The organism is Mesorhizobium sp. WSM2561, assembly GCF_000513915.1.
Taxonomy (GTDB): domain Bacteria; phylum Pseudomonadota; class Alphaproteobacteria; order Rhizobiales; family Rhizobiaceae; genus Mesorhizobium; species Mesorhizobium muleiense.
Genome location: NZ_AZUX01000001.1, coordinates 57,672 through 283,295, shown reverse-complemented (window position 1 = coordinate 283,295; position 225,624 = coordinate 57,672). Strand labels below are relative to the sequence as shown.

General features: G+C 62.5%; 216 protein-coding genes and 11 pseudogenes (2 of these 227 running past the window's edge). 116 read left to right on the top strand and 111 right to left on the bottom strand.

Going from position 1 to position 225,624, the window contains the following annotated elements; genetic code table 11:
* Positions 1–292 carry the final stretch of an MFS transporter gene (locus M727_RS0101455; protein WP_027151159.1) on the top strand. The gene continues 890 nt to the left of window position 1, outside the view, so 292 of the gene's 1,182 nt are visible here — the last part of the coding sequence; its start codon lies off the left edge, out of view; its stop codon occupies positions 290–292.
* 10 nt (positions 293–302) lie between these two features.
* Here M727_RS0101455 and M727_RS0101450 read toward each other — a convergent pair whose 3' ends face one another.
* Positions 303–860, bottom strand: a complete 558-nt coding sequence (locus tag M727_RS0101450) for a GNAT family N-acetyltransferase (protein WP_027151158.1) — start codon at positions 858–860, stop codon at positions 303–305.
* Positions 861–969: 109 nt separating this feature from the next.
* On the opposite strand from M727_RS0101450, the gene M727_RS0101445 reads away from it, so the two are divergent.
* Positions 970–1,473 carry a DUF1801 domain-containing protein gene (locus tag M727_RS0101445; RefSeq protein WP_027151157.1) on the top strand — a complete coding sequence of 168 codons (504 nt, stop codon included), beginning with the start codon at positions 970–972 and terminating at the stop codon, positions 1,471–1,473.
* 310 nt (positions 1,474–1,783) lie between these two features.
* Complete coding sequence (locus M727_RS0101440; protein ID WP_027151156.1) at positions 1,784–2,248, top strand: DUF1801 domain-containing protein; 465 nt, start codon at positions 1,784–1,786, stop codon at positions 2,246–2,248.
* An 81-nt stretch (positions 2,249–2,329) separates the two neighbouring features.
* Here M727_RS0101440 and M727_RS0101435 read toward each other — a convergent pair whose 3' ends face one another.
* Positions 2,330–2,779 carry a GatB/YqeY domain-containing protein gene (locus M727_RS0101435; protein ID WP_031255180.1) on the bottom strand — a complete coding sequence of 150 codons (450 nt, stop codon included), beginning with the start codon at positions 2,777–2,779 and terminating at the stop codon, positions 2,330–2,332.
* Between the two features lie 277 nt (positions 2,780–3,056).
* Here M727_RS0101435 and carA point away from each other — a divergent pair, with 277 nt between their 5' ends.
* From carA to M727_RS0101420, 3 genes are all read left to right on the top strand, one after another.
* Positions 3,057–4,271 carry a glutamine-hydrolyzing carbamoyl-phosphate synthase small subunit gene (carA, locus tag M727_RS0101430; RefSeq protein ID WP_027151154.1) on the top strand — a complete coding sequence of 405 codons (1,215 nt, stop codon included), beginning with the start codon at positions 3,057–3,059 and terminating at the stop codon, positions 4,269–4,271.
* A 71-nt stretch (positions 4,272–4,342) separates the two neighbouring features.
* The gene (locus M727_RS0101425; RefSeq protein WP_027151153.1) at positions 4,343–4,591 is read left to right on the top strand and encodes a plasmid stabilization protein; all 249 of its coding nucleotides are present in this window, start codon (positions 4,343–4,345) and stop codon (positions 4,589–4,591) included.
* A 17-nt stretch (positions 4,592–4,608) separates the two neighbouring features.
* The gene (locus tag M727_RS0101420) at positions 4,609–4,992 is read left to right on the top strand and encodes a helix-turn-helix transcriptional regulator (RefSeq protein WP_027151152.1); all 384 of its coding nucleotides are present in this window, start codon (positions 4,609–4,611) and stop codon (positions 4,990–4,992) included.
* Positions 4,993–5,129: 137 nt separating this feature from the next.
* Here the strand turns inward: M727_RS0101420 and M727_RS0101415 are convergent, their stop codons facing one another.
* From M727_RS0101415 to M727_RS42845, 4 genes and pseudogenes are all read right to left on the bottom strand, one after another.
* Positions 5,130–6,380, bottom strand: coding sequence for a tetracycline resistance MFS efflux pump (locus M727_RS0101415; protein WP_027151151.1), 1,251 nt, complete (start codon positions 6,378–6,380; stop codon positions 5,130–5,132).
* 180 nt (positions 6,381–6,560) lie between these two features.
* Entirely contained in the window at positions 6,561–7,493 is a 933-nt protein-coding gene (locus M727_RS0101410) for a neutral zinc metallopeptidase (RefSeq protein WP_027151150.1), read from the bottom strand.
* 202 nt (positions 7,494–7,695) lie between these two features.
* Positions 7,696–7,884, bottom strand: coding sequence for a hypothetical protein (locus tag M727_RS0101405; RefSeq protein ID WP_023799765.1), 189 nt, complete (start codon positions 7,882–7,884; stop codon positions 7,696–7,698).
* Between the two features lie 81 nt (positions 7,885–7,965).
* Positions 7,966–8,105 (bottom strand): annotated as a pseudogene (locus M727_RS42845) (transcriptional regulator MntR); the annotation flags it as partial.
* Between the two features lie 94 nt (positions 8,106–8,199).
* On the opposite strand from M727_RS42845, the gene M727_RS0101395 reads away from it, so the two are divergent.
* A complete protein-coding gene (locus tag M727_RS0101395; RefSeq protein ID WP_027151149.1) occupies positions 8,200–9,033 on the top strand; it encodes a protein-L-isoaspartate O-methyltransferase in 834 nt (277 codons plus the stop codon).
* A gap of 146 nt (positions 9,034–9,179) precedes the next feature.
* A complete protein-coding gene (locus M727_RS0101390; protein ID WP_027151148.1) occupies positions 9,180–9,833 on the top strand; it encodes a dihydrofolate reductase family protein in 654 nt (217 codons plus the stop codon).
* Between the two features lie 113 nt (positions 9,834–9,946).
* On the opposite strand, the gene M727_RS0101385 is transcribed toward M727_RS0101390, so the two are convergent.
* Positions 9,947–11,125: an MFS transporter gene (locus M727_RS0101385; protein ID WP_027151147.1), complete on the bottom strand. Its 1,179-nt coding sequence runs from the start codon at positions 11,123–11,125 to the stop codon at positions 9,947–9,949.
* A 194-nt stretch (positions 11,126–11,319) separates the two neighbouring features.
* Between M727_RS0101385 and M727_RS0101380 the strand changes: the two genes are divergently transcribed.
* Both M727_RS0101380 and M727_RS0101375 read left to right on the top strand, forming a co-directional pair.
* The gene (locus tag M727_RS0101380) at positions 11,320–11,676 is read left to right on the top strand and encodes a helix-turn-helix transcriptional regulator (protein ID WP_027151146.1); all 357 of its coding nucleotides are present in this window, start codon (positions 11,320–11,322) and stop codon (positions 11,674–11,676) included.
* A 281-nt stretch (positions 11,677–11,957) separates the two neighbouring features.
* Positions 11,958–12,716, top strand: coding sequence for a metallophosphoesterase family protein (locus M727_RS0101375; protein ID WP_027151145.1), 759 nt, complete (start codon positions 11,958–11,960; stop codon positions 12,714–12,716).
* A gap of 36 nt (positions 12,717–12,752) precedes the next feature.
* Here M727_RS0101375 and M727_RS41285 read toward each other — a convergent pair whose 3' ends face one another.
* Positions 12,753–12,995, bottom strand: coding sequence for a hypothetical protein (locus tag M727_RS41285; protein ID WP_156941454.1), 243 nt, complete (start codon positions 12,993–12,995; stop codon positions 12,753–12,755).
* Here M727_RS41285 and M727_RS0101370 point away from each other — a divergent pair.
* Complete coding sequence (locus M727_RS0101370; protein ID WP_036261169.1) at positions 12,985–13,935, top strand: SH3 domain-containing protein; 951 nt, start codon at positions 12,985–12,987, stop codon at positions 13,933–13,935. The genes M727_RS41285 and M727_RS0101370 overlap by 11 nt on opposite strands.
* 235 nt (positions 13,936–14,170) lie before the next feature.
* On the top strand, positions 14,171–17,668 hold the full coding sequence (carB, locus tag M727_RS0101365; protein ID WP_027151143.1) for a carbamoyl-phosphate synthase large subunit: 3,498 nt from the start codon (positions 14,171–14,173) through the stop codon (positions 17,666–17,668).
* A gap of 125 nt (positions 17,669–17,793) precedes the next feature.
* Here carB and M727_RS0101360 read toward each other — a convergent pair whose 3' ends face one another.
* Positions 17,794–18,255, bottom strand: a complete 462-nt coding sequence (locus M727_RS0101360) for a DUF6644 family protein (RefSeq protein ID WP_027151142.1) — start codon at positions 18,253–18,255, stop codon at positions 17,794–17,796.
* A complete protein-coding gene (locus M727_RS0101355) occupies positions 18,256–18,645 on the bottom strand; it encodes a DUF6152 family protein (protein ID WP_027151141.1) in 390 nt (129 codons plus the stop codon). It abuts the gene before it with no gap.
* A gap of 572 nt (positions 18,646–19,217) precedes the next feature.
* On the opposite strand from M727_RS0101355, the gene M727_RS0101350 reads away from it, so the two are divergent.
* On the top strand, positions 19,218–19,538 hold the full coding sequence (locus M727_RS0101350) for a DUF1476 domain-containing protein (protein ID WP_027151140.1): 321 nt from the start codon (positions 19,218–19,220) through the stop codon (positions 19,536–19,538).
* Between the two features lie 133 nt (positions 19,539–19,671).
* Here M727_RS0101350 and M727_RS0101345 read toward each other — a convergent pair whose 3' ends face one another.
* The 5 genes and pseudogenes from M727_RS0101345 to M727_RS0101325 form a co-directional block, all read right to left on the bottom strand.
* Positions 19,672–20,223 (bottom strand): DUF4142 domain-containing protein, encoded by a 552-nt coding sequence (locus M727_RS0101345; RefSeq protein WP_027151139.1) that lies wholly within the window; start codon positions 20,221–20,223, stop codon positions 19,672–19,674.
* Between the two features lie 267 nt (positions 20,224–20,490).
* Positions 20,491–20,871 (bottom strand): annotated as a pseudogene (locus M727_RS35535) (DUF899 family protein); the annotation flags it as partial.
* Positions 20,872–21,024: 153 nt separating this feature from the next.
* Positions 21,025–21,456: a lysozyme inhibitor LprI family protein gene (locus tag M727_RS0101335; protein ID WP_027151138.1), complete on the bottom strand. Its 432-nt coding sequence runs from the start codon at positions 21,454–21,456 to the stop codon at positions 21,025–21,027.
* Between the two features lie 157 nt (positions 21,457–21,613).
* Entirely contained in the window at positions 21,614–22,102 is a 489-nt protein-coding gene (locus tag M727_RS0101330) for a GNAT family N-acetyltransferase (protein ID WP_027151137.1), read from the bottom strand.
* Between the two features lie 5 nt (positions 22,103–22,107).
* Positions 22,108–22,971 carry a lytic transglycosylase domain-containing protein gene (locus tag M727_RS0101325; protein WP_027151136.1) on the bottom strand — a complete coding sequence of 288 codons (864 nt, stop codon included), beginning with the start codon at positions 22,969–22,971 and terminating at the stop codon, positions 22,108–22,110.
* 179 nt (positions 22,972–23,150) lie between these two features.
* Between M727_RS0101325 and M727_RS0101320 the strand changes: the two genes are divergently transcribed.
* A complete protein-coding gene (locus M727_RS0101320; protein WP_027151135.1) occupies positions 23,151–23,720 on the top strand; it encodes a methylated-DNA--[protein]-cysteine S-methyltransferase in 570 nt (189 codons plus the stop codon).
* 11 nt (positions 23,721–23,731) lie between these two features.
* Here M727_RS0101320 and M727_RS0101315 read toward each other — a convergent pair whose 3' ends face one another.
* Positions 23,732–24,058: a hypothetical protein gene (locus M727_RS0101315; protein WP_027151134.1), complete on the bottom strand. Its 327-nt coding sequence runs from the start codon at positions 24,056–24,058 to the stop codon at positions 23,732–23,734.
* Positions 24,059–24,388: 330 nt separating this feature from the next.
* Between M727_RS0101315 and M727_RS0101310 the strand changes: the two genes are divergently transcribed.
* From M727_RS0101310 to M727_RS0101300, 3 genes are all read left to right on the top strand, one after another.
* Entirely contained in the window at positions 24,389–24,601 is a 213-nt protein-coding gene (locus tag M727_RS0101310) for a cold-shock protein (RefSeq protein WP_023678332.1), read from the top strand.
* 260 nt (positions 24,602–24,861) lie between these two features.
* Positions 24,862–25,062: a hypothetical protein gene (locus M727_RS0101305; protein ID WP_023799785.1), complete on the top strand. Its 201-nt coding sequence runs from the start codon at positions 24,862–24,864 to the stop codon at positions 25,060–25,062.
* The gene (locus M727_RS0101300; protein ID WP_027151133.1) at positions 25,059–25,313 is read left to right on the top strand and encodes a hypothetical protein; all 255 of its coding nucleotides are present in this window, start codon (positions 25,059–25,061) and stop codon (positions 25,311–25,313) included. The genes M727_RS0101305 and M727_RS0101300 overlap by 4 nt, the downstream gene beginning before the upstream one ends.
* Before the next feature lie 14 nt (positions 25,314–25,327).
* On the opposite strand, the gene M727_RS0101295 is transcribed toward M727_RS0101300, so the two are convergent.
* The 3 genes from M727_RS0101295 to M727_RS0101280 all read right to left on the bottom strand — a co-directional run bounded on the left by M727_RS0101295 (position 25,328) and on the right by M727_RS0101280 (position 27,819).
* The gene (locus M727_RS0101295; RefSeq protein ID WP_027151132.1) at positions 25,328–25,939 is read right to left on the bottom strand and encodes a glutathione S-transferase family protein; all 612 of its coding nucleotides are present in this window, start codon (positions 25,937–25,939) and stop codon (positions 25,328–25,330) included.
* A gap of 114 nt (positions 25,940–26,053) precedes the next feature.
* A complete protein-coding gene (locus tag M727_RS0101285; protein WP_027151131.1) occupies positions 26,054–26,908 on the bottom strand; it encodes an EAL domain-containing protein in 855 nt (284 codons plus the stop codon).
* Positions 26,905–27,819, bottom strand: a complete 915-nt coding sequence (locus M727_RS0101280) for an EAL domain-containing protein (protein ID WP_027151130.1) — start codon at positions 27,817–27,819, stop codon at positions 26,905–26,907. Before M727_RS0101280 ends, M727_RS0101285 begins: the two co-directional genes overlap by 4 nt.
* Before the next feature lie 205 nt (positions 27,820–28,024).
* On the opposite strand from M727_RS0101280, the gene M727_RS0101275 reads away from it, so the two are divergent.
* Complete coding sequence (locus M727_RS0101275) at positions 28,025–29,227, top strand: pyridoxal phosphate-dependent aminotransferase (RefSeq protein WP_023799790.1); 1,203 nt, start codon at positions 28,025–28,027, stop codon at positions 29,225–29,227.
* Positions 29,228–29,289: 62 nt separating this feature from the next.
* Here the strand turns inward: M727_RS0101275 and M727_RS0101270 are convergent, their stop codons facing one another.
* The gene (locus M727_RS0101270) at positions 29,290–30,813 is read right to left on the bottom strand and encodes an MFS transporter (RefSeq protein ID WP_027151129.1); all 1,524 of its coding nucleotides are present in this window, start codon (positions 30,811–30,813) and stop codon (positions 29,290–29,292) included.
* Between the two features lie 53 nt (positions 30,814–30,866).
* Entirely contained in the window at positions 30,867–31,274 is a 408-nt protein-coding gene (locus tag M727_RS0101265) for a cupin domain-containing protein (RefSeq protein WP_027151128.1), read from the bottom strand.
* Positions 31,275–31,625: 351 nt separating this feature from the next.
* On the opposite strand from M727_RS0101265, the gene M727_RS0101260 reads away from it, so the two are divergent.
* Both M727_RS0101260 and M727_RS0101255 read left to right on the top strand, forming a co-directional pair.
* Complete coding sequence (locus M727_RS0101260) at positions 31,626–33,677, top strand: elongation factor G (protein ID WP_027151127.1); 2,052 nt, start codon at positions 31,626–31,628, stop codon at positions 33,675–33,677.
* 745 nt (positions 33,678–34,422) lie between these two features.
* The gene (locus M727_RS0101255) at positions 34,423–34,941 is read left to right on the top strand and encodes an isoprenylcysteine carboxylmethyltransferase family protein (protein WP_027151126.1); all 519 of its coding nucleotides are present in this window, start codon (positions 34,423–34,425) and stop codon (positions 34,939–34,941) included.
* Positions 34,942–34,965: 24 nt separating this feature from the next.
* On the opposite strand, the gene M727_RS0101250 is transcribed toward M727_RS0101255, so the two are convergent.
* Entirely contained in the window at positions 34,966–35,862 is an 897-nt protein-coding gene (locus M727_RS0101250; protein ID WP_023799796.1) for a LysR family transcriptional regulator, read from the bottom strand.
* A gap of 72 nt (positions 35,863–35,934) precedes the next feature.
* Positions 35,935–36,909, bottom strand: coding sequence for a thioredoxin-disulfide reductase (gene trxB, locus M727_RS0101245; RefSeq protein WP_027151125.1), 975 nt, complete (start codon positions 36,907–36,909; stop codon positions 35,935–35,937).
* A 262-nt stretch (positions 36,910–37,171) separates the two neighbouring features.
* On the opposite strand from trxB, the gene M727_RS0101240 reads away from it, so the two are divergent.
* Positions 37,172–37,657, top strand: coding sequence for an Lrp/AsnC family transcriptional regulator (locus M727_RS0101240; protein WP_027151124.1), 486 nt, complete (start codon positions 37,172–37,174; stop codon positions 37,655–37,657).
* Here the strand turns inward: M727_RS0101240 and M727_RS39045 are convergent.
* From M727_RS39045 to M727_RS0101220, 4 genes are all read right to left on the bottom strand, one after another.
* A complete protein-coding gene (locus tag M727_RS39045) occupies positions 37,654–38,319 on the bottom strand; it encodes an HAD family hydrolase (protein WP_084646579.1) in 666 nt (221 codons plus the stop codon). The genes M727_RS0101240 and M727_RS39045 overlap by 4 nt on opposite strands.
* Positions 38,312–38,884, bottom strand: coding sequence for an SIS domain-containing protein (locus M727_RS0101230; protein ID WP_027151123.1), 573 nt, complete (start codon positions 38,882–38,884; stop codon positions 38,312–38,314). Before M727_RS0101230 ends, M727_RS39045 begins: the two co-directional genes overlap by 8 nt.
* 7 nt (positions 38,885–38,891) lie before the next feature.
* Positions 38,892–40,382: a D-glycero-beta-D-manno-heptose-7-phosphate kinase gene (gene rfaE1, locus M727_RS0101225; protein ID WP_027151122.1), complete on the bottom strand. Its 1,491-nt coding sequence runs from the start codon at positions 40,380–40,382 to the stop codon at positions 38,892–38,894.
* Between the two features lie 155 nt (positions 40,383–40,537).
* On the bottom strand, positions 40,538–41,170 hold the full coding sequence (locus M727_RS0101220; protein ID WP_027151121.1) for a LysE family translocator: 633 nt from the start codon (positions 41,168–41,170) through the stop codon (positions 40,538–40,540).
* A 166-nt stretch (positions 41,171–41,336) separates the two neighbouring features.
* Here M727_RS0101220 and rfaD point away from each other — a divergent pair, with 166 nt between their 5' ends.
* The 3 genes from rfaD to waaC are packed head-to-tail and all read left to right on the top strand — an operon-like array spanning position 41,337 to position 44,238.
* Entirely contained in the window at positions 41,337–42,287 is a 951-nt protein-coding gene (rfaD, locus tag M727_RS0101215; RefSeq protein ID WP_027151120.1) for an ADP-glyceromanno-heptose 6-epimerase, read from the top strand.
* On the top strand, positions 42,260–43,267 hold the full coding sequence (gene waaF, locus M727_RS0101210) for a lipopolysaccharide heptosyltransferase II (RefSeq protein ID WP_027151119.1): 1,008 nt from the start codon (positions 42,260–42,262) through the stop codon (positions 43,265–43,267). Before rfaD ends, waaF begins: the two co-directional genes overlap by 28 nt.
* Positions 43,264–44,238: a lipopolysaccharide heptosyltransferase I gene (waaC, locus tag M727_RS0101205; protein WP_027151118.1), complete on the top strand. Its 975-nt coding sequence runs from the start codon at positions 43,264–43,266 to the stop codon at positions 44,236–44,238. The genes waaF and waaC overlap by 4 nt, the downstream gene beginning before the upstream one ends.
* Before the next feature lie 139 nt (positions 44,239–44,377).
* Here the strand turns inward: waaC and greA are convergent, their stop codons facing one another.
* Both greA and M727_RS0101195 read right to left on the bottom strand, forming a co-directional pair.
* Positions 44,378–44,851: a transcription elongation factor GreA gene (greA, locus tag M727_RS0101200; RefSeq protein ID WP_023799806.1), complete on the bottom strand. Its 474-nt coding sequence runs from the start codon at positions 44,849–44,851 to the stop codon at positions 44,378–44,380.
* Between the two features lie 283 nt (positions 44,852–45,134).
* Positions 45,135–45,674, bottom strand: coding sequence for a tetratricopeptide repeat protein (locus tag M727_RS0101195; RefSeq protein ID WP_027151117.1), 540 nt, complete (start codon positions 45,672–45,674; stop codon positions 45,135–45,137).
* Between the two features lie 197 nt (positions 45,675–45,871).
* Between M727_RS0101195 and M727_RS0101190 the strand changes: the two genes are divergently transcribed.
* The 5 genes from M727_RS0101190 to M727_RS0101165 all read left to right on the top strand — a co-directional run bounded on the left by M727_RS0101190 (position 45,872) and on the right by M727_RS0101165 (position 50,684).
* Positions 45,872–46,297, top strand: a complete 426-nt coding sequence (locus M727_RS0101190; protein WP_023799808.1) for a DUF3775 domain-containing protein — start codon at positions 45,872–45,874, stop codon at positions 46,295–46,297.
* A 76-nt stretch (positions 46,298–46,373) separates the two neighbouring features.
* Positions 46,374–47,357 carry an extensin family protein gene (locus M727_RS0101185; protein ID WP_027151116.1) on the top strand — a complete coding sequence of 328 codons (984 nt, stop codon included), beginning with the start codon at positions 46,374–46,376 and terminating at the stop codon, positions 47,355–47,357.
* 192 nt (positions 47,358–47,549) lie between these two features.
* A complete protein-coding gene (locus tag M727_RS0101180) occupies positions 47,550–48,350 on the top strand; it encodes an extensin family protein (protein WP_027151115.1) in 801 nt (266 codons plus the stop codon).
* An 89-nt stretch (positions 48,351–48,439) separates the two neighbouring features.
* Positions 48,440–49,147, top strand: a complete 708-nt coding sequence (locus M727_RS0101175; protein ID WP_027151114.1) for an LssY C-terminal domain-containing protein — start codon at positions 48,440–48,442, stop codon at positions 49,145–49,147.
* A 226-nt stretch (positions 49,148–49,373) separates the two neighbouring features.
* On the top strand, positions 49,374–50,684 hold the full coding sequence (locus M727_RS0101165) for a hemolysin family protein (RefSeq protein ID WP_027151113.1): 1,311 nt from the start codon (positions 49,374–49,376) through the stop codon (positions 50,682–50,684).
* A 245-nt stretch (positions 50,685–50,929) separates the two neighbouring features.
* On the opposite strand, the gene M727_RS0101160 is transcribed toward M727_RS0101165, so the two are convergent.
* The 3 genes from M727_RS0101160 to M727_RS0101150 form a co-directional block, all read right to left on the bottom strand.
* Positions 50,930–51,793, bottom strand: a complete 864-nt coding sequence (locus M727_RS0101160; RefSeq protein WP_027151112.1) for an alpha/beta hydrolase — start codon at positions 51,791–51,793, stop codon at positions 50,930–50,932.
* The gene (locus M727_RS35525; protein ID WP_051505467.1) at positions 51,790–52,698 is read right to left on the bottom strand and encodes an alpha/beta hydrolase; all 909 of its coding nucleotides are present in this window, start codon (positions 52,696–52,698) and stop codon (positions 51,790–51,792) included. Before M727_RS35525 ends, M727_RS0101160 begins: the two co-directional genes overlap by 4 nt.
* 175 nt (positions 52,699–52,873) lie before the next feature.
* Positions 52,874–53,746, bottom strand: coding sequence for an NmrA family NAD(P)-binding protein (locus tag M727_RS0101150; protein ID WP_027151111.1), 873 nt, complete (start codon positions 53,744–53,746; stop codon positions 52,874–52,876).
* Between the two features lie 118 nt (positions 53,747–53,864).
* Here M727_RS0101150 and M727_RS0101145 point away from each other — a divergent pair, with 118 nt between their 5' ends.
* The gene (locus M727_RS0101145) at positions 53,865–54,797 is read left to right on the top strand and encodes a LysR family transcriptional regulator (RefSeq protein WP_027151110.1); all 933 of its coding nucleotides are present in this window, start codon (positions 53,865–53,867) and stop codon (positions 54,795–54,797) included.
* Between the two features lie 89 nt (positions 54,798–54,886).
* Here the strand turns inward: M727_RS0101145 and M727_RS0101140 are convergent, their stop codons facing one another.
* The 3 genes from M727_RS0101140 to M727_RS0101130 all read right to left on the bottom strand — a co-directional run bounded on the left by M727_RS0101140 (position 54,887) and on the right by M727_RS0101130 (position 57,581).
* Entirely contained in the window at positions 54,887–55,765 is an 879-nt protein-coding gene (locus tag M727_RS0101140) for an AraC family transcriptional regulator (protein ID WP_027151109.1), read from the bottom strand.
* Positions 55,766–55,892: 127 nt separating this feature from the next.
* Positions 55,893–56,708, bottom strand: a complete 816-nt coding sequence (locus M727_RS0101135; protein ID WP_027151108.1) for an oxidoreductase — start codon at positions 56,706–56,708, stop codon at positions 55,893–55,895.
* Between the two features lie 456 nt (positions 56,709–57,164).
* Positions 57,165–57,581: a RidA family protein gene (locus tag M727_RS0101130; protein WP_027151107.1), complete on the bottom strand. Its 417-nt coding sequence runs from the start codon at positions 57,579–57,581 to the stop codon at positions 57,165–57,167.
* A 135-nt stretch (positions 57,582–57,716) separates the two neighbouring features.
* Between M727_RS0101130 and M727_RS0101125 the strand changes: the two genes are divergently transcribed.
* Complete coding sequence (locus M727_RS0101125; protein WP_027151106.1) at positions 57,717–58,619, top strand: LysR family transcriptional regulator; 903 nt, start codon at positions 57,717–57,719, stop codon at positions 58,617–58,619.
* A gap of 491 nt (positions 58,620–59,110) precedes the next feature.
* On the opposite strand, the gene M727_RS0101120 is transcribed toward M727_RS0101125, so the two are convergent.
* Positions 59,111–59,551 carry a MarR family winged helix-turn-helix transcriptional regulator gene (locus M727_RS0101120; RefSeq protein ID WP_156941452.1) on the bottom strand — a complete coding sequence of 147 codons (441 nt, stop codon included), beginning with the start codon at positions 59,549–59,551 and terminating at the stop codon, positions 59,111–59,113.
* 133 nt (positions 59,552–59,684) lie between these two features.
* Between M727_RS0101120 and M727_RS0101115 the strand changes: the two genes are divergently transcribed.
* The 3 genes and pseudogenes from M727_RS0101115 (at position 59,685) to M727_RS42835 (ending at position 60,907) form a co-directional block, all read left to right on the top strand.
* Positions 59,685–60,053 (top strand): antibiotic biosynthesis monooxygenase family protein, encoded by a 369-nt coding sequence (locus M727_RS0101115; protein ID WP_027151104.1) that lies wholly within the window; start codon positions 59,685–59,687, stop codon positions 60,051–60,053.
* Between the two features lie 29 nt (positions 60,054–60,082).
* Positions 60,083–60,502 (top strand): annotated as a pseudogene (locus tag M727_RS42840) (hypothetical protein); the annotation flags it as partial.
* Entirely contained in the window at positions 60,479–60,907 is a 429-nt protein-coding gene (locus M727_RS42835; protein WP_348627137.1) for an FAD-binding oxidoreductase, read from the top strand. The pseudogene M727_RS42840 and the gene M727_RS42835, both read left to right, overlap by 24 nt.
* A gap of 546 nt (positions 60,908–61,453) precedes the next feature.
* On the opposite strand, the gene M727_RS0101105 is transcribed toward M727_RS42835, so the two are convergent.
* Both M727_RS0101105 and M727_RS0101100 read right to left on the bottom strand, forming a co-directional pair.
* Positions 61,454–63,103 carry an ABC transporter substrate-binding protein gene (locus tag M727_RS0101105; protein WP_036261025.1) on the bottom strand — a complete coding sequence of 550 codons (1,650 nt, stop codon included), beginning with the start codon at positions 63,101–63,103 and terminating at the stop codon, positions 61,454–61,456.
* Positions 63,104–63,197: 94 nt separating this feature from the next.
* Positions 63,198–64,022 (bottom strand): phytanoyl-CoA dioxygenase family protein, encoded by an 825-nt coding sequence (locus tag M727_RS0101100; RefSeq protein WP_027151102.1) that lies wholly within the window; start codon positions 64,020–64,022, stop codon positions 63,198–63,200.
* 90 nt (positions 64,023–64,112) lie between these two features.
* Between M727_RS0101100 and M727_RS0101095 the strand changes: the two genes are divergently transcribed.
* Positions 64,113–65,045, top strand: coding sequence for a LysR family transcriptional regulator (locus M727_RS0101095; RefSeq protein WP_027151101.1), 933 nt, complete (start codon positions 64,113–64,115; stop codon positions 65,043–65,045).
* Between the two features lie 497 nt (positions 65,046–65,542).
* Here M727_RS0101095 and M727_RS0101085 read toward each other — a convergent pair whose 3' ends face one another.
* Positions 65,543–66,778: a cyclopropane-fatty-acyl-phospholipid synthase family protein gene (locus M727_RS0101085; protein ID WP_027151100.1), complete on the bottom strand. Its 1,236-nt coding sequence runs from the start codon at positions 66,776–66,778 to the stop codon at positions 65,543–65,545.
* A 346-nt stretch (positions 66,779–67,124) separates the two neighbouring features.
* Here M727_RS0101085 and M727_RS35515 point away from each other — a divergent pair.
* Positions 67,125–68,182, top strand: a pseudogene (locus tag M727_RS35515) (alpha/beta fold hydrolase).
* A gap of 155 nt (positions 68,183–68,337) precedes the next feature.
* Positions 68,338–69,388: pseudogene (locus tag M727_RS35510) on the top strand (class I SAM-dependent methyltransferase).
* A gap of 282 nt (positions 69,389–69,670) precedes the next feature.
* Here the strand turns inward: M727_RS35510 and M727_RS0101070 are convergent.
* The 7 genes from M727_RS0101070 to M727_RS0101040 form a co-directional block, all read right to left on the bottom strand.
* On the bottom strand, positions 69,671–70,057 hold the full coding sequence (locus tag M727_RS0101070; protein WP_027151099.1) for an SgcJ/EcaC family oxidoreductase: 387 nt from the start codon (positions 70,055–70,057) through the stop codon (positions 69,671–69,673).
* Positions 70,058–70,086: 29 nt separating this feature from the next.
* On the bottom strand, positions 70,087–73,491 hold the full coding sequence (locus tag M727_RS35505; protein WP_198032572.1) for an adenylate/guanylate cyclase domain-containing protein: 3,405 nt from the start codon (positions 73,489–73,491) through the stop codon (positions 70,087–70,089).
* Between the two features lie 636 nt (positions 73,492–74,127).
* Positions 74,128–75,603: an ABC transporter substrate-binding protein gene (locus tag M727_RS0101060; protein ID WP_245268321.1), complete on the bottom strand. Its 1,476-nt coding sequence runs from the start codon at positions 75,601–75,603 to the stop codon at positions 74,128–74,130.
* 72 nt (positions 75,604–75,675) lie between these two features.
* Positions 75,676–77,352 (bottom strand): ABC transporter ATP-binding protein, encoded by a 1,677-nt coding sequence (locus M727_RS0101055; protein ID WP_027151097.1) that lies wholly within the window; start codon positions 77,350–77,352, stop codon positions 75,676–75,678.
* Positions 77,349–78,197, bottom strand: coding sequence for an ABC transporter permease (locus tag M727_RS0101050; protein ID WP_036261019.1), 849 nt, complete (start codon positions 78,195–78,197; stop codon positions 77,349–77,351). The genes M727_RS0101055 and M727_RS0101050 overlap by 4 nt, the downstream gene beginning before the upstream one ends.
* A complete protein-coding gene (locus M727_RS0101045; RefSeq protein WP_027151095.1) occupies positions 78,194–79,132 on the bottom strand; it encodes an ABC transporter permease in 939 nt (312 codons plus the stop codon). The genes M727_RS0101050 and M727_RS0101045 overlap by 4 nt, the downstream gene beginning before the upstream one ends.
* A 51-nt stretch (positions 79,133–79,183) precedes the next feature.
* Positions 79,184–80,074 (bottom strand): proline iminopeptidase-family hydrolase, encoded by an 891-nt coding sequence (locus M727_RS0101040; RefSeq protein WP_027151094.1) that lies wholly within the window; start codon positions 80,072–80,074, stop codon positions 79,184–79,186.
* 112 nt (positions 80,075–80,186) lie between these two features.
* Between M727_RS0101040 and M727_RS0101035 the strand changes: the two genes are divergently transcribed.
* From M727_RS0101035 to M727_RS0101020, 3 genes are all read left to right on the top strand, one after another.
* Positions 80,187–80,948 carry a LuxR family transcriptional regulator gene (locus M727_RS0101035; RefSeq protein WP_027151093.1) on the top strand — a complete coding sequence of 254 codons (762 nt, stop codon included), beginning with the start codon at positions 80,187–80,189 and terminating at the stop codon, positions 80,946–80,948.
* 341 nt (positions 80,949–81,289) lie between these two features.
* Positions 81,290–84,490, top strand: coding sequence for an AAA family ATPase (locus M727_RS0101025; RefSeq protein ID WP_084646576.1), 3,201 nt, complete (start codon positions 81,290–81,292; stop codon positions 84,488–84,490).
* A 280-nt stretch (positions 84,491–84,770) separates the two neighbouring features.
* The gene (locus M727_RS0101020) at positions 84,771–86,615 is read left to right on the top strand and encodes a heme peroxidase family protein (protein WP_027151091.1); all 1,845 of its coding nucleotides are present in this window, start codon (positions 84,771–84,773) and stop codon (positions 86,613–86,615) included.
* A 226-nt stretch (positions 86,616–86,841) separates the two neighbouring features.
* Here M727_RS0101020 and M727_RS0101015 read toward each other — a convergent pair whose 3' ends face one another.
* Both M727_RS0101015 and M727_RS0101005 read right to left on the bottom strand, forming a co-directional pair.
* Positions 86,842–87,024, bottom strand: a complete 183-nt coding sequence (locus M727_RS0101015) for a hypothetical protein (protein ID WP_027151090.1) — start codon at positions 87,022–87,024, stop codon at positions 86,842–86,844.
* 757 nt (positions 87,025–87,781) lie between these two features.
* Positions 87,782–88,762 carry a zinc-binding dehydrogenase gene (locus tag M727_RS0101005; RefSeq protein WP_027151088.1) on the bottom strand — a complete coding sequence of 327 codons (981 nt, stop codon included), beginning with the start codon at positions 88,760–88,762 and terminating at the stop codon, positions 87,782–87,784.
* 103 nt (positions 88,763–88,865) lie between these two features.
* On the opposite strand from M727_RS0101005, the gene M727_RS0101000 reads away from it, so the two are divergent.
* A complete protein-coding gene (locus M727_RS0101000; protein ID WP_084646615.1) occupies positions 88,866–89,309 on the top strand; it encodes a helix-turn-helix domain-containing protein in 444 nt (147 codons plus the stop codon).
* Between the two features lie 81 nt (positions 89,310–89,390).
* On the opposite strand, the gene M727_RS0100995 is transcribed toward M727_RS0101000, so the two are convergent.
* On the bottom strand, positions 89,391–89,996 hold the full coding sequence (locus M727_RS0100995) for an NADPH-dependent FMN reductase (protein ID WP_027151086.1): 606 nt from the start codon (positions 89,994–89,996) through the stop codon (positions 89,391–89,393).
* Positions 89,997–90,088: 92 nt separating this feature from the next.
* On the opposite strand from M727_RS0100995, the gene M727_RS0100990 reads away from it, so the two are divergent.
* Positions 90,089–90,457: a helix-turn-helix domain-containing protein gene (locus M727_RS0100990; RefSeq protein ID WP_027151085.1), complete on the top strand. Its 369-nt coding sequence runs from the start codon at positions 90,089–90,091 to the stop codon at positions 90,455–90,457.
* Between the two features lie 455 nt (positions 90,458–90,912).
* On the opposite strand, the gene M727_RS0100980 is transcribed toward M727_RS0100990, so the two are convergent.
* Positions 90,913–91,308, bottom strand: coding sequence for an acyl-CoA thioesterase (locus M727_RS0100980; protein ID WP_027151084.1), 396 nt, complete (start codon positions 91,306–91,308; stop codon positions 90,913–90,915).
* An 846-nt stretch (positions 91,309–92,154) separates the two neighbouring features.
* Between M727_RS0100980 and M727_RS0100970 the strand changes: the two genes are divergently transcribed.
* Both M727_RS0100970 and M727_RS0100965 read left to right on the top strand, forming a co-directional pair.
* A complete protein-coding gene (locus M727_RS0100970; protein ID WP_027151082.1) occupies positions 92,155–93,771 on the top strand; it encodes a GMC family oxidoreductase N-terminal domain-containing protein in 1,617 nt (538 codons plus the stop codon).
* Positions 93,768–94,979, top strand: coding sequence for a mandelate racemase/muconate lactonizing enzyme family protein (locus tag M727_RS0100965; RefSeq protein WP_027151081.1), 1,212 nt, complete (start codon positions 93,768–93,770; stop codon positions 94,977–94,979). The genes M727_RS0100970 and M727_RS0100965 overlap by 4 nt, the downstream gene beginning before the upstream one ends.
* Positions 94,980–95,129: 150 nt before the next feature.
* On the opposite strand, the gene M727_RS0100960 is transcribed toward M727_RS0100965, so the two are convergent.
* The 3 genes from M727_RS0100960 to M727_RS0100950 all read right to left on the bottom strand — a co-directional run bounded on the left by M727_RS0100960 (position 95,130) and on the right by M727_RS0100950 (position 98,917).
* Positions 95,130–96,068: a diacylglycerol kinase family protein gene (locus M727_RS0100960; RefSeq protein WP_027151080.1), complete on the bottom strand. Its 939-nt coding sequence runs from the start codon at positions 96,066–96,068 to the stop codon at positions 95,130–95,132.
* Between the two features lie 709 nt (positions 96,069–96,777).
* The gene (locus M727_RS0100955) at positions 96,778–97,743 is read right to left on the bottom strand and encodes a DUF3137 domain-containing protein (protein WP_036261153.1); all 966 of its coding nucleotides are present in this window, start codon (positions 97,741–97,743) and stop codon (positions 96,778–96,780) included.
* A 133-nt stretch (positions 97,744–97,876) separates the two neighbouring features.
* Complete coding sequence (locus M727_RS0100950; protein ID WP_027151078.1) at positions 97,877–98,917, bottom strand: CapA family protein; 1,041 nt, start codon at positions 98,915–98,917, stop codon at positions 97,877–97,879.
* Positions 98,918–99,071: 154 nt separating this feature from the next.
* Here M727_RS0100950 and M727_RS0100945 point away from each other — a divergent pair, with 154 nt between their 5' ends.
* From M727_RS0100945 to M727_RS0100920, 6 genes and pseudogenes are all read left to right on the top strand, one after another.
* The gene (locus tag M727_RS0100945) at positions 99,072–100,325 is read left to right on the top strand and encodes a hypothetical protein (RefSeq protein ID WP_027151077.1); all 1,254 of its coding nucleotides are present in this window, start codon (positions 99,072–99,074) and stop codon (positions 100,323–100,325) included.
* Positions 100,326–100,436: 111 nt separating this feature from the next.
* Positions 100,437–103,682: an excinuclease ABC subunit UvrB gene (gene uvrB / locus M727_RS0100940; protein WP_027151076.1), complete on the top strand. Its 3,246-nt coding sequence runs from the start codon at positions 100,437–100,439 to the stop codon at positions 103,680–103,682.
* A 366-nt stretch (positions 103,683–104,048) separates the two neighbouring features.
* Positions 104,049–105,577: pseudogene (locus tag M727_RS35500) on the top strand (ABC-F family ATP-binding cassette domain-containing protein).
* 105 nt (positions 105,578–105,682) lie between these two features.
* Complete coding sequence (locus tag M727_RS0100930; protein ID WP_023799860.1) at positions 105,683–105,868, top strand: hypothetical protein; 186 nt, start codon at positions 105,683–105,685, stop codon at positions 105,866–105,868.
* A gap of 187 nt (positions 105,869–106,055) precedes the next feature.
* Positions 106,056–106,484, top strand: coding sequence for a glyoxalase/bleomycin resistance/extradiol dioxygenase family protein (locus tag M727_RS0100925; RefSeq protein ID WP_027151075.1), 429 nt, complete (start codon positions 106,056–106,058; stop codon positions 106,482–106,484).
* A gap of 183 nt (positions 106,485–106,667) precedes the next feature.
* Entirely contained in the window at positions 106,668–107,021 is a 354-nt protein-coding gene (locus tag M727_RS0100920) for a DUF1428 family protein (RefSeq protein WP_027151074.1), read from the top strand.
* A 7-nt stretch (positions 107,022–107,028) separates the two neighbouring features.
* Here the strand turns inward: M727_RS0100920 and M727_RS0100915 are convergent, their stop codons facing one another.
* Positions 107,029–108,663, bottom strand: a complete 1,635-nt coding sequence (locus M727_RS0100915) for a tetratricopeptide repeat-containing sulfotransferase family protein (protein WP_027151073.1) — start codon at positions 108,661–108,663, stop codon at positions 107,029–107,031.
* A gap of 194 nt (positions 108,664–108,857) precedes the next feature.
* Positions 108,858–109,040: a hypothetical protein gene (locus M727_RS0100910; RefSeq protein WP_027151072.1), complete on the bottom strand. Its 183-nt coding sequence runs from the start codon at positions 109,038–109,040 to the stop codon at positions 108,858–108,860.
* Positions 109,041–109,423: 383 nt separating this feature from the next.
* Here M727_RS0100910 and M727_RS0100905 point away from each other — a divergent pair, with 383 nt between their 5' ends.
* From M727_RS0100905 to M727_RS42200, 3 genes are read left to right on the top strand one after another with little or no spacing between them, the layout of a single operon-like run.
* The gene (locus tag M727_RS0100905; RefSeq protein WP_027151071.1) at positions 109,424–109,690 is read left to right on the top strand and encodes a hypothetical protein; all 267 of its coding nucleotides are present in this window, start codon (positions 109,424–109,426) and stop codon (positions 109,688–109,690) included.
* Positions 109,687–109,935 (top strand): hypothetical protein, encoded by a 249-nt coding sequence (locus tag M727_RS0100900; RefSeq protein ID WP_027151070.1) that lies wholly within the window; start codon positions 109,687–109,689, stop codon positions 109,933–109,935. Before M727_RS0100905 ends, M727_RS0100900 begins: the two co-directional genes overlap by 4 nt.
* Positions 109,936–109,985: 50 nt before the next feature.
* Positions 109,986–110,123 (top strand): hypothetical protein, encoded by a 138-nt coding sequence (locus tag M727_RS42200; RefSeq protein ID WP_167366538.1) that lies wholly within the window; start codon positions 109,986–109,988, stop codon positions 110,121–110,123.
* Between the two features lie 224 nt (positions 110,124–110,347).
* Here M727_RS42200 and M727_RS0100890 read toward each other — a convergent pair whose 3' ends face one another.
* The gene (locus M727_RS0100890; RefSeq protein WP_027151069.1) at positions 110,348–110,749 is read right to left on the bottom strand and encodes a Kazal-type serine protease inhibitor; all 402 of its coding nucleotides are present in this window, start codon (positions 110,747–110,749) and stop codon (positions 110,348–110,350) included.
* A 532-nt stretch (positions 110,750–111,281) separates the two neighbouring features.
* Here M727_RS0100890 and M727_RS0100885 point away from each other — a divergent pair.
* The 3 genes from M727_RS0100885 (at position 111,282) to M727_RS0100875 (ending at position 112,652) form a co-directional block, all read left to right on the top strand.
* Entirely contained in the window at positions 111,282–111,494 is a 213-nt protein-coding gene (locus tag M727_RS0100885; RefSeq protein ID WP_023799871.1) for a cold-shock protein, read from the top strand.
* A 281-nt stretch (positions 111,495–111,775) separates the two neighbouring features.
* Entirely contained in the window at positions 111,776–111,988 is a 213-nt protein-coding gene (locus M727_RS0100880) for a cold-shock protein (RefSeq protein ID WP_006202521.1), read from the top strand.
* A gap of 244 nt (positions 111,989–112,232) precedes the next feature.
* On the top strand, positions 112,233–112,652 hold the full coding sequence (locus M727_RS0100875) for a BA14K family protein (RefSeq protein ID WP_027151068.1): 420 nt from the start codon (positions 112,233–112,235) through the stop codon (positions 112,650–112,652).
* A gap of 113 nt (positions 112,653–112,765) precedes the next feature.
* On the opposite strand, the gene M727_RS0100870 is transcribed toward M727_RS0100875, so the two are convergent.
* The 3 genes from M727_RS0100870 to M727_RS0100860 form a co-directional block, all read right to left on the bottom strand.
* Complete coding sequence (locus M727_RS0100870; protein WP_027151067.1) at positions 112,766–113,407, bottom strand: MBL fold metallo-hydrolase; 642 nt, start codon at positions 113,405–113,407, stop codon at positions 112,766–112,768.
* A 264-nt stretch (positions 113,408–113,671) separates the two neighbouring features.
* Positions 113,672–113,989, bottom strand: a complete 318-nt coding sequence (locus M727_RS0100865; protein ID WP_027151066.1) for a hypothetical protein — start codon at positions 113,987–113,989, stop codon at positions 113,672–113,674.
* Positions 113,990–114,134: 145 nt separating this feature from the next.
* Complete coding sequence (locus M727_RS0100860) at positions 114,135–115,028, bottom strand: branched-chain amino acid aminotransferase (RefSeq protein WP_027151065.1); 894 nt, start codon at positions 115,026–115,028, stop codon at positions 114,135–114,137.
* A 243-nt stretch (positions 115,029–115,271) separates the two neighbouring features.
* Between M727_RS0100860 and M727_RS0100855 the strand changes: the two genes are divergently transcribed.
* The 4 genes from M727_RS0100855 (at position 115,272) to M727_RS35495 (ending at position 119,280) form a co-directional block, all read left to right on the top strand.
* Positions 115,272–115,805: a MarR family transcriptional regulator gene (locus M727_RS0100855; RefSeq protein WP_027151064.1), complete on the top strand. Its 534-nt coding sequence runs from the start codon at positions 115,272–115,274 to the stop codon at positions 115,803–115,805.
* The gene (locus M727_RS0100850; RefSeq protein WP_036261013.1) at positions 115,792–116,511 is read left to right on the top strand and encodes a response regulator transcription factor; all 720 of its coding nucleotides are present in this window, start codon (positions 115,792–115,794) and stop codon (positions 116,509–116,511) included. The genes M727_RS0100855 and M727_RS0100850 overlap by 14 nt, the downstream gene beginning before the upstream one ends.
* 52 nt (positions 116,512–116,563) lie before the next feature.
* Positions 116,564–117,976 carry an ATP-binding protein gene (locus M727_RS0100845; protein ID WP_027151062.1) on the top strand — a complete coding sequence of 471 codons (1,413 nt, stop codon included), beginning with the start codon at positions 116,564–116,566 and terminating at the stop codon, positions 117,974–117,976.
* A gap of 218 nt (positions 117,977–118,194) precedes the next feature.
* Entirely contained in the window at positions 118,195–119,280 is a 1,086-nt protein-coding gene (locus M727_RS35495; protein WP_245268320.1) for a glycosyltransferase family 1 protein, read from the top strand.
* A gap of 233 nt (positions 119,281–119,513) precedes the next feature.
* Here the strand turns inward: M727_RS35495 and M727_RS0100830 are convergent, their stop codons facing one another.
* The 4 genes from M727_RS0100830 to M727_RS0100815 form a co-directional block, all read right to left on the bottom strand.
* A complete protein-coding gene (locus tag M727_RS0100830; RefSeq protein ID WP_023799881.1) occupies positions 119,514–119,957 on the bottom strand; it encodes a nuclear transport factor 2 family protein in 444 nt (147 codons plus the stop codon).
* Between the two features lie 216 nt (positions 119,958–120,173).
* Positions 120,174–120,533: a tRNA-binding protein gene (locus tag M727_RS0100825; RefSeq protein ID WP_027151061.1), complete on the bottom strand. Its 360-nt coding sequence runs from the start codon at positions 120,531–120,533 to the stop codon at positions 120,174–120,176.
* Between the two features lie 12 nt (positions 120,534–120,545).
* Complete coding sequence (locus tag M727_RS0100820; RefSeq protein ID WP_006202532.1) at positions 120,546–121,046, bottom strand: YbjN domain-containing protein; 501 nt, start codon at positions 121,044–121,046, stop codon at positions 120,546–120,548.
* A gap of 312 nt (positions 121,047–121,358) precedes the next feature.
* Positions 121,359–121,661 (bottom strand): accessory factor UbiK family protein, encoded by a 303-nt coding sequence (locus M727_RS0100815; protein ID WP_027151060.1) that lies wholly within the window; start codon positions 121,659–121,661, stop codon positions 121,359–121,361.
* A gap of 167 nt (positions 121,662–121,828) precedes the next feature.
* Between M727_RS0100815 and M727_RS0100810 the strand changes: the two genes are divergently transcribed.
* The 8 genes from M727_RS0100810 (at position 121,829) to M727_RS0100775 (ending at position 128,358) form a co-directional block, all read left to right on the top strand.
* On the top strand, positions 121,829–122,089 hold the full coding sequence (locus tag M727_RS0100810; RefSeq protein ID WP_027151059.1) for a type II toxin-antitoxin system ParD family antitoxin: 261 nt from the start codon (positions 121,829–121,831) through the stop codon (positions 122,087–122,089).
* Between the two features lie 148 nt (positions 122,090–122,237).
* The gene (locus M727_RS42825) at positions 122,238–122,405 is read left to right on the top strand and encodes a type II toxin-antitoxin system RelE/ParE family toxin (protein ID WP_245268319.1); all 168 of its coding nucleotides are present in this window, start codon (positions 122,238–122,240) and stop codon (positions 122,403–122,405) included.
* A gap of 79 nt (positions 122,406–122,484) precedes the next feature.
* Positions 122,485–123,360 carry a prolipoprotein diacylglyceryl transferase gene (gene lgt / locus M727_RS0100800; protein ID WP_027151057.1) on the top strand — a complete coding sequence of 292 codons (876 nt, stop codon included), beginning with the start codon at positions 122,485–122,487 and terminating at the stop codon, positions 123,358–123,360.
* Positions 123,361–123,432: 72 nt separating this feature from the next.
* On the top strand, positions 123,433–124,521 hold the full coding sequence (locus M727_RS0100795; RefSeq protein WP_027151056.1) for a class I SAM-dependent methyltransferase: 1,089 nt from the start codon (positions 123,433–123,435) through the stop codon (positions 124,519–124,521).
* A gap of 111 nt (positions 124,522–124,632) precedes the next feature.
* A complete protein-coding gene (gene pgeF / locus M727_RS0100790) occupies positions 124,633–125,427 on the top strand; it encodes a peptidoglycan editing factor PgeF (RefSeq protein ID WP_027151055.1) in 795 nt (264 codons plus the stop codon).
* A complete protein-coding gene (locus M727_RS0100785; protein ID WP_027151054.1) occupies positions 125,427–126,578 on the top strand; it encodes a Xaa-Pro peptidase family protein in 1,152 nt (383 codons plus the stop codon). The genes pgeF and M727_RS0100785 overlap by 1 nt, the downstream gene beginning before the upstream one ends.
* 54 nt (positions 126,579–126,632) lie before the next feature.
* Complete coding sequence (locus M727_RS0100780; RefSeq protein WP_027151053.1) at positions 126,633–127,256, top strand: hypothetical protein; 624 nt, start codon at positions 126,633–126,635, stop codon at positions 127,254–127,256.
* A 166-nt stretch (positions 127,257–127,422) separates the two neighbouring features.
* A complete protein-coding gene (locus tag M727_RS0100775) occupies positions 127,423–128,358 on the top strand; it encodes a ribose-phosphate pyrophosphokinase (RefSeq protein WP_023799890.1) in 936 nt (311 codons plus the stop codon).
* A 97-nt stretch (positions 128,359–128,455) separates the two neighbouring features.
* Here M727_RS0100775 and M727_RS0100770 read toward each other — a convergent pair whose 3' ends face one another.
* Positions 128,456–129,322: a helix-turn-helix transcriptional regulator gene (locus tag M727_RS0100770; RefSeq protein ID WP_027151052.1), complete on the bottom strand. Its 867-nt coding sequence runs from the start codon at positions 129,320–129,322 to the stop codon at positions 128,456–128,458.
* Positions 129,323–129,453: 131 nt separating this feature from the next.
* Between M727_RS0100770 and M727_RS0100765 the strand changes: the two genes are divergently transcribed.
* A complete protein-coding gene (locus tag M727_RS0100765; RefSeq protein ID WP_036261145.1) occupies positions 129,454–130,701 on the top strand; it encodes an MFS transporter in 1,248 nt (415 codons plus the stop codon).
* A 132-nt stretch (positions 130,702–130,833) separates the two neighbouring features.
* Here the strand turns inward: M727_RS0100765 and M727_RS0100760 are convergent, their stop codons facing one another.
* The gene (locus tag M727_RS0100760) at positions 130,834–131,433 is read right to left on the bottom strand and encodes a TetR/AcrR family transcriptional regulator (RefSeq protein ID WP_027151050.1); all 600 of its coding nucleotides are present in this window, start codon (positions 131,431–131,433) and stop codon (positions 130,834–130,836) included.
* Between the two features lie 136 nt (positions 131,434–131,569).
* Here M727_RS0100760 and M727_RS0100755 point away from each other — a divergent pair, with 136 nt between their 5' ends.
* Positions 131,570–132,058 carry an anthrone oxygenase family protein gene (locus tag M727_RS0100755; RefSeq protein ID WP_027151049.1) on the top strand — a complete coding sequence of 163 codons (489 nt, stop codon included), beginning with the start codon at positions 131,570–131,572 and terminating at the stop codon, positions 132,056–132,058.
* Positions 132,059–132,114: 56 nt separating this feature from the next.
* Here the strand turns inward: M727_RS0100755 and M727_RS0100750 are convergent, their stop codons facing one another.
* Positions 132,115–132,705, bottom strand: a complete 591-nt coding sequence (locus M727_RS0100750; protein WP_245268413.1) for a metalloregulator ArsR/SmtB family transcription factor — start codon at positions 132,703–132,705, stop codon at positions 132,115–132,117.
* Between M727_RS0100750 and M727_RS42820 the strand changes: the two genes are divergently transcribed.
* The 8 genes and pseudogenes from M727_RS42820 to M727_RS0100715 all read left to right on the top strand — a co-directional run bounded on the left by M727_RS42820 (position 132,658) and on the right by M727_RS0100715 (position 138,654).
* A complete protein-coding gene (locus tag M727_RS42820) occupies positions 132,658–132,834 on the top strand; it encodes a hypothetical protein (protein ID WP_245268427.1) in 177 nt (58 codons plus the stop codon). The genes M727_RS0100750 and M727_RS42820 overlap by 48 nt on opposite strands.
* Before the next feature lie 67 nt (positions 132,835–132,901).
* Positions 132,902–133,444 (top strand): annotated as a pseudogene (locus M727_RS35490) (DUF2938 family protein).
* A 270-nt stretch (positions 133,445–133,714) separates the two neighbouring features.
* On the top strand, positions 133,715–134,356 hold the full coding sequence (locus tag M727_RS0100740; RefSeq protein ID WP_027151047.1) for a 50S ribosomal protein L25/general stress protein Ctc: 642 nt from the start codon (positions 133,715–133,717) through the stop codon (positions 134,354–134,356).
* A 22-nt stretch (positions 134,357–134,378) separates the two neighbouring features.
* Positions 134,379–135,104: an aminoacyl-tRNA hydrolase gene (gene pth / locus M727_RS0100735; RefSeq protein ID WP_027151046.1), complete on the top strand. Its 726-nt coding sequence runs from the start codon at positions 134,379–134,381 to the stop codon at positions 135,102–135,104.
* A gap of 97 nt (positions 135,105–135,201) precedes the next feature.
* Positions 135,202–136,305: a redox-regulated ATPase YchF gene (gene ychF / locus M727_RS0100730; RefSeq protein WP_027151045.1), complete on the top strand. Its 1,104-nt coding sequence runs from the start codon at positions 135,202–135,204 to the stop codon at positions 136,303–136,305.
* Positions 136,306–136,570: 265 nt separating this feature from the next.
* Positions 136,571–137,545, top strand: coding sequence for a magnesium/cobalt transporter CorA (corA, locus tag M727_RS0100725; RefSeq protein ID WP_027151044.1), 975 nt, complete (start codon positions 136,571–136,573; stop codon positions 137,543–137,545).
* A 126-nt stretch (positions 137,546–137,671) separates the two neighbouring features.
* Positions 137,672–138,187 (top strand): MaoC family dehydratase, encoded by a 516-nt coding sequence (locus tag M727_RS35485; protein WP_036261008.1) that lies wholly within the window; start codon positions 137,672–137,674, stop codon positions 138,185–138,187.
* Positions 138,184–138,654: a MaoC family dehydratase gene (locus M727_RS0100715; protein WP_027151043.1), complete on the top strand. Its 471-nt coding sequence runs from the start codon at positions 138,184–138,186 to the stop codon at positions 138,652–138,654. Before M727_RS35485 ends, M727_RS0100715 begins: the two co-directional genes overlap by 4 nt.
* Positions 138,655–138,823: 169 nt before the next feature.
* Here M727_RS0100715 and M727_RS0100710 read toward each other — a convergent pair whose 3' ends face one another.
* From M727_RS0100710 to petA, 4 genes are all read right to left on the bottom strand, one after another.
* Positions 138,824–139,369 carry an adenine phosphoribosyltransferase gene (locus tag M727_RS0100710; RefSeq protein ID WP_027151042.1) on the bottom strand — a complete coding sequence of 182 codons (546 nt, stop codon included), beginning with the start codon at positions 139,367–139,369 and terminating at the stop codon, positions 138,824–138,826.
* Between the two features lie 229 nt (positions 139,370–139,598).
* Positions 139,599–140,471 carry a cytochrome c1 gene (locus M727_RS0100705; protein WP_027151041.1) on the bottom strand — a complete coding sequence of 291 codons (873 nt, stop codon included), beginning with the start codon at positions 140,469–140,471 and terminating at the stop codon, positions 139,599–139,601.
* 89 nt (positions 140,472–140,560) lie between these two features.
* Complete coding sequence (locus tag M727_RS0100700; protein ID WP_027151040.1) at positions 140,561–141,865, bottom strand: cytochrome b/b6; 1,305 nt, start codon at positions 141,863–141,865, stop codon at positions 140,561–140,563.
* A gap of 16 nt (positions 141,866–141,881) precedes the next feature.
* A complete protein-coding gene (gene petA / locus M727_RS0100695; RefSeq protein WP_027151039.1) occupies positions 141,882–142,442 on the bottom strand; it encodes a ubiquinol-cytochrome c reductase iron-sulfur subunit in 561 nt (186 codons plus the stop codon).
* A gap of 302 nt (positions 142,443–142,744) precedes the next feature.
* Between petA and M727_RS0100690 the strand changes: the two genes are divergently transcribed.
* Positions 142,745–143,101: a cupin domain-containing protein gene (locus M727_RS0100690; protein ID WP_027151038.1), complete on the top strand. Its 357-nt coding sequence runs from the start codon at positions 142,745–142,747 to the stop codon at positions 143,099–143,101.
* A 293-nt stretch (positions 143,102–143,394) separates the two neighbouring features.
* On the opposite strand, the gene M727_RS0100685 is transcribed toward M727_RS0100690, so the two are convergent.
* Positions 143,395–144,012, bottom strand: coding sequence for a hypothetical protein (locus M727_RS0100685; protein WP_027151037.1), 618 nt, complete (start codon positions 144,010–144,012; stop codon positions 143,395–143,397).
* Positions 144,013–144,334: 322 nt separating this feature from the next.
* Positions 144,335–144,637 carry a hypothetical protein gene (locus tag M727_RS0100680; protein WP_027151036.1) on the bottom strand — a complete coding sequence of 101 codons (303 nt, stop codon included), beginning with the start codon at positions 144,635–144,637 and terminating at the stop codon, positions 144,335–144,337.
* An 88-nt stretch (positions 144,638–144,725) separates the two neighbouring features.
* Here M727_RS0100680 and M727_RS0100675 point away from each other — a divergent pair, with 88 nt between their 5' ends.
* Positions 144,726–146,399 (top strand): winged helix-turn-helix domain-containing protein, encoded by a 1,674-nt coding sequence (locus tag M727_RS0100675; RefSeq protein WP_027151035.1) that lies wholly within the window; start codon positions 144,726–144,728, stop codon positions 146,397–146,399.
* A 236-nt stretch (positions 146,400–146,635) separates the two neighbouring features.
* Here M727_RS0100675 and M727_RS0100670 read toward each other — a convergent pair whose 3' ends face one another.
* The 4 genes from M727_RS0100670 to M727_RS35475 are packed head-to-tail and all read right to left on the bottom strand — an operon-like array spanning position 146,636 to position 151,218.
* Positions 146,636–146,950 (bottom strand): DUF6665 family protein, encoded by a 315-nt coding sequence (locus M727_RS0100670; RefSeq protein WP_027151034.1) that lies wholly within the window; start codon positions 146,948–146,950, stop codon positions 146,636–146,638.
* A gap of 30 nt (positions 146,951–146,980) precedes the next feature.
* Positions 146,981–148,864: an ABC transporter ATP-binding protein gene (locus M727_RS35480; protein WP_036261004.1), complete on the bottom strand. Its 1,884-nt coding sequence runs from the start codon at positions 148,862–148,864 to the stop codon at positions 146,981–146,983.
* Positions 148,865–148,889: 25 nt separating this feature from the next.
* Positions 148,890–150,764, bottom strand: coding sequence for an ABC transporter ATP-binding protein (locus M727_RS0100660; RefSeq protein WP_027151033.1), 1,875 nt, complete (start codon positions 150,762–150,764; stop codon positions 148,890–148,892).
* Positions 150,748–151,218 carry a hypothetical protein gene (locus tag M727_RS35475; protein WP_236387485.1) on the bottom strand — a complete coding sequence of 157 codons (471 nt, stop codon included), beginning with the start codon at positions 151,216–151,218 and terminating at the stop codon, positions 150,748–150,750. Before M727_RS35475 ends, M727_RS0100660 begins: the two co-directional genes overlap by 17 nt.
* Positions 151,219–151,635: 417 nt before the next feature.
* Between M727_RS35475 and M727_RS0100650 the strand changes: the two genes are divergently transcribed.
* The gene (locus M727_RS0100650; RefSeq protein WP_027151032.1) at positions 151,636–152,094 is read left to right on the top strand and encodes a tRNA (cytidine(34)-2'-O)-methyltransferase; all 459 of its coding nucleotides are present in this window, start codon (positions 151,636–151,638) and stop codon (positions 152,092–152,094) included.
* Between the two features lie 160 nt (positions 152,095–152,254).
* A complete protein-coding gene (gene soxR, locus M727_RS0100645) occupies positions 152,255–152,701 on the top strand; it encodes a redox-sensitive transcriptional activator SoxR (RefSeq protein ID WP_023799942.1) in 447 nt (148 codons plus the stop codon).
* On the opposite strand, the gene M727_RS0100640 is transcribed toward soxR, so the two are convergent.
* On the bottom strand, positions 152,698–152,955 hold the full coding sequence (locus M727_RS0100640) for a hypothetical protein (protein WP_006202578.1): 258 nt from the start codon (positions 152,953–152,955) through the stop codon (positions 152,698–152,700). The two genes, soxR and M727_RS0100640, sit on opposite strands and share 4 nt — an antisense overlap.
* A 107-nt stretch (positions 152,956–153,062) precedes the next feature.
* Here M727_RS0100640 and hemF point away from each other — a divergent pair, with 107 nt between their 5' ends.
* From hemF to M727_RS0100625, 3 genes are all read left to right on the top strand, one after another.
* Positions 153,063–153,977 (top strand): oxygen-dependent coproporphyrinogen oxidase, encoded by a 915-nt coding sequence (gene hemF / locus M727_RS0100635; RefSeq protein ID WP_027151031.1) that lies wholly within the window; start codon positions 153,063–153,065, stop codon positions 153,975–153,977.
* Between the two features lie 246 nt (positions 153,978–154,223).
* Positions 154,224–154,484 (top strand): DUF1344 domain-containing protein, encoded by a 261-nt coding sequence (locus M727_RS0100630; protein WP_027151030.1) that lies wholly within the window; start codon positions 154,224–154,226, stop codon positions 154,482–154,484.
* Positions 154,485–154,730: 246 nt separating this feature from the next.
* Positions 154,731–154,916 carry a DUF1059 domain-containing protein gene (locus M727_RS0100625; RefSeq protein WP_023799945.1) on the top strand — a complete coding sequence of 62 codons (186 nt, stop codon included), beginning with the start codon at positions 154,731–154,733 and terminating at the stop codon, positions 154,914–154,916.
* A gap of 5 nt (positions 154,917–154,921) precedes the next feature.
* Here M727_RS0100625 and M727_RS0100620 read toward each other — a convergent pair whose 3' ends face one another.
* The 3 genes from M727_RS0100620 to M727_RS0100610 are packed head-to-tail and all read right to left on the bottom strand — an operon-like array spanning position 154,922 to position 157,494.
* A complete protein-coding gene (locus M727_RS0100620; RefSeq protein ID WP_027151029.1) occupies positions 154,922–156,190 on the bottom strand; it encodes a CCA tRNA nucleotidyltransferase in 1,269 nt (422 codons plus the stop codon).
* On the bottom strand, positions 156,187–156,819 hold the full coding sequence (locus M727_RS0100615; RefSeq protein ID WP_027151028.1) for a CoA pyrophosphatase: 633 nt from the start codon (positions 156,817–156,819) through the stop codon (positions 156,187–156,189). The genes M727_RS0100620 and M727_RS0100615 overlap by 4 nt, the downstream gene beginning before the upstream one ends.
* A 45-nt stretch (positions 156,820–156,864) precedes the next feature.
* Positions 156,865–157,494: a DUF1285 domain-containing protein gene (locus M727_RS0100610; protein ID WP_027151027.1), complete on the bottom strand. Its 630-nt coding sequence runs from the start codon at positions 157,492–157,494 to the stop codon at positions 156,865–156,867.
* 146 nt (positions 157,495–157,640) lie between these two features.
* Here M727_RS0100610 and M727_RS0100605 point away from each other — a divergent pair, with 146 nt between their 5' ends.
* From M727_RS0100605 to M727_RS0100590, 4 genes are read left to right on the top strand one after another with little or no spacing between them, the layout of a single operon-like run.
* Positions 157,641–158,645 (top strand): MoxR family ATPase, encoded by a 1,005-nt coding sequence (locus tag M727_RS0100605; RefSeq protein ID WP_027151026.1) that lies wholly within the window; start codon positions 157,641–157,643, stop codon positions 158,643–158,645.
* The gene (locus tag M727_RS0100600) at positions 158,645–159,559 is read left to right on the top strand and encodes a DUF58 domain-containing protein (RefSeq protein ID WP_027151025.1); all 915 of its coding nucleotides are present in this window, start codon (positions 158,645–158,647) and stop codon (positions 159,557–159,559) included. Before M727_RS0100605 ends, M727_RS0100600 begins: the two co-directional genes overlap by 1 nt.
* Entirely contained in the window at positions 159,556–162,381 is a 2,826-nt protein-coding gene (locus tag M727_RS0100595; RefSeq protein ID WP_027151024.1) for a DUF4159 domain-containing protein, read from the top strand. The genes M727_RS0100600 and M727_RS0100595 overlap by 4 nt, the downstream gene beginning before the upstream one ends.
* Positions 162,382–162,384: 3 nt before the next feature.
* Positions 162,385–164,472, top strand: a complete 2,088-nt coding sequence (locus tag M727_RS0100590; RefSeq protein WP_027151023.1) for a membrane protein — start codon at positions 162,385–162,387, stop codon at positions 164,470–164,472.
* 208 nt (positions 164,473–164,680) lie between these two features.
* On the opposite strand, the pseudogene M727_RS43955 reads toward M727_RS0100590, so the two are convergent.
* The 6 genes and pseudogenes from M727_RS43955 to M727_RS0100565 all read right to left on the bottom strand — a co-directional run bounded on the left by M727_RS43955 (position 164,681) and on the right by M727_RS0100565 (position 169,283).
* Positions 164,681–164,941, bottom strand: a pseudogene (locus tag M727_RS43955) (VOC family protein).
* Between the two features lie 89 nt (positions 164,942–165,030).
* Positions 165,031–165,480, bottom strand: a complete 450-nt coding sequence (locus M727_RS43950) for a hypothetical protein (RefSeq protein ID WP_348627123.1) — start codon at positions 165,478–165,480, stop codon at positions 165,031–165,033.
* A 162-nt stretch (positions 165,481–165,642) separates the two neighbouring features.
* Positions 165,643–165,948, bottom strand: a complete 306-nt coding sequence (gene clpS / locus M727_RS0100580; RefSeq protein WP_027151022.1) for an ATP-dependent Clp protease adapter ClpS — start codon at positions 165,946–165,948, stop codon at positions 165,643–165,645.
* 192 nt (positions 165,949–166,140) lie between these two features.
* On the bottom strand, positions 166,141–167,322 hold the full coding sequence (gene choV, locus M727_RS0100575) for a choline ABC transporter ATP-binding protein (RefSeq protein ID WP_027151021.1): 1,182 nt from the start codon (positions 167,320–167,322) through the stop codon (positions 166,141–166,143).
* Entirely contained in the window at positions 167,319–168,173 is an 855-nt protein-coding gene (choW, locus tag M727_RS0100570; protein ID WP_023799956.1) for a choline ABC transporter permease subunit, read from the bottom strand. The genes choV and choW overlap by 4 nt, the downstream gene beginning before the upstream one ends.
* Positions 168,174–168,335: 162 nt before the next feature.
* Positions 168,336–169,283 (bottom strand): choline ABC transporter substrate-binding protein, encoded by a 948-nt coding sequence (locus tag M727_RS0100565; protein WP_051505465.1) that lies wholly within the window; start codon positions 169,281–169,283, stop codon positions 168,336–168,338.
* 267 nt (positions 169,284–169,550) lie between these two features.
* On the opposite strand from M727_RS0100565, the gene M727_RS0100560 reads away from it, so the two are divergent.
* The 8 genes from M727_RS0100560 (at position 169,551) to M727_RS0100525 (ending at position 179,903) form a co-directional block, all read left to right on the top strand.
* Positions 169,551–170,162: a thymidine kinase gene (locus tag M727_RS0100560; RefSeq protein WP_027151019.1), complete on the top strand. Its 612-nt coding sequence runs from the start codon at positions 169,551–169,553 to the stop codon at positions 170,160–170,162.
* A gap of 221 nt (positions 170,163–170,383) precedes the next feature.
* The gene (locus M727_RS0100555; RefSeq protein ID WP_027151018.1) at positions 170,384–171,472 is read left to right on the top strand and encodes a hypothetical protein; all 1,089 of its coding nucleotides are present in this window, start codon (positions 170,384–170,386) and stop codon (positions 171,470–171,472) included.
* A 29-nt stretch (positions 171,473–171,501) separates the two neighbouring features.
* Complete coding sequence (locus M727_RS0100550; RefSeq protein WP_027151017.1) at positions 171,502–172,647, top strand: hypothetical protein; 1,146 nt, start codon at positions 171,502–171,504, stop codon at positions 172,645–172,647.
* A gap of 24 nt (positions 172,648–172,671) precedes the next feature.
* Complete coding sequence (locus M727_RS0100545) at positions 172,672–174,582, top strand: ATP-binding protein (protein WP_027151016.1); 1,911 nt, start codon at positions 172,672–172,674, stop codon at positions 174,580–174,582.
* Between the two features lie 183 nt (positions 174,583–174,765).
* Entirely contained in the window at positions 174,766–176,070 is a 1,305-nt protein-coding gene (locus M727_RS0100540) for a DUF6638 family protein (RefSeq protein ID WP_027151015.1), read from the top strand.
* 33 nt (positions 176,071–176,103) lie between these two features.
* Positions 176,104–177,246 carry a DUF2333 family protein gene (locus M727_RS0100535; RefSeq protein ID WP_027151014.1) on the top strand — a complete coding sequence of 381 codons (1,143 nt, stop codon included), beginning with the start codon at positions 176,104–176,106 and terminating at the stop codon, positions 177,244–177,246.
* A gap of 131 nt (positions 177,247–177,377) precedes the next feature.
* Positions 177,378–177,800 (top strand): ester cyclase, encoded by a 423-nt coding sequence (locus M727_RS0100530; protein ID WP_156941451.1) that lies wholly within the window; start codon positions 177,378–177,380, stop codon positions 177,798–177,800.
* Between the two features lie 423 nt (positions 177,801–178,223).
* Entirely contained in the window at positions 178,224–179,903 is a 1,680-nt protein-coding gene (locus tag M727_RS0100525) for a formate--tetrahydrofolate ligase (protein WP_027151012.1), read from the top strand.
* Between the two features lie 73 nt (positions 179,904–179,976).
* On the opposite strand, the gene M727_RS0100520 is transcribed toward M727_RS0100525, so the two are convergent.
* Complete coding sequence (locus tag M727_RS0100520; RefSeq protein ID WP_027151011.1) at positions 179,977–180,624, bottom strand: cysteine hydrolase family protein; 648 nt, start codon at positions 180,622–180,624, stop codon at positions 179,977–179,979.
* 124 nt (positions 180,625–180,748) lie between these two features.
* On the opposite strand from M727_RS0100520, the gene M727_RS0100515 reads away from it, so the two are divergent.
* The 6 genes from M727_RS0100515 to M727_RS0100490 all read left to right on the top strand — a co-directional run bounded on the left by M727_RS0100515 (position 180,749) and on the right by M727_RS0100490 (position 188,655).
* Positions 180,749–181,735 carry a helix-turn-helix domain-containing protein gene (locus M727_RS0100515; RefSeq protein ID WP_027151010.1) on the top strand — a complete coding sequence of 329 codons (987 nt, stop codon included), beginning with the start codon at positions 180,749–180,751 and terminating at the stop codon, positions 181,733–181,735.
* 478 nt (positions 181,736–182,213) lie between these two features.
* Positions 182,214–182,675 (top strand): membrane protein, encoded by a 462-nt coding sequence (locus tag M727_RS0100510; protein ID WP_027151009.1) that lies wholly within the window; start codon positions 182,214–182,216, stop codon positions 182,673–182,675.
* Positions 182,672–184,048 carry an FAD-containing oxidoreductase gene (locus M727_RS0100505; protein WP_027151008.1) on the top strand — a complete coding sequence of 459 codons (1,377 nt, stop codon included), beginning with the start codon at positions 182,672–182,674 and terminating at the stop codon, positions 184,046–184,048. Before M727_RS0100510 ends, M727_RS0100505 begins: the two co-directional genes overlap by 4 nt.
* 122 nt (positions 184,049–184,170) lie before the next feature.
* Positions 184,171–185,226, top strand: a complete 1,056-nt coding sequence (locus M727_RS0100500; RefSeq protein ID WP_027151007.1) for a succinylglutamate desuccinylase/aspartoacylase family protein — start codon at positions 184,171–184,173, stop codon at positions 185,224–185,226.
* Between the two features lie 281 nt (positions 185,227–185,507).
* Positions 185,508–187,697: an anthranilate synthase gene (locus M727_RS0100495; RefSeq protein ID WP_027151006.1), complete on the top strand. Its 2,190-nt coding sequence runs from the start codon at positions 185,508–185,510 to the stop codon at positions 187,695–187,697.
* A 28-nt stretch (positions 187,698–187,725) separates the two neighbouring features.
* Complete coding sequence (locus M727_RS0100490) at positions 187,726–188,655, top strand: cation diffusion facilitator family transporter (RefSeq protein WP_051505464.1); 930 nt, start codon at positions 187,726–187,728, stop codon at positions 188,653–188,655.
* Between the two features lie 307 nt (positions 188,656–188,962).
* Here M727_RS0100490 and M727_RS0100485 read toward each other — a convergent pair whose 3' ends face one another.
* Positions 188,963–190,057, bottom strand: a complete 1,095-nt coding sequence (locus tag M727_RS0100485) for a hypothetical protein (protein WP_027151004.1) — start codon at positions 190,055–190,057, stop codon at positions 188,963–188,965.
* Positions 190,058–190,168: 111 nt separating this feature from the next.
* Between M727_RS0100485 and M727_RS0100480 the strand changes: the two genes are divergently transcribed.
* From M727_RS0100480 to M727_RS43720, 5 genes and pseudogenes are all read left to right on the top strand, one after another.
* A complete protein-coding gene (locus tag M727_RS0100480; protein WP_027151003.1) occupies positions 190,169–190,606 on the top strand; it encodes a DsrE family protein in 438 nt (145 codons plus the stop codon).
* Positions 190,607–190,758: 152 nt separating this feature from the next.
* Positions 190,759–191,436, top strand: a pseudogene (locus M727_RS35465) (SDR family oxidoreductase).
* A gap of 46 nt (positions 191,437–191,482) precedes the next feature.
* Entirely contained in the window at positions 191,483–191,791 is a 309-nt protein-coding gene (locus M727_RS0100465; protein ID WP_027151001.1) for a putative quinol monooxygenase, read from the top strand.
* Positions 191,792–191,962: 171 nt separating this feature from the next.
* A pseudogene (locus tag M727_RS0100460) lies at positions 191,963–192,231 on the top strand (AbrB family transcriptional regulator); the annotation flags it as partial.
* Positions 192,232–192,364: 133 nt separating this feature from the next.
* Positions 192,365–192,976: a DapH/DapD/GlmU-related protein gene (locus M727_RS43720; RefSeq protein WP_036260991.1), complete on the top strand. Its 612-nt coding sequence runs from the start codon at positions 192,365–192,367 to the stop codon at positions 192,974–192,976.
* A 190-nt stretch (positions 192,977–193,166) separates the two neighbouring features.
* Here the strand turns inward: M727_RS43720 and M727_RS0100450 are convergent, their stop codons facing one another.
* Together M727_RS0100450 and M727_RS0100445 are read right to left on the bottom strand one after the other, a co-directional pair.
* Positions 193,167–193,913: a hypothetical protein gene (locus tag M727_RS0100450; RefSeq protein WP_027150999.1), complete on the bottom strand. Its 747-nt coding sequence runs from the start codon at positions 193,911–193,913 to the stop codon at positions 193,167–193,169.
* A complete protein-coding gene (locus M727_RS0100445) occupies positions 193,910–194,578 on the bottom strand; it encodes a GDSL-type esterase/lipase family protein (RefSeq protein ID WP_084646573.1) in 669 nt (222 codons plus the stop codon). Before M727_RS0100445 ends, M727_RS0100450 begins: the two co-directional genes overlap by 4 nt.
* Positions 194,579–194,749: 171 nt before the next feature.
* Between M727_RS0100445 and M727_RS0100440 the strand changes: the two genes are divergently transcribed.
* Positions 194,750–195,463 carry a class I SAM-dependent methyltransferase gene (locus M727_RS0100440; RefSeq protein WP_027150997.1) on the top strand — a complete coding sequence of 238 codons (714 nt, stop codon included), beginning with the start codon at positions 194,750–194,752 and terminating at the stop codon, positions 195,461–195,463.
* Between the two features lie 258 nt (positions 195,464–195,721).
* On the opposite strand, the gene M727_RS0100430 is transcribed toward M727_RS0100440, so the two are convergent.
* Positions 195,722–196,351, bottom strand: a complete 630-nt coding sequence (locus M727_RS0100430; RefSeq protein WP_245268402.1) for a GDSL-type esterase/lipase family protein — start codon at positions 196,349–196,351, stop codon at positions 195,722–195,724.
* A 28-nt stretch (positions 196,352–196,379) separates the two neighbouring features.
* Here M727_RS0100430 and M727_RS0100425 point away from each other — a divergent pair, with 28 nt between their 5' ends.
* A complete protein-coding gene (locus M727_RS0100425; protein WP_027150995.1) occupies positions 196,380–196,700 on the top strand; it encodes a hypothetical protein in 321 nt (106 codons plus the stop codon).
* A gap of 148 nt (positions 196,701–196,848) precedes the next feature.
* On the top strand, positions 196,849–198,666 hold the full coding sequence (locus M727_RS0100420) for a right-handed parallel beta-helix repeat-containing protein (RefSeq protein WP_036260988.1): 1,818 nt from the start codon (positions 196,849–196,851) through the stop codon (positions 198,664–198,666).
* A 415-nt stretch (positions 198,667–199,081) separates the two neighbouring features.
* Here M727_RS0100420 and M727_RS0100415 read toward each other — a convergent pair whose 3' ends face one another.
* Positions 199,082–200,422, bottom strand: a complete 1,341-nt coding sequence (locus M727_RS0100415; protein ID WP_027150993.1) for a hypothetical protein — start codon at positions 200,420–200,422, stop codon at positions 199,082–199,084.
* 13 nt (positions 200,423–200,435) lie between these two features.
* On the opposite strand from M727_RS0100415, the gene M727_RS0100410 reads away from it, so the two are divergent.
* Positions 200,436–201,602, top strand: a complete 1,167-nt coding sequence (locus M727_RS0100410; RefSeq protein ID WP_348627136.1) for an acyltransferase — start codon at positions 200,436–200,438, stop codon at positions 201,600–201,602.
* A 240-nt stretch (positions 201,603–201,842) separates the two neighbouring features.
* Here the strand turns inward: M727_RS0100410 and M727_RS0100405 are convergent, their stop codons facing one another.
* The 11 genes and pseudogenes from M727_RS0100405 to M727_RS0100355 form a co-directional block, all read right to left on the bottom strand.
* Positions 201,843–202,919 (bottom strand): glycosyltransferase, encoded by a 1,077-nt coding sequence (locus M727_RS0100405; protein ID WP_027150991.1) that lies wholly within the window; start codon positions 202,917–202,919, stop codon positions 201,843–201,845.
* A gap of 9 nt (positions 202,920–202,928) precedes the next feature.
* Positions 202,929–203,711, bottom strand: coding sequence for a methyltransferase domain-containing protein (locus tag M727_RS0100400; protein ID WP_156941450.1), 783 nt, complete (start codon positions 203,709–203,711; stop codon positions 202,929–202,931).
* Positions 203,712–203,750: 39 nt separating this feature from the next.
* Positions 203,751–204,665: a hypothetical protein gene (locus M727_RS0100395; protein ID WP_027150989.1), complete on the bottom strand. Its 915-nt coding sequence runs from the start codon at positions 204,663–204,665 to the stop codon at positions 203,751–203,753.
* Positions 204,666–204,689: 24 nt separating this feature from the next.
* Complete coding sequence (locus M727_RS0100390) at positions 204,690–205,424, bottom strand: FkbM family methyltransferase (RefSeq protein WP_027150988.1); 735 nt, start codon at positions 205,422–205,424, stop codon at positions 204,690–204,692.
* Positions 205,421–206,695, bottom strand: a complete 1,275-nt coding sequence (locus tag M727_RS0100385; protein WP_027150987.1) for an oligosaccharide flippase family protein — start codon at positions 206,693–206,695, stop codon at positions 205,421–205,423. The genes M727_RS0100390 and M727_RS0100385 overlap by 4 nt, the downstream gene beginning before the upstream one ends.
* A 92-nt stretch (positions 206,696–206,787) precedes the next feature.
* Entirely contained in the window at positions 206,788–207,483 is a 696-nt protein-coding gene (locus M727_RS0100380) for an FkbM family methyltransferase (protein WP_198032570.1), read from the bottom strand.
* A gap of 122 nt (positions 207,484–207,605) precedes the next feature.
* Positions 207,606–208,361: a glycosyltransferase family 2 protein gene (locus M727_RS0100375; RefSeq protein ID WP_027150985.1), complete on the bottom strand. Its 756-nt coding sequence runs from the start codon at positions 208,359–208,361 to the stop codon at positions 207,606–207,608.
* Positions 208,358–209,477: pseudogene (gene gmd, locus M727_RS0100370) on the bottom strand (GDP-mannose 4,6-dehydratase). The gene M727_RS0100375 and the pseudogene gmd overlap by 4 nt, the downstream one beginning before the upstream one ends.
* A 158-nt stretch (positions 209,478–209,635) precedes the next feature.
* Positions 209,636–210,913 carry a sugar transferase gene (locus tag M727_RS0100365; RefSeq protein ID WP_245268318.1) on the bottom strand — a complete coding sequence of 426 codons (1,278 nt, stop codon included), beginning with the start codon at positions 210,911–210,913 and terminating at the stop codon, positions 209,636–209,638.
* A 170-nt stretch (positions 210,914–211,083) separates the two neighbouring features.
* Complete coding sequence (locus M727_RS39500; protein WP_084646570.1) at positions 211,084–211,647, bottom strand: transcription termination/antitermination NusG family protein; 564 nt, start codon at positions 211,645–211,647, stop codon at positions 211,084–211,086.
* Positions 211,648–212,077: 430 nt separating this feature from the next.
* On the bottom strand, positions 212,078–212,662 hold the full coding sequence (locus M727_RS0100355) for a biotin transporter BioY (protein WP_027150982.1): 585 nt from the start codon (positions 212,660–212,662) through the stop codon (positions 212,078–212,080).
* A gap of 116 nt (positions 212,663–212,778) precedes the next feature.
* Here M727_RS0100355 and M727_RS0100350 point away from each other — a divergent pair, with 116 nt between their 5' ends.
* Entirely contained in the window at positions 212,779–213,687 is a 909-nt protein-coding gene (locus tag M727_RS0100350; RefSeq protein WP_027150981.1) for an MBL fold metallo-hydrolase, read from the top strand.
* A gap of 182 nt (positions 213,688–213,869) precedes the next feature.
* Here M727_RS0100350 and M727_RS0100345 read toward each other — a convergent pair whose 3' ends face one another.
* The 5 genes from M727_RS0100345 to M727_RS0100325 all read right to left on the bottom strand — a co-directional run bounded on the left by M727_RS0100345 (position 213,870) and on the right by M727_RS0100325 (position 218,611).
* Complete coding sequence (locus tag M727_RS0100345; RefSeq protein WP_245268317.1) at positions 213,870–214,718, bottom strand: 5'-methylthioadenosine phosphorylase; 849 nt, start codon at positions 214,716–214,718, stop codon at positions 213,870–213,872.
* A gap of 118 nt (positions 214,719–214,836) precedes the next feature.
* Entirely contained in the window at positions 214,837–215,397 is a 561-nt protein-coding gene (locus M727_RS0100340; RefSeq protein WP_245268316.1) for an ABC transporter permease subunit, read from the bottom strand.
* A 223-nt stretch (positions 215,398–215,620) separates the two neighbouring features.
* Entirely contained in the window at positions 215,621–216,508 is an 888-nt protein-coding gene (locus M727_RS0100335) for an ABC transporter permease (RefSeq protein WP_027150978.1), read from the bottom strand.
* Positions 216,505–217,542 (bottom strand): ABC transporter ATP-binding protein, encoded by a 1,038-nt coding sequence (locus tag M727_RS0100330; protein WP_036261139.1) that lies wholly within the window; start codon positions 217,540–217,542, stop codon positions 216,505–216,507. Before M727_RS0100330 ends, M727_RS0100335 begins: the two co-directional genes overlap by 4 nt.
* A gap of 28 nt (positions 217,543–217,570) precedes the next feature.
* Positions 217,571–218,611 (bottom strand): ABC transporter substrate-binding protein, encoded by a 1,041-nt coding sequence (locus tag M727_RS0100325; protein ID WP_027150976.1) that lies wholly within the window; start codon positions 218,609–218,611, stop codon positions 217,571–217,573.
* A 17-nt stretch (positions 218,612–218,628) separates the two neighbouring features.
* Between M727_RS0100325 and M727_RS0100320 the strand changes: the two genes are divergently transcribed.
* Positions 218,629–219,807, top strand: a complete 1,179-nt coding sequence (locus M727_RS0100320; RefSeq protein WP_245268315.1) for a LacI family DNA-binding transcriptional regulator — start codon at positions 218,629–218,631, stop codon at positions 219,805–219,807.
* A gap of 90 nt (positions 219,808–219,897) precedes the next feature.
* Here the strand turns inward: M727_RS0100320 and M727_RS0100315 are convergent, their stop codons facing one another.
* Both M727_RS0100315 and M727_RS0100310 read right to left on the bottom strand, forming a co-directional pair.
* The gene (locus M727_RS0100315) at positions 219,898–220,680 is read right to left on the bottom strand and encodes a DUF1499 domain-containing protein (protein WP_036260983.1); all 783 of its coding nucleotides are present in this window, start codon (positions 220,678–220,680) and stop codon (positions 219,898–219,900) included.
* A 78-nt stretch (positions 220,681–220,758) separates the two neighbouring features.
* Entirely contained in the window at positions 220,759–222,387 is a 1,629-nt protein-coding gene (locus tag M727_RS0100310; protein WP_027150973.1) for a fatty-acid--CoA ligase, read from the bottom strand.
* A gap of 178 nt (positions 222,388–222,565) precedes the next feature.
* On the opposite strand from M727_RS0100310, the gene M727_RS0100305 reads away from it, so the two are divergent.
* Together M727_RS0100305 and M727_RS0100300 are read left to right on the top strand one after the other, a co-directional pair.
* Entirely contained in the window at positions 222,566–222,922 is a 357-nt protein-coding gene (locus tag M727_RS0100305; RefSeq protein ID WP_027150972.1) for a hypothetical protein, read from the top strand.
* A 146-nt stretch (positions 222,923–223,068) separates the two neighbouring features.
* The gene (locus M727_RS0100300) at positions 223,069–223,458 is read left to right on the top strand and encodes a DUF427 domain-containing protein (protein ID WP_027150971.1); all 390 of its coding nucleotides are present in this window, start codon (positions 223,069–223,071) and stop codon (positions 223,456–223,458) included.
* A gap of 97 nt (positions 223,459–223,555) precedes the next feature.
* On the opposite strand, the gene ppdK is transcribed toward M727_RS0100300, so the two are convergent.
* A protein-coding gene (gene ppdK / locus M727_RS0100295; protein ID WP_027150970.1) for a pyruvate, phosphate dikinase crosses the window boundary here: on the bottom strand, positions 223,556–225,624 show its 3' portion. The gene runs 610 nt beyond the window's last position; the window shows 2,069 of its 2,679 coding nt (coding positions 611–2,679); its start codon lies off the right edge, out of view; its stop codon occupies positions 223,556–223,558.

The following is a 225,624-nucleotide window of genomic DNA, read 5'->3' as shown; positions in this document are numbered from 1 at the left end:
TATCTGGGGTGGTCTCGGCTTTGCCATCGGCACCCCGATCCAGACCCGTATCCTGACCTGGACGGCGGACGCCTCCAATCTCGCCTCATCGCTTATCCCGGCCGGCTTCAATGTCGGCATCGCGCTGGCCGCCTCGCTCGGCGCCGCCATGCTCAATGCCGGTTATGGCTATCGCAGCCTGCCGGTGGTTGGCGCCATGGCCATGCTGGTCGCCGTGGCGGTAGCGCTCGCCTCACATATCTGGGAGTGGCGCCGAAACACGATGCCGCCGCTGCCGGCCGCTGCCGAATAGTCGGCAGGCGCTACAGGTCGATGCGATAGCGCAGGCTTTCGGCGCCGCCATAGGCAGCGTCCTCGAAGAATCGCCCGACGAGCCGTCCGCCATTGGCCAGGACCACCTTCTGCGAGGCGAGATTAGTCGGCTTGGCGGTGATCTCGACGAAGGGCAGGCCGAGCGCCCTCGCCTCGCCGAGCATCAGCCTCACTGCCTCTGTCGCATAGCCGCGCCGCCGCTTCCACGGCACTACGGCATAGCCGATGTGGCCGAGCACATGTGGCGGCAGCTCGGCGGTGCCGCGCTGCCAGCGAAGGCCGATCGAGCCGGCGACTTCGCCGTCCCAGATCCAGCGCCGGAATCCCGGCAGGCGCGGCACTTTCGTCCCATCAGGCAAGCTGATCGGACCACCCTTGGCATCGGGGTCGTCGAGATCGGCGAGGAAGGCCGTTGGATTCTTTTCGATGGCCGCAAGCTGCTCGCGCGTCGCCTCCATCAGCCGCACATTGTCCGGCGACCAGCCGCGCTCAAGGGCGGCCTTATACGACGGCAGATGTTCAAGCGCCGGTTTGACGAGTTCAACCATGACGTACGATCGCTCCGCTGCCGCCCTCAGATTCTGAAGTTGATCTTCAGGGGCGGCTTTCTAAAATCAAATGTCATCGATTGGGTCCACCTACTTTGGAGTGAACACAATGGCCGACCACAGGTCCGAGAAGTCGGCGAAGGCCGCCGCCGAGCGGGGCGCGGCAACCAAACCGCGCAAGGCGACGCCGAAGCCGCAGTCCGGCAAGGAAGCGAAGCCGGCACTCCTCGCAGGCGGCAACCCCCAGATCGCGAAGGCCGAAGGCGACGCCCCAGTGCAGGCCTACATCGCGGCCATGCCGGGCTGGAAAAGCGATGTCGGACGGCGCCTCGACGCAATCATTGTGCGCACCGTCCGCGGCGTGCACAAGGCCGTCAAATGGAACTCGCCGTTTTACGGCATCGCGGGCCAGGGCTGGTTCCTGTCGTTCCATGTCTTCACCCGCTACGTCAAAGTGACCTTCTTCCGCGGCACGTCGCTGCGTCCTGTTCCTCCCGGCCAGTCCAAGCACAAGGACGTGCGCTACCTCGACATTCATGAGGACCAGCTCGACGAAGCTCAGTTTGCCGCCTGGGTGAAGCAAGCCAGCCAATTGCCCGGCGAACAAATGTGAGACGCATCGCGAATTAACCAAGGGCGTTTGCCATCGGGACGGTGCAACATCGCCGTGACCCCTCATGGTTCGGCCTCGGCTCGCGAGCATCTCTGCGAGCCCATGTCGCCGAAAGGTCGCTGGCGCTGGTGGCGACGCCGACAATGTTCAATAAGCGCCGCCAAATCGTAGCTCCATTTTCGTGTGATCCCAATTGCAAATCGGGTCCGGAGGGACGAAGGTTCCTCCGCGATGTTGAGAGTTGTCACCCGGCATTGGAGCGAAGCCCAGACGCCGGACGCCGACGTGCACAAAGCCACTGGGACCAATCATGACCAAAGCGACAACAGCCATGAAGAAGAGCGCCTCGATGGAGGGAGCAGGAGGAGACACTCCCTCTCAGTTGATAGATGCGAGAATCAACGAACTGAGCGATTGGCGGGGCGAGATGCTCGCTCGGATCCGAACCCTCATCAAGCAGGCCGATCCCGAAGTGGTCGAGGCGTGGAAGTGGAGAGGGGTTCCGGTGTGGGAACACGCCGGAATCATCTGCACCGGTGAGACCTACAAGAATGTCGTGAAAATGACTTTCGCCAGGGGCGCCACGCTGGAGGACCCATCTGGCCTCTTCAACTCCAGCCTCGAAGGCAACACCAGGCGCGCCATCGACATCCATGAGGACGACAAGATCGATGAAGAGGCGTTGAAGGCGCTCATTCGCGCCGCCGTGGCACTGAACCTGTCGGTGCGAGCCACCGCCCGCCCCACCCGCTCTCAGAAACCAAAGAACGCCTGAGACTCAATCACATGCGGCCAGGGCTGGCTCCTCGCGGTCGCCTCCTCCAATGCCTTACGAGCTCGCTGCAGCGGCAAAATCCTACTGCAGCAGTCCCTTGACGATGCCGCTCGCCTTGGAGAAATCCATCTGGCCCGCGTATTTCTCCTTGAGCACGGCCATAACCTTGCCCATGTCCTTGACGCTGCTGGCGCCGGTCTCGGCGATGGCGGCGCGGATCGCCGTTTCGGTCTCTGCCTGGCCCAGTTGCGTCGGCAGGAAATCGCGGATGATGGCCATCTCGTCGCGCTCCTGCGCGGCAAGCTCCGGCCGCTTGCCGTCGTCGAAAGCCTTGGCCGACTCTTCGCGCTGCTTCACCATCTTGGCCAGTATCTGCAGGATCTCGTCGTCGCTTGCCGGCTCCTTGCCGGCGCCGCGATTGGCGATGTCGCGATCGTGAATGGCCGCCTGGATCAGCCGCAATGTCGGCAGCCGGCGCTTGTCCTGCGCCTTCATCGCGCTCTTCAGGGATTCGGCGATTTTGCCGCGCATGATGCTTTCTCCTTCGAATGCGACGGACAATAGCCGTGCCGAAAGCCCAAGGCAAATTCGACGCCGCCCGGCAAACCGCTGATATTGTTCGACGAAATAAATCGCGCCTGCGGGCGTAGCGTCATTGACCGCTCTGGCGCCTTCCCCTATGTACTGGGCCTTGCATGAACTGAGTTTTTGTTGCGCGCGCTGGCTGCGAAATCGCCGCTGCGCGCGGTTTGCTGCGCAGAATGGTTCGCCGGACCGATTGAAGGGCGCAGCCTTTAGGAGTGCCGCCATGGCAACGATGACCGCCGCGTCGACCCCCACTTGGGCCACCGAGAAGCCGACCGCCTTGCTGGTGCTGGCCGACGGCACCGTCATCGAGGGCCGCGGCCTTGGCGCCACTGGCTCCGCCGTCGCCGAAGTCTGCTTCAACACCGCGCTGACAGGCTATCAGGAAATCCTCACCGACCCGTCCTATGCCGGCCAGATCGTCACCTTCACCTTTCCGCATATCGGCAATATCGGCACCAATGACGAAGACATCGAGGATCTCAACCCTGCTGCCCGCGCCGGCGCAGTCGGCGCCGTGTTCAAGGCCGACGTCACCAATCCGTCCAGCTATCGCGCCGCTTCTGGTCTCGACCAATGGCTGAAGAAACGTGGCATCGTGGCGCTTTCGGGCATCGACACCCGGGCGCTGACCGCGCTGATCCGCGAAAAGGGCATGCCCAACGCCGTCATCGCGCACGCGCCCGACGGCATCTTCGACATCGAGGAGCTGAAGCGCCGCGCCGCTGCGTGGTCCGGCCTGATCGGGCTTGACCTGGCCAAGGACGTCACTTCCGGCCAGTCCTCGGTCTGGCGCGAGACGCCCTGGGTCTGGGACGAGGGCTTTGGCGAACAGACCGATCCGTCCATGCATGTCGTCGCCATCGACTACGGCGTAAAACGCAACATATTGCGCCTGCTTGCCGGCCTGGGTGCCAAGGTCACCGTGGTGCCGGCCAACACCGGCGCCGAGGATATCCTCGCCATGCGGCCCGACGGCATCTTTCTCTCCAACGGTCCCGGCGACCCGGAAGCCACCGGCGACTATGCCGTTCCGGTCATCCAGGACTTGCTGAAGACCGACATCCCGGTCTTCGGCATCTGCCTCGGCCACCAGATGCTGGCGCTGGCGCTTGGCGGCAAGACCGCCAAAATGCATCAAGGCCATCACGGCGCCAATCATCCGGTCAAGGATCACACCACCGGCAAGGTTGAGATCGTCTCGATGAACCACGGCTTTGCCGTCGATGCCGGCTCGTTGCCCACGGGCGTCGAAGAAACCCATGTCTCGCTGTTCGACGGCTCGAACTGCGGCATCACCCTGACCGGCAGGCCGGTGTTTTCGGTCCAGCACCATCCCGAAGCCTCGCCGGGCCCGCAGGACTCGCATTATCTGTTCCGCCGCTTCGTCAATCTCATCCGCGAAAAGCGCGGCGAGCCGGCGCTGGCAGAGCGCTGACTATCTGTACGCGGGAAGTCTCGGCAATAATATCGCTTAACTTTCGGCGATAAATCTGCGATATCATCACCGTGAAGACGATTATCCTCTCGGTATCGGCGGCTCGCGATCTCGACAACCTGCCGACAGATGTCCGCGAGCAGGTCTCCGAAGGCCTGATCTCCTATGCCGTCAGCGGGCGGGGAGATATCAAGCGCCTTGCCGGCAGGGACGGCTACAGACTGCGGATCGGTCGCTACCGGATCATATTCGATGAAGACCGCACGACGATCCTCGCGATCTACATCGGCAAGCGAGAAACGACAACCTACCGTCGGTGATAGCAGGACAGGACACCATGAACGCCCCCCAAATCATAACGACGCCAACTGGCGAAGAACTTGTCGTTATCCCAAAAGCTGACTACGAGGCTCTGTTGCACGCGGCCGAAGAGGCTCTTGAAGACGCTGCCGATGTGGCGATCTACGACGAGCGAAAGGCTGATCTCAAAACGGAAAACCCCCTGCCTGCGGACGTGACCATGGAAATCTTGCGGGGCTCCAGCCGGCTCAAGGCGCTGCGCAACTGGCGGCGGCTGACGCAGGCCGAATTGGCGACCACGATCGGTGTCAGCCAGGGTTTCCTGTCGGATCTTGAGTCCAATCGCCGAAAGCCATCGGCGCAGACCAGGGCGATGCTGGCGAAGGCACTGGATATTCCGGGGCAATGGATTGAACCCTAGGGCATGCCCCAATGCATAGCGCGCCAAAGCATGCCCTCGGGCCTGACCCGAGAGTGCGCAGCGGTTTTGCGATAACGACATGCATCAAAACCAGAACTTAAAGCGCGTCGCATGAATCCGTTCAAACGCGACACGCTTTAGGCCACCGTCGCCGTCGCGACGTCTTTCACCGCGACCGGCCTTTCGACCCTGAGCACGAAAGCCACCAGCGACAGGGCGAGAAAGATGCCGCCGAGCACAAAGGGCGCGCCGCCGAACGTCATCGGCGCGCTTGGCCCGGTGAACCAGGCGAAGATTCCCGTATAAAGCAGCGGCGTGATGATGCTGGTGATCGAAAACACGCTCGTCATCGCACCTTGCAATTCGCCTTGCGCGGAGGGCGGCACCTTGGCCGCCGCCAGGCTCCGCAGCGGCGGGTCGGCCAGCGCCTCGAGGCAGGTCGCCACGATCACCGCATAGATCATCCAGCCCTTCCACGCCGCGGCATAGCCGAAGGCGGCGAGCGCGGTAAAAGCAAGACCGATGGCGGCGGTCCGCCATTCGCCGAGCCGTGGGATGACGCGCGGCAGGACAAAACCCATCACCAATGCCCCGCCAAGGCCGAAGACGCCGAGTGAGAAGCCGATCTGCTGTTCGCTCCAGCCGTAGCGGTAACTGCCGACGAACGACCACACGGCAGGGTACATCATGTGACCGAGCGTCATCAGGAAGAACACCAGCCCGATCCAGCCGATCCCCTTGTAATTGCGCATCTGCTTCAGGGCGCCGAGAGGATTGGCGCGGCGCCATTCGAAGCGGCGCCGGTGATGCTGCTCCAGCGTTTCCGGCAGGAAGAACCAGCCGACGATGAAGTTTATCAGAGCAAGCACCGCCGCGCCCCAGAACGGCACGCGCGGCCCGAATTCGCCAAGCAACCCGCCCAGCACCGGGCCGATGACGAAACCGACGCCGAAGGCGATGCCAAGCAGGCCGAAATTCTTCGCCCTGTTCTCGTCGGTGCTGACATCGGCGATGAAGGCGGAGGCGGTCGAGTAGCTGGCGCCGCTGATGCCGGCCAGCACCCGGCCGATGAACAGGACCCAATACGACCAGGCCACCGCACAGATCAGATTGTCGACGGCGAAGGTCAGCACCGAGGCCAGCAGGATCGGACGACGGCCGAAGCGGTCGCTGAGATTGCCGACCAGCGGCGCGAACAGGAACTGCATGGCCGCATAGACGAAGAATAGCCAGCCGCCTTCGATCGCCGCTTCGCTGACCCCGACGCCGGTCAGTTCCTGCAGATAGGCCGGCAGCACCGGCATGATGATGCCGATGCCGGTGATGTCGAGCAGCAGCGTGGTGAAAACAAGCGCAAGGCCCCGCCTGGCGGTTTTGGCTTCGATCATGACGGTATCGACTCCTGGAGCCGCCTCGCAGCGAAGGCGGAAGGGCCTTTTATAGGCGAGTCAGCCACACAGAACAATAAGGGAACAGGCCAGGAAATTTCATCCTGACATCAACTGTCGACATGAGCGCGGCTGCATCGCCGCCGCTTTCAACGCCATTTCAGCGAGAGCCCAAACACCTCAGATCGGGGTGTTGAACGTATCGCAGTCCGACAGCTTGCCGCTCTTGTAGCCGCGTGCCAGCCAGGTTTGACGCTGCTGCGAGGTGCCATGGTTGAAGCTTTCCGGCACGACATAGCCCTGCATCTTCTTCTGCATCGTGTCGTCGCCGATCTGCTGGGCGGCGATCAGCGCCTCGTCCATGTCGCCCTGTTCCAGAATGCCTTTCTGCCCGGTGAAATGCGCCCAGACGCCGGCGAAGCAATCCGCCTGGAGCTCGACCTGCACCGACATCTGGTTGGCCTCGGCCTCGCCCATCTGCTGCCGCATCTGGTTGAACTTGGGCAGGATGCCGGTGAGGTTCTGGACATGGTGGCCGACCTCATGCGCGATCACATAGGCCTGGGCAAAATCGCCCGAAGCGCCGAATTGCTGGTCGAGCTGCTGGAAGAAGGTGGTGTCGAGATAGACCTTGCGGTCGCCGGGGCAGTAGAACGGGCCGGCCGCGGACGAGGCGAAGCCGCAAGCCGAACGGATTTGGCCGCTGAACAGGACCAGCTTGGGGTCCTCGTAGGTCAGGCCCTCGGCCTGGAAAATGCCGGTCCAGGTGTCCTCGGTCTCGGCCAGGACAGTCGAAACGAACTGCTTCATCTCGTCGGAGGCGGGTGCCCCGGTGCCACCGCCCTGTTCTCCGCTGTTGTCGATGATCTGACCGCCGCCACCCGGCGCCAAGCCGCCACCGGCCAGGATCTGAAGCGGGTCGATGCCGATGGCCTTCAGCCCGAAATAGAGGACCACGAGAATGATGATGGTCGACAGCGACATTCCGCCGCCGGAGCGGCCGCCGATCGGGATGCGGAGACGGCCGGGGCCGCCGCGCGGCAAGTTGAGCCCGCCGCCCTGGCCGCGTTGGTCCTCGACGTTGTCACTTTGACGACGACCTTTCCAGAGCATGACAACTCCCCGCGATACACGTATCGGTATCTTGCCGATCTCATGGCCCGATCCGACCCAACAAACAATTATCCCAATGGTTGCGCCAAGTCACAGTATTTTTCGCATGAAGGGCCGCTGGCTCTGGGGTCAGTCCCTACACGACACCCGCGGCTGAGAGCTCTGCAGGCGCATTTTTTGTCTTGGACTTGATCAGTCAAACTCAGATCTTCTGCTTGGTGCCCGCGCTCTTGCCGTCCGAGCTTTTCGAGCGCTCCTCGAAGCGGGCCCCGCCCTTCTTGAGCGGGCGTCCAGTATCCGCTTCGGTCTTGCGTTCGTCCTTCGCCGCAGCCTGCTTCAATCCCTTGGCCGCTTGCTTGCCCTTCGCAGTCGGTGCCTGTTCAACGCCCATCGTATCCTCCTCGGTCTCGCGCCAATTGCTGGCACGATCTGAAACGCCGCGGCAGCGCGGCGGTTCCGGCAAGACTGTCGGCCGCGTCAGCATCTTGGCCACCGTCGGCTGGGCGGCGCCGAGCCGCGCCGCGATGTCGACCTGCGGGCCTCGTTGCCGTTCTCGATCGGGTCGGAGATAAGCTCGACATAATGTTGGACCAGCGCACGGTGCCGCGCTTCGCCGCTTCGGCTGAGGCTTTTCTCGGCCATGCATTGAGTGGGCTCGTGGGGCACGCGCGACAATTCGGCCAATCGCGCTATCTTCTCACGCGACATGGCCAGAATTGCCGAAGCCAGAAAATTCTACGCGCGCCTGATGGCTGCCAATGCAGGTTCGGCCGATCCGCGTCTCGAGGACGTGTTCGCCGCGGTGCCGCGCGAAGCTTTTCTCGGGCCCGGGCCGTGGACGGTCGTCGCCGGCAACGGCAAGGTAGAAACGCCGAGCGCCGATCCTGTTCACATCTATCAGAACGTGCTGGTGTCACTCGACGCCGAAAAGGGCATCAACAATGGCGAGCCGTTCCTGCATGCCATGTGGATCGGCAAGGTGGCGCCAAAACCCGGCGAGGCCGTCACTCATGTCGGCGCCGGCACCGGCTATTACACAGCTCTGCTGGCAAAACTGGTTTCGCCGGGCGGCGCAGTCACCGCCTTCGAACTGGATTCCAGTCTCGCCGAGCGTGCGATCAAGAATCTCGAAGCCTATGGTAATGTGACCGCCATCCATGGCGATGCGGTCGTCGGCGGCCTGCCACCGTCCGACATCATCTATGTCAATGCCGGCGTTGCAGCACCCCCAGCCGAATGGCTGAAGGCGCTGAAGCCCGGCGGCCGCATGGTCTTTCCGTGGCGTCCGGCCGAGCGCATTGGCCTCGCGGTGATGGTGACACGCACGGATAAGGGGTTTGCCTGCGATCCGTTCATGCGATCATGGTTCATCCCTTGCATCGGCGCCTCGGCGGCCTCGACGAAAATCCACCGTGACAAGGCGGCACGCAGCCGCAAGATCTGGCTGACGGCCGACAAGGCACCGGACCGCACCGCCACCGCCGTCATCGGCGACGTCTGGTTCTCGTCGCAAAGTGTTGGCGGCAGGCGGTCGCAATGACGTCGCCGCGTCGAGGCGTCCCGTGCTTGCCGCTCGACATGCGCCGGAGCCCAGAAATTTTCTGGCCCTGTCGGACAGGCGTCCGCTCGCACGTCCTTTGGCCGAAATCCGGCGGCAACGGCTCGGATGATTAAAGGGAGAATCCAATGAGGAAGATCACCACTGCGACATTCGTCAGCCTCGACGGCGTCATGCAGGCGCCCGGTGGGCCGCAAGAAGACCCGGTCGGCGGCTTCGAATTCGGTGGCTGGACGTTCCATTACTGGGACGACGTCGGGAGCGCCTTTATTGGTGAGACCTTCGCAAAACCCTTCGCGCTGCTCCTCGGCCGCAAGACCTACGACATCTTCGCCGCGCATTGGCCGTACCAGAAAGACGATCCGATCGCCGACCGTTTCAACGCCGTCACCAAATATGTGGCCACCCACCGGCCCGACACGCTGTCGTGGCAAAACAGCCAGTCGCTTGGCGACGACGTCGTGGCTACCCTGCGCCAGCTCAAGCAGGAGGACGGGCCGGACCTGCTCATCCAGGGATCGAGCGAACTCGTCCAGACCTTGCTCGCCAACGACCTGATCGACGAGATCAGCCTGCTGACCTTCCCGCTGGTGCTGGGCAAGGGCAAGCGGCTGTTTGGCAGCGGCGCAATCCCGGCGGCTTTCAAGCTGAACCGCTCACAGGCATCGACCACCGGCGTCATCATAGCGAGCTATGAACGCGCCGGTGAGATCAAGACTGGATCCTTCGCCCAGCAACAGCCATCCGATGCCGAGATCGAGAGGCGCCGGACCTGGAAGTAGTGTGGGGTTACAGGACCTGGGTTCCTTGCTCGGCTAGATGTGAGTGGGGGAGAGGAATCCAAATTCTGCCGGGCAGCGCGATGAGGACAGCGCCACGCTTCTGCGATCTTCCTTTACTCCGCCGGCATGGCCACCGCCCGGGCGGCCCGGTGGCCGGCCAGCATGACGCCAAGACCCAGGATCGGGAACACCGCTGCGACCAGGCCGAGATCAGCCGGCGCGCCATAGCGCAGCACCGCGCCGCCGACGACGGCGCCCAGCGCCACGCCGAGATAGAGCGCCGAAGCGTTGAGCGACAGCACGATGGGCGCTGCGTCTGGCGCCAGCCTGATGATGCGGCTGGCCTGCGCCGGCGGGAAGGCCCAGCCGACGATGCCCCACGGCACCATCATGGCCATCAGCGCCGGCCCGGCGATGCTGTGCGGCAGGAAGGCCGGGATGACCGAAAGCATCACCAGCATGATCGCACTCAGCGCCAGCGACCAGCTGACGGTGCGCGTCGCGCCGAAGCGGTCGGCGGCCTGCCCGCCGGCGATGTTGCCGATGACAGCGCCGACACCGAACGCAAGCAGCATGCCGGGCAGCGCGATCGGGCTCAAGCCGCCGCCTTCGATGGCTAGCGGCGCGACAAAGGCAAAGACCGTGAAGGCGCCGGTGAGCGCCAAAAGTGTAGTTAGCAGGATCGATGGCACGCCAGGGCGAAGCGTTGCGGCCAGCCGCTGCCTGAGCGGCAGCTTGGTGCCGACGATGCCGCGCGGCAGCCGGTACCACAGGATTGCGCCGGCCAGTGCGCCGAGCCCGGCGATGGCAAAGAACGTGCCGCGCCAGCCGGCAACCGTCGCGACAAGCGCGCCGAGCGGTGCGCCGACCGCCACCGCCACCGTAGTGCCGCCGACAACGACGGCAATGGCGCGGGCGCGGTGATGATCATCGACAAGCGCCACGGCCGTCCCCTGCGCCGTCGCCGCAAACAGGCCGGACGACAGCGCCATGACGATGCGCGCGATCAGCAGCAGTTCGAAGGAGGAACTGAGCGCCGCCGCCAGATTGCCCAGAACGAAGAACACCAGCGTCCATAAGATGACGCGCCGCCGGTCCCATTCGCCGGTCAGCGTCGCAAGGATCGGCGCGCCGAGCGCATAGGCGAGCGCGAAGGCGGTGATCAGCGTCCCGGCGAGCGGGACCGAGATGCCGGCATCCCCCGCGATGTCGGGCAGCAGGCTGGAGATGACGAAGCCTTCGGTCGCGATCGTGAACGATCCGAGCGCAAGCCAGATGAGGCGCTTGTCCATGAACTCTTCCTTAGTTCAAAAGTTATTGAACAATTGTACATAATGAGGCATGGTGTCAATGAGGCGACCCGAAAATAGCCGAACCCTGCTGACAGCTCTATGTCAGGACAAGGGAGGCTGGAGATAGAAACTGCGGGCATCCACCAGGAGGAGATGCGTTGAAATCGGCCGTGACTACGCTTAGTTCTCCGGGCATGACGCTGCCCCACCCCACCGCCGACCAGATCAGCCTGCCGAACGTGCTTGCCGTGCTCGGCGATCCCACCCGGCTGGCCATCGTGCGCTATCTCGCCAGCAAGGAGGGCGTGCCGCTGAATTGCAGCCAGTTCCTCGATCTCGGCTCAAAGACCAATCTCAGTTACCACCTGGCCAAATTGCGCGAGGCCGGCGTCACCCGCACCGAGGTCGTCGGCACCAGCCGGCTGATCACGCTGCGCCGCGACGATCTCAATGCCCGCTTTCCGGGGCTGCTCGATAGCGTCATTGCCGCTGCCGTCGATGACCCGGCACTACCCGCGGTCGGCGCCTCCGAGATCGAAGTCCGCGCCTAACACCACTCCGGGACCGCCAGTTAAGGAGCGGATTTCTCAGAACCTGGGTTCCTCGCCCCACAAAGTGGGGAGAGGTGTCTCGGCGAAGCCGAGACGCAGAGGGGCCTTGACGCTCTCCAATCGTTCAAAGAAGCTTCATTTTGTCTCGACGCGGCTCTGCGAAGCCCCTTCTCCGACCGCGGAGCCTGTCCTCGGGCTTGCCAAAGGCAAGACCCGTGGGCCGCCACCTCTCCCTCGCTTCGCGAGCGCGAGGAAACACTGCCCTGCCAACGGAGCTTCCCATGCGCATTGCCGTTCTCGCCGATATCCACGGCAACATCCTCGCCCTGGACGCCGTTCTCGACGATCTGCGGCAGCGCGGTAGTGCCGATCTTATTGTCAATCTCGGTGATTGCGTCTCCGGCCCGCTCTGGCCGCGCGAAACCATGGAGCGGCTTGAAGCGCTCGCCCTGCCGACGGTGCGCGGCAACCACGACCGCCGCGTCGCCCGCGACACCGCCGATGAAGCCATGTGGCCGTCCGACCGCTATGCACAGGAACGGCTGACATCGGCCCAGCGCGAGGCACTGTTGGCCTTGCCGCTCACACTGGAGATCGCCGCAGCCGTGACCGCCTTTCATGCCCGACCCGACCATGACGAAAAATACTTGACCGATACGATGGCCGACGGCCGGCTGGTGCGCGCGCCGCTGGTCGCCATCAAGCGGCGGCTGGCCGCGCTCGATCCCGCTTGCCGCATCGTGCTGTGTGGCCACAGCCACCGCAGCGAACTGATCCGTATCCCCGACGGCCCGGTGGTCTTCAATCCGGGCAGCATCGGCTGCCCCGCTTATGGCGACGACACGCCACCGGCGCATGTCTCCGAGCAAGGCTCTCCGCATGCACGCTACGGCATCGTCGAATTGGGTGGGCCGGGCCGCTCCGACCGCTTCGAGGCCATCGCCGTCGACTATGACCATGAGGCGGCAGCGCGGCAGGCCGAACAGGCGGGACGGCCGGAATGGGCCTACGCGCTGCGCACCGGATTTATGTCCGGCTGAACGCAACGCGTTCATGTCAGGCTGAACGCAACGCGTTCATGCCGCCCGGATTGAACGAGGAACGAGTTCATTACCCCAGGCTGAACGCGCAACGCGTTCATGCCGCACGCTGAGCTTGCGCATGCCGTGGACCGAACACCATTCCCCAGCCGCATTTTCCGGCTTACATAGCGCCATGTCGTCGCTTATAAAATCGTCCTGGAATGCGGTGGCGATTCGGTGCCTGGCCGCGCCTTCGGAAATGCTTCTATCGCCCACGGCCAAAATGATGAGGCGCACAGTTACGCTCCGAACGACGCTGCTGATTGCCGCCCCTCTCCTGCTGACGGCCCTGCTGCCGGCCAGGGCCGAGGAAGCGCCGGTCGTCTCCATCGTGACCGATCTCGCTCCAGGCGATCTCCTGAACGTCCGCGCCACGGCATCGGCGATGGGCAAGATCAAGGCTCGGCTGCCGAATGGTACGAGCGTGAACAATCTCGGCTGCAACGACGTCAATGGCCACCGCTGGTGCAAGGTTGCAGAAATCGACAACCCGCAACTGGCGGGATGGGCTCCCGCGCGCTACCTGAACCCCGAGAATCCGGCGGCCGTTTCGGACATCGAAACGACCGGCGAAAACATGACCGCGGCAGCCGGCGACTCGAACCCGGCAACTGCAGATCAGCCACCGCCGGACCTGACGGCGCGCCTGGATGCGACCGGTCGCGAACCCACGATGACTGCCGTTGAGGCAATCGGCAGGGTGGCCATCGAGGATGCTTACCGCCTGGCGCTTTTTGCCAGCGAAAATCCTTCGGCCGGCGAGACGCAGGCGCCCGCGGCAGCGGACAAGCCCATCCGCAATCGCGCCGCCAATGCGGCGCCTCCGGCCAACGCGCAAACCGTTGCGCGGCTGCAGCCGCCAGGCAGGCCCGCGCCGGCCCTGGGTGCCCGCAACGAGATTCCTTGCGCGCGCCATGTCGGCCAGCCGATGACCAGCTGCAAGGCGGGCGTTGTCCACACGGGCGACGAAGCCGAGGTGACCGTGACCTGGCCCGATGGCGGCACGCGCGTCATCAGCTTCCAGGCCGGTCGGCCCGCCGGCTCGAATGCATCAGGTGAATTCCGCTACACCCGCGAGGGCAGCCTGAACATCATCCGTGTCGGCGTTGCCGAACGTTTCGAGATTACCGACGCCCTGGCGCTGGGGGATGAGTGGCTAAGGGGAATAAGGCAGTAGGGCAGTAGGGCAATATGTTAAAAGGGCGCTCGAACCCTACTGCCCTACTGCCCTACTGCCCTACTGCCCTACTGCCCTACTGCCCTACTGCCCTAGCTCGCATTTTAGGGGGTTACATCAAGCAAAACTCTTCCCTATAAGGCCCTCCTAGCCTGATACCAGAATCGCGAGCACAACCGGCCGGGTCTTCCCGTCCGGTTTTTCGTGCAAGCCGCCTGCCGAACGGACCCTCGATATGCCAAGACGCACCGACATCAAGTCGATCCTGATCATCGGGGCCGGCCCCATTGTCATCGGTCAGGCCTGCGAATTCGACTATTCCGGCACCCAGGCCTGCAAGGCGCTCAAGGAAGAGGGTTTTCGCGTCATCCTGGTCAATTCCAACCCGGCCACCATCATGACCGACCCGGAACTGGCCGACGCCACCTATATCGAGCCGATCACGCCGGAAGTGGTGGCCAAGATCATCGCCAAGGAGCGGCCGGACGCGCTGCTGCCGACCATGGGCGGCCAGACCGCGCTCAACACCGCACTGTCGCTGCGCCGCATGGGCGTGCTCGAGCGCTACAATGTCGAGATGATCGGCGCCGATGCCACGGCAATAGACAAGGCCGAGGACCGGGCGCTGTTTCGCGAGGCGATGAAGAAGATCGGCCTGGAAACGCCGAAATCGATGCTGGCCAACGCCACCGACGTCAAGAATGCCGACCGCAAGACGCATGAGGCCGAGCGCGCCGCGTTGAAGGCCGAGAAGCCCGAAAACCTCGACGCCGCGCTCGACGCACTGGAAACGCGCTGGAACCTCGGCGAGGGCGACCGCAAGCAGCGCTACATCAGCCATGGCATGGCGATCGCCGCACAGGCGCTCGACCATGTCGGCCTGCCCGCCATCATCCGCCCGTCCTTCACCATGGGCGGCACCGGCGGCGGCATCGCCTACAACCGCGCCGAATTCTACGAGATCGTCCAGTCCGGCCTCGACGCCTCGCCGACCACCGAAGTGCTGATCGAGGAAAGCGTGCTCGGCTGGAAGGAGTACGAGATGGAGGTTGTCCGCGACAAGGCCGACAACTGCATCATCGTCTGCTCGATCGAGAACATCGACCCGATGGGCGTGCACACCGGCGACTCGATCACCGTCGCCCCTGCCCTGACCTTGACCGACAAGGAGTACCAGATGATGCGCAACGCCTCGATCGCGGTGCTGCGCGAGATCGGCGTCGAGACCGGCGGTTCCAACGTGCAGTTCGCCGTCAACCCGGCCGACGGCCGCCTGGTGGTGATCGAGATGAACCCGCGCGTCTCGCGCTCGTCGGCTCTCGCCTCCAAGGCGACCGGCTTTCCGATCGCCAAGATCGCGGCAAAGCTCGCCGTCGGCTACACGCTGGACGAGCTGGAGAACGACATCACCGGCGGCGCAACGCCCGCCTCGTTCGAGCCGTCGATCGATTACGTCGTCACAAAAATCCCGCGCTTTGCCTTCGAGAAATTCCCCGGCGCCGAGCCGGTGCTGACCACCGCGATGAAGTCGGTCGGCGAGGTCATGGCCATCGGCCGCACTTTTCAGGAATCGCTGCAGAAGGCGCTGCGTGGGCTTGAAACCGGCCTGACGGGTCTGGACGAGATCGAGATCCCCGGCATCGCGCACGGCGCGGCCAGCCACGCCGACGACCGCAACGCCATTCGCGCTGCCCTCGGCACGCCGACGCCCGACCGGCTGCGCATGGTGGCGCAAGCGATCCGCATGGGCACCTCTCTGGAAGACGTGCACGCCATGTGCAAGATCGACCCGTGGTTCCTCGAACAGATCGCCGGCATCCTCACCATGGAAGCCCGCATTCGCGAGCACGGCATCCCCCAAGACGCCGCCAATCTGCGCATGCTGAAGGCGATGGGTTTCTCCGATGCCCGCCTCGCGTCCCTGGTCAGGAAAGACGTCGAAGAGGTTCAAAAGATACGCGAAAAGCTCGACGTTCATCCGGTTTACAAGCGCATTGATACTTGCGCCGCCGAGTTCGCCTCGCCGACCGCCTACATGTACTCGACCTATGAGGTGCCCTTCGCCGGCGCGCTCGCCAACGAGGCGCAAGTCTCGTCGCGGAAAAAAGTCGTCATCCTCGGCGGCGGCCCGAACCGCATCGGCCAGGGCATCGAGTTCGACTATTGCTGCTGCCACGCCGCCTTTGCGCTGCGCGACGCCGGCTTCGAGGCGATCATGGTCAACTGCAACCCGGAGACCGTGTCGACCGACTACGACACCTCGGACCGGCTCTATTTCGAGCCGCTGACGCCGGAGGACGTTTTGGAGATCCTGCGCGCCGAACAGGCGTCGGGCGAACTGGTCGGCGTCATCGTCCAGTTCGGCGGCCAGACGCCGCTGAAGCTGGCCGATGCGCTGGAGAAGGCCGGCATCCCGATCCTCGGCACCTCGCCCGACATGATCGATCTCGCCGAAGACCGCGACCGCTTCCAGAAGCTGTTGCACAAGCTCGGCCTCAGCCAGCCGAAGAACGGCATCGCCTATTCGGTCGAGCAGGCCCGCCTCGTCGCCGGCGAGCTCGGCTTCCCGCTGGTGGTGCGCCCGTCCTATGTGCTCGGCGGCCGCGCCATGCAGATCATCCACGACGAGAGCATGCTGCAATCCTACCTGCTCGACACCGTGCCCGGCCTGGTGCCGGAGGACATCAAGCAGAAATACCCCAATGACAAGACAGGCCAGATCAACACACTGCTGGGCAAGAACCCGCTGCTGTTCGACACCTATCTCTCGGGCGCCATCGAGGTCGATGTCGACTGCCTGTGCGACGGCAAGTCGACCTTCGTCTCCGGCATATTGGAACACATCGAGGAGGCCGGCATCCATTCGGGCGACAGCGCCTGCTCGCTGCCGGTGCACTCGCTGCCGTCGGAGCTCGTCGACGAGTTGGAGCGCCAGACGGCCGCACTTGCCCGTGCGCTCAATGTCGGCGGCCTGATGAACGTGCAGTACGCGATCAAGGGCGGCACCGTTTACGTGCTCGAGGTCAACCCGCGCGCGTCGCGCACCGTGCCCTTCGTCGCCAAGACCATCGGCCGCCCCATCGCAAAGATCGCCGCCCGCATCATGGCCGGCGAGAGCCTGGAAGACGCCTTCGCCCATTACGGCGCCATGCCCGACCCCAGAAATCCCGGCCACATCGCGGTCAAGGAAGCGGTGTTCCCCTTCGCCCGTTTCCCCGGCGTCGACATCCTGCTCGGGCCGGAAATGCGCTCGACCGGCGAGGTCATGGGGCTCGACCGCGACTTCGCGCTGGCTTTCGCCAAGAGCCAGCTGGGAGCGGGTGTTGATCTCCCCCGCGCCGGCACGCTGTTCGTCTCGGTGCGCGACGAGGACAAGAAAGGCATCCTGCCGGCGGTCAAGCGCCTCGCCGGCCAGGGTTTCAAGGTAATGGCCACCTCGGGCACCGCCCGCTTCCTCGCCGAGAACGGCGTCGCCGCCGAGAAAATAAACAAGGTGCTGGAGGGCCGCCCCCACATCGAGGACGCCATCCGCAATCGCCAGGTGCAGATCGTCTTCAACACCACGGACGGGCAAAAGGCGGTGTCGGACTCGAAATCGCTGCGCCGCGCCACGCTGATGCAGAAGGTGCCGTATTACACGACGCTCTCGGGCGCTGCGGCAGTGGCGGAGGCCATCGCGGCGCTAAGGGCGGGGAGCTTGGAGGTCAGGCCGCTGCAGGAGTATTTTGCCTAAAGCGATTAGCTGATCTCCCCCCAAGTGGAGGAGATGGCCGGCAGGCCAGAGGGGGGCGCTGTCCCGCCGACGCCGCGATTTCTACAGCACCGTGATCCGTCCAGGGCACGCTGTGCCGCCGCCGCTCAGTTGAGAAACCCAATAAACCGTCCGGCGAACAGCACCGACGTCCACAGCACCAACGACAGCACCGCCAGCACAGGAGCGACCCCGCCGGCCGGCTCGTCGCCGCCTTCGCGGCGCATGAAGACCAGGAAGTTGGCGCCGGCGAGGAGTATGAGCGTCATCTTGGTGAGGAAAATCGGCATCGCCGCATACTCCCTCGCCCTCACTGAAAAGAGCAGCGACCCGGTGACAAGCGCGCCGGCGAACGCGGCAAATGCGGTGCGGCGCAGCAGCGCGATGAACGCTGCGTACGGCAGCGAGCGGAAGGCGCCGAGGATCCTTAGGTCCATGAGCCAGACGCTGGTTAGCAGCGCGCCGATCGACATGATGTGCAGCGCATTGACTATGGGATAGGCGACGAAGGAGGCCTTCAGTGCCCTTACAATGGCGAGTTGCTCAATGCCGGCGAGGAACTCGTCCATTCACGCAGGCGGCACGCGGTCGGGATAGACATCATACGCCTTGTCGCCGACTATGACGCGGGATGCTTTCATCCACTTCTCGGTCTCGTCGCGCGAGCGGTGGCCGATCGCTGTCACCTCGTCGCCGACCTTGGCGACCTCCTCTGTGAAGCCGGCGGCAATGGTGCGGGACGGCGGCGCCAAATCCACCCGCCAGACCTCTCCGTCGGCGTCGACATCCAGCGTGGCGTGCGGATTACCGATATAGATGGCCGTGATCTTGCCCCGGAGTTCAAAAAACCCATCCTGGGTCCACGACCAGCCGTGATGGGCGTAAGCTGCGGTGCCAGCGGCAAGGATCACTGCCGCTGCCAGCGTGACGCTCCGAATCCGGTTGAAAGGTGACTGCATCGCTCGCCTCCTCGGCTCATCCCGCCAATCGAGACTAGGTCACGGCGCGACAACGTCAAATCACATCGATGCGAAGGGCATCGGCCACGCGATCGATTGTCGAAGCCGGCGCGCCGCCCCTGAACCCCCTGCCGGGCACCACACGTCAAACATTCCGCAGCAGGCGCCGCCGGCGAAGCTGCCAATCTCCCCCCTTGCGGGGGGAGATGCCCGGCAGGGCAGAGGGGGGTACTGTCCCTCCGACCTGTCAACCGATTATAGCCACGCCCTCAGGCTGTTTCCGGTTGGGGATGGGTTAAAATCGAGAGGTGGCGATCCTTCCCACCCCCCTCTCTCCTGCCGGACATCTCCCCCCGCAAGGGGGGAGATTGGATGCCGCGCTGGCTTTCGCCAACCACCAACGCTGAAAGGCAGGGCGGTGAGCGGCAGCGCCAGCTCCCGAAGCGATTGCCCTGCGGAATGAACGGTCCGGTCTTGCTTATGACATCCATGCACGCCATGTTCGGCCCCTACCGCCGCTCTTCTTCTCCATCGGATGAAGGTCGGAGACTCACATCTGAACGAGGCAAATTATGAGCAGTATGAGAGACCGTCAGGAAGGCTTCGAAAAGAAGTTTGCGATGGACGAGGACACGAAGTTCAGGGCCATGGCGCGCCGCAACAAGCTGCTCGGCCTATGGGCCGCCGAAAAGCTCGGCAAGTCAGGTGAGGACGCCGACGCCTATGCGAAAGAGGTGGTGCGCGCGGACTTCGAAGAGGCCGGGGACGACGACGTGTTGCGCAAAATACGCGCCGATTTCGACGCGGCGGGCGTTGCCCAGTCGGATGTTCAGATTCGCGGCGTCATGAACGACCTGCTGGCGACGGCGGTCGAGCAGATCAAAAACACCTGATAGCAGCTCCAGCTTAAAGCGTCGCACGCGCTTTAAGCTCTCGTTTATGCATGTCGTTATCCCAAAACCGCTGCGCATCTCGGGTCAGGCCCAGGGTCAGGCCCGAGGGCATGCGTTTGGGTGACGACATGCATTAGCTGTGGGCGGCCACCAGATCCTTTAGGCGCTCTTCGTGCATCCGCAGCGTCAGTAGCATCTTCTTGGCGAATTCCTTCAGCGCCGGATCTTCGCCCGACTGCGCATAGGTTGAAAACAGCGCCAGCGCCTGCTTGTGCGCCTCGGTCTGCAGGAGGATGTATTTCGCCTGGAATTCATCGCCATCGAGGTTCTTGAGCTGGTCGAGCATCGCCTGGTCTTTCGGCAGCAAAGCCGGGCCGCTCGCTGTCACCGAGGCCGTGGTCTGGCTCTGTTCGAGAGCTGCCTTGAAATCCTCGCCAGCCTTGGTGTGATCCCTAACCATCAGCGAGGCGAAATCCTTCACATCGGCGGCGACATTCTTTTGTTCGGCCAGCTTGCTGCTTTCAATCTCGAACCGGTTGGCGCTGGGGACGGTTCTGGAGAAGGTCTCGGTGTCGATCTTGGTTTGGCCGACAGCAGGTATATCGGCCGGCGTGGCGGATTGGGCGAAGGCCGCCGGCGCGCCGGCAAGCAAGGCGACCATGGCAAGCGTGAGATGCGTTTTCACAGGAAATCTCCGGGTTTGTGATCCTCAGAGAGTCCAACGCGACACCAGCGGCGAAGTTGCGCCTTTCCTTCTCCCCTTGTGGGAGAAGGTGGCCGAGCGAAGCTCGGTCGGATGAGGGGTGTTCCAGCTTGGTGGTACGCTTGCTGGAGCAGCCCATCAGCGCAGAGACGGTGCACATTTGCCCACGCCTCATTTCTTCCAGCACCCCTCATCCGTCTCGGCGCTATGCGCCGATCCACCTTCTCCCACAAGGGGAGAAGGCAAGACCTCGAGATGGCCGATGGCGCCGTCGAACTGGTCGAGCAGCGCCGTGCAGGACGGGCATGGCTGGTCGGCCCGCGCGAGCTTGGCAGTGCCGCCGCTTGTCGCCACGTCGCGCGTCTCCTGCGGGTGGCGCGGAAACATCATCGAGTAGACGATCAGCGTGTCCTTGCCGGGTGAAAACAGCTCCGACAGTTTTATGCGGACCGGCTTGCCGTCGGCGCCAAGCCCGTCGAACACATAATCTTGAGGCACCAGCCCGCCCGGCGGCAGTGCACGGCGGGCGACGGCCACATCCTCCATGGCGCGGCGCAGCTCGATTTCCTTTTGCAGCAGCGTTTCGCGGGCGGCGCGGTACTCAGCGGATTCGTTGGGAAAGGTGATCATCGTCATCTCCATCTGCCGTGCTTTGGCGGCGCGCGCTATAAACGGCAGCGCACCTTGCCTCTCAAGGACGCATGGCGAGGCAGGGTTCCGACATTTTGCACGCCTGGCCCGGCGATAAGGCCTTAACGGCTCCGCCTTCGCCAGCGACAGAGGCTACTGCGGCGGCACCGGGCAGCTCGTGTCGCCCTCCTGGCAGTTGAGATAGCCCTGAAAATCCTTCAGCCGGTCGTTGGTGAGGCTCTCCTTGCAGCCGACGATAACCATCGGATACATGCTGCCTGCCATATCGGGCGAGCCGCCCTGGAAAGCGCATTCGGCATCGCGAAAGGCGACCCAGGCGCGCTGCGCGCCGACCAGCAGCTTCTTCGTCGCCGCGTCGTCCTTCAGCCGGCCTTCGATCTGCCTGTAGGCGTGGTTGAGCTTCTTGTCGGCTTCGGTGAACGACTTGCCGGCGCATTCGTTCATGGCCGCCTGGTCCTGTGCGTCGGCGCAATCGTCGGCGCGCGCGACGCCCGCAAGAAGCGGAAGGGCGAGGATCACCAGACCGGTTTTGGCCAGACCGGTTTTGAAAAGTAAAAGCCGCATCGTGTTTCTCCGGTTTCGGTCGAGACCCCGCCCGCGGCACGAAAGCCGCAGGATCGCAGCTTAACGCCCGAACGGTTGCCGGCAAGATGCAGCCTGCCGCCTTGGTGGACACTTCGTTTCCGCACCATGCTCGCTGATCGGCTCCGCCAACCGCTCCTCACCCCGCCCAGTCAACTTCGAACATCCCCAGCCGCTCGTAGAGCCTGACGGCGGCTGCATTCTCAACCGTGTTGGTTTTGAGATCGACATGCGCAGCGCCGCGTGCGTGAAAGGCGGTGAAGACGTGCCACATCAGCGCTTCGGCGATGCCTCGGCCGCGCGCCTCGGGGTGGACGGCAAGGTCTTTCACGAACGCTCTCGTCCAGCACAGTGCCGCCCCCGCCAGCCGACCCTTGCTGTCGATAACCAGGAAACACAAGGCAGGGTCGAATTCCGCGTCGCTTGAAATGCGCGGCCACCATTCGTCGAACGGCCCGTCGGCGCCATCGTCGAAGACGGTGGTGAGCAGCGTATGCAAAGCGAGCGCGTCGGCGGCCTCAAAACCGCGCATGACAAAACCTTCCGGCCAGCGCGGCGTGGCGAGCGTGTCGTCGAGGATCTTGCGCAGCCTTATGTCGTTCGGCGCCGGCGGGCGCGGCTCAGGCATGGCGTTCAGGCGTCGGGCTGCAGGCGACGCCGACTGCGGTCGCGGCCCAGGCCGGTTTGTTCCAGCATGCCCTTGCGCTTGGCGTCGTAATAATAGCCGCTCTGGTAGAGCCGATCGGCGCGCTTGGCGTTGCCGCCGGCCACCAGCCAGGCGCCACGCAGATATTTCACCGCATATTTCAGATTGGTCTCGGCGTCGAATAACCCGCTCGCCGGCCCGTCATAGCCCATGCCGCGCGCCGTCGCATGCTTGATCTGCATCAGCCCCCAGTGGCCGCGATTGTAGGCCTTGGGATTGAAGGTGCTCTCGCGCTTGACGACGCGGCGCACCAGATCGACCGGAACCTGATAGAGGACGGCATATTTCTCGATCAGTCGCTCGATCTCGCCGCGCGGTCCCGCGGAATACTCTTTGGCAGGGCTGGTCGAAAGCGGGGCGGACGGATTCTCAGGCAGAACGTAGGCGACCCGCTGAACGCCGGGCATCGTCTTGCCTGTCTCGCCGGTGACCGGCATCGCAACGGCGGCGGTAGCATAGACAGGCGCTGTGCCGGCTGGCGCGGCATCGGCCGTCATGGCTGCAGGCGCAGTTGCGGCCAACGGGGTCGGGCCGGCAAAGGCCGCTGGCTGGACAGGCGTCGCGGCGGGATCGGCGGCCAGCGCCGCGGTCTGGACGGGCGTGACGCCGGACGATTCCGGCAGCACCGAAACCGTGTCGGGCAGCGCCAGCGCATAGCCGGCATCGCTACCAGCTGCGGCGGTTTCAGTCAGGGAAGGCACGGCCTTGGTCTGCGAGGTCGAAGTGCAGCCGCTGAGACCGGCCGCAGCGAGCATCACGCCGATCGCGCGAAAGATGATTTTTGCTGGCAAGCCGCGCTCGGGTCCGGTTCGTCTGTTAAGAAGTCCTTACACCAGCGGCTTTCCCCCGGCAATCCGCAGCCAGTTGGGATTTCGAATGGTTTTCGGGTGGCAGCAGACCCCTTGGAATGCGATATATCGTTCTCGATATGTACTGGATTGCCATTCGTTCCCAGGGAAAGGGGCACATCATGGAAGACACCTCTCAAGCCATCGCCGGCCACGCCGTCTTCGAAACCGTGATCGGCTTCATGGGCATCGCCTGGAGCGAGGCCGGGCTGACGAGGCTTTGCCTGCCCCAGCGCAGCCGCGACGCCGTGGAACGGCGGCTGCTGCGCCATGCCGGCAACGCCGCTTCGAGCGCCCGACCGCATTGGGTTGCCGAGCTGATCGCGTCGATAAAGGCCTATGCCGCCGGCGAGGACGTGGATTTCTCCGGTGTGCCGGTCGATCTCACCGGTGTCGACGATTTCCGCCTCGCCATCTACGACGCGGCGCGCAAGCTCGCCTTGGGCGAGACCACTACCTATGGCGAACTGGCCAAGCGCGCCGGCCATGCCGGGCTGGCGCGAGAGACGGGCGCCGCACTCGGTGCCAACCCGGTGCCGCTGGTCATCCCTTGCCACCGCATTCTTGCCGCCGGCGGCAAGATCGGCGGTTTTTCAGCGCCGGGCGGCTCGACCACCAAGGAGAAGATGCTGGCGATCGAAGGCGTGCGCGTCGGTCCGCCGCCCCCGGCGCAGGTCTCTTTTGGATTTTGAGGCCGGCATTGCTAGTCCGGAAAGATGCGCCGGCGGAAATGCCGGTCTGTTTCCACGCGCTTGCACTTGTAGACGATGCAGGAGTTGGTATCGGCGCTCGGCACCGAAGCGCGTGCCCTGACCTCGCCCCTGTTGCAGAAACTCTGGCTCCGCACATAACGGTCGTAGAGCGGCAGCCCCGGCGTGCGCGTCGACTGATAACGCAGGATGACGGCGCCTTCCCGTGCGATCGTCGCGCGCACCGTGCCGCAGGTCATGCGGCTCGGGTCATAGCGCGAGATCGCCTGCGCCTCGGCGGCGACCAGCGTCAGGCAGGCGGCAAACAGGACAGTTTTCATGGTCCTCTCCCCAAACAGAACCGGACGCTCGGAGGCGGCACGATCCTTCCCCGCAGCGTGCGCGATAGGCCATGCGACCCGGCGCAACGCCCGACGTTCAACGCTTTCACGCGATTGGGGCGGCCATTGGGCAGCGCCGCATCAGCGCCTTTTTTCGTGCAGTCTTGTTTTTTGCGGAGAAGCGGACTATATGAGGTCTATTGATATTTCGGCCGATCGATCCGGGCCTCGCGATATTCGCGTTTGCTGACGTCTATCTCCAAAATCTCGATACAAACCGGCTGGACTTCGGTTCAGTCAAGCTAAAGCAAACGTATAAGGACTATCGAAATGGCAACAGGTACGGTCAAGTGGTTTAATTCCACCAAGGGTTTCGGCTTCATCCAGCCTGACAGCGGCGGCGCGGACGTTTTCGTCCACATCTCCGCAGTCGAGCGCGCTGGGCTGTCGACCCTGGTCGAAGGCCAGAAGATCAACTTCGAGATCGAGCAGGACCGCCGCACTGGCAAGTCGTCCGCTGGATCTCTGAGCAAGGCAGCCTGATTTTGCGAATGGCGCGCGCCGGGCGATAGCTCGGGGCGCGCGGCAAGTCACGGATGTACTGACGGTCGCGCGAGAAGCGCGCCGGAGCGGAAAGAACCCGACAAGCCGAAGCAGCAGATTGCTGCCGGCCCGGCCAAAGCGCTCCCGATCAGGCTACCAAGCATGGGAAGGCGGGATTTTGTCCCGCCTTTTTGCTGTCCGGATTTCCGGATGAAACAGCTACCTTGGCCTTATTGTGCCAATCATGGTATTTTTAGCCGATGAGCAAGCTTGAACAGATTGAGAAATCCGTCGCCGAACTGAGCCCTGAGGAACTGAAGGCATTTGCCGCCTGGTTCGAGGCACTGAAAGCGGAGATGTGGGATCGGCAGATCGAAGCCGACGCCAAGGCTGGCAGGCTGGATAAACTTGCCGAGCAGGCCTTGGCCGACCATCGCGCCGGCCGGACCCGGTCTTTGTGAATCATGTCGCCACTCCCTTATTCTGGGAGGCTTATGCAAAACTGCCCTTGTCGATCAGAGCAAAGGCGGACAAACGTTTCGCCAAGCTGCGTTCTGATCCGTTTCACCCGTCGCTGCATTTCAAACAGGTCGGACGCTATTGGTCGGCGCGGGTTGTTCTCAACTACCGCGCCGTAGCTGTCCGTGACCACGATGACGTTGTCTGGTTTTGGATCGGCACCCACTCCGAATATGACCGCCTCCTGAAGTAGCCGTAAGGACAGAACTACCCCAGCCACTCCATCGGCACATGCCCAGGATCAGTCTCGACCCGTTTCAGCCAGGCCACCACCGCCGGGTAGGCGTCGAGCTGAAAACCGCCCATCTCGGCCGTATGCGTATAGGCGTAGAGCGCGATGTCGGCGACGCTCAAGGCCTCGCCGGCAAAGAACGCACTGCCCGCCAGATGCTTGTTCATCACGCCGAGCGCCTTGTTGCCGCGCTCCAGCGTCAGCGCCAGCCGTTCCGGTGTCGCGTCCTTGGCCCGTTCGGGAAAGGTCAGCAGCGCCTTGCGCACCGCGATATAGGGTTCGTGGCTGTATTGCTCGAAGAACAGCCATTGGTAGGCCAATGCCCGCTCGTATTTGTCGGCCGGCAGCAACCGCGTGCCTTCGGCGAGATAGAGCAGAATGGCGTTGGATTCGGCAAGCCGCCGGCCGTCGTCGAGCTCGAGCAGCGGCACCATGGCGTTCGGGTTCTTGGCGACATAGTCTGGCTTGCGCGTGTCGCCGGTGTGCGAGCTGACCTCGACATTGGTGAAAGCGATGCCGAGCTTGGCCATCAACAGGCGCGGCTTGTAGCAATTGCCGCTGTCGATCATTCCATAGAGTATGGTCATTCTTGCTCCCATCGCCGCTCCCCTCGGCGGAGCCGCCTTTACCGGCAATTATCCTGGCAGCGACGGCTTCATCCAGTGATTTGTTTTGGCGCAACCATCAGCGCCGGTGATAGATCACCCAAACAACGGCACGACGTTGTTGGCCATGCCAAGCAGCCTGTCGATGGGCAGCGGCTTCTCGTCGAAGACCGTGCCGGCCAGCGCCGGCCGGGCAAGGTAAAATCCTTGCATCAGGTCAACGCCGCCGTCCAGCGCGACGCGCAGATGCGTGGCTTGCTCGATGCCTTCGACCAGCACTTTGGCGCCGCGGTCATGCAGCGCGGAGACCAGCGGCCGGAAAAACCGTTCGGCGGCGGCATGGCGGCAGAATTCCGCGAACCAGGTGCCGTCGATCTTGACGATGTCGGGCTGGACAAGAGCGACCCGTTCTTCCGTCGAATGCCCGGTGCCGAAATCGTCGATGGCGATGCGGATGCCGTCACGCCGCATCTCGCGCGCCAGGCTGACGAGCACCTTGTCTTCAGCCGCCTGCTCGGTGATCTCGCAGACCAGCATGCCGGGGTGCAGGTCGAATTCGGCGAGACGCCTGGTCATCAGCCTGATTTCTGCCAGCGCTCGCCCGGGGTCATCGTTGATCAGCGGATTGTAGTTGAAGAACAGGTCGAGCCCGCCGACGCCGATGTTGCGGAAATTCCTGAGATGCAGTACCCGGCACATCGTCTCGACGAACAGGCGATCCGCCACGGGGATGCCCTCGAAGAATACGCGCGGCGCGACCGGCCTGCCGGCGCGGTGCGGCTCGATCAGGCCTTCGACGGCGACGGCCTTCAAAAACCTGCCGCGCGGCGCAAAGATCGGCTGGTAGGCGCTCCTCAGCCGGAACGCGCCATAGACGCCATATTCGATCCCGACTTCGTCGGCAAAGATTGCCTCGCCGACATTGCGCCGCCTGTCGGGCCGCCTGGTCATGGCACCACCTTGCGCCCGAAAGCCCGTTTCGGCCGCGGCGAAGGCGAGACGGTCGCAGGCGCCGCGCCGGCGTCAGGCGCCGTCACCGGCATCTGCCTTTCCTTGCCGAAGACTTGGCTTTCGTTGCCGAAGACGTGAAAGCTGGTCGGTGCAAGCTCCGGGCGCGCCAGCGCAAATCCCTGCACCATCGAGGCTCCCGATTTCTCGGCCAGTTCAAGCTGCCAGCCCTCCTCGATGCCCTCGAACACGGTGCGGATGCCTTGCTGTTCGAAACTTGCCACCATGGCGGTCAGCAGCGCGAAGCCGGCGCCGGACTCCATCAGTTGCATGATCCAGTGGGCATCGAATTTGACGATGTCAGGCCTGAGCTCCTTGATCCGGTTGATGTCGGACTCTTCGGCGCCGTAGTCGTCGACCGCGATGCGAAACCCGTTGGCCCTGAGCGCCTCGACGAAATTGTAGAGCGTTTCCTGCGACGCCGACTTTTGCTCGGTCACCTCGCAGACGACGCGGTTCGCATCGATCCCGGCCTCATGCAGCACCAGCCGCATGTCGCGCAGCGCGCTGTCGGCGATGCTGCGATCGGTGAACACCGACGGATCGAAGTTGATGAAAATGAATGCCTCCTGCGGCAGGCACGCGCCGGCGTTCAAAAGGTGCAGCGTCCTTGTCAGCGCCTCGATATGCAGGCGGTCGACCGTCGGACAGGCGTTGAAAAAACTCACCGGCGTCTGCGGCTCGGCGTCGCGGAACGGCCGGATCAGGCCCTCGAATCCGGTGATGGACAATTTGCCGTTGCTGAAGGCAAAAATCGGCTGGAACGCGCTTTGCAGCGTATAATTGCCCCAGACACCGCTGGCGGTGCCGTCATCGTGGCGGACGATATGGGCAAGCCCGATGCTGCGCGACACGGTTCCTCCCGTTGCGAGACTGGTGGAATGGGTCGTGATCCAGCCGACCGGAGTTTTACCGCGTGTAAGTGAATTTATTGTTGCCGGATTTGCCGGGGATTGAGGTCTGGCTCATCCGACAATGCTTGCGCTTGGCGGGATGATGCGACATGAGAGACGCCGCGGTCGGACGCACCGCCTGGCCCTACAAGGAGACAACGCCGTCATGGCCTTTCTTGCCGACGCCCTTTCCCGCGTAAAGCCTTCCGCGACCATCGCAGTGACGCAGAAAGCGCGCGAGCTGAAAAACGCCGGCCGTGACGTGATCGGGCTGGGTGCCGGCGAACCGGACTTCGACACGCCGGACAATATCAAGAACGCTGCGATCGAGGCCATCCGCCGCGGCGAAACGAAATATCCTCCGGTGTCCGGCATCGTGCCGCTGCGCGAGGCAATCGCCCAAAAATTCAAGCGAGAGAACAATCTCGATTACCGGCCGGAGCAGACCATCGTCGGCACCGGCGGCAAGCAGATCCTGTTCAATGCCTTCATGGCGACGCTGAACCCCGGCGACGAGGTCATCATTCCGAGGCCGTACTGGGTCAGCTATCCCGAGATGGTAGCGATCTGCGGCGGCACCCCGGCATTTGCCGACACCTCCATCGACAACGGCTTCAAGCTGACGGCGGCGGCGTTGCAAAAGGCGATCACGCCGCGCACCAAATGGTTGTTGATGAACTCACCGTCGAACCCGTCGGGCGCCGCCTACAGCGAGGCTGAGTTGCGCGCTCTGGCCGACGTGCTGCTCGAACACCCCAATGTCTGGGTGCTGACCGACGACATGTACGAGCACCTGATCTACGGCGATTTCGTCTTCACGACCATCGCCGAGGTCGAGCCGAAGCTTTATGAGCGCACCCTGACCATGAACGGCGTGTCGAAGGCCTATGCGATGACTGGCTGGCGCATCGGCTATGCGGCCGGGCCGGTGGCGCTGATCAAGGCGATGGACATGATCCAGGGCCAGCAGACCTCCGGCGCCTGCACCATTGCCCAGTGGGCATCGGTCGAGGCGCTGAACGGTCCGCAGGATTTCATTGCGAAAAACAAGGCGATTTTCCAGGCTCGGCGCGATCTCGTCGTGTCGATGCTCAATCAGGCGCGCGGCATCACATGTCCGTCTCCCGAAGGGGCTTTCTACGTCTATCCGTCCTGTTCCCAGTTGATCGGCAAGAAGACCAAAGCCGGCAAGCTGATCGACAGCGACGAAGCCTTCTGCTCGGAACTGCTCGAGGCCGAGGGCGTGGCGGTCGTGTTCGGTTCGGCATTCGGCCTCGGCCCGAACTTCCGCATCTCCTATGCCACGTCGGAGGCGTTGCTCGAAGAGGCCTGCGCCCGCATCCAGCGCTTCACCGCCTCGCTGACCTGATCAAGCGCATCTCGAACACCAAAACCCGGCTCGCAATCGGGTTTTGGCGGTCGGCGCCAGCCTCATCCCTGGCGACTGTGATTGGTTTCGCGCGCCGAACGAGCCTCGGCCGGCGCCAGAATGGCGGCCAGAAGCCCGGCCGTGACGAACGAAACGATGGCGGCCGTCAGCATCGCCGCATGGAAGCCCCCGGCATAGGCGGCTGCGAACAGGTCGCGCAGGCCGTCCTTGCCCATCGCCGCATCGGCTGCGAAATCGTGCCTTGAAACCGCGGCGCGGGCCACCGCTCCGGCATTGGCGACACCGGCATTTTCAAGATGCGCTGTCAGCAGGGCTGTTGCCCGCATGCTCATCAAGGCGCCGAGCAGGGCGATGCCGATGGCGGTGCCGCTCTGGCGGGTTGCGTTGATCACCGCCGACACCATGCCCGAACGCTCGCGCGGCGCAAACGACATCGCGGCAGCGCTGCCGGTCGGGATGGACAGCGCATTGCCGAGGCCGCCGACGGCAAACAGCAGGCCGATCGTCACATAGGGTGTCGAGGGTCCAACCCAGCACATGCCCAGCATGGAAAGACCGCTCGCAAGATAACCCGATGTCATCAGCGCCGAGTGTCCGTAGCGCTGACTGAGCCTGCCGATCGCCGGCGACACGACCATTTGGACAAGGAACAGCGGTGCCATGCGCAGGCCGGTCTGTGTCGGCGACCAGCCCTGTGCCTGCTGCAGGAACATCGAATAGAGGAAGACGCTGGTGTAGGAGGTGAGGCCGAGCGCGAACGAGGCGACATTGGCGACGGCAAAGCGAATGTCGCGGAACAGGCCAAGCGGCAGCATCGGCCGCGGCGTACGCGCCTCGAAGACAAGGAAGGCTGCCAGGCCGGCCAGGCCAACAACAACGGCGGTGACCGTCCGCCGATCGCCCCAACCGTTTTCGCCCGCCGAGATCAGGCCGAAGGTCAGCGCGCCCAGCCACAGAATGCTGAGTGCCAGGCCGACAAGGTCGAGATGGGCATGCTCGGGGTGTGAAGTCTCTACGATCGAAGCCGCACCGAGCGCGATCGTGGCCAGGCCGAGCGGCAGGTTGATCAGGAAAATGCTCTGCCATCCGGCGGTTTCGACCAGGATGCCGCCGACGACCGGGCCGGTGAGCAGCGAGACAGCTGCGAACGACGCCCAGCCTCCGATAACGCCGGCACGCTCGCGACCGTCGGGAAACGCCTGCGTCAGAATCGACAGCGCACCCGGAATGATCAGCGATCCGGCTATCCCTTGCACCACCCGGCCCACCAGCAGCACCGACAGGTTGGGCGCGATTGCACATATGGCAGAGCCAGCCACGAAGATGCCGATGCCTGCCAGCCAGGAGCGCTTGCGCCCGTAGCGGTCGCCGATCAGGCCTGCCGACAGCATGAAGGCCGACAGGCAAAGCGTGTAGGCGTCGATCACCCATTGCAGCCCGGCGAAATCGATGCCGAGCGCAATCTGGATCGTCGGCAGGGCGACGTTGACGATGCTGATGTCGAGCAGTGCGACGAATGTGCCGAGATAGACGGCGGCAACAAGAGGCAAGCGACGGTTCGACATGAAACCCAAACCTGAGCGTGGAAATCACCTACAATGATCAGACGCGACGGCTTTTAGGTCCGATCAACGCCGCCATACTGCTCGTCGGTCACCGTCTCCAGCCAGTCGGCATGGACGCCGTCGAGCGCCTCCTGCATGGCGATATGGGCCATCGCCGATTTTGGACCGGCGCCGTGCCAATGCTTTTCGTCAGGCGCAAACGAGATGACGTCGCCGGCCCTGATTGCCTGTATCGGCTCGCCCCAGCTTTGCGCCAGGCCGGCGCCTGACACGACATAGAGCGTCTGGCCCAGCGGATGCGTATGCCAGTGGGTACGCGCGCCGGGCTCGAAACCGACCATGACGGCGCGTAACCGCGCCGGCGCTTCCTTCTCGATGATCGGCGTCTGCCACACGCGGCCGGTGAAGTACTTTTCCGGCGCAATGACGGTCGGCACGCTGCCGCAAGCAATGATCTTCATCGACGCAAAGTCCTCAAGCTGATGGCGGATCGGTCGGCGACGACCGTTCCTTTTTGTCGCAGGAAGCGGCACTTTCATCCGATAACCATCATGGCGCAACCGCTTTTGCGGCTGTTCGGCGACGGACCCTGTCACGGCATTGACGGAAAGCCCAGGCCCGCATCCGACGGCTCGCCGATTCATGGCTCAACATCCGCGACATCAGGCGATCCTCCGATCTCAAATCACTTGCCCTCCCGCCTAACCCGTGGGACGATGCCTTTGGGTAGGCGGCAAACTGAAAAAGCCCCGCCCGCGACGGTCGACAGGCCGGCCGCCGCTCCCAGGGAAACGCCTGAGTGGAGGTCAGTCATGGGAACTCGCGCCGGAGGACGACGCACGGGACCGAAATGCATTGCCATCGTCGGTCCCTTTGCAAGCGGTAAGACGACACTTCTCGAAGCCATATTGGCCCGCACGGGCGCCATCCCCCGCCAGAATCCGGTCTCCTCGGGAAACACAGTCTCCGATCATTCGCCCGAGGCACGCGCCCACGCCATGAGCGTTGAGGCGACGTTTGCCACCACCGACTTCGTGGGCGAGCAACTCACCTTCGTCGATTGTCCCGGCTCCATCGAATTCTCCTTCGAGGCAGAGCCGGTTCTGGCCGCCTGCGACCTCGCCGTGGTCGTCGCCGAAGCCGATGAGAAGAAGATCCCTGCCCTGCAGCTGATCATGCGCAAGCTCGACGATCTCGGCGTGCCGCGCATCATGTTCCTCAATAAGGTCGACAAGGCGATATCAGGCGTGCGCGACACGCTGAAGATGTTGCAGCCGGCGAGCTCGGTGCCTTTGCTGCTGCGCCAGATCCCGCTGCGCAAGGACGGCGTGGTGATCGGCTCGATCGATCTGGCGCTGGAGCGCGCCTACATCTATCGCGAATATGCCGAAAGCGAAGTCGCCCAGATCCCCAGCGACGACAAGGCGCGCGAGCTCGAAGCGCGCTTTTCCATGCTGGAGACGCTCGCCGACCATGATGATCAACTGATGGAGCAGCTGCTCGACGAAATCGAGCCGCCCAAGGACGCCATCTTCGACGACCTGGCCGCCGACTTGCGCGATGGTGCCGTGACGCCGGTGCTGATCGGCACCGCCGAGAAGGGCAATGGTGTGCTGCGGCTGCTAAAAACGATCCGCCACGACGCGCCCGATGTTGAAGCAACACACAAGCGCCTCGACGCACCTGACGGCAATGCGACCGTGGTCCAGGTGATGAAGACCATCCACACCGCGCATGGCGGCAAGCTGTCGATCTCGCGCATCCTGTCCGGCCAGCTTGCCGACGCCTCCGAGCTCTTCCTTTCGAACGGCGCGACGGCAAAGGTCTCCGGCATCTACAGAATGCTCGGCAAGGACCAGACCAAGCTCACCTCGGCCCCGGCCGGCGACACGGTCGCGCTCGGCAAGATGGACGAGGTCACGACCGGTCAGACCTTGAGCTCGGTCAAGGGCGGCATCAAGCCCTTGGTCACGCTGACGCCGCCGCAACCGGTCTTTGCCTTTGCGTTGCGACCGAAGGAACGCAAGGACGAGGTCAAGATGTCGGCCGCCGTCCAGCGCCTTGCCGAGGAAGATCCCTCGCTCAGCGTGCGCCACAATCAGGATTCGGCTGAAACCGTGCTGTCGGGCCATGGCGAAATGCATCTGCGTGTCGTGCGCGAGCGGCTGGAGGGCAAGAACCAGATTCCGGTCGAAGGCCATCCGCCGGCTGTGCCTTACCGCGAGACGATCCGCAAAGCGGCGCAGCAGCGTGGCCGTCACAAGAAGCAGTCGGGCGGCCATGGCCAGTTCGGCGACGTGGTGATTGAGATCAAGCCGCTGCCGCGCGGCTCCGGTTTCCAGTTCACCGACACCATCACCGGCGGCGCCGTGCCGAAAACCTATATCCAGTCGGTCGAGGCCGGCGTACGCGATTATCTGAAATCGGGCCCGCTCGGCTTTCCTGTGGTCGACGTCGCCGTCAACCTGTCCGACGGCTCCTATCATTCCGTCGATTCGTCGGACATGGCCTTCCAGATGGCGGCAAAGCTGGCGATGAAGGAAGGCATGGCCGCCTGCTCGCCGGTGCTGCTTGAACCGATCATGAAGGTGGAAATCGTCACGCCGTCCGACGCAACATCGAGAATCATCGCCCTGATCCCGCAGCGGCGCGGCCAAATCCTCGGCTATGATGCGCGGCCCGGCTGGCCGGGATGGGATGTCGTCGAGGCGACCATGCCGCAGGCCGAGATCGGCGATCTGATCATCGAGCTGCGTTCGGCCACCGCGGGCGTGGCCAGCTATCGTGCCAGCTTCGACCATATGGCCGAACTCACCGGCCGCCTGGCCGACGAGGCGTTGAACGCCAATGGCAAGGCCGCCTGACACTGGAACTTGGCGACAGTCAGGCTGCAGAACACAAGGAAACGGCGTCCGGACATGATCCGGACGCCGTTCTCTTGCGGACCGTCTTCGTGGGAGGCGAAATGGCAGGTCCGCCGCACATGCCGCCAACGCTTGACAGCCTCAGCGGAAGAATAGTTCGGACGCGGTAGCCGCCTGAGCCTGGATCGTCCGAGTGATGCCCCCATCTCCCGCACGAACCACACCGCGTCCTATGATCTGCTTAGTCGATGCTGCGCGCCCGCGACATGTTACCTGAGGTTACATGTCACTGTTACATGACAATTTCGGTCGGCTTTGCGTCAGCGCCGGCAGGGGTTCGGGATACAAAAAAGCCGGATCAACGAAGATCCGGCTGAGTTTGATTGGAAGTGCCTGTTAAGGCTAACCTCCAGAGGGGAACACTCGAGGGCGCTAATGGGAGGAGAACGCGCCCAGGAGATGATCCATATATGTGCTCATCATGCCCAAGAAACAAGCATCTATTTTGCAACACTCGCATGCAAAATGACACAGGCTGTGGTCTAACCCGTTGCTTGGCCTCGTAGGACCAGAAGAATCGCGAAATGCGGTGCGCAGCCAGTCAAGAATCATTGCGAAATGGCGAAACAGCGCCGATTTTCGGTCCAGAACGCAGAAAACAACGAATGATGGCGAATCAGGCAGCGCGCGTTTATTTTTGCGGCAGCCATGCATCGGCCCGAAAATCGCGCCGAAGGAAGCCCCGATGAAGACCCGTCAGGCGATCGCCGGCAGCGCGCTGTTCTTCATCGCAGCGCCCGGTGTGGTCGCGGGATTGCTGCCCTGGCTGTTGACCGATCGCTATCGTCTGCCATGGTCGACCCTGCCCGGCTTGGTCCCGGTCGGCTGGGTCCTGATTGGCGTCGCAACGGCCTTGCTGCTTCATGCCTTCGCCCGTTTTGCTCTCGAGGGCCTCGGCACGCCCGCTCCGGCCGCGCCAACCGAGCGACTGGTTGTCGGCGGCATCTACCGCCATGTCCGCAACCCCATGTATGTGGCAGTGCTGGCGATCATCCTTGGCCAGGCGCTGCTGTTTTCGAGCGCGGCTCTCGTCGCCTATGCCGCTATCGCCGCCGTCGCCATGGTCTCGTTCGTGAAGTTCCATGAGGAACCGACGCTTGCCCGCCGCTATGGCGCCGAGTACGAGGCCTACCGCCATGCCGTTCCAGGCTGGCTCCCCCGCCTGACGCCATGGCGGCCAATAAGGGATGATCGTCCGCGATGATAGCGCACTCGATTTGCAGAAGGTTTAGAACGACCAGCTTCGGGCCTTGGCGATGATGAAATCGCGGAAGACGTGCAGCTTCGCCTGGTTCTTCATCGCATCGGGATAGGCGAAATAGGTGTCGAAGGACGGCACTTCGGTCTCCGGCAACAACTGCACCAGCCCTGAGTCCTTGCTGACCACATAGTCGGGCAGCATGGCGATGCCGGCGCCACCCTGTACCGCGCGTTTTATCGACAATATGTCGTTGATCTGCAGCGTCGGCACCCGTTGCCCGCCTTCGAAATCGCCGACCGTTTCCAGCCAGTTCAATTCCGACAGATGCGCCGGCACCGGCACGCCGAAGGTGACGATGCGATGGCTTTTCAACTCGGCGATCGACGCCGGCTTGCCATACTTGTTGACGTAGGAAGGGGCGGCGTAGAGATGGAAATGCACCGTGAACAGGCGGCGCTGGATGAGATCGGGCTGCTGCGGCTGGCGCAGCCGGATCGCGCAGTCCGCCCGGCGCATGGTGAGGTCGAGTTCCTCGTTCGCCAGGATCAACTGCAGGCTGATCTCGGGATAGAGCTCGATGAATTCCTGCACGCGCTCGGTCAGCCAGCCGGCACCGAGCCCCACCGTGGTCGTCACCCTGAGCACGCCGGAAGGCCGATCCTTGGCCTCGGTCAGCCGCGACTTGATCGTCTCCAGCTTCATCAGCACGTCATGCGCCGTGCGGAACAGCATCTCACCCTGCTCGGTCAGCACCAGGCCGCGGGCATGGCGATTGAACAGCGGCACGCCGACATCATGTTCGAGCGCGCTGACCTGCCGCGAGATCGCCGATTGCGACAGATGCAGTGTCTCGGCGGCATGGGTGAACGACCCAGCTTCCGCCGCAGCGTGAAACACGCGTAGCTTGTCCCAGTCCAACGCCATGATGCCCCCATTCTGTTTTCTGGCGTCTGAATGAAAAATCAGGCTTTTGCGCGGCTTTTCTCGGCCGCTTGTTTACTCCGCCGCTTCGCGGTGAACTTCGATCCCGGCGAGGTACTTTTCCGCCTCGAGCGCGGCCATGCAGCCGAGCCCCGCCGCCGTCACCGCCTGGCGGTAGATGTCGTCGGTCACGTCGCCGGCGGCGAACACGCCCGGCACGTCGGTGCAGGTCGAATCCGGCGCCGTCCACAGATAGCCGTTCGGCTTCTGCTTCAGCTTGCCGGCGAACAGCTCGACCGCCGGCGCATGGCCGATCGCCACGAACACGCCGTCGACCGTCAGATGCATCTCTTGGCCGGTCACCAGATTGCGCAGCTTCAGTCCTTCCACCGACGGCGGCAGCGGCATCTTGCCGGACTGGCCGGTGATCTCGTCGACGACGGTGTCCCAGATGACGCGGACATTATCCTTCTTGAACAGCCGCTCGCTGAGGATGCGCTCGGCGCGGAAGTCGCTGCGTCGGTGGATGACCGTCACGCTCTTGGCCAGGTTGGAAAGGTAAAGCGCCTCCTCCACCGCCGAATTGCCGCCGCCGATCACCGCGACATCCTTGCCGCGATAAAAGAAGCCGTCGCAGGTGGCGCAGGCCGATACGCCGAAGCCCATGAAGGTCTGTTCGCTCGGGATGCCCAGCCATTTCGCCTGCGCACCGGTGGCGATAATCAGCGCGTCGGCGGTATAGGTGGCGCCGGAATCGCCCTTGGCACGGAACGGCCGCACGTTGAGGTCGACCTCGGTGATGATGTCGTTGATGACGTCGGTACCGACATGCTCGGCCTGTTTCAGCATTTGCTCCATCAGCCACGGACCCTGGATCGGATCGGCGAAGCCCGGATAGTTTTCGACATCGGTGGTGATCATCAACTGGCCGCCCTGTTGCAGACCGGCGACCAGCATCGGCTTCAGCATGGCGCGGGCGGCGTAGATTGCCGCCGTATAGCCGGCGGGACCGGAGCCGATGATGAGAACGGGTGCGTGCTTGGACGTCATATCGGGGCTTTCACAACAACCGGACGCGAATGAAGCGTCCGGCACAGGGATCGATTTCGGCCCTAATCTAGGTGTTGCAGACGACGCCAGCAAGACGACCTGGCCTTCGTCCCCGGAAAGCTTCCGCACAAAACAGACGATCCATGAACATCTTGGCGCGGTGACTGTGCCAAAATCCACCGGTTGAAGGGATGGAATGGACACCGAAGTCGTTTAATTACAAAATCACGAAAGATTCTTGCGTGAAGCGCCGAAGGTATCCATGCCGCTCAAAGCCGATCTCGATGCCATCGACTGGAAGATCCTGCGCGAGCTTCAGCAAGACGGGCGCATGACCAATGTCGAACTGTCCGGCCGCGTCGGCATTTCGGCGCCGCCATGCCTGCGTCGCGTCAGGCGCATGGAAGAGACCGGCATCATCCGCGGCTATCGCGCCTTGCTCAATGCGCCGGCGCTCGGCCTGGACGTCGTTGCCTTTTGCCTCATCGGCCTGCATCACCAGGCCGATGCGGAGCTGAAAACCTTCGCCGAACGCACCCGCGGCTGGCCGATCGTTCGCGACGCCTGGATGGTGTCGGGCGAATCCGACTTTTTGCTGCATTGCGTGGCGAGCGACCTCGGCGCCTTTCAGACCTTCGTCATCGAGGAACTGGCCTCGGCGCCGAATGTCGACACGGTGCGGACGGCACTGACCATCCGTCGCGTCAAGGACGAGGGCCTGGTGGCTTTCAGCGAAGTGAGACCTTAATCCCGGCCGAGCTCGGCGATGGCGTCGCAGAGTTTGCTGTGATCGTTATCGGTCGTCAGGTTACGCGTCCTGAACGCACCTTCGCCGGAAGTCCGATTGGATCTGCCGTTCACCAGCCAACCCTCGCAGAGCCCGGCTCGCCGTCCGGCTTCCATGTCATCGGCCTTATCGCCGACGATGATCGATCGGCTGATATCCACGCGCAGCAGATCGCGGGCGCGCAGAAGCATGCCCGGATTGGGCTTGCGCATCGGATGATCAGCTGCTGCCAGCTCGCCCGTCCCGCTCGAATGGTAGGCGCAGGCGAGCACCAGATCGATCCGGCAATTCTGCGCTTCGAGAAGCGCCAGCAGCCGGGCATTGACCGCGGCGAACTCCGGCCAGCCGAAATAGCCGCGGGCTATGCCTGATTGATTGGAGACCACGATTGCCGGAACGCCGGCGATGTTGGCCGTTCGGATCACCGGCAGCATCTGCGGCCGCAGCACGATGTCAGCCGGATCGCTGGGGTAGCCTCTATCGACATTGATGGTGCCGTCGCGGTCGAGGAACAGCGCCGGCGTGCCAGCTGGAAAAGCCGAGCTGCCGACCCGCTCGATCCACAGGCCCGGCGCTTCGAGCGGGTAACGATCAGACCTCACGACCGGGCCGATGTCAGCCATCACAGAGGCGCGCTTCGACCATTTCGCACAGATGATGATAGAGGCACAGATGCACCTGCTGGATGATCGGCGTCGAGGTCGAGGGCACGTTGAGCAGGATGTCGGAGAGCGGCTTGAGCTTGCCGCCGCTGTCGCCGGTCAGGCTGATCACCGTCATGTCCATCATGCGCGCCTGTTCGGCGGCGGCGAGGATGCTGGCCGAGTTGCCGCTGGTCGAGATGGCGAGCAGCACGGCACCCGCGGCGCCATGCGCCTCGACCTGGCGTGAAAACACCGTGTCGAAGCCGTAATCATTGCCCCAGGCGGTCAGCACCGCCGCATTGGCCGGCAGCGCGATGACGTTGTAGGCCTTGCGCTCCTTCAGGAAGCGGCCGACCAGTTCGCCGGCGATGTGAATGGCGTCGCTGGCCGAGCCGCCATTGCCGCAGATCAGCAGCGCCTTGCCCTGCGAAAGCGCGGCGACGACGGCGGTAACTGCCCGCTCCATCTCGCTGGTGAGGTCGCGCTCGACCATCGCGGTGATCGCGGCCGCCGAGCGGACCAGATAGTCGTTCAGTTCGGACATGAAAACCTCAGTTTGTGCTGCCGGCGCGCAACTTGCCGATGGTGCCGGTGGTGCTCTTGCCGGCGACGAGATCGACGAGCACGACGCGGCCGCCCGCCTTTTGCACGATTTCGGCGCCGACCACCTGATCGATCGTATAGTCGGCGCCCTTGACCAGTATGTCGGGCTTCAGCGCCTCGATCAGCGCGAGCGGCGTGTCTTCCTCGAAGACGACGACGGCATCGACCGAGGCAAGCGCCGCCAGCACGCAGGCGCGGTCATGCTCGTCGTTGACCGGGCGCCCCGGCCCTTTCAGCCGGCGCACCGAGGCATCGCTGTTGAGGCCGAGAACCAGCCGGTCGCACTGGCTGCGCGCCGCATGCAAAAGGCTGACATGGCCGGCATGAAGGATATCGAAGCAGCCATTGGTGAAGCCGACGCTCAGGCCTTCGTCCTTCCACGTCGCCACCAGCCGTGCGGCGGCGGCGGCATCGAGGATTGCATCCTTGTGGGCAATCGGTCCATGCGAGCGAAACAGCGCGCCGGTGAGTTCCTCGACCGTCAGCCGCGCGGTGCCACGCTTTCCCACCACCACGCCACCGGCCGCGTTGGCGATGGCCGCGGCAATGACGCGGTCGGCGCCCGCAGCCAGGGCCAACGCAAACGTAGCAATGACAGTGTCACCGGCGCCGGAAACGTCGAACACTTCTCGCGCCTGCGTGGCGATGTGGTGGGCATCGTCGGCGTCGACGACGCTCATGCCCTTTTCGCTGCGCGTCGCGACGACGAACTCGAAGCCATGTGCCGAGATCAGCTCACGCGCCGCGGCGACGATCTCGTCATCGGCAAACACCGCGCGTCCGACCGCCTCGCCAAGTTCCTTGCGATTGGGGGTGATCGCCGTCGCCCCGGAGTAGCAAGCATAGTCGCGGCCCTTGGGATCGACCAGCACCGGCTTTCCCGCCTCGCGGCAGATCGAGATCAGCTCGCCGGCGACGCCGTCGAGCAACATGCCCTTGCCGTAGTCGGACAAAATGACGATGTCGGCCTGCGCCAGCGCGGTGCGAAAATGCCGGATCAGCGTCGTCCGCTCGGCGTCGCGCAGCGGCTTGATTTCCTCTTCGTCGAAGCGCAGCACCTGCTGGTTGAGCGCGCTGAAGCGGCTTTTCGACGAGGTCATCCGGTTGGCGTCCTGCGCGAGACCGCCAGTGTCGACGCCAAGCTCGGTGAGCATGCGCATGAGATTGTCGCCGGCCGGATCGGCGCCGATCACCGAGACCGGTATCGCGGCAGCGCCGAGCGAGACGATGTTGGCGACCACATTGCCGGCACCACCCATCGCCGAGGTTTCGCCACGCCCGCGCAGCACCGGAATGGGCGCTTCAGGCGAAATCCGCTCGATGACGCCGTTGACGAAACGGTCGAGGATGAAGTCGCCGACCACCAGCACGGTGACGTTGCCGAACCGCGAGATGGCGCGGTGAAGCGGTTCAGGAGAAGGCAGGTATTGCTCGCTCATGTCATCTTCGACGTGCAATGAGAGCCGGTCCCGATGCTGTGAAAACGCTGGACTGGCAGGGCTGGTCGTTCATGGCGAAGCCGATATACCGCAATTCGGCTCAGCGCAACGGCAGGCACCGAACCGACCACAGCCAACGCCGGTCGGTTGGCGGATCAACTTTTCTGCAAAGCGACATGAACACCCAATCCGACGAGCACCGCGCCGCCCGCACGCCGCATCAGGCGTTGCGCGTGGCTCGAGCGTCGCAGCCTGGTGATCAGCGCACCCGCCAGCACCACGCACATGACATCCGCCGAGGAGAACATCAGATTGACGATCATTCCGAGGACGAGGAATTGCAGCCAGACGGGAAACGTCGCCGATGCGTCGATGAATTGCGGCAGGAACGCCATGAAGAAGATTGCAGTTTTTGGATTGAGCACCTCGACGGTGATGCTCTCGAAAAAGGCGCGGCGGGCGGATTTCGGCTCGATGCCTGAGATAACAGCATCGTCTTGCGCCCTGGCGCGGAACAGCGACACACCCAGCCAGATCAGATAGAGCGCGCCGGCCAGCTTGACCGCCATGTAGAGCGTCGGCACGGCATGGAAAAGCACGGACAGTCCTGCAGCGGCAGCGACGACGTGCACATAGCCGCCAAGATGGATACCCAACGCCGCCGTCAGGCCGGACCAGCGGCCGCGCGCCATGGTTTGCGCAGCAGCGTAAAGCATCGCCGGACCGGGGATGTAGGCAAAGATCGCCGTGGTGGCGAAAAAGGCGAAAAGCAGTTCGGTCGACGGCATTACCCTTGCTCCTGTCGTGCTTCGCCGGTGGATCGCCGACTGAAGCGAAAGCTGTGCGGCGCCACTGAGGTCTGCAGCCAACCGCCGGATTGCGACCTGCTTTATCGACAGCCCGGCACGCCTCCCCTATAAGGGCCGGAATCGGCACAAGATACCAGAGGCTTTCATGATCATCGTCACGGGCGGCGCCGGCATGATCGGCTCAAACATAGTCGCCGCGCTCAATGCCGAAGGGATCAGCGACATTCTCGTCGTCGACGACCTGACCGACGGCCACAAGATCGCCAATCTCGCCGATCTGCAGATCGCCGATTATCTCGACAAGGACGATTTCCTGCCGCGGATGGAGGCCGGCGACCTCGGCCGCATCGAGGCCGTCTTCCACCAGGGCGCCTGCTCGACCACCACCGAGTGGAACGGCAAGTTCATGATGGAGGTGAACTACGCCTATTCGAAGCGGCTGCTGCATGCCTGCCTGGCGCTGCGGCTGCCTTTCCTCTATGCCTCCTCGGCTTCCGTCTATGGCGGCGGCGCCGAGTTTCGCGAGGAGCCGGACTGCGAGCGCCCGCTCAATGTCTATGCCTATTCAAAGAAGCTGTTCGACGACTATGTCCGCCGCACCGTCTTCGATACCGATCATTCGCCGGTGGCCGGCCTGCGCTACTTCAACGTCTATGGACCGCGCGAGGCGCACAAGGGCGCCATGGCCTCGGTCGCCTTCCATCTGTTCAACCAAGTCGAGCAAGGCCACAACCCAAAGCTGTTCGGCGCCTATGACGGTTTCGGACCTGGCGAGCAGAGCCGCGACTTCATCCATGTCGGCGACGTTGCCGATATCAATCTGTGGTTGTGGAAACGCGGCTCAAGCGGCATCTTCAACTGCGGCACCGGCCTTGCCCAGCCGTTCCGCGCGATTGCCGAAACGGTGATCGGCACGCTCGGCAAAGGCGAGATCGAGTTCATCGACTTCCCCGACCATCTCAAGGGCAGCTACCAGAGTTTTACGCAAGCTGATATGTCCCGGTTGCGCGCCGCCGGTTACAATGGTCAGTTTCGCACAGTGGAAACCGGCGTCAGAGACTATGTCGAATGGCTGAAAGCCCAACGATCCTCGTGATCGGCCCACGCTGGGTGGGCGACATGGTGATGGCGCAGTGCCTGTTCTCGGCGCTGGGAGAGCTTCACCCGAACGCCGCGATCGACGTGCTGGCGCCGGCATGGGCGGCGCCACTGGTCAAGCGGATGCCCGAAATACGCCGGCAGGTCGATCTGCCGCTGAAATCCGGAGCTCTGGAATTCCGCATGCGAAGGCGCTTCGGCCGCCTGCTGCGCGGCCACTACGACATCGCCTATGTCATGCCTGGAAGCTGGAAGTCGGCGCTGGTCCCGTTCTTTGCCCGCATTCCGCGCCGTGTCGGCTACCTCAAGGAAATGCGCTACGGGCTGCTGACCGATATCGTTGCCTTGCCCGACAATGTGAAACGGCGCACGGCGCAGGCCTATTTCGGCCTCGCGCAAGGCGGCACGTTCCATGCTCCCAAGCTCGCCGTCGACACAAAGAACCAGGCGGCATTGCTGGGCCGCTTCGGGCTGGAGGCGAAGAAATTCGTCGCGCTGATGCCGGGCGCCGAGTTCGGCCCGGCCAAACGCTGGCCGAGCGAACGCTATGCCGGCCTTGCCCGCGACATGATGGCCAAAGGTTTTGCGGTCGCGCTGTTCGGGTCGAAGAACGACGCCGACGTAACGGCGGAAATCGCCACGCTTACACCTGATGTTGTCGACCTCGCCGGCCAGACGCGGCTGGAGGACGCCATCGACCTGATCGCCGCGTCCCGGCTTGCGGTGTCGAACGACAGTGGGCTGATGCATGTTGCGGCCGCGGTCGGCACGCCGATCGTAGCCGTCTACGGATCGACCTCGCCGCACAATACGCCGCCGCTCGCCGAGCAGCGCGAACTGGTCTGGCTCGGCCTGTCCTGTTCGCCCTGCCATCGCAAAATCTGCCCGCTCGGCCATCTCAACTGCCTGAACACGCTTGAGGTGGCACAGGTCGCGGCGGCGGCGGAACGGCTGCTGGAAATGCCGGCCGCCGCATGAGGGTGCTCATCGTCAAGACATCTTCGATGGGTGACGTCATCCACAGCTTTCCAGCCGTCGAAGATGCGCGCCGCAACCGGCCGGACGTGTCGTTCGACTGGTGTGTGGAAGAGGCTTTTGCCGGCATCGTGGCGCTGCATCCGGCGATCGCAACCATCCACACCGTGGCAATCCGGCGCTGGCGCACAAGCCCGCTCGGCCCCAGCACATGGCGCGAGGCAGCGGGATTGCGCCGCGCCTTGCGGGAGTGCCGCTACGATCTCGTCATCGACGCGCAAGGATTGCTGAAGTCGGCCGTGGTGGCGAAACAGGCCGCGGCGCCGATCGCCGGCTTCGACCGGTCGAGCGCTCGCGAGCCTTCGGCGACCGTGTTCTACGACCGCCGCTATGCTGTGCCGCGCGACCTGCACGCCATCGAACGCACAAGGCGGCTGTTCGGGCTGGCGCTCGGCTATGAACCGGATTTTTCCGGGCTCGACTCCGGCATCGTGCCGCCGGCCAGCGGTTCGACCTTTGTCGGCGAAAAAGCCGCCTTCCTGTTGCACGGCACCAGCCGCGAGGACAAGAAATGGCCGGTCGGCGACTGGATCGAGACGGCCCGGCGTCTCGTGGAAAGTGGAATGACGCCGGTCACCACCTGGTCGAACGACAGGGAAAAGGCGGTTGCCGAGGCGATTGCCCAAGCTGTTCCACAGACCGTGCTGGTGCCGAATTCACCGCTTGCCGAGATCGCCGCGATCATCGGCCGGTCGGTGCTGATCATCGGCGCCGATACCGGCCTTACCCACCTCGCCAGTGCCTTCGGCCTGCCGACCGTCGCGGTGTTTGTGGCGACAGAACCCGGCCTGACCGGCCCGCGCGGGCCGTTCTCGTCAACGCTGCTGGCCGCGCCCGGCGCTCGTGTCGCGCCGATAGAAGTGGTGGCGGAAGCTGAGAGGCTGCTGGCGCTCAAATCGCAGGCCGCGACATAGGACCTTTTCAGAATTCGCTCTGGCGAGTCGAATAGCGTGGTTTTCGAGAACCGGGAGCGGAGCGTACTTAAAGTACGTGAGCACCGGAAGCGCAGAAAACCGCGCTAGTCGGCCGCCAGAGTAGAATTATCAAAAGGCCCTAAATGAACTGCACCTGGACGATCTCATAGCCCCGCGCGCCGCCTGGCGCGTTGACCTCGATGGCATCGCCGACTTCCTTGCCGATCAGCGCCCGCGCGATCGGCGAGGAGATCGAGATGCGGCCTGACTTTACATCCGCCTCCTGGTCGCCGACGATCTGGTAGGTCTTCTTCTCTTCCGTGTCCTCGTCGACCAGCACCACGGTCGCGCCGAACTTGACCTTTTCGCCGCTGAGCTTTGTGATGTCGATCACCTCGGCGCGGGCGATAAAATCCTCGAGCTCGTTGACGCGGCCCTCATTGAGACTCTGCGCCTCTTTCGCCGCGTGGTATTCCGCGTTTTCAGAGAGATCGCCGTGCGAGCGCGCTTCGGAGATTGCTTCGATGATGCGCGGCCGCTCTTCCTGCTGGCGCCAGCGCAGTTCTTCCTTCAATGACGCGAACCCCTCGCCTGTCATCGGGACCTTGTTCATAATGCCTGACCTTTCCTGCCGCCGCCCCCGCATTCCGGGGGCGACCTTGTCGATGGGTACAAAAAGAAAACGGTCCGGCAGCCTCGGGCTAACGGAACCGTGTCACCGCAATTTCCTCCAATATAGCAATCTTCGCGGGTTTTTCACGCCAAAAAATCGGTTTTGAAAAATTCGCCCGCCATTTGTGGAAATGCCGTCATGGCAGCCCGGCGGCCGGGCGAGCCGCAATAAAAACCGGCTGCGATTGCTCACAGCCGGTAGTGAGGCGTGTTCGGGCTTCTATTCAGCTCTTCATGAAACGGTCTATCTGCTCGGACAGCATGCCGTATTCACGAGATCCCTTGCCGATGCGTTTCTCGATCTCGCGGAGCTGTTCCCGAGCGCCGGCGAGATCGCCGATCTGCAGATGCGCCTCGCCGAGATATTCGCGTACCAGCGTATAGTTCGGATCGATGCGCAGCGCTTCCTCATAATAGCCGAGACCGACGGCGACGCGTCCGGAATGGCGGTGCGAGTAGCCGAGGTAGTTGAGGATGCGAGGGTCTTTCTTGTCCGCAGCCAAGCTGAGCACGGCGATCGCCTCGTCATAACGTCCTGCCATCGCCAGCGCGCGGCCGGCCTCATAGATGTTGTCGTCGTCCAGCATGCCGTGCTTGGGCGCGACGCACTTCTTCAGCTTCTTGTCCCAGACCTTGCCTTTCTTGCACTGTGTCGTCTGGCTGCCATCGCCACCGCCTCCACCTTCACCGGCCGAAAACACCGGAACAGCAAACAGCGGCAGGGCGGCAACCGCCAGAACCTGGATCAGCAATCGTCTGCGCATCGAACTCTCCCTGAAGCATGACAATGCAAGACTAACGCCGGGCAAAAGCGGTTTCATCCCGGAAAAAAGCCACGGCCAGTGAAAGCCTTTTCAACGGCCCGCGCCAGTCGGAAAATGGAAGCGCCGAACAAAACGTGACGAGCGCTGCAAATCCGCTATCATCCAGCAAACGCCAACGGAGTATGCGGAGACGGCCAGTGCAGCGGCGCCTTGAAAAAGAATGGGAGCTTTCGATCGGTCCCGACACGGTGCGCCTGTTCATCCTCAAGGCGAAGGCGTTGAGCGCCGCCGTCAACGAAGACTATGCCGATGGCGCCGAGCACGAGGTAGAACTCGATAGCGAGGCGCATGACAACCATCATCATGACGGTCTCGTCGAGGAACGTTCCGAGGACCTCACCGAAGAAGAGCTGCGCGAACTGATCAACGATCTCAATGTCGACGAGGCGGCCGAACTCGTCGCCCTCGCCTGGGTTGGACGCGGCGACTATGACGCCTCGGAATGGGCGGACGCGCTGACGGCCGCGCGCGAGCGCGCCAACAAGCGCACGGCGAAATATCTGCTCGGCATGCCGCTGTTGGCCGACTGGCTGGAGGAAGGGCTGGAAGCGATCGGTGCGTAACACCGCGGTCACCGTTTGTGATCGGCCAATGCCCTCGTTCAGGGCAACTTCCGCGTTCACCGGCCGTTAGCGGTGAATGGCGGTGCTGACCCCTCCCACATCGATCAGATTGGCCGGATTGATCAGATTGGCGCTGCCTTTGGCGGCGGCGATGCTGTCGGCAGGAACGGCCCTGGCCCAAGCTCCGGAATTGCCTGAAACGATGCCTGCCCCGGAGCTCAATCAGTCGCAATCGGCGCAAGAAGCCGCGCCTGCCGACGTGCCGATCCCCGAGCCGCGCCCTGCGGATGCGCCAGAGCCTGATCAACCGGCGACCGACACGCTGAACCAGCAGAGGTCGGACCGGCATCAGGAAGCCCAGCCGCAGCCTCCGGCAGTCGCTCCGACGCCGACCGAAAAGCCCGCCGAGGCTAAACCATCGGCCGCCGCGCCAAAACCACCGGAGAAGCCGGCGCAGGCGCCGGAGAAAAAAATCCCTCCCGACCCGCGCTCGACCGCTGTGCCGCAGGAGAAAATGCCGGACGAGGAACTGGCCTGCCGCCGGCGGCTGAAGTCGATGGGCGTCGACTTCGAGGAACGCAAGGCCGAGCACGATGCGGCGGTCGGCTGCTCTATCCCCTATCCGATCGCACTGAAGACGCTGGGCAAGTCATTGGATATCAACCCCGAATCCGAGTTGAATTGCCAGATGGCCGAGGCCGCCGCGCGCTTCGCCGCTGATATCGTCCAGCCGGCGGCCAAGGCCGAGCTCGGCGCCGAACTCAAGTCGGTCGACCAGGCATCCGCCTTCGTCTGCCGCCACCGCAATGGCGGCGGGAAATTGTCGGAGCACGCCTTCGGCAACGCGCTCGACATCGCCAGCTTCACGCTTTCGGACGGCAGAAGGATCGACATCCGCCCGGCGCCGGCGGAAAAGGACGCGAAATTCCTGAACGCAATACGCAAGGCAGCCTGCGGACCGTTCAAGACCGTGCTTGGCCCGGGCAGCGATGCCGATCATTCGCTGCATCTCCATCTCGATCTTGCACCGCGCCGCAACGGCGGCACCTTCTGCCAGTGATATGGTTGCGGACCGACGCGCCGCAATTTGGCCGCAGCCGTAAACGCAGCCGCTGATTTTTCCTTTACTGTTGGCGGGTAAGCTCCGTTTCATCTGATCATGACCCCGAAAAGTGGGATCCGGTTTTCGGAGAAAGATCATGATCAAACGATGACATGGAGCCTGATCGGCTCGGGGACCGGGAACCTGCCAATGGCCGGGATATTTCGCGCCGCGTCTGTCGCCGTGCGGCAAGTGAGACGCGCGCGCATGATTGCCGGCGGGCTTGCCATCGCAGCGATCTCGGCCTGCACCACCGGCAGCGTGCTCTCGCTGGAACCGGCCGTCGATGTCGGCAGCCAGACATCAGCTGTCCCAGAGTACGCTGGAATGCAGCGCCTCGTCCCATCCAACCCTTACATGACCGCCGCCTATCCGCGCATGGACGAGCCGATGGCGCCGACCGAACAGATGCCGGCCAGCGAGGTCGAGTGCCGCAAGGATTTGAAGCGCCTGGGCGTCGTCTACACCGACCTTGCGCCGATCCGCGAAGGCCAGTGCGGCATCGACTATCCGGTCAAGATCTCGGCCATCGGCCGCATCGGAATGAAGCCGGCCGCGACGCTGACCTGCGACATGGCCGCCACCTTCGCCGGCTGGGCCAGGAATGAACTGGTCCCGTCCGCCCGCTGGCGTTATTTCTCCGGCGTCAGGACCATTCGCCAGGGCTCGAGCTATTCCTGCCGCAGGATCGCCGGCGAAGGCACGCTGTCGGAGCACGGCAAGGGCAACGCGCTCGATGTCATGAGCATCGAGCTTAGCAATGGCAAGGAGATCGACGTGCGCAAGCCCGGCCTGTTCGCCTTCCGCACCCGCGGCTTCCTCAACACCGTGCGCGCCGACGGCTGCCAGTATTTCACCACCGTGCTCGGTCCCGGCTACAATTACGACCACCGCAACCATTTCCATTTCGACATCAAGAACCGCAAGAACGGCTACCGCGCCTGCCGCTGAGCCCGAGCGCGTGCCCACTGCCCAAGGTGTGCGCCGCCGCGTAGAATGACGCCACATAAGGTGATGTCATATCACCACGGTGGTGTCGCATGAGCCGACGAAGCCTTCGACGACGCGCAACGATCTGGCTGGTGGCGTTCTGTGCCGGCTATCTCGTGCTCGCCTATTTCGCCGCGCCGGAATTCTGGACCCTGCGCGACCGCAATTTCCGCGCGCAGCGCTTCGAGATGGTGACCCGCACGCCGCAAGGCATCGCCGGCGATCCGATCAATGTCGGCCTCGTCGGCACCAAAAAAGAGCTGGTCCACGCCTTCGCCGTCGCCGGATGGGACACGGCCGACGCCCTCACGCTGGAGACCGCGGTCGAGATCGGCGAAAGCGTGCTGTTCGATCGGCCCTATCCCGACGCGCCGGTCAGCCGGCTGTTGTTCGAAGGCCGTGCACAGGATCTGGCCTTCGAGAAGCCGGTCGGCGACAGTGCCGACCGGCGTCATCACGTCCGCTTCTGGCAGACCGATGCGACCGGAGACGATGGCCGGCCGCTCTGGCTGGGTGCGGCAAGCTTCGATCGCGGCGTCGGCCTCAGCCACGACACCGGCCAGATCACCCACCATATCGGTCCCGACATCGACGCCGAGCGCGACTTCCTGATCCGCGACCTGTCTGCCGCAGGCATGCTGATCTCGACCAGCGAGATATCGGGTATCGGTGCGACAAAGACCGGGCGCAATGGCGGCGGCGATCCCTATTTCACCGATGGCAAGGCAGTGGTGGGCCTGCTGCGGCAGCTGCCGTAGGCACAAGACGAAGAGACGGTCCTGTCGGACTGTCTCCTTGAAGACGTCGTCGTGCACGCCATCAGGCCGGTGACGCGCCGCCTGACGCCAAAAGTCCGCGTCGACGCCCTGATCGAGCATTTTTCGTCGCCGCCATGGGATGCCGCATGAGATGGTTGGGCCTGCCGGCATGAAAAATGACGGCCGTCTATTTTCGAAGACCGCGCCGCAATGCTATTGACCCCGCATGCTTTACGCTGAAATCGCTATCGTGGTCGTCCTCATCTGCGTGAACGGCCTTTTGGCAATGTCCGAGCTTGCCATCGTCTCGTCACGGCCGGCCCGCCTCAAGGCGATGATCGACCGCAACGTCACGGGCGCCGGACGCGCCTTGGCGCTCGGTTCCAATCCAGGCAAATTCCTGTCGTCGGTGCAGATCGGCATCACCCTGGTCGGTGTTTTGTCCGGCGCCTTTTCCGGCGCCACGCTTGGCGAGCGGCTGTCCGTATTCCTGGCATCGACCGGCATCCGCGAAAGCCTTGCCGACCCGATCGGCGTCGGCATCGTCGTCGCCCTCATCACCTACTTCTCGCTGATAATCGGCGAACTGGTGCCCAAGCAGATCGCGCTGCGCGATCCCGAAGGCGTCGCCTCCAAGGTTGCTCCGGCGATGACCATCCTCGCCACCGTCTCGGCGCCGCTGGTCTTCCTGCTCGATATTTCAGGCCGCGCCATGCTGTGGCTGCTTGGCCAACGCGGTGAAAGCGAGGAGAAGGTCACCGACGAGGAGATCAAGATGCTGGTCGCCGAGGCCGAGCATCACGGCACCATCGAATCCGACGAGCGGCGCATGATCGCCGGCGTCATGCGGCTCGGCGACCGCGCCGTCCGCGCGGTGATGACGCCGCGCACCGAGGTCGACTGGATCAACCTGCAGTCCGACGACGCGGCGATCCGCAAGCTGTTGATGGAGACCCAGCATTCGCGCCTGCCAGCCGGCGATGGCAGCGTCGATGCCATGATCGGCGTCGTCCAGACCCGCGACGTGCTGGCCGCGATGCTCGGCGGTCGCGCGCTCGACCCGCGCCGGCACGTGCGCACCGCTCCCATCGTCCATGACCAGGCCGACGCCCTGGATGTCCTTTCGACGCTCAAGGAATCCAACGTGCCGATGGCGCTGGTCCATGACGAATACGGCCATTTTGAAGGCATCGTCACCCCGGCGGATATACTGGAAGCCATCACCGGCGTGTTCCGGGCGGACCTCGACGCGGGCGACGAGGAAAACGCCGTCAAGCGCGACGACGGCTCATGGCTGCTCGCCGGCTACATGCAGGCCGACGAGATGGCCGACGTTCTCGGCATCGACCTGCCCGAGAACCGCGACTACGAGACTGTCGCCGGTTACGTGCTGGCGCATTTGCACCATCTGCCGACGACCGGCGAATGCGTCGATGCGCAGGGCTGGCGCTTCGAGGTCGTCGACCTCGACGGCCGCCGCATCGACAAGCTCATCGCGACCCGCCTGCCCGGCGGCCATCGCGAAATCGTGCGGTAGCAGGGTTGCAAGACAATCGCTTTAGGTTTGCGCTGCCCCTCATCCGCCTGCCGGCGCCTTCTCCCCGTATAGTGACAGGGAGAAGGGAAGCTGGCCGCAACTTCGGCACCCTTCTGCAACGCTGGAGAGTGGCGAAATCCTCTGCGAAGGCGTCTTTCTCCCCGTCACTATACGGGGAGAAATGCCCGGCAGGGCAATGAGGGGCAGCGCAAACGTGGCAAGTCGGTCCCGGCGCGAACGGTTGCTCAAGATCGCTGCGTTCGCTCAATAAAGTCAGTCATCAACGCGGCTGCCGCCTCGGCGTGGGTTTCGAGCAGGAAGTGGCCGCCGTCGAAGATGTGCGCTTCCATACGTGGCAGGTCTTGCATCCACGACAGTGTTTCGGCGATGTCGAAGAACGGGTCGTGGCGGCCCCACAGCATGAGCGCCGGCGGCTGCCGCGTTTCGATATAGTCGGCGATGAGACTGAAGCGAGCGGCATGGTTGGCGTAGTCGGCGAGGAGCGCGCGTTGTGTTTCCATACCGCCAGGCTGATTCATCACCCTCCAGTCCTCGATCCAGGGTTCGCCTTTGATCCGGGCGGCGACATCCTCCGGCAAGCCGCCCAAATATTGCTCGCGGGTGCCTTCCAAGGTCAAAAACGCGGTAGCCTCCCTTTCGTTCTCTTCCGTCGGGTTTGACCAGAACTCGCATGTGGCTTGCCATTGCGGTCCGAACCCTGTGCGGTGTGCGTTGGCGCTCTGAATGATGAGGCCGCAGACGAGGTCGGGGGATTGCATAGCGACCTGGAGACCTGCAGGCGCGCCCCAATCGTGCAGGTAGATGAAGCGCCGATCGATCGCGAGATGAGTTAGGAGCTCCTGGATTGCGCCGCTGAACGCTTCGAATGACGGCGCGGGCAACGGCGCCGATTGGCCGTAGCCAGGCAAGTCGGTGGCGACGACGAAGGCGACGCGCGCAAGGCCGGGAATGATCCGCTGGAAGGTGCGCGACGAGCTCGGAAAGCCGTGCAGGAGCAGCAGCGCGGGATTGGACGCATCACCCGCGGTGATGAAGGAAAGCTCGGTCCCGCCGGACAGGCGCAGCCGCTGTTGCGTGGGGGATGTCATGCCGGCACTCCTCGCACTGGTCCGGGATGGGCTCGATCAGGGTGCATCGCCTGTGTTCGCTTGATGAACTCGATCATCTGGGAGAGTGCTGGTTCGGCGTGCGTCTCAAGCAGGAAATGCCCGCCGTCGAAAACATGCGCTTCCATGCGCGGCAGATCCTGCATCCAGGACAGCGTTTCGGCGATATCGAAATAGGGGTCGTGACGGCCCCACAGCATGAGCGCCGGCGGTTGCCATTGCTTCAAATAGGCGGCGATCGCATCGAAACGCGCGGCATGGCTTTTGTAGTCGCCGATCAGCGCGCGGTGGGTCTCCATGCGGCCGGGAAGATTCATCACCCTCCAGTCCTCGACCCAAGGGTCGCCCCTGATCGTGGCGGCGACATCTTCCGGCAGGCCGCCCAAATATTGCTCGCGTGTGAATTCGAAGGTCAGGTCGGGGGTCGCGGCCGCTTCGTTCTCTTTTGTCGGTTCTGACCAGAATTTCAACACGGCGTCCCAGACGGGACCGAAGCCGGTTCGATGCGCGTTTGCGTTCTGGATGATGAGACCCGAAACCAGCTCGGGCGCTTGCATGGCAATCTGCAGACCCACGGCGGCGCCCCAGTCATGAATGTGGATGAATCGGCGCCCGATCGCGAGGTGGGTCAGCAATTCGGAAATCGCCTTGCTGATCGCGTCGTAGGAGGGTGTCGGCGGGACATCGGACCGGCCATGGCCCGGGAGGTCGGGCGCGATCACATAGGCTGCGCCCGCCAGTCCTGGAATGACATCGCGGAATGCACGGGCGGAGCTGGGAAACCCATGCAAGAGGAGCAAAGCGGGGTTGGATGGATCGCCCGCAGTGACGTAGGCAAGCTCGGTTCCACCGGAGAGACGCATTTGGCGCGGGGCAGGCAGTCTCATGTCAGGATTCCCTTTTTGCCGTCCGGAAATGGAGTTAAGTCCAAACCAGTGGCGCGAGTTCCGCATGTCGCCGAGAGCGTTGGCCGGCGAGACGCGGGGGTATTGCGGCCGAAAACGCTCCCTGCAAGTGGCTGCAAACCCGTGATCCGTTTCGGATTCGCTACTCGGCCGAGGATCAGTGGCCGGCTGGTGTTGCGACAACGCGCTCTATCGCCGTCGCCAGGGCGATCGTGCCGCGCCGGTGTTCGCTGCTGTCCTGGCGCATGAACAGGCCGTTGGCGATTCCCTCATACATACCGAGCAGCGCGTCTGCCACCTCGCCAGGCACGCCTTCCTCGGCAAGCAGCGCGGCACGCCCCTCCGGCGCAACAAGCACAGGCGTTACCGGCCGGCCGAGAACGTCCGCGAAGGCCGATGCCACGTCGTCGGCGCTCCAGTCTTCCGGTCCGCCCAGCTCCACGACCCGCTTGCCGGTCCATTTCTCGCGCAGCACGGTGGCTGCCGCGCGCCCGACATCGATCGTGCTCACCATCGGGATTTTCTGCGGCGGCTCGATAAAGGTCGGCAGTATGCTTTGCGACAGGACCGCTTGCGCCACCTCGTTCCAGGTTTCGACAAAATACCCCGACCGCAGGAAGGCGGTGGCCGGCGCCACGCCGTCGAGCAGCGCCTCGAACCGGTTGAGGGTGGCGATGACGCCGGTGCCGGAGGCATGCTGCGCGCCGATGGACGACAGGACGACGGTCTTTGGCAGACCTGCACGCCGTGCCGCATCGGCAAGCGCGGCGCCGATTTCTTCCGTGCGCTGATAGGGATCACCGCTCACCGGCGGCGGGTTGAGCAGGAACGCTGCCCGCGCGCCCTTCAGCGCATCGGCCATGGCGCCGGCATCCTCCATGCTTGCGACCGCCACCTCGGCGCCGAGGGCCGTCCATTTTTCGCCCTGTTCCTTGCGACGCAGGACGACGCGCACGGCTTCACCGCCTGCGATCAGGGCGCGCGCGACCTCGCCGCCGGCCCGTCCGTTTGCTCCAAGCACGACATACATCACTTCTTCTCCTTCTGCTCGCCTGACCTTCATCCGGCCTGACCTTCATCTCGATTGACGGGGGGGAACGATAGGCGCAGGCTTCCAATGCGTCCAATGCATGGTGTATATAGTCACCATGCACGAAGTGGATTTACGCCGGATCGATCTGAACCTGCTGGTGGCGCTCGAAGCGCTGCTGGACGAGAAGAACGTCACCCGTGCCGCAAGCCGGCTCGGCATGAGCCAGCCCGCCGCGAGCCGAGCGCTCGGCCGATTGCGCGCGCTGTTTTCGGACGCGCTGCTGGTCGACGGACCGGGCGGCTACGTCCTCAGCGCCCGTGCGGAAGAGGTGCGCCCCGTGCTGCGCGGCATCCTGGCGGGTGTGCGAGAGATGGTGGAGGCCAACGCGTTCGATCCCGCCACCGCCACCGGCCGGATTCGGCTGCTGATGCCTGATCTCCAGGCCGCCGTGCTGGCGCCGCACCTGCTCGCCCGCCTTGGACGCGAGTCGCCGTCCCTCGATCTCGATATCGTCGCGCCGGGCACGGATGCGGTTGAAGCGCTGGAGCAGGGTATCGCGGATGCGATGGTGGCGCTGGTCGACGAAGCCCCGGCCGGCATCCGCCGGCGCGGTCTCTATGACGAGAAGCTCGTGACGCTGATGCGCGCGGAGCACCCGGCGCTCGCCCGAAAGCTGACGCTCGAGCGTTTCCTGGCGCTTGAGCATATCGTGGTGAGCGTCACCGGCGTCGGGCCTGCACCTGTCGACGAGGTGCTTGCCCGCATCGGGCGAACGCGGCGGGTGAAGCTGCGCGTGCCGAACTTCTTCGCGGCCGTCGAGATCGCCGCTCGCTCCGACCTCGTCATGACCCTGCCTTCGAGCCTGGCGCGAGCGGCCGCCAACATGAAGCGCTTCGTATCGTTGCCGCCGCCCCTCGATCTTGGCAGCTTCACGATGAGCCTTGTCTGGCACGCGCGCCAGCAGGACGCGCCCAGGCACATATGGTTGAGACGTGCCATTGTCACGGCGGCGGCGGACATGTCATCGGCGATCGACGTTGGAAACTGAGGCCGCAAAGCGGCTCCCTGGAGCACAACGCCTCGAGCCGACCCGCGTTCGATTGCAGCTGACATGACGGCCATTGGAGGGTCAGCAAATCACACCAATGGCAGGAAGATGTCGGTGATGGCCTCGTGCTCGGCAACCATCGGAACAATACTCACCCGCTGACAGTAGAGGGGAAAATCCCGAAGTGCCTCACCGCTTGCCGGCAACCAGTCGCGATACAGGAATTCGATCGCCGGCTCGACATTTTCTGCTCCGATTGCGCGAAGCACGGCACATCGTCCGGCCGGAAGAACACCGGCTTCCACGCCCTGCTCGTTCAGCTCGATTTTCCGATCGGTCGCTGCACAGATGTCGAGGCGGAATTCGTCCGGCGGCGTTATGTCGGAATCCGAGTGAAACACATTGTAGGTCGCACTGGACGCGGCGCTCAAACCGACAGCCCTTCGCCAGGCGATGAATTTCTGGATAGCCTCGGCGACCAGGGCCGGATTGCCCCGGTGCTGCAGGACGGCGACGGGTGTTTCCGGCACGTCCGCGATGTTGACGTCAGCCAAGGAATACGCCGTTTTCATGAGCTTGCTCCTCGCGTTGGTCAATGGCCACAGGCTGGCAAACCACACCTCCCAGTCGGGCGTGTCCCGAAATGCGGAAGGCAATTGCCCAAAGCTTTTCCGAAACGCGCGGGCGAAGGCATCGGGCGCATCGTAACCAACGTCGAGCGCGGTTTCGGTCACGCTCGCCTCGTCCTTGAAGGCAAGCACCTGTCCCGCCCGTTTCATGCGAACGAGTTGGACGTAGCGATGCACTGATATGCCGAAATATCCCCTGAATTGGCGGTGGAAATGGTACTTGGACAGGGCCGCAACGGCACTAAGCGTGTCCAGGCTAAGATCATCCTCAAGATGCCGGTCGACGTAGTTCAACACCCGTTTCATACGCGTGTGGTAGGGATCTTGCGGCGTCGTCATCATGCTCTCCAGTGGTGAGAGCAATCTGCCAGCTTGCGAGACAGCGCGCTCGACTGTTCTTGCTGAACACCCAGGCGCTGTTCACTTCGATGCGGAGCCGTTGGCGGTGGAGCACTGCTAACCGGGTTCAGACCGGCAGGCGGAACTGTTTGCGCAAGCTCTTGTCAAACATCTCTGCGGGGGCAAAGCGGCGCAGAATGCTGACCTGGCGCGCTGCCTTGCCGGCGGTATAGCGACGCCGCGGGCGGACATCGGTCGCCGCCTTGACCACCACAGCCGCCACCACTTCCGGCGGATCGGCTTTGGGCATCACATCGCCCAGCAGCGCCTTGAGCCCGGTGCGCGCCCGATCGTATTCTTTCAACACCGAATCCGGCTCGATCCCGTTCTGGTCGAAGACGGTACGCACGAATGCCGGCTCGATGACCGAGACGCGAATATCGAAAGCGCGAACCTCGTGATCAAGCGATTCCGAATAGCCCTCAAGCGCGCGCTTGACCGCAGAGTAATGAGCTGAGTATGGCGCCGGCACCAATCCCGGAATCGAGCCGATATTGATGATGCGCCCTTCGCCGCGCCGCCGCATCGACGGCAACACCGCATTGATCATGCGGATGACGCCGAACAGATTGACGTCGAACAGGGCCTGCACCTGTGCGACCGAGGATTCCTCGGCACCGCCAAGTAAACCGACGCCGGCATTGTTGACCAGAAGGTCGATCCGCCCGGTCTGCGCCAGCACGGTTGAAACGAGGGCGCTGACAGAAGCGCCATCGGTCACGTCGCAAACCAGCATGGTCACCCCGTCCGGGCCGTTGCCGACGGAGCGGCGACTTGTCCCGAAGACGGTGAATCCTGCCCGCGCAAGCGCCTCGGCGCTGGCGTGGCCGATGCCCGAGGAGGCTCCGGTCACAACAGCGGTTTTTACGGAATTCGCATTCATTTCGTGCTCCAAATCGTGAGGGCCAGACGTTTCTCGCCGATTGAATTATGATCATAATATAATGTTACAATCATAATGCAATACCAAAAGGGAATGGCGCGCTACGAAAAGGGCCGAAAGAACGCGTCACGCGGCCGGATCATGGAAGTTGCTGATCCATCTGCGTCAGGACGAAGTGGCGCCCTGACGTGTAGGGAGCGGGCTGTCTGCCAGGGGTGGCTTTGCCGTAGAGGGTGCCCTTGCCGCTGCCCATTTCAGACTTCGCCGACGGCGAAGCTGTAGGTCGCGGCGCGGACCAGGGCGACATTTCTGGCGCGTTCCCTAACCACTCGTTCGCGCCCTCGCCGAAAACCCATTCGCAAAGTTCAAGCCGTTTGCATGGGAGCCTGAAAGCTCCCCTGCTGCCCCCGGGCGTCGTTGGGATCAATCGCCAGTACAGAATTGCAGGGCGAGCGATCAGCCCGCCGGATGACTGCTGGTCGTCGAAGGGATGCGGGCGATGACCTTGATCTCGAAATCGAAGCCGGCAAGCCAGTTGACGCCCACTGCCGTCCAGTTCGGATAGGGCGGTCCGCCGATCTCTTCCGCCCGCACGGCCAGCACCGTTTCGATCTGTTCGTCCGGGTTGGTGTGGAAGGTGGTGACGTCGACAACGTCGTCGAAGCTGCACCCGGCGGCGGCCAGGACCGCGCGCAGATTGGCAAAGGCCCGCCGAACCTGATCCTCGAACGCGGGCTCGGGCGAGCCGTCCTCACGGCTGCCGACCTGCCCCGATACGAAGAGAAGATCGCCGGAGCGAATGGCCGCGGAATATCGATGAATATCGTATAACGCGTGGCGTTTGGCCGGATAGATGGCATCACGTGCAGGCATTTCGTGTTCCTTTCTGACTTGATAACGGGAGCGGACCGCCCGGAGCCGCCGAGTTGATACAAGCAGGAGATAAGGCAATCGCATTACGCGCATAAGCCGTTGAAATCGGCATGAGGTGATGCAAAATTACCATCAATGTCCCGCCCGTCCCTCAACGATCTCACCGCCTTCGTGGCCGTTGCCACGCACCGCAGCTTCCGCCGCGCAGCCGACGAGATCGGCACGGCGCCATCCACATTGAGCCACGCCATGCGTGCGCTCGAGGAGCGCATGGGCGTGCGCCTTCTCAACCGCACCACACGCAGCGTCTCGCCGACGGAAGCCGGTTTCCAGTTGCTCGATCGCCTTCAGCCGGCGCTCGCCTCGCTGGACGAGGCGCTCGACAGCGTCGCCGGGTTCCGGGGCAATGTCGCGGGCACCGTCCGCATCAACGCACCGCGGCTGGTGGCCGGGTTTCTCGTTCGCTGGGTTCTTCCGCGGATGGCGGAGCGCCATCCGGACGTGACCGTGGACATCGTCGTCGAGGGGCGGCTCATCGACATCGTGTCCAGCGGGTTCGATGCCGGCGTGCGCCTCCTCGGATCGGTCCCCAAGGACATGATCGTCGTGCCGCTTGCACGCGCGTTGAGGTTCATCTGTGTCGCGTCGCCCGCCTACCTCGATCGCTTCGGCGACCCGAAAACCCCCGAGGAATTGCAACGCCACCATTGCATCGGCCACCGCATGCCCAGCGGCAAGCTTTACCGATGGGAGTTCGAACGCGCCGGCCAGGAACTCGTGATCGAGGCAAACGGCCCCGTCGTCCTCGACGACGAGGAACTGATGGTCGAAGCCGCAATTGAAGATCTGGGCGTCGCCTACGTGGCCGATTGGGCCGCCGACGCGGCCTTGTCCGACGGCCGGCTGCGCAAGGTCCTGACCGCGTGGATGCCCGCTCCGGAACAAGTTGCGGTTTACTACCCCGGACATCGGGCCGTACCGCCCGCACTGCGGGCCTTTCTCGATGTCGTCAAAGACCTGCGGAAGAAAGAACCTTAGCGACGAGCAGCCGCGCCACGACCGGTCGTTGGGCCAGGGGAGTGCTCAGTTCGTTGCTATTGCGCCAACGCACCAGTGTTCTGCCTCAGTGCGGACGAATCCTGCATTGGGCCGATGACCAGTTCGATCGGTCAGGCTGAAGCAGGCGATGACGCAAGTGGGGCCGGAACCGGACCGGCAGCTTTGGTCGTCTCATCTTTAATAGCGGACCGCCAGACTGGTATGAGATCGTCCTGCCGTGACCCGAAGCGGTTACGCATGACAGTTGGCTTTCTGACCCGAAGCGGACGAAGATTTAGGCCGCCGCCGTTGCGCCCATGTCAGGCGAGTAGCTCCGCCAGACTCTAGGTCAAATGAACGGCGAGAAAGAGGTTTCGGAAACGTGATCACGGCCGAAACCGTCACCCGGTTTCGGGGACGGAGCCCGCGGCCGGTTCGAGGAACTCGAGCGTAGTTTGTCGTTCACCAGATCGCCCACCACGCCACAGCGCTCAGACCTGCTCTTCAGCATTCTCTCCTTCCTCAAAGTATCCTCGCAGAACCTTCACTACTCGAACGGCCGCTTTGATGTCCTCGATGGGGAGTCGCTCCGCCAGCGCATTAATGCCGGGGTTATACAAGCGGATGGCGGCGTCGAAGGCTTGCTGTCCTTTGTCGGTCATCACCACAAGCTGTGCGCGACGATGATGCGGATTGGGCTCGAACCTGACGAACCCGTCCCTTGCCAAGTCATTGACGATGCGCTGCACGTTCTGCCGGTTGGCACCGAGATCGCGGGCCAGCCATGCGACCGGCTGCGGACGATCCGCGGCAACGATGGCGCCTAGTATCTGCCACCGGGCGCTGGTCAGTCCCAGGTGGGCTACGAGCCGATCCCCCCATGTGACGGTCAAGTTGTTCACTCGGAACAGGTCGAGGACGAGCTCGGTCATGGCCTCCCCAGACGGGGTTCGTGTTAATGCATCCATTTCGTCACCATAAAACGTTGTTGACATCATCATGTCAAATCAATATGTAGCTGTCACACCAAATTGACATCATGTAACCAAATGGAAAGACCCTGTCATGACCCAAATGCGCTCCCTGGACCCTAACTTCCCGATCGAACGCCAATTCGCCGTCGATGCCTCCCCCGTCGTGCTCATCAATCTCATTACGATGGACAAGGCCGACGAGCAGGCCTTTCTCGAGATTTGGGGACGCGAAGCCGTCGCAATGAAGCAGAAGCCGGGTTTCATCTCGACCCAGCTCCATCGGGCCATCGGCGATAGCCCGACTTACCTCAACTATGCGATTTGGGAGTCGACCGCCCACTTCCGTGCTGCACGGCAAAATTCCGCCGCTGCGGACGAAAGTATCGTCATTCCGTCTTCTGTGGTCTCCGCTCCGCACCTCTTCCAGAAGGTCGCGCTGGCCGGCGTCTGCGTGGCGTAGGTGCGAAAGCTGCTGGAAGGGAGAAACCCGTGACCAAAATCGTCCATCCCGTGGCCGGTATGCTTGCGCTCCTCACGATTGCAACCTTCTGGCTGTCGACGGTTCTCAGCGAACTGTTTGGGTCCGAGGCCGCCATTGTCGCCGTCAAGACGATGATACCTTGGGGCTTCCTGCTGCTGATCCCTGCACTGGCGGCGACGAGAGGCTCGGGCTTCGCCCTGGCGAAGGGCGAGCGATCCGGCGTGATCGGCAAGAAGCTGAAGCGAATGCCGTTCATTGCCGCGAATGGCTTTCTGGTTCTCATCCCGGCGGCGCTGTTCCTCGCTTCCAGGGCCGAGGCCGGAGAGCTCGATACTGCCTTTTACGCGGTACAGGCACTTGAGCTAGTCGCAGGCGCCGCGAACCTAGCATTGCTCGGCCTCAACATGCGTGACGGGATGAAGCTCACACAGTGGCGGCGGAAAAACTTTCTTCGTCCTGCCGCCACTTTCTCGACCGATCTTACCGCCCGCGAAGAAGTCGCCAACGGCACGATGGCGTTCCACTTGAAGAAGCCCGAAGGGTTCGTGTTCGAGGCCGGGCAGGCAATCTATATGACGTTACCCGACCTGAAACCGACCGACGCCAAGGGCCAAGTCAGAACCTTTTCTATCGCCAGTGCGCCACACGAGCCGGAACTGATGATCGCCACACGGCTCACTGATACGAGCTTCAAGCGCAGCTTGATGAGCCTGCCGGTTGGATCGACCGTCGATATCGAAGGCCCCTATGGCGACCTGTCGCTGCACCATGACGCCGCTAGGCCGGCTGTCTTCTCGCAGGCGGGATCGGCATCACGCCGTTCCGCAGCATGATTCTCGACGCGACGGAGCGCGGACTTTCCCACCGTCTGTGCCTTTTCTACGGCAATCGCCGCCCCGAGGAGGCCGCTTTCCTTTCCGAACTGGCGCAGCTGGAGAAGCGGAACCCGCGCTTCAAGCTCATCGCAACATGCACTGAGGCCTCGGACGACCTGGCGGACTGGAGCGGTGAACGAGGGTACATCACAAGAGAAACGATCTCGAAACACGTGGGCGACATTACCACTCCGATCTATTACGTGGCTGGACCGGCCGCCAGGGTCTTCGCGATGCAGACGCTCCTCGCAGAAGCTGGCGTAAAGGCAAGGACGTCAAAGCGGAGACGTTTCTGGGTTGCTGACTTTGGCAATGCGAAACTCACGTTCCGGAAGCCTCGCTTGCGCGCAGCCCCTCAGCGCCAAGCCGACAAGTCTCGATGTGCCAGTGCATAAGCTCATCCGCCGTTGCGGAAGATTAGCGGCGCTGCGCGGAAATGGCGAGAAGCGTCTTCGTTTCGTGGCCTGCCCGGCGGCCAGCGCGAGTTTGCGCGGTGCTTCTCCTTCAGGCGTCCAACCAGACCCGCTCGAAGTTCAGCTCCTGCATCGGATGGGCGCGGTGGTCTTTCACGGACGCAGCCATATGAAGAAAAATCTTGCGCCAGAAAGGCTGAATGATGACGCCTGAATTCTGCAGAATCAACTCGACGCCCTTCATCACCTCACGTCGCTTGTCGACATCCGCGATCCCGAGCGCTACCGTCAGCTTCTCGTCGAACTCTTTGTCGGCCAGACCCGTCTCGTTCCAGGCCTCACCCGTCCGATACGCCAGCGCAAGGACTTGAACGCCTAGCGGGCGCATATTCCAGATCGTCAACGAGAAAGGGTATTTCGTCCAGTCGTTCCAGAAGGTGGAACCCGGGAGAACGGTGCGTTTGACCTTCAACCCGGCTTCACGCCACTGTGCCGCGATCGCATCACCCGTGTTCTTTTGCCAGTCTTCGTCAACGGTGATGATGTCGTGTTCAAAATCCATTTGACCGGCCTCGGTCATCAGCGCCTTGGTCTTTTCCACGTCACGGGGGATCTTTGGAAGCTTGGCGTATTCCGGATGGATGGTGCAGACATGATGGTTTTCGGCGACCTCGCCGAGATCGTTATAGCCAAGATGAAGCACGGTTGCGTTGTCGACCGCAAATTGCAGGGCGTTGCGAACCTTCCGGTCGTCATAGGGCTTGTTGCTGACGTTGGCGCGCGCGCAAATGGTTCCAGCTGTCAGCACTTCCGCCCGGACCATTTTCATTCCGTCCAGGATCGAGACGTAGTCGCCAGTCGTTTCATAGTTCGTGTGCACCTCGCCGGCCTCGAAGGCACTGACCATGGCGGCAGGGTCGTTGCCGTAATCGATGAATTCGACCCCGTCGAGCAACGCTTCGCCCCCCCACCATGCCCCGTTTTCGCGGCGCTTGTAGACCGCGCGGGAGGCCGCTTCGTACGAAACCAGTTCGAAGGCGCCCGTTCCGATCGGATTTTTCACGAAGTCGGATCCCATCTTCTCATAATCGCGATGGACGATGAGCGCCGGATAATCGGAAAATCCGGGAATGATCGAGATGTCGGATGCCGGGAGGACCAGCTTCACGGTGTGCTCGTCGACTTTGACGATGGACCCTTTCCGAGCCTTGCCGGTCGCCGGGTCGATGATGACGGCGAGGCGTGCTGCCATCGAGTTGCCCTCGAAGTTCTTGTCGCACCAGCGGTTCAAGTTGAAGATCACGTCGTCGGCGTTGAAGTCGTCGCCATTGTTCCACTTTACGTCCTTGCGGACATGCAGCAGATATTCGGTCGCATCGTCGTTCACGTCCCAACTCGCGAGCAGCATCGGTTTGAAAGTAAAGTCACTTGTGTATTTGACTAGGGGCTCCAGCACCTGGCGAGCGATGTTTCCCATTTCGCTCCAGTCGAATGTGCGCGGATCCTTCATGTCTTTGACCAGCATCGCGACCTTGAGGACGCGACCTTTCTTCGGCTCCGCGGTCTGGGCAATCGCCGGAACCGGCAGACCCAGCATGCCGTAGGCCGTAGCAGTCGTTGCGCCCATCACGCTCGCGATCGCCAGGAATTCGCGCCTGTCCATCAGGCCTGCCCGGGCCTCTTCGGCCATGCGATTGACGACCGTCGCCAACGGCTTTGTGTCCTGATCTAAAATCGCCATTGTGGCCTCCTATTTTTCACGTCTGTTCCCTTTTCTTTTCTCGTATGCACTGCACTTTTCGGGGCGACGCCAACTCGCGCCGCCGCGCTTCTCATCAATGTTCGGGGCTGCGATCGGGGGCTTTATAGATGATTGGGAACCAGTCTTCGCGCAGTCTCTGGCCTGGTTTCATATCGTGGCCGGGATAAGGAGGAGAGGTGCGGCCCGGACGTTCAACATAGCGTGCGTCATCGCCGACCCAACGCAGCGAAAGCACTCGTCGCCGGCTGGGCGCCATGTTGCCGCGGGCACCATGAGCGGTCCTGAAGTCGAATAGGATCGCGTCGCCCGGCTGCATCTCCCATTCCATGACCTTCATGTCGGGATCGTTGTCGGGGTCCGGAACGGGTCGGTAGTTTTCTTCCGCTCCGTAAAAGCTGCTCTCGTCGAGCCAGCGCACAGGCAGGATCATCTTGTCCCATTTGTGCGAGCCAGCGACCAGGCGCAACGTGGCTTCCTTGACCGGGTCAATCGGAATCCAGAAGCTCACCGTCTGCCGCCCGTCGACAAAATAATAGGGAATGTCCTGGTGCCATGGCGTGGCCTTTTGCGTACCCGGCTCCTTCACCAGCACATGGTCGTGAAAGAACTGCGCGGTGCGCGACTGCATGACCGCGGCGGCGATGGCGGCCGCCGGCGATTCCCGCACCACCCTCTCGAATTCGGGAATGCGCTCCCAGTTACAGTAGTCGTCGAAGAAACTGCCCTTGCCGTCGCGCACGATGTCGGAGCCGGTCACGCTCTTTTCGCGCATGTTTCGCTCGATACCGGCCGCGATAATGTCCACCCAATCCTTGAAAGCTCCACGTATGCAGACCGCGCCGTCGCGCTGATAATCGGAAATCGTCTGGGCATCGATCTGATCTGCCGCTGAAGCCATCGCATCCTCCTTTGGGTAACGAAGGTACTATCGGCGCGTTCGGCTATCCGGTAAAATAATAACTTATGATACCTGGCATAGAGAGGATCTATGAACTTCACTCTCCTGCAATTGCGCTACTTGGCAGCGGTAGCGCGCCAGGGCAGTTTCACCGCGGCAGCCAGGGCGCTGAATGTCTCACAGCCCTCGATTTCAGTGGCAGTGGATCAGGTTGAAAAAAGTTTCAGGCAGAAATTGTTCGTCCGCCAACGCGGGAGCGGCGTCGCGCTAACTACGTTCGGCCGCATGGCCGTGGCCAAGGCAATGCAGGTTCTCGCAGAGGCAGACGAACTCGCGGTGTTGGTTAGCAGCACCGCTGTTGCCGGCGAACTGGTTCTGGGTTGTTTTGAGGACCTGGGGCCTCATTTCGCGCCTGGCCTAATCCGCTCATTTTCGAAGCGGTATCCGTCCGTGCAGATGGTGATCCGGGAGGAGACGTTCGAAACGCTGGGTCGACGACTGAGCGAATCCGCCATAGATCTTGGACTCACCTACGATCTTGGCCTGCCGGCGAATGTTGCCCGTGTAACGTTGCACGAGCTTCGTCCTCACGCACTTTTGTCGGCCGATCATCCCCTTGCAGCCCACGCAACCGTGAGCCTCGCCGATTTGGAAGCATATTCACTGATTGCCAGCGATCAGCCTTACAGTTGGCAACACACGCTCGACCTTTTTCAGAGCCGGGGCCTATCAGCAGTCATCGGAAAAAAGGTTGGTTCGTTTGAGCTCCAACGCAGCCTGGTAGCCAATGGATTGGGTGTCGCTGTTTGCTGGACGCGGCCCCACGGCGATCGGAGCTACGACGGCCTGCCGCTGGTGTGCAAGACAATTTCCGATCCGCTCCCGCTGCAGCGGATTATGCTCGTCTACGACACGCGTCAGCGCCTATCGAGTGCTGCTTCGGCGTTCGTCGAGGAGGCAAAGCTCTGGTTTTCCATGCAAGCCATTTTTTCCGAACGTGGCAATGATTCCTCGGCAAGCTGAAATCCGGCTTTGCCACCAACCGCATTGAGCAGAGGTCCAAATGAGTGTCGCGCTTGGTGTGCTCGCCGAACTGGCGGTGTCCTCGATCATCCGCTGGCGCAGCGGCTGACGGCAGGATGGTCGTTGCTTTGAGTGCTCATGGGGTTCTCCTGATTAGAAGGAACCCAGATGTTTAGGCAGAAGAAACAGCGCCGACAGCGAAATGCTCAGCGCCAGCAGGCCCGCCGCGTCCTACCGCGCGAGCGGTTTAGTTTTGTGGCGTAACCTCGACTTAGCTTAGTCGTCGGCGATGTCTGCTTTCGGGCAGTGACGAAGGCATTCTCTATGGCCGACATGGGCGCAAAGCTGTCATTCGTGGCCGACCGCTTTGATCTTCGGACTTGTCGATTGGTTGCACTGGCGCTTCCGTCGGACGAAGATTGACGGCGAGATGATGTCATCCGAGTCCTGCAGGGCGAGCTAACCAGCGGACCGGGCCCACGGTGTAGATAGCGAAACTACGCACTCGTCTGCATCGAGCTCAGTAGGCGTCGCTCTTCTTCGACAATATAATCGCGGATGATTGGGACATCGTCACGGCGAGCCGAGATCAGTATCTGGAAGACAAAATTTGAACCGTTTAGGAAGCCGAGTTCGGCCGACGCCAGATAGAAATCCCACATACGGCAGAAGCGTTCGCCCATCATGGCGACTGCCTCCTCGCGCCTGGCCTCATAACCGAGACGCCAATCGTGGATCGTCCAGTAATAGTGCAGCCGCAAATTTTCGCAGTCGGCGCACCAGATCCCCGTGCGCTCCAACGAGGCAAACACCTCTGACAAAGCCGGCACATACCCACCTGGAAAGATATACTTGCGGATGAACGGCGCCGTCGTACCAGGCGGTGACATGCGTCCGATCGCATGAACCAATGCGAAGCCGCCCACCTTCAACAATCTACTGATGATTGTGAAATAGCTGTCGAAATGAACGACGCCCACGTGCTCCATCATTCCGATCGAGACAACACGGTCGAACTGTCCGCTGACCTCGCGATAGTCGACCTCACGAAAATCGATCTGATGAGCGACCCCGGCCGCGATCGCTCGAAGCCGAGACGCCGCCAATTGCTCCGTCGAAACGTTGATCGCCGTGACCTTCACGTCGCAATACTTGGCGAGATAGATGGCGAGAGTGCCCCAGCCTGAGCCGATTTCCATCACATGCATGCCCGGCTCTAGCTTGAGCTTCGCGGCAATGTGGCGATGCTTGTCCATCTGCGCTTGCAGCAGATTGTTGTCCGGTGCCGTATAATAGGCGCACGAATAGGTCATTGTCTCGTCGAGCCATAGCTCATAAAATTTCGTCGGGATGTCGTAGTGATGCTGAACGTTTTTTGCGGCGAGACCGAGCTTGTTGTTCTGCTGGCGTCGGCGCAACGCACGCCAGACTTTCCGCAACGCCTTCTGAACGGGGTGGGCTGCCAACCCAGTGCGGTTGACAGAAAAAAGTGACAAGAGGTCAAATGCTTTGCCACCGTTCTCGATCACCAAGCGGCCATCCATGTAGGCTTCGGCCGCCTTCAGTTCCGGATTGAAGAAGATCTCGCGTTCGACCGCTTTGTCGGTTAGGCGGATCGTCACGTCGGGCCCATCCTGTCCACTGCCGAAGGCTTGCCTGAAACCGTCCTCGAATATGACAGTCAGGCGCCCGTTTTTTACAAAACGGGAGAGCAGATTTGGCAGCAGACGCATTGTGGCTCGTTTCTCGTCACTTGCCCCGTAAGTATGACTGCCCGGTGTCGGTACATCAATACCGATCTGGGGCGGAGAGGGATCGGACTTCAGAAGTCTCCTCCCAATGCCGAAGCAGCGACCAATCAGGCAGCCTGCCTCGCGATCAGAAATGTCTGCTTCTGGCGCAATTAGGTGTCCAGGGTGGTCGCCGGCAGCGTCTGCTATCCGGCAATCGCAAAGATCGCCTCAAGGGGCAGACATGCGGCGCAAAGCGGACGCGTTCCACGATTGGCCGGTGCGCAGTCAATCGACCACACCAGACGCCGGCCTGTCGCGTGACCTTGCGTCGCGCTATCATGGCGCCGTGAAGCTTAGTCAAAGCATACGGTTCTGTACCTCTGCAGACGGCACCCGCATCGCTATGGCGTCATGCGGCGAGGGGCCGGTTATCTTGCGGGCAGCGCATTGGCTAAGCCATGTCGACTATGATCTTGAAAGTCCAGTGTGGCGGCCGTGGCTCAGCGAACTGTCAGCGCGCAATTGTTTCGTGCGCTACGATCGGCGCGGTTGTGGGCTGTCGGAGCGGCACGTCGCGGACCTGTCCGTCGACGCGTGGCACGCGGACCTGGAGGCGGTGGCCGCATCAATCAAGGAGCCGCGCTTTGTCCTGCTCGGCCTGTCGCAAGGCGGTGCGCTGGCCATTGCCTACGCCGTGAAGCATCCCGAGCGCGTATCGCATCTGGTGCTCATGAACGCGTACGGTCTGGGCGCGCGGGCTCGCGCCCAAACCGACACCGATCGTCTGGAGGCCGAGACACTGGTCAATTTCATCCGCATCGGCTGGGGGCGTGACAACCCTGCGTTCTGCCAGTTCTTCACGAACCTCTTCATTCCGGACGAGAAGCCGGAGCAGCACCGCTGGTGGGGTGATCTGGAGCGGGAGACGGCGACAGCCGAGGTCGCCGCGCAACTGCTATGGCAGATGCAGGGGATCGACGTGATGGACCTTGCCGCCGCGCTGCGTGTCCCAACCTTGATAGCACACAGCCGCGGCGATATGCGTGTTCCATTCGACGAAGGCTGCAGGCTGGCTGCCACGATTCCTGGCGCCCGCTTCGTTCCGCTGGAAAGCAAGAACCACGTGCTCTTGCCGGACGAACCTGCCTGGCCTGTCTTCTACTCTGAACTCGGCAGGTTCCTCGGGCAGGATCGGGCCGCGCAACCAAGCGCCGTCGGCGATGCCGGCCTGACGCCCGCCGAAACTATGATTCTGAACCTCTTGCGGAGGGGCTGGACAACCGTTCAATCGCCGAGCGGCTCGGCAAGAGCACAAAGACGGTCCGCAACCAGTTGTCGGTGATCTTCAGCAAGCTGGGCGTGCGCAGCCGCTCACAGGCGATCGTCAAGTCGCTGTCCCGCTAGATCGTCTCACATGTGCCGGTGGGGGACAGATGTCCCTCGACGAATGCCGGATTTCGGCTGCCGTGAGGGACAGTCGCCTCATGCCGGCAGGCAAACTTGGCCGCATCCTTGAACTGACCGGCGCGGGATGCTGCTGGAGGCGAGGAGAAATCGACATGACACAGGTTGACGAAACGAAGCTGAATGAACTGGTCGGGCGAGTGCTTGGAGACCGTTGGCGGCGCTGTGAGCGTGCCGCTGGTGCGGATCGGCGATTCCCTTGGGCTATACGAAACCTTGAAGCGGATCGGACCCGCTACGGCCGAAGAACTCGCCGCTGCGGCAGATTGCGCGTCCCGCTACGTGCGCGAATGGCTCGCTGCGCAGGCGGCCTCCGGCTACGTCGAGCACGAGCGCGGAAGTTTTTGGCTGACACCTGAGCAGGCGTTCGTGTTCGCGGAACCGAACAGTCCTGTCAACATGATCGGCGCCTTCGACACCGCCGCCGCGATGGTCGAGAACCAGCCGAAGGTGCAGGCGGCCTTCAAGACTGGCAGGGGTGTCGCCTGGGGCGACCACGCCGGCTGCATGTTCTGCGCCGTGGCGCGGCTGTTCCGACCGGGCTATGTGAATGCGCTGGAGCAGGAGTGGCTCCCGGCCCTCGACGGCGTTGCCGACAAGCTGAAGGCCGGAGCTGATGTAGCCGATGTGGGATGCGGGCACGGTCTGTCGACCATCCTGATGGCGCAGGCGTTTCCCAGGTCTCGTTTCACCGGATACGACTTCCACTCCGCCTCGATTGCCACCGCGACCGCGCACGCAAAGGCACATGCGGTACCGAATGTGAGCTTTGAGGTCGGCCGGGCGCAGGACTTCGCCGGCCGCGACTTCGACCTGATCACCTGCTTCGACTGCCTGCACGACATGGGCGATCCGAAGACCGCCGCTGTGCACATCCACAAAGCGCTTAGCAAGGGAGGCACGTGGATGGTGGTCGAACCGATGGCCGGCGATACGCTGGAGGACAATATCAACCCGATCGGCAGGATGTACTATTCCGCCTCGACGATGATCTGTGTGCCAACCTCGCTGGCGCAGGAGGCTGGGCTCGCGCTTGGCGCCCAGGCGGGCGAGAAACGATTGACCGAAGTCATCCGCTCCGGCGGCTTCACCAAGGTCCGCAGGGCCGCGCAGACTCCGCTCAACATGGTTCTCGAAGCGACCTGAACAGATAGCAAAGCGACGAGCATCAAGCATCTGTCAATTGACGGCTCGGAAGATCGCGGTCGGAGCGGCATGCTGTGTCAGCTTGCGGCAGGGAGCGGTGGTCCCCGCTGCCGGGCTGTTTCGTGCACCTGCCTGGAACACGCACCTTCGTAGGGTGCGGACTGACAGCTTTCGGCCGTCGAAGTGCGGAGGCGGACGTCACCGAAAGGGGCAAAAACCGGCTGCGGCCGTCAGGCCGCAAAACCGCGACGGTCCGGATGCCTGATGCGCGACGGCGCAGCCTCAGTTCCAAGTGTGGAGGCAGGCTCTCCAGGATCCATCGCCCTGGCGCCTGAAGATCGTGACGATAGTTCCCTCATAGCGCTGCGTTTTACCGCCTTCGTCCAAAGCGTTGGCCGACCATTTCCCTGTTGCATAGGCAATGTCGCCGACAGCCTGCGCATCGATCATCTCGATGCGATGATCCTTCACTCCGGCCGAGATAAATCCATTCCAGAAGTCTTTGATTGCGCTCGTTCCCCTGACGACTGCGTGAGTGGATGGCAACACGACCGCGTCCTGTGTATACAGTGCAGCTACTGCGTCAGCATTGCCGCTGTTGAAGGCCGAATTCCAGCGATCGTTTGCTCGCTGAATTTCGTCGCTGATATTCTCAGTTGATTGTGTCATGGCGTCCTCCTTGTTTATCGCCTTTTCAATCAGTTCGCGGCCCGAAGGCCTTCCTTTGTTGTTGCGAGCGTCTGTGCAGCTTGTAGGTCAGGCAACGTCAGGCCCTCAGTAAACCCGGAATAAATCAGTGCGAGCTGCTCGCGCGCGCCAGGCGCGGGACAGTCGGCTCGCACGAGGCTCAGTGCAGCACGCAGTTCCCAGAAACGCGCTCCCTGAGCCCGGGCCGTCGCCAGTGCTTCCAGGAGGCGGTCCCTCGAACCTCCGGTTTTGTCCTGCCCAAGTTGCAGCAGTACCTCCCCCTGCAGACGCAGTATCTCGGCCGCAAACCAACGCTCTTTGGTGCGCTCGATCCCTGCTTGCGCTGCTTCGAGCAGAAGGCGTGCAGCACCATGATCGCCGGCTCTGACCTCGATTTGCGCCTGAAGGGCAATGAAATAAGGAACCATGAATTCTGCGCCGGTCGCGCGCCACTCGGTAATACCTCGTTGGAGTTCGAGGCGGCCACGACCGAAATCACCTGCCTCGGCGTTTGTCCAAGCGCTTAAGATTGTGGCGCCGGCAAGCCACAAGCGAAATCCGGCTTCGCTGGCAACGCGGGTTAATTCTGCGCACCGCTCCTGGACGCCTTGGTGATCGCCAATGATCTGGCGGATGACGCCGCCGAAGAATAGTGGCAGAGCCAGGCTGTTGCGATGGCCCACACGATGCGCTTCAGCAACCGCCTCGTCGTTGGCCGCCAGAGCCCGATCGGGAAACCCAAGCGGCAGTAATGTGCGGGCGAGATAGTCCAGGCACACGACGTGCGGATCGAAGGCGTAAACAAACGCCGGCGATCTGTGCGCTCGGGGATCGTAAAGGGCAAGCGCCTCCTCCAGATGTATCCGGGCGCGGGAGAACTCGCCGGCGGGCAACGCGCTGACGCCGGCGGCCCGATGAGCAAAGAAGGCGAGCCCGGTATCATTGTTGGCTTCCGCCAATTCAAGCAGGCGGTCTGCTGCGCCACGTGCTTCCGCCAGTTCGGCAGCATAGAGGTGGTAAAGGCACAGGCCGTACAGCACCGGAAAGAGCTGACGCGTCTCGCCCAGCTCTTCACAAAGTTCGCGCGCCCGACCGTAGGCCTCCGCCGTTGGAGGTGCGGCGAAGCCATGTGCCGCAACATGCGTGCTGCCGAGCGCCAGCCGGATTGAAAGTTCTCTGCGCGAACGTTCTTCGGACGAGGGCATCGCCGAAAGCCCGCTTAAGGCGTTGTCGAATCGGGCGAGCGCCTCCGTCAGGACCGAGCGCGAAAGCGCTCGGCGACCGGCCAGTTCATTGTACTCGACAGCCTTTTCCAAAAGGCCCGCCTGACCAAAGTGGTGGGCAAGCAGTTCGGGCTCCGTGGCTACGATTTCGGGGAAGCGCTCCTCGAGAGTCAAGGCGATCCGAGCATGCAGCTGCTGACGGCGGCTGTGCAGCAGACTGCTGTACGCCGCATCCTGCACGAGTGCATGCTTGAAGGCATAGCTCGCTTGACTTTCACTGCCACGGCGGAAAACAAGGCCAGACGTGACCAGCTGGTTCGTTGCGCGCTCAAGTTCCAATTCAGGAAGGCCCGTGGCTGCGGCAAGCAGTTCGTGCGTGAACTCGCGCCCGATCACTGCTCCGACCTGCGCCACGTCCCTGATAGAATCCAAACGATCGAGGCGGGCCATCAGCGAGTCGTGGAGCGTCGCTGGAACCGCCAGCGGAGGTAGCGGGCCAGCCAGAACGAGTTCTCCATCGCGCATTTGAAGCAGGCCTGATTCAAGGACGACTTTGGTCAGTTCTTCGACAAATAGCGGAACGCCCTCGGTCTTGGACAGAATCTGGTCCAGCACTTCGCCCGGCAACTGCTTGCCCCCTGTCATCGCCGCAATGATAGAGGCCGCCTGGGCGCGGCTGAGCCGATTGAGCGTCAAAAATGTCGCGTGCGGGAGACCACTCCAGCGGACTGCGCCTTCCGGTCGCGAAGTTGCAATCAGCAGTACAGGTAGTTGCTGAATCCGGCCTGCGATTTGGTCGAATAGCTCGGCCGAGGTCGGATCCAGAAAATGCGCGTCCTCAAGCAGCATCAGCACTGGTTGGCTGCGGGCAAGAGCCTCTAGTTGCTCGATCAGCAACTCGAACGTGCGCGTCTTCTGTTTTTGCGCCATAAGATCGACTTTGGGATAGCGCCCCTCAGTCGGGATGGACAGCAATGCGGCGATCAGCGGTATTGCCTCGTTTGGGTACTTGGTCGAACCGGCGAGAAGTTGCTCGAGACAGTCAAGCTGACGGTCGGGCGGGTCGGTCCGCCTTATGTCCCCGGCTCGGAGTAACTGATCCGTGACAGGATAAAGGGCGGTTTCTACGTGATAGGGGGAGCAGTAGTACCGCAGTCGCGTGTGTGCCTCGTCTTTCAAGTGCTCCCGCAGCTCTTGCAGAATACGGGACTTGCCAATGCCAGCCTCGCCGAACAGCTCGACTACTTGTCCTTCACCGGACGCCGCGAGCCGCCACCGGTCGAGCAGCAAGGCGACATCGTGTTCGCGCCCGGCAAGCGGCGCAGATTCGTCTGCATGAAGTGCTTCGAACCGACTCTCTGCGCGGCCTTCTCCAATCACTTTGAATGCGCTGACGGGCGTGTCGAACCCTGCCAGCGTCTGCGGCCGAATGCTGGTCACCTCGAACAGGTTTCCGATAAGTCGATAGGTCAGCTCAGAGATGACTACCGTTCCCGGCTCGGCGATGGCCTGGAGCCGCGCGGCAAGATTGGGAGTCTCTCCCACGACCGCGTTCTCCTGCGCCGACCCGATGCCAATGAGGTCACCTACGACCACCACCCCGGTCGCGATCCCGACACGAACTGAGAGTTGCTGACCGCCCTTGACGGACAGACCGCTGACAGCGCTCACGACCGCAAGCGCCGCACGGACGGCGCGTTCGGCTTCGTCTTCATGCGCCTGCGGCCAACCGAAATAGGCCAACGCACCGTCGCCCATGAGCTTCGCGACGTGCCCCTGGAAGCGAAGGACTTCGCCTGCCATGGTATTCTGGAACTGCCTCAGGAGGTCGCGCATCTCCTCGGGGTCAAGCCGTCTAGCGAGCGCCGTAGAACCGACGAGATCCACAAACATGACCGTCAGTTGCCGCCGTTCCGCCTCCCGGGGGCGACCAGGTTCGCCGAACCGCTCGACCGAAGCCGACATCGGAATTGGTGAGGCAGAAGCCGGCCTGGCCGACACTACCTCCGGCTGGCCTTCCATCGCGGCAATCGCCTCAAGTATTCGTTTGCGGTGGCCAAGCGCGCCAACCCCAATTTCTTTCAGGTCTTCGGCGGTGAGGCGGGGCAGGATTTCGGCGTCGATTGCGTTGTCGTCGAAAACCGGAACATATTGCTCCAGGCCCAAGCTCTTGAGCCAAACTGCAATATTCATTTGGCCCCTCACGGCCATCGACGCCTCCTTCGGCGGCGAGCAAGTTTATCACAATGACATTGCGATAACACGCTCCTTCGTGCACCCACGACGCTGGCGCGACGTGCACGAGCCGTCTTGGGAGGACGGAGCAGGACCAAAAGGTCCGGAGGGAAATAGCTAAAGTTGGTTCGCAGTCCCTGGCCCGACCCTTCGGAAATGGCGATTGCGTCAGGGTCTAACGGATCGCGTCGCGCCGCTGTTCATCACGGTTCAGGCTCCATGGCTCGATGGCTTGGGAGGTTTTCCAACGCGGGCTGATGTCGATCCCAGCCCGCACCCTCGCGCTGCGGCCCACATCGAAAAACCTTCACCTGAGGGGCCGTTCCAGTGGCATTGCCGGTGGGCCACTAGTTGCCGGTATGCCGATAAATCGTGTAGTATCGACGTTTTCCGGAGACGGCATGCCGGCGCCCGAAACCCTTCACAAGTGCTGACCGTCCGCAATCAGCGCGGAACTGTCAGAAAGTAGCGACAGCAGCAGATCGCTCACCTGTCCCAACAAACGACGCGCGGTGAGACGGGCGGCACGCCAAACGTGCTGTCAGTGCTGGGCGGAACGCCGCAGAGCGGCGTTCCGTGGCTTCGTTCACAAGTCTAGTTCTTGACCACGTCTTCCAGAAAGAACCGGCCCAGCGGATTCTGGTAGAAGTTCTCGATGTTATTACGCGAGACGTTGATGAACGGGCTGTAGTACAGATCGATCCAGTTGACGTCCTCTTTGGCCATCTTCTGCAGATCGGTGTACATTTGCTCGCGCTTGGCCGGATCCATCTCGGTGCGCGCGGCCGCGACCAGCTCCTTGACCTTCTCGTTGTTGTAGCGGGTCATATAGTTCATGTTCGCGTCGTGGCCGAGCACGAAGGTGGTCTTCTGGTCTGGGTCCAGGATATCGTTGGTCCAGTAGTTGACGCCGACGTCATAGTCGCCGGCCACCAGCATGTCCCATTCCTGGCTGGGGTCGACCTTCTGTATGTTGACGGTGACGCCGGCTTTGGCGAGCTGCTGCTGCAGCAGCACGGCCGTCTGCTCGACGATCTCGTCGCCGGCGCGCACGACGTAGTTGAGCGTCAGATCCGAAGCCCCGGCGTCGGCCAGCATCTGCTTGGCCTTTTCCGGATCGTAGGGCCGCTTCAGATTGTCGGCGTAGTAATAGAGCGCGCCCTTCGGGACGTAGGAGTTTGCGACCTCGCCGTAGCCGAACGTTACCGTGTCGACAACAGCCTGCTCGTCGATGGCTATGTCGAGGGCCTGCCGCACCTCCTTCTTCGCCAGCGCGCCATGCTCGTGGTTAATCAGCAGGTGATCCTCGCGGGTCGACGGGTCTAGATGGACGGTGAGGTTGGAATCCTTCTGCAGTTCGGCGACGCGCGAGAATGGCACGAAGATCGCGGTGTCGAGCTGGCCGGCCTGCACGTTCAGCATGCGGGTGTTATCGTCCGGCACGGAGATCCACTCGACGCCGTCGAGGCTGACACGATCGGCCTCCCAGAAATGCGGATTTTTCGCCAGGATGACACGGTCGCCGCGCCTCCATTCCGTGATGGTGAAGGCGCCAGAGCCGATGGGTGTTTCGGCATATTTCTCCGGACCGAGCGTCTCGAAGCCCTTCTTGGAAAGAACCGATGCGATTGGGAAGGCCAGCGTCGCCAGGAAAGGCGCGGTCGCCTGCTTGAGTTTGATCGTGACGGTCTTTGGATCGGTTGCCTCGACCGTATTTATCACCTTGAAAGGATCCGCCCACAGCGAGCCCTCGTCATCCCTGATGCGGGTGAGGCTGAACACCACGTCGTCGGCCGTCAGGTCGGAGCCGTCCGAGAACTTCGCGTCGCGCAGCTTGAGCGTATAGGTGAGGCCGTCCGGGCTGACCTCCCAACTCTCGGCGAGACCGGGCTCCAGCTTGGTGCCCGTCTTGTCGACGCGGATCAGCACGTCATAGACGTTGGCGAACACCCACAGGTCGATGTTCTGGGCGGTCTTGATCGGATCGAAGGTGGTCGAGTCTTCGCGCCGGCCAATCGTGAGTACGCCGGCGGCTTCTGCGAGCGTCGCCCCCAGGGACAGGCTGGTCATAACGGTGACCAAGCCGATGCGAATCCATTTGCTTCTTAACATCCGTATTCCCCTTCTGGTTTGCCTTTGGTTTCAGTTTGCGACCCCGTCGGCCTGCGGGGTCGCCATCTTCGGGGGAGCAAGCAGCGGCTTGTCCGGATCGATATGCGGAACGGCGGCAATCAGCGCGGCGGTGTAGGCATGCTTCGGCCGGGAGAACACTTCCTCCGACCGACCTTCCTCGACGATCACGCCGCGGTGCATCACCACAACACGCTGGCAGAGATTGCGAACGATTGCGAGATCGTGGGCGATAAATATCAGCGTGAGCGACATACGTTCCACCAGTTCGCGGAACAACTCCACGATCTGCGCCTGGATGGTGACGTCGAGGGCGGCCACGCACTCGTCCGCAATGATAAGTTTCGGGTCGACGGCGAGCGCGCGAGCTATGCCGGCCCGCTGGCATTGGCCGCCGCTCATCGAGCGCGGCTTGCGGTCGAGGAACGCGCGCCCCAAGCCGACCAGGTCGAGCAGTTCGCCGCAGCGTGCCGGAATTTGCGCGGTCTCGATCTTGCCCTGTACCCGCAGGACCTCGGCCAGCATCTTGCCAACGGTAAGATGAGGATTGAGGGCGTTGTAGGGGTCCTGGAAAACCATGGCGGTTTGACGTCGCAGCATGCCGAGGACTGCGCGACCCGATGCGATGTCCGTACCATCGAACCGTATCGTGCCTGACGAGACCGGCGTAAGTCCAAGGACGGCGCGCGCCAGAGTGCTCTTGCCGCTTCCGGATTCGCCGACAACGCCGACCGTTTCGCCCGGCATGACACGGAGTGTGACCCCATTGACGGCATCAACCGCGCCTCGCCGGAACAGGCCGCCCGTGGCGAAGCGCACGTGCAGCTTCTCGATGTCGACCACCGGCACCGCTCCGGGTGCCCGAAGCTTCTCAGCCTTTGCCGGCATGTCCTCCTCCGGCAGCGAGGGATGACTGGCGATCAGCGAACGGGTGTAGGCATGCGCCGGCGCCGCAAGCAGACCGCGCTTCTCTCCAATCTCCACCAGTCGACCTTGCCACATCACCGCGATGCGGTCGCAGACTTGGGCGACGATGCCGAGATCGTGGGTGACCAGGATCACCGAGAGTCCACGCCTGGCGCGGATGTCCATCAGAAGCCGCAGGATCTGCGCCTGTATCGTCACGTCGAGTGCCGTCGTCGGCTCGTCGGCGATCAGGATCCTGGGATTGCTCGATAGCGCCGCGCCGATCATGGCGCGCTGGCGCATGCCGCCGGAGAATTCGTGCGGGTAGCTATCGTATTGCCGAGCCGGATCGGGAAACCCGACCTGGGCGAGGATATCCACCGCCGCGGCGCGCGCCGCCTTGGCGTCCAGCCGCTGGTGAAAGCGGATGCCCTCGGTGATCTGGTCGCCGATCCTCATGACCGGGTCGAGATGGCTGCTCGGATTCTGAAAGATCATGCCGATTTCACCGCCGCGCACCGCGAGCAGCTCGGCTTCCGGCGCGGTCGTCAGCTCACGCCCGGAAAGTGTGATCGAGCCACCGCTGATCCTGAGCCGGCTCGATGGCAGCAGCCTAACGAGTGAGCGGCAGAGCAGGCTCTTGCCCGACCCGCTCTCGCCGACCAGCCCGAGCACTTCTCCCGGAGCGAGATCGAGCGACACGGCATCAAGCAGGGTACGCTCCCCGCCGTCACCGTCATGGACGACCGTCAGGTCGGTGACCTTGAGCAGCGCCGCGATCACTCGTGAACCCCGAACAAATCGGCCAGCCCGTCGCCGATCATGCTGAAGGCGAAGGCGAGCGTCACGATCGCAAGCCCCGGGAACAGTGTAATCCACCAGGCGGTGGTGACGAAGGCTTGGCCTTCCGCCACCATCACGCCCCACTCCGCGACTGGCGGCTGCACGCCCAGCCCGAGATAGCTAATGGCCGCGCCATTCAGCAGGACGAGGACCGCGTCGGACATCGCAAAGACGACCGAGCCGGCAGCGGCATTGGGCAGGAGGTGACGGAACATGATGCGCATGCGGCTGAAGCCGAGGCTGACCGCCGCAACCGCGTAGTCGTGGTTCTTGAGCACGAGCATCTGGGCGCGGATGAGCCGCGCGTAGGAAACCCAGCCGACGAGGGCTATGGCGATGTAAAAACTGGCCAGGCCAGGCCCCAGGATCGCAATGATCGACAGCATCAATACCAGGAACGGGAAGGCCAAGATGACGTCGACCAGCCGCATGAAGATGGCGTCGACTATCCCGCCGAAGAAGCCGGCTACCGTGCCCAGCGTGGTGCCGATGAGAAAGGGGAAGATAACGCCGATGACGGCGATCTTGAGGTCGATGCGCGTGCCCCAGATGACGCGCGAGAGGATGTCGCGGCCGAAATTGTCGGTCCCGAACGGGTGCGGCCAGGACGGCCCCTGGAGCCGTGCTGTCGCGTCCTGGGCGATCGGATCGTAGGGCGCGATCAGCGGCGCGCCGAGCGCGAGGACGACGAACGCCCCAAGCAGGAAGACGCCGGCCGCCAGCGTACCGCGGCGGCGAAAGCGGCCCTTCCTGCCGAGCGCGGGCGCGGCCAAGGGCTCGCTCACAGCTTCACCCTCGGATCGAGAGCCACCGTGACGATGTCAGCCAGGAAGTTGATCAGCACGGTGGCGCAGGCGAAGACCATCGCCACGCCCTGCACGACCATGTAGTCGCGCGAGAAGATGGCGCGCACCAGCAGCTGGCCCATGCCGGGCAGCGCGAAGACGGTCTCCACCACGACGGTGCCGCCTAGCAGCCAACCTATGTTTACGGCGAGAAGGTTGACGGTCGGCACCAACGAATTTGGCAGCACGTGGCGCCAGAACACGATGCTCTCCGGCATGCCGCGCGCGCGCGCGGCAGTCGCCACGTCGGACTTCAAGCCTTCGACCATCGCCGCCCGCAAGCTGCGCGCCAGAACGGTCGACAGCGACAGCGAGACAGTGAGGCTCGGCAGCACGAGATGTGCAAGCTTTTCAGAAAGCGTGTTGCCGTAACCGGACACCGGGAGAATGGCGAGTTCGACGCTGAACAGGATGATCAGCATCAGGCCGAGCCAGAAGGGCGGGAAGCCGATGCCGAAGGTGGAAACGATGCGGATAACTTGGTCCGCCAGCCTGCCCTGATTGCGCGCCGCGATCGCCGCCACCGGCACGGCGATCAATACCGACAGCACAACGCTGCAAAGCACCAGCGTCAGAGTGGGCTCGATGCGCGTGGCGATCAGCTTCAGCACATCGATCTTGTAGAGGATCGAGCGTCCCATCTCGCCGTCGGCGAGGTTGCGCAGGAAGTAGAAATACTGGGCGAGCATGGGCTCATCGAGGCCGTACTGCGCGCGGATGCGGGCGACCGCTTCGGGGGTGGCGCGGGTGCCGAGCAGAACGCGAGCGGGGTCGCCGGGGATCAGCCGGACAAGGATGAACGTGATCACGCTGATGCCGAACAGCACCGGCAGGAACTGAAGCGGACGGTATAGTACGAACTTATAGCGGTGCATGGCCCTGAGGTGTTTCCCCGTCCGCTCCCTTTCCCCTGCATTCCGCCTGCATCAGCCTGCCTTGTTGCGCGAGAGGAACCCTAAAAGGATCGGATAGTATGCAGCTGGGTTCTCGTAGAAGGGCATGTGACTCGCATTCGGGATAATGTGCAACTCCGACTGCGGCAGGCCAAGCTTCATGCGCAGACCACAGGCTGGTGTCAGTTCGTCGTGCTCGCCATGCGTGATCAGCACCGGCACCTTGATCCTGGGCAGGTCGGGCACCCGGTTCCAGTCCTTGAGATTGCCGATGTAGAGAAACTCGTTCGGACCTTGCATGGTCGCGTAGGGTCCCATGTTCCAGTCGTCGAGCGAGCGGCGCACCGGCGCCGGCCATTCGGGCAGGCGGCAGACATGGCGGTAGTTGAGGATCGTCACCGCCGCCATGTATTCCGGATGATCGTAGGTTCCCTGCGCCTCGTGCTTCTGCATCATCGATACGGTCTCAGGCCCCAGCGAGGCGCGCAGGCGTTCCAGTTCCAGAACAAGATGCGGCATGTCGGCGACGGTATCCTCGAGGATCAACGTCTGCAGGTTCTCCTGGTAGGCAAGCGCATATTCGATCGCCAGCCAGCCGCCCCAGGAATGACCTAGCATGTGTACCTTGCCGAGTCCCAGCGTCTTGCGAACCGTCTCGGTCTCCTCGACGTAGCGCGCGATAGTCCAGAGCGAGGTGTCCGTCGGCCGGTCGGAGGCGCCGGTGCCAAGCTGGTCGAACGCCACGACCCTGTATCCCTGGTCTACCAGGCAGGAGTGCGATTCACGAAGGTAGTCGCAGGCCAGGCCAGGCCCGCCGTTGAGGCAGAACACCGTCTCGGTGCTGGAGCCGAAGCTGTAGGCGACGACCTTAAAGCCGTCGACATTTACCTCGATGCGATCGTCGGCCGCCATCTCATGCCACATGATACGCTCCGAATGCACAGATTTTAGGCATGCTCATATATTAAGCGAAACGTTGGGAGTGCGTCAGCTATAAGAAGTGATAGGGTGGTCCGGGACGTAGGCGGAAGAGCTCATGCTGGACGAAATCACAACGATCAGGCGGCGTTTCACTCGCCATGGCACCTTGGACGGATGCATCGACGAGGCGTTCGCCGCCCTGTCCGGCCTAGGCTACGACGCGCTGGTCTACGACTACACGCCCATCCCGTACGATCTCGACGGCGCTATCATGATCCCGTCGATGCTCAAGCTGCGTAACATCGATGACGACATGCGCGACTATTGGTGCGATCGAGGTTACTTCCGCATCGATCCGGTGCAGATCGTGGCGGCGCGCAGCTCCACCCCCTTCGCCTGGAGCTACGACAAGGAGATCGACACCGAGATAGGCGCGCTCCTCGACGAGACTACGGAACCCGTTGCGCGCTATCTGCGCGAGCGCGACCTCACTAGCGGCGTCACGATCCCTATCCACATGCCGCGCGGCGGCTATGCCACGGTTACCGGCATCCGCCTCGGCGCGGACGAGATGGTAGATCGGGATGCGGGAACCATCGCGCGCTTTAGCTTGCTGGCGCACGTCTTCCACGACACGGCCTACGCCCTCTACGACCGATCGGCTCTCAGTCCGCTCCTGCCGTCCTTGACTGAGCGCGAGCGCGAGTGTCTCCGCCATTCGGCACATGGCCTCTCTGCCAAGGAGATCTCGCGCGTCATCGGGCGCTCGATCCCTACGGTCGTCATGCACCTCACCGCCGCCGCCAGGAAGCTGGGCGCCAGGAACCGCACGCAGGCCGTCGTTCGCGCGGCGCATTTCCGCCTGCTCGACAACTGACGAAAAGACCCTATCACTTTTCATAGCTGCCCCTCTGACAGGCTCGCCCTATGATGCTCGCCGCAACGAGGAGAGCCGCCGTGCCGGAAGCGAAGGAAGGGCATGTCGCGTTCGCGGCTACCGCACTTGGTACCGCATCACCGGCAACCTGGATTTGCCGAGGCTCCCCTGGTTGTCGCCCATGGGTGACCAGGCTGCAGCCACGACTATGTCGACGGGAGTTTTGACCGGCGAGGAAACCGCTTTGTTCTTGTTGAGAAGCGGCTGTATCGTGAAATCAGCACCCATGACAGTCCGCAACTGGTCAGCGGCGTGCGGAGGCTAAGACACGGAGCCGTGCCATGTCATCGGACAACCATCTCCGGCCGAACCCGAAGCGGAGGCCTAAGGTGGCTTCCTCGGTTCCAGCTAAGGCGGCAGCGCCGGACGCGCGGGAGCCCGGGCCGGACACCCGCAAGACGGTCACCATCCTCTTCGCCGACATCGTCGATTCCTCGCGGCTTAGCCTCTCCCTCGATCCCGAAGCGCTCCGGAACCTGCTCTCCCGGTACTTCGGCGAGTTGAGCGCCGTCGTTCAACGGCACGGCGGAATCGTGAACAACTATATCGGGGACGCGATCATGGCTGTGTTCGGCATGCCGCTCGTCCACGAAGACGACGCGCTGCGCGCGGTGCGGGCAGCGGTGGAGATGCGCGAAACACTTGCCATCCTTAACCACGAGCTCGAAGCCGGTTGGGGCGTCCGCCTTATGAACCGAATCGGCATCAACACCGGCGAGGTGATCGCCAGCGACCAAACGCAGGGATACTTGTCAGTCGCCGGAGAGGCCGTCATTGTCGCGAAGCGCCTTGAGGAGGCAGCGACGGCGAATGAGATCCTGATAGGGGAGCCGACGCACAAGCTCGTGCGCGATGCGGTCGTCGTCGAGCCGAGCGGGCCGCGCGCACTCAAGCGCGGCGCGACCATCCGCGCCCTCGTCGTGTTAGAAGTCCTCGCCCACGCCCCGGGCGTTGCGCGCCGCTTCGACTCGCCTTTCGTCGGGCGCGAACGCCAACGAGCCTTGCTTGAGACCGTCTTCCGCAACGCGGTCGGCGATAGAACCTGCCACCTGGTCACCATTCTCGCCGACGCGGGTGTGGGAAAGTCGCGGCTCGTACGGGAGTTCACGAGCGGCCTTGCCGAGGATGTCACAGTCTTGCACGGCCGCTGTCTGCCCTATGGCGAGGGCATCACCTATTGGCCGCTGGCCGAGATCGTCCGGGAGCTTACCCGCGCGGAGGGACCGGACTCCGGCAAGCAGCTCGCAGCGGTGATCGAGGCGCGGCTCGCAGGCGACGAGAAGGCCGGGCTGATTGCCGAGCGTGTGACCGGGGCGCTCGGGCTTGGCGGCGCGAGACAAGGGACGACCGAGGAGACCGCCTGGGCCGTCCGGAGGCTGTTTGAGGCGCTCGCGCGAGCGGGGCCGCTCGTCGTTGTGGTGGACGACGTCCATTGGGCCGAGTCGACATTCCTCGACTTAGTCGAGCACGTCGCCGACTTCTCACGCGATTTCCCGATCCTGCTCATCTGCATCGCGCGGCCGGAGCTCTTCGACTCGCGTCCTGGCTGGGGGGCCGGCAAACGCAACGCGACGTCGATCGTCCTCGAGCGGCTCAGCGACGCGGAATGCCGCGAGCTGATCTCCAACCTGCTTGGCCCCGCGCCGCTGCCGCCTGCTGCCGAGTCGAGGATCGCGAGCGCGGCCGAGGGCAATGCGCTCTTCGCTGAGGAACTCGTGGCGATGCTCGTCGACGACGCGTTGCTCAGGCACGCGCCCGACAGCTGGGTCGCTGCGTCGGACCTCGTTGAGCTGCCCGTCCCCTCGACTATCAACGCGCTTCTCGCTGCCCGTCTCGAGGGCCTCCCGTCCGTCGAGCGCGCCATCCTGACGGCCGCAGCGGTCGAGGGCTCAGTATTCCATCGGAGCGCCGTCAGCGAGCTCGCCGGCCCGGTGCTCGACACATTCGAGGACGGCTTGCTCGCGCTCGTCCGCCGGGACCTGATCCGCCCGGAGGCGCCGTTGTTCGCCGGCGAGAAGGCCTATCGCTTCCGTCACGTCCTGATCCGCGACGCCGCGTATCGCTCCCTGCCGAAGAATACGCGCGCCGACCTGCACGAGCGCTTCGCCGCCTGGCTCGAGCTAGCGGCCGCGGACCGGCTACGCGAGTTTGAGGAGATTGTCGGCTATCACCTCGAACAGGCCTTTCAGTACCGTGTCGCGCTCGGTCCGCGCGACGTGCGCGCGGCCTCGCTTGCCGCCCGGGCGTGCGAACGGCTCGAGGCAGCCGGGCGGCGGGCGCTTGTTCGCAGCGACCTGCCGGCGGCGATCAGCCTGCTTGAGAGGGTTTCCCGGCTGCTTCCCACCGATGACACACGGCGGATCGCGCTGCTCGCCGAGTTGAGCGGCGCGCTGATCGAAAGCGGCCGGCTGGACGACGCCGGGCGCGCGCTGGACGAGGCGGAGCGCTTGGCCGCTGCCGCTGACGACCAGCGCTTGGCAGCGCATGTGCTCGTTCAGCGGCAGTTCCTCCGGATCTTCCACGGCGAAGAGGGCGGGCTGGAGGAGGCGGCACGCGCGGCAGCTGCGGTGATCCCGGTCTTCGAGCGCCTCGGGGACGACCTCGGCCTCTGCCGCGCACGGCGGCTTGAGGCCTGGCTATCCTTCACCGCGGCTCGCGGCGAGGCCGCCATTGCAGCTTGGGAGCAAGCTGCTGCTCACGCGCGACGTGCGGGGGATTGGCATGAGTACTACGAAATCCTCACGTGGATCGCTTCCTCCTTGTGGTTCGGGCCCACCCCGGCAGCCGAGGGCATCCGCCGTTGCGAGGCGATGCGCGTGCAGGTGGGCGAAAGCCCCGAGTCCGAGGCAGCGATCCTCCGCCAGCTCGCGTGCCTTAACGCGATTGTCGGCCGCTTCGCGATTGCCCGCGAGCTGATCGCGACGAGCAACGCCACCTACGCCGACCTCGGCCTTACGCTCTACGTGGCGTCCTCAGAGCACGAGGCCGTCGTCGAGCTGCTCGCCGGGAACCCCGCTGCGGCCGAGATGAGCGCGCGCGCGGCGTATCGCGCGCTTGAGGAGATGGGCGAGCGCGCGTTCCGTTCGACGATGGCCGCGTCCCTCGCCGTGGTGATCCTCGAACAGGGACGCGACGAAGAGGCCGAGGACTTTGCTAAACTCAGCGCCCAGCTGGCTGCGAGCGGAGACCTGGTGACGCAGGTCCGTTGGCGCCGCGTGCGCGCACGCGTGCATGCGCGGCGGGCAGAGCTCCGGGCGGCGGAGGCGCTCGCGCGCGAAGCTGTGACGATCGCCGAAGCGACCGACTTCGTCAACGACCGGGCGGATGCACTGGTCGACCTGTCGCACGTGCTCGAGGCCGCCCGCCGAGGCGACGAGGCGGTCGCCGCTGTGTCCGGAGCGCAGCATCTCTACGAGCTGAAGGGAAACGTGGTCGCCGCGGCCGCGACCCAGCTCCGCCTAGGCAAACTCGTCAAAATGTGACACCGTCGGGAGGCGGCAAGGGGCACCGCCCGCACCTCCTTGTGAACCGCTCTGGATCGGAGGTGATGTGATGCCACCGAACTTCGATACGATCGACGAGCATAAATATGCCTCACCGCTGGCCCCCTAGACCGGGCGAGACAGTGCTGAGGCTCGATACTTGGGTCCTCCAGCCGGATGGCGCCTGCATGAGCCTTTCTGCCTAATCCCAACTTGTTGAAGGCCCCCTTTCCCATTGGGTGAGGGTGCTAATTCCTGAAATCATTTTCAGAGGTCAAGCATGGTCACGAAAAAGAAAGCGCCAGCGAAACAGACACCCAAGCGACTCGGTGCGACGAAGCCTACGAAGCGAAAAGCTGAGACAGCGAACCCAGCCGCAACTTCCGAAATTGCCGAGCCAGTCCGCGAATTTCTCAAGAAGACATCGATTCCTAAAGGATTCGTTAACCCAAAGCCGATCGTGCTGTCGGAGTTGCGAAAGCGCGTGACCGAAACGAATCTAAGGCCCACCGTTTCGCTGGAGCAACTGTTGGCCAGCGCGAATCGCATCAAGCCGGCGGACCTTCCCGTGGAGAAGTTACCGGAAGACGTCAAAGAGTCTATCCTCGCACTAAAGCCAGGGATTCGACGTTTTCACGGCGTTAAAATTCCGCTCTACTGGTTCCCGTTTCCCTGGCTGAGTTCTGCCTGTGCAGATCGCTTCGGATACATGTCGTCCGCGGCCACCCGTGCGGCAACGAAGTTGCCATTCAATGTCGCGACGCAAGCACTCCTCGGCCAACTCGGTAACATGATGGGAGACCCCGGCCGTGATCCTAATCCTGCGTCTCACAATCCCGCTGATGCGGGCGTGTCTTCGATACCAGCAGGCTTCACTTATTTCGGTCAGTTTGTGGACCATGACATCACGTTCGACGTCTCGTCGACTCTCGACGCCGATACCGATGCGAATACAATCAGTAACATGCGAAGCCCAGCGCTCGATCTGGATTCCATTTACGGCCGCGGGCCAGGCTTAGACCCATTTCTCTACCTTTTTCCTACATCTGGTCCAGCTACCGCAATCAAGCTGCATAGGGGCTCGAACACTCCTATTGGCCCGGGCGGCCCCAGCAACAACGGTGACAAATCGGGCATGGTCCAGCAGATGAGTTGGGATGTGCCCCGCATGCAGGGTACGAATACTGCCGCGATCGGCGATCCGCGCAACGACGAAAATCTGATCATCGTACAGTTCCAGCACGCTATGCTGCGTTTCCATAACGCCGTTGTTGATCTGCTGGTGGCAGTAGCGTTTGCGGGCGACATCTTCGCAGAGGCCAAACGAATCGTGACCCATCACTACCAATGGGCCGTGGTGCATGACTTTCTGGAAAGAATCTGCGGAGTGGCTACCGTGAACAACGCGATGGCGAGCGTGTCAGCTCCCATCGGCAGCTCGTTCCGAATGCCCGTCGAGTTCGCCGTGGCAGCGTACCGGTTCGGCCACAGTATGATCCGTGATACGTACTGGGTGAATTTCAACTTCCCGAACGCCACACTTGGACAGGTGTTTGAGTTCAATCGCGATCCACGGCTGCCGATCTTTTCCACCTGGGTCGTTGACTTCAACGCGTTCTTTGACACCGGAGTGCCAGTACCGGTTCACAACAAGGCCCGGAAAATCGATAGCTTCATGGCTAACGGATTGGAATCGTTGCCCGGATTTTCAGGAATGATGGCGATTCTGGCAACGCGAAACCTCCGGCGCGCTCTAGCTCTCGGTCTGCCGAGTGGACAGGGCATGGCCAACTCATTCGGCATTGCGCCGATGACCGCGGCGCAGTTGACATCTGGGGTGCCGGCGGCCGAAATGGCTGTGCTGAATTCCAGCGGCGGTTTACTGCTGAACAAGACGCCACTGTGGTATTACGTCCTTCGCGAGGCTGCGGTCCTCGCCGGCGGAAATCAGTTGGGTCCGGTCGGCGGCAGGATCGTGGCGGAGACGTTTGTCAGGATTTTGAAGCGAGATGCGTCATCCTATCTGAACGTCGCCGGCGGGTTCACACCTATTCTTCCTTCGTCCACGCCTGGAAACTTCACGGTGGCCGATCTGGTGGCGTTCGCCGGAGTAACGCAACCATAGAAATCGCGTTGCGAACGCCGATGACGGGACCTTCAGCCGTGCTGACTTCATCTTCGATCCGGTCCAGAACCAGTTTACCTGTCCCCCTGGCAAGCCGCTCATGCAGTATCGTCGCAACTTGACGGTCCCGCGAATTTTTCCGCTCGCCTCTGTTCGATGAATAGCCGCTTTTTGACCCGTGTCGGTCATTCCGAACCAACACCGACTGCCTTGAGCCGCCGGACCTTTACTTTTTTTTAAAGACGTCCTCTATAGCTTCCTTAGTAGATTTCCCCTCGTTAACTTGCTGCTCAACTTCCGCGAGCCGTTTTTGGGCCCTGCCGATCGCAGCCTCAATCCCCGTCTTCATGTTCTCAAGGACCTGGACCTGATTTTGGAAACTCTTCATATAAACATCGTCGATGGGCATTTCATTCCTCCATCTATGCCGCGCTCGATAGTTAGCGGCCGTTATGCAAGCCAGACTATCTCATACCACCATTCGAATTCAGTGGTATTGGGATTTGTGGCGGTATCCCGATAAGCCATGAGCGCGATCCCCAGTGCGAATCCGCTCGTGAATTTTCCGTATGCCCACCCCGGGTCGTCTGCCTTCCACATAGTATACGGCGGCCCCGCCCCCCAACCTGACCAATGTGGAGTGTGGCCTGAGCTTTGACTGGGGCCCACATATTTAATCCCCTCTAACGGTAACACGTCAGCCTGCACAACCCAGGCGTCGACCCACCTGGGTTCTTCGGAGGGGTTGAGGCCTGTGATCGGACCCGTCGGCCACTCGACCCGACCATTGTTAAGTGTCTGCATAAAGTCCCAATTGGCTGCCATGACATATCTCCAATCGCTGGCGGGCGACTCGCCCGGATTCGTGAACAAGAGATCATATGCCCCTCAACTATGTCCCATTTCTTCGAAATCGGCTAGGTTATCTATTAGGTGTAGATAATGTTCCGTAGGCGCTCGCGCACGAACTTCTGGAACGGGTCCGACTGCTAACCGTTCATTGGGGATGCCTCGAACTTCCGCAGATGGCGCAATCGCGGCGTCCAGAATGGTCGCCAACAATCTCTGCTTTCAGGCAGTGGCAACGGTCACCTCAATGGCCGATATCAGGCGCAGAGCGGACAGGTTCCACGATCGGCCAGTGCGCAGTTAATCGACCACACCACTCAAGGTATCAGCACGACCTTGCCGGTCGAGCGGCGCTCCTCCAGCAGGCGATGCGCTTCGTTGGCCCGGTCGAGCGGATAGCGGCCGCCTGTTGTCACCAAAAGCCCGCCGCTGGCGGCTAGATGGAAAAGCTCCGACAGACTACCGCGCAGCACGTCGGGAGAAAGCAGCGGAAGCAGGGCAAAACCTCGCAGTGACTGGTTTCGGGTGATCATCGCTTCCAGTTCCGCAGCGCCGATCGCGTATCTGCCCAGCGCCGCAAAGACCAGCTCTCCACCTGGAGCGAGAACCTCCAGCGATGCCGCCGTCATCGCGCCGCCGACAATGTCGTAGACGACATCGACGCCGGCGCCGCCAGCCGCCTCCCGCACTCGCGCGGGCCAATCCGACGTGCTGTAATCGACCGCGGCATCGGCGCCAAGCCACAGGGCAAGGTCGAGCTTGACCCTGCTGCCGGCGACCGCGATCACGTTGCTGGCGGCCTGGCGTTTGGCGAGTTGGACCAGCAGGGAGCCAACACCGCCTGCAGCTGCAGTGACCAGCACCGATTTGCCGGCTGGCGGGCTTTGCCGCAGCAGATGAAAAGCCGTCAGTCCCTGCACCATCAAAGCCGTCGCGTCTTCGAATGAGAGCGCATCGGGCAAAGGCACGGCCAGCTTTGCATCGATCGTCACATAGTCGGCATAGCCGCCAAACGGGCGCTTCGAAGCGAACAGCGGCGCAGCTATGCGTGTCCCGGCCAGCGAGATGTCGACCCCGTGACCAAGCGCCTCCACGGTCCCGGCAGCCTCGACGCCGAGAACCATCGGCAATTGCGGCGTCATCGCGTAGCGATCCCCGCGCATCAACACCTCGAAGAAATTCACGCCGGCCGCATGAACGCGGATCAGCACCTCGCCTGCTTGCGGCTCTGGCTTCGGCATCTCGACGATGTCGAGGACGTCGGGACCGCCGAAACGGTTCAGTTGAATGGCTCTCATGGCATGCACCCATCGCTATGGCATCGCATGCTGTTTGCCACTATCTGCCTGATCGCGACCACACACTCATTTGTCCCCTGCTGACCAGGAGGTGACCATGGCCATGCCGACCAAAACGGGGCCGACCAAAACGGGGCCGACCAAAAGGGTGCCGACAAAAAGGCTGCTCAAGAGACTGCCTCTGCTGCCGGCGGAACGCGCGCTGAAGGTGATCTCGGGCCGATGGAAGGCTGTCATTCTCTACCATCTCTTCGACGGCCCCCGGCGGCTGTCGGCGCTGAAGACGCTGGTGCCTGACATCACCCAGAAAGTGCTGATCCAGCAGCTTCGCGAGATGGAGGAACACGGCCTTGTCAGACGCGAGATCTTTGCCGAGATTCCCTCACGCGTCGAATATTCGGCCACGCGCCTCGGCCTCAGCCTCGAGCCTATCCTTCTGGCGCTCTGCGCGTGGGGCCAGCACCATGCGGATGAGTTGAACGAGATGGACCGCCTCGCCGACTGCATCATCAGGCCTCGGCAGGCGCGCCCGCCAGCCATCGCCTGAATACCAGCCATCGCCTGAATCAAAAGGGGCGACGCAAGCGCCGCCCCGGGAACCCTTGGGAGGATTGTTCAGGTCTGCGGTTCAGGCCGCCTTGACTTCCTCGGCCACCGCGTCGGCCTGGCGCGCCGCCTTCAGCACTTTGGCCCACCATGCAACGTCGTTGACCAGCGCGGTCGCCGCCTGGTTCAGGTGCTCGAGCTCCTCGAGCTTCTTTTCACCTTGCCGGACGGCAAGGAAATCGCCCCAGGCAATATGGACTGCCGACTTGACCGGCGCCATCTGCAGCTCGACCGCATGCAGCCTCAGCTGCTCGACGGCACGCGCGCCGCCGACGCTGCCATAGCCGACGAAACCGGCCGGCTTCTTGTTCCATTCATTGGCGGCGTAGTCGATCGCGTTCTTCAGCACGGCGGTCGGGCCATGGTTGTATTCGGCGGCGGTGAAGATGAAGCCATCGAACTCGGCGACCTTCTTCTGCCAGCGCTTGGCCACTTCATTCTGCGACGGCGCCCAGGCGGACGAAGCGACCTCGTCGAAGAACGGCAGCGGGAAGTCGCGCAGGTCGACCACTTCCACGTCGATGTCGGCATGCGACTTGGCGATCCTGGCGATCCACTGGGTCGGAACGTCGGCGAAGCGAGCGGCGCGGGTCGAACCGACGACAATGGCGATTTTGGGTTTGGACATAGAGGGGCTCTCCTTCAGGCGAATTTCTGGTATCGTTTAGATACCTGAGCTATATGAGTGACTGCGCCGACGAGGCGCAAGGAGGCACCTTTTTGATACCAAGGCACCCGCACCGCACCGAGGACTGCCGCGCCATCTCGGAAATCCTGCAGCGCGTCGGCGACAAATGGACCGTGCTCGTCGTCGGCAAGCTCGGTGACGGGCCGCTGCGCTTCAACGAGTTGCGCAGCGCCGTCGGCGGCATTTCGCAAAAGATGCTGACCACCACGTTGCGCGGGCTGGAGCGCGACGGCTTCGTCACCCGCACCGTGTTTCCGACCATTCCGCCACGCGTCGACTATGAGCTGACCGACCTTGGCTACGAGCTGCTTGTGCCGGTCGGCGCGCTCGGCGAATGGGCGCGCAAGAACACCGAGCGGGTCAAGGCCGCGCGCGCGAAGTTCGATGGGATTCATGCCTGAAACCTTGCGCTGCAAGGGTTTGCGCACGGCGCGTAGCGTAGACGAATTGTACGGCTGCCTCTGCATTCCGGCCCGCACGGCTTCTGTCCCGTTTCGATTTCGGGCTCGGTTGACCACCTTGCCGTCGATGGCCGCCCCTCGCCGCAATTGCTTACGCTCCTCGCGCCGGTGTCTTACGTCGCGTCGCAGGCAGATTTCGCAGCTCGGCACTTGCCGCTTGAGGGTGCGGTTTTCGGAGCCGCAACTGGCTGCGGCCTCGTCTCGTTTGACCTCGCTCAGGCGGTCGCGGCCATCAGGCAGAACAAGGCTGCAAACGCGCCTGCGTTCAGCAATCGTTGACGCATTGTCCATGCGCTGCCGGACATGGTCACGGCAATGTGCGAACGCGACGCATCGCCATTCGCATGCAGGAGGCTGGCAGCGGCGCGCCGATTAAGCTGACTGCGTCCAGCCGGTCAGCTTTCCGCCGGAACGGCCTTCGGCTTGCCTTCGCCGTCCAGCGCCACCATGACGAAGTCGGCGTGGGTGACCTTCTCCATCAGGTCGGAGAGGTAGCGCTGCGCCCATGCCTCGACCTTGAGCGTCATCGAGGTGCGGCCGACGCGCTCGACATGCGTATAGATGCACAGCGTGTCGCCGATCTTCATCGCCTTGGCGAACGACATTTCCTTCACCGCCGCCGTCACCACGCGGCCCTTGGCGCGCTCGGCGGCGCGGATGCCGCAGGCCAGGTCCATTTGCGCCATCACCCAGCCGCCAAAAATGTCGCCCGCCGCATTGGCGTCCGAAGGCATGGCCAAGGTCCTCAGCGTCAGATCGCCAATCGGCCGCCCGTCCGCGTAATGCACCATGCGCCAAATCCCCTCGATATCGATCTTCTCCCGTATCGGGATGGCACCGATGCGTCAACGCGCACTGCCAGGTGCTAAACTACGCACAGTGAGTTGAGAAAGGCAGCTGACATGAAACTTACCTCTCGCCCTCTGACGCCAAATCTATGGCCCGCGCTCGAAGAGCTGTTCGGTGAGAGCGCCGTCTGCAGTCGCTGCTGGTGCATGTACGGGCGTATCGGCAGTTCTTATCGAAAGCGGCCAGCCGAGGAAAACAAGGCTGCGCTCCGACAAGCCGTCGAGCATGGTCCGCCTCCAGGCGTGCTTGCTTTCGACGGCGCTACTGCTGTCGGCTGGTGCCAGGTGACACCCCGCGATGCCGTGCCCTGGCTCGATCGGCTGTGGCAGTTGAAGCGAGTGGATGATGCGCCGGTTTGGTCCTTGTCCTGCCTCTACGTGCGAAAAGCATACCGCCGGCAAGGCATCACATCTCACCTGATCGCAGCGGCGCTGGAAGCTGCAAGGCGCGCAAACGCCCCTGCACTTGAGGCCTATCCTTTTGATGCCGACGTATCGCCGAGCGCTTCTGGCAGCGGATACGCCTCCACATTCGCTCGCGCCGGGTTCAGGGTCGTCGCTCGCAGGGTGCCAGCCCGCCCGATCTTGCGTTATGATTTCACGCAAAATGCTGATGATGGCGTGTAATGCTGAACCGCTTGGCCACGCGGCAAAGGCCCCTTCGGGCAGGTCACCAACTGCAAACGAAGTGCCGGTCGCTTTTTTCACAGGCGATGCCGGAAGCTCCGGTGATCGCGGCGGCTTGCGGCGTCTAGGTTGAGCGAGAATTCGGAGCCGGCCGCAGCCATCATGCAGACCTATGATTTCATCATCGTTGGCTCCGGCTCGGCCGGCTCGGTCGTGGCCGAAAGACTGTCGGCTTCCGGCCGCTTCTCGGTTCTGGTGCTCGAGGCCGGCGGCAGCGACCGGCGTTTCTACGTCCAGATGCCGCTCGGCTACGGCAAGACCTTCTTCGATCCGGCGGTCAACTGGAACTACAAGACCGAGCCGGACCCCGGCCTCGCCGGCAATGTCGACCATTGGCCGCGCGGCAGGCTGCTCGGCGGCTCGAGCTCGATCAACGCCATGGTCTGGATCAGGGGCGCGCGCGAGGATTTCGACGCTTGGGCAGCGGCCGGCAATCCCGGCTGGGCCTTCGATAACCTGCTGCCCGTCTTCAAGGCGCTGGAGGACAATCAGGCCGGCGCCGATCAATGGCGCGGCGTTGGCGGTCCGCTGCATATCACCGACTGCTCGACCGCAGTCCATCCGCTGACCAAGCGCTATCTGGCGGCCGCCAATCAGGCCGGCCTGCCGTTCAACCCGGATTTCAACGGCGCCTCCCAGGAAGGCGCCGGCATCTATCAGATCACCACCAAAAACGGCCGCCGCATGTCGGCCGCCCGCGCCTTCCTGCGCCCGGCGATGAAGCGCAAAAACCTCCGCGTCGAGATCAATGCGCTGGCGACCAGGATCCTGTTCGAGGGCAAGCGCGCCGTTGGCATCGAGTATCTCCAAAATGGTGAGACGAAAACCGCCCGCGCCGGCTGCGAGATCATCCTGTCCGGCGGCTCGATCAACTCGCCGCAATTGCTGCAGCTCTCCGGGGTCGGCCCGTCGGCCCTGCTCGGCACGCTCGGCATTGCCGTCGTCCACGCCAATGAGAATGTCGGGGCAAACCTGCAGGACCATGTCGGCATCAACTACACCTTCAGGGGCAGGCTGCCGACGCTCAACCAGATCCTGCGACCGTGGTTGGGCAAGCTCATGGTCGGCATGCAATACATGCTGATGCGCTCCGGCCCGCTGTCGCTGTCGATGAACAATGCCGGCGGCTTCTTCCGCACCGACCCGGCCGCGGCACGGCCCAACATGCAGCTTTACTTCCAGGCATTCTCGACCGTCATCCCGAAGAGCGGCGAGCGCCCGATCCTGACGCCCGATCCGTGGCCGGGCTTTTCCATCGGCCTGTCCAACTGCCGCCCGTCGAGCCGTGGCGAGATCATGATCCGCTCCGCCAATCCGCGTGATTATCCGAAGATCGTCGCCAACGCCTTTTCGACCGAGGCTGATGTCGCCGAGATGCTGGCGGCAGTGAAGTTCATCCGGAAGATCGCCGCCATGCCGGCAATGGCCGAGATCATCGAGGAAGAGGTGTTGCCGGGCCCGTCGATCACCTCCGACGCGGATATCATCCAGGATTTCAGAAAGCGCTCGGGCACCGTTTACCACCCGGTCTCGACCTGCCGCATGGGACCGGACGCTACCGCCGCCGTCGTCGACCCGCGCCTGCGGGTTCACGGCCTCGCCGGCTTGCGGGTCATCGACGCCTCGATCTTTCCCGATAACATCACCGGCAACACCAACGCCGCCGCGATCATGACCGGATGGAAGGGCGCCGAACTGGTTCTGGAGGATCAAAAATGAAAATCACCGACGTCAAAACCTGGGTTGTCGGCAATCCGCCGCCCGGCATCGGCGGCAAGTATTTCATCTTCGTCAAGCTCACCACCGACGGCGGCGTCGTCGGCTATGGCGAGGCCTACAACGCCACCTTCTCGGCCCATGTCACCGCAAGAATGATCGAGGACATGGCCGAGCGCTATCTCATCGGCCGCGATCCGCACGACATCGAGAACTTCTTCCGCCGCGCCTATTCGTCGGGCTTCACCCAGCGCCCCGACGTGTCAGGCATGGGCTGTTTTTCGGCGCTCGAAATCGCCTGCTGGGACATCATCGGCAAGGAGGCCGGCAGGCCGGTCTACAAGCTGCTCGGCGGCCAGGTGAACGAAACGCTGCGTTCCTATACCTACCTCTATCCACACAGCGGCAGCGTCCATTCGGAAGATGCCCGCGGCAACAACGTCTACAACGACCCCGACCTGGCGGCCGAATGCGCGCTCGAATATGTCGAGCAGGGTTTTAATGCCGTCAAGCTCGATCCGGCCGGCCCCTACACCGCCTTTGACGGTCACCAGCCGCGTCTCGTCGACATCGATCTCTCCGCCCGCATGATCAAGGCGATCCGCGCGGCGGTCGGCACAAGGGCCGACATCCTGTTCGGCACGCATGGCCAGTTCACCGCATCGGGCGCGCTGCGCATGGCCCGCGCCATCGAACCTTACGACCCGCTGTGGTTCGAGGAGCCGGTGCCGCCCGACATGCCCGAAGTGATGGCGCAGGTGGCGCGCGGCACCTCGATCCCGATCGCCACCGGCGAACGGCTGACGACCAAGTTCGAATTCGCCCGTGTCATCGAGAACCGCGCCGCGACCATTCTGCAGCCCGACCTCGGCCGCTCCGGCGGCATTCTCGAAACCAAGAAGATCGCCGCCATGGCCGAGGCCTATCACATCCAGATCGCCCCGCACTGCTATTGCGGGCCGATCGTCGGTGCGGCCAACGTCCAGCTTGCCGTGACCTTGCCCAATTTCCTCATCCTGGAATCGCTGAAGCAGTGGGACGGTTTTCACGAAAAACTGCTGAAGAAGAAGATCGAGTGGCAGGACGGCAACGTCATTCCGTCGAAGGAGCCGGGCCTTGGCGTCGAGCTCGACGAAGCCGTCTGCGAAGCGCATCCCTGGACCGGCACGGACCTGCATTTGCAGATGATGCAGACGCCGTTGACTCCGTGAGCGCGCGCAAGAGTGACGTGTTCATCGGCCGCGGGTTTCCCGGCCAAGCTCAAGCTATGCCGTAGGTAATTGTCATGCGATTCCAGCATGTTGTCCTGATCGTCTAAATCACGATCGAAGCGATCGGAACCAAGGTCTCAACAGCTTGATTCAATACCTCAGCGTCAGCGCGCCGGGCAGGATTTCGAAGGTCGCCGGTATGCGCCCCGGCGACTCGCCGTCTATGTCGACCAGAGCGCCGTTCTTTTGCACATCGCCGAGCGGTTCGACAACGACTTTCCTGCCGCGCAAAATGGTGATTGCCGGATGGTTGCGATGCCGGCCGCCATAGAGCAGACGGATGTCCCAGATCAGCTTCAGCTTGCCAGCCGCGCGCAGGATGACGATGTCGAACTGACCGTCGTCCAGTTCGGCATCCGGCGCGATCATCATGCCGGCGCCGAAGAATTTTCCGTTGGCCACCGCCACCAGCGCGATGCGCGCCTCGACCGGGACGCCGTCGTCGACGGTGATCACGACGTCCTGGAACCGGTAGCGCATGAATTCCCACACGGTGCGCCAGTAGAACAGCGCCTTGGCCGACACATTGCCCTTGCGCTTGTCGGCGTTGACCGCGCGGTCGGTGGCGCCCGACAGCCCGAGGCTGGCGATGTTGATGAAATGGCGGCTGGCCAGGGCGCCATGGTCGTCGACATAGCAGATGCGGCCGGCATCGACCCTGCGGGCCTTGGCCTCGGCGATGCGCTTCAGCGTCAGGTCGACCTCGTCCGAAAGACCGAGCCCGCGGGCGAAATCGATGCCGGCGCCGCAAGGCAGCAGGCCGAGCTCGGCCGTCCGGCCGCTTTCCGCAAACGCCTGCAGCAGCCCGTCGGCGACTTCGCTGGCGGTGCCGTCGCCGCCCGCCGCGATCACCAGGTCGAAGCCGCTGGCGGCAAGGACCAGCGCTAACCGTTCGGCGTCGCCGGTCGCCTGCGTCTCGCGCAGCTCGAAATCGCCGAAATGTTTCCTGAGCGAAGCGCTGACCTCCGGCCAATGCCGCTTGAGCCAGCCGCCGCCGGCAATCGGATTGAGAACCACCCCAACCTTCAAGAATGCCTCCCCATAGGATAGCAACGACACTGCTGTCCTAAAATCCTTCGCCGGCATTGAAGCCCGCGCCGCGGTGTGGGGCAAGGGCAGAATCCTGCGGCTCGCCGCAGGATGGGCATGTCCCGCCACGCGTCTCGGCAAAATAAACGCGCCGATGCAGGCCTTGGTCCCCGATAATCCCGCAATCCACAGGCTCGCAGTCATTTCGCCAAACGCTTACCCGGCGTACATTAAACCCATCTCAGGCGGCTACCGATTGCCAAGTCGAAAGGCAAAGCGAGACGGCAGACTTCCTGAGGCCCGTACGGCCCGAATGAAGGCAGGCTTGCCTGTTTTGAGGACCGAGACCTACGGGGCCGCGGAAAGCGTGCGAACGCCTACGGCGGACCGATGCTGCCATGAAGGACGGCAAAGACCTTCGATGGCGCGCTGGACGAAGCTTGCAAGGGTGGAGACTGGCGAGGTCCCGAACGGACGCTGCCCTCGGGCGGTGGCTGGCAGGACCGTCAACATCAAGGCCGGCATGGCGCGACGTCTTTACGGAAGTTGCTGCCGCGACCGTGTCCTGATCTGACAGGGAGGCGCTGGGAGAAATCCCGGCGCCGACTGTTTTTGGGCTTCTCTCGCGATCTGACTGCCAGCTTCACGCGGTTCGACTGGAAGCTTCCTGGCGTTGATTCAGAAGCTGGCAGCAGACCTCAAGTGCGGGCTAACCCGCCGCCTCGTCCTTTGCGCCGATCTTGCGCACCAGCGCCGCCGTCGCCAGCATCGCCCCGATATCTGATATCATAGGCGCGACATGCTTGGCGTAGTCGAGCGGCACCGAGATATCGGGCAGCTCGAAAAAATTCCTCGTCTGCGGCAGGAGTAAAAAGCCGTCGCTGCCATTGAGCGCGACCCGCGCCGGATCATCAGGCCATGTCTCCTTGAGCCATGTCAGTGCCTGCGCCAGCCGGCCGCTCACCAGCGGCTGCGCCGCCTCGACATTGTCGCTGCGAAAGTCGTAGGCCGCATCAAGTTCGGGCACCCCGCATGACAATTCCTGCATCTTGCTGGCGAACATGCCGCGGAAAAACCCGGCGGCCATGTCAGTCCGGCGCGCGGCCACCAATATGCCGGGGAACGGCACCATGGTCCCGAAGGCAACGACGATCCCCTTGAATGCTATCGTGCCGCCCGTGCCTTGCCGGAGATCGGCTTCGTAAAGCTCGAACGGAAATCCCTCGTAACGGCCGGATACGATGTCGTCGAAGCGCTTGGTGTTGAACGTGCCGATCGTCTCGCGCGGCAGCCGGTCGAACGAATTCGGCGTCACCTCATGCTGGTAGCGCATATCCCTGATGAAGCCGAAGATGATCGGCAGCAGTGTCTTGTGGAACGATTGCTGCAACCGGCTCGTCGGCTTGATCGCCTGGAAATAGAGCAGGATCGCCGCCAGCAACCCGACGACATAGAGCAACACATGCGGCGTCGAGAGCCATTGCTCGTAGGGATCGGCGATCCTGTTGAAAAGCCAGGCGACAAGCGCCACGAACACCAGCACCAGTCCGATGAACAGCGGCACCCGCCAGCGGACTTGCCGGTAGGCCGAAGCCCTTTCGGCCTCGTAGGCCGCCAGATTGCTCTTGATGCCGGCGATGTCAGCTTCATCAGGCATGAAATCCGCTGCTTCCATCGCCATCCCACCGTCGAAATGATCGAACACCCAGCTTGGACAATAGCCGATTTTGCGGAAAGTCGCGCGACTACAGCGTTGGGATGGTGGTGAACCCACACAACTTATCCGAGCTACCAGTCAACTGTGGCCATCAATTCCCGTTACCAAAAACCGCAACGAAACGGGCCGTAACCTTTTGCCTTAATGCACCCTCCAGCGCCTCGACGGGAACCAGCCGCTCATGGTCGCCGGCGCGCAGCCGCATGAAGGGATGCAGCCGGTAGGCGGCAATCGCGCCACGCGTGTCGGCGTCGGCGCTGATATCGACGGTCAGGATGCCCCCGATGCGGCCGGGCCATGGCTGCCGCGCAAAGGCGGTGCCGAGGAAATCGCCGAGCCCATAGGCGACGAGCGCCTTGCCGATCCGCTCCACCGGTTGCACGACATGGGCATGGTGGCCAGCGATCAGCCCGACGCCCTGCGCGGCCAAACGCCGGGCCAGCGCCCGCGTTTCAGCCTGCGGAAAATGCCGGAATTCCCAATCCCAATGTGGCACGGCGCAGGTGAGGTCGACGGCGTCGCGGCGCGGCCATCGTGCCGGCTCGCCTTGCATCGACACACGGCCGGCGAACGCCGCCGCGCCGGCGTTGCGCCACAGCGTGAAGGCGGCGAAGCCTATTGTCAGCGGCCCGACTGCGATGCGTTCGACCGGACCGGCGGCCGCGGTACCGATGCTGCGGATGCCAAGCCGTTCCAGCGCTGCCACGGTCTCGTCAAAACCCTCGACGCCCTGGTCGAGCGCATGGTTGTTGGCGAGCGACAGCACCAGCCTATCGCGCGAGATGCCGACGGCGGCCAGCGCCTCGGCAAGAAACCGCTCGGTCATGGCATGACGGGTGCCAAGCTTCGTGCCCATCGCCGCGCTCGGTCGCTCCACCACCGGGCTTTCGCAATTGCCGACCACCAGATCGGCGGAGGCGAGCAGCGTGGCGATCGCCGGGTCGCATTGCGGCGGGCTGCGATTGGCCACCGCCGAGATATCGCCGACAAAGGCGAGCCGCACCGTCCGCGCCGGTGGCGGCTCGATCATGGTTCCTGCAGCCGGCGCAAAGCCTTTTCGATCGCCGCTGAGCGAAGGCTTCAAGAAGCGTGGCAGCCAGGACAATTTGTAGGAAAGCGGATAGTTCGACACGCGCAGCCTGCACCGGGATGAATGGCCACGGTAGACGATGCGCCCGATATAGCGAAGCGCCTCCGTTCGCAATCGTGCAGCCAGATGCCCGCAGTAGGCGCAACACACAAGATGCGTATATGGTTGCCGCCGAACGGCATACCGGAGGACCAAGATGACGCGATTTTCGAGCCTGCTGGCATCCGCCCTTCTTCTGCTGCTGCCGGTTGCTTCCGCCGGTGCCGCGGCCCGCGAACCGGCCGCCCTGTTCGAGGCAAAAACCGTAGCCGACCGCGACAGCATGCTTGCGGCGCTGGAAGCCGCTGCGCCCACTGATCCTGCGTCGGCCTACGCCACCGGCGCCGGCCAATTCTTCACCGCGCTGGAGATCCTGGCCGGCGGCCTGCACCGCCACGGTTTCGAAAGCCCGCAATCGTTCATGCTGCCGCTGATGCGGCTGCCGGTGCCGGACAATCCCAATCCCGCGCCACTGACCTACGACGGCTTCCGCGCCATCCTGGTCGCCTTCCGCGATCGGCTGGAAAAGTCCGCAGCCACGCTTGGATCCGTGCCTGCCGATGCGGACATCGGCATCGAGGTCGACCTCACCCGTCTCGGCATCGACCTCAACGAGGACGGCCAGATCGCGCCGGACGAAAGTGCCGCCGCGATCATGGCGTCCCTGTCACGCGGCGGCGGTGCGCCAGACCCGGCCGCACCCGCCCTCACCTTCCGCTTCGACCGCGCCGATGGCTACTGGCTGCAGGGCTATGCCGAATTCCTGATGGCGCAGGCGGATTTCTGGCTGGCGCATGACTTCAGCAACGCCTTCGACGGCTCGTTCCACATGCTGTTTCCGCGCGCAAAACTGCCGCTGCAGGACACGCTCGTGCCGCCGGACGGCGGCATGAGCGGCGGCATGTTGTCGGCCGAGTGGCGCATCGCCGACTTCATCTCGCTGGTTCATCTGGTCAATTGGCCGGTGGTCGAGCCGGAGCGCCGCCAGGCGGCGCGCCGCCACCTCATGGAAATGATCCGGCTGTCCCGCGAAGACTGGAAGGCGATCCGCGCCGAGACCGACAACGACCGTGAATGGCTGCCCGGCCCGCAACAGAAAGGCGCCAGCCCGCTCACCGGCCTGGAGGTCGGCGAGGAGCAGGTCCAGGCCTGGCACGCCGCGCTTGACATGGCTGAGGACCTGCTCGAAGGCCGCACCTTGCTGCCGCATTTCCGCTTCGCCGACAAAGGCATCAACATGAAGGGCTTCTTCGACGAGCCAAAGCCCTTCGACCTGGTGCTGTCGATCACCGGCCCGGCCATCGCGCCCTATCTCGACAGCGGAAAGATCCTCACCAGCGAAGAGTTCGACCAGATCCGGCGCCAGTTCGGCGGCGCCGGGTTTTTGACCTTTGCGCTGTGGTTCAACTGAGGGCGCGTTCGACATCGCTCCTGACACCCTTGTGTCAGCAGCCTGGTTTCCTCTCGCGCCCCTGGCCACTCCGCTCTTTCCATTTTGGCCGATACCTCCCATATTTGGGGCATGGCCAAACTTCCTGACAAAAAGACGCCGCCGTCGGCGCGTGACGATCGTGCTTCGCCGCCCAAGCGGCGCAGCCCTTTGACCGATTTCCTCGATGCGTCCGAGCCGCTGCACAAGCGCGGTTTTGCCGAGGCGCCGCAGGCTGAATTGTCAGGCACGCCGCTGACCGGCTCGATCGCCGATTGGGCCGAGCAGATCGAGCAGGAGGCCGAAAAGGAAGGGCGCCAAGTCTCCCCCCTCGAGGGGGAGAAGGCGACAGAGGGGGTCGGCAAAGGAAGCGCTCAACATGAGGGCACGTCGAGCCCGGCCGCACCGACCCCACCCGGCGGCTCCGCCGCCACCCTCCCCTCAAGGGGGAGGGAAGGCGCCAAGGCGAAAAAGATCCCCGAACGCTCCTCCTCTCCGGGCCGCACGGCGCGAGGCACTTCCATGGGTGGCGCGGCTTCGGCGCGGGAGCGCACCGCGGCCGGCCTCAATCCGGTCGCCGGCCTCGACGTTTCTCTAGAGGAAGCCGAGACCATGGCCTCCGGCGGCGTCACCGCCACCGTGGCGGCGCTGTCGGCGCTGATCGAATCCGGCAACCCGCTGCACAAGGACGGCGTGCTGTGGACGCCGCACCGCCCGGCCCGGCCCGAAAAATCCGAAGGCGGCATCGCCATCAAGATGGTGTCGGATTTCGAACCGGCCGGCGACCAGCCGACGGCGATCAAGGATCTTGTCGAAGGCGTCAACGACAACGACCGCACCCAGGTGCTGCTCGGCGTCACCGGCTCGGGAAAGACTTTTACCATGGCCAAGGTGATCGAGGAGACGCAGCGCCCTGCCTTGATCCTCGCCCCCAACAAGACGCTGGCCGCGCAGCTTTATTCCGAGTTCAAGAAATTCTTCCCGGAAAACGCCGTCGAGTATTTCGTCTCCTATTACGACTACTACCAGCCGGAAGCCTATGTGCCGCGGACGGATACCTTTATCGAAAAGGAATCGTCGATCAACGAGCAGATCGACCGCATGCGCCATTCGGCGACGCGCTCGCTGCTGGAGCGCGACGATGTCATCATCGTCGCCTCGGTGTCCTGCATCTACGGTATCGGCTCGGTCGAGACCTACACGGCGATGACCTTCCAGATGCAGATCGGCGACCGGCTCGACCAGCGCGCGCTGCTCGCCGATCTCGTCGCCCAGCAGTACAAGCGGCAGGATATCAACTTCGTCCGCGGCTCGTTCCGCGTGCGCGGCGACACGATCGAGATTTTTCCGGCCCACCTTGAGGACCGCGCCTGGCGCATTTCGCTGTTCGGCGACGAGATCGAGGCGATCACCGAATTCGACCCGCTGACCGGCCAGAAGACCGGCGAATTGAAGAGCGTCAAGATCTATGCCAATTCGCACTATGTGACGCCGCGCCCGACACTGAACCAGGCCATCAAGTCGATCAAGGAAGAGCTCAAGCAGCGGCTGGTCGAACTCGAACGGGCAGGACGCCTGCTCGAGGCGCAGCGGCTGGAGCAGCGCTGCCGATTCGACCTCGAGATGCTGGAAGCCACCGGCTCCTGCGCCGGCATCGAGAACTATTCGCGCTATCTCACCGGCCGCCAGCCGGGCGATCCGCCGCCGACCCTGTTCGAGTACATCCCTGACAATGCACTGGTCTTCATTGACGAAAGCCACGTCACCGTGCCGCAGATCGGCGGCATGTATCGCGGCGACTTTCGCCGCAAGGCGACGCTGGCCGAGTACGGTTTCCGTCTGCCGTCCTGCATGGACAACCGGCCGTTGCGTTTCGAGGAATGGGACGCGATGCGCCCGCTTTCGGTCGCGGTTTCGGCGACGCCCGGCGCCTGGGAGATGGAGCAGTCCGGCGGCGTCTTTGCCGAGCAGGTCATCCGCCCGACCGGCCTGATCGACCCGCCGGTCGAGGTGCGCCCGGCCAAGACCCAGGTCGACGACGTCGTCGGCGAAATCCGCGAAACGACAAAAGCCGGCTACCGCACGCTGGTCACCGTGCTGACCAAGCGCATGGCCGAGGACCTGACCGAATATCTGCACGAGCAGGGCATTCGCGTCCGCTATATGCACTCCGACATCGACACGCTGGAGCGCATCGAGATCCTGCGCGACCTGCGCCTCGGCGCCTTCGACGTTCTGGTCGGCATCAACCTTTTGCGCGAAGGCCTCGACATCCCCGAATGCGGCTTCGTCGCCATTCTCGATGCCGACAAGGAGGGTTTTTTGCGCTCCGAAACCTCGCTGATTCAGACCATCGGCCGCGCCGCGCGCAATGTCGACGGCAAGGTCATCCTCTACGCCGACCAGGTCACCGGCTCGATGGAGCGGGCGATGGCCGAGACCAACCGCCGTCGCGAAAAGCAGATGGAGTGGAACGCGGCCAATGGCATCACGCCGGAATCGGTCAAGTCGCGCATCTCCGACATCCTGGACTCGGTCTACGAGAAGGACCACGTCCGCGCCGACATCTCGCAGTTCACCGACAGCGCCGGCGCGATGATGGGCAACAATCTGAAAGCCCATCTCGACGCGATGGACAAGCAGATGCGCGACGCAGCCGCCAATCTCGATTTCGAGAAGGCGGCCCGCATCCGCGACGAGATCAAGCGGCTGCGCGAGATGGAACTGTCCATCTCCGACGATCCGCTGGCCAAATATGCCGACATGGAAAGCCCGGTTTCGGGCCGCGAAAAGGGCAAGCACAACAAGGGCCGCGCCATCCACCGCACGGTCGACGATGACGGCAAGGGTCTGTTCCGCAAGCCCGCGCTCGACGAGATGGGCGCCGACGGCGCCGTGCCGGTCAAGAAGCCTCTGTTCGCAAAACCTTCGCTCGACGCCATGGGGCCGGGCACCGACATGCCGACGCCGGCCGGGGCGGTGTCCCGCTCGCTGTTCAAGAAGCAGTCGGCCGAAGAGGCGCACGGCTCCGATTTCGGCATCCCCGGCGAGCCGACCAAGCCGCTGTTCAAGAAGAACTCGCTTGATGAGATGACGGTGCGACGGACTGAAAAGCCTGTTGAGGGAAAAGTGCCGGCCAAGCCACAGCCGATCTCCCCCCAAGTGGGGGAGATGTCAAGTGGTGGCAAAGAGGGCTGGACAGAGGGGGGCGCCAAGGAACGCAACGAGTCCGGTAAGCCAATTGTCCGCCAGCGCAGTGGTATCGGCTCTTACGAGGATCCGGCCGACGCTCGCCGCGAAAAGCGTCGACCCGGCAAGACCGGTCGGCCGGGACGGTAGCGTTCCTTCGCGCCCCCCTCTGCCCTGCCGGACATCTCCCCCACATGGGGGGAGATTGGCAACTTCAGCGCTTAGTTCACTTTTACACGCCCACTTGCCATCGGCCCCTCCCCTGGTGTAGCCAGTTCCCATAACTCGAACGTCTTGAAAGGAGGGCTGCGTGTCTTTCGACCACCACCGTCAGCGCGGCCCTGTCCCTGCCCTGCGAGCTTGCTTGCAGGGCTGACCAGAGACGGTCCGGGTTCTCCCGCTTCGATTTTCTTGGTCTGCCCTTCGTGGTGCTGCAACGCCGAGCCTGCTGGCCCGCCTGCGCACCGTCAAAGTGCAGCGAACCGGAATTCATCCGGGCAGACCAGAGAAACCAACATGGCCCTGATCAGCCTCAAGTCCCTCGGCGTCACCATGAGTGCGCCGCTCTTTTCCAACCTCGACCTCAGCATCGGCACCGGCGACCGGCTCGGCATCGTCGCCGCCAACGGCCGCGGCAAGTCCACCTTGCTGAAATGCCTGACCGGCGAGGTGGAGCCGACAGCAGGCGACATCACCCGCACGCGCGGCCTGCGCGTCGGCTATGTCGAGCAAGCCGTTCCCGCAGCACTGGCCGAGCATGGCTTTCAGCAGATGGTGGCCGACGCCTTGCCGGCCGAGCAGGCCGAAAGCGAGCAATGGCGCGTCGATGTCGTTCTCGATTCACTCGACGTGCCGCAGCCGATGCGCGAGCGGCCGATGCGGGCCTTGAGCGGCGGCTGGCAAAGGCTGGCGCTGATCGCCCGCGTCTGGGTCACCGATCCCGACGTCCTGCTTCTCGACGAGCCGACCAACCATCTCGACCTCGCCAAGATCAGCCAGCTCGAAACCTGGCTGAACGCGCTGCCGCGCGAGGTGCCGGTGGTGATCGCCAGCCACGACCGTGCCTTCCTCGACGCAACGACCAACCGGACGCTGTTCCTGCGCCCCGAACAGTCGCCGGTATTTTCGTTGTCCTATTCGCGGGCACGCGATGCGTTGAGCGAAGTCGATGCCTCGACCGAGCGCAAATTCCAGCGCGACATGAAGATGGCGCAGCAATTGCGCCGGCAGGCGGCCAAGCTCAACAACATCGGTATCAACTCGGGCAGCGACCTGCTGACGGTCAAGACCAAGCAGCTCAACCAACGCGCCCAGCGCCTCGAAGAGGTCGCGGCACCGGCGCACCGCGAAAATCGGCGGGCGCGATAAAGCTCGCCAATCGCGGCACCCATGCCAAGGTGCTGATCACGCTTGACGACGTGGCGGTCGAAACGCCTGACGGCACGCTGCTGTTCAGGACCGGCAAGCGCCACATCTGCCAGGGCGACCGCATCGTGTTGCTCGGCCGCAACGGCGTCGGCAAGTCGCGGCTGATCAGCCTGATCAGAAATGCCGTCGTCGAGCCAGAGACGGCAACACAAGGCGTGAAGGTGACGCCGTCGACGGTGCTCGGCTACAGCGACCAGGCATTGTCGGGCATCAGCGGCGACGACACGCCGCTGGCGATGCTCTCGCGCAGATTCGATGTCGGCGAGCAGCGCGCCCGCTCGCTGCTGGCGGGCGCAGGCGTCAGCATCGATATGCAGGAGCGCAGGATCGGCGTGCTGTCGGGCGGACAGAAGGCGCGGCTGATGATGCTGGCGCTCAGGCTTGCCAATCCCAACTTCTACCTGCTCGATGAGCCGACCAACCATCTCGACATCGACGGCCAGGAGGCGCTGGAGGCAGAATTGCTCGGCCATCAGGCGAGCTGCGTGCTGGCATCGCACGACCGCTCCTTTATCAGGGCGATCGGCAACCGCTTCTGGCTGATCGAGAAGCGGCGGCTGGCCGAGATCGACAGCCCGGAAGATTTCTTCAGATCGGTGGCAGAAACGGGCGGTTGAAGCTTTGCGGCAAAAAATTCCGCCAGTCCTGTCGGATCATGGCCGCGCGCCACGTCCTTGGGATGCCGACACGGTGATGCCGGCGCCAATCGAGGAGAGAGCATCATGTCCATTCTGTCGTCCGTTGGTCGCATCGCGACCCGTTACTCGGCGGCTCGCGCCCGTTACCGCAGCGAGCGCGCCCTGCTTTCATTGCCGATCGAACTGCGCAAGGATATCGGCTGGCCGGAGATCGTCGTCGACGCGCAAAACAGCCGCCGGATTGCAATCTCCTTGTCCGAGGCAAGATGATAAGAGACCAACCGGCCGCAGCGGCGCCGTCATAAGCCTTGCGCGTCGCCCGGGGTCACTCCAACCGCCGGCGGCCCGGCGCATTTGGTCCCGGCATTAAAAAATTGCATCTGACGTGTAGGATCGCCGCCGCTTCATTCGTCCTGTGATCCGCAAGGTCAAACCAAACGCAGAGAGGAGCAAAAAGATGAACGACCAGCCCCAAACCCAGCCTAAAGCGAAAGTCCTCGGCGGATTGACGCCCTACCTTCAGTTGGACGGCGCCTTCAAGGCTTCGGAATTCTATCAGAAGGCCTTCGGCGCCGAGCAGATCTTCTTCTACCCGCCGGACGAGCAGGGCCGGACGATGCACATCCATCTCCACATCAACGGTTCGACCTTGATGATTTCCGACTTCTATCCCGAGCACGGAATGGCCCCGGTGAAGCCGCAGGGCTTCACCATGCAGCTGCATCTCGGCAGCGACGACATCGACGCCTGGTGGCAGCGCGCTATCGATGCCGGTTGCAAGGTCGGCACGCCGCTGCAGGTGATGTTCTGGGGCGATCGCTGGGGTCAGTTGACTGATCCCTTCGGCGTCGAGTGGGCGATGAACGCGCCAGTAAAGGCGGCGTAGCGCCTTCTTTCCTTCTCCCCTTGCGGGAGAAGGTGGATCGGCGCGCAGCGCCGAGACGGATGAGGGGTGCTGGAAAAAATGAGACGTTGGTGTTTCCCTGGAACACCCCTCATCCGACCGAGCTTCGCTCGGCCACCTTCTCCCACAAGGGGAGAAGGAAAATCCAACCCAAGGAGAACCACAATGTCCTATGTCGATGGTTTCGTTCTTGCCGTACCCAAGGCGAATCTCGATGCCTACAAAAAAATGGCGCAGCTCGGCGGCACCGTCTGGAAGGAGCATGGCGCGCTCGCCTATGTCGAATGCATAGGCGACGACGTGCCCTATGGCGAAATGACCTCGTTCCCGCGCGCCGTGCAGGCCAAGGACGACGAGATCGTCGTCTTCTCGTGGGTCGTCTATGAATCGCGGCAGAGCCGCGATGCGGTGATGGCCAAGGTCATGGCCGATGAGCGGCTGAAGTCCGACTGGTCGGCGATGCCGTTCGACGGCAAGCGCATGATCTTCGGCGGCTTTCAGCCCGTCATTGAGTTGTAGGCCCGCATTACGCCAGCCGGTCGAGCAGCGGCTTGAGCCGGTCGCCATAGCGCTTCCACAGATCGACCGAGCCCTGGTACATCGGCTGGCGCACCTGCGCCGCCGACGCCGTGCGCACCGGCCGATCGGTCTCGTGGAACGACAGCACTGCATCGTCCCATGGCAGGCCGAGATAGGCGATCAGCGCCCGCGTCTGCCCTTCCTGGTCGGCGACGAAATCCTCGTAGCGCACATCATGCACGGCATCAGGCAGAACGGTGCGCCAATGCGCCATGATGTCGGTGTAGAGATTGTGGAAATCGGCAAGCTCGCCGAGGTCGTAGCCGTAGCGGTGGCTGTCGCCGCGGAAATGCACCTTGTAGATCGACAGGCAGGTCGCCGCCGCGTCGCGCGCGCAATGGATGATCTTGGCCTTGGGCAGCATCAGATGGATGAAGCCGACCAAAAGGAAATTGCCGGGCATCTTGTCGGTGACATGCCGGAAACCCGGATAGCGGGCGTGCAGCAGGTCCAGATAGGCCTGGCCTGCCTCGACAAAGGCTTTGTCGGGCAGGTCAGCGATCCCGCTGGGGAAACCGCCCTTCATACCAGGCGGAAACTGTTTTCCCACCGCCGTCTTCAATATGCCGAGCTCGCCCGCGCCATAGACCTGCGGATGGCTGGCGATGATCTGCTCGACAAGCGTGGTGCCGGAGCGCGGCATGCCGACGACGAAGATCGGCGTGTCGTCGGCAATCCCGCTCGGTCTGTGCTTATCGAAGAAGGCCTTGTCGAACACCGCCTTCATCGTTTCGAATTCGGCGCGTGTCTTGCCCGCATCATAGTCGATGCCCATGCGGCGGATGGCATTGCCTTCGGCGAAATAATCGAAGGCACGGCCATAATCCTTCAGATCGTCATTGGCCTTGCCGAGGCCGAACGAAAGCTGCATGCGCGCCAGGCTGCCGTCCGGCGCCTTGGCGTGCTGCGCCTCCATCCCGGCAAGCTCGGCGTCGCGCTCCTGCTGGCGCTTGACCTGGGTGAGCATCAGCCAGGCCCTGGCCATGCCGGGATCGACCGCCAGCGCCTGCCGGAAATGCTCCGCTGCCTCTCCGAGGCTGCCCTTCTCCATCAGCCCGACGCCCAGACCGTGCAGCAGGTCGGCGTCCTTCGGCCGAATTGCCAATGCTTCGCGGAAGACGGCGAGCGCCTCGTCGAGCCGCCCAGCCTCCTGCAGCGTTTCGGCAAGCCCGATGCGGGCGCGGACATGGAACGGGTTGCGGCCGATAGTGCCGCGATAGATCTCCTCCGCGCCCTCGAACTGGCCGAGTTGCTTCAGCGAGGAGCCGAGATTGTCGCGCGCCGCGAGTTGCTCCGGCCGGATTGCCACCGCGCCACGGAAGAAATCGACGGCTGCACCGACACGGCCGAGGTCGCGCATCACCGTGCCGAGATTGTTGAGGAAATCTGGATTCTTGGGTTGCAGGCGCACCGACTGCTCGAGGAGATCAAGTCCTTCGGCGCTACGCCCGGTCTGGTGCAGCAGCAAACCGAGGAAATGTGCTGCCGCCGCATGATTGGGCTTTTGCGCCAGCACCTGCCGGTAGAGCGTCTCGGCTTCCTGCCGGCGCCCCGCCTGATGCAATTGCAGTGCCTGCTGCACGCGCTGGTCGAGCCCCAGCGGCGGCTGTCCGCCTGAGCCGAAATTGCCGCCCGCGCCTGCCGGTCTTCTCGGATCTCTGTTGATGGGAAACCTGCCGTGTTTTGTCTGCCTGCCGCGATCTAGGCCATCGGCGCGGCAGGTTCAAGGGTTCGCAGGCCAGTTGCCGGAAATCCTGGGTTCATGGGCCGGCCATGTCAGATCAGGCGGTTGGTCTCCGCAACCTGTCTGGCCCGCCGCAGCGTGCCGTCGGTGTCGGCAATCCTGCGCCTCGCTGCCTCATCACTTCTTATCGTCAGTCGCGCCGACATGACTTTTGTGGGCTTGATGATCGGCTTGATTGTTACGGTCGAGCCATCAGGCGTTTTCACGGAAACCATGGATTTTCCTTTCAGATATAAATAAAAATCTATGCCAGGATGAAGTTTTCCGGCACAATCTCAAACAATTCTTGTGAAGAGTCCGGATCGTATCACCATTTTACAAATAGCCCTAGAAAAGTAATTTTACGCCAAGATCGGCTCCAGGCGGGAATCTTCTTGAATAAACCGCAATTTTGGATTAATGAATTGAGATCGTTTTTTGGGCCAAGCTTGGCATCTCGCGGCGTCAGAAGTTCTCGACCCGCCAAACTCATTCCAGATCGCCGATACCCAAATTGCCGATACCCAAATTGCCGAACAGGGACCCACGACCTTAAGTCCCGGTGCCGCGAAGCGGGCGCCACCCTATCGGATCCAAGACGACACTTCGAGGCACGAGAATGTCTGGCCGAACTACCCATTCCATCGCGCATTTCGAGGCACCGTTCATGATTGGCGGCCTGGAAGGACAATTACCGGCCGGCGACTACGACATCGACCACGATGAGGAGCTTGTCGATGGCATCTCGTGGCTTGCCTGGCGCCGTGTCGCCACTTTCATCCATCTGCCGGCAAGAACGGTGAAAAGCCAGACCAGCCAATTGGTCGCCATCGACTTCGCCGAACTCGAAACCGCGCTGAGGCGCGACCAGGAGAATGCCGCATGATCCGCTTCCAGCAGAACGCGCGCCCGCGCACCGACACGCCTGCGCATCTTTTCGCGATCGGCCAGACCGTTCGCATGAAGAGCCGCACCGGCCTCGTTCAGAAGACCGCCGAGCTGTTCCAGATCAAAAGCAGGCTGCCGGTCAAGGACGGCTCGCCGCAATACCGCATCCGTAGCGACGAGGAGACCCATGAGCGGGTCACCACGGAAGACAATCTCGAAGTGGCCGACGATCCAAACAGCTAGCCATCCATCAACCGTCGCCACCATGTTCACCAATCACGAGGGACCAGGAAATGGCCAAGGGTCAACAGCGCAGCAACCGCGAGACACGCAAGCCCAAGAAGGACAAGACGGCGGCAAAACCGGTCTCCCCCTTCGGCTCGGCTGTGAAGCAGGCGGAAGCCGGTTTGAAACCGAAGTCCAAGGGCTAGCGGCGGACGGATGAGCAGCCCTGCATTCATCCAGCCATCGCGCGGATCGGATCAAAGATCACATAATTTCGAAGCCATGGTCAGGATTGGCTAGGGCCGAGTTCATCGCCTATTGCCGCAAGGCGAGGCTGCCGGCGTAGGGGCAAGAGCCGCCAGCTGCGCTCGCGCGGCTGCGCCCAGTTGATGGATGAGCCTCCCCGCCCGGAGACGGGGAGGAAACCAGCTCAGCAGGGACCGTCGTCGACGATGCGATAGTCGGCGGCGCGAGCCTCGCAGGCGTTGGGGAAGGTGCGCAACGCGCTGCCGCGCCGGGCGCAGACCGGGCGGTATTCGCGCGTGCAGAATGTCTGCTCTCCATCACCGCCACCGTCGCGGCACTGGCCGCCGCTGATGATGCGATATCCGGCCCGCTCGGCAAGGCAGGCATTGGCGAAGGTCTGGCGGTCGCCACCGCGCCGCGCGCAGACCGGATCATATTGTCTGGTGCAATATTGCGGCTCGGGCCGAGGCGGGCGGTAGCCCGGTCCGTCCTCCTCCACCACCACCGCGGTACAGGCTGCAAGAACTGCCGACAGCAACAGGATGGCAAAACCCTGTCGCGAGAAGATTGCCGCAAGAAATTTCATCACCAGACCTCCCTCGAGCCCCCGCTCCAATGCATGTCACCCAAAAGCATGCCCACGGGGCTCTGACCCGAGGGTGCGAAGCGGTTTGGGACAACGGCATGCGCAAAAGATGCAAAATGCGCCTACACGCCAAGCCGATCCTCGCCATTCCACCCGCCGAATGCAACCCCTGTTTGCAGGCTCCCAGCAGGCTGGACCATGCGTGGCCGGGCTATGGCCGATGACCACCGGGCGAGCACCCCGCTTTGTCGATGCCATGTGTGCGAAGGCGCCCATGAGCGGCCGTTGGCGCTACCTTGCAACCATCGCGTTTCCGTGCGATAAATTTTGTGTTCGGGCATTTGCGACCCGGAGAGCGGAACGTTTTGGACGACCTTTCCCCGATACTGTGAATCTCTGACGGCCCCGTTTTTCGGCGGGGGGTTCTAACCATGCGCCAATGCATGACTGCCGAAGCAACCACCGGGACTTGCCCACGGCGTCAGGCGGCGGGCAAACCACAAAGACTGACACGGGTGAAGGAGTTTCCCCAATGGCCCAGACCGGCACCGTTAAATTCTTCAACGCTACCAAAGGCTTCGGCTTCATCACGCCAGACGACGGCGCCAAGGACGTGTTCGTCCACATCTCGGCGATCGAGGCTTCGGGCCTGCGCACGCTCGTCGATGGCCAGAAGGTCACGTTCGATGTCGAGCCCGACCGCATGGGCAAGGGGCCGAAGGCGGTCAATCTCCGCGCGGACTGAACCGTCGGCGCGCATGTCCGCCCGGACGTGCCCTAGGGGACGTGCGAAGCCGGAGGTGCCAGGAATGAGCCCGAGGCCGCTCCAAAGGCCTTGAACCGGCTTTCAGCGCCGGACCCGAGTTTCGAAGGCGCGGCGGTTTCGTCGCGCCTTTTTTAGTGGCAGGGCGGCAAGCCACTGCTCGCAAAACTTTCTCTTGCCGATGGCGCTAAAATAAACGACAAATTTCTACTCGGGCATTTGCCGGCCCGAGACTGGACTTGATGGGATCAAAGGAGCTTCCCATGCCGCAGACCGGCACCGTCAAATTCTTCAATCATGCCAAAGGCTTCGGCTTCATCACGCCGGATGATGGCGCGAAGGATGTCTTCGTCCATATTTCGGCCGTGCAGGCGTCGGGTCTTCCCGGTCTTGAGGATGGGCAGAAGGTGACATTCGACACCGAGCCGGACAAGCGCGGCAAGGGTCCGAAAGCCGTCAACCTGTCGATCGGCTGAGCCGAGCTCGAGACAGCGTCGGGCGGTCCGCTGGCGCAGCTCCGCTCCTTGTTGAGCGTACAATATTTGTGCCTTGCGCCATGCCTGATCGATAAATCGACTGGTCCCCAGCCCGCCAATTTCGTTCAGCCCCCGTTCAGCCACGGTCGCCTATTAATCTTCGGTAAAGCCGGACCGCATCCCCCAGATTACCCACAGATTACCCGGGCCGCAGATTACCCGGGCCGGCATGAAGGAGACCGAGATGAACCGAATTCTCAAGACCGCCGTCCTGTCCGCCGCGATCGTTGCAACCACGCTCGCGACCTTGCCAGCGGCCAGCGCTGGTGACTGGCGCCACCGGCACCACCATCGTGGCAATGGCGATGCGATCGCGGCAGGCGTCCTTGGCCTCGCGGCCGGCGCCCTGATCGTTGGTGCGCTCAACAACCCGCAGCCCAGCTATTACGACCCCGGCTATGACGATTATGATCGTTATCCACGGCGGCCCGCCCCGGTGCGCCGCTACTACGCGGAACCGCGGGTCGCCTACAATGACGGCTATGCCGAGCCATGGACCCGTGGCTGGTATGAATATTGTTCGGATCGCTATCGCTCTTTCAACGGCCGCACCGGCACGTTCACCGGCTATGACGGCGAACAGCATTTCTGCACCGCGAACTGAGGCTTCCCTGCCCCCCCAAAAAAGCGCTGTCCGCAAGGACAGCGCTTTTTTCGGCGTCATAAGGAAAGGAGAGACTGACGCGCGCCGCGTGAGGCTCCGCAGCCACGACGCGTTTAAATCAGGAAGGGGTTGCTCCGGCGCTCCTCGCCGAAGCGGCCGCCGGGACCATGGCCGCAGATGAAGCCGATGTCGTCGCCGAGCGGCAGAAGCTTGTCCTTGATCGAGGCGATCAGCGCGGCGTGGTCGCCGCCCGGCAGATCGGTGCGCCCGACCGAGCCGCGGAACAACACGTCGCCAACATGGGCGAACTTCGCCGCACGATTGTAGAAGACGACATGGCCGGGCGCGTGGCCCGGGCAATGAAAGACTTCGAACGCGTGCTGGCCGAACGAGACGGTATCGCCTTCGCCGAGAAAGCGGTCGGGCACGCAGTTGCGCACCGGATCGGTGATGCCGTAGTGTTTCGCCTGGTTCTCGAGATTGGCAAGCAACGGACGGTCGGCCTCATGCGGGCCGATGATCTCGATGCCGAGCGCGTCCTTCAGCTCCATGGCGCCGCCGGCGTGGTCGATGTGACCATGCGTGATCCAGATCGCGCCGGCGTTGATCGCATTGTCGTTGAGCACTGCCAGCACCTTGTCGATGTCGCCGCCGGGATCGACGACGACGCCTTGCCTGTCGTCCATGTCGAAGAGGATGGTGCAGTTTTGCTGGAAGGCCGTGACCGGCACAATGCCGGCGTTGAGCTGACCCATGATCGTCCTTTCGCTGTGTCGCTTCTGATTTAGAGACACACGCGAACGTCGTCCACCGCATCCGGCTGTCGCGACAACGCAAAAATGAAACGGGCGGCCGAAGCCGCCCACGCAAAACCCGGAACCGCTAAAGCGCGTCGCGGCTGAATGGATTCATGCGACGCGCTTTAAGTTATTGTTTTTATGCATGTCGTTATCGCAAAACCGCTGCGCACCCTCGGGTCAGGCCCTGGAGGGCATGCTTTTGCGCGACATGCATTAAGCTTACTTCTTCGTCGCGTTCATGACCGCGCCGATGATGGCCGTCAGAATGGCGCCACCACCAGCACCGCCGAGGATGTTCTGCACATTCAGCGCGCTGCCCAATCCGCCCGTTGCCGCTGCGGCTGCAGCCGGATCGATCGTGCCACCGCCGAGCAGGCTGCCGAGGATGGCCGCACCGCCGACGCCGCCAAGCGCGCCGCCGAGGATTTTGGTAAGCTGCCCCATTGCCGCTGTCTTGAGCGCGGCGCCCACCGCCTGGCCACCAATGACACCCATAATCACCTGAACAATGATCTGAAGAAGCGTGTTCATGTCCATATTACCAATCCCTCCATAGCTGCCAGCCTCCCGGGCCGACAGCATCATGAGACGCCGAACTGGACGAAAGTCAAATGCCGAGGTGCTTAAATAAAAGGGGCAGTCCGAAAACCGCCCCTACTTGTTAAAAAAGTTGTGACTTTTGTTATTCTGCGGCAATCGCATGCTTGGGTTGAACGGCTGTAGAATAGTCGTTCATCAGAGTCTTGGCGATTTCGCCCACCTCGAATCGGTATGGACCGATCTCTGAAACGGGCGTTACCTCGGCCGCCGTTCCGGTGAGGAAGCACTGCTGGAAGCCTTCGAGTTCTTCCGGCATGATGGTGCGCTCGATCACCTCGAAGCCGCGATCCTTGGCAAGACCAATGACTGTACGGCGGGTGATGCCGTCGAGGAAGCAATCGGGGGTGGGTGTGTGGATCTTGCCGTCCTTGACGAAGAAGATATTGGCGCCGGTTGCTTCCGCAACCTGGCCGCGCCAGTCGAGCATCATGGCGTCGGCATAGCCTTTGGCTTCGGCGGCATGCTTGGACATGGTGCAGATCATGTAGAGGCCGGCAGCCTTCGATTTCGACGGCGCGGTGCGCGGGTCGGGGCGGCGCCATTCGGCCAGATCGAGGCGGATGCCCTTCAGCTTCTGTGCCGGATCGAAATAGCTGGGCCACTGCCAGATGGCGATGGCGCAGTTGATCCGGCTGTTTTGCGCCGAGACGCCCATCTGTTCGCTGCCGCGCCAGGCGATCGGCCGGACATAGGCATCCTGAAAACCCTGCTTCTTCAACAGCGTGCGGCAGAAGTCGTCGATCTCGGCAACCGAATAGGGAATCTTGAAGCCGAGCAGGCGTGCCGATTCGTGCAGGCGCTCGCTGTGGTCGGTCAGCTTGAAAATCTCGCCGCCATAGGCGCGTTCGCCCTCGAACACCGCGCTGGCGTAGTGCAGGCCATGGGTCAGCACGTGGATCTTGGCGTCGGCCCATTGGACGAACTCGCCGTTCATCCAGATAAAGCCGTCCATTTGGTCAAAGGGAACGGATGCCATGGTAACCTCCCGCGGGCGGCCGCCCGCACATTATCGTTGCGCGTTTCCTGTCAGCCGCATCGGGCGGCCGGCATCTCGAAGCGTAGGCGGATATATAAGGGCTGGCAAACACAGGAAGTTCCGGAAAAACGGCTTTCCCTTGCCTTTTCGTTCGCAATCCGCCGAAAAGCTTGTCAAAAATTACCATTGCCGGGAAATTACGTCAATAGTACTGACATAATTTCCCTTTCGCACGGAGAAAAGATGACGGATCGCAGCCACCCAGCCGGAAAACCGATCAGGACGGCGATCACCGACGAGGACGGCATCGACTTTGCCATCATCGAACTGTTCTTCTTCGCCTATCGCGATTTTACCTCTGATCCGGACCAGATCCTGTTCGACTATGGTTTCGGCCGCGCCCATCACCGGGTCCTGCATTTCGTCAATCGCAGGCCGGGCCTGACGGTCGCCGAACTCCTCGACGTGCTGAAGATCACCAAGCAGAGCCTGGCGCGCGTGCTCAAGCAACTGATCGATACCGATCACATCGTCCAGTTGCAGGGCCCGCGCGACCGCCGGCAGCGCGAGCTCTATCCGACAGCCAAGGGCCGCGCCCTGGCGCTGGCGCTGGCACGGCCACAGTCACGCCGCATCCATGCTGCATTGGAAGATTCCGGAGCCACCGAACGCGCCTTGATCGAGCGCTTCCTGGAAGCGATGGTCAATCCGGAACTAAGGGCGCAGATCGACATTGTGCCCGCAAAAACGTCAGGGAAAAGCCATGGAGACCATTGAAAGGGTTGATCAACCGGCAGCACCGGACGACGATGCGCCGCATCTGCTGGTGATCGATGACGATACCCGTATCCGCAATCTTCTCAAACAATATCTGACCGAAAACGGCTTTCGTGTCACCGTTGCCGGAAATTCCGGCGAAGCGCGGCGCAAGCTCGCCGGCCTCGATTTCGATCTGCTGGTGCTCGATATCATGATGCCGGGCGAAACCGGCGTCGATCTCGCCAAGGCGTTGCGGGCAACCAAGAACGTGCCGATCCTGATGCTTACCGCGCTGTCCGAGACCGACAGCCGGATCACCGGGCTCGAGGCCGGCGCCGACGACTATCTGCCGAAGCCTTTCGATCCCCGCGAATTGATCCTGCGCATCAACAACATCCTGCGCCGCGGCGGTCCTGCAACGACGCCCAAGGTCGAGCAGCTGGTTTTCGGGCCTTACACGTTCCAGATCGCCAGGCGCGAGCTCAAGCGCGGCGGCGAGGCTCTGAAGCTGACCGACCGCGAGCAGGAGATCCTGGCGATCTTCGCGGCCCGGGCCGGCGAAACGATACCGCGTCATGAACTTGTCGGCGACGAATCCGAAGTCGGCGAGCGCACCATCGACGTCCAGATCAACAGGCTGCGCCGCAAGATCGAGCGCGATCCGTCCAATCCGGTCTGGCTGCAGACCGTGCGCGGTATTGGGTATCGGCTCAGCGTGGAATAGACTGCCGCCCGCAGCCCCTTGTCGAGCGGCTGCGGATGAGCAAAAAGGGCGAATGGCGACCACGCAACTGGAACGGCCGGGAGATCGCGGCTTGAGCGCTCGCGCCAGGCGGGCGCTGAAGGCCGTGCCGCTTGCCTGGAAACGGTTCTGGCGCCTCGTTTCGCTTTACATGCCGAAGCGGCTCTATGCCCGCTCGCTGATCATCGTCATCGCGCCGATGATCCTGCTGCAATCGGTCCTCGCCTTTGTCTTCATGGAACGCCACTGGCAGACCGTGACGCAGCGCCTGTCGCAGGCCACGGTCCGCGACATTGCCGCGATCGTCGACCTGGTGGAAACCTATCCGCACGAGGCCGACTACGCCAACATCATCCGCATCGCGCAGGATCGCATGCAGCTGAAGATCGACTTGCTGCCGCCCGATCCTCTGCCGGCGCCCGGTCCAAAGCCGTTCTTCTCGATCCTCGACGAAATTCTCTCGTCCGAGATCACCCATCAGATCAACCGTCCGTTCTGGATCGATACGGTCGGCAATTCCAATATCATCGAGGTCCGCGTCCAGCTCGAAGGCAAGGTGCTGCGCGCCTTCGTGCGCCGCAGCCAGGCCTATGCCTCGAACACGCACATTTTCCTGATCTGGATGGTCGGCACCTCGCTGGTGCTGCTGATGATCGCCATCCCGTTCCTGCGCAACCAGATCCGGCCGATCCTGACGCTGGCCGAGGCCGCCGAAAGTTTCGGCAAGGGCCGGCCGATGCCGCTCGATTTCCGTCCGCGCGGCGCCGAGGAAGTTCGCCGCGCCGGCTTTGCCTTCATCCAGATGCGCGAACGCATCGAACGCCAGCTCGAACAGCGCACCGCCATGCTGAGCGGCGTCAGTCACGATTTGAGGACCATCCTCACGCGCTTCAAGCTGCAGCTTGCGCTGACCGGGACCAAGGCCGACACCGAGGCGCTCGGCCAGGACATCGACGACATGCAGTCCATGCTGGAAGGCTATCTCGCTTTTGCCCGCGGCGAGGCAACCGAAGACGCCGGCCGTTTCAACCTTGAAGCCTATTTCGACAAGCTCGGCGAGGAGGCAACGCTGCGCAAGCGCAAACTGTCGACCTCGCTCGCCGGCGATCCAAATGTGCATGTGCGGCCGCACGCCTTTGCCCGGCTGTTGTCCAATGTCGTCGGCAACGCCTTCCGTTATGCCAAGACGGTTGAGATCAACGCCAACCACGGCCGCGGCTCGCTGCTCGTCACCATCGACGACGACGGTCCGGGCATTCCGCCTGAAAAGCGCGAGCACGTGTTCAAGCCTTTCGTGCGGCTTGACGAAGCCCGCAACCTCGATGCCAGCGGCACTGGCCTTGGCCTTGCCATCGCACGCGACATTGCCCGCAGCCATGGCGGCGACATCATGCTCGACAACAGCCCGCTCGGCGGCTTGCGCGCCGTCATCAAGGTTCCGGCCTGACTAGAGCGACGTGCGTCCAATTGGGCGCACAAAGCACGCTCTAACACTTTGAACTTACGCGTCGTGCTTTCAGGTGTTGTAGACGGTCATCGGCTATGCCTTCATCGGCCCGTCATGAAACCATGCTGAAGAGCGCGCATGAAGCGCGTGATCCTGATTGATTCGGCCTTGCGGCCCCGCATCAAGGAAACCGACGACCTTTCAAGCAAAGGCCTGCTATGCGCATCCTGATGGTCACCGACGCCTGGCGCCCGCAAGTCAACGGCGTTGTCCATACGCTGGAACGGCTTTCAGAAACCCTGAAATCCTTCGACGTCGAGACGGACTTCCTGACCCCGAATATCTTTCGCACCTTGCCGCTGCCGACCTACCCGGACATCCGGCTGGCGCTGACGACGCCAGGCCACATCGCGCGCCTGATCGAAGCACGCAACGCCGATCATATCCATATCGTCACCGAGGGCCCGCTCGGCATCATGGCGCGGCGCTATTGCCGCAAGGCGGGCCGGCCGTTCACAACAAGCTATCACACGCGCTTTCCGGAATATCTGAGCGCGCGGCTGCCTATACCGGAAGCCTGGGCCTATCGCTGGCTTCGCGATTTCCACAATTCCGGACAAGGCACGCTGGTCGCCACCCAGTCGCTGGCGGACGATCTGGCGGCGCGCGGCTTCACCAAGCTCAGGCCATGGACGCGCGGCGTCGATACCGACCATTTCCGGCCGGACAAGAAAAAGGATCTTGGGCTCAAGCCACCGATCTTCCTCTGCGTCGGCCGCGTTGCCATCGAAAAGAACCTGTCCGCCTTTCTCGACCTGGATTTGCCCGGCAGCAAGGTGGTCGTCGGCGAGGGACCGGAGTTGGCCAGGCTCAAGGCCAGATACAACGATGCCCATTTCCTTGGCCACCGCCCGAACGACGAACTGGCCGAAATCTATGCCTCGGCCGATGTCTTCGTCTTTCCCAGCCGCACCGACACGTTCGGCAATGTCATCATCGAGGCGCTGGCCAGCGGCACGCCGGTCGCAGCCTATCCGGTGACCGGGCCAATCGACATTGTCGGCGACGGCGTCGGCGGAGCGGTGTCGAACGATTTGCGTGAGGCCGCGCTCGCGGCGCTCGATGTCGACCGCGCCGAGGCGCGCCAACGGGCAATGCGCTATAGCTGGAAAGCCTGCGCGGAGATGTTCCTGGAAACGGTTGGAGAGGCGCTGGGCACCCAGCGAAAACTGACACCACCTTTCGTCATCCACGGGGGAAGCGGCGGCAACGCCGGCGCGCAGACTCGAGGATCCATTTCGTGACCTGCGAGCGGCCCCTTCGGTGAAGAACTTGTTGGGTTGAGGCGGCGGCGCACTTGCTCCACAGGTTCATCCGGAACGCTTTGCCGAAAACAGGGAAGCGGAGGCGCTGATCGATTTCAATTACTTGCGCGAGCCAGGGGGCAGCTCTTGGCGTCCGTCTGGATCGTGACTGCGCGAGCTGGGGCAGCGACCCGGTAGCGGACCCCTCCCGTCGGAAGCAAGAACGCCGTTGATCAGTTGAAGGTGTGCAGCCGGAGTTTCAAGCTGCCATCTGCCTGCTTTTCGAAGACGTGGGTTGCCACTCCGGCCCACGGCTGATCCGCACCATTGGCGTCTTTACCCTTGGCCGACCATTTCGCCGTGCCAAACAGCAGGTTGCCGTCACCTCCTGCTTCGATCAGTTCGAGCTTGTGGCCTGTCACGCCCATGCCGAAGAGGCCGCCAAAGAATTTCTCGACCCCGTCCGGTGCCTTGATGACGTCATGGGTGGCAGGCAAGAAGATCGCGTCGTCGGTGTAGAACGCCGCAACCGCCTTTGCGTCTGCTTTGTTGAACGCAGCGTCCCAGGCCACGTAAGCGGCTTTCACCTGATCGTCGACGGGGTCAGCGTTGGCGGGCGACCACGAAAAGAGGCAAAGGGAAAGCACAGCGAAAATCGCAGTCAGCAGTCGAACCATCGTATCCTCCCGAGAATTGGCGGCACAGCCCGACAGATGCCGCGTCAAAACAATACGCCTGGGCCGTTGGGCTGTCGACTAATCCGTTTGGGGTGGTCCAAACCATCTAATCTCTCAAAGCAGAGGGCATCTGGCTCGTCCAGCTTGGCTCGCCAGGAGCGGCCACGGAAAGTCTGCGCGTCGGCTTCGCTCCCGCTCCGCCCGTGCGTGACGAAGCTAGAACAGTCGGCCGCCGTCAGGCACCCTGCGTTCGATTGCGCCGAGGACGACTGCACCCTCCTCGTCGGGAAAGCCAAGCGTCAGCACTTCCGACATGAAGGGGCCGATCTGCCGCGGCGGAAAATTGACCACCGCGAACACCTGCCGGCCGATCAGCGTCTCGGGCGCATAGTATTTGGTGATCTGCGCCGACGATTTCTTCACTCCGATGTCAGCGCCGAAATCGATCTTCAGCTTGATCGACGGCTTGCGCGCCTCCGGAAACGGCTCGGCCTCGACGATCGTGCCGGCGCGAATGTCGACACGGTCGAAATCGGCGAAGCTGATCTCGGGCTTGCGCTGGCTGCTCGAACTCATGGAGGACCTGGCTCAGGCGTTTCCGTAGGTCTCGAACAGGACGCCGGCCAGCGCGTCCTTGGCCGAGGTTCCCGACCAGACGACGAACTGGAACGCCTGGAAATAGCATTCGCAGGCTTCCAGCGCCGACGACAGCAGCACCTCGACCTGCTGGCTCGACGGCTCGACCCCGCCGGCGAGCAGCAGCGACTGGCGGAACATGATTGCGCCCTCCTGCTCCCAGAGGTCGAAATGGCCGAACAGCATCTGCTCGTTGATCAGCGAAAGCAGCCGCATCACTTCGAGCGCGCGCGCCTCCGGCACCTTGATGTCGAAAGCGCAGGCCAGATGCAGCGCCTCGAAATCCTCCATCCAGGAAAATGAGACGTGGTAGTCGGTCCAGCTTCCGGCAACCGAAATCGAAATCTCGTCGTCGCCGGCCCGTTCGAAGGACCAGTCGTTGTTGTGCGCCACCTGCTCGATAACATCCACCGGATGGATTTCGCGCGAGAATTCGAGTTCGAGAAGTTCCATGAATGCTTCCTGTCGTTCCTTCGCCTCGGCCGGCGGGGCACCCACAACGAACAATTTTGTCTAGATCTTCGGACGGCCAGGACTTCGTCAACGCACAAAGACCCCAGACCGGACCCCACCGCCCGGCGCATGACCCTGCTCCGAATCATGCAACAAATTCAGTCTATTGATCGGGAGTCGCGTGACCAGCCCAATTTTTCGCACTGCGTCATTCGCATGTGGAAAGCCGCTGTCACAAAGATTCACGCAATGCCGGTAAGCGATTCATGACAAAGCGCTTTTTGCGATTGTGCTTTGTGGAAAAGTTTAACGTTATTTTTTTGGTCTGGGCTTTGCCGCAGCCGCAGGCGCGGCCTGCCCGGTCAGATCGGCGAGCTTTGCCTCAAGCGTCTCGATGCGCGCAGCGAGACGGGTGTTTTCTTCCCTGGCTTTTACCGCCATGTCGCGGGCGGCCTCGAATTCTTCGCGCTGCACCAGGTCCATCGAGTTGAGAACACGCTCGGCCTGCCCCTTGAAGGCTGTTTCCACTTCGCGGCGCACGCCTTGCGCGGCACCGGCAGCGTCGGTCATCAGCTTGGCGAATTCATCGAGAATACGGTTCGGTCCGGTCGACATGGCAAATCCTCGCTTGCTCGATTTGACGTAGTGGCGCGTGACGCGGAATGCAAGAACGTTTGAGACCGATGGGCATCGACTGTCGGTGCACTTTGGTCAACTGAATACTGGCTGAACGGATCAATAACTATTATTATCACCCGAAAGGCATCTTCGAGGAGCACTCCATGGCCATCAGCGCAGATTTGGGCAACCGTCTGGAGGACGTTGTAAACCAGCTTGTCACCACCGGTCGCTACAATTCGAAGGGCGAAGTGCTGCGCGAAGGCGTTCGCCTCGTCGAAGAGCGGGAGAAGCGCCTGGCTGCACTCGACGCCGCGCTCGCCAAAGGCATCGGCGATGCCGACGCAGGGCGGGTGAAGCCTGCGGAAGAGGTGCTTGACCGCCTGGAGGGCAAATACAAGGCGATGGCCGAGAAGGCCAGGTGAAGCGGCTGATCTTTACCCATCAGGCTAAGGCAGATCTTGAAGCCATTGGCGATCACATCGCGTTCGACAGCCCGCTTCGCGCGGTGACACTCATCCGGGAAGTGCGGGCATCCGGGAAGTGCGCGGCGACTGCCTGGAGCTGCGGACCATGCCGGAGCGATATCCGCTCCTGCAGCGTCATCGATCTTCCGGCGTCCGCCGCCGCGTTCATGGCAGCTATCTGATCTTCTACCGCATCACCACCGACGCGGTAGAGATACCGCACGTCTTGCACGGCGCGATGGATTTTGATGCCATCCTTTTCCATGGGGAGTGATAGCATCCACGTCGCCTTGACCCCGTCAAAACCCTGCCGCATGGTCCGCGCCCGACGTGATCGCAACCGGGAGATCCTGTTGAGCGAGTATCTTATGCTGCCGCTGGCCGCCCTGCCCTTCCCCAACATCGACCCGGTCATCGTCCAGATCGGGCCGCTGGCGGTGCATTGGTATGGCGTCGGCTATATCGTCGGCATTCTCTTCGCCTGGTGGTATGCCAAGCGGCTCGTCACCAATGCGAGGCTCTGGCCCGACGGCACCGTGCCCATGAAGCCCGAGGATCTCGACGACTTCATCGTCTGGGCGGCTATCGGCGTGGTGCTTGGCGGGCGTGTCGGCTACGTGCTGTTTTACGACCTGCCGCGCTACATCGATCAACCCTTTGATATCCTTGCCGTCTGGCAGGGCGGCATGTCGTTCCATGGCGGGCTGCTCGGCGTCATTCTCGCCATGACGCTGTTTTCCTGGTCGCGCGGCATCCGCACCTGGTCGCTGTTCGACGTGGTGGCGGCCGGCGTGCCGGTCGGCCTTGGCCTCGTCCGCATGGCGAATTTCATCAACTCCGAACTCTGGGGCCGGCCGACCGACGTGCCATGGGCTGTCGAATTCCCCAATGGCGGGCCCTTTGCGCGCCATCCGAGCCAGCTCTACGAGGCGCTGCTCGAAGGCCTGGTGCTGTTCCTGGTCCTGCGCTTCCTCACCCATTCCAGGCTCAAGCTGAAGACGCCGCGCTTCGTCGGCGGCGCCTTCATCGCCGGCTACGGTCTCTCGCGCATCCTTGTCGAATTCTTCCGCGAGCCCGACCAGCAGCTCGGCTACCTCCTCGGCACCGGCTGGCTGACGATGGGCATGGTGCTGTCGCTGCCGATGCTGCTGGCCGGCCTATGGGCGATGGCGACGGCTACCGCATCGGCCCAAAAATCGGAATCGATTTTGGGAAAGCACGATGCGTAGAATCAAAGTGCCAGGGCGTACTTTCCAAATGGACGCACGTCGCCCTAGGCCGATTACACAGCCACAGCCGGTATGACCCGGCTGAAAACCCGCATCGTCGAGCTGATCGGTGCGGCGGGGCCGATCCCCGTCAACCACTACATGGCGCTTTGCCTGTTCGATCCGCTGGACGGCTACTATACGACGCGCGAACCGTTCGGGGCTGCCGGCGACTTCGTCACCGCACCGGAGATCAGCCAGATGTTCGGCGAGCTGATCGCCGTCTGGCTCTACGAAGCCTGGCTGGCGACCGGCCGGCCGATGCCGGCCACCATCGCCGAGATCGGCCCCGGCCGCGGCACGCTGATGAAGGACATGCTGCGCACGCTTTCGCGGCTCGATCCGGCGCTGACCGCCGGTGCATCGTTCGCCATGATCGAGACCAGCCCGCGGCTGGCAGATGTCCAAAGGCAAACGCTTGCCGCCACGCCTGCCGCGATCGGCTGGCACGAAAGGATCGACACGCTGCCGCAGACCCCGCTTTTCATCGTCGGCAACGAATTGATCGACGCGGTGCCGATCCGCCAGTTCGTCCGCGCCGGAACAGGCTGGCGCGAACGGATGATCGGCCTCGACGGCGCCGACGAATTGCACGTCTTCGCCGGCGCCGGCTCGGTCGATCCAACACTGTTGCCGGACGATGCCGAAAACGCGCCACAGGGCGCGATCGTCGAGGTCGCGCCGGCCCGAGCCGCGCTGATGGCGAGCATCGCCGAGCGCTTGGCCGGGCTCGGCGGCGCCGGCCTGTTCCTCGACTATGGCTACCTCCAGCCAGGGATCGGCGACACGTTGCAGGCCTTGCGCAAGCACGATCACGAAGATGTGCTGGCCAATCCGGGCGAAGCCGATCTCACCGCCCATGTCGATTTCGCCGCCCTTGCCGCGATCGTGCGGGCGCATGGCCTCGATGCCCATCTCTCCACGCAAGGCGAATTCCTGGTGGAAATGGGGCTTCTCGAACGCGCCGGCCAGCTCGGCGCCAATGCCAATGAGGCGGCGCGCGAAAAGATTGCGGGCGAGGTCGAACGCCTCGCCGGCCCGCAAGCCATGGGCGACCTGTTCAAGGTGCTTGCTGTCCTGCCTGCCGGCATCACCGTTCCGCCCTTTGCAACGGCGGATTGACTTTTCACTGCCGCCTCTCCCACTCTCCCGCCTTCCGACTGTCGCCGTTGGACTGTCGCCATCTTTCGACTGTCGCTTGACGAAATCGCTCTCACGGACAACAACGCAGCCATGCTGAATCAGACCAAGCCGGATCCCGTTCGGTCGCCCTTGCTGGAGAAAGCGCGGGCGCAAGGCATTCGCCACGGCTATTTCACCCGCGTCGGCGGCGTCTCCAGCGGCATCTATCAGGGCCTCAACATCGGCACCGGCTCGAGCGACGACCAGACGCAGGTCGCCGAGAACCGCCGCCGCGTCGCCGACTGGATGGGCGTGCCATCAAGCCATCTGTTGACCGCCCACCAGATCCATTCGCCCGACGTCGTCATCGCCAGGGAGCCCTTTCCCGGCGAGCGGCCGATGGCCGACGCCGTCGTCACCGACCGGCCGGGGATTGCGGTGGGCGCCTCGACGGCCGATTGCGGACCGGTGCTGTTCGCCGATGCCGAGGCGCGAATCGTCGGCGCAGCCCATGCCGGCTGGAAGGGCGCCTTGTCAGGCGTGCTGGAAAACACCATTGCGGCGATGGAAAGCCTCGGCGCCCGGCGCGAGCGCATCGTTGCGGTTCTCGGCCCGTCCATCGGCCCGGAAAACTATGAAGTCGGCCCGGAATTCATCGCTCGTTTCGTCGAGGTCGATGCCAACAATATCGGCTATTTCGCGCCCTCCGCGAAGCCGGAACATGCAATGTTCGACCTCAACCGCTATACGGTCGATCGGCTGACCCGGGCCGGCGTCACCGCCGATGGGCTCGGCCGCTGCACCTACGCCGAGGAGGATCTGTTCTATTCCTACCGGCGCAGCACCCATCGCAAGGAGCCGGATTACGGGCGGCAGATTTCGGCAATCGTTTTGGAGACAGAATAATGGCGCTGCATTTCGAACGGTCGGAATTTGACGCGCGGCGCGATCGGCTGATGATCGAGATCGCCGAAAAGAAGCTCGATGCCGTCCTTTTGTTTGCGCAGGAGAGCATGTACTGGCTGACCGGCTACGATACGTTCGGCTTCTGCTTCTTCCAGTGCCTGGTGGTGAAGGCAGACGGCTCGATGATCCTGCTCACGCGCTCGGCCGATCTGCGCCAGGCGCGCCACACCTCGATCATCGACAACATCGTGCTGTGGACCGATCGCGACGGAGCCAATCCGGCGATCGACCTGCGCAATTTGCTCAACGACCTCGACCTGCTCGGCGCCCGCATCGGCGTCGAATACGACACCCACGGCCTGACCGCCTACAATGGCCGGCGCCTGGACGAGCAATTGCAGACCTTTGGCCAGATCGCCGACGCGTCCGGCATCGTCAGCCGGCTGCGCCTGTTCAAGAGCCCCGCCGAAATCGCCAAGGTGGAAAAGGCCGCAAATCTCGCCGACGACGCGTTGGACGCGGCCCTGCCGCTGATCAAGCAGGGTGGCGACGAAGCCTTGATCCTCGCCGCCATGCAGGGCGCGATCTTTGCCGGCGGCGGCGACTATCCGGCCAACGAGTTCATCATCGGCTCTGGCGTGGACGCACTGCTTTGCCGATACAAGGCTGGCCGCCGCAAGCTGAGCAAGAACGACCAGTTGACGCTCGAATGGGCCGGCGTCTTCCACCATTACCATGCGACGATGATGCGCACGGTGCTGACCGGGAAGGTGTCGAAACGTCACCAGGAGCTGTTCGATGCTGCGCGCGCCGCACTTCTGGCGGTCGAAAAGGCGATGACGCCCGGAAATACCTTCGGCGACGTGTTCGACGCGCATGCCCGCACGCTCGAAACCCACAATTTGACCAAGCACCGGCTCAACGCCTGCGGCTATTCGCTCGGCGCCCGCTTCACCCCATCATGGATGGACATGCCGATGTTCTATCAGGGCAATCCCGAACCGATCGCGCCGAACATGACGCTGTTCGCCCACATGATCATCATGGACTCCGAAACCGAGACGGCAATGACGCTTGGCCGCACCTATGTGACGACTGAATCGCAGCCGAAGCCGCTGTCCCGCCATGATCTCGACTTGATTGTGCAATGAATCCATAATGGTAAGAATGCAAGAGGCGTTCATCGCCAGGGAGTTTTGAGGCAAATGAGGCGATCGCATGCGACGACCGTGTCATTGCTCGCGGCGCTGACGCTGGCCGCCTGCACCAACGCGAAGGACGTTCTCGAACCCTCGGCCATCGCCCCGCAGTCGACACAGACCGTGCCAACGGCCGGAAGCGGCACGGCTGCAACACCCACCGCACCTGCGACCACCGCCCAGCCTTCCGCGACAACACAGCCTTCGGCCCCTGCGCAGCCCGCAACCGAGCTGCCGGCAAAAAGCGCCGCCGTCATCGCACGCACCCGTCTGCAGGTGGCGCCGATCGTCGGCGCCTCGGTGGAAGCCGCGACGCCATTGACCGCGCAGCTTCAGACGCGAGCCAAGCAGCGCGGCATCACCTTGGCAGGAAGCGCCGGCCAGACCCCGACGCACGTGCTGAAAGGCTATTTCTCGACGATGTCGGAAGGCAAGGATACCACCGTCATCTATGTCTGGGACGTCTATGACCCGGCAGGCAACCGGCTGCATCGCATCAACGGCCAGCAGAAGGCGGCCTCGGTCAATGGTGGCGAAGGGTGGGCTGCGGTCGCGCCGGAAACCATGCAGGCGATCGCCGACCAGACGATCGACCAGTTTGCCACATGGCTTGGCGGCCAAGCGGGCTGACCGGCCGGCTGACATGTTGCCGGCTTTCCTCGCCGTTCATGTTTATTGAGATTAGCCGGCGGATTCCGATCACGACGCTTGCAATACCGGCACGGGCCGCTAAAAGCCCCGATCAAGGGGCTCAAGAGAGTCTGCCAGAGTCTCCATCCTTCACCAGGAACGGTGCATGAAGCTTTTCGCGGGCAATTCCAACAGGGTGCTGGCCGAAGCGGTCGCCCGCTATCTCAACATCCCGCTGGGCAAAGCCAGCGTCAGGCGCTTCGCCGATCAGGAAATCTTCGTCGAAATACAGGAGAATGTGCGTGGCGAGGATGTCTTCATCCTGCAGTCCACCTCGTTCCCGACCAACGATCACCTGATGGAACTGCTCATCATGATCGATGCCTTCATGCGCTCGTCGGCCAAGCGCATCACCGCGGTCATTCCCTATTTCGGCTATGCAAGGCAAGACCGCCGCGCCTCGGGCCGCACGCCGATCTCGGCCAAGCTGGTCGCCAACATGATCACGCGGGCCGGGGTCGATCGCGTCTTGACGCTGGATCTCCACGCCGGCCAGATCCAGGGCTTTTTCGACATCCCGACCGACAATCTCTTCTCGGTGCCGGTCATGGCCCGCGATGTTAAGGCGAAATACAAGCGGCTTGCCAATGTCATGGTCGTGTCGCCGGATGTCGGCGGCGTGGTCCGCGCCCGCGCCCTCGCCAAGCGCATCGATGCCCAGCTTGCTATCGTCGACAAGCGTCGCGAGCGCCCTGGCGAATCGGAAGTCATGAACGTCATCGGCGACGTGCGCGGCAAGGATTGCCTGCTGATCGACGACATCATCGATTCGGGCGGTACCTTGTGCAATGCCGCCGATGCGCTGCTTGCCGCCGGCGCCACCAGCGTCACCGCCTACACCACCCATGGCGTTCTGTCCGGCGGCGCCATCGCCCGCATCGGCGCCTCGAAGCTGCAGGAACTGGTCATCACCGATTCCATCCAGCCGACCCAGGCGGTGCTCGACGCCAGCAACATCCGCGTCGTCTCCATCGCCGACCTGATGGGTGAGGCGATCTCGCGCACGGCGACCGAAGAGTCGGTGTCAAGCCTGTTCGACTGAAATCTGCCCGCGATACAACGCCGCGCGTCCAGAGACGCGCAAAGGACGCTGTAGCACCTTGATTTTGCGCATGATCCTCTCCGAAAAGGTTCGGGGGTCATGCGCTAGCGTTCGACACCCTGATGTTGTCCCTAGAGCCGCGCATATAGCCGCGCGGCGATGCCCCCAGCATGCGCTTGAACATGGTGATGAAGGCCGGCACGCTGTCATAGCCGAGATCGAGCGCCACCCTCGTGATCGGCTCGCCATCGGCCAGCCTCGGCAAGGCCGCGAACAGGCAGGCCTGCTGGCGCCATGTCGACAACGACAATCCGGTCTGGCGATGAAAGGCGCGGGTGAAGGAACGCCGGCTCATGCCGACGACATCGGCCCATTCGTCGATCGTCGCGTGCGGCGAGGGTGCTGCGACGAAGCGCCGGCACAGTGCCGCAAGCCTTGGATCTGAAGGAAAAGGGAGGCCGAGCGGCCGTTCCGGCAGGTTCGGGATTTCATGCAGCAGCAGGCTCATGATCAGCCCGCCGCGCCCCTCAAGCTCGGCCCCCTGTGGCAGCTTTTCCGATTCCACGATCAGGCTGTGCATCAGATCGGTGATGCCGACGACGCGTAAGCCATCCGGCAGCCCGGCAATGGCGTCCGGCATCACATAGACCGAGCGCATGCTGACGTCGCCAAGCATCTCGACGGAATGCTCGGTGCCGGCAGGTATCCACATCGCATGATCGGGCGGCACCATCCAGCGCCCATGCCGCGTCGTCACCAGCACGACGCCGACAAGCGCATGCAGCAATTGACTGCGGCTGTGGCGGTGCTGCGGCACGTGGTAGCCGTCGGGAAATTCGGTCGGCAGGGCCACCGCCGGCCCGACGGCCTGCTCCAGCCATTGCCAGCGGCGCAACAGCCCGAGATCGGTGAACTGGCCGAGATCGGTGTCGCCCGCTTTGAAGATTTCGGTGCCATGCGGCATTGGCTATTGGCCCACTCGCGAAACTATAGGACCAAACCACGAAAGAAGTCGCCCGGCAAGTAACTTATAAGGCAGCGGGGCCATAAGGGCCGCCTGCGGGAGCGTCCGCCAAAAAGACCATGGAGCCTGCGTTGACCGATACGACAGCCACCTCCGCCGCCACGCCGGCGACGGCCAGCCACACTTCGGCGCAAGCGACGGCCTTCAGCGTCATCCTTGCGGTGAGCTTCTGCCATTGTGTCAACGACATCATGCAGTCGCTGCTGTCGGCCATCTATCCGCTGCTGAAAGACAATTACCGTCTCGATTTCTGGCAGATCGGTCTTTTGACCTTCACCTTCCAGGTGACGGCGTCATTGCTGCAGCCGCTTATCGGCATGGTCACCGACAAGCGGCCGATGCCCTATTCGCTGCCCTACGGCATGGCGTCCTCGCTGATGGGCCTGATCGTGCTGGCCTATGCCGGACACTATTGGCTGCTGCTGATCGGCGCGTCACTGATCGGCATTGGCTCGGCGATCTTCCACCCGGAATCCTCGCGCATCGCCCGCTTCGCCTCGGGCGGCAGGTTCGGCCTGGCGCAATCGCTGTTCCAGGTCGGCGGCAATCTCGGCCAGGCCATCGGGCCGCTGCTCGCCGCCTTCATCGTCGTGCCGTTCGGCCAGACCAGCATAGCGTGGTTCGCCGCCGGATCGCTGATCGGCATCATCGTGCTGTGGCGGGTCGGCGGCTGGTACAGCCGGCTGCGCGCCTCGCTCGCCAACCGCAAGCCGGCAGGCGTCTCACCCTTCCCGCGCCGCAAGGTGATGGGCGCGCTGGCAGTGCTGACCTTGCTGGTGCTGACAAAAAACGCCTACGTTGCCAGCCTCGCCAGTTACTACACCTTCTACGCCATCGATAAATTCGGCGTTTCGGTGCAGATGTCGCAGGTCATGCTGTTCCTGTTCCTCGGCGCCTCGGCGCTGGGCATCCTGCTCGGCGGCCCGTTCGGCGACCGCTACGGACAGAAGCCGATGATCTGGTTCTCGATCATCGGCGTGCTGCCGTTTACGCTGGCCCTGCCCTACGCCAATTTCGAATGGACGATGATCCTGACCGTGCTGATCGGCCTGATCCTGTCCTCGGCCTTCTCGAACATCGTCGTCTTCGCCCAGGAACTGGTGCCCGGCCGCGTCGGCATGATCGCCGGCATCTTCTTCGGCTTCGCCTTCGGCATGGGCGGCATCGCCGCCGCCGTGCTCGGCATCGTGGCCGATATGAAAGGCATCGACTTCGTCTTTCAGGTCTGCTCGTATCTGCCGCTGCTCGGGCTGCTGACGGTTTTTTTGCCGAACATGAAGGAGGCGAGGAAGCTCGAGGAAGAGCCCACGATCGGGTGAAGTCTCAGTTGGACTTCGGCCTTGACCTGAGCTGTCAATGCCCTCGGCAGGGGCGAACGCCATAAACGTGTCGGTAGCAGCCCTCTTCCTGCTCGCATATGCATGAGAGCAGGCGCAGATCGATGTTTGCCATCACGTGCTGCAAAGCTTTTTAAATGCGCTGATCGCGGCAACCACTCTTGAATGGACATCCCTGTCTAAAAGAACCGGCAGAGCGTGAATGGCCCGCCGGATCTGCAGATCACCAATCAGCAGGTTCAAGAACCAATCGGCCGCTATGCGCGCAGAGGGCGCGGCCAGCACGCTGCTCTCCAAGCCGCGCTGGATCAGTCTCTCGATCAGCGGAAATACTGAATCGCGACCACCGGCGGCAATCGTCGCACCCAATTCGCCGCTTTCGTCAGAAGCAGCCGCGCGGTTCAGGGAAATTGCCCGCTCGCCAAGCAACATCGAAAGCAGGATCGGGGCAACATTTTCAAGGGTCGCCAAGGGATCGGCCTCGTCCCTGATTGCCGCATCCAGTGCCGCCTTCGTCATGCTGGCATTGTTTTCGACCATCGTCTTGAACAGGCCCTTCTTGTCGCCATACCAGCGATAGAGGGTTTCGTTTGACGCCTTTGCCTCTTTGGCTATGCCAAGCATGGAAGTCCCGCCGTAGCCTTTCTCCTTGAGAAGCTTGTAGGCTGCCCGCTCGATCTGTGCCCGACGCGCAGCCTTGGTGTCTTCGCGCATTCCAATCTCCAAACTGCCAATCTTCGAAACTGCCAATCTTCGAAACTGCCAATCTTCAAACCGCTTGACCAAAACCGTACACTTTTGTACGTATATGTTAAAGCGTACACGGCGATACGGTTTAGTGGAAGCTGCGATGTCTGGGATAGTGGTAGGACTGTCGGTCACATCGATCGTCTTTTGCGGGGCGATTTTCGGATTTTTCTACGCCTGGGTCTGCTCCACAGTGTGGGGCCTCGACCAGACTGATCCCCGAGTGGCGATCGAGGCTATGCAGGCGATGAATGCATCGGTTCGCAACGCCGTGTTCTTTCCCGCATTCTTTCTGACGCCGGTCGTCCTCGGGCTCACGGCTGCCGCGATGCGTTTCAATGGCCGCAAATCGCCTGCGTTGTGGTTCGCTGCGGCGACGCTCGTCTATCTGACATCAGGCCTTTTCCTCACATTGGCGGTGAACGTACCGATGAACGAGGCGTTGGCCGCAGTTCCCGTCCCCAAGGATATCGAGACTGCGCGAGAGATCTGGCAGGACTATTCAGGGCGGTGGCAGTTCTGGAACCAGGCGCGAACCATCGCATCAGGTATCGCCTTGGCTTTTGCCGGCTTCGGTCTGGCGAGATTGTGACCGGGAGTGCCCAGCGATACTCGGGCGTGCCCCGGCGACACCGGCTTCGGCTTCTGTCAGCCGCTTTCGTAGTTCATGCCGTCGACATCAAGGTCTGAGGCCAGCCACCCGGGAAAGCCACCTTCGAACCGACGTGATGCCCAGCCTCGCGCCCTCAGGATTGCCAGCGCGTCGGCAGAGAGAACGCACTGGACACCACGGCAATAGGCGACGATGACCTTCTCTCGCGGAAGCTCCGCAAGTCGTTCTTCCAACTCACCCACGGGGATGTTGATCGCACCCGGCAAATGCCCGGCCGCGTATTCCTCTTGCGGCCGGACGTCGAGCAGCACGATTTCGTCGTCCCGCATGCGGCGCACCAGTTCCTCGCGCGAGATGTTCTCCAGCCTGTCCGGCCGGCTCATTGTGTCATCGATAAGCTCGCGGATTTGCTCGCGCCTGTGGTTCGCAAGGCTGCGCAGGGCCCCAAGCACGTTTTCGATTGGACCATCAGCCAATCGATAAAGCACCCGTTTCCCGTCTCGCCGGGTCTGCACCAAGCCGGCCCGCTTGAGCTGTTGAAGATGCTGCGACGTGTTGGCCAAGGCGATCCCGGAAAGTTGCGTCAGCTGCTCCACGGCCAGTTCGCCGTCGGCAATGTGGCGCAGAAGAACCAGCCGATGTGCATGCCCGAGCGTGCGGGCGAGATCGGCTATCTCGTCAACGATCGGATGATGGACATCTGCGTTTTTCATATCGCATGGTACAACCAATCAAACGATCAATCAATACATTGAATGTCCTATTTGAAGCGGCTAGTATCTGGCGCGCCGTGACAGGAAGCATGGACAGGGCAGGAGCAGAATGAACGAGCAGTTGGAGTTCGTTGTCCGCGCAGCCGCGATCGGAATGGGGGCGACGGCGGTGATGGATGTTTGGGGATTGTTTCTGAAACGAACGTTGGCGATTCCGCCGCTTGATTATGCCTGGGTCGGCCGCTGGATCGGCCACTTTCCGCGAGGACGTTTCGCGCATGCGAATATCGCGCAGGCTCGCCGAATTCGGGGCGAAACGCCTATCGGATGGGTTGCGCATTACGCGATCGGCATCGTCTTTGCTGCATTGCTGATGGCAGTATGGGGCCTCGACTGGGCACGACACCCGACATTGCTTCCCGCCCTTGTGGTGGGTCCACTGTCGTCGCCCCGTTCTTCATAATGCAGCCAGCCTTTGGCGCCGGAATTGCAGCGTCGAAAACGCCCAGTCGGAACACCGCGCGTCTGCGCGGCCTCATGTCTCATCTGTCCTTCGGGGTCGGGCTGTACGGCGCTGCGTTGCTTTCGGCACTCCTGTTTCCGGTCTGATCGATCGCGGTCGGCTTTCAAGACGCAACCCCAATATTCTTGAAAATGGGGAGCAAGCACGAAATTCAAAAGCGAGACACTGCCCACCCGCATTGGCCACCCGCCTTTGGCTTGCACCCCGCCGCGCCTTCCGCTATAGAGCCGCCACCCGCGTAGACACCCTTGGAGGCAACGCGGCGGAAGGCTGTCCGGCCTCACGTGATCCCAAAAAGATTTTGGACCAGATCATGTAAGGCCATGACGGCTTTCGACGTTTACGGCCCAGGCATCTCGCCGGCCGCGAACGCTCCAGAACAACGCGAAAGGAAATGCCATGAGCCAAGCTTCTTACGAGCTCAAGGCCGAAGCGCGCGAACAGGTCGGTAAGGGGTCCGCCCGTGCAGTTCGCCGCAACGGTAAAGTGCCTGCAGTAATCTACGGCGACAAGCAGCCTCCCCTGGCGATTGCGCTGACCTACAAGGACATCTACTACAAGATCCATGGCGGCGGGTTCCTGACCACGATCGCCACGATCGATGTCGACGGCAAGAAGATCCAGGTCCTGCCCAAGGACTACCAGCTCGACCCGGTCAAGGATTTTCCGGTCCATGTCGACTTCCTGCGCATCGGCAAGGACACCGAAGTCAATGTCGACGTGCCGGTCCACTTCATCAACGAGGACAAGTCGCCCGGCCTCAAGCGCGGCGGCGTGCTCAACATCGTGCGTCACGAGGTCGAGTTCCACTGCCCGGCCAATGCGATCCCGGAATTCATCACCGTCGATCTCACCGGCACCGATATCGGCGATTCGATCCACATCTCGGCGGTCAAGCTGCCGGCCGGCGTCAAGCCGGTGATCTCCGACCGCGACTTCACCGTCGCGACCATTGCCGGCTCCTCGGCGATGAAGCCGGAGGCTGAAGAGACGGTCGAAGCGGCTGAACCCGAAGCGGCTCCTGCCGACGAAGAGAAGTAATCCTTTCCGCCCGGAGGTGACGATGCTGCTGTTTGCAGGTCTCGGCAATCCGGGCGCGAAATACGCTGACAATCGGCACAATGTCGGCTTCATGGCGGCGGACGCAATCGCCCGCCGCCATTCCTTTTCGCCCTGGTCGAAAAAGTTCCAGGGCCTGATCGCCGAAGGCACGCTTGCCGGCGAAAAAATCATCCTGATCAAGCCGCAGACCTTCATGAACCTGTCCGGCCAGTCGGTCGGCGAGGCCCTGCGCTTTTACAAGCTCGACGCTTCGGCGCTGACCGTCTTTTATGACGAGATCGACCTTGCCGCCGGCAAGGTGCGGGTCAAGGTCGGCGGCGGTTCCGGTGGCCACAACGGTATCCGCTCGCTCGAGCAGCATGTCGGCAAGGATTTCCGCCGTGTGCGCATTGGCGTCAGCCACCCCGGCGTTAAGGAAATGGTGCATGGCCATGTGCTTGGCGATTTCGCCAAAGCCGACCGCGAGTGGCTGGCCGTGCTGCTCGACACCATCGCCGACGATGCCGGACTGCTTGCCAAGGGCGACGACAATTCCTTCATGAATCGCGTGACGCTGGCCTTGCGTGACAAGCTCACGCCGACGGGCGACGACGACCGCCCGCCACCCAAGGCGCCGAAAGCACAAAGCCACGTTCGCCAGGCGCGGCCGCAGCAGCCGGCGGCCAAGCTGCCCGAAACCGGCCCGATGGCCGCCATGCTGAAGAAGCTGTTTGGCGGCAAGGGTTGAGCCTGGCCACGGATCGGGGCTGCAGGGCTTGACGTTCGTCACCCGTTTCGCCCATAGCCCTCATCAAATTTCGATTTCCCGATAGGACCGGATAAAAATGGGTTTCAAATGCGGCATCGTTGGCTTGCCCAACGTCGGCAAGTCGACGCTTTTCAACGCGCTGACCAGAACGGCGGCGGCGCAAGCCGCCAATTATCCGTTCTGCACCATCGAACCGAACACCGGCGAAGTCGCGGTGCCCGACCCGCGCCTGCAAAAAATCGCCGCGATCGGCAAGTCGAAGGAGATCATCCCGACCCGCATCTCGTTCGTCGACATCGCCGGCCTGGTGCGCGGCGCCTCGAAAGGCGAAGGGCTGGGCAACCAGTTCCTGGCCAATATCCGCGAGGTCGACGCCATCGTCCATGTGCTGCGCTGTTTCGAGGATGACGACATCACCCATGTCGAGGGCCGCATCGATCCCGTCGCCGACGCCGAGACCGTCGAGACCGAGTTGATGCTCGCCGACCTCGACAGCCTCGAGCGCCGCATCGTGCAGTTCCGCAAGCGCGCTTCCGGCAAGGACAAGGAGGCGCTGACCGTGCTTCCGATGATGGAAGCCGCCCTTGAACTCCTGCAGGCCGGCAAGCCGGCCCGCATCCTGCTCAAAAATATCTCCGCGGAGGATCTGCGCATCCTGCAGGGGCTGAACCTGCTGACATCGCACCCCGTGCTCTATGTCTGCAATGTCGCCGAGGCCGATGCTGCCACCGGCAACGCACACACCAAAGCGGTCGAACAGATGGCTGCCACGCAAGGCGCCCGCACCGTGGTGATTTCGGCGGCGATCGAAGCCGAGGTCGCGCAGCTCAGCGACGAAGAGGAAATGGAATTTTTGGCGACGCTGGGCCTCGACGAACCCGGCCTGAACAAGGTGATCCGCGCCGGCTACGAGTTGCTGCAGCTCATCACCTATTTCACCGTCGGGCCGAAGGAGACGCGCGCCTGGACCGTGCACAAGGGCGCCAAGGCGCCACAGGCGGCAGGCGTCATCCACACCGATTTCGAGCGCGGCTTCATCCGCGCCCAGACCATCGCCTACAACGACTTCGTCACGCTGGGCGGCGAAGTGGCGGCCAAGGAAGCCGGCAAGGCGCGCGACGAAGGCAAGGAGTATGTCGTCCAGGACGGCGACATCATGCTGTTCAAGTTCAATACTTGAGGTCACCGACGGCGCCTTCTTCCTTCTCTGGTGCCAAGCTGGAACACCCCTCATCCGACCGAGCTTCGCTCGGCCACCTTCTCCCACAAGGGGAGAAGGAAGAGGCTGCGCGGCTCCCTCCGGCGCGGCTTGACTGCCCGCAATGCCCGGTCTAAGGGGCGTCTGCACCGGCCCCTGCTTTCGTCGAAAGCGCCCGTCCGGTGCAATCCGAAACGACGCGTCCGCTCGAACCCATCCTTTTGGCCTCAGCAAGGGAGACCCGGCGATGATCAAGGCATTCGTCGTCGACAATGATCGCCTGCGCCTTGCCGACGATCTCCTGGCAAACAGCGACCAGGTCGTCTGGGCCGACCTTGTGAGCCCGACAAAGGAAGAGGAAGCGGCGATCGAGGCGTGGCTCGGCGTTGCCATTCCGACGCGCGAGGAGATGGAGGAGATCGAGATTTCGAGCCGCCTCTATGTCGAGGACGGCGCCTATTTCATGACCGCCATTCTGCCGGCCCAGACCGAGGCCGACGATCCCCTGATGTCGCCGGTCACCTTCGTGCTGGCCGGCAACAGGCTGATCACCGTGCGCTACCACGAACCGAAGGCCTTCAAGACGTTTCCGCAGCGTGCCGAGAAGGTGGCGACCGGCTGCACCAGCGGCGACACCATCCTGATCGGCCTGCTGGAGGCGATCGTCGACCGCCTCGCCGACATTCTGGAGCGCGCCGGCCGCGACATCGAGACGATCTCGCGCGACATCTTCCAGCCAAGCTCGACCAAGGCGTCGAAGCGCAATCGCGATTTTCAGGAATTGCTGAAGGCGATCGGCCGCAAGGAGGACATCGCCTCCTCGATCCGCGACAGCCTGATCTCGCTGCAGCGGCTCGCCGGCTTCCTCACCCACGCCTCGACCCAGACCAAGATGAGCAAGGACATCCGCGCTCGCATCAAGACCTTGTCGCGCGATGTGCTGTCGCTCGCCGACCACGCAACCTTCCTGTCGCAGAAGATCAACTTCCTGCTCGACGCGACGCTCGGCATGATCTCGATCGAGCAGAACGCCATCATCAAGATCTTCTCTGTCGCCGCGGTCATCTTCCTGCCGCCGACGCTGGTCGCCTCGATCTACGGCATGAATTTCAATGTCATGCCCGAGCTGACCTGGAACTTCGGCTATCCTTTCGCCATCGGCTTGATGATCCTCTCGGCGATCCTGCCCTTCTGGTATTTCCGCCGCCGCGGCTGGTTGTAGGGGCTTCGGAACTTCCATTGCGTTGAGCGTGATGGCCTGGCGCACCAGAAATGACTTGACCGCCCCTCCTGCATCCGGGAAACCCGATCCATGGCGATCGTACAATCTTGAACCGGATGCCAGACCATGACCGGAAAGAACGCAAAGACCTCGGCCCATGAAAAGACTGGGGCCTATGAAAAGACCTGGGCCTATGAGGATTTCGTCGAGGGCGCCTCGCTCGACCTCGGCACGAAGCTGGTGAGTGCGGCCGAGATCGTCGAATTCGCGCAAGAGTTCGATGCGCAGCCGATGCATCTCGACGAGGCGGCGGGCAGGGCCAGCATCCTTGGCGGGCTGGCGGCCTCCGGCTGGCACACCTGCGCGATGTTCATGCGCATGCTGTGCGACGCCTTCCTGCTGGACTCGACCTCGCAAGGCGCCCCCGGGGTCGACCAGGTCCGGTGGAAGAGGCCGGTGCTGGCCGGCGACATCTTGAGCGGCAGCACCACCGTCCTTGCCAAGCGCCTGTCCAGGTCCAAGCCGCAGCTCGGTCTCGTCACTTTGCGCAGCGAGCTTTTCAACCAGCGCGGCGAAGGCGTTTTCGAACTCGAGAACACGGTCATGTTCCTCGCCCGTGGTGCCGCACAGGACCGCTCATGACATTGGACGAGTTCTTCTGCATCGGCGTCACCGTCACCCTCGGCTCGCATAGATTCGAGCCCGAGGCGATCAAGGCGTTCGCCAGGAAATACGATCCGCAGATATTCCATCTCGACGAAGAGGCGGCGAAGAACAGCGTGTTCGGCGGCCTGTGCGCCTCCGGCTGGCACACAGCTGCAACCTGGATGAAGCTGAACCTCGAGACCGGTGTGGAGGCCGAGGGCGCCCGCTGGGCCGGCGCTGGGCCCGCCCCCGAATTCGGCCCCTCGCCCGGCTTCAAGAACCTCAAATGGCTAAAACCCGTCTATGCCGGAGAAACCGTGACCTTCACCCGCACCGCACTTGCCCACCGCCCCATCGCATCGCGGCCGGGCTGGCGAGTGCTGACGCTGCGCTCGGAAGCTTTCGATTCGACCGGCGACAAGGTCATCGAGTTCGAAAGCGCCGTGCTGGTGAAGGTGGGATAAGCAGAGTTCTTTCCTTCTCCCCTTGTGGGAGAAGGTGGATCGGCGCGTAGCGCCGAGACGGATGAGGGGTGCTCCAGCTTGGCACTGCGGCACTCCGTGCAGCACCCCTCATCCGACCTCGCTTCGCGAGCCCACCTTCTCCCACAAGGGGAGAAGGCAGAACACTCTCTCAATGCCCTTCGAACCCGATCAGCGTCCTGACCGGCACGCCGAGCGCCTCGAGCTTGTCGCGGCCGCCGAGGTCCGGCAGGTCGATGACGAAGCAGGCGGTGAGGATGTCGGCGCCGATCTGCCGCAGCAGCTTGACCGCTGCCTCTGCCGTGCCGCCGGTGGCGATCAGGTCGTCGACGAGGATCACCTTCTCACCCGGAGACACGCCATCCCTGTGCATCTCCATCTCGTCCAGCCCGTATTCGAGGCTGTAGGCGACGCGCACCGTCTCGTAAGGCAGCTTGCCCTTCTTGCGGATCGGCACGAAGCCGGCCGAGAGCTGGTGGGCGACGGCGCCGCCAAGGATGAAACCGCGCGCCTCGATACCGGCGATCTTGTCGACCTTCTGGCCGGCATAGGGATGCACCAGCTCGTCGATGGCGCGGCGGAAGGCGCGCGCATTGCTTAGCAGCGTGGTGATGTCGCGAAACAGGATGCCCGGCTTCGGATAGTCCGGAATGGTGCGGATCGCGGCAAGCAGCGTGTCTTCGAGCGAAGGTTTCATGGGGCGGCTCTCCGGGCGTTCGTCCGACTTGAAGACGTGAAAGGGAATTTTGGCCGATCGTAACCCGGCGCGGCCGGCGACGGCTACCGCGATGTCGCGCCTGGAAGAAAATTGTCCGGCAAAGGACTGGAGCCGGCGACCTTCGGAGGCGGTCTTCGGAGGCAGTCCTCAGAACATGCAAAAAAAGGGCGCCCTTCGATGCCCTTTTGATCTCGTGGTTTTCCGTAGCTCAGTGCGCCACGCCGGCCCACACCTTGCGCTTGGTCAGATAGACCAGCGCGCCGAACAGCAACAGGAAGACCAGCACGCGAAAGCCGGTCTTCTTGCGGGCTTCCAGATGCGGCTCGGCTGCCCACATCAGGAAGGCCGACACGTCGCGGGAATACTGGTCGACCGTCTGCGGCGAGCCGTCGTCATAGGTCACCTGATCGTCTGAAAGCGGGTTGGGCATCTTCAGCGAGACGCCGGCTATGAAGTACGGATTGTAGTGGGTGCCTTCCGGTATCTCCATGCCCGCCGGCGGCTGCTCGTCATAGCCGGTCAGCAGCGAGTGGATGTAGTCGGGACCGCCCTGGGCGTATTGCGTGAAGATGTCGAAGATGAAACGCGGAAAACCGCGCGTGACGCCCCGCGCCTTGGCCAGCAGCGACATATCGGGCGGCGCAGCCCCGCCATTGGCGGCCGCTGCTGCCTGGTCGTTGGGGAACGGCGCCGGAAAATGGTCGGACGGTATGCCGGGACGTTCGAACATGTCGCCGGCATCGTTGGGACCGTCGTTGATCGTGTACTCGGCGGCCAGCGCCTTGACCTGCGCTTCCGAATAGCCAAGATCTTCCAACGTGCGAAACGCCACCAATTTCATCGAATGGCAGGTGGCGCAAACTTCCTTGAAGACCTTCAGCCCACGCTGCAACTGCGCCTTGTCGTAGGTGCCGAAAGGCCCGGCGAAGCTCCAGTCCATCTCCTTCGGCTGGTGTATCGGGAAATGCGTCGGCGCGGCTTCGCTGTGCGCCTCCTCCTGGGCGATCGCCCCGGTGGTCGCGGCCGCGGTGCCTGCCAGCACAAGGCCGAGCAGCGCCAGCGAGGTGAGAATCGTCTTCATACCAAATCCCCTTGAGATTCTCTGGCGCGCTGTCGTCGTCTCGAGCATGATCTTGTCCGAAAACCGGTCTCCACTTTTCGGGGTCATGCTCAGCCCTTGGTTTCCGGCGCGGCTGTCGCGCGAGCCGGATGCCCGCCACCGCCACCCTTGTTCTTCTCGAGAACTGCCTCGGTGATCGAGTTCGGCAATCGCCGCGGCTTCTCGACCAGGCCCAGCACCGGCAGCACGACCAGGAAGAAGGCGAAGTAGAACAAAGTCGCCATCTGCGCCATGAAGACATAGCTGCCCTCGGCCGGCTGCGAGCCCAGCCAGCCAAGCAGGACGGCATCAATCACGAACAGCCAGAAGAACAGCTTGTACCAGGGCCGGTAGACCGCCGAGCGCACCTTCGAGGTGTCGAGCCACGGCACCAGGAACAGCATGGCGATGGAGCCGAACATCGCGAGCACGCCACCGAGCTTGGAGTTGATCGGCCCGATATTGAAGGTGATGGCGCGCAGGATCGCGTAGAACGGCAGGAAGTACCATTCCGGCACGATGTGGGCCGGCGTCTTCAGCGGGTCGGCGACGACGTAGTTGTCGGGGTGGCCGAGAAAGTTCGGCAGGTAGAAGACGAAATAGGCGAAGATGAACAGGAACACCAGCATCCCGAACGCGTCCTTGATGGTCGCGTAAGGGGTGAAGGCGACGGTATCGGTCTTCGATTTGACCTCGATGCCGGTCGGGTTCGACTGGCCGACCACATGCAGCGCCCATATGTGCAGCACGACGACGCCGGCGATCATGAACGGCAGCAGATAGTGCAGTGAAAAGAAACGGTTCAGCGTCGGGTTGTCGACGGCGAAGCCGCCGAGCAGAAGCTGCTGGATCCATTCGCCGACCAGCGGAATGGCGGTGAAGAAGCCGGTGATGACGGTCGCGCCCCAGAACGACATCTGTCCCCAGGGCAGCACATAGCCCATGAAGCCTGTCGCCATCATCAGGAGATAGATGATGCAGCCGAGGATCCACAGAAGCTCGCGCGGCGCCTTGTAGGAGCCGTAATAGAGGCCGCGGAAGATGTGGATGTAGACGGCGACGAAGAAGAACGACGCGCCGTTCGAATGCATGTAGCGCAACAGCCAGCCCGAGTTCACGTCGCGCATGATCTTCTCGACCGAATCGAAGGCGAGACTGCTGTCCGCCGCGTAGTGCATGGCCAGCACGATCCCGGTCAGAATCTGCGCCCCCAGCATGAGCGCCAGGATGCCGCCGAAGGTCCACGCATAATTGAGGTTGCGCGGCACCGGATAGGCGACGAAGCTGTCATAGACCAGCCGCGGCAGCGGCATGCGGGCGTCGACCCAGCGTCCGATACCGGTCTTGGGCGTATAGGTCGAGTGTCCCTCGCTCATCGAAATGTCCCTCGCCTCAGCCGATACGGATCTTGGTGTCGGAAATGAACTGGAATACCGGCACCGACATGTTCTCCGGCGCCGGTCCGCCGCGGACGCGGCCGGCGGTGTCGTATGTCGAACCGTGGCACGGGCAGAACCAGCCGCCGAACTCGCCTTCCTGGCCGAGCGGAATGCAGCCGAGATGGGTGCAGACCTGGACCATCACCATCCAGGCCTCCTTGCCCGGCATGGTGCGGTTGGCGTCCGTCGCCGGCGCATCGGCCGGCAGATTGGCGTTACGGGCGAGCGGATCCTTGAGCTCGGCCAGATTGACCGCCTCGCCGTCCTTCATCTCTTGTTCGGTGCGGTTGCGCACCACCACCGGCTTGCCGCGCCATTTCACGACAAGCGACGTTCCCGGAGTCAGCGAGGAGACGTCGACCTCGACCGAGGCCAGCGCCAGCGTCGAGGCATCCGGGCGCATCTGGTCGATGAACGGCCAGGCGACGGCACCCGCGCCGACCACCGCGGCCATGCCCGTGGCGACGTAGAGAAAATCACGACGGTTGGGATCCTGGATGTCGGTTGCGCTCACGGGTGCCTGATCCTTTCGCCTCTTCCGTGCCGGTGGCCGAGGCTTGTTCCCCGCTCTTTCACGCCAACCCGACAGCGCATTGCGAACAGGCTAGCGAATTCCTCCGGCAATTGGCCTTCGGTTTATGCGTGAAGCCCGTTTTTGTCCAGACGGGTGAAGGCACAAGGGCAGATTGTCGCGGGGACGCAATTCGACGGCGGACGGCGTGGCGACGAAGACGGCGAAACCACAGGAAAACAATGGAAAAACGGGAGCCGGTGTTTGCCTCGACAGGAGACCCAGCCTCGGTCTATCCTCGGCTCATGGCGCATGTCATCGACCGCGACAAATGGGCCAGGACGCCCGACCGCTGCCCCGACCATTGGCAGGGTGAACTGCAGTGCGGCGCCTACGGCTCCAGAAGCTGCCTGATCTTCAACCATCTGCCGGAGATCGGCGGCGGCCCGCGGCTGCACATGCATCCCTATTGCGAGATTTTCATTATCCGCGCTGGCACCGGCCTGTTCACCGTCGGCGACCGGCAGATCGAGGCGTCGGCTGGCCAGATCCTGATCGTGCCGCCGAACACGCCGCACAAATTCACCAATCTCGGCCCAGGCCCGCTGGAGACCACCGACATCCACGAAAACGGCAGTTTCATCACCGAATGGCTCGAGTAGGCCATGATCACGAACCGAAGGTCCGCGTTAGCGAAAACCGGAACCGGTTTTCGGAAAAGATCATGGTCGAACTAGTGGTGAAAATCTGACGCTTGGTACCCGAGGTTAGACAACCGCTTTGGTGGAGAGCGGAAGTACCAGGAATTGTCATCTGTAGCAGGATTGAGGTCCAAAACTGCCATTCGATGATGCGTGTAAGCGAAAATCCAAAATCTTCTGGAATCTTGCGGATCTTCGCTTGGGTGCCGTCTCAGCTCGTCGCGAACATTCGCGCCACCCCGGCAATTGTCGCCTCAGTCGAGGCTGGCCGGCGACGAGAACGGCTGATTGGCGTCCACCACGAAGATGGCCAGCTCGTCGAGATCGGTGGTGCCGGCGTTGAACACCTCCATCTGCGTATCGGCCCCGTGTCCGGTCATGGTCGTGCCAGCTTCAGCGTAGGTTACGCCCTGGGGCGTCCTCTGGCCGAGCTTGCCGGCCAGCACATAGAAGGCCTCCGGTCCCGGATGTGTATGGATCGCCGACTTGGCACCGGGCGCTCCACCGGCGCGGTTGACGCGCAGCAAATACTCGCTCGCGCTGATCGGCGGAAGGGGACCGATCTCGACGACCTTGGTTCCGCCGGGCGTAGAGCCATCCTTCGGTCCAAGCGTGAACAGCCAGACCTTGCCTGCGACCTCCGCCGCAAGCGAGGTCGGGCCCGCAGCGGTTTGGGCCTGCGCCAGCGTTGGGAAATTTTCCAGCCGCCAGTACAACGGTCCGGAGGGCAGTTCCTTCACCTTTTTCTCAACCACCGGCTCGACGGCGAATTTGCTGTCTGCGGGCATTGAGGCTGACGTCATCAACCCGAAAGCACACAGGGAGAACAGAAGCACGCCAATACGGCGAGCGCTGAGAGAATGCGGCTTCATGGTCGGTCCTCCTTTGCATGGTCGTCCCCGCGACCAAAATATTAGCTGCTGCTAAGATAGCATCTTTGCCGCCTTACGGCACGACCAAATTCGGGCCACCCCCGAGAGCGCCTGCCGCCAAAGAGGTCGGATCGCGAAGGTCCGATTGTCGCGCGACCGCGCCGGGCATTGGCAATTCGGCTGCACCGTAAATGCCGGCTGCAGCAGACATCCTGACACCGACGTGTCTCCGCCTGCCTTCGCTCGTTAAACAATCGCAGCTCCGGCGATATCGCTTGAGGCCAGGTTGCGGTCCGAGCGTGAACAGCCAGACCTTGCAAAATCACGGTTCTGATGCGCAGTCGCAGTAATGGAAGGTGGCGAGATAGCCGGGGAGTACGCGCATGAACTCCTGTTGATGGGTCCAAGCTCTGCATTCGGCCATGGAGGTCATGGGTTTGACGTGGGGGAGCCTGATTAGCTTCCCCTGGTTGGTCAGATGGATTGTGACAGCGATAGCGGTGAACATGGCGCGGTCGTCCATCGGCCCGGGGCTACAGAACTTCGCGATGCGGGAATCCGCATTTGCAGCCGTTTGCGCCGCCAGGAGAAGAGCCAGAACGATGATGGGCTTGGTGCGATTCATGTCTTCCTCCGTTCCATCCGGTGCTGATGGGATCGCTTGGAAGCGACGGCCAAATGGGCTACGCTAGGAAGCGCGCCAGGAGGGTGAAATGTCCCGAACGGCTCCTGAAATTGAGCCGAAATCTGCTGAAACGATCACGTTCCGCGGTTTTGTCTTTCTTGCGAAAAGCAGAGAACTCCGAACCGTCGACGGCAAAGCGGTCGATCTTCGCAGCCAGTCCGCCGAGGTGCTCTCCGCGCTCGCGGCGCGACCGGGCGAGATCGTGTCCAAGGATGCGCTGATGCAGGCGGTTTGGCCCGACACCTTCGTCACCGACGACAGCCTGACCCAATGCATTGCCGATATTCGCCGCGCATTGGAAGACGACAAGCACATGATCGTGCAAACCCTCCCAAAGCGAGGCTACCGGCTGCATGCCGATCCATTGGGGGCGGCGGGCCCAAACGCCGTAGCCGGCACGGAACGAGCCAAGACACGATCCTCACGACGCAGTTTGATACTTGCTGCACTCGTTCTGTTCGCTGTCGCGATCAGCGCGTATTTCAGTGCAAAGATGTGGCAATCCGCTCCGGTTCCTTCGAGCGACATGCCCAGGATTGCGGTCCTTCCCTTCGAGGACTTCAGCGCCGGTGCGGACAAGGGATATCTCAGCGATGCCGTCGCCGAGGGGATCATCACCGAGCTTGCGCGGAGCAAGACTTATGCCGTAATCGCCCGGAACTCGAGCTTCAGGTACCGCGATCAGCCGGTTGACATTAGGCAGATCGGAGATGAACTCGGCGTCGACTACCTGCTCGAAGGTAGCCAGCAGAAGATCGGAGACCGGCTGAAAGTGACCGCCCAGTTACTTGATGCGCGTGACGGATCGCATGTCTGGGCCAACAGCTACAACCGGGAGATTGGCGATTTTTTCGTCGTCCAGGAGGAAATCATCCGCACGCTTGCGGATCGGGTCGGGTCGAGCATCGAGCGCCCCCTGCCAAAGAGCGACATCGCGCAGGTCAGCGCGCTCAGCTATTACCTGATGGGAAAGGCCGAGATTAAAGAGGACTTCTCTGCCGAGGGGAACGAGTTGCTACGGCAGTTCAGCCTCAAGGCGATCGATGCGGATCCGAACTCCCAGTTCGGCTATATCGGGATGGCCTGGCACTATCGCAATGACGCGGTTTTCTGGCACAAGCAGGAAAATAACGATGAGGAGGCGTTGAAGCGCGCCGCCGAGTACGCCGACAAGGCGATCCTGCTCGCTCCGAACGATGCCGACTCGCATCATATCCGCGCCCAAATCCACTCCGAAGCGGGAGAGGTCGAGCTGGCCCTTGCACGGTTCAACCTGGCGATAGCCCTGAACCCCAGCGATTCGAATATTCTCGTCCACAGTGCGGGCGTGCTGCTGAATGTTGGCCGCACGGACGACGCGATCGATCGGATCGAGCAGGCCAAGGGCATCGATCCTTTCTACCCAGACTGGTTCAACTGGCAGATGGGCTGGGCGCTCTATGAAAAGAACGATTGCGGGGCTGCACTGACGGCGATGCGGAAAATGTCCAGAATCCCGAGCGGCGCACGCCGCATGCTTGCGGGGATCTACGCTTGTCTGGGAAACCAGCAGGAGGCAAAGGAAGCGCTTGCGGTTTTCCTCAAAGACTCGCCTGGCGACTCCATCAGCAAACAACGCAGGCAGTGGGAGAAGAACTACACCGTCCCCGGAAGCCTCGACCGCTGGATCGAACACATGCGGTTCGCAGGTTTGCCGGAGTGACGGCCGACCGTATACGGCCCGGCAGAAGCCAATTGGCCGTAAAAAAACGTCGAAGCCTATGTGTTACGAGCGCTGGCTGCCCCTCAAAGTGGGATCGTCCTTCTTCGCATGGAATATGGGTGCGGGAAGTCGGCAATAGGGCCGACTTGCGCCATAGTGCGCTCGCACCCGAACTTTTGGAACGGGTCGAAATCGATATTTCGTCTTCAGTACCATCAGATTTTCAACACCATTGTCTATTTCGCGCCGAGCCTGGCCAGCACGGCTTTGGGGATGTTGTATTCCCGGATCACTGCGTCGTGTTTGCGCAAGCCGCACAATTCGCGCTGGATGAAGTAGGCGTGGACCGCCTCGGCCGCGTCCTTGAGCAGCCGGGCGCGTTGCTCGCCATCGTCGCCATGCTCGCGCAATCTCGCCAGCGTCTCATCCACGCGTCGGCCGGCGCGGCCGAGCGCCGCCGCCTTTTCGCCGAGGATTTCATGGCCGAGCAGGTCGAGCGCGCTCTCCTGCGCTCCCGATCGTCCGAAATTCGATGGCATTCGCACCGACATGATTCACTCCGGTTTTGCTGAAATCTGGCCCTACTCCGCCGGCCGAGTGTCCTCCAGCACGCTCTCCTCGTTGAACAGGAAGCCGCCGGACTGCCGCTTCCACAGCCGCGCATAGAGCCCATCGAGCGCCACCAGCTCGTCATGCGTGCCTTGCTCGACGATGCGGCCGCCGTCGAGCACCACCAGGCGATCGAGCGCGGCGATGGTCGACAGCCGGTGCGCGATGGCGATGACCGTCTTGTTCTCCATCAGCCGCACCAGATTTTCCTGGATGGCCGCCTCGATGTCGGAATCAAGCGCCGACGTCGCCTCGTCGAGTATCAGGATCGGCGCGTCCTTGAGGAAGACGCGGGCGATCGCCACGCGCTGGCGCTGGCCGCCAGACAATTTCACGCCGCGCTCGCCGACAAAGGCCTCATAGCCCTGGCGATCGCGATTGTCGCGCAAGTCGAGGATGAAGTCGTGCGCCTCGGCCTTCTTCGCGGCCGCGATCACCTCGGCGTCGGTTGCTTCCGGCATGCCGAGCTTGATGTTGTCGCGCAAGGAACGGTGGAAAAGCGCGGTATCCTGGCTGACGACGCCGATGTTGGCACGCAGCGAATTCTGCGTCACCTTCGAGACGTCCTGGCCGTCGATGGTGATCTTGCCGGCCTCGAGCTCGTAGAGGCGCAGGATTAGATTGGCCAGCGTCGTCTTGCCGGCGCCGGACGGACCGACCAGTCCAACCTTCTCGCCCGGCCGCACGACAAGATCGATGCCGTTGAGCACGCCGAATCCCTTGCCGTAGTGGAACTCGACGTTGTTCACTTCGATCCGGCCGCCGGTCACGACAAGCTCCTTGGCGTCGGGCGTATCGGTCAGGCCGAGCGGCTGCGAGATCAGCGCCTTCGAGTTTTCCAGCACGCCGAGATTCCGCAGGATGCTGTTGAGCTGCATCATCAGCCGGCCGAGCAGCATGTTGAGCCGCAACACCAGGGACAGCGTGAAGGCGACGGCGCCGACGGTGATCGAGCCTTCGATCCAGAGATAGACGGCAAAACAGGCGATCGCGGTGATCATGATCCCCGACAGCGTCGTCAGCGCCATGCGAACGCCGGTCAGCCTGCGGGTGAACGGGCGCAGCGCATCGAGATAGATATTGAAGCCGCTCCTGATGTATCGGTCGTCGCCATCGGCGGAGAACAGCTTCAGCGTCTGCACGTTCGAGTAGGAATCGACAAAGCGGCCGGTGATCATCGAACCGGCCTCTGCGGTTTGCTCGGCATGCTTGCGGATCGCCGGCAGATAGCGCCTGGCCAGCCAGCCGAAGGCGGTGATCCAGATCACCACCAGCGCCGCCAGCCGCAAGTCGAGGCCGGCGACCAGCACCAGCGTCGTTACCGTATAGACGACCATGAACCAGACGACCTCGATGAAGCTTTGCATCAAATCGCCGGTCGCCTGCCCGGCCTGCCAGACTTTTGTTGCGATGCGGCCGGCGAAATCGTTCTGGAAGAAGTTGTAGGACTGGCGCGAGACATGGCGGTGCGCCTGCCAGCGCACCAGATTGTAGAAGCCGGGGGTGATCGTCTGCTCGTCGACCAGCGCCGCCAGGCCGACGACGATGGTGCGGACGACCAGCACCACGGCGGCCATGAAGACAAGTTCGGGACCGGCGGCAGTCCACAGCGCGTCCCAGCTGCGCTCGCCAGGGAGCTGGTCGAGAATGTCGACCAGCCTGCCGACGAAGTAGAACATCCCAGCCTCGACCAGCGGCGCAATGCCGCCGATGACAAGCATGGCGAAGAAGGCGACCTTCGCCTGGCCGACATAGTGCCAGAGGAAACCGCTGACGCTGACCGGTGGCCGAAGGCTCGCGGGCTCCCTGAACGGATAGACCCAGTTCTCGAACCAGCGATAGACGGCAATCATCATTCTGGTGCCATCATTCTGCGGCCCATCATTCCGCTGCTTGACCCTTCACAATGGCATCGTTGGCGGCCGCACCCTCGTCGAGCAGGAAGCCGCCCGACTGACGCTGCCAAAGCTGCGCATAGAGCCCGCCGCTGGCGACGAGTTGCTCATGCGAACCCTCCTCGATGACGCGGCCCTTGTCCATGACGACGAGCCGGTCCATCGCCGCGATGGTCGAGAGCCGGTGCGCGATGGCGATGACGGTCTTGCCTTGCATGAGCTTGTAAAGGTTCTCCTGGATCGCCGTCTCAGCCTCTGAATCGAGCGCAGACGTCGCCTCGTCGAGGATGAGGATCGGTGCGTCCTTCAGCATAACACGGGCAATTGCGATGCGTTGCCGCTGGCCGCCTGACAATTTGACGCCACGATCGCCGACATGCGCATCGAAACCGGTGCGGCCACTGGCGTCCGAAAGCCTTGATATGAAATCAAGCGCCTCGGCGCGGCGTGCTGCCTCGACCAGCATCTCGTTGCTGGCGTCCGGTCGGCCATAAAGGATGTTCTCGCGCACTGAGCGATGCAGCAGCGAGGTATCCTGCGTGACCATGGCGATCTGGGCGCGCAGCGAATCCTGCGTCACCGCCGCGATTTCCTGGCCGTCGATCAGGATCTTGCCGCTTTCAAGGTCGTAGAAGCGCAACAGAAGGTTGACCAGCGTCGACTTGCCGGCGCCCGAGCGGCCAACGATGCCGACCTTTTCGCCCGGCTTCACCGTCAGCGACAGGCGTTCGATCATGCCTTTCTGCTTGCCGTAGTGGAAGCGGATGTCTTCGAAACGGATCTCGCCCTTGGTCACGACAATGTCCTTGGCGCCAGGCCTGTCTTCGACGACGCGCGGCAGCGAGATCGAGCTGATGCCGTCCTGCACCGTGCCGATATTCTCGAACAGGGTGGACATCTCCCACATGATCCATTGCGACATGCCCCAGAGCCGAAGAACAAGCCCTATGACCAGGGCGACGGCGCCGATCGTCACCACCTGGCCGAGCCAAAGCCACAGCGAGATCGCAGTGACCGAAAACAACAGCAGTGAGTTGAGGACGTAGAGCAGGCCGTAGAGCTGCGTCACCAGCCGCATCGACCGGTAGACCGTATCGAGAAAGCCGGCCATGCCTTCCCGTGCGAAGGACGCCTCGCGCCGCGCATGCGAGAACAGCTTGACCGTCTGGATGTTGGAGTAGCTGTCGACGACGCGGCCGGTCATGGTCGAGCGCGCGTTGGCCTGCTCCTCGCCGACCTTGCCCAATCGCGGGATGAAATAGCGCAGGAGCAAGACATAGCCGGCAAGCCAGACGGCAAGCGGTGCTGCCAGCCGCCAGTCGGCCGAGCCGACAATGAACAGCATGCCGAGGAAATAGACCACGACATAATTGAGCACGTCGATGAGCTTGATGACGCATTCGCGCACGGCGAGCGCCGTCTGCATGAGCTTGGTCGCGATGCGTCCGGCGAACTCGTCTTGGTAGAAGGCCATCGACTGCTTGAGCAGGTAGCGATGCACCTGCCAGCGGATACGCATCGGATAGTTGCCCATCAGCGTCTGCTGGTTGAGGAGCGCATGGAACCAGACCGTCGCCGGCAGCGCGAAAACCACGATGAAAGCCATGCCTGCGAGCTTCCAGCCCTCGGTCTGCAGGAATGTCTCGCGATTCTGCACCGACAGCCAGTCGACGATCCGGCCCATGAAGCCGAACATCCACACCTCGGCAAGGGCGATAGCCGTCACCAGCATCGCATCGATTCCAATGTAGGGCCACGCGCCGCGCGTATAGTGGACGCAGAAGGCGATCAGCGTCTTCGGCGGCTCGACCGGCTCCTCGGCAGGGAACGGATCGAGCCTTGTTTCAAACCAGCGGAACATTGTCTTGGTACTCACATGCTCGTTTTCGCTCACGCCGCGCGGGAGTGCGTAGCGTCCTGGGAGCGCATGGCGTCATGGTTCGCGTGGCAGCAAGGACCGGCGTCCCGGAATCACCCGGGCCGCCGATCCTGCTTCGCGCAATATAGGATGTCGCGGGCTTTTCGCCGACAGGCTCGTTTGACGATCCTGACAGCGCTGTGTCGACGACCCGGAGTTTCGCGCCGGTTTTCGCGCCAGGGCGGATCAGCCTGATGATCCGGCGTACCAGCGAGGGCCGGCTGCGGTCGGGAACCGCGCGCGAGAAATCGACGTCCGGCAGCATGCCGCGATGCGGGCGCCGGCGGGTTTCGGCGTGAACCGCCGACGAGTAGGTTTCGCCGACCAAAAGCGCCCAGGTCGCCATCCTGCGCTCGTGCAGGTTTCTTGAACCGGGAATTTTGCAGGGATCGAACATCGGTCCGTCCTCCATGTGAAAATAGGGAAGAAAATCCGGCCTGTCCGCAGCTGAATGGCCAGCGAAAGGCGGGGGTTGAACAGCGGCGTGCTCAGGCGGGGCGTTCAGCCCCTTCGACAGCTTGAAAAACATCGCAGGATTCCTTCGAAGACCGAAAAAGGGTTTCGGCTAAGAATCGATGCGATCGAAGTCTAAAAGGTCAGGAGAATCGTCGAACCGAAACCGCCGGCAGGCAGGTAAGCCCACATGAGGGGCGCTGGTTGTGCATGATCATCATGAATTACCCCTCCATCGGTTCGGGTTGACAATGCCCGCCGTATAACCGACTTCGCAGAAAATGACCACCCGCCGGTCCAGAAATTTCCAAAACCGCGAACCTGTTGTGGCCGATCTGCCACTTATTAGAAGGATGCGGAAATGAACAACCGTCTCCGCATCGCGCTCTACCAGCCGGATATCGCCGGCAACACCGGGACAATCCTGCGCTTCGCGGCTTGCCTCGGTCTCGGCGTCGACATCATCGAACCGGCCGGCTTCCCGCTCTCCGACCGGGCGCTGAAACGGGCCAGCATGGATTATCTCGAAATGGCGGCGCTGACCCGGCATGTCGACTGGCAAGCCTTCGAGAACTGGCGCAGAGGCGAAGCGCGGCGGCTGGTGCTGCTGTCGACCAGAGCCGCGACCGCCTATGCGGATTTCGCCTTCGCCGACGCCGACATTCTTTTGTTCGGCCGCGAATCCGCAGGCGTGCCGGATCCTGTCCACGAGGCGGCGGATGCGAGACTGACCATCCCGATGCAGCCGGGCGCGCGCAGCATCAACGTCGCGCTTTCCGTCGCCATGGTGGCCGGCGAGGCGATCCGGCAGCTCGGATAGGATTTGCAGAGGCGCAGCGAACATGGCCGCTTTCTCGCCAACGACTGCACCGTCGCTTGTCATTCTTACCCAGGCGCACATCGCCTTCTCCTGCGGTTTGCATATCAAGGGTTTCTTCGTTACAAGCTCAACTTAACTTGAGGTCAAGCGGAAAATTCAAATGGCTGCGGTGACGGAATTGACGGTCGGCCAGGTGGCCACACGCAGCGGGGTGGCAGTGTCGGCGCTGCATTTCTACGAGGCGCGCGGATTGATCCGCAGCCACCGCACATCAGGCAACCAGCGGCGCTACGGCCGCGACGTGCTGCGGCGGGTGGCGATCATCAAGGTGGCACAGGAGGTCGGCATCTCGCTGGCCGAGATCGGCGAGGCATTGGCATCGCTGCCTGAAGGCCGCACGCCGACGCGCGGGGACTGGAATGTGCTTTCAACCGCCTGGCGCGACCAGCTCGATCGCAAGATTGCCCAGTTGAAGAAGCTGCGCGACGGGCTGACCGACTGCATCGGCTGCGGCTGCATGTCGATCGACAAGTGCCCGCTGCGCAACAAGGAAGACCGGCTGAGCGCCCAAGGCCCGGGCGCAAGGCGGTTGTTGGTCGCTCGCTAATCCGCCGCCGGCAATCGCCTGATGGTGAATTCGATGACGTCGCCCGGCCGCTCGAACCAGCTTTCGATCTCGGTCCAGTAGGCCTGCTTGGGAAAGCGCTCGAACCATTCCTTCGCCTTGAGCCGCGCATCGGAGCGCGGCAGGACGAAGGTCTCGCGCAAAAACCCGTCGCGCGGCATGCGCTCGCGCTCGGCGCGCGAACGGTCGAGCCTCTTCTTCAGGCCATCCAGCGGCGGTCTTGCCGGAGTGCGCACGAAAGAACTCCATTCACACTTGACCCTTGCACCTAAGAGATTAGGGATCGCGGCCGGAAAAGACGAGTCATTTGTCGGGGTACGCGCCCGACAACCGGAGACAGCATTTGCAACGACCCGAAATACCGGCGGGGCTGCCGGCCGACATCGAACAGAAGAAGATGAAGGCGCGGCTGTGGTTCGAGACGCTGCGCGAGCGCATCTGCGCCGCCTTCGAGCAGATCGAACAGGACCTGCAGGGGCCGCAGGCTTCATGGTCGCCCGGCCGCTTCGAAAAGACGCCGTGGCAGCGCGACGCCGGCAAGGGCGGCGGCGGCACCATGTCGATGATGCGCGGCCGCGTCTTCGAGAAGGTCGGCGTCCACACCTCGACGGTCTATGGCGAGTTCTCGCCGGAGTTCAGGAAGCAGATGCCGGGCGCCGAGGAAGACCCGCGCTTCTGGGCGAGCGGCATTTCGCTGATCGCCCATCCGTGGAACCCCAACGTGCCCGCGGTGCACATGAACACCCGCATGGTCGTCACCTCGCGCCAATGGTTCGGCGGCGGCGCCGACCTGACGCCGGTGCTCGACCGTCGCCGCAGCCAGGAGGACCCGGACACGGTCGCCTTCCACCGCGCCATGCAATTCGCCTGCGAGAAGCACGCTGGCGTCGCCGACCACGCGAAATTCAAGGCCTGGTGCGACGAGTATTTCTATCTGCCGCACCGCAACGAACCGCGCGGCACCGGCGGCATCTTCTTCGACTGGCTGCATTCGGACGAGGACAGAGGCGGCTGGAACGCCGATTTCAACTTCGTCCAGGATGTCGGGCGCACTTTTCTCGTCGTCTACGGGCATCTGGTGCGGGCCAATTTCAACGACAACTGGACCGACGGCGACCGCGAAGAACAGCTCATTCGCCGCGGCCGCTATGTCGAATTCAACTTGCTTCACGATCGCGGCACCATCTTCGGGCTGAAGACCGGCGGCAACGTTGCCGCGATCCTGTCCAGCCTGCCTCCAGAGGTGAAATGGCCGTAAAATCTCGGTGAGTCGGACGTGAGTCGCAATCAGGTCCAAATCGCAGGATTTTGGCGGCGAATGTGGCGCGCAGAATATCTTTTTCGTCTAATATCCACTTGAAAAAACAGGACTATTTTTCGTTCCGGGCCGGGAAACGCCGGCGGTTCTTGCCTCCCTGGAACCGCGACCCGACGCGACCGGACGGCCCATGATTGAGTGGGGCACCTTCCAAAAATGGTGCCTTCATTTCCAGGAGAGCATGCCATGCGCAAGCTTATTATGTCGGTTGCGGCTGCTGCCGTTCTTGCCTCTGGTGGCGCTGCCTTCGCAGCGGTCAAGCACACCACGGGCACGGTCAAGACCTATGATGGAACGGCGATGAGCCTTGTTCTGGATAACGGATCTACCTTTACGCTGCCCAAGGCCTTCAAGAATCCTGGCCTGAAGGCTGGCGAAAAGGTCCGCGTTTCGTGGGACATGAGCGGCAAGCACAAAATTGCCGAGGCAGTCAGGATCGTGAAGTGATGGCCTGCCCGCTGGAGCAAGACGAGGTCTTGCCTCCGGGGTAGCGTCAAGAGGGCGGAGCAGCGATGCTCCGCCTTTTTCGGTCTCTGCAGCAACCAAAACCATCCGATCGTGTTATGCTGGTTCGGCCAGCGCATGACCCGAAAACCGAACCGGTTTCCGACAGAGATCATGCGTCGATCAAAGGTGCTGGAGCTTCCGTGTCAGAGCAGATGCGGCACTCCGAGGAGGAAAGGGAGAAATCCGATGAAGGAATTCCACTGCGGCTCGCTGGTTCCGGGTTGTGACTGGCATACGCGCGCCGACGAGGAAGCCGAGATCATGCGGCGCGCCGTCGAGCATATGCGTGAGACGCATGGCGAGACGATCATTCGCGAGACGATGATCGAAGCGATCCGTTCGCGCATCGAAAAGGCGCGCGACGCGGCCTGATTTGCCTAATTTTCGAGTGCTTCTGCGGCGCGCTTGAGAAGTGCGCCGCGATCCAGCGCAAAGCCGGACTCGATCCACTCGTTTTCGAGGTTCTTCAGGGTTGCGCCGAGTTTCGGCCCGGGCGACGCGCCAAGCCTCGTCAGATCGGCGCCCTTGAGCGGAAAGCCGGGCTTTTTCCATTTTTCGGCAAAGGCCAGCAGCCGCGAAAAGCCGCCGGCTTCGAGCAGCGCGTCGTTGTCCTCGACGGCGCGGGCTCGAGCGGAAGCGAGCGACAGCCGCAAGCGATCGACTATGCCTTGACGATCGCCGCGATAGAGCCGTTTTGCGAGTCCCGCTTCGGTCGTCTTCGGCTCGACGGGCGCTGTCAGCGCCCACTGCCTGAGACGACCGGCGTCGCTGACGGAGAACCTCAACCGCTCGGCGAGCGTCTTCATCCGCGCTGCGTCCGGTGGCACGATCGCTTCCAGCCTGAGCAGCGGGTCCGGCGCCCAGCCGAGATCCTTCTCCGCCCTGGTCAGCGCATGGATCGCATCGATGCCCCATTTCTCGCTCTCCGGCAGAACGCTGGTGAGCACGCCCGCCTGGCGCATCCACAGCAAGGCGCGCGATGGATCGGGGGCCGACAGCAGCTTCTTCAGTTCGGACCAGACGCGCTCGACCGAGAGTTGGCCAAGCCCCTCCTTGAGCCGGGCGCAAGCCTTCAGCCCTTCGGCATCCGGCCGGCCGTCGCCATACCAGGCGAAGAAGCGGAAAAAGCGCAGGATACGCAGATAATCTTCGCGGATGCGCGCCTCCGGATCGCCGATGAAGCGCAGCCGGCGCGCCTCGATATCGGCAATGCCGCCGACCAGGTCGACGATCGTGCCGTCGGCCTCGGCATAGAGCGCGTTGATGGTGAAATCGCGCCGTTCCGCATCGGCTTTCCAGTCGCGTCCGAACGACACTTTTGCCCGCCGACCGTCGGTCTCGATGTCGGCGCGCAGCGTGGTCACCTCGAACGGCTTGCCGCCGGCGACAATCGTTATGGTGCCGTGCTCGATGCCGGTCGGCACGGCCTTGAAGCCCGCCGCCTCGGCGCGGCGGATGGTCTCGTCAGGCACGGTCGTGGTGGCGATATCGACGTCGGCAACCGGCTGGCCGATGAGCGCATTGCGCACCGCACCGCCGGCGACGCGCGCCTCCTCGCCGCCATCCGCGAGCGCCGCAAGCAGCCGCTGCAAATGCCGTTCCCCGAGCCAGTCGGCTTTGCCCGCGAGCGACACCCGGCCGCTCACGTATAGAGCCTTTCATAGAGCGTGCGGATGATGCCCGCGGTGACGCCCCAGATGCGTTGTCCGTCATAGGGCATTTCGTAGAAGACCCATTCGAGGTCGTTCCACATGCGGCTGTCGCGGCCGTGGTTGGCCGGGTCCATCAGAAAGCGCAGCGGCACTTCGAAGGCGGCGTCGACCTCCTCGGAATTCAGCGTCAGTGAAAAGTCCGGCCGCACGATTCCGAGCACCGGGGCGATCCGGTAGCCGCTGCCGGAGACGTAATCGGGCATGCGGCCGATGATCTCGACCCGATCCTGGCCAAGCCCGATCTCCTCGAATGTCTCGCGCAATGCCGCCGCCTCCGGGCTCGGGTCGGTAGGATCGATCGTGCCTCCGGGAAAGGCCACCTGCCCCGAATGGTTGCGCAGCTTTTCCGCCCGCTTGGTCAGCAGAACCGTTGCGTCGCGCCCGTGATCGACCACCGGGATCAGCACGGCGGCATCGCGCAGCGCCTTTGCGAGCTTCAAACGCGGATGTCCGGGGTTGAAGCGATGGTCGCCATAATCGTCGGCGGCATGCGCCAGCGGCTGCGCCGCGACGCGGGCGCGAAAATCCTCGGCCGAAAACGGCGCCGGCGTCACTTGGTCCATAGTGTCACCTGGTCCATCATGCCCCGGTCCATTTGGCGCTGCCTCTCATGCGCTCAGCCGCTGCAGCTTTTCCGCCGGCATGATCGGATAGACCGCACCCTTCGAGCGGACAGCAAACGTCCTTCGGCCGCCGACCTCGATCTCCTCGCCATGCTCGACCAGTTCATACATGACCGGCCGTGCCACCAGCGCCTCCAGCCGTCCGCGCACCAGCACATAGGGTTTCAGGCCGCCGGTCGCCTCCTCGTCGACAAAGCGCAGCGGATGCTCCGGCCCGGCCTCGACCACATCGCCGACATTGGTACGAAAGGTGATGACTTGGCCATCGCCGGTGCCGCAAACATCCATCTCGACGGCGATGAACGGCGCATCGACGACGCGGATGCCGACCCTTTCCACCGGGGTCACCAGATAGGTCCTGCCGTCCTCGTCCTTGCGCAGCACGGAGGAAAACAGCTGCACCAGCGGCATGCGGCCGATCGGCGTGCCCTGGTAGAACCAGGTGCCGTCCTGTCTGATCTCCATGTCGAGATCGCCGCAAAAGGCCGGATTCCAACGCTCCACCGGCGCCGGCCCCTTGCCCGCGCGGGCGGCACGCGAGATCAGCGCCTCCAGTCCGCGCGCCTCGGTCGCTGTCGTCAAACTTCCTTCACGATCGTCGGCGCGTTCTGTCATGGTCACGAAATAGTCACTGTTGTTCCGCTTGTCAGCCTAAGTCAGTGATTTAAGTTCAAAGACAGGCGCCACACGAGGCCGAATCGCGGCACTCTGTGGCGTCGAAGCTGCAAGCCGGTATTTCCAACGAGAAGGATCGATGCTGCATGAGCGTGATGATCAAGGAAAGCCCGATCAGCGAAAAGGACATGATCGCCCAGGCGGAGACGGCGCTGGCCGACATTTCCAGGGTTCGCGAGGGCGTCGGCCGCGTCATCTTCGGCCAGGAAAGCGTCGTCGAACGCACGCTGGTGGCGCTGCTGGCCGGCGGCCATGCGCTGCTGGTCGGCGTGCCCGGCCTCGCCAAGACCAAGCTGGTCGAGACGCTGGGCATCGTGCTCGGCCTCGATTCCCGCCGCATCCAGTTCACGCCCGACCTGATGCCGTCCGATATTCTCGGCTCCGAGGTGATGGAGCAGGACGAATTCGGCAAGCGCTCGTTCCGCTTCATCTCCGGGCCGATCTTCGCGCAACTGCTGATGGCCGACGAGATCAACCGCGCCTCGCCGCGCACCCAGTCGGCGCTGCTGCAGTCGATGCAGGAATACCACGTCACCATTGCCGGTGTCCGCCACGACCTGCCGGCGCCCTTCCACGTGCTGGCGACGCAGAATCCGCTGGAGCAGGAGGGCACCTATCCGCTGCCCGAGGCGCAGCTTGACCGTTTCCTGATGCAGGTCGACATCCTCTATCCGGAAATCGAGGCGGAGCGCCGCATCCTCCTGGAGACCACCGGCATTGAGGACGCCAAGGCGCAGAACGTGCTGCAGCCGGCGCGGCTGAAGGAGATCCAGACCCTCATTCGCCGCATGCCGGTGCCGGAAAGCGTCGTCGAGGCGATCCTCCAGTTGGTGCGCTCGGCGCGCCCCGGCCAGGGCAATGCCGAGACCGACAAGCACGTCGCCTGGGGCCCGGGCCCGCGCGCCAGCCAGTCGCTGACACTGTGCGCCCGCGCCCGCGCCCTTTATGACGGACGGCTGGCGCCGTCGATCGACGATATCAGAGCGCTGGCCGAGCCGGTGCTGCAGCACCGCATGGCGCTGACCTTTGCCGCCCGTGCCGAGGGCACGACCGTGCGCGACGTGGTGGCGAAACTGGCAAAAGGCATCTGATGGCGCGTATAGGCGAGGCCCAGGCTTCGGCGGCGACGCGTGATGCGCTCGCCCGCGGCCGGTTGCGGGCATCGCTGGTGCCGGACCTGCTGGTCGAGGCGCGTCGCATCGTCAACACGGTGATCGCCGGCTGGCACGGCCGCCGCAAGCGCGGCATCGGCGAGAATTTCTGGCAGTTCCGGCCCTATGTCGAGGGCGACTCCTCGCGCATCGACTGGCGCCGCTCGGCCCGCGACGACCACATCTATGTGCGAGACCGCGAATGGGAGGCCGCCCATACGGTGTGGCTGTGGGCAGATCCCTCGCCTTCCATGCTCTACAAATCGACCGGCGCCACCGTCTCGAAGGAGTCCCGCGCGCTGGTGCTGGCGCTGGCCATGGCCGAGCTTCTGTCGCGCAGCGGCGAGCGCATCGCCTGGCCCGGGCTGACCGATCCGTTCACCGCCCGCAACGGCGCCGAGCGGATCGCAGCACAACTCAGCCATGCCGGCGAATTGCCGGCAAAGCCCAACCTGTCCGCCATCCGCCGCTTCTGCGACATCGTCATCGTCAGCGACTTCCTCGATCCGGTCGAGGACACCATCGCCTGGCTTGACGTGCTCGCCCGCCACGGCGTGCGTGCCCATCTGATCGAGGTCGCCGACCCGGCCGAGGAGAGATTCCCCTATGCCGGCCGCACCGAATTCACCGATCCCGAGACCGGCGACAAGCTGACCGCCGGCCGCGCCGAAACGCTGGGCGATGACTACCGACTGCTTTACATCGCCCGCCGCCAGGAACTGACCGACTGGTGCAAGCGCCTCGGCTGGAGCTTTACCGTCAACCACACCGACCGCCTCGCCTCCGATGCGCTGGTGCGTGTCCACATGGCGATGACCGTCGATGGCAGCTCAGCCGGGAGGATCCGCGCATGAGCTGGCTGCCGCTCTCCTTCGGAGCGCCGATGGTGCTGTGGGGCCTTCTGGCCCTGCCGGTGATCTGGTGGCTTTTGCGGTTCACCCCGCCCAAGCCGCAGACCGAGGTCTTCCCGCCGCTGAAGATCCTGGCCCGCGTGCTGAAGCGCGAGGAGACGCCGCAACAGAGCCCGTGGTGGCTGACGCTGCTCAGGCTGCTGATGGCGGCCCTTATCGTTGCGGCGCTGGCCGAACCTGTCTTCAACCCGCGTGAAAGACTGCCGGCCGAGGGCGCCGCGCTTGCGCTGGTCATCGACAATGACTGGGCAAGTGCCGCCGACTGGGGCCAGCGCGTCGCCACTGCCGAACGGCTGATCACCGATGCCAGCTCCAACGACGTGCCTGTCATCATCGCCTTCACCGCCGAGAAGCCGAATGCCGAGATCGGCCCGTTCGACGCCGCCACCGCGCTCGACCGGCTGCGCGCGGCAAAGCCGCGGCCGATCCCGACCGATCGCCCGGCCGTCTATGCCCGCGTCGCGGCAACCCTGGAGAGCTTGCCGGGCGCCAGCGTCGCCGTGCTCACCGACGGTCTGGCGGCGGAAGGCGACGAGGCCGCCTTCAACACGCTTCTGTCGAAGAACGCCGCCCGTGTCGTCTGGGCCGCCTCCGACCGGCCTGGCCTGATCGGCCTGACCGGCGCCGACAACCAGGTGGACGGCTTCGAGCTGACCGCCATCCGCGCGCCGGGCGATCCGGCGCCGGCTCAGGTGACCGCCGGCGCCTTCGACGACAAGGGCCGCCGCATCGCCGACGCCACGCTGACCTTCTCGCCGGGCGAATCCACCGCCACCGGCACGATGGCGGTGCCGTTCGAGCTGCGCAACGACTTCGCCTCGATCACGCTCGACGGTCAGCGGCAGGCCGGCGCCGTCCGCGTGCTCGACGAGAGTTCCAAGCGCCGCCGCGTCGGACTGCTGTCGCAGGCTGAAGCCGACCAGGCGCAGCCGCTTCTGTCGCCGCTGTACTACATCCGCCGCGCGCTGCAGCCCTTCGCCGATCTGGCCGAGCCGTCGAGCGCCGACCTTGCCGACGCCATCCCGCAGCTCCTCGACCAGAAGCCGGCGATGATCGTCATGGCCGATGTCGGCACCATTCCGCAGCAGGTGCGGCAAAGGCTGGTCGACTGGGTCGACAATGGCGGCACGCTGGTGCGATTCGCCGGCTCGCGGCTGGTCGCCGCCGGCAATGACGACGACCTGCTGCCGGTCAGGCTGCGCACCGGCGAGCGCTCGCTCGGCGGCGCGCTGTCGTGGACGACGCCGCAGCCGGTCACCGATTTTCCGAAGACCGGCCCCTTCGCCGATCTCGCTCCGCCGGCCGAGGTCACCGTCACCAGGCAGGTGCTGGCCGAGCCGACGCCCGATATCGTCGAGCGCAGCTGGGCCACGCTTGCCGACGGCACGCCGCTGGTGACCGGTATGAAGAGGGGCAAAGGCACGCTCGTCCTGTTCCATGTCACGCCGGAGGCGACCTGGTCGAACCTGCCGATCTCCGGCAGCTTCGTCGAGATGCTGCGCCGCATCGTGCAACTGTCGCGCAACCAGGGTGCGGCGGTCGCCAATGCCGAAGCCGCCGCCGCCTCGCTGGCGCCCTATCGCATGATATCAGCCGATGGCACGCTGGTGCCGCCGACGCCGGATGCACGGCCGCTCGTGCCGGGTGCCGGCCCGCTGCCGGTGACGTTCGAGAATCCGCCCGGCCTGTATGGCTCCGACACCGGCGTCATCGCTCACAATCTGCTCAATGCCGAAAGCAGCTTGGCGCCGCTGGTCCGTCCTCAGATCACCGTGCCGGTCACCACCGTCCAGTACGCTTTCGACGAATCGCACAATTTGAAGGGCCCGCTGGTGGCGGCAGCTCTCCTGCTGATGGTCCTTGATACGCTGGCGGTGTTCTGGATGGGCGGCCTGTTATCGCGCCGGCCGCGCCGCGCCGGCACGGCCGCCGCAACCACCGCCGCCCTGCTGATTGCGCTCGGCGCCCTGGTCGGCCACACCGACATCGCCCGCGCCGACGATGCCAAACCCGGTGATGAGCGGGCGATCGAGGACATTTCGAAAACCCGGATCGGCTATGTGCAGACCGGCGACCGGAGCGTCGATTCGATCAGCCAGGCCGGGCTGGAGGGCCTGACCCGCTTCCTGATCGAGAAGACCGCGCTCGAGCCGGGGGCGCCGGCCAGCGTCGATATCTCGAAGGACCAGCTTGCCTTCTATCCGCTGATCTATTGGCCGATCGATCCTGCCGCGCCGATGCCGAGCCAGGCCGCGATCGCCCGCGTCGACGCCTATATGCAGCAGGGCGGCACGGTGCTGTTCGATACGCGCGACCAGTTCGCCACCGGCATCGGCGCGGAGCAGGCCAGCCCGGCGACGGAGCGGCTGCGCGACATCCTCGGCAACCTCAACGTGCCGGCGCTGGAGCCGGTGCCGTCGGACCATGTGCTGACCAAATCCTTTTACATCCTGCCTGAGTTTCCCGGACGCTTCGCCGGTGGCCCGCTCTGGGTCGCGGCGTCGCTCGAAGCCAGCAACACCGAGAACCGCCCGGTGCGCACCGGCGACGGCGTCTCGCCGATCATGATCACCGCCAATGATTTCGCCGGCGCCTGGGCGGTCGACGAGAATGGCGACCCGCTTTTGCCGACCGTGCCGTCGGATCCGATGCAGCGCATTTATGCGCTGCGCGCCGGCGTCAACATCATGATGTACATGCTGACCGGCAACTACAAATCCGATCAGGTGCATGTGCCGGTGCTGCTCGAACGGCTGGGGCAGTAAGCCATGAACTTGTCGCTCGCCTTCGAACCGCTCATCTCCTGGCCGCTGCTCGGCCTGGTGCTGGCGCCGCTGTTGCTGCTGGCATTGGTCGGCCTGTGGTTCCGCCAGCGCGGCGCGGTCTTCCGTTTTGCCGCCCTGCTGGCGCTGACTGCGGCCCTGCTCAACCCGGTGTTGCTCGACGAAGAGCGCGAGGCGCTGAAAAGCGTCGTCGCCGTCGTCGTCGACCGCAGCCAGAGCCAGGACATTGGCGAGCGCACCAGGCAGACCGACGAGACGCTGGCCGGGCTTCAGCAGCGTCTCGGCCGCTTCAAGCAGTTCGACGTCCGCGTCGTCGAGGCCGGCAAGTCGGAAGCCGCCGAGGAGCGCACCGAAACGCGGCTTTTCGGGGCGCTTGAGAGCGCTTTCCGCGACGTGCCGCCTTCGCGCATCGGCGGCGCCGTCATGATCACCGACGGCGAGGTGCATGACGCCCCGGGCGGCACGCCCGACTTCAACGCCCCGCTGCACGCGCTGATCACCGGCAACGACCAGGAAAAGGATCGCCGCATCCGCTTCGAGAATGCGCCGCGCTTCGGTCTGGTCGGCAAGCCGCTCGAAATGACCTATCGCGTCATCGGCACCAACAACGAGGCCGGCTCGGTCGATGTGCGCGTCTCAGTCAATGGCGAGCAGGTTTCGGTCGAGCGCGCCACCATCGGCCAGGCCATGCCGCTGCAGGTGACCATTCCCGGCGCCGGCCGCAACATCGTCGAACTCGCCATCGATCCCGAACCCGACGAACTCACCGACACCAACAACCGCGCCATCGCGCTGATCGACGGCATCCGCGAGAATTTGCGCGTGCTGCTCGTTTCCGGCGAACCGCATGCCGGCGAACGCACCTGGCGCAATTTGCTCAAATCCGACGCCTCGGTCGATCTTGTCCACTTCACCATTCTGCGGCCGCCGGAAAAGCAGGACGGCACGCCGATCAACGAATTGTCGCTGATCGCCTTCCCGACGCGCGAACTGTTCGTCGAGAAGATCAAGGATTTCGACCTGATCATCTTCGACCGCTACCAGCACCGCGACGTGCTGCCGGTCCTCTATTACGACTACATCGCCGAATATGTCGAAAAGGGCGGCGCGCTGCTGATCGCGGCAGGACCCGAATATGCCGGCGAAAGTTCCATCGCCCGCACGCCTTTGATGTCGGCGCTGCCGGCGATGCCGACCGGCGAAGTCGTCGAGAAGGCCTTTTATCCGCGCCTCACCGAGCTCGGCCAGCGCCATCCGGTAACGCGCGGGCTTGACGGCTCCGCCACCGAGCCGCCGCACTGGAGCCGCTGGTTCCGCACCATCGGCGTCGAGAACCCCGGGGGCGAGGCGGTGATGAAGGGCGCCGACAACCGACCGCTGCTGCTGCTCGACCGCAAGGGTGAAGGCCGCGTCGGCATGTTTTTATCCGACCAGGGCTGGTTGTGGGCGCGCGGCTTCGAGGGCGGCGGCCCGCATGTCCAGCTCTATCGCCGCATCGCCCACTGGCTGATGAAGGAGCCCGAACTCGAGGAGGAGCGGCTGACTGCCGACGGCCGCGGCATGATGCTGGAAATCCGCCGCCAGACGATGAGCGACGATCCCGGCCCGGCGCAAATCATCACCCCGTCCGGCAAGGCGATGACCGTCAAGCTCGAGAGAGCCGAACCCGGCGTCTTCCTGGGCAGCATCGAGACCAGCGAGATCGGCCTCTATCAGGTCGGCAATGGCGACCTGAAAGCGCTTGCCCATGTCGGCCCGGTCAACGCACCGGAATTCACCGACGTCGTCTCCACCGAGAACCGGCTGAGAGCCCCGGCCGAGGCCACCGGCGGCAGCGTGCGCCGGCTGGCGCAATCGTCGACCATTGGCAATCTCGCCGGCGGCGTGACGTTGCCGTCGGTCGTCCCGGTCCGCTCCACGGGCGCGGCGGCCGGCAACGACTGGATCGGCCTGCGCACCACCGACGACAGCGTGCTGAAGGCCGTCTCGCGCGTGCCGCTGTTCGGCGGGTTCCTCGGCCTCGGCCTGCTGCTTCTGGCATTGGGCTCGATGTGGTACCGCGAGGGGCGTTAGCGACGCGCCTTCCCCTTCTCCCCTTGTGGGAGCAGGTGGCCGAGCCCACGGGTCTTGCCTCCGGCAAGCCCGAGGACAGGCTCCGCTCGGTCGGATGAGGGGTGTTCCAGCTTGGCAGCGACGGCACGCCGTCCAGCACCCCTCAACCGTCTTGGCGCTGCGCCCCAATCCACCTTCTCCCACAGGGGGAGAAGGGGAAGCGGGCGCGCTACTCCTCCGGCTCCGTCGTGAACATCAGCGGGTAGCCCTTGGCCTTGCCGGCATCGGCCGCCCGAGTCGCCTTGGTCTCGGCGACGTCCCTGGTGAAGACGGCGACGACGCAGACGGCTCAGTCGCCCGGGCCAGCAAACAAAATGAGATTTCCGTCTGGATCCATAACAATGAAGTTTCTGGCACCCCAGGGTTCTTTCCTGAGGACTTGGTGAAAGGGCACCCCTGCGGCCTGAAAATTCAGAAAGAGCTGTTTAATCTCGTCTGCAGTATCGACTGTGATCCCGGCGGAGAGCAGGTGTTCACGTTGCCGTATATCGCCAACGAACACAGGTTCGCAAATCAACCTCAGCGCGATTGCGCATTGTCACGCGTCACCTGTCCGTAAAATGCCGGGTCGCCGTAAACAAAGTCGACTCCGAAGCCGAGCTTGGTGGTGAAGAATTCGATCGACGCTTTGATGTCGGTGACGAACAACTGCGCTGAGGTTGAACTCAGAACGGGTGCAGGCACGGTCTGTTTTTTCTGATCTGTCATGGCTGGGGCTCCTGTCTTGAGCGCCTGCCATCCCTCGAACCCCAATTGACGCGCGATCAGTTCCTGCGCGTCGCTGAGCTTGAAATTTGCTTCCAGTACCTGATTGTCATCGAGATGCTGGAAGCGTGGCAACGCAGCCCTGATCTCGGCTGCGACCGGATAGTACCGTTCGCGGTGCCACCGCAAATATTGCTTGGCCTGCTTTTTAAGGTTTTCGAGATTCGGCATGGGCGCAACTGTGGTCACAGTATAGGCGGGCATTGCCCTTTCGACGTTACATCGATGCGCCCTACGCAGCGCTGCGAACGTGCCTCGGCGATGAGCAGTTGTCAATTACCGCATCCCCTCGTGCTCCCCTCAACCGTCTTGGCGCGGCGCGCCAATCCCCTTCTCCCGCAACAAGGGGAGAAGGGGAAGCCGGCGCTACTCCTCCGGTTCCGTCGTGAACATCAGCGGGTAGCCCTTGGCCTTGCCGGCATCGGTCGCCCGTGTCGCCTTGGTCTCGGCGACGTCCCTGGTGAAGACGGCGACGACGCAGACGCCGCGCTGGTGCGCGGTGATCATCACCCGCCGCGCCTGGTCCTCGCTCAGCTTGAATTCGCCCTTGAGCACCGTCACCACGAACTCGCGCGGCGTGAAATCGTCATTGAGGAGGATGACCTTGTAGAGCTTCGGCCGTTCAATCTTCGGCCGCGTCTTGGTTCGGGGTTTGGTGACGATCTCAGGCATCGGAACCGGCAACTGCGCGCAAGAATTTCGCTTTTATTCTGACATGGACGAAAGCGATCGTCCATTTTGGACCGCCCGCAAACCGCCTTCCCGGCGGGCGCGGCCATTCACAAGTCCGTGCCTATATGGGACCGCCGCCAAGCCAGCGCAGACCGCACAGAAACGATACGGGCCGTTTCGTTTAGAAAAAAACTACCGCCGCAACACCGCACTCAGCACATCCCTGATGCCGATGGCGCCGACGAAGCGCGACTGGTCGTCGAACAGCGCCACCGGTGCGGTCTGCGAGCGGTGCATGGCCAGCATCACCGTCTTCAGCGAGGTGCCGGGATTGGCCCAGAATACCTGCGTCGTCTCCTCCGGCTGCGCCTCGACATCGGCGCACGACACCCAGAACGCCGGCTTGCCGTCGCGCTCGGCCGCCGCCACCAGCCCGTGCTCGTCGATCTTGAAACGCGTCGTCTTGCGGCGGTCGAGCCACACCCAGCCGTCCTCGCCGTGGTCCAGGTCGCGGCGGTCGCGCATCACGTTCCAGGCGGTCAGCACCGAGAGCGGATTCACATTGGCGATGAAGTCGCGGACATAGTCGTTGGCCGGGCGCAGCACGATGTCTTCCGGCGCGCCGGTCTGCACGATGCGCCCGCCTTCCATGATGGTGATGTGGCTGCCGATCTTCAGCGCCTCCTCGAGATCGTGGCTGACGAAGATGATGGTCTTCTTCAGCTCGGCCTGAAGCTGCAGCAATTCGTCCTGCAGCTTGGTCCGGATCAGCGGGTCGAGCGCCGAGAACGGCTCGTCCATCAGCAGGATCGGCGCTTCGGTGGCAAACGCGCGCGCCAGCCCGACGCGCTGCTGCATGCCGCCGGAAAGCTCGTGGGCGTATTTCGACGCCCACTGGTCGAGGCCGACGAGCTTCAACTGGCGGGAGACGCGCGCCTTGCGCTCGGCTTCTGGCACGCCGGAAAGCTCGAGGCCGAATCCGACATTTTCCGCGACGGTGCGCCAGGGTAGAAGGCCGAACTGCTGGAACACCATGGCGACCCGCGTCTGTCGGATGTGGCGCAGCGTGGCGGCGTCGCAGGCCGCAACATCGACCATGCGGTCGCCGTCCTTGACCATGACGTTGCCGCGCGCCGGCACGTTGAGCAAGTTGACGGCGCGCAGCAGCGTCGATTTGCCGGAGCCGGAGAGGCCCATCAGGACGGAAATCTCGCCCTCGTTGACGGTCAAATTGGCACCGGCGCAGCCGAGCACGGCGCCGGTCTTCTCCAGGATTTCCTGACGCGTCGCGCCCTTGTCGACGAGCGCCAGCGCTTCCTTGCGCGCGGCACCGAAGACGATGTCGACATTCTTGAAATCGACCGCAGCGCTCATTTGGCGGCTCCCGTGCCGATGCGGCTGATGCGGTCGAGGATGATGGCGAGCACGACGATGGCGAGGCCGGCTTCGAGCCCGAGCGGGATGTTGACCGAGTTCAGCGCGCGCACCACCGGCTTGCCAAGGCCGTTGGCGCCGATGAGCGCAGCGATCACGACCATGGAGAGGCAAAGCATGATGCACTGCGTCAGGCCCGCCATGATGGTCGGCAGCGCCGCCGGCAGCTCGACTTTCCACAGCAGCTGGCGTTTTGTCGCGCCGAAGGCTTCGCCGGCCTCGATCATCGGTTTCGGCACCGAGGTGATGCCGAGATGCGTCAGGCGGATCGGCGCGGGAGCGGCGAAGATGACAGTGACGATGAGGCCGGGAGCGATGCCGAGGCCGAACAGAATGAGCACCGGAATCAGGTAGACGAAGGTCGGCATGGTCTGCATCAGGTCGAGGACTGGCTGGAGATAGCGGTAGCCACGCTCGTTATGCGCCGCCCAGATGCCAATCGGCACGCCAATGGCCATCGAGGCCGCAGCAGCGCCCACGACCAACACCAGCGTCTCGACGGTTTCCTGCCAGAGATCCTGGTTGACGATAAAGAGCAGGCCGAGCGCGACGGCAAGCGCCAGCTTCCATGATTTCTGCAGATACCAGGCAAGCCCGGCTATGGCGGCGACCAGGAGAACCGGCGGGACGAGCAGCAAAAGATCGACCAGCCCGTCGAGAACGACGGTGAGCCCGTCGGCGATACTGTCGAAAAACCATTCGAAATTGGTGGTCAGAAAGTCGAAGAAGGTCTTGCCCCACCGCCCGATCGGGATCTTGAAGCTCGAAATCAGTTGCGAAACCGGATCCATGGCAAATGTCCCCTCATTCTTCTTCACCTCTCCCCTGACGGGGTGGGTCGAACCGCGCAGCCGAGCCGGGTGGGATGGTCACGGTTATGCTCCGTTTCCGAACCATCCCAACCGCGGCGCGTGCCGCGCCGAACCTCCCCACACGGGGGAGGTGTAAGTTTGCTACGAACCCAGTGCGGTTTTCACCGCGGCCGCGGCGTCGCCGCCGTCGAAGGTCGTCACGCCGGCGAGCCATGGCGTCATCGCGTCCGGATTGGCCTTGAGCCATTCGGTAGCCGCGGCTTTCGGGTCGGCGCCGTCATTGAGGATCGCACCCATGATCTCGTTTTCCATCTTGAGTGAGAACACCATGTTCTTGAGCAGCGCGCCGACATTCGGGCATTCGGTGGTGTAGCCGGCCCGGACATTGGTGGCGACGGTCGCGCCGCCGAAATTCGGGCCGAACACTTCGTCGCCGCCCGACAGATAGGCCATCTTGATGTTGGTATTCATCGGATGCGGCTCCCAGCCGAGGAAGACCACGTCTTCGCCCGATGCGGCCGCCTTCTGCACCGCCGACAGCATGCCGGCCTCGGAGCTTTCGACAAGCTCGAAATCCTTCAGGCCGAACTTGTCAGCGGCGATCATGTCGAGGATCAGGCGGTTGCCGTCATTGCCGGCTTCGATGCCGTAAATCTTGCCGTCGAGCTTGTCCTTGAACTTGGCGATATCGGCGAAATCCTTCAGACCGGCATCATGGGTGTGCTGCGGAACGGCGAGCGTATATTTCGCGCCTTCCAGGTTGGTCACGACCGTCTCGACCGACTTGTCTTCGAGATAGGGTTTTATGTCGGCTTCCATGGTCGGCATCCAATTGCCAAGGAAGACGTCGACGTCCTTGTTCTTCAGCGAGGTGTAGGTGACCGGAACCGACAGCACCTGCACGTCGGGCTCGTAGCCGAGCGCTTCGAGGATGACGCTGGCGGTAGCGGTGGTGGCGGTGATGTCGGTCCAGCCGACATCGGCAAAACGCACCGGCTTGCAGCTTTCCGGCTCGGCGGCGAGTGCGCCGCTCGCCGAAAGAAATGCCGCCAGACCGAGGCCGGCGGCGAATAGTTTCATACGCGACATCTGTATTCTCCCATTGCGATCTATCGGCGAAGCGAAGTTGCGGTTTTGTCTCCGCCTTGTTTCGTCAGCCAAACACCATTCTGGTGCGGTTTCAAGCGATAAGACAATCGCGATCAACGGCGCGGACTGGCCGACCAGCGACACGCCGCCTGCTGCTGCAGGCGCTTTTCCGGTGGCCAGGCGCTTTTCCGGTGGCCAGCCGCTTTTCCGGTGGAACGTCGGGACGCCCCCTCCCCGCGTTGGAACAACTCGGCTTAAAAGGGCGGCATGGCCAAGCTGTACTTCCACTATGCGACCATGAATGCCGGCAAGACGACGATGCTGCTGCAGGCCTCCTACAATTACCGCGAGCGCGGCATGACGACGATGCTGTTCGTCGCCGGCCACTACCGCAAAGGCGACACCGGGCTGATCTCGTCGCGCATCGGCCTGGAGACGGAAGCCGAGATGTTCCGCGACGGCGACGACCTGTTCGCCCGGGTCGCCGAGCATCACGATCACACGACCGTCCATTGCGTCTTCGTCGACGAGGCGCAGTTCCTCGAGGAGGAGCAGGCGTGGCAGCTTGCCCGCATCGCCGACCGGCTGAACATCCCGGTGATGTGCTACGGCCTGCGCACCGATTTCCAGGGCAAGCTGTTTTCCGGCTCGCGCGCGCTCCTGGCGATAGCAGACGATCTGCGCGAGGTGCGCACCATCTGCCGCTGTGGCCGCAAGGCGACGATGGTCGTGCGCCTCGGCGCGGACGGCAAGGTGGCGAGACAGGGCGAACAGGTGGCGATCGGCAAGGATGTCTATGTCTTGCTGAGCCGCCGCCATTGGGAAGAAGAAATGGGCCGCGCCGCGCCCGACGATTTCATCGGCTTCACCAAAGCCTGAGCAGCGCCGTCGGCGAAGCTGCCGATCTCCCCGCAAGCGGGTCGCAAGGGGGAGGTCGGGTGTCGCTTCGGCTTTTCGCCAATCACCAGCAGTGGAAGACAGGCCGATGGGGTCGGGTTTTGTTTGAGGTATCGCGGCATCTTCCGCCTTTCCTTCCCCCCTTGCCATACATATATTCGCGGCGTTCGCGACACGAACAATTGCCGAAGCGGGAGGCTCCTATGGCGACATTGCAGAATTTTGATGCCGAAATTGCCAAGACCAATCAGGTCGTGCAGGACATGCGCACCAAGATCGAGCAGTCCGGCGCCGTGCTCGACACGCTTGCCAAGACCGACAGGAAGATCGGCGACGCCAATTTCGACCTCGAGAACGCCCGCATCGAGGATGTGCTGAAGCAGCAGAAGGTGATGGAAGGCAACATCGCCGACCTGATCATCGGGCTGGAGGACGCCACCAACGTCTTCGGCGCCGAATTCGAGAGCATGAAGAACTACACCGGCTGGGAAAGCTTCGTCGGCATATTTTCCGACCAGAGCAAGCAACGCATGCGCACCGACCGCGTCCGCAACATGTCGCTGGCCGGCAATCTGCAGGAGCTTCTGGCGAAATCCGACACCATCGTCGGCATCCTCAAGGCGCAGAAGCAGATCCTCGACCAGCGTTACAAGACCTCCGAGGCCAGCCTGTCGCAGGTGATCGAGCGCCGCAAGGCAACCATGTCGAATCTCGAGACCGTGCAGAAGCGCATCGAGGAGCTCAATCCGATGCTGCTCGACATCGAGAACAAGATCGCCGCCTCGACCAGCCAGAAGGAGCGCACCGAGCTCGAAGGCGACCGTTCGAAACTGGCAACCGAGTACAACGAGAAGCAGGCCAAGGAGCAGGAACTGCTGGCCGAAAGCCAGACGCTGGAGCGCTACACCTCGATGTTCCAGACCTTCGTCGATTCGCTCAACAACCAGATCGCGGCGCAGTCGACGCTGATCAACAAGCTGACCATCGATACCGAGCAGCGCATCGTGCTCTACAAGGCCCTGGAAGATTCGCTGAAGACCGCCGCCCAGCAGGACGTCGCTCACAAGATCAACACGCTGGGCAGCCAGGTCGACAACACCGCCGAGGAAACCATGGCCGGCATCGGGGCGGCCTCGCAGAAGCACATTGGCGATCTCCTCGAAATGCACGAGAAGAACATGGTGGCGACCGCCGACATCCAGCGCCGCAAAAAGCTGGCCGACGATGCCTTTGCCCGCCGCTTCGACGACGTGCTGAAAAAGCACAATGCGGCAAACTACGTGCAGTCGTAATTGCTGCATATCTCCCAAGGGCTGGCTGCATGACCCCCGAAAACGAAGCGGCAACGCGGTATTTCTCGGCGATCACCGCGGCACTCAGCGGCCTCGAAGTGTTCATGCGCGACGATCGCTCGCCGCTCTACCGGCACGGCATCGTCGCCAAGATCGTCGCCGAATACATTGCGCGGCTCGACAACTCGTTTTCCTGCTGGCGCAACCGGCTGGGCTTCATGGAGACATTCCGCATCTCGCGCGCCGAAAGCGGCTTTCCGGTCTTCCAGAACGTGCTCGAACTTGAAAACGACCGCCGCCAGGCCGATACGCGTCTCGCCAACATACCGCTAGCCGACGAGTTGCGCGAGGAAATGGCCGACTTCATCCTGCGCCACAAGGAATTCCCCGAGGCGCTGCAGAAGTCGATGGCCGAGCGGCTCTATCTGGAAGGCGTCAGGAGCGAGACGACCTTCGGGCCGTTCACCTTGGCGCAGACGGCAAAAGTCTCGGTCAATCCGAAGACCAGGCGGCCTTACTACCTCGCCCATTGGGCAGCCTTCGACGGCAGCGCCAACCTGCCGCTGGTCTACATGGTGACGGTCGAGGATTCCTCCGAAGAGATGATCGGGCAGCTTGTCGACCGCAATGGCAAGCTCAACGAAAAGGTCGACATTCCGCTTCCGGTTGAAGGACTGCTCAATCCCGAGCTTGCCCACCGCTTCGACGACTTCACCGAGAAGAACTCCGCCTATACGCTGTCGCCGGCTACGATCGCGGTCAACCTCGACAAGGATTTCGAGCAGCTCCACCCCAAGCAGCTGCGCCGCGTCGTGCTCGGGCCTTTCTATTCGGCCGGGATCACCGACAACAATTCGACGGTGACCGACATTCTGGACAAGGTGCGCAAGCCGGAAAACGCCTGGCTGCTGACCTGGACCATCCAGGAGGTTTATTCGAAATCCGAAAAGCCAGGCCGCAAGGGGTTGTTTTCGAGCGAGAAAGCGACGCAGGAATTCTTCATCGACACCGACGATCTGGAGGCGGCGCGCCAGGGCGTGTCGAGCTACGAGAAGCACGCGCTGATCCCGCATGAGGCCTATCAGGCGCTCTACGCCGCCGGCGAGGCGCAGAAGATCTTTTCCGGCTACAAGGTCCACATCCTGTCCAAAGGACAGGTCATCAGTGACGTCTGACAGTCAAACCGCGGAGCATCCTTCATGGACACCGGCCTGACCACGATTTCGGAAGCGGCAATCGAAAAGCACCGCGCCACCGCGCAGAGCTTCATCACCCGCATCGTCGTGCTGGAGGACCCGTCGCGGGAATCCGGTACCCCACTGGCCGGCACCAACCGCCGCTTCGTCTCGACCGTCTCGGTCGGCTCGGTGCGCCGCACGCGCGAGGTCGAGCTTTCCAAGACCGTCGCCGCCGTCCATCCCGACGACCAGCTGCTGAGCATTGCACAGCACATGCTGCTTTATCGCACCCGGCGCGGGCTGGCGATCGCGCTGGCCATCGCCGATGTCTTCGCCGAAGGCTCAGATCTCGAGAGCCTGAAGGCGAAAAACGCCCGCGCGCCGCTCGAAGGCGACGAGGCCGCCGCCTTCAAGAAGCTGCTGTCGGCCTCGGCCTATATTTCGGCCTTCAGCCTCGCCTCCTATCTGTTCCAGCTGATCGACAGCGATGGCGAGGCGCCGAACGACACGCCCGAGCCGGACTTTTTGTTCGACACGCCGCAGGACGCGGTGAAATCGATCGTGGCCGGCCTCGACAGGGCGATAGCAGGCGCGAAGGACGACGCCGAGCTGATGACCCGGGCGCGCGCCTTCGCCCGTGTCGTCATCGACGGACTTTTGGCGCGAAAGGGCCGCTTCGACGGCATCGGTCCGTTTGAGAATGCGCATATCCGCATCGACGTCGACGACTTCACCCTCGACGGCTTCGACGTCGCGCCGGGCAAGCGGTCGAAGCCGCTGGTGATGACCTTCAAGAAGCCGGAAGAGGTCGTTGGCAACCACATCGCCAAATACCAGTCGGTCAAGCTCGCCAAGATGCTGATGGCATATGATTTCGAGCGCGAGCTGAACCCGTTCGTCGAGCTCGGCGGCTTCCTGTTCACCTTCATCGGCGACGGCGCGCCCGGCACCGGCAAGACGACGCTGATCCAGATGATCGCCGGTCTCGTCAACGGCTACTGCCAGGTCGCCGGCTATCCCTTCGCCTACGAGAACTTCGGCGTCGACCAGATCTCCTCCTACCAGGGCAAGTCGGGCCAGAGCTGCCGCCAGTTCATCAACAATGTGCTGAACCCGCGCGTCATCGGCTTCGGCACCATCGACGATATCGACCAGGTGGCGGCCCGACGCTCCGACGATCGTGCCTCGGCCGGCCAGCAGGAAATCACCGGCGTTCTGATGGACGCATTCGGGGGTGCGGCCACGGTGGTGCGCGGCAACTGCTCCTTCGGCATGTTCTCCAACTATCCCGAAAACGTCGACGACGCGCTGCGCCAGCGCGCCGGCGCCCGCTGGCTGGTCGATGGGCCCCAATCGCGCGACGACTACATCGATATCTTCGTGCTGCTCGCCGGCAAGAACCACAAGATCCCGCTCGGCGACCACAAGCTCTACGCCGCCCAAGAAATCCAGCGCGCGGTAATGGAGGCCTATGAAGAGCACGAGAAGCCCAGGGAAGACGGGCTGATGAAGGTCTATGAGCGCTACATGAAGGAGAACGGCGCGCCGAAGTCGATGGCCGACATCGGCACCTATCTGCACATGATCAAGGAGGCCGAGCCGCGCTTCACCGGCCGCGCCATCAAGAACGTCACCGATGCGATCAAGATGCGCGCCATGGACATCGAGCTGCCGGACGAATGGTTCGAGAAGCCGGAGGTCTTCATGCACAAGAGCTACGACGACAAGAAAGCGATGATCGAGGAACTGCGCGGCCCGTTCTCGATGGACATGGTCATGCAGGAGGTCAACCGCTACGCCGACTCGGAGTTCCGCTACTCCGACAGGTCCGACGACGCAGCCGTGACCAAGATGATCCGCGACACCCGCCTGCGCGACCGCGCGATGCGCGAGATCGAGGAGCTGAAGAAGAAGGGCCTGTGGAATGCGTGAGACGCGCCGACGCTCCCTTCTTCCCTTGTGGGGTCCGAAGGACGGGGCGAGACCAGTGGCTCGCCCCCGGGCGGTGTCGCCGAAGGCGACGGATGAGGGGTTTTCGTCAAGCTGGAACACCCCTCATCCGTCTTGGCGCTGCGCGCCAATCCACCTTCTCCCCGTGAACGGGGAGAAGGGAGAATGAGCCCCGCCAAGAAATCCGACCTTTTGCGCGAGAACGAGCTGATCTATGGCCGGCTGCTGACCATCGACGAGCCGCATCTGATCCAGCGCTACAACAAGGCTTTGGTCGCCTTCGGCCTGAAGCCGACGAAGCTGAAGAGCTTCGAGATCGACCGCACCGGCTTCTCGCCGCAGGTTGCCGAGGAATGCGGCGACTACAGCTATCTCGATCCCAACGAGATCAACCGCCGCTTCATCATCCTGACGCCGTCGCAGGTCGACCTGCCGGTGGTCCACACCGCCTTTTCCAACACCTCGCAGCTGATGTTCGAGTTCATGTCGACGAACCAGCGCGCCATCGACGCGCTGACCATCAAGGATGTCATCTATGGCGAGATCGAGGATTCGGTCCCCAAGGTCGACGACATCGAGGACCTGCTGTCGATCAGCCAGGTCGAGTTCAAGGTTCTGTCGGCGGAGGACGTGCTCGGCAAAGCCGCCGAACTCGGCAAGCTCGTCGACCGGTTGAAGCAGGAACCGGACGCCTGGCGCGACAGTGCCATGCTCACCCGCATGGTCGAGCTGGCCAAGATCTGCGGCGACATCCGCGAGAACGCGCTGGTGCCGGATCAGGTGATCTTTCGCCACAGCGCCTATTGGACCAGCCATTTCGGCGGGCTCTATGTGTTCATCGACCCCGACATGACGACGGTGATCAGCGACCCGGCAGCACCCGGCTTCCGCCGCTCGCGGCCGTGGCAGGTGAGCTACCTCTCGATCAACGATGCCGACAGGGTGTTCAAGTTCCTCGCCGCGACCGGCCGCATCGAACTGCCGCGTGCCTCGTGGATCGAAACTTCAGGCTATCTCGAACACCGCGCCGAAATGGTGGTGCGCGCGCTGATCCGCGACGCCGAGCCCGACCGCAACCTGACCGACGTCGACAAGGTCTGGCTGCAGACCTGGATCCACAGCCATGCCGACCTGATCACCAGGGACGGCAATTTTCCTTTCCTCAACGCCGCCAAACGCGAGATCGCTCACCTCGGCTATCTCAAGGTCGAGGACGTGTTCCCGCAGCAGCGTTTCCTGACGATCCGGGCCAAGCCCGGACATCCCGACGCCTGGCTGACCAACCAGTTGATCTCGGATTTCGTGCCACAGGATTTCGTCTCGCGCTATGTCTTCAACAAACCGGGTTTTTACAGCGACTATGACGGCTTCAGCGACGCCTGGCGATCGCATGTTGTGGACGTTCTGAAAACCACATATCTGAAAGACAAGGTGGCGTTTCGCACACGCCTCTACGGCCTTACCGATTGAATGGCCGGCTGACTGACGAGGGGTGACATCGCCATGCTTGATCCGATCGTGAACTTCTTCACACGGATGTTCCAGTGGATCGGCCGCGGCATCGGCTTCGCCGTCGGCGTGATCCTGTGGCCGTTCCTGTGGGCCGGGCGCTGGTATACGCAGCGCGGCTGGATCCTGAAGGCGGTGCTCGGCCTCGCTCTGCTCATGCTGATCGGCCTCTACGGCTATTTCATCTGGAACACGCAGGTCTGGAGCAATTTCAATCCCGCCTATGCGGAAGCATATAGGTTCACGCAGCCGGCCGGAACCGCGCCGGCGCAGCCCGCTCCTTCCGCCACCGGGGAAACCGCTGGCGTCGAGGGAGAGGTCAAGACCTGCACCCACTCGGCCATTGTCCAGGTTACGGCTGATCTCATCGATTTCAACGTCAACGAGAATGCCTGGATCTCGTCGATGATACTCTACAAGCTCGGGCTCTTCGGCATGGACTGGGACCGCACGCCGTTTCTCGACAACAAGGCCTCCTTCCAGCGCGGCGTCAATCAGGCCATCCGGCGCACCACGGTCGAGCTTGTCGACACGCTGGGCCGCGTCCGCGGCACCAGCCAGATCGACCAGAACCTGCAGGATGCGCGCGGCGCGATCACCTTCGACGAGGAAACCTGGTATTTCGGCCTCAGGCCGTTTGGTCCGAAAACCCCGACGCCGAGTTTTTATCGCACGGCGGCGAACAGCCTTCGCGCCTTCAACGACCGGCTCATGAAATGCGAGGTTGTCTTCAACGCGCGCGCCGACAATCTGTTGCAGTTCGTCGACCGGATCGCGAGTGACATAGGCTCGACGTCGGACCTGATCCGCGACCGCTCGCAGAACTTCAACAGCGGCTGGTTCGACACGCGCGCTGACGACCGCTTCTGGTTCGCCTACGGCCAGCTCTACGGCTATTATGGCATCCTGACGGCGGCGCATCACGATTTTCAGCAGATCCTCGACAATCGCGGCCTCACGCCGCTGTGGAACAGCGTGGAAGGCCAGCTCAAGGCAGCGCTCGCCATCCAGCCTCTGATAATCTCCAACGGCCGCGAGGATGGCTGGATCATGCCCACCCACCTCACCACGATGGGTTTCTATGTGCTTAGGGTTCGATCGAACCTCGTCGAGGTCAGGTCTGTCCTGGATCGGTGAAGCAAGCGATTGGTGAAAGACGCCTTGGCTTGAATCGCCGCTGGCCCCGTCGGGATCGGCAACGTGCTGACGCGGCAGTTCGGCTGCGCATTGCGAGGAGCGGAACCTGATCGTCTCGTCGTCGTTCAACCGTGGGCGGCAGCCAGCGAGGACACGCGATGGATATCCGGGAAATTGCTCGAAATCTCTATGCCACGATCGATGCGCGGGACTGGGATAGACTGGCCGGTCTGGTCTCTCCGGATCTCGCCGTTCACCTCGCCAGCGCCAATCCGATCGGCTTTGATGACTGGCGAAAATCCCTGACCGAATTGTTTGTTGGTTTCCCGGACGGCCATCACGTCATCGACGACTTTGTCGGCGATGCCGACAAGGTGGTCACGCGCGGTCGCTTTCAGGGCACGCACACCGGCATCTTCCACGGCGTCGAACCGAGCGGAAATTGCGTCTCGGTTGGTGTGATTAACATTGATCGCGTCGAGAACGGCATCGTGGTCGAACATTTCGGCCAGCTTGACGGCTTGGGGCTGATGCACCAGATCGGTGCATTCTAATGCATGTCGCGCAAAAGCATGCCCTTGGGCCTGCACCGAGGGTGCGCAGCGGATTTGCGATAACGACATGCATCAAGCAAGAACTTAAAGCGCGTTGACGCGCTTTGGCGCCACCGCTCGACACGCCGACCGGCGCTCGAACCCTGTCGCATTCCGTGCATTCCGCGGCTGTTTTGAGACGGCAGGACGGCGCGTGCTCTGGCTTCTATACGGCGCGACAACCCGCGAAGATCCGGGACAGGTCGACCGGGAAACAGACAGCCGTCTTTCTCTAAAGGAAACATAGTTGCATGCAAGTTGACGCCACGGCAGCGACAGGGGTAGAACGTGCCCTCGCCTGCAGCGCCAGGCTGTTCCGAACAGGCTTGCGACCACACTGATCAAACCCGTCCCCTCCACCGTCCAATCCAGAGGAAAGCCGCCATGGCCGAAGTGAAGTCCGACATCGAGATCGCGCGCGCCGCCGACAAGAAACAAATCCAGGCGATCGGCCAGAAAATCGGCATTCCAAGCGAGCATCTTTTGCCTTACGGCCACGACAAGGCGAAGATCTCGGCCGAGTTCATCAAGTCGGTGAAGACAAACAGGGACGGCAAGCTGATCCTCGTCACCGCCATCAACCCGACGCCGGCCGGCGAAGGCAAGACGACGACGACGGTGGGCCTCGGCGACGGTCTCAACCGCATCGGCAAGAAGGCCATCGTCTGCATCCGCGAGGCCTCGCTCGGGCCGAATTTCGGCGTCAAGGGCGGCGCTGCCGGCGGCGGCTATGCGCAGGTCGTACCGATGGAGGACATGAACCTCCACTTCACCGGCGATTTCCATGCCATCACCACGGCGCATAATTTGCTTTCGGCGCTGATCGACAACCACATCTACTGGGGCAACGAACTCGGCATCGACATCCGCCGCGTCGTCTGGCGCCGCGTCATGGACATGAACGACCGCGCACTGCGCGAGATCATTTGCTCGCTTGGCGGCGTCGCCAACGGTTTTCCGCGCGAGGGCGGCTTCGACATCACCGTCGCCTCGGAGGTCATGGCGATCCTGTGCCTCGCCACCGACCTGAAGGATTTGGAAAAGCGCCTCGGCGACATCATCGTCGCCTATCGCCGCGACAAGTCGGCCGTCTATGCCCGCGACCTCAAGGCCGACGGCGCCATGGCCGTGCTGCTCAAGGACGCCATGCAGCCCAACCTCGTGCAGACGCTGGAGAACAACCCGGCCTTCGTCCATGGCGGTCCCTTCGCCAACATCGCGCATGGCTGCAACTCGGTCGTTGCCACCACGACGGCGCTAAAACTTGCCGACTATGTCGTCACCGAAGCCGGTTTCGGCGCCGATCTCGGCGCCGAAAAATTCTTCGACATCAAGTGCCGCAAGGCCGGCCTGAAGCCGGCGGCCACGGTCATCGTCGCCACCGTGCGCGCCATGAAGATGAATGGCGGCGTCAAGAAGGAAGACCTCGGCAAGGAGAACGTCGAGGCGGTCAAGAAGGGCTGCGCCAATCTCGGCCGTCACATCGAGAATGTCAGGCAGTTCGGCGTGCCTGCCGTGGTCGCCATCAACCATTTCTATTCCGACACCGACGCTGAAATCAGGGCGATGAAGGACTACGTCGCCTCGATGGGCGAAGAGGCGATCCTGTGCAAGCACTGGGCCCACGGCTCGGCCGGCATCGAGGAACTCGCCAACAAGGTGGTGACGCTGGCCGAATCCGGCTCCTCGCAGTTTGCGCCGCTCTATCCCGACGCCATGCCGCTGTTCGAGAAGATCAACACCATCGTCCAGCGCATCTATCGCGGATCCGAAGCGATCGCCGACAAGTCGGTGCGCGACCAGCTCCACGCCTGGGAGCACGCCGGCTACGGCAATTTGCCGGTTTGCATGGCCAAGACGCAATATTCGTTTTCGACCGATCCGAACCTGCGCGGCGCGCCGACCGGCCACACCGTGCCGGTGCGCGAGGTCAGGCTGTCTGCCGGCGCCGGCTTCATCGTCGTCATCTGCGGCGAGGTCATGACCATGCCCGGCCTGCCCAAGGCGCCGTCCTCGGAAAAGATCTTCCTGAACGAGATGGGCCAGATCGAAGGCCTGTTCTGAGAATTTCGAAGGCCGGAATGATAGGGGCGCCGCAGCGATGCGGCGCCCTCTTTGCGTGTGCCGCGCCAACCTTCTAAGCGGCGTTGCGTGCCAGCGCGCGCTGGTTGGAGGCGTAGGGCGTATCGCGCTCGGGCAGCACGCCGGTCTTCAGGCAGTCGATCCATTCGGCGGTCTTGAGAACGGCGGCGAAGCGCGACTGCAGGACAACGGTCACCACGCGATGGATGTCCTCGGCCGAGGCGTAGCCGGCGCTGTTGGCATAGGGCAGCGACCCCGTTGCATCCGACAGGAACTCGACGGCAAAGCCCATATGGACGGCGTGGATGACCGTCGACAGATCGCAATTATGCGTCATGTAACCGATGACCGTAATCGTATCGATAGCGTTGGCGCGCAGCCATTCCTCGAGGTCGGTGCCGGTGAAGGCGCTTGGCAAGGTCTTTTCGATGTAGTGGTCGCGGTTTCGCCTCGCGATCTCGGGATGCAATTCGGCGCCATGGCTGCCCTTGGCGAAGACCGGTGAGGTTTCCGGCGCCAACTGCTTGACGACCACCACCTTGACGCCTGCCTCGGCGGCCGCGTCCATGGCGCACGCCACATTGGCGACGGTGTCGCGGAAGGGCGGATGCTTGATGGCGAGATTGCCGCCGTCATAGTCGTTCTGAACGTCGACGACGATGAGGGCACGGCGTGGCGCTTTGCCTTTGGCTGATTCCGACATGGAGTTTTCCTTTCCCGTTGACATTGATGGGTCGAGGATAGACTCGGCATCAGGCCGCAAAAGTGTCCCGATTGACATTGTTCGAAAGAATTGGGACATTCCGGAAACTCTCATGGTGCTCATCATGGCAGATCCGATCGTTGCCGCCATCGCCTTCGATGGCATCAGCCCGTTCCACCTCTCCGTGCCGTGCCTTGTATTCGCAGAGGATCGCGCCGCACTCGACCTGCCGCGCTTCGAGTTCCGGGTCTGCGCGATTGAGGACGGGCGGATCCGCACCGATGCGGGGCTGACCATCAGCGTCCCGCACGGGCTTTCCGCGCTTGATGGCGCCGACATCGTCGTCGTGCCCAGCTGGAAGAACCTCGAAGTCCCACCGCCAGCGGCACTGATCGAGGCGCTGCGTCGCGCGCACCGGGGCGGTGCGCTGATTGTCGGATTGTGCCTGGGAACGTTCGCTGTTGCGGCGACCGGACTGCTTTCGGGGCGGCGAGCCGCGACGCACTGGGCTTTTTCCGACCAGCTGCAGGCCCTCTATCCCGACATTCTCGTCGAGCCGGAGGTGCTCTACATCGACAATGGCGATGTCGTGACCTCGGCCGGTGTCGCCGCCGGGCTCGACTGCTGTCTCCACATCATACGGGCTCGCTATGGCGCGGAGGCGGCACTCCGGCTTGCCCGGCAGATCGTGCTTTCTCCTCATCGTCAGGGCGGGCAGGCGCAGTTCATAGAACGCCCCATCGCCAGGACCGGCAATGCCGACCGATTCGCACAGGCTCTCGACACCGTGCGCAAGACGTTGCACGAGACGCACAGCCTGGACAGTGTCGCCGACATCGCCGGCCTCACCCGCCGGACATTCACCCGCCGCTTCCAGAAAACAATCGGCACCAGCTTCGGCGACTGGCTGACCGACCAGCGCGTCGCGCTGGCGCAGCGGCTGCTGGAAGCAACGGAAAAATCGATGGACACGGTTGCCTTCGAGGCCGGGTTCGGCAGCGCCACCTCGCTGCGCCAGCATTTTTCGGCGCGGCTCAGGACCACGCCCGCGCAGTACCGGCGCGAATTCTCGAAGAACGCACAGGAGCGCGTGGCGCAGGCGCCGAGGTGAGGCAATCGCTTCAGGTCTGGCGCTGCCCCTCATTACCCTGCCCGTCCTCCGCAGCAGCTGCGCTGCAGCTGCGGAGCGTGGACCGGGCATTTCTCCCCGTATAGTGACGGGGAGAAAGACGCCGTCTCCGACGATTTCGCCACTGTCAGCGTTGCAATAGGGATGCCGAGGTTGCGGCCAGCCCCTTCTCCCCGTCACTATACGGGGAGAAGATGCCGGCAGGCAGATGAGGGGCGGCGCCGACATCGAGAATTGGTCATCCAACCTGAGTTGTACGCTATCTTTTGTTCTGAAGCGACTGCGCTCGATCCTGCCGTTTCGAGCCATGGCGGCCCTCCCGTCTTACCCCTGCTGTTTCAATAGGGTGTCCATGAAAATGGTTGAGCGCCAGAGATCGCAGGCCTCTGGTCAAATGCCGAACCTATGCTAGCCTGCCCCGGCTGGGCTGTCCCCAGGCCGTATGATCGAGGGGTCAATCATGCTGTACATCCTTGCACTTCTGATCGGCGTCGTTGCCGGCCTTCGCGCCATGACCGCGCCTGCCGCCGTCGCTTGGGGCGCCTGGCTTGGCTGGCTGCCGGTCGCCGGAACCTGGGCCAGCTTCATGGGCCACTGGATCGCCGTCGGCATTTTCACCATCCTGGCCATTGCCGAACTGGTCACCGACCAGTTGCCGTCAACGCCGAGCCGCAAGGTGCCGCAGCAGTTTGGCGCGCGCATCGCCGTCGGCGCCTTCACCGGCGCGGTGATCGGCGCGACCGGCGGCGCCACCGTCGGCGGCCTGATCGCCGGCGCCATCGGCGCGGTGATCGGCACACTGGGCGGCGCCGAGCTGCGCAAATGCCTAGCCCTGGCTTTCGGCAAGGACCAGCCCGCCGCCCTCGTCGAGGACGCGGTGGCGATCGTCGGCGGTCTGCTGATTGTGGCGGCGGTGGCATGATGGCAAGGTCATTCGACGCCATCATCATCGGCGCCGGCCAGGCCGGCCCGCCGCTCGCCGGCCGGCTGACGGCGGCCGGCATGAGTGTGGCGCTGATCGAGCGAAAGCTGGTCGGCGGTACCTGCGTCAACACCGGCTGCATGCCGACCAAGGCCATGGTCGCCAGCGCCTATGCCGCGCATCTCGCCCGCCGCGCCGCCGACTACGGCGTGACGCTCTCCGGTCCGGTCGGCGTCGACTACAAGGCGATCAAGGCACGCAAGGACAAGGTGTCGAACGACGCCCGCGGCAACCTCGAAAGCTGGATTGCCGGCATGGACGGATGCACGCTTTTTCGCGGCCATGCGCGCTTCGAGACGGCCGATACCGTGCGCGTCGGCGACGACCTGCTGAGCGCCGACAAAATATTCATCAACACCGGCGGCCGTGCCTCGGTGCCTGATCTGCCAGGCGTCGACGACATTCCGTTCCTGACCAACTCGTCGATGATGGATCTCGACGTGCTGCCGCGCCACCTCGTCGTCGTCGGCGGCAGCTACGTCTCGCTCGAATTCGCGCAGATGTTCCGCCGTTTCGATTCACAGGTCACGGTGATCGAAAAGAGCCCGCGGCTGATCGGCCGCGAGGACGAGGATGTCTCGGCCGCCATCCTGTCCATCCTCGAAAACGAAGGCATCACGGTTCATCTCGGCGCCGGCGACATCGGCTTCGCCAGGCAGGGCAGCGACATTGCCGTGACTTTCACCGCCGGCCAGGCGCCGGCTGTCGGCTCGCATGTGCTGCTGGCAGTAGGCCGGACCCCCAACACCGACGATCTCGGCCTCGACAAGGCCGGCGTCGAGCTCGACAAACGCGGCTTCATTGTCGTCGACGACCAGCTGCGCGCTAGCGTGGCCGGCATCTGGGCGATGGGCGACTGCAACGGCAAGGGCGCCTTCACCCACACCTCCTACAATGACTACGAGATTGTCGCCGCCAATCTGCTCGACAACGACCCGCGCAGGGTGAGCGACCGCATCGAAGCCTATGCGCTCTATACCGACCCGCCGCTCGGCCGCTGCGGCATGACCGAGGCAGCGGTAAGAAAGTCCGGCCGCCGCGCGCTGGTCGGCCAGCGCCCGATGACACGCGTCGGCCGTGCCGTCGAGAAAGGCGAGACGCAAGGTTTCATGAAGATCCTGGCCGATGCCGACACCAACGAAATCCTCGGCTGCTCGGTGCTCGGCCCCGGCGGCGACGAGGCGATACACTGCGTGCTCGATCTGATGTACGCCAAGGCGCCGATCAGCACGCTGGCGCGCGCCATGCACATCCACCCCAACGTCTCGGAAGTTCTGCCCACCATCGCCCAGGAGTTGAAGTCGCTGGCATAGGCCGGGCAGGACCAGTATGTCCACCGCGCCCGGCCGGGTAGGCCCTTGCGCCCATAGCGTGAAAAGCTGGACCAATCGACAGCGTATCGACGAAAGGGCAAGAGTTTTCCTGGAGGATCATCATGCAGAAATCGATCGAGCGCATTGCCGGCGACAGCGAAGGCCATTCCTACGAATTCCCAGTCTTCCGCTTCGAAGGAACCGACAAGGCAGCACCTTCGGCCTATCTGCAGGCGGCACTGCATGCCGGCGAACTGCCGGGCGTCGTCGCCATCGACGCGCTGATGCCGATGCTTAAAAAGGCCGAAGCCGAAGGCCGCATCAAGGGCAGTATCACCGTCGTGCCGCAAGCCAATCCGATCGGCCGCGCCCAGTATCATTTCGGCGAGCACCAGGGCCGTTTTCACCTGGGCACGCGCACCAACTTCAACCGCGGCTTTCCGCTGCTGGCCGCGCCTGACGTTGAATTGTTGCCCGACACCACGCTTGGCACTGCCGATCAGCGGCTGAAGACGCGGCTGCTGCAGCTGTCGATCGGTCACGACATCGTGCTGGACCTGCACTGCGACGACGAGGGCCTCGCCTACCTCTATGTCCATGCCAGCCTGTGGCCGGCCATGGCGGATTGTGCGGCGGCCATGGGCGTCGATGCGGTGATCCTGTGGGATGAGGACACCGACGGCACCTTCGAAGGCGCCTCGATCACGCCGTATCTGAACCTCCCTGCCGAGGTGGCGCGGTTCGACCGGCGCGTCGCCACCACGGTCGAGTATCGCGGTATACTCGATGTCGACGGCGCTCTGGCCGGCGCCGATGCCGAAGGGCTGTATCGGCTGCTGGTGGCGCGCGGCGTGATCCTGGATCAGGCCCTGTCCACGCCCGGCAGCTTCACCGGTCTCGTCGCGCCGCTCGAAAACATCGACATGATGCCGGCGCCGCGGGCGGGCGCGGTCCTCTACAAAGTGAAGCCCGGCGACCGTGTGGCAGAAGGCGCGCTGCTCGCCACCATCGTCCATGCGCCGGGTGAAGCCGGCGGCCGCACCCAGCTGTTCGCGCCGCAGGCGGGCATCATCCTGACACGGCGTTCCCGGCGCATCATCCGCGCCGGCGAAGATCTGCTGAAGCTGGTCGGCGACAGGAAGAGCGCCGATGCACGGTCGGGAACGCTGGAGGATTGAGGGCTCATGCCCTTCTCCATGCCCTCCATTGGAATCCAGTTGCGCGGCCGTGCAATCGCCGCTATTGGAATCGCCATGAACATGCGCTCGATCAAGACCGTTTGGTGGTGGGCTCGCTGACAGCGGCCTGTTCGAACGCGTGCGCGTGAAAAATAGAAGGTGGCCGCAACGGAATGTCCGGGCGGCCATTTGTTTTTCAAAGCCATGCCCCGGGTCCGTTGCCCCCAAGACGCTGAAATATCCAAGACGCTGAAATAGCCAAGACGCTGATGGAGACGGCAATGACGACGAAAATTCTGGAGAACGGGGCGGAGCGCTTCGTCACGGCGGGTGGCGTGACGATTACCCGCGAGCGCCATGACCGACCTTACGAAGGCGCGATCGACGCCTATGTCGACGGGCTGAACGCGCGCCGCGGCGCCGTGTTTTCCTCGAATTACGAATATCCCGGCCGCTATACGCGCTGGGACACCGCCATCATCGACCCGCCGCTGGTGATCTCGGCGCGTGGCCGCGCCATGCGCATCGAGGCGCTGAACAGCCGTGGCGAGATGCTTCTGCCGGTGGTCGGCAAGGCGCTCGGCGGCCTTGACGAGGTGACGATCGCCGAGACGTCGAAGCGACTGATCCGCCTCGACGTCGCCAAGCCCGGCCGTGTCTTCACCGAAGAAGAACGCAGCCGCGTTCCCTCCGTCTTCACCGTGCTGCGCGCCATCACCGCACTGTTCAAGACAGTGGAAGACGCCAATCTCGGCCTCTACGGCGCCTTCGGCTACGATCTCGCCTTCCAGTTCGATCCGGTCGACTACAAGCTCGAGCGCCAGCAAAGCCAGCGCGACCTCGTGCTGTTCCTGCCCGACGAGATTTTGGTCGTCGACCACTATTCGACCAAGGCCTGGACCGACCGCTACGATTATTCCAGCGACGGGTTTTCGACGCAGGGATTGCCGCGCGACGAAATCGTCGAGCCGTTCAAGACCGCCGACCGCATCCCGCCGCGCGGCGACCATGAGCCCGGCGAATATGCCAATCTGGTGCGCAAGGCGATGGAGAGTTTCAAGCGCGGCGACCTGTTCGAGGTGGTGCCCGGCCAGATGTTCTACGAGCGCTGCGAGACGCCGCCCTCCGACATCTCCCGCAAGCTGAAGACCATCAACCCCTCGCCCTATTCCTTCTTCATCAATCTCGGCGAAGGCGAATATTTGGTCGGCGCCTCGCCCGAGATGTTCGTGCGCGTCAACGGCCGCCGTGTCGAGACCTGCCCGATCTCCGGCACGATCAAGCGCGGCGGCGACGCCATTTCCGATAGCGAGCAGATCCTGAAGCTGCTCAATTCGAAGAAGGACGAATCCGAGCTGACCATGTGCTCCGACGTCGACCGCAACGACAAGTCGAGGGTCTGCGACCCGGGCTCGGTGCGCGTCATCGGCCGCCGCCAGATCGAGATGTATTCGCGGCTGATCCACACCGTCGACCATATCGAGGGGCGGCTGCGCGAAGGCATGGACGCCTTCGACGCGTTCTTGTCGCATGCCTGGGCGGTCACCGTCACCGGCGCGCCGAAATTATGGGCGATGCGCTTCATCGAGCAGAACGAGAAGAGCCCGCGCGCCTGGTATGGCGGGGCGATCGGCATGGTCAATTTCAACGGTGACATGAACACCGGCATGACGCTTCGCACCATCCGCATCAAGGACGGCATCGCCGAGGTGCGCGCCGGCGCCACGCTGCTCTTCGACAGCATTCCCGAGGAAGAAGAAGCCGAAACCGAACTGAAGGCATCCGCCATGATCTCCGCCATCCGCGACGCCAAGACCGGCAATGCCGCCGACACCGAACGCGCCACCGCGCGCGTCGGCGACGGCGTCAACATCCTGCTGGTCGACCACGAGGACTCCTTCGTCCACACGCTGGCCAATTATTTCCGCCAGACCGGCGCCAATGTCTCGACCGTGCGCACGCCTGTGCCGGACGAGGTCTTCGACCGGCTGAAACCCAATCTCGTCGTGCTGTCGCCCGGTCCCGGCACGCCGAAGGATTTTGACTGCGCCGCCACCATCAAGCGGGCCCGCGCGCGCGACCTGCCGATCTTCGGCGTCTGCCTCGGCCTGCAGGCGCTGGCCGAGGCCTATGGCGGAGAGCTGCGCCAGCTGCACGTGCCGATGCATGGCAAACCGTCGCGCATCCGCGTGTCGAAGCCGGGCATTATCTTTTCCGGCCTGCCCAAGGAGGTGACGGTCGGCCGCTATCACTCGATTTTCGCCGATCCGGTCCGCCTGCCCGACGGCTTCGTCGTCACCGCCGAGACGGAAGAAGGCGTCATCATGGCCTTCGAGCACAGCAAGGAGCCGATCGCCGCGGTGCAGTTCCACCCGGAATCGATCATGACGCTCGGCCACAATGCCGGCATGCGCATCATCGAGAACATCGTTGCGCATCTGCCGCGCAAGGCCAAGGAAAAGGCGGCTTAGCTCCGGTTTCGGCGGCCGGAAGCAATCGATGACCGCTATTGATTCGAAAAACGCCGCCAAGCGCAAGGTCGCCAGCCTCGCCTTCTGGTCGATAGTCCTCGCCTTCGTCGTGCTCGGCCTGAAGCTGGCGGCCTGGTACGTCACCGGTTCCGTGGCGCTGTATTCGGACGCGCTGGAATCGATCGTCAACGTCATTGCCTCGGCCGCCGCCTACTGGGCGATCCAGGTCAGCCACAAGCCGGCCGACCAGGATCATCCGTTCGGCCACCACAAGGCCGAGTATTTCTCGGCTGTCCTGGAAGGCGTGCTGATCGTGCTGGCAGCCCTTCTGATCCTCAACGAAGTGTGGTGGTCCTTGCGGCATCCCGTCCCGCTCGAACAGCCCTGGACCGGCCTTGCCATCAACGGCGTCGCGACGGTGATCAACGCCTTCTGGGCCTTGACGCTGATCCGTGCCGGCCGTGCCGAGAAGTCACCGGCACTGGTCGCCGACGGCAGGCACATCATGACCGACGTGGCGACCTCGGTCGGCGTGTTCATTGGTCTGGTCGGCGCAGTGCTGACCGGCTGGCAGGTCCTCGATCCCGCTCTTGCCGTCATCGTTGCGCTGAACATCCTGTGGCAGGGCTGGCACGTCATCGGCTCGTCGATGAACGGTCTGATGGACCGCGCCGTCGACACGCAGGAGCACATGCGCATCCGCGACATCATCTCGGCCAATTGCAAAGGCGCGCTGGAAGTCCACGATCTGAAGACGCGGATTGCCGGCCGCGCCACCTTCATCGAGTTCCACCTGGTCGTCGACGCCGACATGTCGGTGGGCGCCAGCCACGTCATCTGCGACCGCATCGAGGATGCGCTGAAGGCGGAAATCCCCTCGGTGCGCGTCACCATTCATGTCGAGCCCGACGACGAGGCAAAACTGCCCAGGGGCACGACGGCCGTGCCGTTCGCGTGAGGCCTGAGAGACGCGGGCTTCCCTGCCATGACATCAAAAACGTCGAGCCGGTGCAGAACTCTATGCCGGCGGGACAGCGCCCCCCTCTGTCCTGCCCTCACTTTGCCAAAATATGTCATCTCCCCCACTTGGGGGGAGATCGGCCGTCTTCCCGGCTTTCGCCAATCTCTGATGGTGCAAGAGTGGGCGGGACGCTGAAGCCGCCAATCTCCCCCTCGTGGGGGAGATGCCAAGTGGGGGCAAAGAGGGCAGGACAGAGGGGGACGCGAAGGATCGCTGCCGCCGCCATTCTGATCCGAGGATCCGATCAAGGCGCGCAGGCAGCCTGCGGCATCGGCTCCAGCCGATAGACCTTGTCGTCGGATGCGGTCTCGCCGTCGGCCGCCTTCGAGCACAGGTCGACGATCGGCAGGCTGCTGTTAGGGTTGGCAAGCATCATCGTGCCGTTGGCGCCGCGGCGCAGAAAAATCTCCCTGGCCGCGATGTCGCAGGAAAAGTCGCTCGTCCTTCCGCTCGCCACGCAGCGCCACTGGTCCGCTTCGCCGTCACAACTGTAGCTCTGCGTGACCCTGGCGGCACTTTGGCGCGTGGTGACGGAAACTTCTATGTCGGCGCCATCAGGCCAGCTTGCCGTCTCGCCGTCCTTGGCGAAGGCGGCCAGTTCGATCGGGCCCCGGAAAACCCGGATGGTGTGGGTAAGCTGATCGGGATGCGAGCCGAGATGCGCGGCATCGTAGTCGCGCCCGTAGCAGAACGGCTGGTCCGGTTTCAGCCGCTCGCGCAGCGGTGCTCCCAGCGCCGGATCGACCGGATCGATGCGCGCGAATTCGGCCTTGCAGGTCTGCGCCGGCATGCGGTCGAGCCGGAAGCCGTCGTCTTCCGTGCCGAGTGCCTGCCTGGCAAACTCCTTTTCGCCAAGTTCATCCTCGGCGCCGGCCTCGAGATAAAGGCTGCGATGCACGCCGGAGACGATCAGCCGGCCTTTTTCGTCGACGTTCACCAAGGCCATGGTGCGGTCGCATTCCATGCCGCAATGGATCTCGCCCGATTGCGGATCATCCTTGCCGCACCAGCCGCCGACCCATTCAGGCTTCTTGGCGCCGCGCACCGTCGTCGCCAAAAAACCGTTGTAGCCGGACGGAGCGCTGCTCGGCTCCTCGTTCGGGTGGCTGACCGGATCGCTGCCATAATAGAAGAAAATCCGTCCCACCTTCTGGTTCGGATGCACCTTGAGATGCGCGGCATCATAGACACGCCCGAAACAGCCATCCTTGCCGTCCGGGCTGAGTTCGGCGAGCTCAGGCGTATCGTCGGCAAGGGCCATGCCGGCGACAGCGGCCAGCAAGGCGCCAGCAAGTCCGGCGCCCACAATGGTCTTCCCCCCAATGGACTTCGATGTCATGTGCCCCTCCTCGCCCGACCCCTCCTCGCCCGACCACGACGTAACGTCAATTTATGCTAGGATCGAGGCCGAAGCCACGCAATTTACGCGGACATGCTGGAGAACGACATGATGCGACGCCGCGATATTTTCCGTGTCGGCCTTGCCGGGGCCGCTGGCCTCTTCGGGCTGCGCCAGGTCAAGGCGGCGGCCGTGGCAGAGGAAAGGCAGAAGGTCGCCTATCACCTCAGCGACCTCGACAAGGTCGGCTTCGTTCTGGGCAATATCAAGAACCACTATGAGGGCACCGGCGGCAAGGTCGACATCGTGCTGGTCGTGCACGGACCGGCACTCGCCGCCTTCAAGTCGAAGAGCGCGTCGGCTGCCATTTCCAGCCGTTTTTCCGGTCTGGTTCGCGACGGGCTGGCCCCGCATGCTTGCGCCAATACCATGCAGGGCATGGACGTTGCGCTCACCGATCTGCTCGACGGCTTCCATGCCGCCGAGACCGGCGGCGTCGTCAAGCTCGCCGAATTGCAGCGCCAGGGCTACGCCTATTTGCGGCCCTGAACCTCCACGGACTTGAACATGAGCACGGCGAGGCCCTACGAAGAGCAGGACAACCCCGGAGGAATGCCAGCCACCACAACCGCCCCTGTCACCGCCACCCCTGTCACTTCCGCCCTTGTCACCCCCACTTTGGCGACCTCGCCGGCAAGGCGGTGCTGGTCACCGCGACCGGCATCGGGGCGGCACTTGCACTGGCCTACGCCGCGCAGAAATGCCGCGTCGCGCTGCATTACAATTCAAGTCGGGCGGCTGCAGAAAACCTGGCCAAAACCATCCGCAACGGCGGTGGCGAGGTATTCCCGGTCCAGGGCGATTTCTCGATCGCTGCCGATGTCGAGCGCGTCGTCACGCGCACCCATTTCGGCCGGCTCGACGGCCTGGTCAACAATGCCGCCTCGGCCGCGTGCCTTAGCCGAACTGACCGAGGCGCATTACGACGCGGACCTCAACGCCCGCTCCGTGCTGACCGCATCACGCCAGGCGATGCCATGGCTGAAGCGCCAGGGCGGCTTCATCGTCAACACCTCGTCGATCGCGGCGCGCAATGGCGCCGGCGGCGGCGCTGGCCTTTATGGCTCGGCCAAGGCCTTCGTCTCCACCCGCGGCATGGCCAAGGAACTGATCGGCTCGCGTCAACGCGGTGGCGCCGGGCACCATCGCGACAGCTTTCCATGAGCGCTATTCGACCGAGGAGCAGGCCATGGTTGCCACCATTCCGCAGGGCCGCGCCGGCACGCCGCAGGATTGCGTCGGCGCCGTTCCTCTCGTCAGCCCTGTTGAGCGGTTACATCACCGGCCACGAGGTGAACGGTGGCCAGTTGATGCCATGAGCGGCGGCCTGCATACTTGTCGCAGCAAGCAACGGAGATACCGGCAATGTATGGTCTGATCGGCAAGCTGCGGGCGACGCGCGGCCAGCGCGACGCAATGATGGACGTCCTGCTGGCCAGCACCGGCGCCTTGCCGGGCTGCCTGAGCTACATCATCGCCACCGATCCGGCCGATGCCGACGCGATCTGGGTGACCGAGGTATGGACCGACCAGGCAAGCCACAAGGCTTCGCTGCAATTGCCGGAAGTCCAGGCGGCGATTGCCAGGGCGCGGACGATCATCGCCGGGTTTGAGTTCCAGGTGGAAACGCATCCTGTTGGCGGGTTTGGGTTGGCCGAGGCCAAGGCGGGATAGCCGGCCTCTTTGCCAAAACTTGGCATCTCCCCACCAGGAGGGAGATTGGCAGCTTCAGCGTCCCGCCCACTCTTGCGCCATCAGAGATTGGCGAAAGCCGAGATGGCGGCCGATCTCCCCCCAAGTGGGGGAGATGTCCGGCAGGACAGAGGGGGGCGCGAAGGATCGCGACGCCAGGCGACGCGTGCGCTGCCGCAGATCGTCGGCTCGATCGTCATCGTCGTCGCCATCTGCGGCGGCCTCGACTTCATGATCAGCCATGTGCTCGATCCGCTGACCGACTATCTGGCGACCAGCCCCGGCGGCATGGACTCCCCATCATCGCCGCCGCCGCACAGCATGTCGCCTTCGTCATGGCGCTGCAATCGGCCCGCTTCCTCGTCGTGCTGCTGGTCGGACGGAGCGTGGCGCGGCTGGTGGCGCGAAGTCTGAAGGAATAGAGGGCAGTCTGCGCCGGCGGCGCGCGATACGCGAACTATGCCCATGATGATTTGCGGGCGCTTTCCCGCGCGGGATTCTTTGGACGTAACCGTCATATAGACCGCGACGGTCGAGTATGGCAGATATCCGCGAATGCGCGTCTTCTCAATCATTCTCGCCCTTCGCCGCCGCTTCTGGTCATGGATCGCCACGGGGGCAGCGAGGGAGAGTGCCATCATCGGGCGTCGGACGACATTCGGGACAGGGGCTGGAATCTTCAACATCCATGGTGACCGGTCACGCGTGTCAATCGGCTCGGACGGTCGCTTGGACGGGCACCTGCAGGTGTTCGCTCATGAGGGCCGGATTGAAATCGGCGATTGGTTCTATCTTGGAGCCGGCTCTACAATTTGGTCGTCTGATCCGAAAGGTATCAAGATCGGCAACCGAGTTCTGGTTTCGTCAAATGTCGCGATCCACGACACAAATTCACACCCGATGGACGCGAAAATGCGGTTTGCCCAAACGGAGGCAATTTGGCGCACAGGACATCCGCGAACCGATCCCGGCATTCGCTCGGCTCCGGTAATCATCGGCGACGACGTCTGGATCGGAACGGGCGCCATCATTATGAAAGGGGTGACGATCGGTGATCGCTCTATAATTTCCGCTGGCGCCATCGTGCGATCGGATGTCCCGGCAGACTCATTGGTGCGAGCCGAATTATCTAATGACGTGATGCGTTTGGCTGCCGCTCATCAATGAGCGTTGCACCGTCGTAGAATGCCACATGCAGATGTGGCATCTCTCTGCAAACTTTCTGGAACTCTTCCCGCATCTCTGCCTTATTCGCGCTCGTCGCGATTGGCATGGAAATTTGCCGCTGCTGATCAATCGCATGAATTGTGAAGCGAAGGGGTGGGCCAGAGTACATTTTGTTCGTCTCGGATCGATCTCAGGGTGCGTCGACAAAAGGCATGTGCTTAATCCGCTCCCACTGATCCTTGGCGGTAGTGCCGGACCAGCGATTGCGAAGGGCGCTTTCGCGGTAAGCTTGGGCTGGAACCAGCTCCGGCATTGCCGCTTGCTGGGGGAGGAAAAAAGCATTGCCGCCTGCCGCTGAGACGGCAACGAGCTTATACCCAGATTCCTTGCAGAGGTTCGTCAGCGCGGTGATTGAGGCACCGTGATACCATCCGCTTTCGTGTTTTTCCTTCCGGTCGAAAGACGGATCGTACGGCACTGTTACCGGGTTGAGGCCGAAGCTGGCGTTGTACTCTGCGACGATGACCGCTGGGCGTACCGGCAGCAGAGCCTTGAGGAACCAATAGTCGTTGCCATCAACGTCAACAGACAGCACTCCAAGCTCGGGGAAATGCGCGCCGAGATCTGCGATGTTGTCGAGTGTGATGAAGCTCTGCCTTGTCTCAATCCGCTTTGGAAGCAGAGCATTGGCCAACCGCACGGTCTGCGGATCACCGTCGACTAGGAGTCCCAGAAAATCCTTGAGACCGATGCAATTGTATTCCGTCGGATGGAAGCCGAATTCGAGGAACGTCCGGGGGCATTGTCCAATGATCCGTGACAGGATTGTGGCTTCGTCCGATTGTGGGGTGCTGGCTATGCGCCCCTTCAGGAGGTGATAATAGTAACGGAGCGGGGTCGCTCGCAGAAAGGAATGCACGCTAAAAGGGATGCTCATACGGTGACGTTCCTTGGTACCTGTTGGGCTGCTCGAATGGCGGCGACAAGTGTGGTGATGGCGTGACGGGCAAGGTGGATACCATCTTCGGTCACATCGTTTGAGCCGCGAAGCGAGATATAGGGATCGATGAAAGGCACGCCCGCTCTATGCGATGCGACGCGAATAGCCTCGTTGATCGCGACGGCAACGGCCTCCGACCTGAAGGCGGTCTTCGCCTCCTCGATCGGAGGGACCGCGAAGATGACGGTTTCGGTCCCAATGTCCCGGAACAGTGAGCTGATCAAAATCGCTCGATCAGCCACTGCGGCTACGTCGGCTCCAGTGCGGCTGTCGTTTGTGCCGACCTGAATAATCGCCTTCGACGGGGGATTTTCCTTGAGGGATGCCAGTACCAGCGGGGATTTGATCGACGCATGCACGTTTTCGGCAGTGGCACCGCCGAATCCAGCGTTGATCACGCTAAGTCCCTCAAACGCATGCGGCGGGATCATTTCGAGGTTCGAATCACCTACCAAGATCATGCTCTTTGGGCCTAGCCATCGCAAATTGGCCGCGATCATGTAGGTCCGCGCCGTCCAATGGTCTTGCCATGGCACAGTTTTTCTCGGGATAACCCGACCTTTCCAAACAGAAAAAATGCTCTTTACCTTGGTAAGTCCCATTTTGCCGAGTCCCCAGAAGCGTCGTCTCTAGCCGATTTCTTTTAAGGCTTCTAGATCGGGATTTGATTGGGCGGGAATCGTGGGGGCGGAATCAAATGATCCACAAAAGGAGGATTTACTAGATCAGGTCGCCATGGCACGGTCACCGCCTCATCGAACGAGGAAGATGCGATGACCAGTGCTGACGGCATTATTGCCATGTATGACGACTACTATGCCGACGGCAAAGTGGCTCTTAAGCGTGAAATTACTTCAATCCAGACGGTCGGCCACATCGAGAAGATAGCCGGCGGCCAGACCTTCGAGACAATCCTGGACATCGGTGCTGGCGAAGGTGCCGTGCTGGACAAGCTATACAGGGGCAAGATCGGAAAGACTCTCGGCGCCGTCGAGATTTCCACATCCGGTAAGGACGCGATCGAGTCTCGGGGAATTCCGAACCTAAAAAGCGTCGAGATGTTTGACGGCTACCACATTCCCCACGCCGACAAGTCATATGATCTGGGGCTCGCGATCCATGTCGTGGAGCATGTCGAGCACGAGCGCATGTTTCTGACGGAAGCGGCAAGGGTCTGCAAGAAGCTCTATATAGAGGTGCCGTTGGAGCACACCCGCTTCATGGATCGCGCGATCCGGATTTCTGGTGCATACGGCCACATCAACTTCTACACGCCGTTATCATTAAAAAATCTGCTCAAGACCTCCGGTCTAAAGGTCGAGCGACTAATGGTGTTCGCTCATGACCTAGCCTATGAGCAACATTTGGCCGGCCGCGCTAAGGGCTGGTTGAAATACAAGATGCGGACGGGATTATTGAGGTTTGCGCCCAAGACCGCAACGCGCAATCTTGTCTACATGGCCGGCGCACTGTGTTCGTCAAAATAACCCTGAAAGAGAAGGAGCCATGAGAGAGCTGCGCAACAAGGTCGAAGGGTACTTTTCTGGCCCTGGATTTTGGCCGTTCTTTCTCATGATGGTCCTGCTGTTTCTCCCCTTTGCGCTTATTTTCCCAGTCCTTGGTTGGACGTGGTGAGTGCCAGGGGCCGCATCGGCTAGTTCGGCAGGCGTAATGCGTTCCGAATGACGTCGGCCTCGTTGAGGCCGCCACTTTTCAGAACTTCCCAAAGCCCGTTGGGGGATTGGTCATCGTGGCGTTGAAATCGAGGCTATTATCGGGCGGATCTGATGTTCCCATGCCCGGTAGCCGTCGCCGTTGAGGTGGATGCCATCGGTCGTGAACTCCGGACGAAGGCGGCCATCTCGAGAAAGAGCTGTGTTCAGGTCGAGAAAGCGGCAGTTTGCAGCTTGTGAGCACCGCGCCGCGAGCGCGCTGTTCAAACGCTTTATTGCGGCGTTGTGGACCACGTCGCTTGTTAACAATGTGGTCTGAACAAAAATGCGGTCCACATCCGCCAGACGATTGATGATCTTGCCGTAGGATGCGGCCACGTCGTCAGGGCTAATTGACCTGCGAATATCGTTGACCCCGAGCATCATGAAAACCAGCCGGGGTCGTGCGACAGTGATCTGGTCGAGCCTGAGAAGCGCGCTATCGACGCGCTCGCCAGATATGCCGCGGTTGATAATCGACAGCCTGGGAGACATCTCCTGCCAATGGCCACTCGCAGTCAGAGAATCGCCAAACATGACGATGTCGGCATGTCCTTGGAATTGACCGAACTCGTTGACTTTGGCTTGCCACGCGGCGTTTTCGGAGCGCGTAGCAGCGGCCGTCGCCAACAGAATCGACAGCATTGCACCAAAGCTCAGCATCTTGTTCACGTTGAATTACCCAGTTCCTATGCCCGCCGATCGCCACCAGAGCATGAGCCGCTGCCGATGGATGGGTGAAGCACTTAGGCGCCTCGGGGCAATCATACAGTATTTCGAGAACCGCAACGATATCGGCTTCGCGCGGCCCGACACCGCGCTGTGCGATGCAAGCCGATGCAACTATGTGTTGGACAGGCGATCCATGTTCGCCGACGCCAGCCACATTGCCAAGGCGGAACTATTCCGCTTCCGCGCCATCTTCACTGAAGTGCTGGCCGTGCACGCTGAGTCCGTGTCATGGTCAGGCTCTCCAAAAGGCCTTCACCTCGCCGCAATCTCGGTTTCTTGATGTCGATGTTTCGTTGGCCCGCGAGCACTGCTACCCACTTGCCGACAGGCTGGCAAGGGACGCTCGGTTGGCGTCTCGACCGGTGCATATCCGACCGGTGACGAAAGGCGCCGAATGCGGTGCGATTGCAGAAAGGCGCGAGCCCCGCATGCCCCCGGATGACAAATTCTCCCCCACCCGCCGCCATCTGCTGACAGGAGCGCTTGGAACCGTGGCGGCCTTGGCGGTCGGACCTGCCGCCACCTCGCCCGTCGGTCAACTCGATCGCCCCCAGCCGAGATACCCGCACGCGCCAGGCGGCCTTGTTGTCTTCGGCGACGATGGAACGGACGTAGCCGCTTTCGTCAAAGCCGTGGCCCGGATCGCGGCCATGGGAGGCGGAACCCTGATGTTCCGCCGCGGGGTCTACAACTGGTCCTCGGCGGACCTGAGGGCCTTGGGCCACCCCGGAATTGCGGTTCCGGCCAACTGCACGATCGACGGCAACGGATCGGTCATAAACATCACCGGATCAGACCAGATCTTCTATGTCTTCACCGCTACAGACGTCTCGAGGGTCGCCGTGGCCGATCTGAAGGTCATCGGCAATAGCGTATCGACCGGCTACAACGGCGGCGCATTCATGAAGTTCGCCCTCAGCCCGACCGCTACGGCCGGCATCGATACATTCACGCTGGACACCGTCGAACTCCAGAACTTCAAGGCGCCATGGTGGATATTGGTCTATAACGAGAGCCGCTCGAACCTCGAGATCCAGCACATTCGCATCAACGGCCTGCGCGGCATTTCCCGGCAAGGCAATTCGCTGGACCCGGAGAATCTCGGCGCAAACGCCGCCGTCATTGGCATCAACAGCGCAGCGTGGGAGCCCCACGACGCCGCCCGGGCAATAGTCCGTGACGTGATTGTGACCGGCTTCTATGCTGAAGCCACACACATCAAGCAGGGCATCAACTTTGAAAGCAATGTCCGCGACAGCGAGATCCGCGGGGCCGTGGTCCACAATGCCGGTCTTGTGGGGGGCAAAGACGACACAGGCTGCTACGCGCTGATGGTCTATGGCGCCAACAACCGCAACATCCGCATCACGGATCCCGTTCTGATTTCACCGCGCGACAACGGGATCTATGCAGTCAACGGGTCAGGCCTTGTCATCCGGAATGCTACGGTGCGTGGCCAGTCCAGCACCGTCGGCGCGACATTGCCAAAATCGGGGATCGCCTGCAACAGTGTCCGGGACGTCGTCATTTCAGGCGGAACGTTCAGCAATAACGTGACCGACCTCTATCTCGGAATTCGCGGCAGTGAGGCCAATGTCAGTGTCGAGGGCGTGCAATGCGCTGGGGCGTCCAAGGCTGGTATCTTGTTGCAAGGCGCTAGCGCCGATGTCGGTGGTGTGACGATCACCGGGGCGCGGGTCGCTGCTGATGCGACGGCACATGCGCTCCTTTCCCCAAACGACACTATTCACTACGTCAACGACGTGCATATCGCAGATTGTAATTTCGCCACCAAGTCCCTCACCGCGGTGGCTGTATCCGCCTCGCCCACACCGGCTCGAAACTGGAGCTTCAGCAACGTGACCTGCACGTCGCGCGGGACACCGTTCCAGGCCACTCAATTTGGCGGTCGGATGACGATCCAGGGCATGCGGCTGGTGCTGTCGGGTGGCGGCACCGAGGGGTATAGTGCTTTCCGCTGCTTTGGCGCCGGCGCGATGATCGTCGACGGCTTGACCATCGCCGGCCAAAAAGTCGGCAACACGATGGACACGCGGGGTTTTGTCGGGTCGTTGACGAACATCCACACTGAGAATTCCCACACGCAGCCCGTCCCGGCCTCGGAGGGGACCGTGCGGCCGACATTCCCAGGCTTCCCGGGTGCCCGCATCCAGAACCTGGCGCCCGGCGCGGGGACGCACCGCGAGTGGCAATGGCAGCACCGAGGATGGGTCGAGACTAGATGATCGACCTGTGGCCGGTGCGCAAAATCTATGCGGCCTAAGTAGCAACACACCTACCAGCCGCTTGTCCACCGACGATAGTCGGACCACATGCCATTCCGGCGCAGTCGGCAGCCCACATCCATATCGCGCGCTATCGCCGCATGCCCTGAAGCACCTCGATTGCAGCACCGGAGAAGCGAGGAAACGAACAGGTGTTGCCTTGTGCTCTAGCTGTGAGCCAGCCGAGGCCGCCCAGAGCCGCCAGTAGGGCGAATGCCGTGGCGTGGTTGAGCTTGTCATGATGAGAGGTGAAGGCCAGGCCCAACTTTTGCAGCAGCCGCACCGGCGAAAGTGCGAGCGGGAGAACGCCGGCCAGCGTAACCAGAAATCCTCGCCAGGCGCGACTAAGAGTCGATGCGCAACAAGATACAGTCCTTCATCTGGAAAGTCTGGACGATATGGCATGCTCCCGATATGCCACCCCCTGCTTGCGGGGCGCCTGAGGCTGCGGCACACCATAGGCTATCATCATGACCATAATCAGACCGCCGCCTGTGATAAGGCTGGTGAAGAGCGACGAGTTTCCAAGCGACATGATGAAGGGGATCGAAACGGTCGCCGCGAACGGCAACCGGTCCGGGGTCACGACCTTGTTGGCCAGGCTGAGAAGCAGGCCGAGAACCACCCCCATGACCACCACGCCCGCCAAACCGTAGGCTGCTACGCCGTCCGTAGCCCAGAAATTGGCGTTGGCGTTGAACCCGTTTCCTCCGACGAGATGGGCGCCGGCGACATATCCGAGCGGCGCTTTGTAGGGATAGTCAATGATCATGTTGATGATATTTGCATGTGACCAGTAGGTCAACGGATTGACGGAAAAAGCATCCGCATACACGCCGGTCATCGCACCTTGAATGCCGAGGGTCCGCATATAGATCAGCGCGACGGCGTCCATGGCCGGTCCAACCGGCTGGTAATTTGTAGCTATAAGAATTGCGAGCGCAGAAAATGTCAGCGCTACAAATCCGAACGCAAGGCGAGACGTTGCAATGCGGCCCTTGTTGAGCACGAAAAAGTAAAACCCGAACGTGACGATCAGGATCACCAGCATCATCTTTCCTGCGAACGCCATGAAGACCAGTATCTGCCCCACAAGCCCGAGTGCTATCGCCCAGCGCCGCGTTCGGTCGAACAGTCCAATCGCCAGAAGATAGGGGTTCATCGCATTCGACAGCCACCCCGTAAGATAGAGTGCGAGTGTGCTCGTCTGCGCGGAGCCAAATCGGGCGCGCTGGTCGTAGATTTCACTCATTCCGGAGAATGACATCATTTCCCGGTAGGTCGCGACATAGAAAGCTATAGCAGCCAGATAGAACGCAAGGAAGAAAAAGAAGAACTTGGTTACCGAAACCTGACGAATGAGAGAATACGACTTGAAGTGGATCATTTTCGGGATATAGACCACCAGAAAAAATGATGCAGCCACTGAAACCATCAGCCACGACGCATCAAAAGATGTATACCCCTGTCTTGCAACAATAAGAATTGATGGTATGAAAATCGATAGATACAGCATCCAACAAAAAAAATCAGAATACTTTCTAATTGAAACCGGCAGAATAAACGCAAACGCAGCTATTATACAATAAGCAAGAACGGTATCATTTTCATTGTAGACATAGCTAAAGCCGAGATAAAGGAAGCTGACAGACGCCCAATCGATATAGATGTCCACAAACATGATGACGTAGACTGCCACCCACAGCAGGACGAACATCCGCGCGTAGCTAATATTCCCCGACCTCACGTATTCCAATTGCCCCGTCCTTGTCGAGCTGATATGCGGCGTAGGCTCCGTATCGCCCAAGCCTTACCGCTACCAAAAAGGTGCGTCCATACCTAATTCGCCCTCCCGCCCCTCATTCCTGGCGTTCGACCTGCTGCGTGGAGCATCCGCGCTGGTCGTCATGATGGCACATCTGCGAGGCTATTCGCTGCCAGCCTACGGCGCGCTGCCGGCCTCCGACAAGGGTCTGATCGCTGCTTTGTTTTACGCCGTCACTCGTCCCGGGCATCCAGCGGTGATGGTGTTTTTCGTCCTCAGCGGATTTCTTGTGGGAGGGCAAGTCATCCGCCACGTGCGGGATGGACGCTTCGATCTCCAGCGCTATGCGGTTGATCGGGCGACCAGGATATTCCTTCCGTTGATCCCGGCCCTGTTGCTGACAGCCCTTGTCGCAATCAGCGCTGGCTCCATCTTTCCGATCCAAGATGTTGTCGCGCATATCGGTGGCCTCAACGGCGTCGTCGTCCCCACCGTGCAGGCCAACGCACCGCTCTGGAGCCTCGCCTACGAGATCTGGTTCTACGTCCTGATGGGCTGCGTTGGATACGCGTTTTCGCGACGCTCTCTGCCTGCCTGGTCGTTCGTCGGGTTCGGCGCCACCGCCGTGGTGTTCAGCGTCCTCGAAGCTCAATACTTGCTGTTTTGGCTGCTCGGAGCCCTTGTGGCCGCCTACCCGCCGCGATCATTGTGGATCACGTATACAGGGCTGGTAGCCTTTATAGGTGGGACTCTTGTTTCGCAGATGATCTCGGATGGCGGGCCATGGGCCGGATACGCAACGGACCCAGCTGACGCGATGATGTGCGCTGGGCTCGCCGCGCTCCTTCCAGCCCTCTGTCACGAGCGGGTGAATCGCATCCTGGAGCCCGCAGCGTGGCCGATCCGGAGCTTGAGCGCGATGTCCTACTCGCTCTACATCTTTCACTATCCGGTGCTCGTCTACCTGACCGCCAACTACATGCCCGCGACCCCGGGATTAGGCGGAGGAGGCATCGCATCGCTGGTCATCAAGGGTGCCGTCTGCTTCGCCGTGTGTTTGATTCTCTATCTGCTCTTCGAGCGAAGGACGGTCGCTTTCCGCAACCGAATTAACGGCACGGTTTCGGTCTAGCCGTCAAAGCCTGTTTTGGAGCGCATCGACGCTCCGAGAGAAACAGGTTTGGCATCATCGCTGACCAATTTCACCGACGGCAAAGCTCAGTCGACCCCGGTGCGGGTCGAGCGCGCCGCCGGGCTGAGCAAGCATAGAACGGCCTTTCGGTCCAATTCGCGTCAAGCTGGCGCGCACATGATTGTAAGCCGGCGCGGTTTGGCGATATCGCCACCGGACACAACGCGATCGAACCATCCGCTATACCAGCTCAAGAAACCGTTCAAATTGTCGTTTCTTGCTATATTCGTCACGAATCGCGCTGTGCCCGGCCCAGCCGATCGCGTCCCAGCTTCCATCATTCAATTGCCGTTCGATTGTTTCCGATGCGTCCTGCGGCTGCTCATAGATGGCCATGGTTTCCCCATCACGCATCGGTGCGGGATAGATACCGGAATCAGAGACCAGCAGGGCTCCAGCTCCCATGGTTTCGAAGCAGCGCATATTGCCGCGGTCCGGGCCGGCCATGTCGATCGAGGCGTTGACCACGACCTTTGCTCTTCCAAGCTGCGCGTACATGGCTCGACCGAATACGGGAGGCGCGCAGACACTACGGATCGCACGCGGGCGGCGCACTGCTTTCAAAGGACCGAACCAGCCAAGCGGCGTCTCGGCGAGTGACGTGTAGCGTGACAGATCCAAATGGAAAACAACCCGGTGGCGGCCTGCAAGACGTGCGACCGCTTCCAGTATTTGCCTTCGGCGCTGGTGATGACGGCTGTAGCCACCGAAGAAGAGGACATCGATGTCCCTGTTCCGATTTGCAGCGACACTATCTAGTTCCGGATCGTGAGCGGGAAAGAAGTGAGCCGTCTTGGCGCCCTGTTCTTCCCACATCTGTCGCATGGACGGAAAATTACAAAGCACGAGATCGTAGCCGGAAAAGTCGATCCTGCCTGGTGCGGCGCGCCAGGCAATCTTTCGTTTCACATGCCCAGGCAAGCGGCGGACAAAAGCAGCGTCGTAACGAAACGGGTCGAGATTGTAGAAGACATCCGTCTTGTGGTGCTCAATCTGGGCAAGAAGGATATCAGTCAGCGGGGTATCGTTGCCCAGCCCGTTTTCGCGCGCCCAGGCCCGTTGCAACGATTCATCGTCGCCATTCGTAAAAAACGCTTCCGGACTGCGCTCAAGCATCGGCAAGAGAATATGCGCCGCGCCGTAACGATCGTTCAGGAACACCTCCTTCTGCTGCTCGAAGCCGCTGATTCCCGCGACGAGGCCGGCAAGTCGAGGCCGATAGCTTGGGGCAATCCCAGAATTCTGAAAAAGTCGCATGATTCCGTTCTAGCTATAACGTGGTTTTGTAGCGCTGATGACGAAGCCGGAACAGAAGATGCGCCAGTTCAGCATTGCACAAAGGTTCTCGAACAGGGCGACGGAAACGTAGGCGGGCAGGAAGAAAGCGAAATAGTCGCTGGCGCGGTAAAACGACGTGACGTTGACCTGCTCGAATCCGTGGCTGCGAAACAACTTCGCCATGTCCGAAGGGGAGCAATGGTCGAAAAAGGCAGGATAGCCGGTGACACCCACCGCAGACGGCCGAAGATACGGGATCAGCCATTTTTGCATAACGGGTCCGACGATCCGCAATGCCACCGAATAGGGGTGCCACTTCGATGGGACATAGTGGTGCATCACGCCGCCCGGCCGAAGCGCCAAAAACATCGAGCGCGCTGCCGCCATGTTGTCCGGCACATGCTCCATCAACGTGATCGAAATGAGCATGTCCGCCTCGACATCGACGGGCTGCTCGATCGACTGAACGACAAACTGGTCGTAGATGCGATAGCAGTCCGGTCTTTCCTCGATATCGAGGCCGATATAGGTGAAACTGGTGCTTCGCTCCAGAAGTGGCCTGTCGATCCCGCCGACCTCGAGGATGGCCGACGGTTTCAGGCGCGCAACATCCTCGGCAATACGTCGCTCAAGCTCCGCCTTGTAAGACGGCGCGCCGAAAAACCCGGGATAGCGGCGTTCGAGCCATGCTGCGGCGTCCCTGTTCCAACCGATAAACGACTTGAGAATCACCGCACCCCTTGTCCCGCAGACCGGTAGAGACCGGAACATCGAAAATAGATCAAGATCATGGCTGGCACCTGGCAAGCTCTAGGTTAGTTCGCTTTGAGTTTCTCGCCGAGTGAACTGGCCCTTAACGTGATTGACGAAGACGTCAGGAAGGGGCGTATCGTCGCGGAAACTCGTTTCGCGGGTTGGATCGTCATTTACCACGACGATCGCCTGGTTCGGGTAGGTGATCCGCGGAACCTGGCCAAAAAAGGCAGCCCACAGGTTGAAGTTCGAGCCGGCTCCGATGATCGCACTTGCCTGAGCCATTTCCAGCATGTGCGTAACCGATTCTGCGTCATTGGCCCGGCGCACGTCCGGGAGACGAAGGAGTGGGACAAGCTCGGTATCGTCCCCGTCGGAAAAGACACGGGCTGGCATGTTTGTGCCCAGGGCCTCACGAAGAGCGACAAGGCTGTCGCAGTACCAGTCGATCGGCAGCCGTTGATTGTGCGTCTTTGCCTCCACCCGATTCACGTCGAAGCGGGAGAAGTCGCCAAGGCGGACATGGACAGCCACGAAAGGCGCGGCTGGCGCTTCCGGAAGGTATTTTTTGCGGGTGATCCTGCGAAAAGCGTCGTAGAGGACGCGCCCGTGGCCGCGGACTTCATGGAAGTGTTTTTCGAAGTTCGACGCCACGGTGTTCCTGAAGACAACGACTGTGTTCCTGCCGGCATATGCGGCGGATGGAGCTGCCTCTGCCGGAATTTTCCGTGCCGTTGCCAGAAGTGCAGTGCGCCACGGCTCGCCCACATAGCCCTTGTTATTAAGGAGCCTGAAATACTCGCGCTTGTCCCGCTCGCGGCGCAAATAGGGACCGATACGTGGGCGGAACCAACGCGGCCCGAGCATCTGCGCATCGTTGTTTCGACACCAGATCTCACAACGCGCCCAGGCGAGCATGCTGTGACCAAGACCGAAACGGCCGATATCGGGATAGCCGTAGAGATGTGCCATGAGCGTCTGCCTCGTCACGCCAAACTAGTCGATGTTCGGCAGGTATATCGCATCGGCCCACGCCAGTCGGCCAAACTGGTTATGGTGCTGATTGTAAATCGCATGGAGCCGGTAGTTTAACTTCTCAAGATGGGCCGTCACCTCATGGAACAGGCAAGAACCATCGTATATTCTCATAAAATTCACCTCGGAGTAAATAAGTTTGATTTTTTTACTTCCGAGTATATTTTCTGCTCCTTTCAAAATTTCAAGTTCCGCTCCCTGAGCGTCCATCTTCAATATATCTATATTGTTTACGCTTTCTCGTTCGCAATACCCATCCAAAGTGATCACGCTAACTTCTATTACATCTTTCTCCGTGGTATATTTATCAAAGGTTGAACCGGTACTGCGCGCGCTGAACAGGGAACTGGCGTCAGGAAGCGCCGCGACGTGGAAGGACGCGGTTCCTGCCTTCGAAGAGACGGCCATGTTGACGGGAATTATTCGCGGCTCCTGTTCGGCAACGGCACGGAGCTTGGTAAAGTTTTCCGGCAGGGGTTCAAAGGCATGGACGATAGCCTTCGTGCACCTGTCGGCATAGGTGCGCGTATCCCGCCCATCCGCGGACCCGACTTCGAAGATCGTGGCAACGTCGCCTGCGAGACGCAATTGCTCCTCGAAGGAGTCATCGATGCGGACACCGCGCTCAAGTTTGCTCAAATGATAGCCGAACATATTGAAAATTCGCTGCACAGCGAACACTAAGCTAACCCTCATGAAACGGTTCCTTCGCTTTCCCTTACCTGCAAGTTGACCAACTTCGTTGCATGATCAGCCAATGCAAGTTGAAGAGCATAGGTGACAGCGGTCGCCAGTCCGTGCCAGATCATGACGATGAGCGGATCGTCGATTCGGGCCCAGCCGAGCCAGCCAAAGACCAGCAGTGTGAAAAGGAACCGGCCTAGTTCCCAGGCAAACTGGAGTGACTGTCGCTCGATAATGATAAGCGTCATCGTCAATGCCGTTGCGACAAAGCGCACATAAGCGATCGGAAAGGCAATGGCACAAAGCTTGCCGGCCATAACCCAGTCGGCGCCAAAGACAAAAGGGACGACACTTGGCGAAAACACCATGCCCAGCACCGTCGGCAAAAGGCCAATGGCAAGAAGCTGAAAGAGCGCCCGTCGAAATGCACCGTTCAGGCCGCCGCCTTTGCCGGCCCTATAAAGTTTCGCGAACTCGCCGGTAAAGACCTGTGAGACAGCCACCGCGACGATGCCAACCGGCATGAGGATAAACCGTTCGACAAGTGCGTACTGTCCTGCAACTTCCAGATTGAACAATGCAAGAAAGGCGAATGGCGCGACGGCGGCACCGAGCGCGGACAAAAGTGTTCCCGGAAAGGTGAAGAACCCAAATTCTTTGAAGCGAACCGCCGTAAATTTCATCGCAGGAAACGAGATGGGAGAAATCAGAGTTCGCCAGAGTTTGCCACTGCGAAGAAGGATGGAGATGCTGCCCGCGACCCTGCCGAATATATCGGCAAGGACAAGACCGGCTCCAATAAAGGAAAACATGGCACAGCCAAGCGCGCCAACGGAAAAACCGATCGATTGCAGGATCTTGGAACGTGCGCTGAGAGGATAATTACGCTCACGGATCGGCACATAGGAGAGCATTTGGTAAAGACCCGCCACGATCATCGCGCCGGGCAGAATAAAGATTATGGCGCGCAGAGACGGCACCACATTCGGCGCCCACAGATCGACGACAATGACGACAAGAACGGCTACCATTCCTGTCACGATACATAGCCGGAACGTCACCTTTAACAGGTTTTCCAAAACTCTCCCCGGTCTCGCGCCGAGAAGTGCGACTTCGTAGCGGAACGCGGAAAACATGATCGCCACGTTCAGAACCGACAGATAGATCTGATATCGCCCGAAGGCTTCGGCGTCGTAGAGGCGTGTCAAGGCTGGAAGGACTGCAATTGCAATAAGCTGCGCAATCACCGACCCCGACAAAACCGTCAGGATGCTTCGGAACATTCTTTATCGCCGCATTGCAAAATTGGCGACTTGCGCTGATTGCGCCAATCGTGGAAACGACGGCGAGGGCAGATCGAGGTCGCTCGATCCCCTCATCTGTCATTCCAGAAAATCGTATTCGCGCCCATGCGTTTGTTGTTTCGATAAACATCGCTCAACAGGCTCGTCACGCGCAGATTTGCGTCTTCATCATTCGACTCTATGCAGAGGCAACGCGGAACCAGTTTCTCGTCGAGTTCGGAAATCTGCTTGGCCACGATCCAATCGACGCCCTCGATGTCGACGCTCGCAAAATCGATCCTTTTTCCTTCGCCGTATTTGTGAAGCAGTGTGCCCAGCGTCAGTTGAGGAAGCTCGAGGCGTTCAATCAAGCGATGGCCGGCTGCAACCACACGCTCATATTGCTCGGGCGACGTGGTTGAGAGTACCGACGGATATATCAAGAAGAATTCCGCGACGCTGTCGGTCTCCCCGATAAGGCACTGGACGTGGGTATCGCGTGGGCGCCAGCGCTGGTGAAGCCGAAGAAGGCGGCTGATCGGCTCGACGACGATGCCGGACCAGCCCTTGCGATGCAGCAAATACGTATTCGAGATACGGATCGGGTGGGAAGCGCCGATGTCGAGATATCGACCAGGATGCCTTTGGTCTTTGAAGATCGTGTTGACGAGGAAGGTGTCCTCGCCGTGCTGCGAGTAACTTTCCCGATGCTGGAAATGGAGGGGAATATCACGCAGCTCTTGTATCAAGCCGGACTTAGCGGCCCAGTACCTAATATCGTTCAACATCCCAGAAGGCTCCATTGTGTCTTTTGCAGCGAGAATACCAAGCGCATCGACAAAGGCCTGCTGCTGCCTGAGCGACGAATTGAGCTAGCCGCCAAGCCAAGGGCTTCAAAACGCATGCTCGATCAACCTCGCCGCGCGAAAACGAACTGTCTGATTTTCCGCGCCGGCTTAGCAATGAGCGCATAATCGACAGGACCCGATCCGAGCCAGCGGCGGCGTGCCCGCAGAGCTTCCAGATTGTGCCCGATGTGGGAGGTAAGGCTTCGCGTGCTGGCCCCACCAACCATCATGTCCACCAACACGTGGCTGGTCGCGGCGGTCCGGAATCCGTGGAGTTCAACAGCTCTCAACATCCAATCATAGTCCGATGCCACTTTGAGGCTGATATCGAACGCACCGACCGCGTCCGCAACCTTCCGCCTGACGTAGAACGTTGGATGGGCCGGCATCCAGCCGGTCCGAAAGCCTTTGGGGGGTCTGGCGGCGGCACGCCAACGCCGTACGATGCGCTTGCTCAGATGGTCTTCGACGAAATCCAGGTCGCCATGCACGATGTCGGCCTGTTCCAGCCCAGCGGAGATCCGTCCCAGCGCCATACGATCGTGAAAGCAATCGTCTGAATTCAGCACGCCTACCGCGTCGCCAGTGTAAAGGCGCAATCCTTTGTTGAGTGCATCATACATTCCGCTGTCGGGCTCGCTGACCAGCCGGATCTGATCCTGTGGGTAAGAACGGACTATTGCCAGCGTATCATCGGACGAATTGCCGTCGATGACCACCAGTTCCTTGGCGCCATGATCCTGGGCCAGGAAGCTGTCGACCGTATGCCGGATTGTCGCCGCGGAATTCCAACAGACGGTCAAGACCGAGATTTTCATGTCGACCCGGCCCAACGTCGCTTACTGTGCCGCAACGCGAATGCGGTCCTCATCGAGGCGCCGATGTTCGGACTCCCGCCTTACCGTTTCGAGGTCGGACTGGACCATCTCCTGGACCATCGTGGCGAGCGACGTTGTCGCCTTCCACCCGAGAACGCGCTCCGCTTTCGAGGCGTCGCCGATCAGAAGCTCTACTTCGGTCGGCCTGAAGTAGCGCGGGTCCACCTCGACCAGAACGGTGCCCGATTTCGCGGCGATGCCTTTTTCGTCGACGCCGGAACCGACCCACTCGATCTCGATCCCGACCTCGCCGAATGCAAGCTCGACAAAGCGGCGGACGGAATTCTTCACGCCGGTTGCGAGGACGTAGTCGTCTGGCGTTTCATGCTGAAGGATTCTCCACATGCCTTCGACATAATCGCGGGCATGGCCCCAATCCCGTTCAGCCGACAGATTGCCGAGATAGAGCTTGTCCTGAAGGCCCAGGCTGATTGCGGCCGCCGCGCGCGTGATCTTGCGGGTGACGAAGGTCTCGCCGCGCATCGGGCTTTCGTGATTGAACAGGATGCCGTTGGAAGCATGAATATCGTAAGCTTCGCGGTAATTCACCGTGATCCAGTAGGCATAGATCTTTGCCGCCGCATAGGGCGAGCGAGGATAGAAAGGCGTCGTCTCCCGCTGCGGGATCTCCTGCACCTTGCCGTAGAGCTCGGATGTCGATGCCTGATAAAAACGCGTCTTTTTTGTCAGGCCAAGCAGTCGGATGGCTTCAAGGAGACGCAATGTGCCGATCGCGTCGGCATTTGCCGTGTATTCCGCGGTCTCGAAACTCACCTGAACATGCGATTGTGCGGCGAGATTGTAGATCTCGTCAGGCTGCACTTCCTGAACGATGCGGATGAGGTTGGTGGCGTCGGTCATGTCGCCATAGTGCAGCGACAGCCTTACGTCCTTTTCATGCGGATCCTGGTAGAGATTATCGATACGCCCCGTATTGAAAGACGACGACCGCCGCTTGATGCCATGGACATCGTAGCCCTTTGCCAAAAGAAGTTCCGCCAGATAGGCGCCGTCCTGGCCGGTGATGCCGGTGATGAGTGCGGTTTTCCTGGTCATTGTGCTTCTCCGGAGTCGATACGACGATAATTCTCAACGCTGATCAGCGTGGCTTTACACATTACAACTACCCCCATTCAAAAGCTGGTGGCTATCCTAACGTTGTGAGGCTCGATAGCGGCGGCTTGGCTATACCGGCTACCGATCTTTGCCGCATATCATCGCGCGCCAAAACCTGTCAGCATGGTTCGGATGGTGCGAAACACAATCAGCACGTCGAGCCAAGGGGAGAAATTCTTGATGTAGTAGAAGTCGTAGTGAAGTTTTTCCAGGACATCGTCGACGGCCGCAACGTGGCCCTGGTTGACTTGCGCCCATCCGGTAATGCCGGGCCGAACGATGTGGCGGTATCGATAGAATGGCAGCTCGGCCTCGTACCACTTGGAGAGCACGAGTGCTTCCGGGCGCGGTCCGATCCAGCTCATCTCGCCGCGCAGGATGTTGAAGGCCTGCGGCAATTCATCGATCCTGGATTTTCTCAAGAACTGCCCAAGGCGCGTGATGCGCGCATCGCCGGCCTTCGTGATGGCCTCTTCCTTTTCATCGCCAACCGGGGCGCCGAGTTTCATTGTCCGAAATTTGTAAACTTCGTAGATCTTTCCTCTGTAACCCATTCTCTCTTGCCTGAACAAAGCCGGGCCAGCTGAGTCAAATTTTATCGCTGCCGCCACGAACAAGAGCAACGGCGAAGAAACCACTAGAATAACTAGCGCAGATATCCAATCGACTGCTTGTTTAATTTTTAAATAAGCATGGTTTGGATTCAAAGATCCTAAGGTATTTTCGGAAAGGTGCTCTATTTCTACTCGGCCCGTAAGCGATTCGCTGATCTGTTTGACATGATAGACCGGCGTTCCCGAGAGCGCGCGATCGGCAATATACCGTTCCCATTCATCCGAAAGATCGGCTCGAAGGTCGGCCACCACACCGCTTGCATGTTCGACAATCGTCTCGGGCGAATGAATCCGGTGCCAACTGACGCCTGGTATATCTTCCAGCCTATCAACATCTCCTCCGGGGATTACTGCCAACCGGTATGGGTCGAGCCGCCGTGTGGCCAAGCTCAAGCCAAAATACCACAGGGTGGATTGAATGAAGCTCGCTGCGGCCTGAAACCGGCTATAATCAAACCTGAAAAAGAAGATGGCCATGAATACGAGGCCGTAAGTCAGGGCGAAGGTGGGCAGGATGTAACCAGCCGCCGCCACACCCGGAAAATTGCCGATGCGCTTGTAAAGCAGGTAACCCGACGTGTGAGCGATGAGGGCAGCAAAGATCGTAACCTGCATGTTCGATGACCAAATCACATGTTGGCCGAACGACATGCGGATGAGCGCCGGGAACAGGATCGCGAATGTCAATCCGCCTAGCAATTGAAAGCGCATCCGAAGCAGAAGATGCCTCTGGTTGGGCAGGTTGACAGTGGAGGTGTTCAAATTCGTGAAGCCACTAACCAATTTAACTGATCATCCGCCAAGACAAGCAACAGATCTGCATTGCCACGTTCATCGACATCCTTCGGCTCCAAATGGCTACCGCACTCCCGGGTGAAACCCGAGAGCCGACTTTGCAGCACTTGCACCGCATGACCTGGCGTCAGTTGCGGTTATGCGATCGCAACGAGTTCCCTTGAATCCAAGTCAACAGGGATCTCGCCATTCATGATGGCAACCAGAACCCGGGCCCTTCCGGCTGGATCGAGACGGTCAAGGCGACCGATCATCTCCGCGAAAGGACCCGAGAGAATCCGAACCGAAGCGCCCGCAGTAAGGCCTCCGCTGAAATCAAGCAAGCCGTCCTTGCCGGTCAGGGCAATGAACCGCTCCACCAGTCCCGAGGGGACCGGCAATGGCCGATCGCCCTGCATGATGAGGGAGCGCACACCGAACGTTCCATTGACCGAGCGCCACCGCTGCAGCCCGACATCGAGGGCGATGAACATGTATCCTGGAAAATAGGCTGCCGGTCGCGTCTCGACGCGCCGGGCATGACGAACGGTCCTCTCGCAGCGAGGTATAAACGGGTGAAACCCCTGTAACCGGAGATGCCGTTCGGCGACGTCTTCTTTTCCCGGAAAAACGCTGGCGGCATACCAGCGCGCTGCGGCGCCGACCGCGGGCCGTTGCAACGATGAAGTCGCCTTGACTGTTGTTTTTTTCGGGCTGATCACGCGTCTCGCTCTCGGCGGCTTTCGGCATGGTCGATGTCAAGGGTTGCGACAGCGCACCGATACCGGCGAGCAACTATGCCGCGGGGATCGAGTCGGTTCGTCGAAAAATTCCTGCTATTTGTCCATTAATTTTAGCTATGCCTAACAAGCCATCGAGCCGCATTATTTTTTAGCCACCCAACCAGCGGTATCGAACGATTTTGCGCCGATGTGTAGCCTCCTGGTTACACTGACTCGCGACGAATCGCCGGCTGTTCTTGGTCCTTAGTCCTTAGTCTTGACCATAGTGTGACGGTATCGTTAGCAAATCGTTGCATGGCAGATGCCGACCAATTGGCGCCGCCCTGCGTTGACGAGTCCCAACGAGCCGTCGCTGAGACAGGATCATTCCTGTGCTTGCCGATCAGTGCTGCGCCCGATCGACCAGGCCTCAGGAACGTTTGAGCAGCGACCAGACGGCTGGCACAAGGCTCGCCGCCAGGCCGACCTTGATCAGGTCACCGACGATGAAGGGCACGACGCCGAACTGCCACGACTTTTCCGGGCCGATGAGCAGCGCCAGCCAGGCAAAGCCCATCGCCATCATGACGATTTCGGCAACCAGCATCGCGTTGAAGAGCTTGACCGGATGGCGATCCCAGCCACGATCGGCGGCCCAGCCGACGATCGCCGCCATCACGACGAAGCCGGCAAGATAGCCGCCGGTCGAGCCGAGCATGTAGGCAATGCCGATGCCCTTTTCCGGCGTGCCCTGGAAGACCGGCAAGCCGATGGCGCCCTCCGCCATGTAGAGAAGCAGCGTGGCGACGCCGAGGCGCATGCCGAATGCTGCGGCGATCAGAAACACGGCCAAGGTCTGCATCGAGATGTCGACCGGTCCGAGCAAAACCCTGGTCTTGGCCGACAAGGTCAGCAGCAGTGTTCCAACGATCGCCAGCAAAAGCTGCGTCGCCAGGCGGGCTGCGCCCTTTTCAGGCAGAGCGAGAGAAACAAGCGGCGTCGTTGCAATTGCCATGGTCTTCCTCATTGCGGACTGCCGCAGATCGCGGCCTTGCGTTTTCCTATATTGGCTTCCATGTTATGCGGCAATCGGTTTTGCCGTCTCTGGAACAGAGCTGAACGACATTCGCTATGGCGCTGAAATTCGACACAGACTTCGATCCGTCCTACGGCCAGGGCGTGACCGTTGCGCCCGACGTGCTCCGGATTACCGCGAAAAATCCCGGCCCGTTCACATTCTACGGCACCAACAGCTACATCGTTGGGCGCGAGACGCTGGCGGTGGTCGATCCCGGGCCGGATGACGAGGCGCATCTCAAGACACTGCTCGAGGTGATCGCAGACAGGCCGGTCAGCCACATTTTCGTCAGCCACACGCATCGCGACCATTCTCCGCTGGCAGCGCGGCTAAAGCAGCACACCGGTGCGATTGTCCTGGCCGAGGGTCCGCATCGGCCGGCGAGGCCACTGCGCACAGGCGAAATCAATCCGCTCGACGCCAGCGCCGACACCGCCTTCAATCCGGATGTCGCGCTTGCCGACGATATGGTGGTCGACGGCGACGGTTGGGCGATCAGAACGGTGCTGACGCCGGGCCATGCCGCCAATCATGCAGCCTTTGCGCTGGAAGGAACCGGTATCCTGTTCTCGGCCGATCACGTCATGGCCTGGGCGACCTCCATCGTTGCGCCGCCGGACGGCGCCATGGCCGACTATATGGCCTCGCTGGATCGGCTGATCGAGCGCGACGACCGCCTGCTGCTGCCCGGCCATGGCGGGCCGGTGACAGCGCCGCGCAGCTTCATGCGCAAGTTGAAGTCGCATCGCAGGATGCGCGAGAAAGCGATCCTGGAGCGGATCAGAAGCGGCGACCGGACGATCGAGGAGATGGTCGCGGCGATCTATCACGATACCGATCCGCGCCTGCACGGCGCGGCCGGCCTGTCGGTGCTTGCCCATCTCGAGGACCTGGTGACGCGCGGCCTGGTGAGCACCGACGGCGACCCGGCGATCGACGGCATTTTCAGCCTGCCTGGCTAAGAGACCGTTTGGAAACTCTACTCTGGCGGCCATCTGATGGCGTTTTCTGCGCTTCCGGTGCTCACGGACCCAAATGTCCGCTGCGCGCCGGTTCTCGAAACCACCACCATATGACTCGCCAGAGCGAATTTCGAAACAGTCTCTAAAGATCCCGCCAGAGCTCGCACTCCGCTCCTGAAAGCTCAGAACCGGCTGGAACGCTCTTCAGGTTGAGGCGACTTCAGACCCTGGCAAGAGCATTGCGGATTGGCCGGAAGTCGCGCGGCGGTCTCCAGCGCGACAAGCGAGGCTGTCATGGAGAGATTGGGTAGCACGTCCTCCTGCAGCAATTTCTGGCGGTTGCGGTCCATATAGTCGTTAAAGCCCGCCGTGACGAACGCACAGGGCACGAAGCAGGCGCCGATCTCGCGGGCCAGGGTCGCCTCAGGGGCGATGGAATGGTTGAGCACATCCGCCCCCATTCCCCGATACGCCAAGGCTTCGGCCGGCGTTGTCAGCCGCGGCCCATAACAATGGGCAGCGACCAGCTGCTGTTCGATGCCATGAACGCGGGATGGCCAATGACGGCGGGCCGTTTCGACCAGAACCGCCGCGCATCTTGGACATACGATCTGCTTGCCCGAACAGTCAAAACTCTGGCGATCCGGAAGCAGTGAAAACGGGGTCTGCGTCAGTTCGATGATATCGGCGGGCACCACCATGTCGCCGGGCTGGATCGCCTTGTTGACGGCGCCAACGGTCGAGCAGGCGAGGACTTGCCGCACACCCGCTTGCATCAACACCCAGAACGCGCGGCGATGGCAGGAATGGTCGATATGGTCGCGGGGATTGCCGTGCGAATACATGCACAACGCCCGCTTTGCTCTCCCTTCGGCTGAAATCGAGGCATCGAACTCGAGCAACTTCCAGTTGTCGGAACGACCGAAAGGCGTTTCAAAACTCATGTCGCGCCGCAGCGTGCGCACGCTATCGACTCCGAGATCTTCCGGGAAGGCAAGCCCCCAGTTTGCCGACCCGGTGATGATGGCCAAGCCTACCTGAGGTATGTCAGTTGGTTGATCCGCCGGAGCACCGGCTGCGTGATGATTTTTGGGCATGCTTCCAACTCGGTCAGGACTTTTTTTGGCTTGGTCAGGATTGTTGGCTCGGTCAGGATTTTTGGCGAAGCGCCGCGATCACGACGACGACCACAACAATAGCGGTCCACAATGTCGAGATCGCCGCAATGGTCGGATCGATCTGATCGCGCAGCGAAATGAACATGAGCTTCGGCATCGTGCTGTTGCGACCACTTGCGATAAAGATCGAAATCACCGACTCATCGAGCGACGTCAGGAAGGCCATCAATGTCGCCGACAACAGGCTGATCCGAAGTTGCGGAACGATTATCCCGCCAATAGCCCTGGCCCAGTCCGCGCCGAGGCTGCGCGCCGCCTGAACCTGGTTCCAGTCGAAGCGAGCCAGGGCGGGCAACAGCACAATGCATGCCACCGGAACGGCCAGCACCACATGTCCGACCAGCACACCGAACAGCGTTCCAACCAGACGTTGCGCCGCCAGCACAAAAAAGAGGCCGATCGCCAGCAGGATTCCCGGGGTGACCGAGGGGGTGAGCAGGACGCTCTGGATCGAAGCTGCGGTCTTGCCGCCCAGCCGATTCATCGAGATGCAGGCGAGCAGCGCAAAAGGCACCGCGATCAGCGCCGTCAATATCCCAAGGATCAGGCTCGTCCTGAGTGCTGCCATCCACGTCGCCGAGCCGAAGAAGTTCTCGTACCAGCGCAACGAGTAGGCCTGCGGCGGAAACTCGAGGAGGCTCGATGCCGAAAACGAAAGCGGCACCACCACGAGCGTCGGCAACATCAGAAATGCCACGACAAGAGCCGCAAAGCTCCACAGGACAATGCGGGCGAGCCTGTTTTGCGGATAGGCCTCAAGCATGGGAGGCTGCCACTGCGTTCTGGGCCAGCAGGCGGCGTGCCGCCAGCAGCATCACACCGATCAGCGCCATCAGAACGAGGAGCAGAATGCCCAGGACGCTCGCCGATCCCCAATCCTGAAAGGTCGATAGCGCACGCTCGATCCGGGTAGAGAGAGGATTTACCTTGCCGCCGCCAAGCACCGCCGGGGTGATGAAGAAACCGATGGAATAGATGAGGACGATGACCGAACCCGAGAAGATGCCGCCGGCCGAAAGCGGCATTATGACGGTGCGGATGACCTGCCCGAGCGTGGCTCCCATGCTCGCTGCCGCGCGAACGAGGTTTGGGTCGATATCGCGCATCGCGGCATAAACCGGCAGCAGGAAGATCGGCAGCATGTAGTGAACCATGCCGATCAGCGTTCCGGTGAAGTTATAGACCAGCGGCAAAGGCTCCGCCGTCAGGCCCGAACCAGTCAAAGCCGCGTTGATCAGGCCATCACGCCGCAAGAGCACGAGCCAGCCATAGGTGCGCACCAGGATAGCGGTCCACAATGGCAGCATGACGAAGGCCATCAGCACGTTGGCCACCCTTGGCCTGGCGCTGGCCAAGGCGAGTGCCAGCGGGGTGCCCAGAAGAATGCAGATCGCCAGCGTGCCGAGGGACAGCTCGAGGGTGGTGACGAGCGCCGACCATGTCAGTCCGCTCGACAGCACTTTCGCGTAGTTGCCGACAGTGTACTCACCGCCTGTGGTCAAAAAGGATTGCCGGATGATCCAAAGGATGGGCAATATCGCCGCCAGTCCAACGATGAACAGCGCCGGCAGCGAAAGCGAAAGGAAAAACCGCCGCTCGCGGCGCGCATCCGCCAGGAGCGCAGGGTCCACAGTGACGGTCACGCCAGCGCTCCCGGTATCGCGTGAACCTTGGCTGCTGGTGCATATGCGGTCATCCGCTGGCCGGCGGCAAACTCGGCGCAACCGCCGGCCAGCGCTGCCGGAATGCAGACAAGGACCTCCTGGCCACCGTCGAGCGCCAGCGTCAAGAGCCAGTTCTCGCCGCGGAACGCCTTGGCGCGCAGTGTTCCTTCGAGAGCCACTGCGTCTGCCCCGGCGAGCTTCGCATCAAGATTAAAGCTTTCGGCGCGAATCATCAGGGTTTCGCGTGACGCTTCGGCGCCATCGATCCTGCGCACCGAGCCCGGCGCCACAATGTTGGCCTCGCCCATGAATTCGGCGACGAAGCGGGTTGATGGACGATCATAGATCCGCTGCGGCGTATCGATCTGCTGGATGCGGCCGGAGTTCATCACCGCAATCCGGTCGGACATGATCAGCGCCTCGCGCTGGTCGTGGGTCACGTAGATTGTGGTGATCCCCAGGTCATCGTGCAGACGCCGGATCTCGTACTGCATGGTTTCGCGCAGATTCTTGTCGAGCGCCGACAGCGGCTCGTCCATCAGCATCACGCGCGGTTCGAAGACGATAGCCCGCGCCAACGCCACCCGTTGGCGCTGGCCGCCGGACAGTGCGGCAACATTGCGCTCCGCCAGGCCATCCAGCTTCACGCGGGCCAGGGTGGCAAGCGCCCGCTGACGCGCCTCCGCTCTCGGCGCCTTGCGCAGCGCCAGCGGATACGCGACATTCGCCAGGACGTTCATGTGGGGAAACAAGGCGTAATTCTGGAAGACGATGCCGATGTCGCGTTTGTTCGGCGCCAGGCGGGTGATGTCGCGATCGCCCAACAAGAGCTTGCCGGAATCCGGCCGGACAAAACCGGCCAGAGCCATGAGCAGCGTGGTCTTGCCCGATCCCGATGGCCCCAGCAGCGTGAGGAACTCGCCAGCTTGAATGTCGAGCGAGACATCATCCAGTGCGACGTAGGACCCGTAAGCCTTGCTGACGCTGTCGATGGTGATCGGGAGCGACTTCATCATCTGCTCCAGCCTTGTCAGCCGAGACTCAGCGGGCCATCATCTCGTCGAAGGCTTGTTGGGCAGCCTCGCCGTTCTTGACCCACCATTCTGAATTCGAAAACACCGAGGTGCCGGCATTTTCAGGCGCGGTCGCAAGCGTCTTCAGACGGTCCTCGGGAATCAGGCCACCCTCATAGGCCGCAGGATTGACCGGGCCATAGGCGATGAAATCGGTCAGCTTCGCAACGCGCGCCGGCTGCGTCATCGCTGCGATGAGCTTCATCGCGGCTTCCTTGTTCGGCGCTCCCTTCGGCACCCCAAGGCAGTCCGTGCCGATGACCGAACCCTTGAACGTGTAGTCCGCCGCGCCGCCATCCTTTTTCACGGTCTCTGCCCGTCCGTTCCAGGTAACGACCAGATCCGCCTCACCATCCTTCAGCAGTTGCGCGGACTGGGCTCCCGAGGTCCACCACACGGCGACATCTGGTTTGATCGCTTCAAGCCGCTTGATGGCGCGCTCCAGCCCTTCCGGCGTGCTGAGCACGGCATAGACGTCCGCCGGCGCCACGCCATCGGAGAGAAGCGCGATCTCGATCGAGTCCTGCGCATTGGCGCGCAACGCGCGGCGGCCCGGGAATTTGGCAACGTCCCAGAACTCGGCCCAGGTCTTCGGCGGGTTCTCGCCATAGGTCTTGGTGTTCCACGACAGGACGGTGCCATAGGAATCAAAGGGATAGCAGTAGTCGGACTTTGCGCCGTCCGGCACGGATTTGGGATCGATGATCTTGTAGTCGAGCGGCTCCAGCAGCGACTGAGCGGCGGCCTGGGCGCCTTCCGGCGAGCCGAGGTGGATAATGTCGGTCGCAACTGCCCCCGAGGTGACCTGCATCTTCAAGGCGGCCAGGCCGTCGCTCAGCGTCTCCTCGCGAACATCATGGCCTAGCTCTTGTGCAGCAGGGCCCCACATGGCCTCTTTCATGGCGTTGCCATAATCGCCGCCTGCGGTCGTGATGGTGAGTGTTTGCGCATGGACGGGCAAGGCAGCCGAGATGGCGAATGCTGTTAAGGAAATGCGCAGCCAGGACATAGGTTCTCCTCCCCAACTTGATCAAATATAGCCTGAAATGGCTATTTATTTGTAATCGTAACGTTACGATTGCATCTGAATACGCAGGAGTCAAGCTGCTTGCGACGGGCGTTCGGATTGACCGGGATGTCGAATCCGGTAACGTTATGGCGGTCAGCAAGTCAGCCGGCGCTTTCGCAAATGAAGTCGGGCGAACAATGGCCAATCTAAAGCAGATCGCGGCGGAACTTTCCCTCTCGGTGACCACGGTATCCCGCGCTCTGAAGGATGGGCCGGAAGTGCAGCCCTCGACCATTGCCCGCGTCAAGGAGGCGGCCAAGCGGGTCGGCTATCTGCCAAATCATCATGGTCGTGCGCTCAAGACCGGTCGAACGCTGACGCTGACGGCAGTGCTCCCGATGGAGACCCGAGACCATCTGTCAGATCTGTTGAAGCTGCCTTTGATCGAAGGCATGACGCTGGCGGCGCGAAAAGCCGGTTATAGTCTGTCCATCTATTCCACCACGCCCGACGACGATCCCGTCGAGAGTGTGCAGCGGCAGCTTCAGGCGCGCAGCACGGACGGACTGATCATCACGCGCCTGGTGTCGGGTGATCCGCGCGTCAAGCTGCTGCTGGATCAACGCATGCCATTCGTCGCGTTTGGAAGAACCGACCTGGACACCGCCTATCCTTATGTCGATGTCGACAATGAACAGATTGCCTACGAGGCAACCCGACGGCTCATGGACAAGGGCTGTCGACGCATTGCTCTGCAACTTCTGGTTCCGGAGGATCAGGCGAGTGCCATGCGTCTTTCCGGCTATGCAAGGGCAATGGCCGAGGCCGGCATCCCGATCGACCAATCGCTGATCGGTCATGGCATGTTCACCATGGAATCGAGCGCGGCCTGGTTCGATCGCTTGCTGGCTTGCTCAGATCCACCGACAGGCTTGGCATGCGCCAACGAACTGGGCCTGCTGGGGGCGCTGCACGCTCTTGGCAAAAGAGGCCTTGCACCGGGGAGCGACGTCCACATCGTAACGCGTGACAGCACGCGGCTGGCACGCTTCCTGCCGGCAAAGATCGAAGTTCATTCCGTTGATATGGCGGCTGTCGGACGCAAGCTTGTCGAAGTCCTGGAGAGCCGCATCATCAATCCGCTTGGGCCGGTGGAGACAATTTTGCTCAAGGGTGAATTCGAGCCGGCCGAATAGCCTGCTCGCATACTCAACCACTGATTGTATCAGCCGCATTTCTGTGGCGTCAAAGCGATTCCGCTTTGGCTGTAAAAATGCCCCTGGACATCACTCAGCCGGGGCCGTGCCGACCTGGCCGGCGACTTCCTGATCCAGTTCGGCCAGGAAATCCACGATGCGGGCCGCATTGTCGCCAAGGTCGTAGCGACCGTAACGCGAGGCCGAACGCATGTCGACGATGACCGCATCGCCATCGTCGGTCACACGGATGGCGACGTCGGCGGGAAGGCTGAGGACGAAGCTCCTGGCCAGGGCGGTGATCGTCACCTCGCTTTGCCCGATCGCACGGGGAAACGGCCCCGCAAGCTGCCAGTCCCGACGATCGAGCACGGTTTCGACGGCTTCCAGGACCCGATCGAAAGGCAGATTGTAGCTGCGTCCGGTGACCAGCGGATAGGTCTCGGTCTGCAGGCGCCGCTCGCCCGGGGTCGGCGGCGAAAGCGCATTCATATCCCCGGTCCGGGTGCTGGTGTCGAGCACCGGCGGATCGTCGAAATCCGTCGAGATGTCCCTGAGCGGTGGAGAAGTCGCTGCCCAGTAGGCGGCGATGCCAAAAGGAACAAGCACCAGCAGTGCCAGCACCGCGCCGACGGTGAGATCGCGACCGCCACGGTCGCCGAAATTCCAAATTCTCGAAAAGGCAAGGCCGGCGAACAACAGCGCAAAGGCGGCAAGCAGCGCGACAATGCCGAGCACCCAAAGGAAAGCCGGCGTTTCAACAAGCTGATATCGGTGGCCGACGAGAACGGTCAGCAGCAGGACCGCCGAAAAAGCGCCTGTCCGCCGCGACCAGCCGGCCGCCCTCGACGTCTGTCGCTCGGGAGTTTTCATTATTTTCAGCACTGCTTCACCCCGGACTGGCGCTTAAGCCGTTCAGCGGCGGCTTGAAGGCGAAAGACGTCATCTCAGTCAGTCCGTCGGCAGGCGATAGTCCCTGAATTGTTGGCGCAAGGTTGTCTTCTGGATCTTGCCGGTAGCGGTGTGGGGAATCTCGCCGACGAAGGCGACGTCATCCGGCATCCACCACTTCGCCACTTTGCCGTCCATGAAAGCCAGGATATCCGTCTTGGTCGGCTCCCGGCCCGGCTTGCGGACGACGACAAGCAACGGCCGTTCGCCCCATTTCGAATGTTGGATGCCGATGGCGGCCGCCTCCGCCACATCCGGATGACCGATCGCGAGATTCTCAAGCTCGATGGTCGAGATCCATTCGCCGCCCGACTTGATGACGTCCTTGGCGCGATCGGTGATCTGCATGTAGCCGCCTGGGTCGATATGGGCGACATCACCGGTATCGAACCAGCCTTCTTCATCGAACTGTTCGGATCCGATGCCGCCATAATAGGCACGCGCGACGGCCGGTCCGCGGACTTTCAGGCGCCCGAATGTCCTGCCGTCCCAAGGCAGTTCCTTGTCGTCATCGTCGGTGACCTTCATTTCGACGCCGAAAGGCGGAAAACCCTGCTTGCCCTGGACGTCGAGCCGGGCTTCGCCCTCAAGCCCGGCATAGTCCGGCTTCATGGTGCACAGCGTGCCGAGCGGCGACATTTCGGTCATGCCCCATGCATGGATGACCTCGACATCGTAATTGCCCTGGAACTTTGCCGTGATCGCACGCGGGCAGGATGAGCCGCCGATAACGACCTTGTTCAGATAGGGAAGTTTCTTGCCGGTCTCCTCCAGGTACTGCAGCAGCATCAACCACACTGTCGGCACGGCGGCGCTGAACGTCACCTTTTCGGTGTCGAGCAATTCATAGATCGAGGCGCCGTCCATCTTGCAGCCAGGCATGACCAGCTTGGCGCCGATCATCGGGCCGCTCTGGCCAAGGCCCCAGGCGTTGGCGTGGAACATCGGCACAACCGGCAGTATGGTGTCGCGCGAGGAGAGGCCCATTGCATCGGGCATCGCCGCAATCATGGCGTGCAGCACGTTCGAGCGATGGCTGTAGAGGACGCCTTTCGGATCGCCTGTCGTGCCCGAGGTGTAGCACATGCCGGCGGCGGTGTTTTCATCGAACGTCTTCCAGGTGAAGGCGCCGTCGGCTTCGTCGAGCCATTCCTCATAGGCAACTGCATTCGGCAGCGCCGTCTGCGGCATGTGCGCCTTGTCGGTCAGCACGATCACCTGCTTGAGCGATTTGACCGCGTCGGCGATTTTTTCAAGCAGCGGCATGAATGTCAGATCGACGAAGATCGCCTTGTCCTCGGCATTGTTCATGATCCAGGCGATCTGCTCGGGAAACAGGCGCGGATTAAGCGTGTGATAGATCGCGCCGACACCCATGACGCCGTACCAGGCTTCGATGTGGCGCGCCGTGTTCCAGGCCAATGTGGCGATGCGGTCGCCAAGCCCAAAGCCATCACGCTCGAGCCGCTCAGCGACCCGCAAGGCGCGGCGATGAATATCGACGTAAGTGGTCCGGACGATCGGGCCCTCGATCGAGCGCGACACAATCTCGCGTTCGCCGTGCTGCCTGGCTGCGTTGTCGATGAGCTTATGGCAAAGCAGCGGCCATTCCTGCATCAGTCCAAGCATACTTCTCCTCCCATGGGTTTTCGCTCCATTGTGGGACGAACAAGCGGATTGTCCAGACATGACCGGGCAGAAGCAGCGCATTGTTCGAAAAGGCAGGGAAAACCGCCACAATCCGGCCATTGTCGACATTAACTTTGATTAATGGTAGGGGTGTGATTGGCGAATGAAAGAGGTTCGCATGGACGCGCAGCTCGACGACAAAGCTCTCGAAGATTCGCTTGCCGAAAGCCTGGCCGATTTGGTGCCGGACGCCAGAACCGTTTCCGAGGACGAATTCGTTGAAGTCGTCGGCGGCGCCCTTGAGGCGGTCGGCGGCACGCTGCTGTTCAAGATGTGCGTTCAGAATGAAGGCGAAAGCCAGCATGTCGCCGCGGCTTGCGTCGGCGATGGCGGCAACCGCCAGTTCCTGCTTCTTACCTTGCCGACCGGCGGTGGTGCGCTCAAGGTCGAAACCGCGTCGCGAAGCACCAATCCGGTCGCCGGTATCGCCGCCGCCTATGCCGGGCTGATGGACGCCTTTCAGGCTGCCGCCTGATCGGTCATCGGCCCTGATCGGTCATCGGCAAGCTCGATTTGACGAGAGATCCGGACAACCCCAAAAGGCGATGGAGCCGGCATTCGACAGCGGCCTTGCACAGCGGGCACGCCCTACACATTTTAGGTCGTGCAAGGAGAACCGTCATGGACCAGATCGCCAATCCGTCACCCGGCTTTCAGCGCAACCCGGATAAAGTCATTACCATCGAGCCCTACAGCGGAACTGTGACCGTACGCGCCGGCGACGCTGTCATTGCCTCGTCCAGGAGGGCCAAGGTGTTGACCGAATCCCCCTACCCCGGGATCCTCTACATTCCATTCGAAGACATCGATTTCGACCAGCTTCGCAAGACGGACTCGTCGACTCATTGCCCATACAAGGGCGATGCAAGCTATTGGAGCGTGCTGCCTGCCGCGGAAGCAGGCAAGGATGCGATGTGGGCCTATGAGCGGCCTTTCGACGAGATGATCGAAATCCGCGATCACGGCGCGTTCTATCCCAACAAGGTGACGGTCGAAGCCAAACCAGCCTGAGCAGGGCCAGCCTGAGCAGGGCCAGCCTGAGCAGGGACGGCTCGCGGCCTGTCCCGCCGATCATTCGGTGGCACGGCCATGGCCGATGCCGGCCCCCTTACCCGCGACCGTTCTTTGCAGCCTGCACCGCCGCCTGCGCGGCAGCCAGCCTGGCGATCGGCACGCGGTAGGGCGAGCACGACACGTAGTCGAGGCCGATTTCCTCGCAGAAATGGATCGACGTCGGATCGCCGCCATGCTCGCCGCAGATGCCGAGCTTGATCTCCGGCCGCGTTGCCCTGCCTTTTTCGGCCGCCATCCGCACCAGTTCGCCGACGCCCTCGATGTCGAGCGACACGAACGGATCCTGCTCGATGATGCCCTTCTGGCGATAGGTCTCCAGGAACGAGGCCGCATCGTCGCGTGAGATGCCGAAGGTGGTCTGGGTCAGATCGTTGGTGCCGAAAGAGAAGAATTCGGCCGCCTCGGCGATGGCTTGGGCGCGGATCGCGGCGCGCGGCAGTTCGATCATCGTGCCGGTGAGATAGGTGATCTTGACGCCGGTTTCCTCCATCACGCTCTTGGCGACGGCATCGATCCGCACCTTGACGTAGTCGAGCTCCTTCACCAGACCGACCAGCGGCACCATGATTTCCGGGACCACCAGCGCGCCGGCCTTCCTGCCGGCTTCGACGGCCGCCTCGAAAATGGCGCGCGCCTGCATCTCGGCGATTTCGGGATAGGAAACCGCAAGCCGGCAGCCGCGATGGCCAAGCATCGGGTTGAATTCGTGCAGGGCCTCGGTGCGCTGCCTGAGCTTGTCGGGCGACACGTTCATGGCGGCGGCGACTTCGGCCACCTCTTCCTCGGTCTTGGGCAGGAATTCGTGCAGCGGCGGATCGAGCAAGCGGATCGTCACCGGCAGGCCGGCCATGATCTCGAACAATTCGAGGAAATCCGAGCGCTGCATGGGCAAGAGTTTTGCGAGCGCCGTTCGCCGGCCCTTTTCCGTGTCGGCCAGGATCATCTCGCGCATGGCAACGATGCGGTCGCCCTCGAAGAACATGTGCTCGGTGCGGCACAGCCCGATGCCTTCGGCGCCGAAGGAACGCGCCATGCGCGCGTCGAGCGGCGTTTCGGCGTTGGTGCGCACCTTCATGCGGCGCACGGCATCGGCCCATTCCATGATGGCGGCGAAATCGCCCGAGAGCTCCGGCTGCAGCATTGGTACGGCGCCTTTCAGCACCTGGCCGTTACCGCCGTCGATGGTGATGATGTCGCCCTTGCGGAACGTCGATCCCATCGCCATCAGGGTGCCGGCCCTGTAGTCGACGCGCAGCGAGCCGGCGCCCGACACACAAGGCTTGCCCATGCCGCGCGCCACCACCGCAGCGTGGCTGGTCATGCCGCCACGGGTGGTCAGGATGCCTTCCGCCGCATGCATGCCGTGGATGTCCTCGGGACTGGTCTCGATGCGCACGAGAATCGCCTTGCGGCCTTGCGTCTTGAGTTCCTCGGCATCGTTGGAGGAAAAGACGATCTCGCCGGTGGCTGCCCCCGGAGATGCGGGCAGACCGATGCCGATGACATCGCGTGCCGCCTTCGGATCGATGGTCGGATGCAGCAACTGGTCGAGCGAGGCCGGATCGATGCGGGCGACCGCCTCCTCCTTTGAAATGAGCTTGTCGCGCGCCATCTCGACGGCGATTTTGAGCGCCGCCTTGGCGGTGCGCTTGCCGGACCTCGTCTGCAGCATCCACAATTTGCCGCGCTCGATGGTGAATTCGAGATCCTGCATGTCGCGGTAGTGCTTTTCCAGACGGTCGGAGATGGTGACAAAAGACTGGAACGCTTCCGGCATCAGCTTCTGCAGCGACGGCTTGTCGGAGCCGGCGGCAATGCGCGCCGCCTCGGTGATGTTTTGCGGCGTGCGGATGCCGGCGACGACATCCTCGCCCTGCGCATTCACCAGGAACTCGCCATAGAGCATCTTTTCCCCGGTCGACGGATTGCGGGTGAAGGCGACGCCGGTGGCCGAGGTCTCGCCCATATTGCCGAAGACCATGGCCTGGACGTTGACCGCGGTGCCCCAGCTTTCGGGAATGTCGTGCAGGCGCCGGTAGGTGATGGCGCGGTTGTTCATCCAGCTCGAAAACACGGCGCCGATCGCGCCCCAGAGCTGCTCGT

What these genes read in the sequence shown, in the direction of transcription:
- M727_RS0101450 (WP_027151158.1), bottom strand. Translation starts at nt 860, where the DNA reads ATGGTTGAACTCGTCAAACCGGCGCTTGAACATCTGCCGTCGTATAAG.
- M727_RS0101445 (WP_027151157.1), top strand. Translation starts at nt 970, where the DNA reads ATGGCCGACCACAGGTCCGAGAAGTCGGCGAAGGCCGCCGCCGAGCGG.
- M727_RS0101440 (WP_027151156.1), top strand. Translation starts at nt 1,784, where the DNA reads ATGACCAAAGCGACAACAGCCATGAAGAAGAGCGCCTCGATGGAGGGA.
- M727_RS0101435 (WP_031255180.1), bottom strand. Translation starts at nt 2,779, where the DNA reads ATGCGCGGCAAAATCGCCGAATCCCTGAAGAGCGCGATGAAGGCGCAG.
- carA (WP_027151154.1), top strand. Translation starts at nt 3,057, where the DNA reads ATGGCAACGATGACCGCCGCGTCGACCCCCACTTGGGCCACCGAGAAG.
- M727_RS0101420 (WP_027151152.1), top strand. Translation starts at nt 4,609, where the DNA reads ATGAACGCCCCCCAAATCATAACGACGCCAACTGGCGAAGAACTTGTC.
- M727_RS0101415 (WP_027151151.1), bottom strand. Translation starts at nt 6,380, where the DNA reads ATGATCGAAGCCAAAACCGCCAGGCGGGGCCTTGCGCTTGTTTTCACC.
- M727_RS0101410 (WP_027151150.1), bottom strand. Translation starts at nt 7,493, where the DNA reads ATGCTCTGGAAAGGTCGTCGTCAAAGTGACAACGTCGAGGACCAACGC.
- M727_RS0101405 (WP_023799765.1), bottom strand. Translation starts at nt 7,884, where the DNA reads ATGGGCGTTGAACAGGCACCGACTGCGAAGGGCAAGCAAGCGGCCAAG.
- M727_RS0101395 (WP_027151149.1), top strand. Translation starts at nt 8,200, where the DNA reads ATGGCCAGAATTGCCGAAGCCAGAAAATTCTACGCGCGCCTGATGGCT.
- M727_RS0101390 (WP_027151148.1), top strand. Translation starts at nt 9,180, where the DNA reads ATGAGGAAGATCACCACTGCGACATTCGTCAGCCTCGACGGCGTCATG.
- M727_RS0101385 (WP_027151147.1), bottom strand. Translation starts at nt 11,125, where the DNA reads ATGGACAAGCGCCTCATCTGGCTTGCGCTCGGATCGTTCACGATCGCG.
- M727_RS0101380 (WP_027151146.1), top strand. Translation starts at nt 11,320, where the DNA reads ATGACGCTGCCCCACCCCACCGCCGACCAGATCAGCCTGCCGAACGTG.
- M727_RS0101375 (WP_027151145.1), top strand. Translation starts at nt 11,958, where the DNA reads ATGCGCATTGCCGTTCTCGCCGATATCCACGGCAACATCCTCGCCCTG.
- M727_RS0101370 (WP_036261169.1), top strand. Translation starts at nt 12,985, where the DNA reads ATGAGGCGCACAGTTACGCTCCGAACGACGCTGCTGATTGCCGCCCCT.
- carB (WP_027151143.1), top strand. Translation starts at nt 14,171, where the DNA reads ATGCCAAGACGCACCGACATCAAGTCGATCCTGATCATCGGGGCCGGC.
- M727_RS0101360 (WP_027151142.1), bottom strand. Translation starts at nt 18,255, where the DNA reads ATGGACGAGTTCCTCGCCGGCATTGAGCAACTCGCCATTGTAAGGGCA.
- M727_RS0101355 (WP_027151141.1), bottom strand. Translation starts at nt 18,645, where the DNA reads ATGCAGTCACCTTTCAACCGGATTCGGAGCGTCACGCTGGCAGCGGCA.
- M727_RS0101350 (WP_027151140.1), top strand. Translation starts at nt 19,218, where the DNA reads ATGAGCAGTATGAGAGACCGTCAGGAAGGCTTCGAAAAGAAGTTTGCG.
- M727_RS0101335 (WP_027151138.1), bottom strand. Translation starts at nt 21,456, where the DNA reads ATGCGGCTTTTACTTTTCAAAACCGGTCTGGCCAAAACCGGTCTGGTG.
- M727_RS0101330 (WP_027151137.1), bottom strand. Translation starts at nt 22,102, where the DNA reads ATGCCTGAGCCGCGCCCGCCGGCGCCGAACGACATAAGGCTGCGCAAG.
- M727_RS0101320 (WP_027151135.1), top strand. Translation starts at nt 23,151, where the DNA reads ATGGAAGACACCTCTCAAGCCATCGCCGGCCACGCCGTCTTCGAAACC.
- M727_RS0101315 (WP_027151134.1), bottom strand. Translation starts at nt 24,058, where the DNA reads ATGAAAACTGTCCTGTTTGCCGCCTGCCTGACGCTGGTCGCCGCCGAG.
- M727_RS0101310 (WP_023678332.1), top strand. Translation starts at nt 24,389, where the DNA reads ATGGCAACAGGTACGGTCAAGTGGTTTAATTCCACCAAGGGTTTCGGC.
- M727_RS0101305 (WP_023799785.1), top strand. Translation starts at nt 24,862, where the DNA reads ATGAGCAAGCTTGAACAGATTGAGAAATCCGTCGCCGAACTGAGCCCT.
- M727_RS0101295 (WP_027151132.1), bottom strand. Translation starts at nt 25,939, where the DNA reads ATGACCATACTCTATGGAATGATCGACAGCGGCAATTGCTACAAGCCG.
- M727_RS0101285 (WP_027151131.1), bottom strand. Translation starts at nt 26,908, where the DNA reads ATGACCAGGCGGCCCGACAGGCGGCGCAATGTCGGCGAGGCAATCTTT.
- M727_RS0101275 (WP_023799790.1), top strand. Translation starts at nt 28,025, where the DNA reads ATGGCCTTTCTTGCCGACGCCCTTTCCCGCGTAAAGCCTTCCGCGACC.
- M727_RS0101270 (WP_027151129.1), bottom strand. Translation starts at nt 30,813, where the DNA reads ATGTCGAACCGTCGCTTGCCTCTTGTTGCCGCCGTCTATCTCGGCACA.
- M727_RS0101265 (WP_027151128.1), bottom strand. Translation starts at nt 31,274, where the DNA reads ATGAAGATCATTGCTTGCGGCAGCGTGCCGACCGTCATTGCGCCGGAA.
- M727_RS0101260 (WP_027151127.1), top strand. Translation starts at nt 31,626, where the DNA reads ATGGGAACTCGCGCCGGAGGACGACGCACGGGACCGAAATGCATTGCC.
- M727_RS0101255 (WP_027151126.1), top strand. Translation starts at nt 34,423, where the DNA reads ATGAAGACCCGTCAGGCGATCGCCGGCAGCGCGCTGTTCTTCATCGCA.
- M727_RS0101250 (WP_023799796.1), bottom strand. Translation starts at nt 35,862, where the DNA reads ATGGCGTTGGACTGGGACAAGCTACGCGTGTTTCACGCTGCGGCGGAA.
- trxB (WP_027151125.1), bottom strand. Translation starts at nt 36,909, where the DNA reads ATGACGTCCAAGCACGCACCCGTTCTCATCATCGGCTCCGGTCCCGCC.
- M727_RS0101240 (WP_027151124.1), top strand. Translation starts at nt 37,172, where the DNA reads ATGCCGCTCAAAGCCGATCTCGATGCCATCGACTGGAAGATCCTGCGC.
- M727_RS39045 (WP_084646579.1), bottom strand. Translation starts at nt 38,319, where the DNA reads ATGGCTGACATCGGCCCGGTCGTGAGGTCTGATCGTTACCCGCTCGAA.
- M727_RS0101230 (WP_027151123.1), bottom strand. Translation starts at nt 38,884, where the DNA reads ATGTCCGAACTGAACGACTATCTGGTCCGCTCGGCGGCCGCGATCACC.
- rfaE1 (WP_027151122.1), bottom strand. Translation starts at nt 40,382, where the DNA reads ATGAGCGAGCAATACCTGCCTTCTCCTGAACCGCTTCACCGCGCCATC.
- M727_RS0101220 (WP_027151121.1), bottom strand. Translation starts at nt 41,170, where the DNA reads ATGCCGTCGACCGAACTGCTTTTCGCCTTTTTCGCCACCACGGCGATC.
- rfaD (WP_027151120.1), top strand. Translation starts at nt 41,337, where the DNA reads ATGATCATCGTCACGGGCGGCGCCGGCATGATCGGCTCAAACATAGTC.
- waaF (WP_027151119.1), top strand. Translation starts at nt 42,260, where the DNA reads ATGGCTGAAAGCCCAACGATCCTCGTGATCGGCCCACGCTGGGTGGGC.
- waaC (WP_027151118.1), top strand. Translation starts at nt 43,264, where the DNA reads ATGAGGGTGCTCATCGTCAAGACATCTTCGATGGGTGACGTCATCCAC.
- greA (WP_023799806.1), bottom strand. Translation starts at nt 44,851, where the DNA reads ATGAACAAGGTCCCGATGACAGGCGAGGGGTTCGCGTCATTGAAGGAA.
- M727_RS0101195 (WP_027151117.1), bottom strand. Translation starts at nt 45,674, where the DNA reads ATGCGCAGACGATTGCTGATCCAGGTTCTGGCGGTTGCCGCCCTGCCG.
- M727_RS0101185 (WP_027151116.1), top strand. Translation starts at nt 46,374, where the DNA reads ATGGCGGTGCTGACCCCTCCCACATCGATCAGATTGGCCGGATTGATC.
- M727_RS0101180 (WP_027151115.1), top strand. Translation starts at nt 47,550, where the DNA reads ATGGCCGGGATATTTCGCGCCGCGTCTGTCGCCGTGCGGCAAGTGAGA.
- M727_RS0101175 (WP_027151114.1), top strand. Translation starts at nt 48,440, where the DNA reads ATGAGCCGACGAAGCCTTCGACGACGCGCAACGATCTGGCTGGTGGCG.
- M727_RS0101165 (WP_027151113.1), top strand. Translation starts at nt 49,374, where the DNA reads ATGCTTTACGCTGAAATCGCTATCGTGGTCGTCCTCATCTGCGTGAAC.
- M727_RS0101160 (WP_027151112.1), bottom strand. Translation starts at nt 51,793, where the DNA reads ATGACATCCCCCACGCAACAGCGGCTGCGCCTGTCCGGCGGGACCGAG.
- M727_RS35525 (WP_051505467.1), bottom strand. Translation starts at nt 52,698, where the DNA reads ATGAGACTGCCTGCCCCGCGCCAAATGCGTCTCTCCGGTGGAACCGAG.
- M727_RS0101150 (WP_027151111.1), bottom strand. Translation starts at nt 53,746, where the DNA reads ATGTATGTCGTGCTTGGAGCAAACGGACGGGCCGGCGGCGAGGTCGCG.
- M727_RS0101145 (WP_027151110.1), top strand. Translation starts at nt 53,865, where the DNA reads ATGCACGAAGTGGATTTACGCCGGATCGATCTGAACCTGCTGGTGGCG.
- M727_RS0101140 (WP_027151109.1), bottom strand. Translation starts at nt 55,765, where the DNA reads ATGACGACGCCGCAAGATCCCTACCACACGCGTATGAAACGGGTGTTG.
- M727_RS0101135 (WP_027151108.1), bottom strand. Translation starts at nt 56,708, where the DNA reads ATGAATGCGAATTCCGTAAAAACCGCTGTTGTGACCGGAGCCTCCTCG.
- M727_RS0101130 (WP_027151107.1), bottom strand. Translation starts at nt 57,581, where the DNA reads ATGCCTGCACGTGATGCCATCTATCCGGCCAAACGCCACGCGTTATAC.
- M727_RS0101125 (WP_027151106.1), top strand. Translation starts at nt 57,717, where the DNA reads ATGTCCCGCCCGTCCCTCAACGATCTCACCGCCTTCGTGGCCGTTGCC.
- M727_RS0101120 (WP_156941452.1), bottom strand. Translation starts at nt 59,551, where the DNA reads ATGACCGAGCTCGTCCTCGACCTGTTCCGAGTGAACAACTTGACCGTC.
- M727_RS0101115 (WP_027151104.1), top strand. Translation starts at nt 59,685, where the DNA reads ATGACCCAAATGCGCTCCCTGGACCCTAACTTCCCGATCGAACGCCAA.
- M727_RS42835 (WP_348627137.1), top strand. Translation starts at nt 60,479, where the DNA reads ATGCGTGACGGGATGAAGCTCACACAGTGGCGGCGGAAAAACTTTCTT.
- M727_RS0101105 (WP_036261025.1), bottom strand. Translation starts at nt 63,103, where the DNA reads ATGGCGATTTTAGATCAGGACACAAAGCCGTTGGCGACGGTCGTCAAT.
- M727_RS0101100 (WP_027151102.1), bottom strand. Translation starts at nt 64,022, where the DNA reads ATGGCTTCAGCGGCAGATCAGATCGATGCCCAGACGATTTCCGATTAT.
- M727_RS0101095 (WP_027151101.1), top strand. Translation starts at nt 64,113, where the DNA reads ATGAACTTCACTCTCCTGCAATTGCGCTACTTGGCAGCGGTAGCGCGC.
- M727_RS0101085 (WP_027151100.1), bottom strand. Translation starts at nt 66,778, where the DNA reads ATGCGTCTGCTGCCAAATCTGCTCTCCCGTTTTGTAAAAAACGGGCGC.
- M727_RS0101070 (WP_027151099.1), bottom strand. Translation starts at nt 70,057, where the DNA reads ATGACACAATCAACTGAGAATATCAGCGACGAAATTCAGCGAGCAAAC.
- M727_RS35505 (WP_198032572.1), bottom strand. Translation starts at nt 73,491, where the DNA reads ATGAATATTGCAGTTTGGCTCAAGAGCTTGGGCCTGGAGCAATATGTT.
- M727_RS0101060 (WP_245268321.1), bottom strand. Translation starts at nt 75,603, where the DNA reads ATGACCAGCCTGTCCCTGGGGGCGACGCTCGCAGAAGCCGCCGGCGTA.
- M727_RS0101045 (WP_027151095.1), bottom strand. Translation starts at nt 79,132, where the DNA reads ATGCACCGCTATAAGTTCGTACTATACCGTCCGCTTCAGTTCCTGCCG.
- M727_RS0101040 (WP_027151094.1), bottom strand. Translation starts at nt 80,074, where the DNA reads ATGTGGCATGAGATGGCGGCCGACGATCGCATCGAGGTAAATGTCGAC.
- M727_RS0101035 (WP_027151093.1), top strand. Translation starts at nt 80,187, where the DNA reads ATGCTGGACGAAATCACAACGATCAGGCGGCGTTTCACTCGCCATGGC.
- M727_RS0101025 (WP_084646576.1), top strand. Translation starts at nt 81,290, where the DNA reads ATGTCATCGGACAACCATCTCCGGCCGAACCCGAAGCGGAGGCCTAAG.
- M727_RS0101020 (WP_027151091.1), top strand. Translation starts at nt 84,771, where the DNA reads ATGGTCACGAAAAAGAAAGCGCCAGCGAAACAGACACCCAAGCGACTC.
- M727_RS0101015 (WP_027151090.1), bottom strand. Translation starts at nt 87,024, where the DNA reads ATGCCCATCGACGATGTTTATATGAAGAGTTTCCAAAATCAGGTCCAG.
- M727_RS0101005 (WP_027151088.1), bottom strand. Translation starts at nt 88,762, where the DNA reads ATGAGAGCCATTCAACTGAACCGTTTCGGCGGTCCCGACGTCCTCGAC.
- M727_RS0101000 (WP_084646615.1), top strand. Translation starts at nt 88,866, where the DNA reads ATGCCGACCAAAACGGGGCCGACCAAAACGGGGCCGACCAAAAGGGTG.
- M727_RS0100995 (WP_027151086.1), bottom strand. Translation starts at nt 89,996, where the DNA reads ATGTCCAAACCCAAAATCGCCATTGTCGTCGGTTCGACCCGCGCCGCT.
- M727_RS0100980 (WP_027151084.1), bottom strand. Translation starts at nt 91,308, where the DNA reads ATGGTGCATTACGCGGACGGGCGGCCGATTGGCGATCTGACGCTGAGG.
- M727_RS0100970 (WP_027151082.1), top strand. Translation starts at nt 92,155, where the DNA reads ATGCAGACCTATGATTTCATCATCGTTGGCTCCGGCTCGGCCGGCTCG.
- M727_RS0100965 (WP_027151081.1), top strand. Translation starts at nt 93,768, where the DNA reads ATGAAAATCACCGACGTCAAAACCTGGGTTGTCGGCAATCCGCCGCCC.
- M727_RS0100955 (WP_036261153.1), bottom strand. Translation starts at nt 97,743, where the DNA reads ATGGAAGCAGCGGATTTCATGCCTGATGAAGCTGACATCGCCGGCATC.
- M727_RS0100945 (WP_027151077.1), top strand. Translation starts at nt 99,072, where the DNA reads ATGACGCGATTTTCGAGCCTGCTGGCATCCGCCCTTCTTCTGCTGCTG.
- uvrB (WP_027151076.1), top strand. Translation starts at nt 100,437, where the DNA reads ATGGCCAAACTTCCTGACAAAAAGACGCCGCCGTCGGCGCGTGACGAT.
- M727_RS0100930 (WP_023799860.1), top strand. Translation starts at nt 105,683, where the DNA reads ATGTCCATTCTGTCGTCCGTTGGTCGCATCGCGACCCGTTACTCGGCG.
- M727_RS0100925 (WP_027151075.1), top strand. Translation starts at nt 106,056, where the DNA reads ATGAACGACCAGCCCCAAACCCAGCCTAAAGCGAAAGTCCTCGGCGGA.
- M727_RS0100920 (WP_027151074.1), top strand. Translation starts at nt 106,668, where the DNA reads ATGTCCTATGTCGATGGTTTCGTTCTTGCCGTACCCAAGGCGAATCTC.
- M727_RS0100910 (WP_027151072.1), bottom strand. Translation starts at nt 109,040, where the DNA reads ATGGTTTCCGTGAAAACGCCTGATGGCTCGACCGTAACAATCAAGCCG.
- M727_RS0100905 (WP_027151071.1), top strand. Translation starts at nt 109,424, where the DNA reads ATGTCTGGCCGAACTACCCATTCCATCGCGCATTTCGAGGCACCGTTC.
- M727_RS0100900 (WP_027151070.1), top strand. Translation starts at nt 109,687, where the DNA reads ATGATCCGCTTCCAGCAGAACGCGCGCCCGCGCACCGACACGCCTGCG.
- M727_RS42200 (WP_167366538.1), top strand. Translation starts at nt 109,986, where the DNA reads ATGGCCAAGGGTCAACAGCGCAGCAACCGCGAGACACGCAAGCCCAAG.
- M727_RS0100890 (WP_027151069.1), bottom strand. Translation starts at nt 110,749, where the DNA reads ATGAAATTTCTTGCGGCAATCTTCTCGCGACAGGGTTTTGCCATCCTG.
- M727_RS0100885 (WP_023799871.1), top strand. Translation starts at nt 111,282, where the DNA reads ATGGCCCAGACCGGCACCGTTAAATTCTTCAACGCTACCAAAGGCTTC.
- M727_RS0100880 (WP_006202521.1), top strand. Translation starts at nt 111,776, where the DNA reads ATGCCGCAGACCGGCACCGTCAAATTCTTCAATCATGCCAAAGGCTTC.
- M727_RS0100875 (WP_027151068.1), top strand. Translation starts at nt 112,233, where the DNA reads ATGAACCGAATTCTCAAGACCGCCGTCCTGTCCGCCGCGATCGTTGCA.
- M727_RS0100870 (WP_027151067.1), bottom strand. Translation starts at nt 113,407, where the DNA reads ATGGGTCAGCTCAACGCCGGCATTGTGCCGGTCACGGCCTTCCAGCAA.
- M727_RS0100865 (WP_027151066.1), bottom strand. Translation starts at nt 113,989, where the DNA reads ATGGACATGAACACGCTTCTTCAGATCATTGTTCAGGTGATTATGGGT.
- M727_RS0100860 (WP_027151065.1), bottom strand. Translation starts at nt 115,028, where the DNA reads ATGGCATCCGTTCCCTTTGACCAAATGGACGGCTTTATCTGGATGAAC.
- M727_RS0100855 (WP_027151064.1), top strand. Translation starts at nt 115,272, where the DNA reads ATGACGGATCGCAGCCACCCAGCCGGAAAACCGATCAGGACGGCGATC.
- M727_RS0100850 (WP_036261013.1), top strand. Translation starts at nt 115,792, where the DNA reads ATGGAGACCATTGAAAGGGTTGATCAACCGGCAGCACCGGACGACGAT.
- M727_RS0100845 (WP_027151062.1), top strand. Translation starts at nt 116,564, where the DNA reads ATGGCGACCACGCAACTGGAACGGCCGGGAGATCGCGGCTTGAGCGCT.
- M727_RS35495 (WP_245268320.1), top strand. Translation starts at nt 118,195, where the DNA reads ATGCGCATCCTGATGGTCACCGACGCCTGGCGCCCGCAAGTCAACGGC.
- M727_RS0100830 (WP_023799881.1), bottom strand. Translation starts at nt 119,957, where the DNA reads ATGGTTCGACTGCTGACTGCGATTTTCGCTGTGCTTTCCCTTTGCCTC.
- M727_RS0100825 (WP_027151061.1), bottom strand. Translation starts at nt 120,533, where the DNA reads ATGAGTTCGAGCAGCCAGCGCAAGCCCGAGATCAGCTTCGCCGATTTC.
- M727_RS0100820 (WP_006202532.1), bottom strand. Translation starts at nt 121,046, where the DNA reads ATGGAACTTCTCGAACTCGAATTCTCGCGCGAAATCCATCCGGTGGAT.
- M727_RS0100815 (WP_027151060.1), bottom strand. Translation starts at nt 121,661, where the DNA reads ATGTCGACCGGACCGAACCGTATTCTCGATGAATTCGCCAAGCTGATG.
- M727_RS0100810 (WP_027151059.1), top strand. Translation starts at nt 121,829, where the DNA reads ATGGCCATCAGCGCAGATTTGGGCAACCGTCTGGAGGACGTTGTAAAC.
- M727_RS42825 (WP_245268319.1), top strand. Translation starts at nt 122,238, where the DNA reads ATGCCGGAGCGATATCCGCTCCTGCAGCGTCATCGATCTTCCGGCGTC.
- M727_RS0100795 (WP_027151056.1), top strand. Translation starts at nt 123,433, where the DNA reads ATGACCCGGCTGAAAACCCGCATCGTCGAGCTGATCGGTGCGGCGGGG.
- pgeF (WP_027151055.1), top strand. Translation starts at nt 124,633, where the DNA reads ATGCTGAATCAGACCAAGCCGGATCCCGTTCGGTCGCCCTTGCTGGAG.
- M727_RS0100785 (WP_027151054.1), top strand. Translation starts at nt 125,427, where the DNA reads ATGGCGCTGCATTTCGAACGGTCGGAATTTGACGCGCGGCGCGATCGG.
- M727_RS0100780 (WP_027151053.1), top strand. Translation starts at nt 126,633, where the DNA reads ATGAGGCGATCGCATGCGACGACCGTGTCATTGCTCGCGGCGCTGACG.
- M727_RS0100775 (WP_023799890.1), top strand. Translation starts at nt 127,423, where the DNA reads ATGAAGCTTTTCGCGGGCAATTCCAACAGGGTGCTGGCCGAAGCGGTC.
- M727_RS0100770 (WP_027151052.1), bottom strand. Translation starts at nt 129,322, where the DNA reads ATGCCGCATGGCACCGAAATCTTCAAAGCGGGCGACACCGATCTCGGC.
- M727_RS0100760 (WP_027151050.1), bottom strand. Translation starts at nt 131,433, where the DNA reads ATGCGCGAAGACACCAAGGCTGCGCGTCGGGCACAGATCGAGCGGGCA.
- M727_RS0100755 (WP_027151049.1), top strand. Translation starts at nt 131,570, where the DNA reads ATGTCTGGGATAGTGGTAGGACTGTCGGTCACATCGATCGTCTTTTGC.
- M727_RS0100740 (WP_027151047.1), top strand. Translation starts at nt 133,715, where the DNA reads ATGAGCCAAGCTTCTTACGAGCTCAAGGCCGAAGCGCGCGAACAGGTC.
- pth (WP_027151046.1), top strand. Translation starts at nt 134,379, where the DNA reads ATGCTGCTGTTTGCAGGTCTCGGCAATCCGGGCGCGAAATACGCTGAC.
- ychF (WP_027151045.1), top strand. Translation starts at nt 135,202, where the DNA reads ATGGGTTTCAAATGCGGCATCGTTGGCTTGCCCAACGTCGGCAAGTCG.
- corA (WP_027151044.1), top strand. Translation starts at nt 136,571, where the DNA reads ATGATCAAGGCATTCGTCGTCGACAATGATCGCCTGCGCCTTGCCGAC.
- M727_RS35485 (WP_036261008.1), top strand. Translation starts at nt 137,672, where the DNA reads ATGACCGGAAAGAACGCAAAGACCTCGGCCCATGAAAAGACTGGGGCC.
- M727_RS0100715 (WP_027151043.1), top strand. Translation starts at nt 138,184, where the DNA reads ATGACATTGGACGAGTTCTTCTGCATCGGCGTCACCGTCACCCTCGGC.
- M727_RS0100710 (WP_027151042.1), bottom strand. Translation starts at nt 139,369, where the DNA reads ATGAAACCTTCGCTCGAAGACACGCTGCTTGCCGCGATCCGCACCATT.
- M727_RS0100705 (WP_027151041.1), bottom strand. Translation starts at nt 140,471, where the DNA reads ATGAAGACGATTCTCACCTCGCTGGCGCTGCTCGGCCTTGTGCTGGCA.
- M727_RS0100700 (WP_027151040.1), bottom strand. Translation starts at nt 141,865, where the DNA reads ATGAGCGAGGGACACTCGACCTATACGCCCAAGACCGGTATCGGACGC.
- M727_RS0100690 (WP_027151038.1), top strand. Translation starts at nt 142,745, where the DNA reads ATGGCGCATGTCATCGACCGCGACAAATGGGCCAGGACGCCCGACCGC.
- M727_RS0100685 (WP_027151037.1), bottom strand. Translation starts at nt 144,012, where the DNA reads ATGAAGCCGCATTCTCTCAGCGCTCGCCGTATTGGCGTGCTTCTGTTC.
- M727_RS0100680 (WP_027151036.1), bottom strand. Translation starts at nt 144,637, where the DNA reads ATGAATCGCACCAAGCCCATCATCGTTCTGGCTCTTCTCCTGGCGGCG.
- M727_RS0100675 (WP_027151035.1), top strand. Translation starts at nt 144,726, where the DNA reads ATGTCCCGAACGGCTCCTGAAATTGAGCCGAAATCTGCTGAAACGATC.
- M727_RS0100670 (WP_027151034.1), bottom strand. Translation starts at nt 146,950, where the DNA reads ATGTCGGTGCGAATGCCATCGAATTTCGGACGATCGGGAGCGCAGGAG.
- M727_RS35480 (WP_036261004.1), bottom strand. Translation starts at nt 148,864, where the DNA reads ATGATGATTGCCGTCTATCGCTGGTTCGAGAACTGGGTCTATCCGTTC.
- M727_RS0100660 (WP_027151033.1), bottom strand. Translation starts at nt 150,764, where the DNA reads ATGTTCCGCTGGTTTGAAACAAGGCTCGATCCGTTCCCTGCCGAGGAG.
- M727_RS35475 (WP_236387485.1), bottom strand. Translation starts at nt 151,218, where the DNA reads ATGTTCGATCCCTGCAAAATTCCCGGTTCAAGAAACCTGCACGAGCGC.
- M727_RS0100650 (WP_027151032.1), top strand. Translation starts at nt 151,636, where the DNA reads ATGAACAACCGTCTCCGCATCGCGCTCTACCAGCCGGATATCGCCGGC.
- soxR (WP_023799942.1), top strand. Translation starts at nt 152,255, where the DNA reads ATGGCTGCGGTGACGGAATTGACGGTCGGCCAGGTGGCCACACGCAGC.
- M727_RS0100630 (WP_027151030.1), top strand. Translation starts at nt 154,224, where the DNA reads ATGCGCAAGCTTATTATGTCGGTTGCGGCTGCTGCCGTTCTTGCCTCT.
- M727_RS0100625 (WP_023799945.1), top strand. Translation starts at nt 154,731, where the DNA reads ATGAAGGAATTCCACTGCGGCTCGCTGGTTCCGGGTTGTGACTGGCAT.
- M727_RS0100615 (WP_027151028.1), bottom strand. Translation starts at nt 156,819, where the DNA reads ATGGACCAAGTGACGCCGGCGCCGTTTTCGGCCGAGGATTTTCGCGCC.
- M727_RS0100610 (WP_027151027.1), bottom strand. Translation starts at nt 157,494, where the DNA reads ATGACAGAACGCGCCGACGATCGTGAAGGAAGTTTGACGACAGCGACC.
- M727_RS0100605 (WP_027151026.1), top strand. Translation starts at nt 157,641, where the DNA reads ATGAGCGTGATGATCAAGGAAAGCCCGATCAGCGAAAAGGACATGATC.
- M727_RS0100600 (WP_027151025.1), top strand. Translation starts at nt 158,645, where the DNA reads ATGGCGCGTATAGGCGAGGCCCAGGCTTCGGCGGCGACGCGTGATGCG.
- M727_RS0100595 (WP_027151024.1), top strand. Translation starts at nt 159,556, where the DNA reads ATGAGCTGGCTGCCGCTCTCCTTCGGAGCGCCGATGGTGCTGTGGGGC.
- M727_RS0100590 (WP_027151023.1), top strand. Translation starts at nt 162,385, where the DNA reads ATGAACTTGTCGCTCGCCTTCGAACCGCTCATCTCCTGGCCGCTGCTC.
- M727_RS43950 (WP_348627123.1), bottom strand. Translation starts at nt 165,480, where the DNA reads ATGCCCGCCTATACTGTGACCACAGTTGCGCCCATGCCGAATCTCGAA.
- clpS (WP_027151022.1), bottom strand. Translation starts at nt 165,948, where the DNA reads ATGCCTGAGATCGTCACCAAACCCCGAACCAAGACGCGGCCGAAGATT.
- choV (WP_027151021.1), bottom strand. Translation starts at nt 167,322, where the DNA reads ATGAGCGCTGCGGTCGATTTCAAGAATGTCGACATCGTCTTCGGTGCC.
- choW (WP_023799956.1), bottom strand. Translation starts at nt 168,173, where the DNA reads ATGGATCCGGTTTCGCAACTGATTTCGAGCTTCAAGATCCCGATCGGG.
- M727_RS0100565 (WP_051505465.1), bottom strand. Translation starts at nt 169,283, where the DNA reads ATGTCGCGTATGAAACTATTCGCCGCCGGCCTCGGTCTGGCGGCATTT.
- M727_RS0100560 (WP_027151019.1), top strand. Translation starts at nt 169,551, where the DNA reads ATGGCCAAGCTGTACTTCCACTATGCGACCATGAATGCCGGCAAGACG.
- M727_RS0100555 (WP_027151018.1), top strand. Translation starts at nt 170,384, where the DNA reads ATGGCGACATTGCAGAATTTTGATGCCGAAATTGCCAAGACCAATCAG.
- M727_RS0100550 (WP_027151017.1), top strand. Translation starts at nt 171,502, where the DNA reads ATGACCCCCGAAAACGAAGCGGCAACGCGGTATTTCTCGGCGATCACC.
- M727_RS0100545 (WP_027151016.1), top strand. Translation starts at nt 172,672, where the DNA reads ATGGACACCGGCCTGACCACGATTTCGGAAGCGGCAATCGAAAAGCAC.
- M727_RS0100540 (WP_027151015.1), top strand. Translation starts at nt 174,766, where the DNA reads ATGAGCCCCGCCAAGAAATCCGACCTTTTGCGCGAGAACGAGCTGATC.
- M727_RS0100535 (WP_027151014.1), top strand. Translation starts at nt 176,104, where the DNA reads ATGCTTGATCCGATCGTGAACTTCTTCACACGGATGTTCCAGTGGATC.
- M727_RS0100525 (WP_027151012.1), top strand. Translation starts at nt 178,224, where the DNA reads ATGGCCGAAGTGAAGTCCGACATCGAGATCGCGCGCGCCGCCGACAAG.
- M727_RS0100520 (WP_027151011.1), bottom strand. Translation starts at nt 180,624, where the DNA reads ATGTCGGAATCAGCCAAAGGCAAAGCGCCACGCCGTGCCCTCATCGTC.
- M727_RS0100515 (WP_027151010.1), top strand. Translation starts at nt 180,749, where the DNA reads ATGGCAGATCCGATCGTTGCCGCCATCGCCTTCGATGGCATCAGCCCG.
- M727_RS0100510 (WP_027151009.1), top strand. Translation starts at nt 182,214, where the DNA reads ATGCTGTACATCCTTGCACTTCTGATCGGCGTCGTTGCCGGCCTTCGC.
- M727_RS0100505 (WP_027151008.1), top strand. Translation starts at nt 182,672, where the DNA reads ATGATGGCAAGGTCATTCGACGCCATCATCATCGGCGCCGGCCAGGCC.
- M727_RS0100500 (WP_027151007.1), top strand. Translation starts at nt 184,171, where the DNA reads ATGCAGAAATCGATCGAGCGCATTGCCGGCGACAGCGAAGGCCATTCC.
- M727_RS0100495 (WP_027151006.1), top strand. Translation starts at nt 185,508, where the DNA reads ATGACGACGAAAATTCTGGAGAACGGGGCGGAGCGCTTCGTCACGGCG.
- M727_RS0100490 (WP_051505464.1), top strand. Translation starts at nt 187,726, where the DNA reads ATGACCGCTATTGATTCGAAAAACGCCGCCAAGCGCAAGGTCGCCAGC.
- M727_RS0100485 (WP_027151004.1), bottom strand. Translation starts at nt 190,057, where the DNA reads ATGACATCGAAGTCCATTGGGGGGAAGACCATTGTGGGCGCCGGACTT.
- M727_RS0100480 (WP_027151003.1), top strand. Translation starts at nt 190,169, where the DNA reads ATGCGACGCCGCGATATTTTCCGTGTCGGCCTTGCCGGGGCCGCTGGC.
- M727_RS0100465 (WP_027151001.1), top strand. Translation starts at nt 191,483, where the DNA reads ATGTATGGTCTGATCGGCAAGCTGCGGGCGACGCGCGGCCAGCGCGAC.
- M727_RS43720 (WP_036260991.1), top strand. Translation starts at nt 192,365, where the DNA reads ATGCGCGTCTTCTCAATCATTCTCGCCCTTCGCCGCCGCTTCTGGTCA.
- M727_RS0100450 (WP_027150999.1), bottom strand. Translation starts at nt 193,913, where the DNA reads ATGAGCATCCCTTTTAGCGTGCATTCCTTTCTGCGAGCGACCCCGCTC.
- M727_RS0100445 (WP_084646573.1), bottom strand. Translation starts at nt 194,578, where the DNA reads ATGGGACTTACCAAGGTAAAGAGCATTTTTTCTGTTTGGAAAGGTCGG.
- M727_RS0100440 (WP_027150997.1), top strand. Translation starts at nt 194,750, where the DNA reads ATGACCAGTGCTGACGGCATTATTGCCATGTATGACGACTACTATGCC.
- M727_RS0100430 (WP_245268402.1), bottom strand. Translation starts at nt 196,351, where the DNA reads ATGCTGAGCTTTGGTGCAATGCTGTCGATTCTGTTGGCGACGGCCGCT.
- M727_RS0100425 (WP_027150995.1), top strand. Translation starts at nt 196,380, where the DNA reads ATGCCCGCCGATCGCCACCAGAGCATGAGCCGCTGCCGATGGATGGGT.
- M727_RS0100420 (WP_036260988.1), top strand. Translation starts at nt 196,849, where the DNA reads ATGCCCCCGGATGACAAATTCTCCCCCACCCGCCGCCATCTGCTGACA.
- M727_RS0100415 (WP_027150993.1), bottom strand. Translation starts at nt 200,422, where the DNA reads ATGTTCGTCCTGCTGTGGGTGGCAGTCTACGTCATCATGTTTGTGGAC.
- M727_RS0100405 (WP_027150991.1), bottom strand. Translation starts at nt 202,919, where the DNA reads ATGCGACTTTTTCAGAATTCTGGGATTGCCCCAAGCTATCGGCCTCGA.
- M727_RS0100400 (WP_156941450.1), bottom strand. Translation starts at nt 203,711, where the DNA reads ATGTTCCGGTCTCTACCGGTCTGCGGGACAAGGGGTGCGGTGATTCTC.
- M727_RS0100395 (WP_027150989.1), bottom strand. Translation starts at nt 204,665, where the DNA reads ATGGCACATCTCTACGGCTATCCCGATATCGGCCGTTTCGGTCTTGGT.
- M727_RS0100390 (WP_027150988.1), bottom strand. Translation starts at nt 205,424, where the DNA reads ATGAGGGTTAGCTTAGTGTTCGCTGTGCAGCGAATTTTCAATATGTTC.
- M727_RS0100385 (WP_027150987.1), bottom strand. Translation starts at nt 206,695, where the DNA reads ATGTTCCGAAGCATCCTGACGGTTTTGTCGGGGTCGGTGATTGCGCAG.
- M727_RS0100380 (WP_198032570.1), bottom strand. Translation starts at nt 207,483, where the DNA reads ATGTTGAACGATATTAGGTACTGGGCCGCTAAGTCCGGCTTGATACAA.
- M727_RS0100375 (WP_027150985.1), bottom strand. Translation starts at nt 208,361, where the DNA reads ATGAAAATCTCGGTCTTGACCGTCTGTTGGAATTCCGCGGCGACAATC.
- M727_RS0100355 (WP_027150982.1), bottom strand. Translation starts at nt 212,662, where the DNA reads ATGGCAATTGCAACGACGCCGCTTGTTTCTCTCGCTCTGCCTGAAAAG.
- M727_RS0100350 (WP_027150981.1), top strand. Translation starts at nt 212,779, where the DNA reads ATGGCGCTGAAATTCGACACAGACTTCGATCCGTCCTACGGCCAGGGC.
- M727_RS0100330 (WP_036261139.1), bottom strand. Translation starts at nt 217,542, where the DNA reads ATGAAGTCGCTCCCGATCACCATCGACAGCGTCAGCAAGGCTTACGGG.
- M727_RS0100325 (WP_027150976.1), bottom strand. Translation starts at nt 218,611, where the DNA reads ATGTCCTGGCTGCGCATTTCCTTAACAGCATTCGCCATCTCGGCTGCC.
- M727_RS0100315 (WP_036260983.1), bottom strand. Translation starts at nt 220,680, where the DNA reads ATGAAAACTCCCGAGCGACAGACGTCGAGGGCGGCCGGCTGGTCGCGG.
- M727_RS0100310 (WP_027150973.1), bottom strand. Translation starts at nt 222,387, where the DNA reads ATGCTTGGACTGATGCAGGAATGGCCGCTGCTTTGCCATAAGCTCATC.
- M727_RS0100305 (WP_027150972.1), top strand. Translation starts at nt 222,566, where the DNA reads ATGGACGCGCAGCTCGACGACAAAGCTCTCGAAGATTCGCTTGCCGAA.
- M727_RS0100300 (WP_027150971.1), top strand. Translation starts at nt 223,069, where the DNA reads ATGGACCAGATCGCCAATCCGTCACCCGGCTTTCAGCGCAACCCGGAT.